160 protein-coding genes, 1 tRNA gene, 16 pseudogenes and 1 riboswitch (2 of these 178 only partly in view) are annotated in these 230686 nt (G+C 42.6%); of the genes and pseudogenes, 101 read left to right on the plus strand and 76 right to left on the minus strand.

Going from position 1 to position 230686, the window contains the following annotated elements; translation table 11 throughout:
* The 4 genes from pksL to AC0OMU_RS05825 all read left to right on the plus strand — a co-directional run.
* Window positions 1-4713: the end of a polyketide synthase PksL gene (gene pksL, locus AC0OMU_RS05810; RefSeq protein ID WP_474240960.1), read on the plus strand. 8922 nt of this gene lie to the left of the window's left edge; only the last 4713 of its 13635 coding nucleotides appear in the window; the start codon falls outside the window, past its left edge; it ends in the stop codon at window positions 4711-4713.
* Window positions 4714-4728: 15 nt separating this feature from the next.
* A complete protein-coding gene (pksM, locus tag AC0OMU_RS05815) occupies window positions 4729-17535 on the plus strand; it encodes a polyketide synthase PksM (RefSeq protein WP_474240961.1) in 12807 nt (4268 codons plus the stop codon).
* A gap of 67 nt (window positions 17536-17602) precedes the next feature.
* On the plus strand, window positions 17603-34072 hold the full coding sequence (locus tag AC0OMU_RS05820) for an amino acid adenylation domain-containing protein (protein WP_474241185.1): 16470 nt from the start codon (window positions 17603-17605) through the stop codon (window positions 34070-34072).
* 14 nt (window positions 34073-34086) lie between these two features.
* Complete coding sequence (locus tag AC0OMU_RS05825) at window positions 34087-41721, plus strand: beta-ketoacyl synthase N-terminal-like domain-containing protein (protein ID WP_474240962.1); 7635 nt, start codon at window positions 34087-34089, stop codon at window positions 41719-41721.
* A 44-nt stretch (window positions 41722-41765) separates the two neighbouring features.
* On the opposite strand, the gene AC0OMU_RS05830 is transcribed toward AC0OMU_RS05825, so the two are convergent.
* The 4 genes from AC0OMU_RS05830 to aprX form a co-directional block, all read right to left on the minus strand.
* Complete coding sequence (locus AC0OMU_RS05830) at window positions 41766-42983, minus strand: cytochrome P450 family protein (protein ID WP_474240963.1); 1218 nt, start codon at window positions 42981-42983, stop codon at window positions 41766-41768.
* A 230-nt stretch (window positions 42984-43213) separates the two neighbouring features.
* A complete protein-coding gene (gene ymzB / locus AC0OMU_RS05835; RefSeq protein WP_047182638.1) occupies window positions 43214-43570 on the minus strand; it encodes a protein YmzB in 357 nt (118 codons plus the stop codon).
* 78 nt (window positions 43571-43648) lie between these two features.
* Complete coding sequence (locus AC0OMU_RS05840; RefSeq protein WP_100506593.1) at window positions 43649-44473, minus strand: MBL fold metallo-hydrolase; 825 nt, start codon at window positions 44471-44473, stop codon at window positions 43649-43651.
* Between the two features lie 111 nt (window positions 44474-44584).
* Complete coding sequence (gene aprX / locus AC0OMU_RS05845) at window positions 44585-45913, minus strand: serine protease AprX (RefSeq protein ID WP_042975826.1); 1329 nt, start codon at window positions 45911-45913, stop codon at window positions 44585-44587.
* A gap of 224 nt (window positions 45914-46137) precedes the next feature.
* Here aprX and AC0OMU_RS05850 point away from each other — a divergent pair, with 224 nt between their 5' ends.
* The 3 genes from AC0OMU_RS05850 (at window position 46138) to AC0OMU_RS05860 (ending at window position 47880) form a co-directional block, all read left to right on the plus strand.
* Window positions 46138-46371 carry a hypothetical protein gene (locus tag AC0OMU_RS05850; protein WP_014476869.1) on the plus strand — a complete coding sequence of 78 codons (234 nt, stop codon included), beginning with the start codon at window positions 46138-46140 and terminating at the stop codon, window positions 46369-46371.
* A gap of 279 nt (window positions 46372-46650) precedes the next feature.
* Window positions 46651-47358: a poly-gamma-glutamate hydrolase family protein gene (locus AC0OMU_RS05855; protein ID WP_100506594.1), complete on the plus strand. Its 708-nt coding sequence runs from the start codon at window positions 46651-46653 to the stop codon at window positions 47356-47358.
* A 69-nt stretch (window positions 47359-47427) separates the two neighbouring features.
* Window positions 47428-47880 carry an OsmC family protein gene (locus AC0OMU_RS05860; protein WP_015383720.1) on the plus strand — a complete coding sequence of 151 codons (453 nt, stop codon included), beginning with the start codon at window positions 47428-47430 and terminating at the stop codon, window positions 47878-47880.
* 13 nt (window positions 47881-47893) lie between these two features.
* Here the strand turns inward: AC0OMU_RS05860 and ebrB are convergent, their stop codons facing one another.
* The 3 genes from ebrB to AC0OMU_RS05875 all read right to left on the minus strand — a co-directional run bounded on the left by ebrB (window position 47894) and on the right by AC0OMU_RS05875 (window position 48995).
* Window positions 47894-48247, minus strand: coding sequence for a multidrug efflux SMR transporter subunit EbrB (ebrB, locus tag AC0OMU_RS05865; protein WP_014476870.1), 354 nt, complete (start codon window positions 48245-48247; stop codon window positions 47894-47896).
* A gap of 13 nt (window positions 48248-48260) precedes the next feature.
* Window positions 48261-48578 (minus strand): multidrug efflux SMR transporter subunit EbrA, encoded by a 318-nt coding sequence (gene ebrA / locus AC0OMU_RS05870; RefSeq protein ID WP_015483253.1) that lies wholly within the window; start codon window positions 48576-48578, stop codon window positions 48261-48263.
* A 135-nt stretch (window positions 48579-48713) separates the two neighbouring features.
* A complete protein-coding gene (locus AC0OMU_RS05875; protein ID WP_014664059.1) occupies window positions 48714-48995 on the minus strand; it encodes a hypothetical protein in 282 nt (93 codons plus the stop codon).
* A gap of 88 nt (window positions 48996-49083) precedes the next feature.
* Here AC0OMU_RS05875 and AC0OMU_RS05880 point away from each other — a divergent pair, with 88 nt between their 5' ends.
* The 9 genes from AC0OMU_RS05880 (at window position 49084) to AC0OMU_RS05920 (ending at window position 55959) form a co-directional block, all read left to right on the plus strand.
* Window positions 49084-49497, plus strand: a complete 414-nt coding sequence (locus AC0OMU_RS05880; protein ID WP_100506595.1) for a YmaF family protein — start codon at window positions 49084-49086, stop codon at window positions 49495-49497.
* Window positions 49498-49596: 99 nt separating this feature from the next.
* Window positions 49597-50541, plus strand: coding sequence for a tRNA (adenosine(37)-N6)-dimethylallyltransferase MiaA (gene miaA, locus AC0OMU_RS05885; RefSeq protein ID WP_069837521.1), 945 nt, complete (start codon window positions 49597-49599; stop codon window positions 50539-50541).
* 39 nt (window positions 50542-50580) lie between these two features.
* Window positions 50581-50802, plus strand: coding sequence for an RNA chaperone Hfq (gene hfq / locus AC0OMU_RS05890; protein ID WP_003221097.1), 222 nt, complete (start codon window positions 50581-50583; stop codon window positions 50800-50802).
* A gap of 195 nt (window positions 50803-50997) precedes the next feature.
* Window positions 50998-51273, plus strand: a complete 276-nt coding sequence (locus AC0OMU_RS05895; protein ID WP_015383723.1) for a YmzC family protein — start codon at window positions 50998-51000, stop codon at window positions 51271-51273.
* 81 nt (window positions 51274-51354) lie between these two features.
* Window positions 51355-51585 carry a hypothetical protein gene (locus AC0OMU_RS05900; protein ID WP_003245262.1) on the plus strand — a complete coding sequence of 77 codons (231 nt, stop codon included), beginning with the start codon at window positions 51355-51357 and terminating at the stop codon, window positions 51583-51585.
* A 242-nt stretch (window positions 51586-51827) separates the two neighbouring features.
* Window positions 51828-52220 (plus strand): class Ib ribonucleoside-diphosphate reductase assembly flavoprotein NrdI, encoded by a 393-nt coding sequence (gene nrdI / locus AC0OMU_RS05905; protein WP_003231758.1) that lies wholly within the window; start codon window positions 51828-51830, stop codon window positions 52218-52220.
* Window positions 52180-54282 (plus strand): class 1b ribonucleoside-diphosphate reductase subunit alpha, encoded by a 2103-nt coding sequence (gene nrdE, locus AC0OMU_RS05910; protein WP_014479842.1) that lies wholly within the window; start codon window positions 52180-52182, stop codon window positions 54280-54282. The genes nrdI and nrdE overlap by 41 nt, the downstream gene beginning before the upstream one ends.
* Before the next feature lie 17 nt (window positions 54283-54299).
* A complete protein-coding gene (nrdF, locus tag AC0OMU_RS05915; protein ID WP_003231754.1) occupies window positions 54300-55289 on the plus strand; it encodes a class 1b ribonucleoside-diphosphate reductase subunit beta in 990 nt (329 codons plus the stop codon).
* Between the two features lie 49 nt (window positions 55290-55338).
* Window positions 55339-55959: an enzyme involved in deoxyribonucleotide synthesis gene (locus tag AC0OMU_RS05920; RefSeq protein WP_015383725.1), complete on the plus strand. Its 621-nt coding sequence runs from the start codon at window positions 55339-55341 to the stop codon at window positions 55957-55959.
* Window positions 55960-56022: 63 nt separating this feature from the next.
* On the opposite strand, the gene cwlC is transcribed toward AC0OMU_RS05920, so the two are convergent.
* Window positions 56023-56790: a sporulation-specific N-acetylmuramoyl-L-alanine amidase gene (cwlC, locus tag AC0OMU_RS05925; protein WP_327830118.1), complete on the minus strand. Its 768-nt coding sequence runs from the start codon at window positions 56788-56790 to the stop codon at window positions 56023-56025.
* A 640-nt stretch (window positions 56791-57430) separates the two neighbouring features.
* Here cwlC and spoVK point away from each other — a divergent pair.
* The 6 genes and pseudogenes from spoVK to AC0OMU_RS05955 all read left to right on the plus strand — a co-directional run.
* Window positions 57431-58399 (plus strand): stage V sporulation protein K, encoded by a 969-nt coding sequence (gene spoVK / locus AC0OMU_RS05930; protein WP_003231746.1) that lies wholly within the window; start codon window positions 57431-57433, stop codon window positions 58397-58399.
* A 132-nt stretch (window positions 58400-58531) separates the two neighbouring features.
* The gene (gene hflX, locus AC0OMU_RS05935) at window positions 58532-59794 is read left to right on the plus strand and encodes a GTPase HflX (protein ID WP_015483254.1); all 1263 of its coding nucleotides are present in this window, start codon (window positions 58532-58534) and stop codon (window positions 59792-59794) included.
* Between the two features lie 17 nt (window positions 59795-59811).
* The gene (locus AC0OMU_RS05940) at window positions 59812-61077 is read left to right on the plus strand and encodes a methionine gamma-lyase family protein (protein WP_003231742.1); all 1266 of its coding nucleotides are present in this window, start codon (window positions 59812-59814) and stop codon (window positions 61075-61077) included.
* A 109-nt stretch (window positions 61078-61186) separates the two neighbouring features.
* Window positions 61187-61594, plus strand: coding sequence for a transcriptional repressor GlnR (glnR, locus tag AC0OMU_RS05945; RefSeq protein WP_014476884.1), 408 nt, complete (start codon window positions 61187-61189; stop codon window positions 61592-61594).
* A gap of 58 nt (window positions 61595-61652) precedes the next feature.
* Window positions 61653-62987 carry a type I glutamate--ammonia ligase gene (glnA, locus tag AC0OMU_RS05950; RefSeq protein ID WP_003231737.1) on the plus strand — a complete coding sequence of 445 codons (1335 nt, stop codon included), beginning with the start codon at window positions 61653-61655 and terminating at the stop codon, window positions 62985-62987.
* Window positions 62988-63063: 76 nt separating this feature from the next.
* Window positions 63064-63216: pseudogene (locus tag AC0OMU_RS05955) on the plus strand (peptidoglycan-binding domain-containing protein); the annotation flags it as partial.
* Between the two features lie 38 nt (window positions 63217-63254).
* Here AC0OMU_RS05955 and AC0OMU_RS05960 read toward each other — a convergent pair.
* Genes AC0OMU_RS05960 through AC0OMU_RS05970 form a run of 3 tightly spaced genes read right to left on the minus strand, consistent with a single transcriptional unit; the run spans window position 63255 to window position 65808 of the window.
* Window positions 63255-63554 carry a contact-dependent growth inhibition system immunity protein gene (locus tag AC0OMU_RS05960; protein ID WP_474240964.1) on the minus strand — a complete coding sequence of 100 codons (300 nt, stop codon included), beginning with the start codon at window positions 63552-63554 and terminating at the stop codon, window positions 63255-63257.
* Window positions 63555-63607: 53 nt separating this feature from the next.
* Window positions 63608-63916 carry a hypothetical protein gene (locus tag AC0OMU_RS05965; RefSeq protein WP_015383727.1) on the minus strand — a complete coding sequence of 103 codons (309 nt, stop codon included), beginning with the start codon at window positions 63914-63916 and terminating at the stop codon, window positions 63608-63610.
* A 20-nt stretch (window positions 63917-63936) separates the two neighbouring features.
* Window positions 63937-65808 carry a T7SS effector LXG polymorphic toxin gene (locus tag AC0OMU_RS05970; protein WP_474240965.1) on the minus strand — a complete coding sequence of 624 codons (1872 nt, stop codon included), beginning with the start codon at window positions 65806-65808 and terminating at the stop codon, window positions 63937-63939.
* 290 nt (window positions 65809-66098) lie between these two features.
* On the opposite strand from AC0OMU_RS05970, the gene AC0OMU_RS05975 reads away from it, so the two are divergent.
* Entirely contained in the window at window positions 66099-66263 is a 165-nt protein-coding gene (locus AC0OMU_RS05975) for a hypothetical protein (RefSeq protein ID WP_158003513.1), read from the plus strand.
* Here AC0OMU_RS05975 and AC0OMU_RS05980 read toward each other — a convergent pair.
* On the minus strand, window positions 66260-67180 hold the full coding sequence (locus AC0OMU_RS05980; protein ID WP_474240966.1) for a hypothetical protein: 921 nt from the start codon (window positions 67178-67180) through the stop codon (window positions 66260-66262). The genes AC0OMU_RS05975 and AC0OMU_RS05980 overlap by 4 nt on opposite strands.
* 215 nt (window positions 67181-67395) lie before the next feature.
* Between AC0OMU_RS05980 and AC0OMU_RS05985 the strand changes: the two are divergent.
* The 3 genes and pseudogenes from AC0OMU_RS05985 to AC0OMU_RS05995 form a co-directional block, all read left to right on the plus strand.
* Window positions 67396-67521 (plus strand): annotated as a pseudogene (locus AC0OMU_RS05985) (hypothetical protein); the annotation flags it as partial.
* Window positions 67522-67842: 321 nt separating this feature from the next.
* A complete protein-coding gene (locus tag AC0OMU_RS05990) occupies window positions 67843-68136 on the plus strand; it encodes a hypothetical protein (protein WP_015483259.1) in 294 nt (97 codons plus the stop codon).
* Between the two features lie 226 nt (window positions 68137-68362).
* Window positions 68363-68851, plus strand: coding sequence for a hypothetical protein (locus AC0OMU_RS05995; RefSeq protein ID WP_474240967.1), 489 nt, complete (start codon window positions 68363-68365; stop codon window positions 68849-68851).
* 26 nt (window positions 68852-68877) lie between these two features.
* On the opposite strand, the pseudogene AC0OMU_RS06000 reads toward AC0OMU_RS05995, so the two are convergent.
* Window positions 68878-69009 (minus strand): annotated as a pseudogene (locus tag AC0OMU_RS06000) (excalibur calcium-binding domain-containing protein); the annotation flags it as partial.
* Between the two features lie 905 nt (window positions 69010-69914).
* Here AC0OMU_RS06000 and AC0OMU_RS06005 point away from each other — a divergent pair.
* From AC0OMU_RS06005 to xynB, 15 genes and pseudogenes are all read left to right on the plus strand, one after another.
* Window positions 69915-70178: pseudogene (locus AC0OMU_RS06005) on the plus strand (toxin); the annotation flags it as partial.
* A 130-nt stretch (window positions 70179-70308) separates the two neighbouring features.
* Window positions 70309-70560, plus strand: a complete 252-nt coding sequence (locus tag AC0OMU_RS06010) for a SunI/YnzG family protein (RefSeq protein WP_047182645.1) — start codon at window positions 70309-70311, stop codon at window positions 70558-70560.
* 182 nt (window positions 70561-70742) lie between these two features.
* Window positions 70743-71177: an SMI1/KNR4 family protein gene (locus tag AC0OMU_RS06015; protein WP_474241186.1), complete on the plus strand. Its 435-nt coding sequence runs from the start codon at window positions 70743-70745 to the stop codon at window positions 71175-71177.
* Between the two features lie 69 nt (window positions 71178-71246).
* Window positions 71247-72039, plus strand: a pseudogene (locus tag AC0OMU_RS06020) (DUF7225 domain-containing protein).
* Window positions 72040-72373: 334 nt separating this feature from the next.
* Window positions 72374-72910, plus strand: coding sequence for a GNAT family N-acetyltransferase (locus tag AC0OMU_RS06025; protein WP_474240968.1), 537 nt, complete (start codon window positions 72374-72376; stop codon window positions 72908-72910).
* 78 nt (window positions 72911-72988) lie between these two features.
* Window positions 72989-73891, plus strand: a complete 903-nt coding sequence (locus AC0OMU_RS06030; protein WP_063335391.1) for a CPBP family intramembrane glutamic endopeptidase — start codon at window positions 72989-72991, stop codon at window positions 73889-73891.
* 88 nt (window positions 73892-73979) lie between these two features.
* Window positions 73980-74360: a UPF0715 family protein gene (locus tag AC0OMU_RS06035; RefSeq protein ID WP_474240969.1), complete on the plus strand. Its 381-nt coding sequence runs from the start codon at window positions 73980-73982 to the stop codon at window positions 74358-74360.
* 526 nt (window positions 74361-74886) lie between these two features.
* Window positions 74887-75117, plus strand: a complete 231-nt coding sequence (locus AC0OMU_RS06040; protein ID WP_327830127.1) for a helix-turn-helix transcriptional regulator — start codon at window positions 74887-74889, stop codon at window positions 75115-75117.
* Window positions 75114-75749, plus strand: a complete 636-nt coding sequence (locus AC0OMU_RS06045; protein WP_032725792.1) for a DUF3885 domain-containing protein — start codon at window positions 75114-75116, stop codon at window positions 75747-75749. The genes AC0OMU_RS06040 and AC0OMU_RS06045 overlap by 4 nt, the downstream gene beginning before the upstream one ends.
* Window positions 75750-75776: 27 nt before the next feature.
* A pseudogene (locus tag AC0OMU_RS06050) lies at window positions 75777-76138 on the plus strand (hypothetical protein).
* 42 nt (window positions 76139-76180) lie between these two features.
* The gene (locus tag AC0OMU_RS06055) at window positions 76181-76456 is read left to right on the plus strand and encodes a hypothetical protein (RefSeq protein WP_015483265.1); all 276 of its coding nucleotides are present in this window, start codon (window positions 76181-76183) and stop codon (window positions 76454-76456) included.
* Between the two features lie 24 nt (window positions 76457-76480).
* A pseudogene (locus tag AC0OMU_RS06060) lies at window positions 76481-76876 on the plus strand (UPF0715 family protein).
* 350 nt (window positions 76877-77226) lie between these two features.
* On the plus strand, window positions 77227-77538 hold the full coding sequence (locus tag AC0OMU_RS06065; RefSeq protein ID WP_015483267.1) for a hypothetical protein: 312 nt from the start codon (window positions 77227-77229) through the stop codon (window positions 77536-77538).
* Window positions 77539-78107: 569 nt separating this feature from the next.
* Window positions 78108-79499: an MFS transporter gene (locus tag AC0OMU_RS06070; protein ID WP_474240970.1), complete on the plus strand. Its 1392-nt coding sequence runs from the start codon at window positions 78108-78110 to the stop codon at window positions 79497-79499.
* A 30-nt stretch (window positions 79500-79529) separates the two neighbouring features.
* Complete coding sequence (xynB, locus tag AC0OMU_RS06075) at window positions 79530-81131, plus strand: xylan 1,4-beta-xylosidase (protein WP_474240971.1); 1602 nt, start codon at window positions 79530-79532, stop codon at window positions 81129-81131.
* A 135-nt stretch (window positions 81132-81266) separates the two neighbouring features.
* Here the strand turns inward: xynB and xylR are convergent, their stop codons facing one another.
* Complete coding sequence (xylR, locus tag AC0OMU_RS06080; RefSeq protein WP_474240972.1) at window positions 81267-82421, minus strand: transcriptional repressor XylR; 1155 nt, start codon at window positions 82419-82421, stop codon at window positions 81267-81269.
* 248 nt (window positions 82422-82669) lie between these two features.
* Between xylR and xylA the strand changes: the two genes are divergently transcribed.
* The 3 genes and pseudogenes from xylA to AC0OMU_RS06095 all read left to right on the plus strand — a co-directional run.
* On the plus strand, window positions 82670-84007 hold the full coding sequence (gene xylA / locus AC0OMU_RS06085) for a xylose isomerase (protein WP_474240973.1): 1338 nt from the start codon (window positions 82670-82672) through the stop codon (window positions 84005-84007).
* 150 nt (window positions 84008-84157) lie between these two features.
* The gene (gene xylB / locus AC0OMU_RS06090) at window positions 84158-85657 is read left to right on the plus strand and encodes a xylulokinase (protein ID WP_474240974.1); all 1500 of its coding nucleotides are present in this window, start codon (window positions 84158-84160) and stop codon (window positions 85655-85657) included.
* Window positions 85658-85761: 104 nt separating this feature from the next.
* Window positions 85762-85927, plus strand: a pseudogene (locus tag AC0OMU_RS06095) (glycoside hydrolase family 11 protein); the annotation flags it as partial.
* 214 nt (window positions 85928-86141) lie between these two features.
* Here the strand turns inward: AC0OMU_RS06095 and yncB are convergent.
* Window positions 86142-86777 (minus strand): endonuclease YncB, encoded by a 636-nt coding sequence (gene yncB / locus AC0OMU_RS06100; RefSeq protein WP_474240975.1) that lies wholly within the window; start codon window positions 86775-86777, stop codon window positions 86142-86144.
* Between the two features lie 405 nt (window positions 86778-87182).
* Here yncB and AC0OMU_RS06105 point away from each other — a divergent pair, with 405 nt between their 5' ends.
* Window positions 87183-88598, plus strand: coding sequence for a sugar porter family MFS transporter (locus tag AC0OMU_RS06105; protein ID WP_474240976.1), 1416 nt, complete (start codon window positions 87183-87185; stop codon window positions 88596-88598).
* Window positions 88599-88699: 101 nt separating this feature from the next.
* Here AC0OMU_RS06105 and alr read toward each other — a convergent pair whose 3' ends face one another.
* Both alr and AC0OMU_RS06115 read right to left on the minus strand, forming a co-directional pair.
* Window positions 88700-89884 carry an alanine racemase gene (gene alr, locus AC0OMU_RS06110; RefSeq protein WP_100506606.1) on the minus strand — a complete coding sequence of 395 codons (1185 nt, stop codon included), beginning with the start codon at window positions 89882-89884 and terminating at the stop codon, window positions 88700-88702.
* 416 nt (window positions 89885-90300) lie between these two features.
* Window positions 90301-90729: a hypothetical protein gene (locus AC0OMU_RS06115; protein ID WP_047182661.1), complete on the minus strand. Its 429-nt coding sequence runs from the start codon at window positions 90727-90729 to the stop codon at window positions 90301-90303.
* A gap of 495 nt (window positions 90730-91224) precedes the next feature.
* On the opposite strand from AC0OMU_RS06115, the gene AC0OMU_RS06120 reads away from it, so the two are divergent.
* Window positions 91225-91629 (plus strand): DUF2691 family protein, encoded by a 405-nt coding sequence (locus AC0OMU_RS06120; RefSeq protein ID WP_474241187.1) that lies wholly within the window; start codon window positions 91225-91227, stop codon window positions 91627-91629.
* A gap of 29 nt (window positions 91630-91658) precedes the next feature.
* Window positions 91659-92094, plus strand: a pseudogene (gene dutA, locus AC0OMU_RS06125) (dUTP diphosphatase DutA).
* A 602-nt stretch (window positions 92095-92696) separates the two neighbouring features.
* On the opposite strand, the gene cotU reads toward dutA, so the two are convergent.
* A complete protein-coding gene (gene cotU, locus AC0OMU_RS06130) occupies window positions 92697-92960 on the minus strand; it encodes a spore coat protein CotU (RefSeq protein WP_015483271.1) in 264 nt (87 codons plus the stop codon).
* Window positions 92961-93365: 405 nt separating this feature from the next.
* On the opposite strand from cotU, the gene AC0OMU_RS06135 reads away from it, so the two are divergent.
* The 3 genes from AC0OMU_RS06135 to AC0OMU_RS06145 all read left to right on the plus strand — a co-directional run bounded on the left by AC0OMU_RS06135 (window position 93366) and on the right by AC0OMU_RS06145 (window position 96140).
* On the plus strand, window positions 93366-93530 hold the full coding sequence (locus tag AC0OMU_RS06135; RefSeq protein WP_144052037.1) for a hypothetical protein: 165 nt from the start codon (window positions 93366-93368) through the stop codon (window positions 93528-93530).
* A 275-nt stretch (window positions 93531-93805) separates the two neighbouring features.
* The gene (locus AC0OMU_RS06140) at window positions 93806-94645 is read left to right on the plus strand and encodes a thymidylate synthase (protein WP_474240977.1); all 840 of its coding nucleotides are present in this window, start codon (window positions 93806-93808) and stop codon (window positions 94643-94645) included.
* Between the two features lie 910 nt (window positions 94646-95555).
* Entirely contained in the window at window positions 95556-96140 is a 585-nt protein-coding gene (locus AC0OMU_RS06145) for a hypothetical protein (protein ID WP_047182666.1), read from the plus strand.
* Between the two features lie 29 nt (window positions 96141-96169).
* On the opposite strand, the gene AC0OMU_RS06150 is transcribed toward AC0OMU_RS06145, so the two are convergent.
* The 5 genes from AC0OMU_RS06150 to tatAC form a co-directional block, all read right to left on the minus strand.
* Window positions 96170-96382, minus strand: coding sequence for a hypothetical protein (locus tag AC0OMU_RS06150; protein ID WP_038429026.1), 213 nt, complete (start codon window positions 96380-96382; stop codon window positions 96170-96172).
* Between the two features lie 445 nt (window positions 96383-96827).
* Window positions 96828-97550: a YrpD family protein gene (locus AC0OMU_RS06155; protein ID WP_144052038.1), complete on the minus strand. Its 723-nt coding sequence runs from the start codon at window positions 97548-97550 to the stop codon at window positions 96828-96830.
* 160 nt (window positions 97551-97710) lie between these two features.
* Window positions 97711-98010 (minus strand): YoqO family protein, encoded by a 300-nt coding sequence (locus AC0OMU_RS06160; protein WP_474240978.1) that lies wholly within the window; start codon window positions 98008-98010, stop codon window positions 97711-97713.
* 291 nt (window positions 98011-98301) lie between these two features.
* Complete coding sequence (locus tag AC0OMU_RS06165) at window positions 98302-98526, minus strand: hypothetical protein (protein ID WP_015483277.1); 225 nt, start codon at window positions 98524-98526, stop codon at window positions 98302-98304.
* Window positions 98527-98701: 175 nt separating this feature from the next.
* Window positions 98702-98890 carry a twin-arginine translocase TatAC gene (tatAC, locus tag AC0OMU_RS06170; protein WP_003231634.1) on the minus strand — a complete coding sequence of 63 codons (189 nt, stop codon included), beginning with the start codon at window positions 98888-98890 and terminating at the stop codon, window positions 98702-98704.
* A gap of 78 nt (window positions 98891-98968) precedes the next feature.
* Here tatAC and AC0OMU_RS06175 point away from each other — a divergent pair.
* Window positions 98969-99128: pseudogene (locus AC0OMU_RS06175) on the plus strand (hypothetical protein).
* A 15-nt stretch (window positions 99129-99143) separates the two neighbouring features.
* Window positions 99144-99542: a hypothetical protein gene (locus tag AC0OMU_RS06180; RefSeq protein ID WP_474240979.1), complete on the plus strand. Its 399-nt coding sequence runs from the start codon at window positions 99144-99146 to the stop codon at window positions 99540-99542.
* Window positions 99543-99605: 63 nt separating this feature from the next.
* Here the strand turns inward: AC0OMU_RS06180 and AC0OMU_RS06185 are convergent, their stop codons facing one another.
* Complete coding sequence (locus tag AC0OMU_RS06185; RefSeq protein ID WP_100506858.1) at window positions 99606-100040, minus strand: SRPBCC family protein; 435 nt, start codon at window positions 100038-100040, stop codon at window positions 99606-99608.
* Window positions 100041-100349: 309 nt separating this feature from the next.
* On the opposite strand from AC0OMU_RS06185, the gene AC0OMU_RS06190 reads away from it, so the two are divergent.
* The 9 genes from AC0OMU_RS06190 to pghL all read left to right on the plus strand — a co-directional run bounded on the left by AC0OMU_RS06190 (window position 100350) and on the right by pghL (window position 109316).
* Window positions 100350-100538: a hypothetical protein gene (locus tag AC0OMU_RS06190; protein WP_015383754.1), complete on the plus strand. Its 189-nt coding sequence runs from the start codon at window positions 100350-100352 to the stop codon at window positions 100536-100538.
* A gap of 295 nt (window positions 100539-100833) precedes the next feature.
* Entirely contained in the window at window positions 100834-102396 is a 1563-nt protein-coding gene (locus AC0OMU_RS06195) for a spore germination protein (protein WP_474240980.1), read from the plus strand.
* Between the two features lie 29 nt (window positions 102397-102425).
* A complete protein-coding gene (locus AC0OMU_RS06200) occupies window positions 102426-103517 on the plus strand; it encodes a spore germination protein (protein ID WP_047182672.1) in 1092 nt (363 codons plus the stop codon).
* On the plus strand, window positions 103507-104721 hold the full coding sequence (locus AC0OMU_RS06205) for a Ger(x)C family spore germination protein (RefSeq protein ID WP_474240981.1): 1215 nt from the start codon (window positions 103507-103509) through the stop codon (window positions 104719-104721). The genes AC0OMU_RS06200 and AC0OMU_RS06205 overlap by 11 nt, the downstream gene beginning before the upstream one ends.
* Before the next feature lie 146 nt (window positions 104722-104867).
* Window positions 104868-105674: a hypothetical protein gene (locus AC0OMU_RS06210; protein ID WP_474240982.1), complete on the plus strand. Its 807-nt coding sequence runs from the start codon at window positions 104868-104870 to the stop codon at window positions 105672-105674.
* A gap of 4 nt (window positions 105675-105678) precedes the next feature.
* A complete protein-coding gene (locus tag AC0OMU_RS06215) occupies window positions 105679-106296 on the plus strand; it encodes a DUF4166 domain-containing protein (RefSeq protein WP_015483283.1) in 618 nt (205 codons plus the stop codon).
* Window positions 106293-107933 (plus strand): YndJ family protein, encoded by a 1641-nt coding sequence (locus AC0OMU_RS06220; RefSeq protein ID WP_474240983.1) that lies wholly within the window; start codon window positions 106293-106295, stop codon window positions 107931-107933. Before AC0OMU_RS06215 ends, AC0OMU_RS06220 begins: the two co-directional genes overlap by 4 nt.
* 85 nt (window positions 107934-108018) lie before the next feature.
* Window positions 108019-108333 carry a hypothetical protein gene (locus AC0OMU_RS06225; protein ID WP_174616646.1) on the plus strand — a complete coding sequence of 105 codons (315 nt, stop codon included), beginning with the start codon at window positions 108019-108021 and terminating at the stop codon, window positions 108331-108333.
* Between the two features lie 224 nt (window positions 108334-108557).
* Window positions 108558-109316 carry a gamma-polyglutamate hydrolase PghL gene (pghL, locus tag AC0OMU_RS06230; RefSeq protein WP_047182675.1) on the plus strand — a complete coding sequence of 253 codons (759 nt, stop codon included), beginning with the start codon at window positions 108558-108560 and terminating at the stop codon, window positions 109314-109316.
* Window positions 109317-109342: 26 nt separating this feature from the next.
* Here pghL and AC0OMU_RS06235 read toward each other — a convergent pair whose 3' ends face one another.
* Window positions 109343-109792 carry a YndM family protein gene (locus tag AC0OMU_RS06235; protein WP_015483284.1) on the minus strand — a complete coding sequence of 150 codons (450 nt, stop codon included), beginning with the start codon at window positions 109790-109792 and terminating at the stop codon, window positions 109343-109345.
* Window positions 109793-109997: 205 nt separating this feature from the next.
* Between AC0OMU_RS06235 and fosB the strand changes: the two are divergent.
* Window positions 109998-110432: pseudogene (fosB, locus tag AC0OMU_RS06240) on the plus strand (metallothiol transferase FosB).
* Window positions 110341-110598, plus strand: a pseudogene (locus tag AC0OMU_RS06245) (hypothetical protein). Before fosB ends, AC0OMU_RS06245 begins: the two co-directional pseudogenes overlap by 92 nt.
* A 371-nt stretch (window positions 110599-110969) precedes the next feature.
* Here the strand turns inward: AC0OMU_RS06245 and lexA are convergent.
* The gene (lexA, locus tag AC0OMU_RS06250) at window positions 110970-111587 is read right to left on the minus strand and encodes a transcriptional repressor LexA (protein ID WP_003238209.1); all 618 of its coding nucleotides are present in this window, start codon (window positions 111585-111587) and stop codon (window positions 110970-110972) included.
* A 149-nt stretch (window positions 111588-111736) separates the two neighbouring features.
* Here lexA and yneA point away from each other — a divergent pair, with 149 nt between their 5' ends.
* The 6 genes from yneA (at window position 111737) to AC0OMU_RS06280 (ending at window position 116098) form a co-directional block, all read left to right on the plus strand.
* On the plus strand, window positions 111737-112054 hold the full coding sequence (gene yneA / locus AC0OMU_RS06255; RefSeq protein ID WP_003231598.1) for a cell division suppressor protein YneA: 318 nt from the start codon (window positions 111737-111739) through the stop codon (window positions 112052-112054).
* An 18-nt stretch (window positions 112055-112072) separates the two neighbouring features.
* Window positions 112073-112726, plus strand: coding sequence for a YneB family resolvase-like protein (locus tag AC0OMU_RS06260; RefSeq protein WP_015383764.1), 654 nt, complete (start codon window positions 112073-112075; stop codon window positions 112724-112726).
* Between the two features lie 63 nt (window positions 112727-112789).
* Window positions 112790-113023, plus strand: coding sequence for a DUF896 domain-containing protein (locus AC0OMU_RS06265; RefSeq protein WP_003231595.1), 234 nt, complete (start codon window positions 112790-112792; stop codon window positions 113021-113023).
* 168 nt (window positions 113024-113191) lie between these two features.
* On the plus strand, window positions 113192-115195 hold the full coding sequence (gene tkt, locus AC0OMU_RS06270; protein ID WP_014476936.1) for a transketolase: 2004 nt from the start codon (window positions 113192-113194) through the stop codon (window positions 115193-115195).
* Between the two features lie 152 nt (window positions 115196-115347).
* Window positions 115348-115794: a sporulation inhibitor of replication protein SirA gene (sirA, locus tag AC0OMU_RS06275; protein WP_003231591.1), complete on the plus strand. Its 447-nt coding sequence runs from the start codon at window positions 115348-115350 to the stop codon at window positions 115792-115794.
* An 85-nt stretch (window positions 115795-115879) separates the two neighbouring features.
* Window positions 115880-116098 carry a YneF family protein gene (locus AC0OMU_RS06280; RefSeq protein WP_003221221.1) on the plus strand — a complete coding sequence of 73 codons (219 nt, stop codon included), beginning with the start codon at window positions 115880-115882 and terminating at the stop codon, window positions 116096-116098.
* A gap of 73 nt (window positions 116099-116171) precedes the next feature.
* Here AC0OMU_RS06280 and ynzD read toward each other — a convergent pair whose 3' ends face one another.
* Window positions 116172-116345, minus strand: coding sequence for an aspartyl-phosphate phosphatase YnzD (ynzD, locus tag AC0OMU_RS06285; protein WP_010886518.1), 174 nt, complete (start codon window positions 116343-116345; stop codon window positions 116172-116174).
* 219 nt (window positions 116346-116564) lie between these two features.
* Between ynzD and ccdA the strand changes: the two genes are divergently transcribed.
* The 3 genes from ccdA to AC0OMU_RS06300 all read left to right on the plus strand — a co-directional run bounded on the left by ccdA (window position 116565) and on the right by AC0OMU_RS06300 (window position 118293).
* A complete protein-coding gene (ccdA, locus tag AC0OMU_RS06290; RefSeq protein WP_015383767.1) occupies window positions 116565-117272 on the plus strand; it encodes a cytochrome c-type biogenesis protein CcdA in 708 nt (235 codons plus the stop codon).
* Window positions 117273-117360: 88 nt separating this feature from the next.
* Complete coding sequence (locus AC0OMU_RS06295; protein WP_003245707.1) at window positions 117361-117723, plus strand: response regulator; 363 nt, start codon at window positions 117361-117363, stop codon at window positions 117721-117723.
* A 78-nt stretch (window positions 117724-117801) separates the two neighbouring features.
* Window positions 117802-118293 carry a CcdC family protein gene (locus AC0OMU_RS06300; protein ID WP_072174017.1) on the plus strand — a complete coding sequence of 164 codons (492 nt, stop codon included), beginning with the start codon at window positions 117802-117804 and terminating at the stop codon, window positions 118291-118293.
* Between the two features lie 30 nt (window positions 118294-118323).
* On the opposite strand, the gene yneK is transcribed toward AC0OMU_RS06300, so the two are convergent.
* The 4 genes from yneK to sspO form a co-directional block, all read right to left on the minus strand.
* Window positions 118324-118752: a DynA interaction protein YneK gene (gene yneK, locus AC0OMU_RS06305; protein WP_474240984.1), complete on the minus strand. Its 429-nt coding sequence runs from the start codon at window positions 118750-118752 to the stop codon at window positions 118324-118326.
* A gap of 232 nt (window positions 118753-118984) precedes the next feature.
* A complete protein-coding gene (gene cotM / locus AC0OMU_RS06310; RefSeq protein ID WP_080030670.1) occupies window positions 118985-119377 on the minus strand; it encodes an outer spore coat protein CotM in 393 nt (130 codons plus the stop codon).
* A gap of 80 nt (window positions 119378-119457) precedes the next feature.
* Window positions 119458-119604, minus strand: a complete 147-nt coding sequence (locus tag AC0OMU_RS06315) for a small acid-soluble spore protein P (RefSeq protein WP_003221237.1) — start codon at window positions 119602-119604, stop codon at window positions 119458-119460.
* A gap of 31 nt (window positions 119605-119635) precedes the next feature.
* Window positions 119636-119782, minus strand: a complete 147-nt coding sequence (sspO, locus tag AC0OMU_RS06320; protein WP_474241188.1) for an acid-soluble spore protein SspO — start codon at window positions 119780-119782, stop codon at window positions 119636-119638.
* A 227-nt stretch (window positions 119783-120009) separates the two neighbouring features.
* Between sspO and acnA the strand changes: the two genes are divergently transcribed.
* The 7 genes from acnA to AC0OMU_RS06355 all read left to right on the plus strand — a co-directional run bounded on the left by acnA (window position 120010) and on the right by AC0OMU_RS06355 (window position 124843).
* Window positions 120010-122739 (plus strand): aconitate hydratase AcnA, encoded by a 2730-nt coding sequence (acnA, locus tag AC0OMU_RS06325; protein ID WP_015383771.1) that lies wholly within the window; start codon window positions 120010-120012, stop codon window positions 122737-122739.
* Window positions 122740-122810: 71 nt separating this feature from the next.
* Window positions 122811-123323, plus strand: a complete 513-nt coding sequence (locus AC0OMU_RS06330; RefSeq protein ID WP_003231571.1) for a redoxin domain-containing protein — start codon at window positions 122811-122813, stop codon at window positions 123321-123323.
* 79 nt (window positions 123324-123402) lie between these two features.
* Window positions 123403-123528, plus strand: a complete 126-nt coding sequence (locus AC0OMU_RS06335) for an FbpB family small basic protein (protein WP_003244964.1) — start codon at window positions 123403-123405, stop codon at window positions 123526-123528.
* A 64-nt stretch (window positions 123529-123592) separates the two neighbouring features.
* On the plus strand, window positions 123593-123739 hold the full coding sequence (gene sspN / locus AC0OMU_RS06340; protein ID WP_003231569.1) for an acid-soluble spore protein SspN: 147 nt from the start codon (window positions 123593-123595) through the stop codon (window positions 123737-123739).
* A 36-nt stretch (window positions 123740-123775) separates the two neighbouring features.
* The gene (gene tlp, locus AC0OMU_RS06345) at window positions 123776-124027 is read left to right on the plus strand and encodes a small acid-soluble spore protein Tlp (protein WP_003231568.1); all 252 of its coding nucleotides are present in this window, start codon (window positions 123776-123778) and stop codon (window positions 124025-124027) included.
* An 84-nt stretch (window positions 124028-124111) separates the two neighbouring features.
* Entirely contained in the window at window positions 124112-124528 is a 417-nt protein-coding gene (locus tag AC0OMU_RS06350) for a YbgC/FadM family acyl-CoA thioesterase (protein WP_017696516.1), read from the plus strand.
* Window positions 124529-124543: 15 nt separating this feature from the next.
* Entirely contained in the window at window positions 124544-124843 is a 300-nt protein-coding gene (locus AC0OMU_RS06355) for a hypothetical protein (protein WP_474240985.1), read from the plus strand.
* A gap of 30 nt (window positions 124844-124873) precedes the next feature.
* Here AC0OMU_RS06355 and AC0OMU_RS06360 read toward each other — a convergent pair whose 3' ends face one another.
* A complete protein-coding gene (locus AC0OMU_RS06360; RefSeq protein WP_003231562.1) occupies window positions 124874-125161 on the minus strand; it encodes a HesB/YadR/YfhF family protein in 288 nt (95 codons plus the stop codon).
* Between the two features lie 87 nt (window positions 125162-125248).
* Window positions 125249-125830: a glycerol-3-phosphate 1-O-acyltransferase PlsY gene (plsY, locus tag AC0OMU_RS06365; protein ID WP_003231560.1), complete on the minus strand. Its 582-nt coding sequence runs from the start codon at window positions 125828-125830 to the stop codon at window positions 125249-125251.
* Window positions 125831-125999: 169 nt separating this feature from the next.
* On the opposite strand from plsY, the gene AC0OMU_RS06370 reads away from it, so the two are divergent.
* The 3 genes from AC0OMU_RS06370 (at window position 126000) to parC (ending at window position 131198) form a co-directional block, all read left to right on the plus strand.
* Window positions 126000-126407, plus strand: coding sequence for a CoA-binding protein (locus tag AC0OMU_RS06370; protein ID WP_003245606.1), 408 nt, complete (start codon window positions 126000-126002; stop codon window positions 126405-126407).
* A 399-nt stretch (window positions 126408-126806) separates the two neighbouring features.
* Window positions 126807-128774, plus strand: coding sequence for a DNA topoisomerase IV subunit B (gene parE / locus AC0OMU_RS06375; RefSeq protein ID WP_014479944.1), 1968 nt, complete (start codon window positions 126807-126809; stop codon window positions 128772-128774).
* Window positions 128775-128777: 3 nt separating this feature from the next.
* Window positions 128778-131198 carry a DNA topoisomerase IV subunit A gene (gene parC / locus AC0OMU_RS06380; protein ID WP_327830145.1) on the plus strand — a complete coding sequence of 807 codons (2421 nt, stop codon included), beginning with the start codon at window positions 128778-128780 and terminating at the stop codon, window positions 131196-131198.
* Between the two features lie 46 nt (window positions 131199-131244).
* On the opposite strand, the gene AC0OMU_RS06385 is transcribed toward parC, so the two are convergent.
* The gene (locus AC0OMU_RS06385) at window positions 131245-131370 is read right to left on the minus strand and encodes a hypothetical protein (RefSeq protein ID WP_003231548.1); all 126 of its coding nucleotides are present in this window, start codon (window positions 131368-131370) and stop codon (window positions 131245-131247) included.
* 25 nt (window positions 131371-131395) lie between these two features.
* A complete protein-coding gene (locus AC0OMU_RS06390) occupies window positions 131396-131749 on the minus strand; it encodes a hypothetical protein (protein ID WP_003245190.1) in 354 nt (117 codons plus the stop codon).
* Window positions 131750-132259: 510 nt separating this feature from the next.
* On the opposite strand from AC0OMU_RS06390, the gene AC0OMU_RS06395 reads away from it, so the two are divergent.
* The 3 genes from AC0OMU_RS06395 to AC0OMU_RS06405 all read left to right on the plus strand — a co-directional run bounded on the left by AC0OMU_RS06395 (window position 132260) and on the right by AC0OMU_RS06405 (window position 135789).
* Entirely contained in the window at window positions 132260-133657 is a 1398-nt protein-coding gene (locus AC0OMU_RS06395; RefSeq protein WP_015383775.1) for an alanine/glycine:cation symporter family protein, read from the plus strand.
* Window positions 133658-133959: 302 nt separating this feature from the next.
* Complete coding sequence (eglS, locus tag AC0OMU_RS06400; RefSeq protein WP_474240986.1) at window positions 133960-135459, plus strand: endo-1,4-beta-glucanase EglS; 1500 nt, start codon at window positions 133960-133962, stop codon at window positions 135457-135459.
* A 66-nt stretch (window positions 135460-135525) separates the two neighbouring features.
* A complete protein-coding gene (locus AC0OMU_RS06405; protein ID WP_003231535.1) occupies window positions 135526-135789 on the plus strand; it encodes a YnfE family protein in 264 nt (87 codons plus the stop codon).
* A gap of 436 nt (window positions 135790-136225) precedes the next feature.
* Here the strand turns inward: AC0OMU_RS06405 and AC0OMU_RS06410 are convergent.
* From AC0OMU_RS06410 to xynD, 3 genes and pseudogenes are all read right to left on the minus strand, one after another.
* Window positions 136226-137362 (minus strand): annotated as a pseudogene (locus AC0OMU_RS06410) (alpha/beta hydrolase).
* 249 nt (window positions 137363-137611) lie between these two features.
* Window positions 137612-138880, minus strand: a complete 1269-nt coding sequence (gene xynC / locus AC0OMU_RS06415) for a glucuronoarabinoxylan endo-1,4-beta-xylanase XynC (RefSeq protein WP_474240987.1) — start codon at window positions 138878-138880, stop codon at window positions 137612-137614.
* A 119-nt stretch (window positions 138881-138999) separates the two neighbouring features.
* The gene (gene xynD, locus AC0OMU_RS06420) at window positions 139000-140541 is read right to left on the minus strand and encodes an alpha-L-arabinofuranosidase (protein ID WP_251217950.1); all 1542 of its coding nucleotides are present in this window, start codon (window positions 140539-140541) and stop codon (window positions 139000-139002) included.
* A gap of 592 nt (window positions 140542-141133) precedes the next feature.
* Here xynD and AC0OMU_RS06425 point away from each other — a divergent pair.
* From AC0OMU_RS06425 to uptA, 3 genes are all read left to right on the plus strand, one after another.
* Window positions 141134-141580, plus strand: a complete 447-nt coding sequence (locus AC0OMU_RS06425) for a GtrA family protein (protein WP_015383780.1) — start codon at window positions 141134-141136, stop codon at window positions 141578-141580.
* A gap of 6 nt (window positions 141581-141586) precedes the next feature.
* On the plus strand, window positions 141587-142480 hold the full coding sequence (gene galU, locus AC0OMU_RS06430; protein WP_015383781.1) for a UTP--glucose-1-phosphate uridylyltransferase GalU: 894 nt from the start codon (window positions 141587-141589) through the stop codon (window positions 142478-142480).
* A 72-nt stretch (window positions 142481-142552) separates the two neighbouring features.
* Window positions 142553-143149, plus strand: a complete 597-nt coding sequence (gene uptA, locus AC0OMU_RS06435) for an undecaprenyl phosphate transporter UptA (protein WP_003231529.1) — start codon at window positions 142553-142555, stop codon at window positions 143147-143149.
* A 47-nt stretch (window positions 143150-143196) separates the two neighbouring features.
* Here uptA and nrnB read toward each other — a convergent pair whose 3' ends face one another.
* The 21 genes and pseudogenes from nrnB to AC0OMU_RS06540 form a co-directional block, all read right to left on the minus strand.
* Window positions 143197-144396 carry an oligoribonuclease NrnB gene (gene nrnB, locus AC0OMU_RS06440; RefSeq protein WP_327844454.1) on the minus strand — a complete coding sequence of 400 codons (1200 nt, stop codon included), beginning with the start codon at window positions 144394-144396 and terminating at the stop codon, window positions 143197-143199.
* A 169-nt stretch (window positions 144397-144565) separates the two neighbouring features.
* Window positions 144566-146101 carry an acyl-CoA carboxylase subunit beta gene (locus AC0OMU_RS06445; RefSeq protein ID WP_080344200.1) on the minus strand — a complete coding sequence of 512 codons (1536 nt, stop codon included), beginning with the start codon at window positions 146099-146101 and terminating at the stop codon, window positions 144566-144568.
* 10 nt (window positions 146102-146111) lie between these two features.
* Complete coding sequence (locus AC0OMU_RS06450; RefSeq protein ID WP_474240988.1) at window positions 146112-146894, minus strand: enoyl-CoA hydratase; 783 nt, start codon at window positions 146892-146894, stop codon at window positions 146112-146114.
* Window positions 146895-146914: 20 nt separating this feature from the next.
* Window positions 146915-147814, minus strand: coding sequence for a hydroxymethylglutaryl-CoA lyase (ldeG, locus tag AC0OMU_RS06455; protein WP_015383785.1), 900 nt, complete (start codon window positions 147812-147814; stop codon window positions 146915-146917).
* Window positions 147815-147828: 14 nt separating this feature from the next.
* On the minus strand, window positions 147829-148050 hold the full coding sequence (locus AC0OMU_RS06460; RefSeq protein WP_063335424.1) for an acetyl-CoA carboxylase biotin carboxyl carrier protein subunit: 222 nt from the start codon (window positions 148048-148050) through the stop codon (window positions 147829-147831).
* A gap of 14 nt (window positions 148051-148064) precedes the next feature.
* A complete protein-coding gene (locus tag AC0OMU_RS06465) occupies window positions 148065-149399 on the minus strand; it encodes an acetyl-CoA carboxylase biotin carboxylase subunit (protein ID WP_063335425.1) in 1335 nt (444 codons plus the stop codon).
* Window positions 149400-149408: 9 nt separating this feature from the next.
* A complete protein-coding gene (locus tag AC0OMU_RS06470) occupies window positions 149409-151058 on the minus strand; it encodes an AMP-binding protein (RefSeq protein WP_474240989.1) in 1650 nt (549 codons plus the stop codon).
* A gap of 44 nt (window positions 151059-151102) precedes the next feature.
* Window positions 151103-152245, minus strand: coding sequence for an acyl-CoA dehydrogenase (locus tag AC0OMU_RS06475; RefSeq protein ID WP_474240990.1), 1143 nt, complete (start codon window positions 152243-152245; stop codon window positions 151103-151105).
* 90 nt (window positions 152246-152335) lie between these two features.
* Window positions 152336-152642: pseudogene (locus tag AC0OMU_RS06480) on the minus strand (DUF5367 family protein).
* Window positions 152643-152747: 105 nt separating this feature from the next.
* The gene (locus AC0OMU_RS06485) at window positions 152748-152870 is read right to left on the minus strand and encodes a hypothetical protein (protein WP_284675385.1); all 123 of its coding nucleotides are present in this window, start codon (window positions 152868-152870) and stop codon (window positions 152748-152750) included.
* A 341-nt stretch (window positions 152871-153211) separates the two neighbouring features.
* A pseudogene (locus AC0OMU_RS06490) lies at window positions 153212-153313 on the minus strand (GNAT family N-acetyltransferase); the annotation flags it as partial.
* Window positions 153314-153424: 111 nt separating this feature from the next.
* Window positions 153425-154957 (minus strand): glycoside hydrolase family 10-like protein, encoded by a 1533-nt coding sequence (locus tag AC0OMU_RS06495; protein WP_474240991.1) that lies wholly within the window; start codon window positions 154955-154957, stop codon window positions 153425-153427.
* A gap of 135 nt (window positions 154958-155092) precedes the next feature.
* Window positions 155093-155485, minus strand: coding sequence for a DUF1360 domain-containing protein (locus tag AC0OMU_RS06500; RefSeq protein WP_015383792.1), 393 nt, complete (start codon window positions 155483-155485; stop codon window positions 155093-155095).
* A 107-nt stretch (window positions 155486-155592) separates the two neighbouring features.
* Window positions 155593-159433: pseudogene (ppsE, locus tag AC0OMU_RS06505) on the minus strand (plipastatin non-ribosomal peptide synthetase PpsE).
* Between the two features lie 7 nt (window positions 159434-159440).
* Complete coding sequence (gene ppsD / locus AC0OMU_RS06510) at window positions 159441-170252, minus strand: plipastatin non-ribosomal peptide synthetase PpsD (protein WP_474240992.1); 10812 nt, start codon at window positions 170250-170252, stop codon at window positions 159441-159443.
* 25 nt (window positions 170253-170277) lie between these two features.
* Window positions 170278-177945, minus strand: coding sequence for a plipastatin non-ribosomal peptide synthetase PpsC (gene ppsC / locus AC0OMU_RS06515; protein WP_474240993.1), 7668 nt, complete (start codon window positions 177943-177945; stop codon window positions 170278-170280).
* A gap of 17 nt (window positions 177946-177962) precedes the next feature.
* Entirely contained in the window at window positions 177963-185645 is a 7683-nt protein-coding gene (ppsB, locus tag AC0OMU_RS06520) for a plipastatin non-ribosomal peptide synthetase PpsB (protein ID WP_474240994.1), read from the minus strand.
* A 24-nt stretch (window positions 185646-185669) separates the two neighbouring features.
* Complete coding sequence (ppsA, locus tag AC0OMU_RS06525) at window positions 185670-193355, minus strand: plipastatin non-ribosomal peptide synthetase PpsA (RefSeq protein ID WP_474240995.1); 7686 nt, start codon at window positions 193353-193355, stop codon at window positions 185670-185672.
* Between the two features lie 381 nt (window positions 193356-193736).
* Window positions 193737-195212 carry a D-alanyl-D-alanine carboxypeptidase/D-alanyl-D-alanine endopeptidase gene (dacB, locus tag AC0OMU_RS06530; RefSeq protein ID WP_474240996.1) on the minus strand — a complete coding sequence of 492 codons (1476 nt, stop codon included), beginning with the start codon at window positions 195210-195212 and terminating at the stop codon, window positions 193737-193739.
* A gap of 33 nt (window positions 195213-195245) precedes the next feature.
* Window positions 195246-196223, minus strand: a complete 978-nt coding sequence (gene galM / locus AC0OMU_RS06535; RefSeq protein ID WP_474240997.1) for an aldose 1-epimerase — start codon at window positions 196221-196223, stop codon at window positions 195246-195248.
* A 133-nt stretch (window positions 196224-196356) separates the two neighbouring features.
* Window positions 196357-197748 carry an MATE family efflux transporter gene (locus tag AC0OMU_RS06540; RefSeq protein ID WP_015483298.1) on the minus strand — a complete coding sequence of 464 codons (1392 nt, stop codon included), beginning with the start codon at window positions 197746-197748 and terminating at the stop codon, window positions 196357-196359.
* Window positions 197749-198033: 285 nt separating this feature from the next.
* Between AC0OMU_RS06540 and iseA the strand changes: the two genes are divergently transcribed.
* Entirely contained in the window at window positions 198034-198579 is a 546-nt protein-coding gene (iseA, locus tag AC0OMU_RS06545; protein ID WP_014479968.1) for a DL-endopeptidase inhibitor IseA, read from the plus strand.
* 89 nt (window positions 198580-198668) lie between these two features.
* On the opposite strand, the gene AC0OMU_RS06550 is transcribed toward iseA, so the two are convergent.
* The 3 genes from AC0OMU_RS06550 to AC0OMU_RS06560 form a co-directional block, all read right to left on the minus strand.
* Window positions 198669-198741 (minus strand) — tRNA-Arg (locus AC0OMU_RS06550).
* Window positions 198742-198793: 52 nt separating this feature from the next.
* Entirely contained in the window at window positions 198794-199339 is a 546-nt protein-coding gene (locus AC0OMU_RS06555) for a site-specific integrase (protein ID WP_003231473.1), read from the minus strand.
* Window positions 199340-199655: 316 nt separating this feature from the next.
* Window positions 199656-199886 (minus strand): excisionase family DNA-binding protein, encoded by a 231-nt coding sequence (locus AC0OMU_RS06560; protein WP_015383799.1) that lies wholly within the window; start codon window positions 199884-199886, stop codon window positions 199656-199658.
* 184 nt (window positions 199887-200070) lie between these two features.
* On the opposite strand from AC0OMU_RS06560, the gene ggt reads away from it, so the two are divergent.
* Window positions 200071-201834 carry a gamma-glutamyltransferase gene (ggt, locus tag AC0OMU_RS06565; protein WP_322839638.1) on the plus strand — a complete coding sequence of 588 codons (1764 nt, stop codon included), beginning with the start codon at window positions 200071-200073 and terminating at the stop codon, window positions 201832-201834.
* 163 nt (window positions 201835-201997) lie between these two features.
* On the opposite strand, the gene yofA is transcribed toward ggt, so the two are convergent.
* A complete protein-coding gene (gene yofA, locus AC0OMU_RS06570) occupies window positions 201998-202855 on the minus strand; it encodes a LysR family transcriptional regulator YofA (RefSeq protein ID WP_047182698.1) in 858 nt (285 codons plus the stop codon).
* Between the two features lie 128 nt (window positions 202856-202983).
* Here yofA and AC0OMU_RS06575 point away from each other — a divergent pair, with 128 nt between their 5' ends.
* Window positions 202984-203973: a zinc-binding dehydrogenase gene (locus AC0OMU_RS06575; protein WP_474240998.1), complete on the plus strand. Its 990-nt coding sequence runs from the start codon at window positions 202984-202986 to the stop codon at window positions 203971-203973.
* Between the two features lie 57 nt (window positions 203974-204030).
* Here AC0OMU_RS06575 and gltD read toward each other — a convergent pair whose 3' ends face one another.
* Window positions 204031-205512, minus strand: a complete 1482-nt coding sequence (gene gltD / locus AC0OMU_RS06580; RefSeq protein WP_014476983.1) for a glutamate synthase small subunit — start codon at window positions 205510-205512, stop codon at window positions 204031-204033.
* Between the two features lie 16 nt (window positions 205513-205528).
* Window positions 205529-210091 carry a glutamate synthase large subunit gene (gene gltB / locus AC0OMU_RS06585; RefSeq protein ID WP_474240999.1) on the minus strand — a complete coding sequence of 1521 codons (4563 nt, stop codon included), beginning with the start codon at window positions 210089-210091 and terminating at the stop codon, window positions 205529-205531.
* Window positions 210092-210237: 146 nt separating this feature from the next.
* Between gltB and gltC the strand changes: the two genes are divergently transcribed.
* The gene (gene gltC, locus AC0OMU_RS06590) at window positions 210238-211140 is read left to right on the plus strand and encodes a glutamate biosynthesis transcriptional regulator GltC (RefSeq protein WP_004399246.1); all 903 of its coding nucleotides are present in this window, start codon (window positions 210238-210240) and stop codon (window positions 211138-211140) included.
* Between the two features lie 50 nt (window positions 211141-211190).
* Here gltC and proB read toward each other — a convergent pair whose 3' ends face one another.
* The 4 genes from proB to AC0OMU_RS06610 all read right to left on the minus strand — a co-directional run bounded on the left by proB (window position 211191) and on the right by AC0OMU_RS06610 (window position 214727).
* On the minus strand, window positions 211191-212306 hold the full coding sequence (gene proB, locus AC0OMU_RS06595; RefSeq protein ID WP_042975927.1) for a glutamate 5-kinase: 1116 nt from the start codon (window positions 212304-212306) through the stop codon (window positions 211191-211193).
* Window positions 212303-213196: a pyrroline-5-carboxylate reductase gene (gene proC, locus AC0OMU_RS06600; RefSeq protein WP_474241000.1), complete on the minus strand. Its 894-nt coding sequence runs from the start codon at window positions 213194-213196 to the stop codon at window positions 212303-212305. The genes proB and proC overlap by 4 nt, the downstream gene beginning before the upstream one ends.
* A gap of 147 nt (window positions 213197-213343) precedes the next feature.
* Entirely contained in the window at window positions 213344-213712 is a 369-nt protein-coding gene (gene rtp, locus AC0OMU_RS06605) for a replication termination protein (protein ID WP_003220337.1), read from the minus strand.
* A 298-nt stretch (window positions 213713-214010) separates the two neighbouring features.
* Window positions 214011-214727, minus strand: a complete 717-nt coding sequence (locus AC0OMU_RS06610; RefSeq protein ID WP_322839640.1) for a 3-ketoacyl-ACP reductase — start codon at window positions 214725-214727, stop codon at window positions 214011-214013.
* Between the two features lie 150 nt (window positions 214728-214877).
* Between AC0OMU_RS06610 and AC0OMU_RS06615 the strand changes: the two genes are divergently transcribed.
* The 3 genes from AC0OMU_RS06615 to AC0OMU_RS06625 all read left to right on the plus strand — a co-directional run bounded on the left by AC0OMU_RS06615 (window position 214878) and on the right by AC0OMU_RS06625 (window position 216600).
* Window positions 214878-215186 carry a DUF948 domain-containing protein gene (locus AC0OMU_RS06615; protein WP_021481395.1) on the plus strand — a complete coding sequence of 103 codons (309 nt, stop codon included), beginning with the start codon at window positions 214878-214880 and terminating at the stop codon, window positions 215184-215186.
* A 66-nt stretch (window positions 215187-215252) separates the two neighbouring features.
* Window positions 215253-216023 (plus strand): hypothetical protein, encoded by a 771-nt coding sequence (locus tag AC0OMU_RS06620; RefSeq protein ID WP_047182705.1) that lies wholly within the window; start codon window positions 215253-215255, stop codon window positions 216021-216023.
* A 43-nt stretch (window positions 216024-216066) separates the two neighbouring features.
* Window positions 216067-216600 (plus strand): GNAT family N-acetyltransferase, encoded by a 534-nt coding sequence (locus AC0OMU_RS06625; protein ID WP_181219321.1) that lies wholly within the window; start codon window positions 216067-216069, stop codon window positions 216598-216600.
* Window positions 216601-216678: 78 nt separating this feature from the next.
* Here AC0OMU_RS06625 and AC0OMU_RS06630 read toward each other — a convergent pair whose 3' ends face one another.
* The 3 genes from AC0OMU_RS06630 to AC0OMU_RS06640 form a co-directional block, all read right to left on the minus strand.
* A complete protein-coding gene (locus tag AC0OMU_RS06630; protein ID WP_003231439.1) occupies window positions 216679-217923 on the minus strand; it encodes an MFS transporter in 1245 nt (414 codons plus the stop codon).
* 102 nt (window positions 217924-218025) lie between these two features.
* On the minus strand, window positions 218026-219492 hold the full coding sequence (locus AC0OMU_RS06635) for an FGGY-family carbohydrate kinase (protein WP_474241001.1): 1467 nt from the start codon (window positions 219490-219492) through the stop codon (window positions 218026-218028).
* Window positions 219493-219523: 31 nt separating this feature from the next.
* Window positions 219524-220549: a 2-hydroxyacid dehydrogenase gene (locus AC0OMU_RS06640; RefSeq protein WP_474241002.1), complete on the minus strand. Its 1026-nt coding sequence runs from the start codon at window positions 220547-220549 to the stop codon at window positions 219524-219526.
* Between the two features lie 82 nt (window positions 220550-220631).
* Window positions 220632-220723: riboswitch (SAM riboswitch) on the minus strand.
* 148 nt (window positions 220724-220871) lie between these two features.
* On the opposite strand from AC0OMU_RS06640, the gene AC0OMU_RS06645 reads away from it, so the two are divergent.
* Entirely contained in the window at window positions 220872-222914 is a 2043-nt protein-coding gene (locus AC0OMU_RS06645) for a molybdopterin oxidoreductase family protein (protein ID WP_474241003.1), read from the plus strand.
* A 66-nt stretch (window positions 222915-222980) separates the two neighbouring features.
* Window positions 222981-223274 (plus strand): hypothetical protein, encoded by a 294-nt coding sequence (locus AC0OMU_RS06650; RefSeq protein ID WP_327830817.1) that lies wholly within the window; start codon window positions 222981-222983, stop codon window positions 223272-223274.
* Between the two features lie 395 nt (window positions 223275-223669).
* Here AC0OMU_RS06650 and AC0OMU_RS06655 read toward each other — a convergent pair whose 3' ends face one another.
* Window positions 223670-224074 carry a UPF0715 family protein gene (locus AC0OMU_RS06655; RefSeq protein ID WP_327830816.1) on the minus strand — a complete coding sequence of 135 codons (405 nt, stop codon included), beginning with the start codon at window positions 224072-224074 and terminating at the stop codon, window positions 223670-223672.
* 260 nt (window positions 224075-224334) lie between these two features.
* Between AC0OMU_RS06655 and AC0OMU_RS06660 the strand changes: the two genes are divergently transcribed.
* Together AC0OMU_RS06660 and AC0OMU_RS06665 are read left to right on the plus strand one after the other, a co-directional pair.
* The gene (locus AC0OMU_RS06660; protein ID WP_029318080.1) at window positions 224335-224457 is read left to right on the plus strand and encodes a hypothetical protein; all 123 of its coding nucleotides are present in this window, start codon (window positions 224335-224337) and stop codon (window positions 224455-224457) included.
* A gap of 43 nt (window positions 224458-224500) precedes the next feature.
* Window positions 224501-224794, plus strand: a complete 294-nt coding sequence (locus AC0OMU_RS06665; protein ID WP_014477001.1) for a YozQ family protein — start codon at window positions 224501-224503, stop codon at window positions 224792-224794.
* A 113-nt stretch (window positions 224795-224907) separates the two neighbouring features.
* Here the strand turns inward: AC0OMU_RS06665 and AC0OMU_RS06670 are convergent, their stop codons facing one another.
* Entirely contained in the window at window positions 224908-226593 is a 1686-nt protein-coding gene (locus AC0OMU_RS06670; RefSeq protein ID WP_474241004.1) for a methyl-accepting chemotaxis protein, read from the minus strand.
* Between the two features lie 330 nt (window positions 226594-226923).
* On the opposite strand from AC0OMU_RS06670, the gene hpaB reads away from it, so the two are divergent.
* Entirely contained in the window at window positions 226924-228375 is a 1452-nt protein-coding gene (hpaB, locus tag AC0OMU_RS06675) for a 4-hydroxyphenylacetate 3-monooxygenase, oxygenase component (protein WP_015483309.1), read from the plus strand.
* 36 nt (window positions 228376-228411) lie between these two features.
* Here the strand turns inward: hpaB and exlX are convergent, their stop codons facing one another.
* Both exlX and AC0OMU_RS06685 read right to left on the minus strand, forming a co-directional pair.
* On the minus strand, window positions 228412-229110 hold the full coding sequence (exlX, locus tag AC0OMU_RS06680) for an expansin ExlX (RefSeq protein ID WP_015383820.1): 699 nt from the start codon (window positions 229108-229110) through the stop codon (window positions 228412-228414).
* A 270-nt stretch (window positions 229111-229380) separates the two neighbouring features.
* Window positions 229381-230058, minus strand: coding sequence for a YoaK family protein (locus AC0OMU_RS06685; protein ID WP_015483310.1), 678 nt, complete (start codon window positions 230056-230058; stop codon window positions 229381-229383).
* Window positions 230059-230230: 172 nt separating this feature from the next.
* Between AC0OMU_RS06685 and AC0OMU_RS06690 the strand changes: the two genes are divergently transcribed.
* On the plus strand, window positions 230231-230686 hold the beginning of the coding sequence (locus AC0OMU_RS06690) for a polysaccharide lyase family 1 protein (protein ID WP_047183563.1). 582 nt of this gene lie beyond the right edge of the window; only the first 456 of its 1038 coding nucleotides appear in the window; the start codon lies at window positions 230231-230233; its stop codon lies off the right edge, out of view.

Genomic DNA, 230686 nt, shown 5'->3' on the forward strand with positions numbered 1-230686 from the left:
GGCTATAAAGCCTTTGAGGACGCTGGGTACAACGCTCGAACTTTAAATGAGAAAAAATGCGGTGTATATCTCGGCATTATGAGCAGTGAATACGGTGTCATGCTGAATCGGCAGGCAAGCGCAAATGCCACGGGGAACAGCTTTGCGATCGCTGCGGCGCGTATTCCGTATTTTCTTAATTTAAAAGGGCCTGCGATTCCTATTGACACCGCTTGTTCATCTTCATTGGTCGGCACACATTTAGCGCGGCAGGCACTTATAAACAAAGAAATTGATATGGCGCTGGTCGGCGGGGTCAGCTTATACCTGACGCCGGAATCTTACATGAGTATGTGTGAGGCCGGCATGCTTTCACCTGATGGACAATGTAAAGCATTTGACAATAGCGCGAATGGTTTTGTGCCCGGCGAGGGTGCGGGTGCGCTGGTTCTGAAAAGGCTGAAAGATGCAGAAGCGGACCGTGACCATATTTATGGCATTATCATTGGCTCGGGTATTAATCAGGACGGGAAAACAAACGGAATCACGGCACCGAGTGCGAAAAGCCAAATGGATCTGGAAAGAGACATATATGAAACATACGGTATACATCCTGAGAGTATCAGTTATGTCGAGATGCACGGCACAGGAACAAAACAAGGCGATCCAATTGAATTAGAAGCTCTGTCCACCGTATTTCAAGAAAAAACAGACAAAAAGCAGTTTTGCGCAATCGGTTCCGTCAAAAGCAATATTGGTCATACATCCGCGGCGGCAGGAGTAGCCGGGGTTCAAAAAGTGTTATTGTGCATGAATCATAAAACACTTGTGCCGACATTGAACTTCACGACACCGAATGAGCATTTTGAATTTGAGCATTCTCCTTTATACGTAAATACGGAGCTTAAGCCTTGGGAAACGGCTGATGGAAAACCGCGGAGAGCATGTGTGAGCTCCTTCGGATATAGCGGAACGAATGCTCATATTGTGATAGAGGAATATCAGCCTGACAAGAGGAACGATCCATTAACAAAGCAGCACCGCTCAACATTATTTGTACTTTCAGCGAAAAAAGAGAAGCAATTGAAGGCCTATGCGGAAGCAATGAAAGATTTCGTAACTTCCAATGAATATATCGATCTGGAGGATATGGCATACACACTTCAGACGGGCCGGGAAGCAATGGATTATCGCATGGCGTTTTTGGCGGATTCGAGAGAAATGCTGATCAAAACTTTAGATGATTATTTGGCTGAAATGCCGAACAGCAGCATATTTGCTGCTCACGTGAAAACGAAAAAGAGCGAAATCAAGCTGTTTGAAACGGATCAAGATGCCAAAGCGTTGCTGCAAACATGGATAGAGAAAAAAAGGCTGGAGAAAGTAGCGGAACTATGGGTGAAAGGGCTGCAGATAGATTGGAACAAGCTTTATCGGGAATACACGCCTCACCGAATCAGCCTGCCTGCTTATCCGTTCGCGGAAGAGTATTACTGGCTGCCAACTCAAGAAGGTGAACCCAAAACCATTGCTACACCTCTGCCTCATTCCGAACTGATGCCAAAGCGCTGCTTTCTGCGTAAACAGTGGCAGCCTTGTCCGATTGAACCGGCAAAAATGACGAATCAAACCGTCGCCATTTTGGCAAATGAGGAGACAATGGCATTAGCGGAAGAGCTTTCGACGTATTTCTCGACATACCGTATATTTGACAGCCAAGAGCTGGAGCGTGTGTCTGCTGCGGACTATGAACACGTTGCTGGAGTAATCGATCTGATCGGGTGCGGAACGAGCCATGAGCATTCTATGGGCTGGATAAACTGGCTCCAAAAGCTGATCGAGCAAGGACGTACAAGCAAGCATCATTTGACGATCTTGGGTGTAACAAAGGGGCTGGAGGCCTACGCAAATGAGGGTGTTCTTTTGTCTGGTGCTTCACGGGCCGGTTTATACCGCATGCTTCAAAGTGAGTACAGCCATCTTACTTCAAGACATGCAGATATGGAGTTCGAAGCCTCTCATGAGGAGCTGGCCAGACTGATTGCAGTTGAATATTATGCCAAGAGCACAGAATCAGAAGTCTGTTATCGAAACGGACAGCGATATCGCGCATATTTGGCAGAGCAGCCAGCAGAAGCCGCTCTTAGTCATAAGCAAATATCGTTTTCAACAGACAAAGTCCTGCTTATTACAGGCGGGACAAGAGGTCTCGGCTTGCTGTGTGCGCGGCATTTTGTGAAAACATACGGCGTTAAGCGGCTGGTCCTTATCGGCCGTGAAGAGCTTCCGTCGCGTGACCAGTGGAATTTGGTAAAAATCGCCTCGCTTGCCGAGAAAATAAAAGCCGTTCAAGAGCTAGAAGACATGGGTGCGCAAGTTCAGGTGCTGTCTCTGGATCTCACAGACAGGGTTGCTGTCGAACAGAGCCTGAAGACAATACACGAAACAATGGGGGCGATTGGCGGAGTCATCCATTGTGCCGGGATGGTGAACAAACAAAACCCGGCTTTTATCAGAAAATCACTAGAAGAGATCGGACAGGTGCTTGAACCGAAAGTCGAAGGTCTGCAAACGTTGTTTGACCTGCTTCAGGATGAACCATTGGCGTTTTTCACCTTGTTTTCATCAGTATCAGCGGCCATCCCTGCACTAGCAGCAGGACAAGCTGATTACGCGATGGCAAATGCTTTTATGGATTATTTTGCGGAGGCTCATCAAGATAAATGTCCCATTGTAAGCATTCAGTGGCCTAACTGGAAGGAGACCGGTTTAGGCGAGGTTCGAAGCAAAGCTTTAGAACAAACTGGATTGATCAGTTTGACAAACGACGAGGGATTACAGCTGCTTGACCAGATTCTATCAGACAGACAGTATGCTGTCGTGCTGCCGGCAGTACCAGATACAAACGTTTGGAAGCCGGATAAGCTGATGCAGCCGTCACTGCCTGTCGAAGCTCTCTCGCATCCTGAGACGAAAGAGCAAACCGGCACTCGCAACCTGTTCCCTGAAACAGTCGACTGGCTCGTAACTCTTTTTTCAGATGAACTGAAAATAGCTGTAGAAGACTTTGAAACGGATGAACCTTTCCAAGAATACGGAATCGACTCGATTATATTGGCCCAGCTGGTACAGCAGATGAACCAACAATTAAATGGAGATATTGATCCGTCAATTTTGTTTGAATACCCGACAATAGAATCCTTTGCACACTGGCTCATTTCGAAATATGACATATCAGCTGTTTTACAGCCATCTGTTCCTGAGAAACAGATACCTTTCAAGCCGCAATCAGCAATGAAACAGAAGCCGGTGCCAGAACAGCGGCCGCAACAGATAAGCCATGAAAAAACGGCACTTCTTGCTGAGGACATCGCTATCATCGGTCTTAGTTGCAGGTTCCCAGGAGCAGAAACCCTAGAGGAATACTGGGAACTAATACGTGATGGACGGTCTGCGATTGCGCCTGTTCCGCCTGAACGATTCGGGAACTCCAGCTCAAATTACGCGGGCCTCATTGATGAAATGAACCGATTTGATCATGATTTCTTCATGATGTCCGAAAACGATGTCAGAGCGATGGACCCTCAAGCTTTGGCTGTATTGGAGGAAAGCTTGAAACTGTGGTATCACGCGGGTTATACGGAGAAAGAAGTGAAAGGCATGAGGGCTGGTGTTTATATAGGAGGCCGCAGCCAGCACAAGCCTGATCCGGCCAGTCTTTCAAAAGCAAGAAATCCGATAGTCGCTGGCGGACAAAACTATTTAGCAGCTAACATCTCACAATTTTTTGACTTGAAGGGACCGAGTATTGTCCTGGATACCGCTTGTTCCTCTGCGCTGGTGGGGCTGAATATGGCCATTCAGGCTCTGCGAAGCGGAGATATTGAGGCAGCGGTTGTAGGCGGCGTCAGTTTGCTTGATGCTGATGCGCATCGAATGTTTCATGAGCGCGGACTTTTATGTGACAAACCGTCATTCCATATTTTTGATAAGCGGGCAGACGGTGTCATTTTAGGAGAAGGCGTGGGCATGGTTCTCGTCAAAACCGTCAGCCAAGCGCTTGAAGACGGAGATTCCATATATGCAGTCATTAAAGCTGCTGCGATTAATAATGATGGAAGAACGGCTGGCCCATCATCTCCGAATCTCGAGGCACAAAAGGACGTCATGCTGTCAGCGCTTGAAAAAAGCGGCAAAAAGACTGAAGAGATCAGCTATCTCGAAGCGAACGGCTCGGGATCGGCAGTAACAGATTTACTTGAATTAAAGGCAATCCAGTCCATTTACCGTTCTGAATCAAAGGCTCCGTTAGGGCTGGGATCGGTGAAACCTAACATCGGCCATCCATTATGTGCAGAGGGGATTGCGAGCCTGATTAAAGTAGCTCTAATGCTGAAGCATAGACAATTGGTTCCGTTCCTGTCAGGTAATGAAAATATGCCGTATTTTGATATAGAAAAAACAGATTTGTATTTCAGCAGATCGCAAGCCGAGTGGAAGGAGACAACGCCGGCTGCGGCAATTAATTGTTTTGCAGATGGCGGAACGAACGCCCATCTCATTATAGAAGCCTGGAATGAATCGGTTGCTCGTCCAATTAGAAGAAAACCTCTGCCTTTGCCGGAATTAAATAGGCAGCCCGTTTTAATCAAACCATCAGCTCAAAACGTGCAGGAAAAAGTGCATTCAGACTCAGGGGCTTCTAAAGATATGTTTTGGAAAACTTTCAAATAAGAGAGGAGTGGGAAAATGATAACTGAACAACTGCACATTTCATTAAATAATCCAATCATGTCCAACCACAAGGTATATGGACAAGCGTTATTACCCGGCCTTGCTTATATAGATTTGATCTACCAAGTATTCCAGGAACATGGTTATGCATACCAAGAGCTTGAATTAAAAAACCTGACCATTTTTTACCCTTTGATCGCAGATGAGTCATATGACATTGCCCTGACCATTCACGTGTCTGAAAGAAAGGAAGGGACATGGTCCATCATCATCGACGGACAAAAACAGCATGGAGAATCACTATCTGACAAAAGACAATATGTGACTGCTGACATGCATCGAAAAGAGCAAACTTCTTTTGCCGAATCAATAGACCCTAATCAGTGGAAAAAAACAGCTGATAGGATTCTGAATTTAGATGAAATCTATGAACAATGCCGCTCTCAAGAGTTAGTGCATACCGGCATGATGAAGGCGGAAGGACAGATTTATGAAACCAAAGAGGGTGCTTTAATTGATTTAGCAGTTGGACAGGACGCCCTGCGCCATTCTGAAGCTTTTCTGTTTCATCCGACGCTTATTGACGGCAGCGGCATAGGTTCAAGCTGCCTGCTCTCAGATCAAACGATGTATCTGCCATTGTGTTATGAATCGTTTTCTGCTTCAGAACGATTGCAAAAAGGATGTACAGCACGGATCCTCTCCTCATCTGTGCGCCAAAAGAAAGAGCTCACTTATATGACGATTGAATATTTTAATTCAGCAGGACAAAAAGTGGCCGAGCTGAAACAATTTGCAGGCAAGTCTGTACGGAATATGTCAGCCTTTCATTCTGCAAAAGAAATTCAAGAAGAAAGAGCTGCTGTCTCTCAGAACATCAGTCGGGACTATCCCGCATTTGAAATGTATTTGCGTCAGTTGCTTGCTAAGCAGCTTGAAAGGCCGGCAGAACAAATGGATATCCACGCTGGGTACTATGAGCTTGGTCTGGATTCTCCGTCATTGCTAACCGTGGTTCAGGAAATTGGAGATAAGGTTGGAGCGGATCTTGCTCCGACACTGCTGTTTGAATTTACAACAATTGCAGAACTAGCTGCTCATCTTGCTGATCACTATTCAATTGGAGAGGCGGACAATGCTGTCCGCCAATCTCCTTCACCAATGAAGGATTGTCCTGAGGGTGTTACCTCTTCACCAGAGATCGGGGAGGACATAGCCATTATCGGAATGGCGGGACGCTATCCTAAGGCGAAAAATATACAGGAATTTTGGGAACAGATTAAAGCGGGTACCGACTGCATCACAGAGATTCCAAACTCACGCTGGGAATGGAAAGAAAACAATGGACTGGATTCACCTTCGGGCAAGCCATTGTCAAAATGGGGCGGGTTTATCGAGGATGCTGATTGTTTTGATCCTCAATTTTTCAGAATCTCTCCGCGTGAAGCGGAAATGATGGACCCTCAGGAACGGTTATTTTTAGAGACGTGCTGGGAAGCTATTGAAGATGCGGGTTATACACCAGAGACAATTGCTTCACCGCAGGGAGAAAATAAAAGACAGCATGTCGGTGTGTTTGCCGGCGTTATGCATAAGGACTATTCCCTTATAGGAGCTGAAGCTCTATCAGAACACAATCCATTTCCTTTATCGCTGAATTATGCGCAAATCGCCAACAGGGTCTCTTACTATTGTAATTTCCACGGCCCAAGCATGGCGGTGGACACGGTCTGCTCTTCCTCATTAACTGCGGTTCATCTGGCAATAGAGAGCATCCGGAATGGAGAATGCGAGGCCGCGCTTGCCGGAGGCGTCAATTTGTCACTGCATCCGGCTAAATATATCAGCTATGGCAGTGTAGGGATGCACTCAAGTGACGGCTATTGCCATACTTTCGGTAAAGGCGGGGATGGCTACGTATCTGGAGAAGGTGTCAGCACAGTATTGCTAAAACCGCTGCGAAAAGCTGAACAGGACGGTGACCGAATCTATGCTGTCATCAAAGGCAGTGCGATAAATCATGTAGGGAAAGTAAGCGGAATTACAGTACCAAGCCCGGTAGCTCAAGCTGATGTTATCGAAGCGTGTCTAGAAAAAACAGGAATTGATCCGCGCACCATCAGTTATGTTGAAGCCCATGGCACTGGCACCTCATTGGGAGATCCGATTGAAATACAGGGGTTAGTAAAAGCTTTCAGCCGCAATACGCAGGACAAGCAATTCTGTTCAATCGGTTCTGTTAAATCGAATATTGGCCATGCTGAAGCTGCAGCCGGCATTAGCGGCTTAACGAAGACTGTCCTGCAGCTGCATCATAAAACCTTGGTGCCGTCATTACATTCAGAAGAGCTGAATCCTTATTTGAAGCTTGATCAAACCCCATTTTTTGTCCAGCATGAAACAAAGGAATGGGAGCAGCCATCTTTTACAGAAAACGGGGTGGACGTCACATATCCCCGCCGCGCCGGTTTAAGTTCGTTTGGTGCTTCAGGATCAAATGCGCATCTTATTTTGGAAGAATATATTCCGGCAGAGAGCCATTCAGAGACGATTTTAACGAAAAATGAAGAAATAGTGATACCTTTGTCTGCGAGAAACAAAGATCGTCTGCAGGCTTACGCTCTTAAACTTCTTGATTTTCTTAGCGAGGACGTCAATCTTTTAGCGTTAGCTTATACCATGCAGGCAGGACGGGTTGAAATGGAGGAGCGTGCGGCCTTCATCGTAAAAGACATAAAAGATTTAACGTCTAAACTTCGGGCGTTTGCCAATGGCGAAGAAGAGATCGAGGGCTGCTGGACGGGACAAGCCAAGGAGAATCAGGAGGCGGCTGGGCCAACTTCGGTAAATGCGCTGAATAACAATTTGATAAGAGACAGTGAAATGATGGAAATGGCGAAAGCATGGGTTCAAGGAAAGCGGGTCACCTGGGACGGCCTATACGGCGATCGCAAGCCGCTTAAAATCAGTGTTCCGACCTATCCGTTTGCAAGGGAGCGCTACTGGATCCCGGTTCCTGAAATGAAAACCAGCACTGTGAATCATATCTTACATCCGCTGGTGCACCGCAATACATCAGACTTTACTGAGCAGCGCTTTAGCTCTGTATTTACAGGCACGGAATTTTTCCTTTCTGATCATGTTGTACAGGGACAGAAGATTTTGCCGGGCGTTGCCTATTTAGAAATGGCAAGAGAAGCAGCAGAAAAAGCTGCAGGCGATCTGGACGGCGAACAAAGAGTGGTGTCGCTTAAAGACATTGTATGGGTGCGTCCTATCACGATAGAAAGTGAACCAAAAGAAATACATATTGGCCTTTTTCCTGAGGATAACGGGGACATTTCCTTTGACATTTATAGCAGCTCTGAACATAAAGAAGAAGCCCTGATGATACACTGCCAAGGTCGCGCTGTCATTTCAGATGAAACGGGCACTTCCATTTTAAACCTTTCATCAATACAGACAGAATGCAGTTTGGACACAGTGACGTCAGAACAATGCTATGCAGCGTTTCGAAAGATTGGGCTTGACTATGGAGAGGGCTATCAAGGGATTGAAAAAGTCTATGTCGGCAAAGATCAATTGCTTGCAAAAATCTCGTTACCCGCTTTTCTAAAAAACGACAGGCAGCATTTTGCGCTCCACCCGAGTTTGATGGATTCCGCGTTCCATGCCACAGTCGGTTTTATCGTTAGCTCAGTCAATGCCGCTGGACAAGCTCAGACACTGTCTCTTCCATTTGCGTTGCAGGAGGTTGATATTTTCAGCCCATGTCCAGAGAAGATATGGTCTTATATTCGATACAGTTCAGACAGTAAAGCGGAGGACAAAGTCAGAAAGTATGATATTGATTTATGTGATGAGAACGGACACGTTTGTGTGCGAATGAAGGGTGCCTCGATGCGGGCACTTGATGGAGAGCAGCATTCAATGCCGCAACTATTAACTGATTCTCAGATGACCGGGCATACGATGATGATCCCTGTCTGGGAACCAGTCTCTTCAGATACGGAGGATAATGCTTCGTATGCTGGTACACGAGTTGTTTTATGCGGTGCTGCTGAAGCTGATCGAGCATTAATAAAGCATCATTATCCGCAAGTTTCCTTTATCGACATCCGGCCTGCAGATGACATTGAGGGAATAGCGGACAAACTGCAAGCGTACGGAAGCATTGACCATGTATTGTGGATTGCCCCGTCACACCGGGGAAGTCTAGGTAGTGATGGGCAAGGAGAAGCTGTTCTTCACTTATTTAAGCTTGTGAAAGCATGCCTGCAATTAGGCTATGGCGAGAAACAACTTGAATGGTCTCTTGTGACCGTCCAAGCGCAGCCGGTTACGCAACATGAGGCAGTACAACCCGCCCATGCAAGCATTCATGGGCTTGCCGGCACAATGGCAAAGGAATATCCACACTGGAAAATCCGTCTTCTCGATCTTGAAAAAGGCTGCACATGGCCGGTAAATCACATGTTTGCGCTCCCAGCTGACCGCCTTGGCCATGCTTGGGCCTATCGTAATCAGCAATGGCATCAGCAGCAATTGATCCCATATCGGCACTCACTGTCAGGCGACACGCTATATCGGAAAGGCGGAGTCTATGTGGTCATCGGAGGAGCCGGGTATATCGGAGAGGCGTGGAGTGAGTACATGATCCGCCGCTACCAAGCGCAAATCGTTTGGATTGGGCGAAGTCAACTTAATGCTGCCATCCAGTCAAAAATAGACCGACTTTCGGCGCTTGGCCCTGAGCCTTTCTACATTGCAGCCGATGCAGCCGATAAACATTCATTGCAGCAGGCTTATGATCAAGTGAAAAAACGCCATCCTCATATTCACGGGATTGTTCACTCTGCGATGGTTTTATTTGAGCAAAGCCTGGAAAAAATGAAGCCGGAAGAATTCACCGCTGGACTGGCGGCGAAGATCGATGTCAGTATTCGGATGGCCCAAGTGTTTCGCCAGGAGAATGTAGATTTTGTATTATTCTTCTCTTCGCTTGTAGCCCATATCAAAAATGTAAAGCAAAGCCATTATGCCTCTGGCTGTACATTTGCAGATGCTTTTGCCCACCAGCTTTCTCAGAGCTGGGCATGCCCTGTAAAAGTCATGAACTGGGGATATTGGGGGAATAGTGAAGCGGCTGAGGATGAACATTATGTACAGCTCATGAATCAAATCGGCTTAGGTTTAATTGAGCCTGCGGAGGCTATGAAGGCGCTGGAAGCACTGCTTTCTGGGCCAGTCAGCCAAACAGCTTTCATTCATACGACAAAGCCTGTAGCAGTCGAAGGCGTGAATCAGAATGAATACATCACTCTTTATCCAGAGCAACCTTCAGCAGATACAGAGAGCCTGATGGAGCGTCTGCCGACTACGGGACGAGTTCAAAGAGTGACACATGAAGAGCTTGATGATCTTCTTTACAGGCTGTTGTTAGGACAGCTGCAAACGGCCGGGCTGTTTGATGGTTATACATTATCGGTTGAACGTCTTCAACAATATAAGACTCGTGAATTTTATGGAAAATGGATTCGGCAAAGCAGCGAATTTCTCTTGCAGCATGGCTATCTTAAGAAAGTTGGAGATTCATTGGTGAGGAAGGACCAAGCAGAGGATATCGAGCTGCTTTGGCAAGAATGGAATGCGAAAAAAGAGAAGTGGCTTAAAGACAGCGAGACAAAGGCGATGGTTGTATTAGCAGAGGCCATGCTGAAAGCATTACCGGATATTTTGACAGGGAAAGTCCCTGCAACAGATATCATGTTCCCGCATTCCTCGATGGAACTGGTGGAAGGCATTTATAAGCATAACCAAGTGGCAGACTATTTTAATAAAGTGCTTGCCGATACATTATTAGCTTATCTGGATGAACGTCTGAAGCACGATCCTGAGGCATCGATCCGCATTATGGAAATAGGCGCAGGCACAGGCGGCACGAGTGCCGGAATCTTTGAAAAACTGAAACCATATCAAAAGCACATCAATGAATATTGCTATACAGATCTGTCTAAAGCATTTTTGCTGCATGCAGAAAAGGAATATGGGGCGGAAAATCCGTACCTGACATATCAGCTTTTTGATGTGGAAAAACCGATTGACCAGCAGGAATTTGAAGCGGGAGGCTATGATGTCGTCATTGCCGCTAATGTCCTTCACGCAACAAAAAATATCCGTCAAACACTGCGGCATACAAAAGCAGTAATGAAAAACAACGGAATGCTGCTGCTGAATGAAATGGCGGGAAACAGCCTGTTCCCTCACATCACCTTTGGTCTTTTGGAAGGCTGGTGGCTGTATGAAGATCCTGCAGTGCGGATTCCCGGCTGTCCAGGCTTACATCCTGACAGCTGGAAAGCGGCACTTGAAAGCGAAGGCTTTGAATCTGTCTTTTTCCCGGCCGAGGCGGCACATGATCTGAGTCACCAAATCGTCGCAGCCTCAAGCAACGGGCTGGTTCGACGTATGATGAAAAATGTGATCTTGCCGGAGAAGGTTGTTTCACAAGCGTCTAATCAGGAGTCAGCCTACATTCATACCATAGATTCAGAGGAAGCTGGACAATCAAAACATGCTCTCCTAAGAGAAAAAAGCACAGAATATATGAAAAAACTAATCGGGGAAACGTTGAAAATTCCTGCAGGAAAGATTGAGTCATCTGAACCGCTTGAAAAGTACGGTATTGATTCTATCGTTGTTGTCCAGCTGACGAATACATTGCGTAAAGAATTTGACCATGTAAGCAGCACTTTATTTTTCGAGTACCAGACCATTGACGCATTAGTGGAGCATTTCATCAAATCAAAAACAGAAGCGCTGATGAAATTAACAGGTCTTGACCGTCAAGTTCAACAACAGACCCCGGCCGAAAGCAGAACCCAATCTTCACAGAAACCTGATCAGGCCGCTAAAAGAACACGGCGCTATCGCAAGCTTGGCTTCAGCGGGGAGAAAGAAACTCCGACAAACACTCTTGCAAGCCGTGACGTTGCCATTATCGGCATTTCTGGACGCTATCCTCAGGCGGAAACAGCAGAAGACTTTTGGAACAACCTAAAAGAAGGAAGAAATTGTATTGAGGAAATTCCGAAAGAACGCTGGGATTGGAAAGCTTATTACGATAAAGAAAAAGGAAAAGAAGGATCAATTTATACGAAATGGGGCGGATTTATCAAGGATATGGACAAGTTTGACCCATTATTCTTTCAGATTTCTCCGCTTGAGGCAGAAAGAATGGACCCTCAGGAGCGATTATTTCTGCAAACCGCTTATGCAAGTATTGAAGACGCGGGATACACGCCTGACTCGCTCTGTTCAAGCAGAAAAATCGGCGTCTTTGCCGGAGTCATGAACAAAAATTATCCGACCGGCTACGGCTATTGGTCTATCGCCAACAGAATATCCTATTTACTGAATTTCCAAGGCCCGAGTCTTGCAGTCGATACAGCCTGCTCCTCCTCCCTGACAGCGATTCATTTAGCGCTGGAAAGCATTTATAGCGGATCGAGTGATTGCGCCATTGCCGGCGGTGTCAATTTAGTTGTCGACCCGGTTCACTATCAGAATTTATCTGTCATGAATATGCTCTCTGCTAGTGATACATGTAAATCATTCGGCGATGATGCAGATGGATTTGTCGACGGTGAAGGCGTAGGCGCCATTGTGTTAAAGCCGCTGCAGCAAGCAATAGCGGACGGTGACCATATTTACGGTGTGATAAAGGCAAGTGCCATTAATAGCGGAGGAAAAACAAATGGATACACGGTTCCAAATCCTCATGCACAGGCACAGGTAATTAAAGAAGCAATGGAGCGCGCCGACATTCCTGCCCGAACCATCAGTTATTTAGAGGCGCATGGAACAGGCACTGCATTAGGAGATCCGATTGAGATAGCGGGGTTAACAAAAGCATTCGAGAAAGATACGCAGGAGAAACAGTTTTGTGCGATCGGCTCCAGCAAATCAAATATCGGTCATTGTGAAAGTGCAGCCGGAATTGCAGGGCTGACAAAAATACTTTTTCAGTTTAAATATGGCCAAATTGCACCATCATTGCATGCTCAGCGTTTGAATCCGAACATCGAGTTCAGCCATACGCCATTTGTCGTTCAGCAGCAACTTGGTGAATGGAAACGCCCGGTGATTGGCGGGCAAGAGGTGCCTAGGCGCGCTGGCTTGAGCAGTTTTGGCGCCGGAGGGTCCAATGCCCATATCATCCTGGAAGAATATATTCCAAGAACGGGGGCGCAAACGCCGAAAGACCATCCTCCAGCGCTGATTGTGCTATCGGCCAAAAACATGGAACGCTTGCAAGAAAAAGCGGAACAGCTGCTTACAGCCATCAAACAAAAAAGGTACCGCGAAACAGACCTGATCAGGATCGCCTATACCTTGCAAACAGGCCGTGAAGCAATGGAAGAACGGCTGGCCTTTATAGCGGAATCACTAGAGGATCTTGAGAGAAAGCTGAACGATTTTATCGAAAACAAAGCAGACTGCCTGTATCTGGATCGCATCGATGATAACAAAAAAGCGTTAGCAGTCTTATCAGCGGATGAGGATATGGAAAAAATCATAGAAGCATGGATGAGCAAAGGGAAATACACGAAACTGCTGGACCTTTGGGTGAAAGGCTTGTCTTTCGACTGGGGCATGCTGTACGGCACCCAAACGCCTGTCCGGATCAGTCTTCCGACATATCCATTTGCAAAAGAACGTTACTGGGCACCAGGCGCGGCAAAGGCTCCGGCGTCTATAGAACAGGATCATGATCAGCAAACAGAAGAACCTTTCAAGGTTATGACGTTTCAAGAAGTGTGGAAAGAAGAGCCGGCGACTCTCACATCGAAACGTATCAAAACGCTCATCTGTTTTCTGACTGAAAGAGAAAAGCAAAACGCATTTGCTTCAGCCTTGAAAAACGTTGATCAAGACACTAAGGTCATTTTTATATCACAGGGCGAAGTGTACAGCAAACAGTCTGAATATAGTTACCAGATTGTGCGGCAAGAACCCGTTACTTTTGAAAAGGTCTTCCAGAGCATTAAAGAAGAACTTGGAGAACCAGATGCAATCCTCTATATGTGGCCTATGGAAGACAAGCGCTGTATAAAGGACCATTCCTGTATTGTTTACCTATTACAAGGTATGTCCGCAGCAAAGCTTCATCCTTCACGGCTGCTGCTGGCAGGATGTTTTGAAGATGGTCTTGACCGAAGCTATCTGGAATCATGGATTGGCTTCGAACGTTCACTCGGGCTTGTCCTTCCGCACACAAAAGTGACTGGAATCTTTCAGCCGGCGGAACAAGGATCGATGGATGATTGGACACGTAAAATATGGGCAGAATTACAGGCTTCAGCTGAACAAACGGTTTTGTATCAGAATGCGAAACGATATGTAAATCACATTGAACAGACAACGATACAACCGGACGACAGCAAATTGAAGTCTGGCGGTACTTACCTGATTACAGGCGGTGTAGGAGGGCTTGGTTATTTATTTGCCAAGCATTTGGCCAAAAACTATGCCGCAAACCTGATTTTGACAGGACGGTCGCCTTTTAATGATGAAAAGCAAAAGCAAATAAAAGAATTAAAGGATCTAGGCGGCGAAGCGATGTATGCAGAAGCAGATGTGTCTGATCCTATCGCAATGGGAGACTGCGTAAAAAGAGGGAAAGACCGATTCGGTGCCATCAACGGTGTCATTCATGCAGCCGGAATCGAAAGCGACTCTGCTATTTTTGACAAAAAGATCGAAAGCTTCCAGCGCATCATTGAACCGAAAATCAACGGCACGATAGCGCTTGATGAATGGCTTAAAAATGAAGTCCTTGATTTTATGTGTTATTTTTCTTCTTCTTCTGCAGTTTTAGGGGATTTTGGATGTTGTGATTATGCGATTGGCAACAGGTTTCAGATGGCTTACGCACAATACAGAAATGAGCTGCATAACGGTAAAACGTTTGCCATCAACTGGCCTGTATGGAAGGATGGCGGAATGAAGATCGGTGATGAGGAAACAACGGATATGTACCTGAAATCAAGCGGCCAACGCTTCCTAGAAGCCGAGGAAGGCATCCGTATGTTTGAGCACATCCTAGCTCAGCAGGATGCTCAGCATCTCGTCATAGCCGGTCAGCCCAGCCGTGTCAGCCGATTTTTAGGAATGGCTGAACCAGCTATTCCAGAACCGGCCACTCAAGCCCCTCTAGCACAAGAAAACAAGGATGAGGTAAAAACGTTAAGCGTTGAAAAGCGTTTAGAACACGACTTGAAAGAGCATATTCACACATTGCTTAAGATTTCAAAGGACAAGCTGAATTTGAACAAAAATTGGGCCGACTTCGGATTTGATTCAATCTACTTGGCTAAATTCTCGAATGTGTTATCAAAGCATTTCAACATTGAAGTGACACCGGCTTTATTTTTCGGCTATTCGACTTTACAAGAATTGATCGGCTTTTTCTTAACCGATCATAAAGAGCTGATTGAAGCATTTTACCGGGATGATACATCAGAGGCGCAAAAGCCCCCTGAAGCTTATGCAGCAATTCCTGTAGCTCCAGAACCGGAAACCAGTAAAAAAAGCATTCGGCAGGTTCACGATGAGCCTATTGCCATTATCGGCATGAGCGGCAGGTTCCCTCAAGCTGATTCGGTCCATGAGCTGTGGGATAATCTGAAAAACGGTAAATCGTGTATCTCTGACATCCCGGGCGAACGCCGGGACTGGGGGAGAGCTAACAGAGATCCAGAAAAAGCAGTGCCAAGGTGGGGTGCATTTTTGAAGGACATAGACCGGTTTGATCCGCTGTTTTTTCAAATATCGCCTAAAGAAGCCGAAAGCATGGACCCGCGCCAGCGCATTTTTCTAGAGGAAGCATGGCACACGTTTGAAGACGCCGGCTATATGGGAGATCGGATAAAAGGAAAATCCTGCGGTGTTTATGTAGGTGTGGAAGAAGGGGAATATGCGCATCTAACCGGAGATACGGATTACATTAACGGAACACAAAACGCCACATTGTCTGCGAGAATCGCATACGCATTGGATTTAAAAGGGCCTAATATGGCTTTGACAGCAGCATGTTCATCTGGACTGGTGGCGATTCACCAGGCATGTTCAGCTCTGCGTCAGGGGGATTGTGAAATGGCTTTAGCGGGCGGCGTCAGCTTGAATATTTCTCACATGTCTTTTGAGGCGCTGACAAGGGCCGAAATGCTGTCTCCGAACGGACAATGCAAAGTGTTTGACCAGGATGCCAATGGTCTTGTGCCAGGTGAAGCGGTGGCAGCTGTTCTCTTGAAACCATTATCAAAGGCAATTGAAGATAAAGATCATATTTATGGCTGCATCAAGGCCAGCGGCGTGAATTACGATGGCAAAACCAACGGCATTACTGCGCCAAATCCTTTTAGCCAGGCAGAATTGATCGAAAACATTTATGAAAAAAATGAAATCAATCCGCTCGATATTCAATATGTGATGGCGCACAGTACCGGCTCGAATCTTGGTGATCCGCTTGAGGTCCAAGCGTTAACGAGCGTGTTCAGCAAATATACGAAGCAGAAGCAATTCTGTATGATCAGCTCAATTAAACCTTTAATCGGACACACATTTGCAGCGTCAGGAACAGTTGCTTTAATCAGTATGCTGATGGCTATGAAAAACCAGATCATTCCGGCCACTCATCACTGTGAATCGGAAAATCCGTATATTCCGTTTAAAGAAAGCCCATTTGTGCTTTGCAAAGAAAACCGTTCGTGGATCAGGAAAAATCAGAAGCCGAGGATGGGAACGATCAGCACGACTGGAATCAGCGGCACCAATGCACATGCAGTCATTGAAGAATACATTCCGAATGATCAGCCGTCCACACAGCGGCATCAAGAGTCACCGCAGGTCATCGTGCTTTCAGCCCAAAATGATGATCGGCTTCAGGGTGCTGCCTGCCGCATGATTGCGTATCTGGAGCAGAATCATAACCATAACCCTTCTTTACCTGATGTGGCATATACGCTTCAGGTTGGGAGAAAAGCCATGGAAGCAAGGCTCGCGATCGTTGCAAACAATCAGGAGCAATTGGTGCGAAAATTGAAGGAATATGTGGAAGCAATGAAGAATGGTGGGATATCGGGCCAACAGAGATCCCTTTATACAGGATATACAGAAGGGATATTAGAAGAACAAGATGAAGCAGTTCTGCAAGCTCTCGCAAAAGAAAGAAATTTGGAAAACATCGCGGATTGCTGGGTGAAAGGATATCAGATTCCTTGGGAACTCCTTCATGATGGCGGTCACGTTCGGATGGTTTCTTTACCTGGTTATCCATTTGCAAGGGAGCGGTATTGGGTTTCGTCAGGCACTCAGCAATCAGAGGCCGTTAAACAGCATTCACAAGATATGAAAACAGAGATTGGCGAGCCGAATGGCAAAACCCATATTCAAAAGATCATTGTTCAATTTTTAGCACGAGAATTGGGCATATCTGAGGATCGAATCAATTTCAAAAGAAACTTTCTGGAATATGGGATGGATTCAATTCTTGGCCGAAAATTGATGCGGCATATCGAAAAAACCACGCAGCTGAAGATGGCCGGCCGGGAAATCCTTGAATGTCAGACAGTCCAAGCTCTATCTGACCATTTGGCCTTAAAAGCGGAAAAACAAAATCATAGCGCAGCAGCACATCAAATAAAGGGCACGTATACAGACGAGCACATCATCGGAATGATGCAAGAGGTGGCGCTAGGGAAATTGGATTTTAAGAGTGTGCAAAACATCATAGAAGGGAGTAAATCGTATGAATCATAAAGAAATTCTCGATGCCTTCAGATCAGGAGAATTAACCATTTCTGAGGTGGAAGAACATCTTAAAGGCATGAAGCGGCAGTTGAAAAGCCCGCTTTCAGAAGGGCAAAAAGGGCTGTGGATGCTTCAAAAAATGTCTCCTGGGATGAGTGCATATAATATTCCTTTATGCTTTCGCTTCAGCAAACCAATACATGCAGAGACGTTCAAGAAAGCCCTTCTGTTTGTACAGAAACAATATCCAGTCTTAGCCAGTGTGATTCAAGAAGAGAATGGCGTTCCATTTCAATCGGTTCAGTTATCAAAGGATCTTTGTTTTGTGGAAGAGGATATATCAGCAATAAAATCAGCAGATATTTTGTCTTTTCTAAAAGAAAAAGCAAAAGAACCTTTCCAGTTGGAAGCTGGTCCGTTATGGCGCACACATCTTTTTCAACGGTTAGAAGAAGAATGCATTGTTCTTATAACAATTCACCATATCATATTTGATGGTGTGTCGATGCTGACATTGATATCGGCGCTATTCGAAGCGTATCAACAATTACTGAATGGGATTGAGCCCTTGCAGCAGCCATTAACAGCTGATTATTACGATTTTGTCGATTGGGAAAAACGGATGCTGACTGGCAGAGAAGGGGAAGAGCATCTCGCTTACTGGAAAGAACAGTTGTCTGGGAGTCTGCCAGTTCTTGATTTGCCTGCTGACCGTCCGCGGTCTTCAGCACGAAAATTCAAGGGGCAAGCTTATAAAAGCTTGCTCCCCCATCACCTGAGAAATCAAATTAAATCGTTTGCCCGCACCAATCATGTGAATGAATCGGTTGTGTTTCTCTCCATTTACAAAGTACTGCTGCACCATTATACAAAACAAAAGGATATCATTGTCGGCGTTCCGACAATGGGTCGGCAAGAAGACAGATTTGAAACCCTAATCGGTTATTTTATCAATATGATGGCTGTTCGGAGCAAGAATATCGGAGCTCAGCCATTAACAGCATTTATTCGGGAGCTGCAGCTGACAATGGCTGACGGTCTGGATCATGCGGCGTTTCCGTTCCCTGCATTGGTAAGAGAGCTGAATGTAGACCGCTCGGCCACGGATTCTCCGGTTTTTCAAACAGCCTTTCTGTACCAAAACTTTTTTCAGGCAACAGGCTTGCAAAAAGTGCTCGAACCGTATCAAACGCTTGGCATCGAATATATTGAAGACATTCGGCAAGAGGGTGAATTTGAGCTGGCACTCGAAATATATGAGCAACAAAATGAAACAGTGCTTCATCTTCTGTACAACCCTGATTTGTATGAACTGTCCTCCATTGAAAGCATGATGGAGAACTATATGAAGCTCGCGCAGCACATGATGGAGGACCCGTCTTTGCCGCTTGAAGCTTACTCTTTGCAATTAAATCAAGAACAAACTAGTTTGCTGGAACAATGGAATGCGACAGGGACAAACATTGCAAATGACAAGTGTATACATGAGGTGTTTGAGGAAAAAGCGAAACAAACCCCCAATGCGGTTGCTGTGATGTTTGAAGACAGATCACTTACATATAAAGAAGTAGATGAAAAAAGCACATCTGTGGCAGTCTACCTTCAACATCAGGGTGTTGGACCTGAACAGCCCGTTGGCATTTGTGCAGAGCGTTCGTTTGATATGATCATCGGAATTTTAGGAATACTGAAAGCTGGCGGAGCGTATATGCCGTTAGATCCAAGTTTTCCGCAAGAACGATTAGAGTACATGCTCAAAGACAGTCAGGCATCCATTGTCCTCACCCAACCTAACGTTCATGAGAGGATCAGCGGATTAACTGGCAGCCATGTAAAAGCGATCAATATCGAGTTAGCTTGCCGAAACGGTTATACAGACCAGCAAAGCAGCGGTTTAAAGCGGGAAGTAAAACCGGAACACCTCGCTTATATTATTTATACATCGGGAAGCACCGGAGAGCCTAAAGGGGTTATGGTAGAGCATCGGAGCATTATGAATACCCTGAATTTTCTTGAATCTCACTATCCTGTAACGGCTGAGGATGCATATTTATTGAAGACGAACTATGTGTTTGATGTATCGATCTCAGAATTATTCGGATGGTTTATTGGAGACGGCCGTCTAGTGATTCTTCCGCCTAATGGGGAGAAATCACCGCAGCTTAGCATGGATTATATTGAAACATATAAAGTGACTCACATTAATTTTGTGCCGGCCATGCTGCATGTTTTTTTAGAAATGGCGAAAGACAACAAGCGATTCACAGAGGACGGACCGCTGAAGTATATGATGGTTGCAGGTGAAGCCTTCCCTAAAGAATTAGTGAAAAAGGCGGTATCACTCTTTACAAACTGCCGTGTTGAAAATATATACGGACCGACGGAAGCCTCCATTTACGCTGCGTATTTCGGATGCGGAAAAGGAGATATCGCAAGTCACCATACACCGATTGGAAAGCCTGTCTCCAACACGAAAATTTATATTGTGGACCAGCATTTGAAGCCTGTCCCGATCGGAAAGCCTGGTGAGCTTTGCATCGCTGGAGCCGGTTTGGCAAGAGGCTACTTTAAAAAGCCGGAGCTTACGGCTGAAAAATTTATTGATAATCCCTTTGAACCAGGGACGAAGCTATATAAATCGGGTGATTCAGCAAGGTGGCTTCCTGACGGCAACATAGAATACTTGGGACGGATTGACAGCCAAGTCAAAATACGCGGTTTTCGCGTCGAGCTGGGCGCAATAGAAACAAAGCTGAGTGAATTTCCGGGCATTTTAGATCAGGCGGTAGTGGTGAAGCAGCTGGAGAGCCATCAACAGCTCGCTGCTTATTATACAGAGGAAAGCGGACATGCCTCTGCCAATCCAAAAGATTTGCGCCATCATCTAAAATCGAGTCTGCCGGAATATATGATACCTTCACACTTTATCCGCTTAGATGAGCTTCCATTATCGCCCAGCGGAAAAGTGAACCGTAGAGAATTAGAAAAACGTGAGATCGTGTTCAACAGAAGGAAACCAAATCACTTGCAATTAACGGAAATAGAGGATCAGGTGCTGCGCATTTGGGAGGAAACGCTCAAGGTCAGCGGATTTGGGCCGGAAGACGGATTTTTCGATGCGGGCGGCGATTCGCTTCTGGCTGTAGCTGTGGCTGAACGAATCAAAAAAGAATTCGATTGTGAGTTTCATGTTACTGAGCTGTTTGAGTATTCCACGATCCGTGCAATCAGTGAATACATTTTGGAGATGAAAAACTCAGATCTAGCCGGGACACAAAATGAAGATCATCAGGATGTCAAAAAAGATAGAAAACACCTAGAACAGACGATTCCTCCTTATTTTGACGACAGTGTTGCGATTGTGGGGATATCTTGCCAGTTCCCGGGTGCGAAAAATCATCATGACTTCTGGAACCACATCAAAGAAGGCAAAGAAAGCATACGATTCTTTTCTGAAGAAGAGCTTCGCGCAAATGGAGTTCCCGAAGAATTGATACAGCATCCTGACTATGTGCCGGTGCAATCTGTGATCGAAGGGAAAGACTTATTCGATCCCAGTTTCTTTCAAATTTCGCCAAAAGATGCTGAGTATATGGACCCTCAGCTCCGCCTCTTATTGCTGCACTCCTGGAAAGCGATTGAAGATGCAGGATATGTGGCTAAGGAGATTCCGGCAACAAGTGTATATATGTCTGCAAGCAGCAATTCATATAGAACGTTATTGCCGAAGGAGACAACAGAAGGACATGAATCACCGGATGGCTATGTCTCATGGGTTTTAGCCCAAAGCGGAACCATTCCGACCATGATCTCACATAAGCTCGGATTAAAAGGGCCAAGCTATTTTGTTCATTCTAACTGCTCTTCATCACTAGTCGGTTTATATCAAGCATACAAAAGCCTGACATCGGGCGAATCACAATATGCGCTTGTCGGAGGCGCAACATTGCACGCACAATCAGCGATCGGCTACGTGCACCAAAACGGGTTGAATTTTTCAAGCGACGGGCATGTGAAGGCGTTCGATGCTTCGGCAGACGGAATGGCCGGAGGTGAAGGCGTAGCAGTCATCCTGCTGAAAAAAGCTGTGGATGCCGTACAAGACGGTGACCATATTTATGCCATTATGCGCGGAATAGGCATCAATAATGATGGGGCAGAGAAGGCAGGCTTCTATGCGCCAAGTGTAAAAGGCCAAACAGAAGTGATACAGCATGTATTGGATACAACCAAGATCCATCCTGAAACGGTCAGTTATATTGAAGCACACGGGACGGGAACGAAATTAGGCGATCCTATTGAAATGTCTGCTCTAAATAAAGTGTACAAGCAATACACCGACAAAACACAATTTTGCGGAATCGGTTCAGTGAAAACGAATATTGGCCATTTGGATACAGCTGCGGGGTTAGCCGGATGCATTAAAGTTGCGATGAGTTTATACCATAATGAACTTGCACCGACTATCAACTGTACGGAGCCGAATCCGGATATAAAGTTTGAAAGCTCTCCTTTTTATGTTGTCCGTGAACGAAAATCGTTAGAGAAACACTCAGGTATCCACCGGGCGGCTCTGAGCTCATTCGGCCTTGGCGGAACTAACGCCCATGCAATATTTGAGCAATATGAAAACATTTCTGATGCAGGTACCGAAAACGAAGGCAATCAGCCTTACATCATTCCTATATCAGCTAAAAATAGTGAACGGCTCCAAGTATACGCGAAGGAAATGCTGTCCTATATCAGACAAGACGAGCAAAGGCATTTCTCTTTAAGAGATATTGCATATACCTTCCAAGTCGGCCGTGAAGCAATGGATAACAGGATCGTTTTTATAGTGAACGATCTGGAAGAATGGAAACATCAGCTGGAAGCTTTTGTGACTGGAAAGCCGCTCACAGAAGGCTGTATTCGAGGAGAAAAAACGAGAATGACATCCGCTGAACAGCTGCTTGGAACTGCTGAAGCAGATGATATGGCTTCATCACGGATATCAAAAGAAGAATTGAGAAAGCTTGCCGAGATGTGGGCAAATGGCTTTCACGTTGAATGGCGCAGGCTCTATCCAAATACAAAGCCACGCCGCATCAGCTTGCCGACATACCCTTTTGCCGAAGAACGCTACTGGCCTGAAAGCAGCACCGGCGCTATCACAACAATTGAACCATCTCGTTTGCATCCTTTGGTGCACCATAATACATCGGTTCTGTCAGAGCAGCGTTTCAGCTCCATTTTCACAGGACAAGAGTATTTTATTGCCGAGCATGTCATTAAAGGCATGGCGATTTTGCCGGCGGCGGTCACGCTTGAAATGGCAATAGCCGCTATAGAACAAGGAATTGGCGGATTGGAGGATCATGAAACTGGAATCAGGCTGAAAAATGTCGTGTGGGTTCGCCCGGTTGTAGCAGGAAGTGAGCCGGTTCAGGTAAATATCGGACTTTACGATGAAGATGGCGGACACATTGCTTATCGGATGTATGGCGAGCTGGAATCCGCTGATGCAGAACCAGTTGTATATAACCAAGGTATAGCGGAATTGATTCAGTTAAAGCGAGAAAAAGCACTGGATCTTTCTAAGATCAAGAAACAATGTGATCAAAGCAGAATGGATGCTGCCTCGTTTTATGAAGGGATGATCGGCGCCGATTACGGTCCAGGTTACAAGAGTGTAGAGGCCGTATATAAAGGTGACGGCCAGCTGCTTGCAAAATTATCACTGCCGGAATCTGTTGCACATACGTTGGGCGATTATGTTCTTCATCCAAGTGTAATGGACGGGGCGTTACAGGCGGCTGAATATTTGCAAAATGTCGTCAGAGCGGAACTTTCAGACACTGAAGACTTTAAGGCAGCACTGCCATTTGCCCTGGAGGAACTTGAGGTCTTTCGTCAGTGCGTTTCTGACATGTGGGTTTATGTTCAATTCAACTCGAAAAACAAACCGGGAGATTTGATACAGAAAGTCGATATTGATCTATACGATGAGCATGGCACGATTTGCGTGCGGATGAAAGGATTTTCGACGAGAGTGATGGAGGCAGATATACAAACCGAACCATCAAAAATGAACGCTGAAACTTTATTGCTTCAGCCCGTTTGGCAAGAACAAAAGGCAGCTGAAGGCGCGGCAGCAAAAAAATATGCAGAGCATCTCGTGTTCCTATGTGAATATGATCATGAGACGAGAGAACAGATTGAAGCAGCCATCGAGGATGTCCATGTATACAGCCTGGAAGCAAGGCCTTCTTCAGTAGATGGGCGTTTCCATTCTTATACAGAACAAGTGTTTAAAAAGGTACAAGAGATCATTCGTACGAAACCGAAGGACGGCATTCTCGTTCAGATCGTAACCTCTGCAGAGGGAGAACAGCAATTGTTTTCAGGGTTGACAGGACTGCTGAAAACAGCTTGTCAGGAAAATGCCAAACTAACCGGCCAAATGATTGAAGTCAGCGGTGAAGAAAGTGGAGAAAGCATCGCTGGCAAACTGTTAGAAAATCAAATGAGCGGCGATTCATATGTCAAATATCAAAACGGGACACGGTATATTGCTGATTGGCGTGAAATCAAACAGGCAAAAGGCGTCGGCAGCAAACCGTGGAAAGACAATGGCGTTTATCTCATTACAGGAGGTGCCGGCGGACTAGGTCATATTTTTGCAAAGGAAATTGCGGAACAAACGACAAATGCGACAGTCATTCTGGCGGGCCGCTCACCTCTTAGCGAAAGCAAAAGCACAAAGCTGGAAGAGCTTCATAGCAAGGGGGCTGACATCACCTACCGGCAAACAGATGTTACCAATAAAATTGAAGTCTATCAGCTTATTGACGACATTCAAAAAAGATATGGCCGTCTGAACGGTATTCTTCATAGTGCCGGAATCATCAAGGACAGCTACCTGGTTAATAAACAGGCAAAAGATCTGCACGATGTACTGGCGCCTAAAGTAAAAGGGCTTGTTTATCTAGACGAAGCGAGCAAGGATTTGCCTTTAGACTTCTTTATTCTCTTTTCATCTCTTTCAGGAAGTTTAGGGAGCATTGGCCAGTCTGACTATGCGGCAGCCAATGTATTTATGGATATGTATGCAGGCTATCGAAATAGGCTTGCCGGCCTCAGCCAGCGGCATGGGAAGACGCTTTCTGTAAACTGGCCTTTATGGAGAGATGGAGGCATGCAGGTCGATCAAGAAATTGAGAAAAGGCTTGTGCAACTGGCCGGTATTGTTCCTATGAGGGCGGAAAAAGGAATTCAGGCATTATATCAAGCACTTCATTCAGAGGCAAACCAAGTAATGGTGATCGAAGGCGATGTGCAGAAAATAAAACAAAACATGCTGGCAAAAAACGCCTCAGCACCTATGGAAAAGAAGGAAGCAGAACACATGACTGAACAAATAAATAGCATTGATACAGACAGTTTGCTGGTTAAAGTAAAGGCGATGTTAAAGCGAGAGATCGCCAAGCAGTTAAAGGTCAAGCTTGAAACGATTGATGATCATGCCGAGATGACGGTGTATGGTTTTGATTCTATCTCCATGACTGAATTCACCAACCATATCAATCGCGCCTATCAGTTAGAGCTGACGCCAACCGTATTTTTTGACCACCCGACGATTCATGCGTTTGGCAAGCATTTGTCAGAAGAATATCAATCGGTATTTGCGAAGACATTTGCTGTGCGCGCTGCATCGGCTCAGCTTCAGCCTGCTGCGAAACAGGAACAAGCCGTGCGTGCCAAAGCTAAAAGACGCAGAAAGCAGCAAGTCGTGCTACCAAACGCTATACAGAGTGATGCTGGGCCTGAGCCAATTGCCATTGTGGGCATAAGCGGGATTTTTCCTATGGCGAAAGATGTTGAGGCGTACTGGAACATCTTAAAAGAAGGCAAAGACTGCATGACGGAAATCCCGAAAGATCGCTGGGATTGGCGTGAATATGAAGGTGATCCGGCGAAGGAAGTCAATAAAACGAACGTGAAATGGGGCGGTTTTATTGACGGAATTGCAGATTTTGATCCATTATTCTTTGGCATTTCCCCGCGTGAAGCTGAACAAATGGAACCTCAGCAGCGCTTACTGCTGACTTACGCCTGGAAAGCGATCGAAGATGCAGGATATTCGGCGAAAAGGTTGTCAGGCACAAAAACCGGCGTCTTCATCGGAACGGGAAATACAGGATACAGCTCTCTTCTATCTAAAGCGAACTCGGCAATAGAAGGATCGGCAGCAGCCAATACGAGCCCATCGGTCGGTCCGAACCGGGTCAGTTATTTCCTTAATCTGCACGGGCCGAGCGAACCGATTGATACAGCGTGCTCAAGTTCACTAGTGGCGATCCACCATGCCATCTCTTCAATTGAGGAAGGCACTTGTGACATGGCATTAGCCGGCGGTGTAAATACGATTATCCTTCCTGAGGTGTATATCAGCTTTGATAAGGCGGGTGCACTGAGCAAAGAAGGAAAATGCAAGACGTTTTCAAATCAAGCCGATGGTTTTGCGCATGGGGAAGGTGCCGGCATACTGTTCCTGAAAAAATTAAAAGCGGCTGAAGAAGCGGGAGACCACATTTACGGAGTCATAAAAGGCAGTGCAATCAATCACGGCGGCCGTGCAGCCTCTTTAACGACTCCCAATCCGAAGGCGCAGGCAGATGTTATTCAGTCGGCATATCAAAAAGCGGGAATCGATCCGAAAACCGTGACCTACATTGAAGCCCACGGAACCGGGACGGAGCTTGGAGACCCGGTTGAAATTAACGGTTTGAAATCAGCTTTTAAAGCATTGGGTGTAAATGAAGGAGACACATCAGCCAATCCTTACTGCGGATTAGGGTCTGTAAAGACAAACATCGGCCACTTATCGCTGGCAGCCGGTGCAGCAGGAGTTATTAAAATATTATTGCAGCTTAAGCATAAAACCTTAGTGAAAAGTCTGCATTGCGAAAACGTGAATCCATACATTCAGCTGAAAAACAGTCCGTTCTATATCGTACGGGAAACGGAAGAATGGAAAGCGCTGAAAAATGAACGGGGAGAAGAGCTTCCTCGCCGGGCAGGTGTCAGTTCATTTGGAATCGGCGGGGTAAACGCCCACGTGATTATCGAGGAATATATTCCGGAAGCATCCGATGAGAATATACCATCCATCACGCCGGAACATCCGGGTATCTTCGTTTTATCGGCTAAAAATGAAGCGCGGCTAAAAGAACATGCACAGCAGCTGGCAGATGCGCTTGATAAGCAAACATATAGTGACGTAAATCTCGCCCGAATCGCTTATACACTGCAAGCCGGACGGGATGCGATGGAAGAACGTCTCGGGATTATTTCCGGTTCCATTGAGGATGTACAGCAAAAGTTAAAAGACTTTGCAGCAGGCAAAAGCGGTGTGGAGGATGTATTTAAAGGAAGGATTGATAAAGGCACACTCCAAATACTGACAGAGGACGAAGAGATTCAAGAAGCCGTCGAGAAATGGATGGAACGGGGAAAGTATGCAAAATTGCTTGAATTATGGGTAAAGGGGCTTGATGTAGACTGGACGAAATTGTATGGCGAGAATCTGCCAAAGCGCATCAGCTTGCCGACGTATCCTTTCGCAAAAGACCGTTATTGGATCTCTGATCATATTGAAAAAAGCGGCAGCATTGATGCAAATCAAGCAGCCTCCCGCCTTGGCGGAGCCATGCTGCATCCATTAATGCATCAAAACACATCGAATCTCTCGGAACAAAGGTTTAGCTCTATTTATACGGGAGAAGAGTTTTTCCTTGCTGATCATGTTGTGAAAGGCCAACGGATTTTGCCGGGAGTGGCTCATCTTGAATTGGCGCGGGCAGCTGTTGAGCAGGCCGCAGAGATACAAGATGTACCGCGCATCATGAAGCTAAAGAATGCGGTGTGGGTGCGGCCTATTGTTGTAGAGGATCAGCCGCAGCAAGTACACATTAGGCTTTTACCGGGAGAAAATGGTGAGATCTCTTATGAAATCTATGGTCATTCAGACGTTACTGGCGAACAGTCAATCGTCTACAGTCAAGGCAGCGCGGTATTGAATCCTGCTGAAAATTTGCCGGCGGTTGATTTGCAATCTCTGCGGGAGCAGTGTCAGGAAAGTCATTTCAGCGTAAACGAAGTATACGACACCTATCGAATGATTGGATTTGAATATGGTCCTGCTTATCGCGGAGTGAAAAAAATCTATACAGCTGAACAATTTGTTTTGGCAAAATTGTCATTGCATCCGTCAGCTGCAGATACGCTCAGCCAATACAACATGCACCCTGGGCTGATGGATTCTGCTTTGCAGGCGTCAAGCATTTTGACAGGCGCCGGGGATAACCAGCTGACACTGCCTTTTGCGGTGCAGGAGCTTGAAGTCTTCGGAGCATGTTCTTCAGAAATGTGGGTATACGCAAGATACAGCCAAGGCAGCAAGGCAACTGATAAGGTGCAAAAGCGCGATATTGATATTTTAGATGAGAGCGGCAATGTTTGCGTACGGATGAAAGGATTATCTTTCAGAGCAGCAGAAGGCGGCTCTGGATCGGCGGAATCTGATCAAACGCTGGAAACCCTGATGTTTGAAGAAAAATGGGTGCCTAAGGATTTTAAAAAAGAAAGTCCTGAGCCTCATTACGAACGGCACATTGTCATGCTTTGCGACATGAATGGCCTCTCAAAAGATCGCATTGAATCAAGAATGACAGGAGCGGAATGCATCGTTTTGGAGTCATTCCGCGAAGGACTTGCAGAGAGGTTCCAAGATTATGCCGAACAAGCGCTTGAGACGATCCAGGGTCTTCTCAAAAGCAGACCTCAGGGCAATGTTCTGGTCCAGCTGCTTACCTCTGCACAAAGAAAGCAGTACTCATTCTCAGGGCTATCGGCGCTCCTTAAAACCGCCGGCCTGGAGAATAAAAAACTAATCGGCCAGACGATTGAAATCGATTCACATGAAAATATTGAAAGTGTAATAGAAAAACTGAAAGAGAATAAAAGGCACACAGAAGATCAGCACATCAAATATGAAAAAGGCAAACGGTACATCAATGATCTGGATGAAATGCAAATAGATGATCGGGAAATAAGCATGCCGTGGAGAGATAAAGGTGTATACCTCATCACGGGCGGCGCAGGAGGACTTGGGTTTATTTTTGCAAAAGAGATTGCTCGCCAAGCCGAACAGCCTGTGCTCATTCTGACAGGCAGATCCGCGTTGAATGCGGATCAGCAGGCGGAGCTTAACGAACTTCAGCAATTAGGGGCTCGCGCAGAATACAGGCAGGTTGACGTGACACAAACGGAAGCAGCCTCCGAGCTTATTACAAGCATTACGTCTGATTACGAAGACTTGAATGGTGTCATTCACAGCGCTGGGCTGATTAAAGATAACTATCTTATGAGCAAAACCAATGAAGAGCTGACACAAGTTCTCGCTCCTAAGGTGAAAGGGCTTGTGAATGTGGATGAGGCAACCGAGCATCTTGCGTTAGATTTCTTTATCCTCTTTTCTTCAATATCAAGTGTTGCCGGCAGCGCGGGACAGGCCGATTATGCAATGGCTAATGCATTTATGGACAGTTATGCTGCTTACCGAAATGCGCTTGTAACCGCCATGTACAGGCACGGACAAACGTTGTCAATCAATTGGCCGCTCTGGAAAGAAGGCGGCATGCGCGCGAATAAAGAAATTGAAAACATGACGTTGAAAAACACAGGTGTGACTCCAATGCGGACCGAGACCGGCATTCAAGCGCTGTATAAAGGTTTGGCATTTGGCAAAGATCAAGTCATCGTCATGGAAGGAATCAAAGACATGATGAGGGAAAAGCTGACTCAAAAGCCGTCTTCTGATGATGTACCAATGAAAACAGTTCAAGTACCGGTGACATCTGAAGCGAGAATGGATCAAGGGAATATGTTTGACCACATTCAAGAAGTTTTAAAGCAAACAATCTCTCAATTGCTCAAAATCAAACCTGAAGAGATTGACCCGGACATGGAGTTTAATCAATATGGATTTGATTCGATTACGTTAACTGAATTCGCAAATACACTGAATGAGAAGTACAAGCTGGATCTTACGCCTACGATCTTCTTTGAGCACGCAACTGTTTATGCATTTGCAGGGTATCTGTCAGAAGAATATCCAAATGCTTTTACAGCTCAAACGCCTGCCAAAGCTGAGGTGCTGATGCAGCCTGTCGAACAGAATATAAAAAATATGACGTTTTCGACTGAAAACCGCTTTGTAAAACCTTCGGTAACACCAATGCAAAAGGAAGCTGATCACAAACCTGAGCCTATTGCGATTGTTGGGATGAGCGGCGTTTTCCCAAAGGCAAAAGACGTTGAGGAATATTGGGAGAACCTGTCATCGGGCACAGATTGTATTACAGAGGTTCCAAAAGACCGCTGGGATTGGCAGGAGTATTACGGAGACCCTCTGAAAGAAGCGAATAAAACAAACGTCAAATGGGGCGGTTTTATTGATGAAGTAGCTGAGTTTGATCCATTGTTCTTCGGCATATCTCCGCTGGAGGCTGAGCAGATGGAGCCTCAGCAGCGCCTGTTAATGACCTATGCGTGGAAGGCGGTAGAAGAAGCGGGACACTCAGCGAGAAGCCTGGCAGGAACCAAAACGGGAATCTTCATCGGGACAGGAAACACAGGGTACAGTTCACTTCTGTCAAATGTAGACATCGAAGGCTCAGCGGCTGCGAATATGAGTCCTTCTGCAGGACCGAATAGAGTCAGTTATTTCCTGAACATTCATGGACCGAGTGAACCGATCGACACTGCGTGCTCAAGCTCTTTGGTCGCCATTCATCATGCGGTTTGCGCCATTGAAAATGGAAACTGTGAAATGGCGATTGCGGGAGGGGTCAACACGGTCGTAACTCCGCAAGGCCATATCGCCTATGATAAGGCCGGGGCGCTGAGCAAAGAAGGAAGATGCAAAACATTTTCTGAAAAAGCCGATGGATTCGCAGTCAGTGAAGGTGCCGGCATTCTCTTTCTGAAAAAGCTGACAGCGGCTGAACGAGACGGTGATCATATTTACGGTGTCATTAAAGGAAGTGCGGTAAACCACGGTGGCCGCGCAAATTCTCTAACGACTCCTAATCCGAAAGCTCAGGCGGATGTCGTAAAAACAGCATATGAAAAAGCGGGAATTGATCCAAGAACCGTAACTTATATTGAAGCGCATGGGACTGGAACCGAGCTGGGCGATCCAGTAGAAATCAACGGCTTAAAAGCGGCATTTAAAGAGCTGTATGAAAAAACGGGGGACCCGGCTGTTCATGGCAACCATTGCGGACTTGGGTCAGCGAAAACAAACATCGGTCACTTATCGCTGGCGGCCGGTGTGGCGGGTGTCATTAAAGTGTTATTGCAGCTCAAGCATAAAACGCTTGTCAAAAGTCTGTACAGTGAAACTGTTAATCCGTATATCAGACTGGATGACAGCCCGTTTTATATTGTGCAGGAATCGAGAGAATGGCAGGCGCTTCGGGATGAAGCCGGCCGAGAGCTGCCGCGCCGCGCAGGTATCAGTTCATTCGGGATAGGCGGCGTCAATGCCCACGTGGTCATTGAGGAATATATTCCGAAAGAAACAACCCATCCTGCAACAGCACCAGCTGTGACAGCACAGCACCCGGGCATCTTTATTTTGTCGGCAAAGGATGAAGATCGTCTGAAAGACCAAGCCCGGCAATTAGCAGACTTTATCAGCAAACGATCTATCACTGCTCGTGACCTCACTGATATTGCTTATACACTCCAAGAGGGGCGTGATGCAATGGAGGAGAGATTAGGGATCATCGCTATCTCGACTGGGGACTTGCTGGAAAAACTGAACCTCTTTATAGAAGGGGGCACCAATGCGAAGTACATGTACAGAGGCAGAGCAGAAAAAGGTATCGCACAAACATTGAGATCAGATGACGAAGTACAGAAAACGCTCAACAATAGCTGGGAGCCTCACATATATGAAAGACTGCTTGATTTATGGGTAAAAGGCATGGAAATAGGCTGGAGTAAACTGTATGACGGCAAACAGCCGAAACGCATCAGCCTCCCTACCTATCCATTTGCGAAAGAACGCTACTGGATAACGGATACGAAAGAGGAGGCAGCCGCCCATCAAACAGCTTTAAAAACAGTCGAATCAGCAGCTTTTCATCCATTGATACATGTCAACACATCTGATTTGTCAGAGCAGCGTTTCAGCTCGGCCTTTACAGGTGCTGAGTTCTTTTTCGCCGATCATAAGGTGAAGGGAAAACCGGTTATGCCGGGCGTGGCATATCTTGAGATGGTTCATGCTGCCGTTACAAGAGCAGTGAGAAGAACCGAAGATCAACAATCTGTTATTCACATCAAAAATGTTGTGTGGGTGCAGCCGATTGTGGCGGACGGCCAGCCTGTTCAAGTGGATATCAGTCTAAATCCCCAGCAGGACGGCGAGATTGCTTTTAACGTCTATACAGAGGCTGCACACAATGATCGAAAGATACATTGTCAAGGCAGTGCTTCAATCCGCGGGGCAGGAGACATTCCAGTCCAGGATATCAGCGTGCTTCAAGACCAATGCAGTTTAAGCACACTCTCACACGACCAATGTTATGAATTGTTTCAGGCGATCGGCATTGACTACGGACCTGGTTTTCAAGGGATAGATCGGCTTTACATCGGCCGCAATCAAGCCTTGGCAGATCTTTCTCTGCCTGATGGTGTAACTCACACACTGAATGAATTCGTTCTTCATCCAAGTATGGCCGATTCTGCTTTACAAGCGTCGATCGGGCTAAAGCTGAATTCCGGTGACGAGCAGCTTTCTCTGCCTTTTGCGCTGCAAGAGCTAGAAATATTCAGCCCGTGTACAAATAAAATGTGGGTGTCTGTGACATCTCGTCCTAATGAGGACAAAATACAGAGACTGGATATTGATTTGTGTGATGAACAAGGCCGAGTGTGTGTAAGAATCAAGGGGATTACCTCAAGGCTGCTGGAAGAAGGCATACAACCGCCAGACGGGCCGACATCACTAGGAAACTCCAAAGCAACTCTTAACGGAGCGCTTCTTATGGCGCCGATATGGGATCGAGTGCAGCTGGAGAAGAGGATCATTTCGCCTGCTGATGAGCGTGTTGTCATCCTCGGAGGGGATGACAACAGCAGAAAAGCTGTTCAAAGGCAGATCCCATTTGCCAAGGAGCTGTACATTGAGCCGAACGCATCAATTCATAGAATTGCAGGACAGCTTGAAGCACTCGGATCGTTTGACCACATCGTGTGGATGTCTCCTTCTCGTGTGACAGAGTGCGAAGTCGGCGATGAAATGATTGAAGCCCAAGATCAAGGCGTCATTCAAATGTATAGGCTCATTAAGGCAATGCTTTCTTTAGGCTATGGACAGAAGGAGATAAGCTGGACGGTCGTGACGGTGAACACACAATATGTTGATCAGCATGATATTGTCGACCCGGTCGATGCCGGGGTGCACGGCCTGATCGGTTCAATGTCAAAAGAATATCCAAATTGGCAGACAAAGCTGATCGATGTTAAAAAATACGAAGACCTACCGTTATCTCAACTCCTTTCCTTGCCTGCCGATCAAGAAGGGAATACGTGGGCCTATCGAGACAAGGTCTGGCATAAGCTTCGTTTGATTCCAGTACACAACAATCAACCGGTGCACACGAAGTATAAGCACGGAGGTGTTTATGTTGTCATAGGCGGAGCTGGCGGTATTGGTGAGGCGTGGAGTGAATATATGATCAGAACATATCGGGCGCAGATCGTTTGGATTGGCAGAAGGAAAAAGGATGCAGTCATTCAAAGCAAGCTGGACAGACTTGCGCGTCTAGGGCCAGCCCCGTATTACATTCAAGCTGATGCGGCTAACCGAGAGGAATTAGAACGAGCGTATGAAACAATGAAACAAACGCATCGAGAAATCAACGGCATCATCCATTCTGCGATTGTCTTACAAGACCGAAGCCTGATGAATATGAGTGAGGAATGTTTCAGAAACGTTCTTGCTGCAAAGGTTGATGTAAGCGTGCGAATGGCCCAAGTTTTCCGGCATGAACCACTGGATTTTGTTTTGTTTTTCTCTTCCGTACAATCGTTTGCAAGAGCTTCCGGACAAAGCAATTACGCTGCGGGCTGCAGTTTTAAGGATGCTTTTGCACAGCGGCTGTCTCACGTATGGCCTTGTACAGTGGCCGTGATGAATTGGAGTTATTGGGGAAGCATTGGTGTTGTTTCATCACCGGATTACCAGAAGAGAATGGCTCAGGCAGGCATAGGCTCAATTGAAGCCCCTGAAGCAATGGAAGCTTTGGAATTGCTGCTCGGGGGACCGCTGAAGCAGCTAGTAATGATGAAAATGGCAAACGAAACGAATGATGAAGCGGAACAGACAGAAGAAACGATTGAAGTGTACCCGGAAACTCACGGCTCCGCCATTCAAAAGCTGCGAAGCTATCACCCGGGTGACAGCACAAAGATTCAACAACTGTTATAGGAGGGGAAGCGCCAATGCTGAACACAGAAGACATTCTCTGTAAAATGCTTTTCGCACAATTACAGTCCATAGGGTTTTTCACAGAAAGTAAATCCCAGCCGGTATTGGAGAATTTCTATGGCAGATGGTTCGAAGAAAGCCAATCAATTTTAGAACGGCAGCAATTTTTGAAGCGAACGGAGAACGGACATGTTCCAACACGCTCAATAGGCACCATGAGCGAGCTGTGGAAAGAATGGAATGAACAAAAATCTGACCTGCTTCAAGACAATAATATGAAAGCCATGGTGACATTGGTGGAGACAGCACTTAAAGCCTTGCCGGAGATTCTGACCGGCAAGGCGTCAGCCACCGATATCCTGTTTCCGAATTCATCTATGGATTTAGTAGAAGGGGTCTATAAAAACAATCAAGTCGCAGACTATTTTAATGATGTTCTTGCAGATACGTTAACAGCCTATCTGCAAGAACGTCTGAAGCAAGAGCCTGAGGCGAAGATTCGAATATTAGAAATCGGAGCCGGAACCGGCGGGACAAGCGCGGCTGTTTTTCAAAAATTGAAAGCATGGCAGCCACATATAAAAGAATATTGTTATACAGATCTGTCTAAAGCTTTTTTAATGCATGCAGAAAATAAGTATGGTCCTGACAATCCATATTTGACATATAAACGATTTAATGTCGAGGAGCCGGCGTCTGAACAGCATATTGATGCGGGAGGCTACGACGCGGTCATCGCAGCAAATGTGCTTCATGCCACAAAAAATATCCGGCAGACATTGCGAAATGCAAAAGCAGTTTTGAAAAAAAACGGGCTGCTCCTTTTAAATGAAATAAGTGATCATAATATATACTCGCATTTGACGTTCGGCCTTTTGGAAGGCTGGTGGCTCTATGAGGACCCTGATCTTCGCATACCGGGCTGCCCGGGGCTGTATCCAGACACTTGGAAAATGGTGCTTGAGAGTGAGGGATTTCGCTATGTTTCCTTTATGGCTGAACAAACGCATCAGCTCGGCCAGCAGATCATTGCCGCTGAAAGTAACGGAGTCGTCCGTCAAAAGAAGAGAACGGGGTTAGAAGAAGATCTAAGCCATATACAAATGAATGCTGAAATCGATTATTCACAGGAAAGCGATTCTCTCATCGAACAAACGGCACAATTTGTGAAGCATACGCTGGCAAAATCAATCAAACTATCACCAGAACGTATTCACGAAGATACGACATTTGAGAAGTATGGAATTGATTCGATTTTGCAGGTGAATTTCATTCGTGAATTAGAAAAAGTGACGGGAGAGCTTCCAAAAACCATTTTATTTGAACATAACAATACAAAAGAACTCGTCGAATATTTAGTAAAGGGGCATGAAAATAAGCTCCGGACAGCATTGTTAAAGGAAAAAACGAAGCCTGCAAAAAATGAAGCTCCACTTCAAACAGAGCGTACAGATCCTAATAAGCCATTTACTTTTCATACACGCCGCTTTGTTACAGAGCAGGAAGTCACTGAAACTCAGCTAGCAAATACCGAACCACCAAAAAAAGAAAAGACAAGTAATTTGCAAGGAATACATTTTAATGATTCTAGTACAGAAGATATCGCAATAATCGGGGTAAGCGGGCGCTATCCGATGTCTAACAGTTTAGAAGAGCTTTGGGGGCATTTAATCGCCGGAGACAATTGTATTACAGAGGCACCGGAATCCAGATGGCGCACATCTTTATTGAAAACATTATCAAAAGATCCAAAAAAGCCGGCAAATAAGAAACGCTATGGCGGATTTTTACAAGATATAGAGGCATTTGACCATCAGCTTTTTGAGGTGGAGCAAAACCGGGTGATGGAAATGACACCGGAACTCCGTTTATGTTTAGAAACCGTCTGGGAAACGTTTGAGGACGGCGGCTATACGCGAACCCGGCTGGATAAATTGCGGGATGATGACGGAGTAGGTGTTTTTATAGGGAATATGTATAACCAGTATTTTTGGAATATCCCATCTTTAGAGCAGGCAGTCCTCAGCTCAAATGGGGGAGACTGGCACATTGCAAATCGCGTTTCCCACTTTTTTAACCTGACCGGACCGAGTATCGCTGTCAGCTCAGCATGCTCTAGTTCATTAAACGCCATACATCTTGCATGTGAAAGCCTGAAATTGAAAAACTGCTCAATGGCGATTGCTGGGGGTGTCAATTTAACACTCGATCTCTCTAAATATGATTCTTTGGAGCGTGCCAATCTGCTGGGAAGCGGCAATCAAAGCAAAAGTTTTGGCACAGGAAACGGGCTTATTCCCGGGGAAGGCATCGGAGCTGTCCTGTTAAAACCGCTTTCGAAGGCGATGGAAGATCGGGATCATATTTACGCTGTGATCAAAAGCAGTTTTGCCAACCATAGCGGCGGAAGACAGATGTATACAGCTCCGGACCCGAAGCAGCAAGCAAAGTTAATTGTCAAGTCGATTCAGCGGTCGGGCATTGATCCAGAGACTATCGGCTATATTGAATCGGCGGCAAATGGTTCGGCGCTGGGCGATCCTATTGAAGTAATTGCCTTAACAAACGCGTTTCAACAATATACAAACAAGAAACAGTTTTGTGCGATAGGCTCTGTCAAATCCAATCTGGGGCATTTAGAGGCGGCTTCCGGTATTTCTCAGCTGACAAAAGTGCTGCTGCAAATGAAGAAAGGGACGCTGGTGCCGACAATTAATGCGATGCCTGTCAATCCAAATATTAAGCTGGAGCACACGGCTTTCTATCTTCAGGAACAAACAGAGCCATGGCATCGATTGAATGATCCCGAAACTGGAAAACAATTGCCTCGCAGAAGCATGATCAATTCCTTCGGAGCGGGGGGAGCCTATGCCAATCTTATTATAGAAGAATATATGGAGACGGCCCCTGAGAAAGAACATATCGCTCCCCGCCAGCAGGAATTCACTGCCGTTTTTTCAGCCAAAACAAAATGGAGCCTGCTTAGCTATCTAGAAAATATGCAATTGTTTTTAGAGAAGGAAGCTTCTCTGGATATTGAACCCGTTGTACAGGCTTTACACAGGAGAAACCATAATTTAGAGCATAGGGCTGCATTTACAGTGGCATCGACTCAAGAGCTGATCGAAAAACTAAAGATATTCCGAACATCAAGAGAAAGCTCACTCCAGCAAGGCATCTATACATCATTCGATTTACAGCCATGTGCGGAATCAGCATCTAGGGATAGAGAAATAAACGCAGCAGAGCAATGGGCACAAGGGGCATCGATTGCTTTTAAAGAAGCTGGTATAGGGAACCGATCAGGCTGGGTTCATCTGCCTCACTATGCATTTGACCATAATACACCATTTCATTTCGATGTATCGTCTATCAATGAGAAATCGTCAGATGTTGAAGACAATATCAATCAGCCGGTCATTCAAGATCAATTCACTTATGATGAGCCTTACGTTCAAGGACACGTCTTCAACAATGAACGGGTGCTTGTCGGTGCCACATATGGCAGTCTGGCCATTGAAGCATTTTTTAACCTGTTCCCTGAGGAAAACAGCGGCCGTATCAGCAAATTAAGTTATATCAGTCCAATTGTCATCAAACAAGGCGAGACCGTTGAACTTCAGGCAAAGCCGCTGCAAAAAGATCAAGTCATAGAACTGCAAATCATGTATCGCGAGCCGTCCTCTGGTTTGTGGAAGCCTGCCGCAATCGGACAATGCGGAATCGGTTCTTTTGAGCCAAAAAAAGTTAATATCGAGAACGTTAAGCATTCATTAACTAAGCTTCATCACATCGATCAGATGTATAAAACCGGAAACGGTCCTGAATGGGGAGAGTTATTTAAGACAATTACTCATCTCTACAGAGATCACAAGTCTATACTGGCAAAAATTCGCCTGCCCCAAAGCGGGCTGGCAAACGGGCACCATTACACTGTAAGCCCATTGATGACAAACAGCGCGTACTTGGCTATCCTCAGTTTCTTAGAGCAGTTTGACATGACAGGCGGCTTCCTGCCGTTTGGAATCAATGATATCCAGTTTACAAAGCAAACGATAAAAGGGGATTGCTGGCTTTTGATTACATTGGTTAAGAATACAGGTGACATGCTGCTGTTTGATGTAGATGTGATCAATGAGTCGTCAGAAACAGTGCTGCACTACTCGGGCTACTCGCTTAAACAGCTTCGTATTTCGAATCAAAGAGGAAATCAAAATAAGGCCATCAAAGCCAGCAATCTGAAAGGTCGTATCAGAAGCTATGTAACAGAAAAACTGGCAGTAAACATGGCCGATCCGTCAAAATTGTCTCTTGCAAAAGCGCATATCATGGATTTTGGAATCGATTCTTCTCAATTGGTTGCACTGACAAAGGAGATGGAAGCAGAGACAAAGATCGAATTAAATCCGACTCTGTTTTTTGAGTATCCGACTATTCAAGAGCTAATCGACTTTTTTGCGGACAAACATGAAGCATCATTTGCTCAGCTGTTTGGTGAAGCTCATCAGCAGGAAGAACGCCCAGCTCAAATCGAAAACCAAATGAAACAGATTCCGGCATACGAGACGAACACGGATAAAACAATCGAACACGCGGCAGACGGCATAGCCATTATCGGCATGTCGGGACAGTTTCCGAAAGCAAACAGTGTAACGGAATTTTGGGATAACCTTATCCAGGGAAAGAACTGTGTCTCTGAAGTGCCGAAAGAACGCTGGGACTGGCGCAAATATGCCGCAGCCGATAAGGAAGGGCAATCAAGCCTTCAATGGGGCGGTTTTATAGAAGGAATAGGTGAGTTTGATCCCCTGTTTTTTGGCATATCGCCTAAAGAAGCGGCGAATATGGACCCACAGGAGTTTCTGCTCTTGATACATGCATGGAAGGCGATGGAAGATGCAGGCTTAACAGGGCAGGTTGTATCCAGCCGCCCGACAGGAGTATTTGTCGCAGCCGGCAATACGGATACAGCTGTGGTTCCTTCCCTAATTCCAAACCGTATATCCTATGCGCTTGATGTAAAAGGGCCAAGTGAATATTATGAAGCTGCCTGTTCCTCAGCTCTAGTGGCTTTGCACAGAGCTATACAGTCCATTCGAAACGGCGAATGTGAGCAAGCCATTGTCGGGGCTGTGAATTTGCTGCTTTCACCAAAAGGCTTTATTGGCTTCGACTCAATGGGCTATTTGAGTGAGAAAGGGCAGGCCAAATCCTTTCAAGCAGATGCAAATGGCTTTGTCAGAAGTGAAGGAGCAGGAGTTCTCATCATTAAACCATTGCAAAAAGCCATTGAAGATTCCGATCATATTTATTCGGTTATTAAAGGTTCAGGTGTATCGCATGGCGGCAGGGGAATGTCACTTCACGCGCCAAATCCGGCCGGCATGAAGGATGCAATGCTGAAGGCTTATCAAGGAGCGCAAATTGATCCCAAAACGGTGACCTATATAGAAGCGCATGGGATCGCCTCTCCATTGGCAGACGCGATAGAAATAGAGGCGTTAAAGTCAGGCTGCAGTCAGCTCGAATTGGAACTTCCACAGGAAGTACGGGAGGAAGCGCCATGTTATATCAGCAGCTTAAAGCCGAGCATCGGTCACGGTGAACTCGTCTCAGGCATGGCTGCTCTTATGAAGGTCAGCATGGCGATGAAGCATCAAACAATACCAGGCATATCCGGATTTTCGTCTTTGAATGACCAGGTGTCAATAAAGGGCACCCGTTTCCGAGTGACTGCCGAGAATCAGCAATGGAGGGATTTAAGTGACGATGCAGGCAAAAAAATTCCGCGCAGAGCGAGTATCAACAGCTATAGCTTTGGAGGCGTAAATGCGCACGTCATTTTAGAAGAATATATTCCTTTACCAAAACCACCGGTTAGTATGAGTGAGAATGGTGCCCACATTGTAGTTCTTTCTGCAAAGAATCAAGACAGGCTAAAAGCAATTGTTCAACAGCAGTTTGACTATGTGAATAAACAACAAGCACTGTCATTACAAGATTATGCTTATACACTCCAAACCGGCCGAGAGGAAATGGAAGACCGCCTGGCGCTCGTCGTCCGCAGTAAAGAAGAACTGGTAATCGGCTTGCAAGACTGCTTAGCTACAGAAAAAGGCGATAAGCCGAAAAGTTCTGTACCTGTCTTTAGCGGAAATGCAGAAAATGGCTCGTCAGATCTCGAAGCCTTGCTGGATGGTCCATTAAGAGAAATGGTGATCGAGACTTTGTTGTCTGAAAACAACCTTGAAAAGATCGCGTTTTGCTGGACAAAAGGGGTGCAAATCCCGTGGGAGAAGCTTTATAAAGGAAAAGGTGCCCGCAGAATACCGTTGCCAACCTATCCATTTGAAAAGAGAAGCTGCTGGAACGGCTTTCAAGCAGTAGAGAGTACGCCTTCTGTTTCACAGGATGAGCGTATCAACAACAACAGTGATCATCACATATTAGCAACTGTACTAGGGATGGATCCAGATGAACTGCAGCCTCATAAGCCATTGCAGCAGTATGGATTTGATTCAATTTCTTGCATACAGTTATTACAGCAATTGCAATCAAAGGTGGACCCTCTCATTGCCTTGACGGAGCTTCAAGCATGCCATACTGTTCAGGACATGATGGACTTGATCGCAAAGAAACAGGAGGATACATCCTTACAAAATGATCAAGCTCGCACGTTTCCGGAATTGATACCGTTAAATGACGGCAAGCGGGGGCGCCCTGTCTTTTGGTTCCATGGCGGAGTAGGAGGAGTTGAAATCTATCAGCAATTTGCACAAAAGAGCCAGCGCCCTTTTTACGGCATTCAAGCCAGAGGATTCATGACTGATTCTGCGCCTTTGCACGGAATTGAACAAATGGCTTCCTATTATATAGAGATCATTCGATCCATACAGCCTGAAGGTCCTTATGATGTAGGCGGATATTCCTTAGGCGGGATGATTGCATATGAAGTCACTCGCCAGCTGCAAAGCCAAGGCCTTGCTGTCAAAAGCATGGTGATGGTTGACTCCCCATATCGTTCTGAGACAAAAGAGAATGAGGCATCTATGAAAACGTCAATGCTGCAAACAATTAATACGATGCTGGCATCGATTGCGAAACGGGAAAAGCTTACGGATGTTCTCATCAGCCGTGAAGAGGTGGACATAAGCTTAGAGGATGAAGAATTCCTGTCTGAGTTGATTGACTTGGCAAAAGAACGAGGGCTAAACAAACCAGATAAGCAAATACGTGCGCAGGCTCAGCAAATGATGAAAACACAGCGCGCCTATGATTTGGAGTCGTACACTGTTAAGCCTCTCCCTGATCCTGAGACGGTAAAATGTTATTATTTCCGCAACAAAAGCAGGTCTTTCTTTGGTGATTTAGACACTTATTTCACTCTATCAAATGAAAAAGAACCGTTTGATCAAGCTGCCTATTGGGAGGAATGGGAGCGGCAAATTCCCCATTTCCACCTGGTGGATGTCGATTCAAGCAACCACTTCATGATATTAACCGAACCGAAAGCGTCAACAGCCATGTTAGAATTTTGCGAAAAGCTCTATTCAAACAGGGGAGTAGTGAATGCGAATTTCCTTAAGGCTTTCCGGAAGAAACATGAAGCGAGGGAAGAAAAAGAAACAGATGAATTGGTGAAGCGCTGAGAAAACACAAACGCCCCCTCTTTTAAAAGGGGGCGTTTTGAATGTTATTTTGAAAGTGAAACAGGGAGACTTTCTAATCCTCTTAAAAAGACATTTTTTCTCCATTGAATGTCTTCAGGTGCAACCGCAAGTTCAATATCAGGAAATCTCTTCAGAAGTGCGTTAAATGCAATGTGGCCTTCCAGCCTGGCAAGAGGCGCTCCTAAGCAGAAATGAATGCCAAAACCGAAAGAAATATGTCTGTTAGGCGACCGATTTATATTTAATATTTCGGGGTTTTCAAAAAAATTCGGGTCGCGATTGGCAGATCCAATGCCTATAAAAATCATGTCTCCTCTTTTGATCGAATGCCCCTTATATGTAAAGTCTTCAATGGCCCACCGATTTGCCATCATAACGACAGGTGAGGTGTATCGCAGCAATTCTTCAACCGCTGTAGCGATCATTTCAGGATGCTGCTTGAGCTTCTCACATTCCTTCATGTGCTGCAGCAATGCGAGGGTGCCTGAGCCGAGTAAGTTAACAGTTGTTTCAAGGCCGGCTACAACGAGCAAGAACAGCATCGAATAGAGCTCTTTTTCGCTTAACTTGCTGCCGTTTTCCTCAGCATGCACAAGTTTGCTGATTAAATCGTCTTTTGGCTTTATCCTTCTGTCATGGATCAGCTTGGCGATATAATCTTTAAATTCACGAAGGGCCTGATTTGTCAGCTCTCTATTACCTTCAGAGGTATCAACCATCGCATTGGTCCAGATTTGAAACTGTGACCGATCTTCTTTTGGGATTCCCATCAATTCAGATATAACAATAAAAGGCAAAGGGGAAGCGAAGGATTTCATGATATCCGCTTTATTTTCTTTTTCCATTTCATCTAAAAGCTGTTCAGCAATTTGTTCAATGCTACCGCGCAGATTTTCAATGGTTCGGGGAGTAAATGCTTGATGAACAAGTGATCTCAGGCGGGTATGGTCAGGTGTATCTTTTGCCAGCATATGATCGGATACAAAATCGATATCTTCACTAACGTTGAGCATTTTGATTTGTTCTTGGTTCATCACATTTTTTACGTCTCTTGTAATTCGATTGTCTTTTAAAAAGGCCATACAATCATCGTATCGGGTAATTAACCAGGCCGGATATGTGGCTCCGAACCGTTTTAATTCAAATCGGTGAATGGGCTCTTCCTCTCTAAATCGTCCTAAAACTGAAAAAGGATTGTGATGAAACTCTTTACCATGCGGATGAAACATCAATTTTTCCATTTGCATTCTCCTCGCCTAATAGGGTAAATAGATGAATCAAATTGCTGAACTAGTTTACAAAAAACAGAATGATTTGAAATGTAATCCTGTCTCTAAAACTATATATCTATTTTAGGAGTCATTCAATAGGGTGAAGAACGAAAAAAGTGAAAAAACGGCTCGATATAAAGCAGCGCCTTTGAACGAAAGCTCAAAGGCGCTACGCTGTATTATTTTGATGAAAGTGATTGTCAGCTGTGCTGGATATCAATTGTATATACTGCACGATCTGTTATGACCTTCAATCCTTCGTTTTCTTGGTGAATATGCATTTCACCTAATAAAGGAATCTCATAGGCATTTTGCGGAAGCGGTACGTTTCCGTCCTCAGTGAATGTTGTTCCTTCGCCTTCTAAAACAAGCTCTTCTTTCGCAACATAATCATCAGGATGATTCGTACTGCGTATAGCCACTTTTTGAAGGTGGAGAACAATCTGATCCAAGTCTGATATCTCTTCATCATGGGTCAATTCACCTTTTCTAATATCAAGCGTCTGGCCGACTTTTGATTCCAGCCATTGAGAAAGCTGTGTATTCGTGTGTGCCATCAATATTCCTCCTTTTGATCTACACGATACTATTCCCAATTGCTGCATCTTTTACACGGAAAAGAGCCGCCTCACTCTTTATGTATGAAACAATTCGCTGTTCAGAGCCTTGATATAGCGTACGGCAGAACGCTGGACCGCTTCGCCGGCATTTTCTTTGACAACTTTAGAAAAAGCATTGTAAAGCCGGTTGAATTGAAGCGGTTTTACTTTGGCTGCTATTTCTTCAACTTTGGAGGCGGGAAGGGGAATGAGGTTTGGGTAGCTGTACATAAAGCTGACCCAGTTTCGGTCCGCCGCAACCGTAATGATATCTCCGGTCAATAGACAGCCTTTCCCTTCATTGCCCTTGCTCCAATGCAAAACAGCACCGCCTTTAAAATGTCCGCCCAGTCGGTAAAGGTCCAGTCCCGGCTTCATATTGAGCGTTTCCCCTGACCAGAAGTGAATGTGATTGCTTGGCCTTGTCACCCATTCTTTATCATCCTCATGGATATAGATCGGGGCCTGAAATGCTTCAGCCCACTCAACCTGAGTAGAGTAATAATGTGGATGAGACAAGGCGATGGCTTGAATACCGCCTAATTCGTTGATTTGGTCAATTGTCTTTTGGTCAAGATATGTCATACAATCCCACAGCACATTGAAGCCCTTATGCTGGATAAGATGGGCTGTTTGTCCGATCGCAAACTCTGGTTCAGTTTTGATGCTGTAAAGATGCTCTTCTTCCTTTTGGAGGATGTTTTGAAGGTTTCCTTTCTCACGCATGTCTTCAAGGGTTGTCCAAGTTTGTCCATCGGGATGAATATACTGTCTTTCATCCTCGCAAATCAGACACGAGTTGGGCGGATCTACAGTCTGTGCATGTTGCACACCGCATGTATTGCAGATATAATATGGCACTTTCTTCACTTCCTTCATCTATTTTCCATTATTTTACCTTATGATTATGAATATTCAAACGAAAAAACCGGCAGTTCTGCTGAGAGAGAATTGCCGGCTTTTTGGTGCTTTTTATTGGCCGGGAACGGAATTTTCTGCGTTGACAGCGCCCGCTCCGTAGATATTCGGATCTTCATCTTTCCATTTGTCCGTGCCGTTTTTCAAAAGCTCTTTTACTTCATCAGGGGTAAGATCCGGGTTTTGCTGAAGAATTAAAGCTGCGATTCCTGCGCAAATCGGTGTTGCCATCGAGGTTCCTGACATTGTAAAGTACTGAGACCCTACACGGCTTGACTTTTGAAGCTTATCAATATAAGAATTCGGAGAGCGAAGGGAAATAATATTAACACCCGGCGCTAAAATATCGGGTTTTTCTTTCCCATATACTGTCGGGCCGCGGCTTGAGAAGGAAGCGACAGTATCATCATCGCTGCTTGCAGTATTGTTATCGTCAAGCGCACCTACTGTAATCACCTTTTCGCTCACGCCCGGGCTTGCAATGGTCTGCGAATCAGGGCCTGAGTTTCCGGCAGCGACACAGACGACAATCCCTGCGTTCCACGCTTCTTCAACCGCTCTGACTAACGGATCTTCCTGTTCATGATCATATCTAAGGGCATCGCCCCCGAGCGACATGCTAATAATATCAATCGGTTCATCGGGGTTGTCCTCATTGTATTGAATACACCACTCAACACCCTCTATAATATCTGCTAACGTTCCTGAACCCTGCTTGTTTAATACCTTTACGCCGATGAGATTGGCTTCCGGTGCAGGTCCGCGGTATTGACCGGAAGAGGATGCGCCGCTGCTTGCGACATCACCTGCACAGTGTGTGCCATGACCATTATCATCGTACGGCTCTGTTTTTTGATTGACCATGTCCGCGAATCCGATAATTCTGCCTTCTAGATCAGGATGCGGGTAGATTCCTGTATCGACAACAGCGACAGTAACGCCTTTTCCTGTCAGGGTTTGCCCGTTTCTGACGACTTCCTTCGCATGGCTTGCTTCGGTTGCCGTGTCTAAAAGCGCTTTGACTTCGCGGTTTAAATACACTTTACGGATATTGCTGCATTCAGAGAGAAGGGAATGTAATGCTGAAGGAGTAACCTCGGCGCTGCAGCAGTTGATTTTGTTGAAGCGGCTTTTTAGCTTGCTGCGTTTTTCTTTTTGCAGAACCTCTCCAGCCATTTGAAAGCCGGTCTCGTGACAGCCTTCCTCAAATTCGATAATGACTGACATTTTTTTTCTGTTTTGCAATTTGGTTTCGAAAAATTTATGCAAGAAGCAAGGAGTCCATTTGAAGGGCTTGTAAAGCTGCAATACGGTTTCCCGTAACGGCCAATCTAGCTTGTGAGCATTTGCTCTCACCATTTGTACCATAGAGTACCCAAACATGTATTTTCCTCCTATTATAAGGTTCTCTGTATACTCTATGAACAGATGATAGGTTTGGTAAGTTTGTTTGTCCTCTGTAAGAGACAGACAAGAGTTTGTTTTTCTGAATCTTTCGCATTAGATACGATAGATTCAGAAGTTGAGGAAATCATTGGGGATTGAAAAAGAACATTTGTTCGTATTATAATGTGATCATATCAAACTGGGAAGGGGAGAGCAACCGTATGAATTTCTACTTGCACCGATCATTGGAAAGCCAAATGCCAATCAGCATTATATATATGAAGAAAGACGGAACGATTAGTAAAAGAACGATTATTGTAAGACAGAAAAGCAAAACGAAAATCAAAGCATTTTGTTTTTCGAAACAACAGATCAGAACATTTTTATTGGACTCTATCCTCTCCTGTGACTTTGTGAGAACAAATAAGCAAAATCTCTATTCTGCAGGCCGGTAACAGCTGTCCGTCTCAGCAACCGGGCAGCCTGTTACTAAAACCCTCCTTAAACCTATATACATTTATTTGCCAAGTGAGGTTGTTCCTACCTTTTTTGTCTTTCCTCTCAACCTTTTTTCACTCTTATTTGAAATGAACCGCTAATAACCGTGACAATCAATTGATTTTTTGAAACCGGGAACTTTTTCACTGATGATATTGTGTATACAATGGTAAGATAAAACCTATTGGCTAAACCTCATATAATGAACCGCGCCATTCTTATGAAAGGAGTTAAACATGAGAAGATTTTTACTAAATGTCATATTAGTCTTAGCCATTGTCTTGTTCTTGAGATATGTTCATTACTCATTGGAACCTGAACCATCAAATCAGCCAGATACATATTCAAATTTCAGCAGCTTGGCAGAGAATGAGAGCCCAGCCGATTACGATATTTCATATAATGAGAAAATAGGAAGCAAAGTCTTAATTATGTCTCCGCATGGCGGAAGAATTGAAGGCGGAGTAAGTGAGCTTGTTCGTTATTTCAATAATGAATACTCTACATACCTGTTTGAAGGGTTGAAGTCCCACGATAACCAAACGCTGCACATTACAAGCACCAACTTTGATGAGCCATTGGCAAAAAAGAAAATCAAGGAGCATCAATATGTGGTGGCTTTTCACGGATATAAAGGAGAGAACAAGAATACGCTTGTAGGGGGAACAGACCGAAAGCGGGCGAAAATGATTGTGAGAGCCCTTGAGCGGAGAGGGTTTTCCGCTGAGTTAGCGTCGTCTAAAAGCGGTCTTGCTGGATTGAATGCCGAAAACATTAATAACCAAGGGGAAACGGGGCTAAGTATCCAGCTGGAAATCAGCCGTGAGCAGAGAGAAGCATTTTTTGATGATTTTTATTATAAAAATAGAAAATACACAAAGAATAGTGAATTTTATGCTTATGTCAGTGCGATCAAAGGTGTCCTGGAAAAAGAGTATTCGTAACAAGCAGATCAGAAGACAAAATAAGAGAAGATCAGTAGACTGAAATAGGATAAAAAAGGAGGCGAAACAATGGCAGATCATCATTTTTATTTAAAAGCGAATTGGCCGGGTAACCGCAATGATGTCGGTACGATTGAAAGCGGAAACCTCATCACATCGATTTCCATTCCTAAAGAAATGGATGGCCCGGGAGAAGGGACCAACCCAGATGAAATGCTTCTCGGGGCGGCAGCGACCTGTTACATTATTACACTTGCAGCGATGATGGAGAGAAGCGGGCTGGAAAAAGAAGACTTACAGATGGAGTCAGAAGGCATTGTCGACGTCACAAAAGGAGTCTTTACATACAAAAAGATCATTCACCGTCCCTCTGTCGTGCTTAAACATGATGCTTCACAAGATGACGTCGCATTGGCTCACAAGCTTTGTAAAAAAGCGGAGGCGTCATGCATGATTTCGCGTGCAATTCAAGGAAATGTCGAGCTGCAGCTTGAAGCCTCTGTGAAACTGGGTGGAGAATAAAGAAAACAGACGGTCACTCACAGACCGTCTGTTTTTTATCTTCAGCGTGGGCTTTCGATTGATTTAGCACGACCACGCCTGCAATGACAAGCGTGAGACCGAATACACCTTTTAAACTGATGGTTTCGCCAAAAAGCAAAAAACCGACAATTGCTGTAAGCGCGGTACCAACGCCCGACCATGTTGCATACGCGCTTGATAAGTCAATTGTTTTTAAAGAAAAGCTTAGAAACGTAAAAGCAGAAAGAAATCCGACTATGACTCCGGCAATGGGCCAGGCTTGTGTAAATCCTTCTGAAAGCTTCAGCATCGTGCTCCCAAACACTTCAGATACAATGGCGAGAGCCAAATAAAGCAATCCTCTCATCTTCATCACTCCTTTACTGCCAATTAAGTAACACGACCCCTGATAGTAATAAAAGAATCCCGATAAGCCCTTTGGCATTCAGATCTTCCTTGAACCATTTTACTCCGATCACTGTCGTCAGCACCGTGCCCGCCCCGCTCCAAGTCGCATAGGAGAGGCTCAGGGGAATATGGTTTAAAGTCAGGGACAGCATATAAAAGGCGAGGGAATAGCCAATAACGACCAAAGCACTTGGCTTCCACTTTTTGAAGCCATCAGATACTTTCAGCATGGCTGCTCCTATCGATTCTGAACATATGGCAATCGTGAGGAATATATATCCTATCAACATCATGAATTCTCCTCACTATATTTTTAGATTAGAAAAAAACTTCAGCTAGAAAAATATTAGTGTATGCCTATGTATGAGTCAAGAGATTCATTTTCACACACTTAAAAAGACCCCTTTTTAAGGGGTCTTTTGCGTTTAATAATAATAAGGGAACGGGGCATACGGATAATAGGGGTATCCGCCATACAAATAAGGATTAAATAAAGCGCTTCCTATAAGCCCGCCTGCAAGGCCGCCGATAAACGGTCCTCCAAAAAATCCGAATGGCCGGCCAAAACCAAATCCATAACCAAATCCGGGTCTTCCAAACCCGTAACCGAACCCGAACGGTCTTCCAAACCCAAATGGTCTCCCGAATCCGAACGGTCTTCCAAATATTCTTGTATCTTCAGGGCTGAAATTTTCTAACTCGTTCATGTTTTCTTTCCTCCTGTAATAAAGTGTAGATGATGCAGTGTATTCAGCCTGCCCGGATTTGATTGGGCGAATCGAGGAAAAGGAGGATGTGAACACATTGGGCCTGTATCAGTCTGACTGGTCAAAAGCACCGCCCCACGCACATGCTTATCATGTCAAAACAACGAGAGAACAGGGCCATTATCATCTCATTGAAGGGTTTACTCAGCCGGCAAACGGATCAAATACCGATCAGCATACACATTACTATACAGGGATCACTTCATTTGAAAACGGCCATTTTCATCGGTATTACGGAATCTCAGGGCCGGCGATTCCCTTAGCAGATGGCACACATTATCATGAAATCGAAGAAACGACGTATCTGGCCTATAACGAGCCGATTGAGATCCAGTACGGAGGGGTTGTGTACGATCCAGGAGATGACAGAAGAAAAACGCATCGTCATACCCTGAAAGGAAAGACAAGGGAAATTGTCGGCAATGAGCCGCTCTGCTGGTAGAAGGATGTTTACCGATGCAAAAAAAGGGCAAAATGGATAGGTGGTTGTCCATGTTGAATGCTATAATGGGGGGAGATTTATAAAAGAGAGTGATACATATTGAATAATACGAAGCAGCCCGTTGTCATTTTAGTCGGACCGACGGCAGTGGGGAAAACCAATTTAAGTATTCAGCTAGCCAAATCCTTAAACGCGGAAATTATCAGCGGAGATTCAATGCAGATTTATAAAGGGATGGATATTGGAACAGCTAAAATTACCGAACAGGAGATGGAGGGAGTGCCCCACCATTTGATTGACATTTTAGATCCCCAAGACTCTTTCTCTACTGCCGATTATCAAAGCTTAGTAAGAAATAAAATCAGCGAGATTGCAAATAGAGGAAAGCTTCCGATGATTGTCGGCGGTACAGGGCTTTATATACAATCTGTGCTTTACGATTATACATTTACGGAAGAGGCAAATGATCCCGTGTTTCGAGAGAGCATGCAAATGGCTGCTGAGCGGGAAGGCGCTGACTTTCTTCATGCCAAACTTGCTGCAGCAGATCCCGAGGCAGCAGCTGCGATTCATCCGAATAATACAAGAAGAGTCATTCGCGCACTGGAAATTTTACATACGTCCGGAAAAACGATGTCCCAGCATTTGAAGGAACAAAAACGAGAACTTCTGTACAATGCAGTGTTAATCGGCCTGACAATGGATAGAGACACACTTTACGAAAGAATTAATCAGCGGGTCGATATGATGATGGAGTCAGGTCTTCTTCCGGAAGTGAAGCGCTTATACGACAAGAACGTGAGAGACTGTCAATCAATACAGGCGATAGGCTATAAAGAGCTGTATGCATATTTTGACGGTTTTGTGACACTTTCCGATGCTGTCGAACAGCTAAAGCAGAACTCGAGGCGGTATGCGAAACGCCAGCTGACGTGGTTTCGCAACAAAATGCAGGTCACATGGTTCGATATGACACCGCCTGTTGATATGGAGCTGAAAAAAAAGGAAATTTTCACACATATAGCAGGAAAACTCGAACTTTAATCGAAACTGTATGATATAGAGAATCAAGGAGGACGAAACATGAAACCGATTAATATTCAGGATCAGTTTTTGAATCAAATCCGGAAAGAAAATACGTATGTCACTGTTTTTTTGCTGAACGGCTTTCAGTTGCGGGGCCAGGTGAAAGGCTTTGATAACTTTACCGTATTGTTGGAATCGGAAGGTAAGCAGCAGCTTATATATAAACATGCGATCTCAACGTTTGCGCCGCAAAAAAACGTCCAGCTTGAACTCGAATAGATCAAAAAATGCCATGTCAAGACATGAGGAAAGGCTGCCGGGGGTTCCCGGCGGCCATTTTTAACATGAATCCACTTTTGCTACAAGCTTTTTGTGTAAGCTGACCATGCCAAGGCACGGTCTTTTTTTATGAGAACAACATACGGAAGTAAAAATGGTATATTATGTATAAAATGAATTTGGGAGTGATCGACCTTGTTTGAAAGTGAAGCAGAACTGAGACGAATCAGGATTGCACTTGTATGGATAGCTGTTTTTTTACTGTTCGGGGCGTGCGGGAATCAAGAAACCATTATTGAAACAGACAGCGGCAATTCAGACTATGAAACGCCTCAGCCCACCTCGTTTCCGCTTGAACATAATCATTTTGGCGTTATGGAGGACGGCTATATTAAAATTTATGAGTATAATGAGTCCAGCAATGAGGTAAAGCTGAAGAAAGAATACGACACGGATGATGAACTTGAATAAAATTCACAAGCATCCGAATTTACAAAGCGGATACTACCCGCTAAACTAAATACAGACACAGATCAAACAGAGGGTGAAAACATGAAGCATAAAGTGATCGTGAATCATTGGGAAGAAATTTGCGAAGATGATTCTTGCTATGAATACGGAACAAGTATCATTGTGAACGGAAAAGAATTAATCAGAGAAGCGTCAATTATCACTGCTTTGAAGGCGGTTTTAGAAGAGATCGGCGCGGATGTTGAAATAGAAGAAACAGTAGAGAGCGAAAAATGCTGTGATAGCTTAAGAAAAAAAAATCTAGACTACTAAGCAGTTTTTTTTCATGTTATGATATACATCGGCTAAAAACGACACCCCGAGTAGGACGAGAGATGATTCTCGTTCTGCTCTCTTTTTTGGGCCCTAATGAGTCTGCCCATTTGCCTGATTTGATCAAAATATGAATTTTTCATAAAAACGAATCTATATATTGTGTTTTTGCTAGAGGGTAGTATACTATATATAGTGTTAGTGATGAGAGATTCATATTTTTTGATAGGTCGTGATAAAACGTGGTACAAATCATATTTGATTCGAAAACAGGGAATGTTCAGCGGTTTGTGAATAAAACAGGCTTTCAGCAGATACGCAAGGTGGACGAAATGGACCACGTGGACACTCCGTTTGTTTTGGTCACCTACACGACAAACTTCGGTCAGGTACCGGCATCAACACAATCATTTCTCGAAAAATACGCCCATCTCTTATTAGGTGTCGCTGCGAGCGGCAACAAAGTATGGGGCGATAACTTTGCAAAAAGCGCCGATACCATTTCAAGACAATATCAGGTGCCGATCTTGCACAAATTTGAACTCAGCGGCACATCTAAAGACGTTGAATTGTTTACTCAGGAGGTAGAAAGAGTTGTCACAAAATCAAGTGCCAAAATGGATCCAGTTAAATAACGAAATCATGATCCAAAAAGATGGGAAATTCCAGTTTGATAAGGATAAAGAGGCTGTACATAGCTATTTTGTAGATTATATCAATCAAAACACAGTCTTCTTTCACGATTTAAAAGAGAAGCTGGATTATTTGGTTGAAAATCAATACTACGAAGAGGAATTCTTAAGCCTTTATTCTTTTGAAGACATTAAAGAAGTGTTTAAGACAGCTTACGCTAAGAAGTTTCGTTTTCCTTCCTTCATGAGTGCGTTTAAATTCTATAATGACTATGCTTTGAAAACGAATGACAAGAAAAAAATCCTCGAGCGTTATGAGGACCGGATCTCAATTGTTGCGCTGTTCTTCGCTAACGGCGACACTGAGAAAGCAAAAGAATATGTAAACCTGATGATCAATCAAGAATATCAGCCGAGCACACCGACATTTTTGAATGCCGGCAGAAAACGCCGCGGTGAACTTGTGAGCTGCTTCTTGCTCGAAGTTAATGATTCTTTAAATGACATTTCAAGAGCAATCGATATCTCCATGCAGCTTTCTAAGCTTGGCGGCGGGGTTTCTCTTAACCTGTCCAAGCTTCGCGCGAAAGGTGAAGCCATTAAAGATGTTGAGAATGCGACAAAAGGCGTTGTAGGCGTCATGAAGCTTCTTGATAACGCGTTCCGTTACGCTGACCAAATGGGACAAAGACAAGGATCCGGCGCGGCGTATTTAAACATTTTCCACCGCGATATCAATGATTTTCTTGATACGAAAAAGATTTCTGCGGATGAAGATGTGCGTGTCAAAACGCTTTCGATCGGTGTTGTCATTCCGGATAAGTTTGTTGAGCTTGCACGCGAGGACAAAGCGGCTTATGTATTCTACCCGCACACGATTTATAAAGAGTACGGCCAGCACATGGATGAGATGGACATGAACGAAATGTACGACAAGTTTGTCGACAACCCTCGGGTGAAAAAGGAAAAAATCAACCCGCGGAAACTTCTTGAAAAATTGGCGATGCTTCGTTCTGAATCAGGCTATCCATACATCATGTTCCAAGATAACGTCAATAAAGTGCATGCGAATAACCATATTTCCAAGGTCAAATTTTCTAACCTTTGCTCTGAAGTGCTGCAGGCATCTCAAGTTTCTTCATACACAGACTATGATGAAGAAGATGAAATCGGTCTGGATATTTCCTGTAACCTGGGTTCTCTTAACATTCTCAATGTCATGGAGCATAAATCAATCGAAAAGACAGTCAAGCTTGCGACAGACTCTTTAACACACGTGTCTGAAACAACTGACATCCGTAATGCGCCTGCTGTAAGACGGGCAAACAAAGCGATGAAATCAATCGGCCTCGGTGCTATGAACCTTCACGGCTACCTTGCGCAAAACGGCATTGCGTATGAAAGTCCGGAAGCGCGTGACTTTGCAAACACGTTCTTTATGATGGTGAACTTCTACTCCATCCAGCGTTCTGCGGAAATCGCAAAAGAGAAGGGCGAAACGTTTGATCAATATGAAGGCTCAACCTATGCGACAGGTGAATACTTTGACAAATACGTTTCTACTGATTTCTCACCGAAATATGAAAAAATCGCTAATCTGTTTGAAGGTATGCATATCCCGACGACAGAGGACTGGAAAAAGCTAAAAGCATTTGTGGCTGAACACGGCATGTATCACAGCTACAGATTATGCATTGCGCCGACAGGCTCTATCTCATACGTCCAATCAAGCACGGCGTCTGTTATGCCGATTATGGAACGGATTGAAGAACGAACATACGGCAACTCAAAAACGTACTACCCAATGCCTGGGCTTGCATCTAATAACTGGTTCTTCTATAAAGAAGCCTACGATATGGACATGTTCAAGGTTGTGGATATGATCGCCACTATCCAGCAGCACATTGATCAGGGAATCAGCTTTACATTGTTCTTAAAAGATACAATGACGACCCGTGATTTAAACCGAATCGATCTGTATGCACATCATAGAGGAATTAAAACCATTTACTATGCAAGAACGAAAGATACTGGGCAAGACAGCTGCCTTTCTTGTGTTGTTTGATTAAAGGAGAGTTTATAGTGACAAAAATTTATGACGCAGCAAACTGGTCAAAGCATGAAGACGATTTTACCCAAATGTTCTATAACCAAAACGTGAAACAGTTCTGGCTTCCGGAAGAGATTGCTTTAAACGGCGATCTCCTCACATGGAAGTACCTCGGAAAAAATGAGCAGGACACTTATATGAAGGTACTGGCCGGACTTACGCTTCTTGATACAGAACAGGGGAATACGGGGATGCCGATCGTGGCTGAACACGTAGATGGCCACCAGCGGAAAGCGGTGCTGAACTTTATGGCGATGATGGAGAACGCTGTCCATGCGAAGTCGTACTCTAATATTTTCATGACCCTTGCACCGACTGAAACGATCAATGAAGTATTTGAATGGGTTAAACAAAATAAATATTTGCAGAAAAAAGCGCAAATGATTGTCGGGCTTTACAAAGCCATTCAAAAAGATGATGAAATTTCACTGTTCAAAGCGATGGTTGCTTCCGTCTATCTGGAAAGCTTCCTTTTCTACAGCGGTTTCTATTATCCGTTATATTTCTACGGACAAGGAAAACTGATGCAAAGCGGTGAGATCATTAACCTGATCCTTCGTGACGAAGCGATTCACGGCGTGTATGTCGGTCTCCTTGCTCAGGAAATTTATAATAAACAGACAGAAGAGAAAAAAGCAGAGCTTCGTGAATTTGCGATTGACCTTCTGAATCAGTTATATGAAAATGAGCTTGAATATACAGAGGACTTGTACGATCAAGTCGGACTCTCACACGATGTAAAGAAATTCATCCGCTATAATGCGAATAAAGCGCTGATGAACCTTGGATTTGATCCATACTTCGAAGAGGAAGACATTAATCCGATCGTTTTAAACGGATTAAACACAAAAACAAAATCGCATGACTTCTTCTCTATGAAGGGGAATGGTTATAAAAAAGCGACAGTTGAGCCGCTCAAAGATGATGACTTTTATTTTGAAGATGAAAAAGAGCAGATATAATATCTGCTCTTTTCGGCTTGAAGGTTCAAATGAGGAGGACGCAGTACCCATGGGAAAAATGGACGAAATGATTTTAGTTGCCCCGCGCGATGATGTGTTTAAGAAAGAAAGCTTAACCTTCCAGGGCGTGTACAGTGAAGATAGCAGAGTAGCAGAAATCATGGCTCAGATTGAAGCGGCTTATCGTGAAATGAGAAGAGGGGACGCAGAAGAAGATCCGCGTTTCAAGCAGCCGATACCTTATGTCGTCATTAAGCGTGAAGATGAAGTTTTTCTTTACGAGCGGCTGGCTGGCGGCGGTGAATCACGACTGCACAACAAGCTTTCTCTCGGCTTTGGCGGCCATATGAACGCCATCGATGGGACAGCTTCATTTGCTGAAGTCTTAAAGCTGAACACAGACCGTGAGCTTGAGGAAGAACTGCAAATAAATGAAGAAGATAAACAGGCGATAGTCACACTGGGATTAATCAATGATGATGAAAACAGTGTTGGCAAAGTACATATCGGTATTCTTTCTGCGCTTCAATTAAAGCCTGGCGCACAAGTGGAAGTGAAGGAAAAAGAACAAATTGCGGGTAAATGGATGAAAGTCTCTGAATTAAAACAGGATGACATCTACAACCGTCTGGAAACATGGTCACAGTTTGTTGTTGATATTCTTGAATAAAAAAACCCGGTTTCTCGCGATGAGGAGCCGGGTTTTTTTATGAGACGCTCGTCTCCGTCTCGGCTATGATTCTAGGATCACAATAGCGTCAAAGCCGGCATTTTTCGCTTTGGCAGCGAGGGTGTCTGCATTGTCTTTGGATGAAAATGCACCAATCTGCACTTTGTAAAATCCGTCCTTTAAAAGGACAATCGAGTCAAAACCTTTGGCTTCGGCTTTACTTGCGAGCGAGTCGGCATTCGCTTTGACTTTAAATGCGCCGATTTGAACCTTATATAACCCTGAGCTGGAAGTCTTTTTAAGGTTAAAGGCTTGCTCCAGCCCGTGTGCATGTCCTCTCGCTAAGCTTTGAATAAAACTGCTCGTTTTCAGCTTATTTGCATCGGCAACGGTATCAATGAAGCCGTTCTCGGTCAAGAGGGCAGGCATTGCCGACTCCCTTAGGACGTGGAAGTTCGCTGTTTTTTTGCCGCGATCGGCAAAGTCGACAGCTTGTATCACTTCAGAGTGAATTGTCGATTGATAAGTCGTCGTCGGGGCTCCTACACCTGGATAAATATAGCTTTCAAAACCTGTGCCTCCCCCGGAATTAACGTGAATGGACAAAAAGAAATCTGCTCCCCAGTTATTTGCGGCATTTGTCCGGTCGTTTAAGCTGACATATTGGTCGCTTGTCCTGCTCAGCAGCAAAGAAACGCCTTCATATTCATTAGTTAATATCGTACGTAAGGCTAAAGCGATTTGCAGGGTTAACGTTTTTTCCTGAAGGCCATTACCTGTTGCGCCTGGATCAGACCCGCCATGGCCAGGATCAATAAAAATTTTAACCATTTTTCATCACCTCATTACAGGATATGAAAAAACACGGCTTCTGCTTGTACGATTATCATTCAACTGAAAAATGAGGAAATAACCCTTTCAAATTCGGAAATTATTTCTCGGGAAAGCGCACAATTCAACATGAAGCGACAACAGATACGGTCCGACATGAAATATGTGCATATGCCATATGTTTGTATGTACTATGGGTTCGGTTAATCTGCACTGAGTCCTGCTGGTTTTAAGCTTTGCGTTCATATTAAATCAAGCATTTGAAACGTAAATTGATGAGAAAAGCTCCTTTCATTAAAGACACCACTTTATAAATCGAAAAAAAGAAAAACACTTCAGGTATCTTAAGGCGGGTAATACGCTTCGTACAAAAAACAGCCCGTTGCATGAAAAAAGGATTGGCGAATGGAGAAAATAATGAGAAAGAAGTTCACCATAATACTCTGACAAAATGATTAAAAACAAAATCTCATGGTTTGTCCACCCCATGTCCGTGAATACAATAAGAAATAAAGTATTTCTCGGGAAAGCGCAGGATTCCTTATTGTTCCCGAAAAAAGCAATTGTTTCGACACATGATAGGCGTTTGTCACAATCGGCATCCGCTTGAATATCATATAGAGAGAACAGAGAGGTGAAGATGTTGGAGCGCGCTGTGACTTATAAAAACAACGGACAGATCAACATTATTCTGAACGGGCAAAAGCAGGTGCTGACGAATGCTGAGGCAGAGGCGGAATATCAGGCTGCATTGCAAAAAAACGAAGCAAAGCACGGCATTTTGAAGGAAATCGAAAAAGAGATGAGCGCATTAGTTGGGATGGAGGAAATGAAACGCAACATCAAGGAAATATACGCCTGGATTTTTGTGAATCAAAAACGCGCGGAGCAAGGCTTGAAGGTTGGAAAGCAAGCGCTGCACATGATGTTTAAAGGAAATCCGGGAACGGGAAAAACGACGGTTGCACGGCTCATCGGCAAGCTGTTCTTTGAAATGAATGTCCTGTCAAAAGGCCACTTAATAGAAGCGGAGCGGGCTGACCTGGTCGGGGAGTATATCGGACACACCGCCCAAAAGACGAGAGATTTAATCAAAAAGTCATTAGGTGGCATTTTGTTTATAGACGAAGCCTACTCGCTGGCAAGAGGCGGCGAAAAGGACTTTGGGAAAGAAGCGATCGACACACTTGTAAAGCATATGGAAGACAAACAGCATGAGTTTATTTTGATACTCGCCGGATATTCACGGGAAATGGATCATTTTCTCTCGTTAAATCCCGGACTCCAATCAAGATTTCCCATCTCCATTGATTTTCCGGATTACTCTGTGACCCAGCTCATGGAGATTGCGAAACGAATGATCGATGAAAGGGAGTACCAGCTCAGTCAAGAAGCTGAATGGAAATTGAAAGATTACTTAATGACAGTGAAAAGCACGACAAGTCCCATTAAATTCAGCAATGGACGTTTTGTCAGAAATGTGATCGAAAAATCGATCAGAGCACAAGCCATGAGGCTTTTAATGGGAGACCAATACTTAAAAAGCGACTTGATGACCATCAAAAGCCAAGATCTTTCCATTAAAGAAGAAGCATCTGGATCTGCATAGACCTCTCAGTTTTTGAGAGGTCTGTTTTTTGCTCGTATTTCCGCTTTTCAAAGCAATCGATTTGTGGTATACACATGCAGGGTTTGGTATGATAATACTACTGCCCAATATGCAAAAGAAAGGAACATCCATTTGAACGAACAAGAAACGATTCAGGAGAAAGCCATTTTAGTCGGATGTCAGCTGCCGCATATCACGGATGAGCATTTTGAAAATTCTATGGAAGAGCTAGCATCTCTGACAAAAACAGCAGACGGAAAAGTACTGACCAGCGTCACACAAAAACGGAACAGGGCTGACGCCGCTACATATATAGGAAAAGGGAAGGTAGAAGAGCTGAAGGCACTGGTGGAAGAGCTTGAAGCTGATCTCCTCATCTTTAATGATGAACTGTCGCCAAGTCAGCTGAAGTCATTGGCAACAGCAATTGAAGTGAAGATGATTGACCGCACGCAATTGATATTAGATATTTTTGCAAAGCGGGCGAGAACGAGAGAAGGCAAACTTCAAATTGAGCTGGCTCAGCTGCAATATGCACTGCCGCGTCTGACGGGACAAGGGATCAACCTTTCCCGGCAAGGCGGAGGAATTGGGGCAAGAGGTCCCGGGGAAACGAAACTGGAAACCGACCGCCGCCATATCAGAAATCGCATTCATGAAATCAACACACAGCTTTCCACTGTCATTCGCCATAGAAGCCGATACCGTGAAAGAAGAAAGAAAAACGGTGTGCTTCAAATTGCGCTTGTCGGCTATACAAACGCAGGGAAATCAACATGGTTCAACCGCCTGACGAGTGCTGACAGCTATGAAGAAGACCTCCTGTTTGCCACGCTGGACCCGATGACCAGAAAAATGGTCCTGCCAAGCGGCTACAGTGTTCTTCTTTCAGATACAGTAGGATTTATTCAGGATCTTCCAACGACATTGATTGCTGCATTCCGCTCAACGCTTGAGGAAGTAAAAGAAGCGGATTTAATTCTGCATTTAATTGATTCTTCAAATGAGGATTATGCGGGACATGAAAAAACAGTGCTTCGGCTGCTTGAGGAGCTTGAAGCAGATGATATCCCGATGCTGACGGCTTACAATAAACGTGATCAAAAACTGCCTGATTTTATACCGTCCGCCGGAAGGGATCACATTATGGTCAGTGCGAAATTTGAGGACGACGCTGCAGCCTTTAAAGAAGCGATTCAGCGCTATTTGCGCCAAGAACTGTTAACGTCTTTTGAAGCACACGTGCCGGCAAGTGAAGGGAAGCTCCTTTCCAGAATCAAATCGGAAACGATGGTAGACCGCTTCTATTTTAATGAAGAAAATGAACAGTATGACATATCCGGCTATGTCCAAGAAGAGCAAAGTATCATCGGTGAATTAAAGAAGTATATGTAGGAAGGAAATATAAAGACATGTTTGACACATTAACACACGGAGAATTATTGAAGAAAACGGCAATGGAAGTGGAAGCGGACATTGCCGGCATTCATAAACAAATAGAAGAAATCAGCGAGCGAAATGAGTGGAGAGTGCTTCAAAGCTATAGAAAACACAAAGTAAGCGACACTCATTTCACGCCGTCTACTGGATACGGCTATGATGATATCGGAAGAGACACGCTTGAAAGCATATATGCGGATGTGTTTGGCGGAGAAGCGGGGCTTGTAAGGCCGCAAATCATTTCAGGCACACATGCCATCTCAATTGCTTTGTTCGGTGTCCTCAGACCGGGGGACGAGCTCCTTTATATCACGGGCAAGCCGTATGATACGCTAGAGGAAATTGTGGGCGTCAGGGGTGGAGAAAACGCTGGATCGTTAAAGGATTTTCAAATCGGCTATAATGCGGTTGATCTGACGAAAGACGGAAAGATAGACTATGATGCAGTCGCAGCTGCGATCAATCCGAAGACCAAAGTAATCGGCATTCAGCGCTCAAAAGGATATGCGAATCGCCCTTCTTTCTTAATTAGTGAAATAAAAGAAATGATCCGTTTTGTAAAAGAAATCAATGAAAACCTGATCGTCTTTGTGGACAACTGTTACGGAGAATTTGTGGAAGAGCTTGAGCCTTGCCATGTCGGAGCCGATCTGATGGCGGGATCTCTCATAAAAAATCCGGGCGGCGGCCTTGCGAAAACAGGCGGCTACCTCGTCGGAAAAGCGAAATGGATTGAAGCTTGCTCATACCGTATGACGTCACCCGGTATCGGCAGAGAAGCAGGGGCATCTCTTTACTCGCTTCAAGAAATGTACCAAGGCTTCTTTTTGGCTCCTCACGTTGTGTCTCAAAGCTTAAAGGGAGCGGTATTTACAGCGAGATTCCTTGAAAAACTCGGCTTCACTTCAAACCCGAAATGGGATGCGAAAAGAACGGATTTAATACAATCCGTTGAGTTTTCAGACAGAGAAAAGATGATTGCTTTTTGCCAGGCTATTCAATATGCATCGCCAATCAATGCTCATGTGACGCCTTATCCAGCCTACATGCCGGGATACGAGGATGATGTCATTATGGCAGCAGGGACGTTTATTCAAGGAGCAAGCATCGAATTATCAGCTGATGGCCCTATCCGCCCGCCGTATGTAGCGTATGTTCAGGGAGGATTAACCTATTCGCATGTGAAGAATGCCATATGCAGTGCAGTGGATTCATTGATGGAAAAGCAATTAATTTAAATTTTTTAAAAATTTCTCTGGATTTGATGTTAAGAATCCTTACATCGTATTGACACAAAATATAACATCACCTATAATGAAACTAAGTTAAGAAAAGGAGGAAATTGAGATGAGTGATAATATTCGCCGCTCAATGCCTTTATTTCCAATAGGAATTGTCATGCAGTTAACTGAGTTATCAGCAAGACAAATTCGATATTATGAGGAAAATGGACTGATATTTCCAGCCAGAAGTGAAGGGAATAGACGATTATTTTCATTTCATGATGTAGATAAACTGTTAGAAATCAAGCACCTGATAGAACAAGGTGTAAACATGGCAGGAATTAAACAGATTCTGGCGAAAGCCGAAGCCGAGCCAGAGCAAAAACAAAGCGAGAAGACGAAAAAACCAATGAAACATGATCTGTCCGATGACGAACTGAGACAGCTCCTGAAAAACGAGCTCATGCAAGCCGGCCGTTTTCAAAGAGGGAATACATTCCGTCAAGGCGACATGTCCCGCTTCTTTCATTAATCCGTTAGCAACTGTTTTGCTATATACATTTACCTTTTAAGAGGAGGAATTTTACCAAATGGCAAAGTACACTAGAGAAGATATCGAAAAATTAGTAAAAGAAGAAAACGTGAAGTATATCCGTCTTCAATTTACTGACATTCTTGGAACAATCAAGAATGTTGAGATTCCTGTAAGCCAGCTTGGAAAAGCGCTTGATAATAAAGTCATGTTTGACGGTTCTTCTATTGAGGGATTCGTTCGTATCGAAGAGTCAGACATGTACCTGTATCCAGATCTAAATACATTTGTTATCTTCCCATGGACAGCTGAAAAAGGTAAAGTAGCACGTTTCATCTGTGATATCTATAATCCGGATGGCACACCTTTCGAAGGTGACCCGCGAAACAACTTAAAACGGATTCTGAAAGAAATGGAAGACCTCGGCTTCAGTGATTTTAACCTTGGACCTGAGCCTGAATTCTTCTTATTCAAATTGGACGAAAAAGGCGAGCCAACGCTTGAACTAAACGACAAAGGCGGATATTTCGACTTAGCTCCAACTGATTTAGGAGAAAACTGCCGCCGCGATATCGTACTTGAGCTTGAAGAGATGGGCTTTGAAATCGAAGCGTCTCACCACGAAGTAGCACCTGGTCAGCACGAAATCGACTTTAAATATGCTGGAGCAGTCCGCTCTTGTGATGACATCCAAACATTTAAACTAGTTGTCAAAACAATTGCCCGCAAACACGGCCTGCATGCGACATTTATGCCAAAACCATTGTTCGGTGTGAACGGTTCAGGTATGCACTGCAATCTATCACTCTTCAAAAATGGTGTTAACGCATTCTTTGACGAAAACGCAGATCTTCAGTTAAGTGAAACAGCGAAACACTTCATTGCAGGTATCGTGAAGCACGCAACAAGCTTTACAGCAGTAACAAACCCGACAGTAAACTCATATAAACGTCTTGTTCCTGGCTATGAAGCACCTTGCTATGTAGCATGGAGCGCGCAAAACAGAAGCCCGCTTATCCGTATCCCGGCTTCTCGCGGCATCAGCACACGTGTTGAAGTACGCAGCGTAGACCCAGCTGCAAACCCATACCTTGCACTTAGCGTATTGCTTGCTGCAGGATTAGACGGAATCAAAAACAAACTGGAAGCGCCGGCTCCAATCGACCGCAACATCTATGTGATGAGCAAAGAAGAGCGCATGGAAAACGGAATCGTTGACCTTCCAGCAACACTTGCGGAAGCACTAGAAGAATTCAAATCAAACGAAGTCATGGTCAAAGCGCTGGGCGAGCACCTATTCGAACACTTCATCGAAGCAAAAGAAATCGAATGGGATATGTTCCGCACGCAAGTTCACCCTTGGGAACGCGAACAGTATATGTCTCAGTATTAATCTATCAATCCCTTGGCACTATTGGTGTCAAGGGATTTTTTGATTTGTTAAACAATTTAATAAAGATCCTGTAACACCAGACAAAGGGGCGAAGAATAACGGCATTGACGGCGTGTATGGACCAAAAACAGCAAATACGGTCAAACAGTCCCAGTCAGTAAGTGGCCTTTCTGCTGAGGGCATTTATGGACCTAAGACAAAAGTAAAACTTGAAGCGAAATTGAATTAATAAAAGAAGCCCTTCTTAAAAGAGGGCTCTTTTTCTAACTATGTTGTTTTAAGGTGTTTTCTAATTTGTTCAGTGACTTGCTTAAGCCATTCTAAGGGTGTTATATCATCTTCAGGAAAGTATATACCATCCGCTGCTTCCTCTATAAATTCATTCTTGTCTTCTTCTGAATAATCACTATTTAAAAACTCAGTTAGTACTATTAAATCTCTTTCTTTTAGTTTTTGTGATGCTTCATTTAGATATTCATTAAGAGCCTCTTCCGGAGACTCTATATCTTGGTGGAAATGTGCACCGAGAAATCTAAATACAGGATCAGAAATTTCGGTTTCAATCATTACTTATCACCACCAAGAACGATTAACTTCAAATCTAAGGGATAGTACTTATCTTACTCTAAATAACTTTCTGCTATATCAATATCGTTTGTCATTTCTAAGTCAGGGTACTTTTCATCTAATTTTCTTAAGCAATTAATAAGTTCTTTACTTTGCAAACTTTCAGCTAAATCTTCAAATACCTCACTGATCCAATATAAATCTTCTTTATTACAATTTTCTAGATAGCTAATTGTATTTTCTTCATTTTCTGAGAGCACTTCAATTATTTCATCCCAACTTTTTTGAATTCCATAGTCATCATTAAGATTAAGTTTTTTTCTTTTAATTAATATAGCTTCCATTTTTTTCTCTAAATTCATATTGATCCTCCATACTTTGTCTATGGTTGTTTAGTTGCATCGGGGAAAATGGTTCCTATTTCTCCATTTGTTTTAATAACTCCAACCCTAACACCTTTATACTCTCCGAATATAGTCACACCATTTTCTGCATTAGTGAATTCGGGTAATTCAGCAATCTTTGCACCGGCTGCTGCAATATCAGACTCTGTCCAACTTTCGGGAAACCAAGATTGATTGGAGCCTGATCTTTTTGCTTTCACCTTGTGTCCGGGAACATTACCTACTCTAACACCATTTTCATATACTTTATTTATATTATAATCTATATTATTTTTTTCAAGAAATTCAATGTTACTTTGTCCATGTCCTCCACCTTTCATTTTTGAAATATCACCTGTTTTCGGGTTTTTAGTAAAATCACCTATGTCTGAGTGCTTAATGCTACTATCAGGAATATTAACCTTAAGACTGCCAGTATCTCTATGATTCCCACCGTTTGGTTTTTCTGACTTGAAGAGTACACTGCTTTTTTCATTTTCTGCAATACTTTTTAATAACGGAGTATTTTTAACGTTAATAGAATTCCCGGCGTCTTGTAGAATCCCTTCTAATGCAGGAGTATATCGATTTTTATAAGGTTTGACAGATGGATTGCCATTTTTAATCTTTTCACTAGCTACTTTCCCAACTTTAGCAAGATCCTTCGAGCCTGTTGAGACAGAGGACTTTCCACCTTTCAATAACAGAAGACTTCCGCCCAAATAAGTAACATAGTGCAGCCGTGTGTATGCATCCCCGTGAATCATTTTTGTATCCCAATTATCCTTCAATGTGTCAACCATACTTTGAAAGGTAGCTTGATAGTCGTATTCCAAAACGGTATCCAGCACTTTTTGAGGATCCTTGTTTAAGTTATCAATTGTCCAACCGATATTCCATCCGAATTGAATAGCTCCTTCACCGGTATCCTTAGCAAGATCGTATATACCAACAATCGCACCCTTGGCGCCATCTCCTATGATTTGCAACACTTCTTTTCCGTTATCCATGAAAGCTTTACGCTGTTCAAGAAATGAAACAAATTCAAGCTGTTCAGGGGTAAGGTTCTCATAGCCGACTTTCTTGGCAATTTCTAAGTATTCATCCGGATCCGTCACGCCATTAGCTAGCTTCTTCTTCAACTCTTTGATTTCTCGTTCTTTCGCTTCATCTTTCTTGATCTTCAAATAAGCTTCAGTTTTTTTCTCAATATCGCCTTTTTTCTTATGTATGTCACTTTCACGGTATGCCTTGGCGTTGTAATGGATGGGTGTAGCATTCTTGCCTTTGCCTGTGGATTCCTCAAGCTTTTGGAAGTCCTTCTTGATGAATTGCTCGTTTGGCTCTGACTGGGCATATTCAGAAACAAGTGCTTCGTCCACACTGTCTATTTTATAGACGGTTTTTTTGCGTTGGTTCTCCGCATCGGCGAGTTCGTCTTTAAAGTCCTCAGTTGAAAACAGATCAAGCGGAAGGATATCGTCGATATCATGTAAGATATCTTTCATGGCTTTCTTTTGTTCAGACATAATAGATTTTGATTTTGTGTAGGCGTTAGCCAGCTCGTGTTCTAAGAAGGATTCTTCTATATAAGCATCAGATAAGCTGGCGTCCTCTAGAGTGCCTGAAATGCTTGTCAAGAAAGCAATTTTCATATCAATTAGATCAATCCAATTGTCAGCCACACCGGCATGATCTTGATAAAATGCTTTAATGTTGTCAGCACCTTTGCCGGAAAACTCACTGTCATCTAAATCAGCTACAGCTTTAAAAGCCTTTTTTAGATTGACCATCTGACTTCTTAATTCTTTGTATTCCTTTGCACGTCTCTCTGCTTCGGAAAGCAGTGATTTGGCTTCAAATACTTTCATGATCATATCCTTTCTAAATTAAATTCCTGTATTGAAATGTTACCTTAGAAGAAAGAAAAAAATTAAAACTATAGGTTGGTTAAATGACTCGTTTGATTTGATCTGTGGTCTGTATTTCTTAATATTGATTGCCGGCAGTATTATGCTTGGGCTTCTTTAACTTTGGTATTTAGGAACTTTAATGCCGAATTTTTTATTGTATATTTACTACATTATGTGTCATATACTTAAAAAAGAGGTGATGATAAAATATGGTCAGTGGCTGTCCGAGTATAGGAGACACAATTAAAGTGGTTAAAGAAGCCAGTTTAGAATGGGGGCAAGTTATCTATCCAATAGGTAGCGAATGGATTGTAAAAGAGGTAATTGCCCCGCAAACTTGTACAGTTTTTTGTGAAGGTAACGATTATGGATTACCTGCTAGCCACTATAAAGTTATAAAAACTGCCACTTAGGCTGATGGCAATATACCTTCCCATGGCAATCCGCTTTCAGAACTTTTCACCTCAAAGTCAAGTTTTAACTCTTTGATTTTGTTAATCAAAGGTTCACTTGGAAACGGATCGCATATAATGACTTTTGTCCCTTTTTTAAGCATCTTTAAAATAGTGTCTATTTCTAACCGATCAACCTCACAATATGAACAACCTATTATTATAAAATGAGATACTTCTTTAGCTTTTCTTTCAGTCACTGCAAACCCTTCCCTTACCCAACTTAAATGAAGATGATTGCTAATAGATGAAGGAGGGATTAAATCTGCCTGTATCCTAGGCTCCATCCATTCATCTTGCCTGACTACATGGAGTCTCCCACAATCGTTTAGTGAAATTGGCGTAGTCCAAATATTAGGTCCTGAAATCATTTGTGGGTTCACATCAAAATCAATTGAACCGTGAGGTTTAAAAATAGGTACGCGTTTTTTATTTTCAATAGTACCAATACGGTAATATTTTATGTTGGATTCATTGAGTACTCTTTCTAGTAACAAATCATAATTAAATGATATTGCAAAAGATAAATCGAATTTATTTTTCTTGAACCAATTAAACCATTTCCATTCATTTAAACTTATAGAGTTAATATTTAACTGGAATTTAGAATATATTGTTGCAAGAAATCTTCTCAGCTGACACTCGGCTCCAGTATCATTTTGATATTTAATTCTATAATCTTTAATAACATCATAATGGTTTGCTGCTTGAATATTATCAATCAGCTCACTTTTAACAATTGGCAAGTTTTCTATAAAATCATTATAATTAATTTTTTCAGAATCAAAGCAAGTTAGTGGGTTTGAAGAGTTCAAATTATTTGCTCTAGCAAAATCAACTGTAAAACCATTTCCAATTAAAAGTCCGAATTTTCCCATAGTGATCCTCCGCATTTTTCCTACAGTATAACACGAGTTACATATTTTGGGTGATTTTAGAACGGTTTGAACCATGATATCTTTATTTTCATTCTTTTGAATATATTTATATTTGTGAAGGTAGTGAGCATATAATCCACAAACATGCTTTGGACCAAAATTAAGACCAAAAAATATTGAGATTTATAAAGATTTTATTTCAGATTAAAAATAATAAAGCACTGAAAAATCCTTTGTTTTCAAGGGTTATCAGTGCTGTGTATTGTTTATTTAAATTCGAAATTATGTTTAGAACGCAAGTACATCCTTGGGAACGCGAACAGTATATGTCTCAGTATTAATCTCTCAATCCCTTGGCACTATTGGTGTCAGGGGATTTTTTATGTTAATAGGTAATAAATTATGGAGCGGCACTGCTAAAAGCAGGTCGCTTTTATTTATGTCACTGATAAGACTATGTACTAAATTTTCAAGAAGGAAAATAATACTATGCTTAAGGAAAGCAATACGCATAAATATTCGACAAATTCTGTGATGGTTCCTTTGTTCAATACTTCTACCAGCAATAAGATGAATAAAGTAGATGTTTAACATTGACACCATCACCAGATAAATCCATAATTACGTTGAAATCTAAATCAATTTTCAAAAAGGAGATTTCTATGAAAAAATTGACTATCTTTTCCGGGGGATTAGGAGTGGTTTTTTCTGTACTGGCTCAACTGTTTGCGGTTATAGATGACTCTTACACTTTGGGGAATTTATGGTTTTTAGGTGCTTTGGCGGGAATTATAACCATGCTTGCTTCAATCCAGACAAATAATAAACCAATCTTCAGCATTTTATTAATTTCTAGTTCAGTAATAGGTCTACTTGGAACTGGTCTTGTATACATCATACCAACACTGTTCAATATAATAATAATTTATAAATTTTTAAAAGTAAGCCAATGGTAAAATAAAGGTTCTTTTTTTATTTAGTATCCCTTTGACAAAGTCAGTAATGATGTTTATGCTTGCAACTGGTCCACACAGCTGGGGCTTCCGTGGGCATGATTATCGAACGCCATGTTTCTAGGATACTGGAATTGAAACATTTGCTGAGGCATTTCGTGAAGCTGATCACCAAATGACCATTTCCATAGAGGCACGTCTAAAGAAACTATGATAGGAGGACAACACTGTGTGGAAAGCTTTAAGTCAATTACTCAAAAAACAGAAAAATCAAAGTCCACTCGATGAGGGTTATATACAGATTCCAGAAAAGGATATAAATCAAGAATTAAAGCAAATGATATTTGAGTTGGAGAGCCTGGGGGAAGTAGTATCGAAAAAGCTGCAGAATAAGTATATAGATGTTTTTGAAGCACAGGGTAAACCAAACCTAAGCATCAAAATTTGTAGAGACATAGATGGAGATGTGCTAAATGATTTTACAGCTGAGAGATGTTTTGAAAAAGAATATCGTTCACAAATAGCAATTAATTACTATCAACCTGCAATAGTCTGTGATGAAGAATTAAACTGTTTCACAATGGATTTGTGGTATTACTACGGTGGATATAAAGGGACGGGTTATGGAACATTATTCGATTTAAATAATAATGACTTAGAAAAAGAAATTGAAGAGACGCTCATATTTTTACTCAATGACAAACAATTCGAGAAATAAAAAAGAAAGCCGCAAAGGGCTTTCAATCAACGTTCATTTGCATAGTTGTCTTGATCGTTGTCTTGATCTCTGTCCATTTTATGTTGGTAAGCAGGGTGGGGAACTAGGCACTCCATTCAGATATTTCTTTCTTAACTCAGTCAATTTTTAAACGTTTCTTCACTTATTTTCCATTAAATAAAAAAAAAGAATAATTGAATTTTTTTGTTATATTAAATATATAACGTTGGATAATATGAAAGGTGGTTAAGAAATGAAATTTGATAATGTTTTAGATTCAACATCTCCATATGGGCCTCAAGGTCTTTTGGAAAAAGAGGGGCTTTTAATATCTACTAGATTCTGGGCAAATACTCAAGCGGATATTCTTACAGGATCGGGTTTACCTATGAGCAATGAAGAGATGAAAACTTATCTGGCTATACCGAATGACGTTGGAATTCCTCAAGATTTTCAAAAAATATATGATGTTTTTAATGAATATAAACAGTTGTGTAACTGGTGGATGAAGAATTTATTCAGCAGTGTTCTTAATATGGTTAACGATATTAATAATATTGGATCTTTTGCAACTAGAACGATTAATAGGGATATAAAATTATTACAAATAATGTCTAACGATAGCAATGAACAAGGAAGACAAGAGGCTGCGAAGCAATTTCAGTCTTCCTGTTCAATGCTTGCTGGAGAACTCAATCAACACCAACAGTCTATGAAAGAGGTTCAAAACCAATTAAATTCCCTTCTTCAAGGTAGTAACGACTGTATAGGTGTTAGACAATTGAATAATTCTTTAGAAAAAGAAGTCGCATATTTAGATTCACAGTATAATGATGAGAGTGAGATACATGATTCAATAAATATGTTCTTAGGATTAAAAAAAATATTGGGTATATTTGTTGAAGGTCATGATATTAATGAGAAAGTAAAATTCAGCTTTGATCTAGGGCCTTTATTTGGTTTTATTGTATCTGAAATATTAGAGTGTTCTGATATACAATCAGTTAAACAACAAATTGATCATTTTCTGAATATGTTAAACAATATAGATGCACAACTTTCATTAGAAGTAAAAGTTTTGGGGATGCTTCACAGTATCAATATAGACTTGGTTAATGTAATAGTCCAAGCAGAAAAGTCTAAGGAGTTTATAGGACAAATCGAAGGCATCTGGCATTCTATAGCAAATCAATTTTATTCACTCGCCCAAGGGTTTGAGAATGAGGATATCAATAAGCTTTCTACGGATCTTGATAATGCTGTCGCCACTTGGGAAGCTGTTGCTAATAAAGCAAAAGAGTTTGTAACAAATTCATACCAAGGATAAAAGAAAAGTAAGGGCCTGAAAGGGCTCTTTTGCTTATAGTCATATTTCCCGTAATTATTACTTTTTGGATTTATTGAATTTTAAAGCGTGTTTGTTGCACTGAATTCATAGTCAAAAGGGGAATGTTTTTATGCTTGGAATCAACGTTAAAAAATCAAATGAAAACTTAATTATCAATTGGCAGCTATCCAAAATTGAAATTCCAATCAATGAAATTAACGATGTATTCTTTGATCCAAACTATGGGGGAGAGGAGAAAAGCGCAGTAAGGATTGGGTTTCCTTATGGCTCAACAGATAGGGTAGTAATTAAAACAGCACATAACACTTACATTTTGTTCACCACTAATCCTGCTTTAATTATGAGTAAAATTGTTTCTTAATAAACAGTTTATGTCCCTTTTAAATGTATCTATTAATGTTCTGTGTGAGAAAATTTAGTGAGATGATTTAAGGAGGAGCATTTATGGAAGAAGGAAAGTTAGTTCACATGACACTAGATGGTATTAAGAAAGCAGTTACTAAATATGGTACATTTCCTGTGTTCCATCATGGGGGTTATGTCTTGGAAGATGCTACTTTTCATTTCAAAAATCCAGCAACTCCTCAAGAAATTAGCGGCTTAGAAAAGAAATTAGGTGTTACTTTCCCTAATGACTATAAAGAGTTTTTGTTACAACACAATGGGATGGAAATGTTTGATGGCATTGAAATACTTAGCTTAGAGGGAATCATTGAATATAATGAGGTTCAAGATTTCCCAGAGGGATACGTTTTAATTGGATATCATTTTGATGGAAGATATGTCATAGACACAAACAAATCAAAAAATGGATTAGGCTATATGCTATATCTAGACTCAATTGATGATATTGAAAATGCGATTAACTTAGATTCTAATTTCGAGATATGGTTTGATATGCTAGTGTCTTCAAATGGAACGAAATATTGGGAAGTAAATCCGAATCTCCAAGAGTATTATAAACTGGTTTCAGTATAACACTTCGGCAAAAGAAAAAATTATGACTAATTTCAACAACCAAAGAAACTGCAATTTGAGGGAAGTATAATGACAATTTACGAGCAAATTAAGGATGCTTTGAAAAATAAGATCAATGAGTTGGTTTCACCTCAAGAAGTAAAGAAAACCCTTCAAGAAAAATACGGAACTAATCCGGATAGCATTATTTTATCAGATTATTGTTATAACCGGTATAATAAGGGGATTTCTTTTAATAAGCACCTCTTTGAATATATGAATAGAAGTTCTTACAAATACTTAGGTGAAAACTCTCTTTATACAGGACTTATTTTTAGAAAATCAAAAGGGGAAGATAAGGAAGTTATCGTAGGCGAATGGGTAAACGGTGTTAAATCACTCCGAGAAGCTTCTGTTACTAATAACCAAATAAATGATCAAGCCGAAATCATTAGTAAAGAACAACTTGTAAACCTTTATAATGAATATAACCAAATCCTGAGATATGAAATGAATGTATTGAACTGTAAGCCTACAGTATTGAGGCATTTAATTGGCAGAATCGGTGAATTCATTTGTGCAATCCAAACCAACGGCACTCTGGCACGCCAAAACTAATCAACATGGATTTGATGTTGTGAGTGATGGCAGACGGATTAGTGTAAAAACAACAGCTCAATCAAGTGGTTTTATTTCGATAAATAAAAATACATTTGATGATTTTGATGATTTTTTTGTAGTTCAATACGTAAATGATGATTTTAAAGTTATTTTCTTCGGCTCAAAGGAAGAAGTGCAAAAAATAAGCAGAATTTATGGAAGCCAATACGAAGTTGAAATTTCACTTCTTAAAAAGCTTAATAAGGAATACCAATTAAATTAAACAATCTTGTTGGTAACAAACATCCTCTTACTTATTGTAAGAGGATGTTTGTTTAATTCTTACATATTTTATCTTTGCAATCTGGCTTACGAGTTGCATCCACAGTAAATGATCTTACTTCGTCTTTAGTTTTGTCATAAATTCCCCATATTACCCCTCAGAGAAGGATAGGGGGATTATTTTGGAGAATCATATTCCTTTGCTTCTTCATAGTCAGAAATCCTTGAGTTGTTCTAGCAAGAGGCAATATTGTTGAATAAGGATAGTTTTAAAGAGGTTATTGTTGTCTTAATATCGAAATAAAGATCAAGTAAGCATGAGGGGAGTTACTTTAATGCACATAACAACAAAAAGGTTATTGATACGTGAATTTGAATTCAAAGATTGGCAAGCTGTATATGAGTATACAGCTGATATTAATGTAATGAAGTATATACCTGAAGGGGTTTTTACTGAAGAAGACGCAAAGGCATTTGTAAGTAAAAACAAAGGTGATAACGCTGAAAAATTCCCTGTCATACTAATAGATGAAGACTTTCTTATAGGCCATATTGTTTTTTATAAGTATTTTGGTGAACATACATATGAAATTGGGTGGGTGTTTAATCCGAATTATCAAAATAAAGGGTATGCTTCTGAGGCAGCCCAAGCTATCTTGGAATATGGATTTAAAGAAATGAACTTACATAGGATTATAGCTACGTGTCAACCTGAGAATATTCCTTCATACCGAGTTATGGAGAAGATCGGAATGAGAAGAGAAGGATTTTTTAAAAAATGTATTCCAAAAGGCAATGAATGGTGGGATGAATATTATTACGCTATTTTAGAGGAAGAGTGGAATTGTAAGAGGGGTAATGCAGGAATTTGAAACCATAACAGCTATAGAACGTATAGTGATAGTAGGGCTTATAGTGCTTAATATGAATGATGTGAGAGGGGTATCCAAATGCAAATTCATCTCACCAAAAGCGGAAAACAAGACAATCATCATAAATGGTTAGGAACTGTCTTGCTCAGTTGGGGAACATTCGTATTTGCTTTGTTTTTTGCTACTTTAGTTGGTTCAATGGCTAGCCAAGCAGGAGCTTCCAAGCTTTTGAAGCAAGGCATCCAAGCAGGTTTAGTCACATTAATAACTGTCCCGTTGCTCTACATTCTTCTTAAACGGATGTCTAGTAGACCCTTTTATTCTATAGGACTGTCTGGGTGGCGGCAAGCCATTCCGAAAGCCATAATAGGAGCAATATATGTGATTGTATTATCCGGGTCTGGTTTCGCTATCGCCCATTTATTAGGCTGGATCAAAGTTACACAATTTCACTTCTCTGTCCATTTAGTGACAGCATTGCTCCTAAATATGATTATCGCATTCTTTTATGAAGCTTTTCCAGAGGAATTAACTTTTCGTGGGACGGTGTACTATGCTCTAAATAAGCGTTGGAACTGTTTTATGGCCTTACTCCTACAACCAATCCTGTTTGTGCTTGCACCAATAATTGTAAGTGTTTTGCAATATATAGCTGGAATTGAATCACCTGCTATCACATTAGATTACATCGTTTTATTGTTGACTTTTGGATGCATCCTTCAACTCCTGCGTATTGTAACAGGAAGCTTATGGACGTCTATCGCTTTTCATCTGGTCTTTCTCGAAAATTCTCGGTTCTTTGTCCTGCAGGGGAAGGAGCGCTTTATTACCTATGAAGAAATTGTTCCGGGAACAGGTGCGCTGTTTGTGATCTTTTTTATGTTGCTTATTGTCGGTACTCTACTCTTAATACCTGTTGCGATAACTCGCCGAAATACTATTCAATGGCGGAAGAATGAGAAATGCGACCAAGATGTTTAATTTCTAAGTAGAGCAGTAGTTTTAAAGTGATTTTAAGGAGGATCTAGACAATGTTGAAGAAGCATTCATTAAGAAAGAGGTTATAAACATGCAAGTTTTAAGGATCATATTTGTTCATGTCTTGTCCGCGTTATCAGCTGCTGTTGTTTATGTTTTTGGCATTGGTTATGACGGCTACATACCATACTTCCTAATAAGTGTTCTTCTCTTTATCTTTTATTTAATCTTTGTTGCACCTGTTCAATATTTCTTAAATCGCAATCCAAAAAGGTTTAACGCGAAATATTTACTCATATACATATTCTTTTCCTTCTTAGTATGGTTATTCTTCGCGTTCATTACTGATCCAAAAAACACCTTAAACTTTCTGATGGGATATGAAATTTACTTGTTTAGCGTCTCATTTTCTGTAATATTTTGGATATGGGACTCGGTTTTTCTGCAAAACATTGGGAGGGTAGCAGCGTAGCTTAAATCATCACAATCCTTTTCCTTATGTAAAGTCAAAATGCCCTTTCATTTACTGAATTATGCCATAAATGGGTAAAGGGAGAGAGGGATGAAAAGGGTTAATCGTTTAACTTTGGTTTGCTTAGGCTTAGTCTCAAGTTTTAATCTTCCGAATGCTGAAGTAAAGCTAACGGTGGATTAAACAAATGTAGACTTTGTTTTGATCGACCGGAATTTTGACCTCACTTGGTTATAAATTCACAATACACAATAATAAAGACTGTACTCTAAATATGAAACTTAGCAGAATAGCTCTAACTGATAGATATTTTCAAGGAGCGAGAAAGAATTCACAGGGAGTTATTTGGACTGTAGAAGGTGATCAGTTGGCAATAACAAAAAGTCCAGGCTGCGGCGATGTGTGGATAAAAGGTATTTATGGATTTGAACATGAAGAGCGGGATTATTAAATTCAGCGAGGTCAAGAATCCATTATAAACTTAATGATCATTTTAAGTGATCAAAAATAACTAAAAGGTGAGAATATGATTAAATCAAAGTTAAAAACGATTATAGACCAAAGAAAGATCAGTATCCGGAAACTTTCCAGAGATATTGATCATGAGTATCCAACTGTCATAAAGCTATATAATGACGAAATGGAGCTGTATCCGAGAGAGCTGTTTGATAAAGTCTGGCCCTATCAAAACATCGAACTGCATGAGTTGTTGATATTCCAAAAAGATCATATTCCTAAAGTGAGAATGTCTAAATGAAGATAATGGAGTATATGGAGGAAAGGTTTCAAAACCTCGAATTAATTCCTAGCATCTATAATCAATGGGGCACAGGAATCCATTTTTGTCTTGGGGAAAATATCTATCAACTCAAAGCAAATGAAGAATTAAATTTAAAGATGTTTCGGGTTGTATATGAACAAACCTCAATCATTTTTAATGAATTATTTGAACAAAATGATGACATATTCCTTGTGACGAATATGTATAAGCACAAAAAGAAAGAGAAATGTATAAGAAAATTAAAGGTGTATCAACCGTTTCTAAAATGTAAAAATCATTTGAATCAAATTATGGTGAAGACATATCCCTACCCTTTCGAAATCAATAAAGCTGAAGAATACGAGATGCAACAATTTTCCCTGTTATGCAAACCTCGAGACTTACGTGTAACTGAATTACTTAAAGCAGCCAGTAATGAGGATTTTCCACAAAAACCGAAATTCGGAGGTTACTCTATTGATTACCCTGATGTTTTCTTTGTGAACATTACAAAAGACATTATTTTCTTTATCTATGATGACCGCGGATGCGAAGTCATAGCTCATGATTTCAAACGAATACGTCACCTTTATGAAAAGTATCACGACTGGGTAGAAGAGTATAAGTGAATGTAAATACTTTTTTAAAAACGATTTATATCAGGAAAGGCAGAATTAGATTATGAGAGATCTGCATTTTTATTAGTATTTGATGAAAGATTAGTGGATTTTGATTCTCAAGGCGGAAACCATATTAGTGTTTATTAGTTACTCACTTTGAGTTATCTGATCAGTCGTATAAAGATGTATTAAGCTTTAATGGTGATCTTTTAGGTATGAAGCATAATTGTTCGTATGCAATGGATATTCTAAGCGTTAAAGAAGAACTTGATTTCGATTTCCCATTTAATATGCTTGCAATAAAAAGCTACGTACAAGAATTAATAAAAATGTTAGGGATTGATATAACTCTGCCTGAAATGAAAGAAAGAGATTTTGACAAACTTTCTCAAGACTAAATAAAACTACAATTTTAAGGAAAACGGAGACTTGCTTTCAATATGAATATTAGAAAAGCTGCAGCTATTTTTTCAATCACGATTCCAATTATCTCAGCTATCTTAATTATTAATTTTTTTACGGGAGTTATGTCATTTCCATGGCAAGGAATGCCGGTGTTTTTTCCAATATTACTTTCTCCTATAGGAATCATTTTAGCGTTCGTTTCAATAAAGACAAATAAACGGTGTGCTGTATATGGGATTGTCTTAAATGCAATTATGTTTCCATTTCCTTTTTTCTGGTTTATAGGAGGGACTTTGTTATTTGGAGTTTAAAATTTAAAGAATAGCGGAGGTACCATTTTGTGGTTATATAAACCGTTAGGCAGTTACGCTTATACATTGGTATTTTCAAGCTTATCATATGGTCTAGTCTTTGGCTTGTATATGTTTGTTTATTCAAGTTTTATGGCGATCGCATTAATCACAATAGGAATCATAGCATTCTACTCATTTATCACTTACTTATTATTTGCTATTCCTTTGCAAAAATTACTAAGAAGAAGGCCCAGAAAATTCAGTTTGATCAATTTGTTAATTTATGCTGCAGTAGCCTTTTTAGCTGTGTTTTTTTTCTGGTTTGTTGATTATCCGTCAAATGCTCTTACCGTATTCTGAAGCTTTGGGTATTACATTATGAGCATTATTGCTGCGTTAATTTATTGGTTCTGGGACTTAATATTTCTGCGAATTTAAATTTGATTTAAATAATGTGTTTACACCGTTCACAATAAGTAAAGGCTGCTGAAACAAACAGAGTAAATATTCAGATTGTTTAATTAATCCGAGAGCATAAGAAGTGTTATTTTTAATTGGGGGAATTGACTTGAATTTTTTTATTTGGATTGTAATGTTATAGTTATTTTTGGCGGCCTCTATGCAGGTTACAAAAGGAATAGGAAGAACTTTTAAAAATGATGAAAAGTTAAATACATAAATTTCTTTGTATATGACTGTCGGATACCAAAAGCAAAAAGAGCATTAAACTAAATGCTCTTTTTCATTCCACAACATCGGCATTCACGCATCAAAAGGAGGGGGATACCATGAAAAAATTAGTTTTATTATCCAGCTTTTTCGGGATTGTGCTATCAATTATTGGACAATTATTTGGAGTCCTAACAGATTTCTTTATTTCAGGTATTGCACGACTTATAGGGGTTTTAGCCGGTATCCTAGTATTACTTAGCCTGAAGTCAAGAAATACAGAAATGCAGGCATTTATAGTGAGTTCAAGTACTGCCCTGGGAATAATGGGTGCAGGAATTTTATATTTTCCAGCAGCGATTGTCAATGTCTTAATTGGGTTTAAGCTAAACAAAAAGTTAAAAGAAGAAAACACTAAGGAGCAGATCTGAATAGACTGCTTTTGGTTGGAGAACCTGGGGAATGAAGTATACTATGAATTTAAAATTCTATACACTTATTATAACAAATGGAACCGATTTTTTTAAGTAATACAAAAGGCTTTTTAGATGAAAGAATTCTTTTAAAGTGGAGATTGTAAAAATGATCTTCAGGGTTTTTAGAGTTTTAAAATCTTACCTGTTTAAACTTTCTGAAAAAGATGTTGAAAAAGTCGAAAGGATTTTATAATATTAAATCAAGTTAGTTTGTTCGGTCAACAAACTAATGAGATGAACTTTCATTGTCCACAAGATAAGGTCTTACTGAATATGGATGGAAGGGGGATAAGAGGGTCGATTTAATGGAGCTAAACAATATAAGAAACGAAAGAATGAGGCTTTTATCCTTTTCCAGATATATAAGGCATATCGAAAAAAGATGAATTTTTTGCTTGCTGATCACCATATTTTTTTGCACTGTTTTGAAAGCGCTTTTATAAACGTTTACTGACCGTAAATTCGAGAAATTGTTATACCGTTTCACACTGTTCCATATTAATGGATCGAAAAGGGGAGAAATCATGCTCAGTGAAAATGTAAAGAAGATTAGCATGGTTGAAAAAGTTGGATATGCGTCTGGAGATTTTGCTTGTAATTTAATTTATGCAACAGTGTCTACGTATCTTTTGTTCTTCTATACAGATGTTTTTGGTTTATCGGCAGCAGCAGCCGGTACTATGTTTTTAGTGGTTAGAATAATCGACGCTCTCGCTGATCCTTTTATTGGAACAATAGTTGACAGAACGAACAGCAGATTTGGACGCTTTAGACCGTATCTTTTATTCGGAGCTTTTCCATTTGTCATACTGGCAATACTCTGTTTTACAACACCAGACTTTTCGGATATGGGGAAATTAATATATGCCTATATGACCTATGTTGGCTTGTCGCTTACATACACTACGATAAACGTTCCATATGGCGCGTTAACTTCTGCAATGACTAGAAATAATCAAGAAGTGGTTAGTATAACTTCTGTTCGCATGTTATTTGCGAATCTTGGGGGACTTGTCGTTGCATTTTTTGTTCCCTTACTGGCTGCTTATTTAAGCGATACTTCCGGCAACGAATCTCTTGGCTGGCAACTAACCATGGGTATTTTGGGAATGATAGGCGGGTGCCTTTTAATCTTTTGTTTTAAAAGCACAAAAGAGCGTGTCACTCTTCAAAAATCCGAAGAAAAAATTAAATTTACGGATATATTTGAGCAGTTTCGTGTTAATCGTCCACTTGTTGTATTAAGTATTTTCTTTATTATTATTTTTGGAGTGAATTCCATCAGTAATTCGGTTGGCATTTATTACGTAACGTATAACTTAGAAAGAGAGGATTTGGTGAAGTGGTACGGTTTGATAGGTAGTTTGCCCGCTTTGGTCATTTTACCGTTTATTCCAAGGCTTCATCAATTTTTGGGGAAGAAGAAATTACTAAACTATGCATTATTACTGAATATGATCGGCCTCTTAGCTTTACTGTTTGTTCCGCCAAGTAATGTATACCTCATACTTGTCTGCCGATTAATCGCTGCTGCTGGAAGTCTCACTGCCGGGGGATATATGTGGGCGCTTATTCCTGAAACAATAGAATATGGAGAGTACAGGACTGGGAAAAGAATGGGTGGGCTCATTTACGCTATAATCGGATTTTTCTTTAAGTTTGGTATGGCCTTAGGAGGAGTTGTTCCGGGTCTGGTTCTTGATAAGTTTGGATATGTGGCAAATCAGGCACAAACCCCGGCGGCATTAACGGGGATTTTAATTACAACAACCATTATTCCCGTGTTCCTGCTGGTTCTAGCTTTAATTGATATTAATTTCTATAACTTAGATGAGAAAAAATATAAAAACATGGTTCGAGAATTAGAGAATAGAGACAAAGTTTATTTGGATCATATTGATGATTTCAAGGCTTAAAAAAGAAAATAAACTGAGGAGGAATTCCCTATGAAAATTATCAATCCCGTACTTAAAGGATTCAATCCCGATCCAAGTATTTGTAGGGCAGGAGAGGATTATTATATCGCGGTATCTACATTTGAGTGGTTTCCGGGAGTCCAGATACACCACTCAAAAGATTTAGTAAATTGGCACTTAGTTGCACATCCATTACAGAGAGTTTCACAATTAGACATGAAAGGAAATCCAAATTCAGGTGGGGTTTGGGCACCATGTTTAAGCTATAGTGATGGGAAGTTTTGGCTGATCTATACGGATGTTAAGGTAGTAGATGGCGCATGGAAAGATTGTCGCAATTATTTAGTTACTTGTGAAACGATTAATGGTGATTGGGGGGAGCCGATTACATTAAATAGCTCGGGGTTTGATGCTTCTTTGTTCCATGATACGGATGGAAAAAAGTATTTATTAAATATGTTATGGGATCACCGTATTGATCGGCACTCATTTGGAGGAATTGTTATACAGGAATATTCTGATAAAGAGCAAAAATTAATCGGTAAACCAAAAGTAATATTTGAAGGAACTGATAGAAAACTGACAGAAGCTCCGCACCTTTATCATATTGGGAACTATTATTATTTATTAACTGCAGAAGGAGGAACACGGTTCGAACATGCTGCTACAATTGCCCGTTCTACAAATATTGAGGGACCATATGAAGTTCATCCTGATAATCCAATCTTAACGTCATGGCATGACCCAGGAAATCCATTGCAAAAATGTGGACATGCATCCATTGTTCAAACACATACAGATGAGTGGTATTTAGCTCATTTAACGGGACGTCCTATTCATCCTGACGATGATTCAATTTTTCAGCAGAGAGGATATTGTCCTTTGGGCAGAGAAACAGCTATTCAAAAACTTTACTGGAAAGATGAATGGCCCTATGTAGAAGGTGGAAAAGAAGGGAGCTTGGAGGTAGAAGCACCTTCTATACCCGAAACCAAGTTTGAAGCAACGTACCCGGAAGTAGATGAATTTGAGGAATCAACATTAAATATAAATTTTCAAACTTTAAGAATCCCATTCACGAATGAATTAGGTTCATTGACTCAAGCGCCAAATCATTTACGATTATTCGGTCATGAATCATTGACCTCGACATTTACCCAGGCATTTGTAGCCAGACGCTGGCAAAGTCTCCATTTTGAAGCGGAAACTGCTGTTGAGTTTTATCCGGAAAATTTTCAACAAGCCGCTGGATTGGTGAATTATTACAATACAGAGAACTGGACGGCTCTTCAAGTCACGCATGATGAAGAACTGGGCCGCATTCTTGAATTAACAATATGTGACAACTTTTCTTTTTCACAGCCATTAAATAATAAAATTGTTATACCTCGTGAAGTAAAGTATGTATATTTAAAAGTAAATATTGAAAAGGACAAATATTATTATTTCTATTCTTTTAACAAAGAAGATTGGCACAAAATTGACATTGCACTGGAATCGAAAAAATTATCAGATGATTACATCCGTGGGGGAGGATTCTTCACAGGGGCCTTTGTAGGGATGCAATGCCAAGATACCAGTGGTAATCATATTCCGGCCGACTTTAGATATTTTCGTTATAAAGAAAAATAATTTGCACATGAAAAAGGAGATTTCTATTTTAGAACTCCTTTTTCATATGAGAAGGTGCCTATATCAATATTGCTTCAGAAATACTCCTAGAATAAAAAAACTGATCTTTAAAGATAGCTGTCCATTCCATAAAAATTACATTGTAACCATGTCCAGAAAATGATCAATCACAATGGAGGACATTCCTAATGCCGGTGCATTCTGTCCTAAGGAAGATGGCAATAATTCATAGCTATTGCCTAATTGGGAATAAACCCTTGACGACACTTCACTTCTCATTGAATTTAAAACCATAGGATGCGATTCAATTATGCTATTTCTTAAAATTACGGCTTGAGGGTTGAAAGTATTTAGGATATTGGTAAGGCCTATTCCTAAATAGAATCCAAAATTTTGTAATGCATTTAAGGTTCCGATATCATTCAGATGGGCGAGGTTTATGATATCTTGATAGGACAGTTTTTTCTCTTTGGTCTGAAGAGATTTTAATAAAGCCTTCTCTGAAGCATACAATTCCCAGCAGCCTCGGTTTCCGCAACTGCATTTAGGACCATTAAAGTCTATTGTCATATGTCCCATTTCTCCAGAGAAGCCGCTTACTCCTCTATATAAATGATTGTTAATAATAATACCGATCCCTATCCCTGTGCTGATACTTACGTAAATAATGTTATCGTGATTTTTTGCAGCTCCAAATACTTTCTCTCCATATGCGCCAGCATTTGCCTCATTTTCAATAAAAACAGGCACATTGTACTTCTCTTGTATCGAAGATTTTAAGTCAATATCTCTCCAATTGGAGTTCGGAGTGAAAACAATTTTTTGATCTTTATCAATGAGTCCAGGCACGCAAATACCTATACCAATAAGCCCGTACGGAGATTGGGGCATATGCGTAATAAAGTGATGAATCATATCAATCAAAATGTCTTTCGTTATTTCTGGAGAATTGGATTCCAAATGGCGGTATTGATCAAGAACGATCGTTCCTTCAAGGTCTGTTAAAATGCCATTGATATAATCCACACCAACATCAATTCCTACGGAGTATCCTGCCTTTTTATTAAAAACAAGCATGACAGGTCTTCTTCCGCCACTTGATTGTCCTTGACCTATTTCAAATACCAGATTTTCTTTCATTAACGTGTTTACCTGTGATGAAACAGTTGATTTATTTAATCCAGTCATTTCAGATAATTTTGCTCTTGAAATAGGTGAATTTTTAAGAATTTCTTTTAATAATAACTTTTGATTTACTTTTTTGACAAAGGTTTGATCAGCGATATCCACTTCATCCACTCCATTTGTTTAATCTTTAAATTAAGTATGAACATAGTACATAACGAATCTTCCCTTTATTATATCTAATGTGTTCATAAAAAACTAAAAAAAATATTGAAAATACTGATGAGGTTATATAAGATGAAAATAAGTTAGTTTGTTTGAACAACAAACTAATAGGTAACTTACAATATGAAATAAAATGCATTTGTATTTGAATGATCATGATTTGAATTTATTTTTAAGGGGGAAATCACATGGCTCAATCTCATTCCAGTTCAACCAACTATTTTGGAAGCGCAAACAAAGTGGTTTACGAAGGGAAAGATTCGACTAATCCTTTAGCATTTAAATATTATAATCCTCAAGAAGTAATCGGCGGAAAAACGATGAAAGAGCATTTGCGATTTTCTATTGCCTATTGGCATACATTTACTGCTGATGGTACAGACGTTTTTGGAGCAGCTACGATGCAAAGACCATGGGATCACTATAAAGGCATGGATCTAGCGAAGATGAGAGTAGAAGCAGCATTTGAGATGTTTGAAAAACTAGATGCACCATTCTTTGCTTTTCATGACCGGGATATTGCACCAGAAGGCAGTACGCTAAAAGAGACAAACCAAAATTTAGATATGATCGTGGGCATGATTAAAGATTACATGAAAAATAGCGGCGTTAAGCTATTATGGAATACCGCAAACATGTTTACGAATCCCCGTTTCGTCCATGGTGCCGCGACTTCTTGCAATGCAGATGTGTTTGCGTATGCTGCAGCACAAGTGAAAAAAGGGTTAGAAACAGCAAAAGAGCTTGGCGCTGAGAACTATGTATTTTGGGGCGGCCGTGAAGGATATGAAACATTGTTAAATACCGATTTAAAATTTGAGCTTGATAATTTGGCTAGATTTATGCATATGGCAGTGGATTATGCGAAGGAAATCGGGTACACAGGGCAGTTTTTGATTGAGCCAAAACCAAAAGAGCCGACCACCCATCAATACGATACAGATGCAGCAACAACCATTGCCTTTTTGAAGCAATATGGCTTAGACAATCATTTTAAATTAAATCTTGAAGCCAATCATGCCACATTAGCTGGGCATACATTCGAACATGAATTGCGCATGGCAAGAGTACATGGTCTGCTTGGCTCTGTTGACGCAAACCAGGGTCATCCTCTTTTAGGCTGGGACACGGATGAATTTCCGACGGATTTATATTCTACGACATTAGCAATGTATGAAATCCTGCAAAATGGCGGCCTAGGAAGCGGCGGATTAAACTTTGACGCGAAGGTCAGAAGATCTTCTTTTGAGCCTGATGATCTAATATATGCCCATATTGCAGGGATGGATGCATTTGCAAGAGGATTGAAAGTTGCCCACAAATTAATCGAAGATCGTGTGTTTGAAGATGTGATTCAACATCGTTACCGCAGCTTTACTGAAGGGATTGGTCTTGAAATTATAGAAGGAAGAGCTAATTTCCACACACTTGAGCAATATGCGCTAAATCATAAATCAATTAAAAACGAATCTGGAAGACAGGAGCAATTAAAAGCGATATTGAACCAATACATTTTAGAAGTATAACAGGATAAGCTCCAGATCCTGCTATCAATACCAAGTCACTGAATTACCCGTCATGATTCCTTTCCTATTGCTTGTTGTTATGACGGGTAACTTCTATAATTAGGATTTATTTAGAGTGAATGGTTTTTTAAAAGGGCAAGGAGTGAAAAAATGAAGTATGTCATTGGAATAGATCTTGGAACGAGTGCTGTTAAAACCATTTTAGTTAATCAAAACGGCAAGGTTTGTGCAGAAACGTCCAAAAGGTACCGGCTCATCCAAGAGAAGGCGGGATATAGTGAGCAAAATCCTGAGGACTGGGTGCAGCAAACAATTGAAGCATTGGCTGAATTGGTTTCTATATCCAATGTTCAAGCCAAGGATATTGACGGGATAAGCTATTCGGGACAAATGCATGGATTAGTACTGCTTGATAAAGATTGTCAGGTGTTACGTAATGCAATTCTTTGGAATGATACCAGAACAACGCCTCAATGTATAAGGATGACCGAGAAATTTGGCGATCATCTTCTTGACATCACAAAAAACCGTGTTTTAGAAGGGTTTACATTACCTAAAATGTTATGGGTGAAGGAACATGAACCTGAACTTTTTAAAAAAACTGCTGTGTTTTTGCTTCCGAAAGACTATGTGCGATTCCGTATGACCGGTGCCATTCACACGGAATACTCCGATGCAGCAGGAACTTTACTTTTACATATTACTCGCAAGGAGTGGAGCAATGATATTTGCAATCAAATTGGTATTTCTGCAGATATTTGTCCTCCGCTTGTTGAATCTCATGATTGTGTAGGATCGCTGCTTCCGCACGTTGCCGCGAAGACCGGGCTATTAGAAAAAACAAAAGTGTACGCTGGGGGAGCAGATAATGCTTGCGGCGCTATTGGAGCAGGTATCCTTTCTTCCGGAAAAACTTTATGCAGTATTGGGACGTCAGGGGTCATACTTTCCTACGAAGAAGAAAAAGAAAGAGACTTTAAAGGGAAAGTCCACTTTTTTAATCATGGAAAAAAGGATTCTTTTTATACGATGGGCGTCACGCTCGCTGCAGGATACAGCTTGGACTGGTTTAAAAGAACGTTTGCACCAAACGAATCGTTTGAGCAATTATTGCAGGGGGTGGAAGCTATTCCGATAGGAGCCAATGGACTTCTATACACTCCTTATTTGGTTGGTGAAAGAACGCCGCATGCTGATTCTTCTATTCGGGGAAGCTTGATCGGAATGGATGGAGCTCATAATAGAAAGCACTTTTTGAGGGCAATAATGGAAGGTATCACATTTTCTTTACATGAATCAATTGAGCTATTCCGCGAAGCGGGAAAATCAGTTCATACTGTTGTTTCTATTGGTGGGGGAGCTAAAAATGATATGTGGCTGCAAATGCAAGCTGATATTTTCAATACGAGGGTAATTAAGTTAGAAAATGAACAAGGGCCAGCTATGGGGGCTGCAATGCTGGCTGCCTTTGGAAGCGGATGGTTTGAATCCCTTGAAGAATGTGCAGAGCAGTTCATTCGTGAGGCTGCTGCATTTTATCCAAAGGCACAAAATGTTCAAAAATATAAAACACTATTTGATTTGTATAAGAACATTTACACTCACACAAAGGATCTCAATACAGCTTTGAAGAGCTTTCGAAAAAACTAATGATGTTATTGTCCGGAGATCAACCGAAAAACAATTAATGATCAATCATCATCAAAGGCCTTTGATGACATGGCTGCCTTCTTTTGAAAAGATGGTGAGAACAAGGTATCGCAACCTTTAAACAGTATTGGAGTGTCCAGCAGACAAAACGAACGAGCGGAATCGTATTCTGTCAGCGAACACTTCAAGAAGTGGGGAAGCTTAGGAATGCCAATGGGTAAGATGTATGAAACCGCGCTAACGACGGTAGAGGGATCTCTTGATTTATGATGAAATAGGAAGGATGTTTACACACAAATAACCCCCTCACATTGACGTGAAGGGGTGTTTTTTATTGTTACTATACAGCGGAAATTTTACAGGCTAGTTGCATGATTTTAGCTTGATAAGCAGAATGGAAACTAGACACGCCATCATCTCTTTCTCATTCTTTGGAAACTGCATTCTGCTAGGTTTGCTGCTTTTTTTAACAAACAGTGTTTTTCTATTTCACACAGCCATTAAATCCTCTGTTCGTCACATAACCGCTCTTACTCCAAATTGACAGTTTATCTGATTTTGCTTCTTGCTCATCTAGTCTGAATTGGTCTATGTATTTTGTGTTAGGCTCATATACATATGCTACTCTGGCCAATCCCTCTTTCAATAATGTCTCTTGAACAGATTTGCCGTCAACATAAACGTATGCTAACAGTCTTCCATACTTATCTTTGCGATCGCCTTTATCAAATTCCAGCTGTAGCTTACCGCTGTTGACCAATTCTTTATTTCGTTTCGACGCATCCTCACCGTATGGTTGAACACAAGAATTTGGTTTCTTCGTCTCAGGTGTATCAATGAGCAAGTAGCGAACTGTGTCTTTCTTTCCGTTGTAAATAACCTTAATCGTATCTCCATCTATTGCTCTGTCTAATGTAACATTGACCAATTTCTTCTGCTTTTTTGAATGAGGCGTGCCGGCCTTTTGTTCTGTCTGATTATATTCATTAGATTGAGTATCTTGAGAGACTTGCTCCGTCCCATTAGAATCTGAATGGTTTTTGGCTGCGTGATTTGATCCGCAAGCTGCCAAAGTAATACTTAAAACGATTGCGATCATACTGATCAAAATCTTCTTCATATTGATTCCCTCTTTATCATTTTCTCTTTTCGCGATTAAACATCATCATTATAACGATATGGACATTTTTTGTGAATGGAAAACTTCAAGGGAACTTATAACACTCAAATTGCCAATAGTTAACTTCACAAAGAGATGATCAAAACATCACCATCACATAGCGGAAATAAATAATCCTGAAAATAATATTGACTGAAAATGCTTTTGGAATTATGATAATATGAGAAATGACAATGATGTGACAAAAACATTACTACAACATAACAACTAATAGCTTAGGTTTATTCTACAAATGTAAACGGTTACAAATCCAGAGGCGAAAATCTAAGATAGAGATGACTTTAGTTTTGACTCAATATCCACACTGAAAGAGCTTATTAAGTATTCTTAATAAAGGCAGGGGAAATGGATATGAATGAACATCGAAATCGAAGGTTGAAATTAATAATGATTTCAGCAACTTTTGGAGGGCTTCTCTTTGGATATGACACCGGAGTTATAAATGGAGCTTTACCTTTTATGGCAAGGCCAGATCAGCTTGATTTAACACCGGTTACAGAAGGGCTTGTTACGAGTATTCTTTTATTAGGTGCCGCATTTGGAGCGTTGTTATGCGGAAGATTGGCTGATCGATATGGCCGACGTAAAATGATCCTTAATCTTTCCTTTTTATTTTTCCTGGCATCACTGGGAACAGCGTTAGCACCTAATGTTTTCATCATGGCGGCCTTTCGTTTTTTACTGGGGCTGGCTGTTGGAGGAGCCTCGGCGATGGTGCCGGCCTTTTTAGCAGAAATGGCACCGCATGAAAAGAGAGGGCGTATGGTAACCCAAAATGAACTAATGATTGTTGGCGGGCAATTTTTAGCATATGTTTTTAATGCGATCCTCGGTGTAACAATGGCAAATACGGGACATGTTTGGAGATACATGCTAGTCATTTGTGCTGTACCGGCTATCATGTTATTTGCCAGTATGCTTAAGGTACCAGAAAGCCCCCGATGGCTAATCTCCAAAGGCAAAAACAGTGAGGCGCTGCGAGTTCTTAAACAAATTCGAGAAGGTAAACGTGCAGAAGCTGAATGTAGAGAAATTCAAGAAGCGGTAGAAAAAGATACAGCACTAGAAAAGGCATCACTCAAGGACTTTTCTACACCATGGCTGCGCCGTCTTTTATGGATTGGAATCGGTGTTGCCATCGTGAATCAAATTACAGGTGTGAACTCGATTATGTATTATGGCACACAAATTCTTAAAGAATCTGGTTTTGGTACAAAAGCGGCTTTAATCGCTAATATTGGAAATGGGCTGATATCAGTTATTGCAGTTATATTTGGGATTTGGCTGGTCGGGAAAGTGAGACGGCGTCCAATATTATTGATTGGTTTGGCGGGGACGACTACAGCGCTCCTATTGATTGCGATTTTCTCAATTGTGCTTGATAGATCTATGGCACTTCCTTATGTAGTGCTTTCTTTGACCGTTTTATTTCTTGCCTTTATGCAAGGGTGTGTAGGACCTGTGACTTGGCTTGTCATAGCGGAAATATTCCCTCAAAGGTTAAGAGGACTTGGTTCTGGGATAAGTGTTTTTTTCCTTTGGATATTAAACTTTGTGATCGGTTTTGCTTTCCCGATCTTGCTTAGCTCTGTAGGTTTGTCTTTTACATTCTTTATATTTGTGGCTTTAGGTGTATTGGCAATCGGTTTTGTATACAAATTCATGCCGGAAACAAAAGGGCGTACACTTGAAGAATTAGAAGAGCATTTTCGTTCTCGACACGATCTTAATACTCCTGAACAATCAGTTATTGAGGTATAAATATGTTGAAAATCTCTCTTCTTATAGGAGGGATTTTTTTAGTTTCAGAAAAAACAAGATCCCTCTGGTAGAGGGATCTTGATTCAGCATTTTAAGATGTTCTACACGTATAATACTGGAGTTGATACTTTAAAAATCTCGCCATCTCTTATATAAAAACGAGGGATGCGGCGGCTTAATGTAGACACGACTTCATAGTTAATCGTATTGAGCATTTCAGCCACTTCATCAACGGAAATCTCGGCTCCTTTTTGCTTACCGTAAATCACGACTTCTTCTCCTTGTTTACCTTCACCGTTTTCTCCTAAACTGACCATGATCATATCCATTGTTACTCTTCCTGCCACTGGCACTCGTTTTCCGCGATGAAGAACAAACCCGCGATTGGAAAGGGCACGAGAATAGCCGTCAGCATAGCCAATCGGGAGTGTAGCAATGACTTCATTAGGTTCTGCGACGTATGTAGCACCATAGCTAACGGTTCGGGGTTCTGTCCGCATGGTTTTCACATAAGCGATGCGTGCCTTTAAACTTAACGCAGGTTCAAGCTTAACGAGATTTAGTTGTTTAATATAGGCTGAAGGATATAAACCATATAAGCCGATACCTAAACGGATCATATCAGCGCTAAATTCCGGAAATGCGATAGCTGCAGCCGTGTTGCACATATGCACGGTGGGCAGCTCAATCCCCTGTTTTTTTAAAAAGCTGAGAAAACTGATGAATTTTTCGTGCTGCAGCTTTGTGAGTGTTGTGTCCGGTTCATCAGCTGTCGAAAAATGTGTGAAAATCCCTGTCCATCTGAGGAATTTACTTGCCTTTAAGGCTTTCACTACTTCTAAAAGTTCTTCCTTTGTGCGTACACCTAATCGTCCCATGCCGGTATCCACGTTAATATGAATGGCCAGCCGGTTAGCACTCGCTTCTTTTTCCAATATCTTGTTTGCTTCTTTCATCCAATCAACCTGAAATGCTGATAATGTTATATTCCAAGCTGCTGACTTCTTTACACAACTAAGGGATGTAAAACCAAGCACAAGGATAGGTGCTGTAATCCCAGCTTTTCGTAAAACGATTCCTTCTTCCACACTGGCAACAGCGAGCTCACTCGCCCCGTGTTCCAGTGCATGGCGTGCCACTTCTATAGACCCGTGACCATAACCGTTCGCTTTTACGACAGCCATTATTTTGCTCTTATGTGGAATATGACGGCGGATCGCTCGCAAATTCTTTTTAACGGCATCAAGATTGACTTCGATCCAAACTTCTCGGCAAAGCTTTATCATCAACGCTTCCTTCCTTCTTATGGATTATAAATACCACCTATTGCCGCAAGTAAATGTTAATTGTTGGATGATTCGATCTTATTTTATTCAACTTTATTTGAAATCATTCAACAGCAAATCCATGTGATACGAGAAGGTGCCTATCAATGTTCGAATAATAGCAAGTACGGGATACATGAGGCTTGTAAGTGGGGTGTTAATGGGTACGGCGACCGAGGATTACAAAAATGATTATTTGTTTTGGGGCATTTTTTTCTAAGGGTAGATGATAACGAGAAATCTAATCAGGAAATACTTACCGTTCATCAATACAAAGGATACAGGTTAGAATTAGTGATGTTTGATGTTTGCAGTATAGAAGCACAGAAAAAAAGCAAGGAAGTAACAGCAATCTTCCTTGCTCCATTGGATTCCTATTAGAGAGCACGCACTTTTGCAAAAGCTTTTATCTTAGCTCCATCATCATTTTGACAGCGAATATAATATGTTCCGGTTTTATAGTGTGATACGTCAAGAGTTAGAGTTACACTTTTGCCAGGTTTAACTGTATAGCCGGAAGCGATTGTTCCACCACCTGGTTTTACAATTTTGAATTCAAATGGATTGCTTCCTGTATTCTCAACAAAAACTCTGATTTCGCCATCTTCACTTCCATAATAATCAAAATAAAATTTTCCGTCACCTCTAAACGTTTCTTCCTCTTCTAGTATAATATCGGATTGTGCTTTTGCAAACGCAGAGACTTTTTTAGGTGTGTGGTCAATTGATGCAGCTGAAGCATAAGTAGAGCTTAATCCTGTAATTGAACTAACTAAAATCGTACCTACCACAATTTTCTTAAACACTTTTCTTCATCTCCTATATAAGAAATAAATTACAAAATTATACATTCGGTAAAGAGTTGGAAAGACCTTTGGGAAATCCTATAATTCACAAGAAATACAAAAAGTGTATGTTGATTTCTGGTGAATATTTATGACGGAGTAAACATGTCATAACATGAGGATGATTAAAGCGTAATCAAGTACGGTCTACAGAGATGAGACAAGCAGGACACTTCATATGAAGGCACTGGCTGGGCTAACTTTTCTTGACAAAGACAAGAGAACAAGAGGGCGTCTTTTGTTATGAACATTGAATGAGAAGGGCTGAGGAAATTCTGTAAAAGATAATCGGTTGAAAAGGCAGTCGATTCCTTGTTCCATAAACCTAACGTCAGAGTATATAATTAAACTCGTATTCACAAAAATCGTTTAGAAAATCGTTTAAAGTAAGGGGTATACATGAATAGGGGAGTTAGTTTTCAAATACCGAATGAATATGGAAATTTTCTATAGAGAATACTGCAGCCGGTAGAAATAGCTAATTATAGGTGGCAAACGAGTGGGGAATCTTATTTTGTTGTAGAAGGAGAACTCGTTGATGAGGAGCTTTTTCATGACTACGCAGTTGTTGAAGGGGCAGTTTTTGAGCAACAATTAAAACTGAATCAGTACTATACCATTTTCGTTGAACTGAAAGCATTTCCATATGGAAAAATGATTAATCAAGTCAATACATATGAAGAGTTTGCTGACAGTGATTGCGAACTTGTCCTTTTGATAGCAGATAATAGCTACGTTTCGATTTACTGTAAAAACAAAAAATTCATTGAAAAACTTTACTTCAATGCTTTACAGAATGATTTTGAAGACGTTCAATTTATAACTGATGAAAATGACACAAGAACAAGCCTTAGTGTATGATAGTCAATAAAAATTAAAGGAGCTAATACATGACAATGCAAATTAAAATCAAGTATCTAGATGAAACACAAACAAGAATCAGCAAAATTGAGCAGGGAGACTGGATTGATCTTCGGGCAGCTGAAGATGTAACAATCAAAAAAGATGAATTTAAGCTTGTCCCATTAGGTGTTGCAATGGAGCTGCCTGAAGGTTACGAAGCACAGTGTCGTCCCTCGTTCAAGTACATATAAGAACTTTGGCGTTATTCAAACAAATTCAATGGGTGTTATCGATGAGTCATATAAGGGTGACAACGATTTCTGGTTCTTTCCTGCTTATGCATTGCGTGATACTGAAATTAAGAAGGGTGATCGTATTTGTCAGTTTAGAATCATGAAGAAAATGCCGGCGGTTGAATTGGTTGAAGTCGAGCATTTGGGAAACGAAGATAGAGGAGGACTCGGTTCAACAGGTACTAAGTAAACAAAATAAATCCTTGGCTGTCTTCATGCTGTGTGATTGATTAATGGAGGTTTCAGCCAAGGTACATATAAATATTATGTATAAAATGAATATTTTAATACGAAGCATTTAATTAAAAACAAATTTTAAAAAGGGAAGTTTTGAAAAAGTGAAATAGTAATAACTAAAGTCGATAAAGAACCTAAAGATGTCAAAGAAACAATTTTTCTGGTGTTTTGCTTTTTTGAAGGTTTACTTAGCTCGTGGATAACTGCCCCCCATAAAAGCATGGATGCTAAAATTATAATACTTATATACATATAGATGCTCCTTTTATTATATTTACAGTTTTTACATTTTTATCGATTTTACCACATTTAGGATTGAGATGTCGATGAAACAAGCATCTCTATAAAGAAATACTTTTATCTAAATTTTTATAAGTAGGGGAAGGCAACTAAAAACTAGTAATGTCACTAATAATAAGCCAAGTTAAATGACGTGTGTTCATTAATAATTGAATTTACAGCAGCCATGAGCACAAAAAAATCTGAGTATCGTCGATAAATATCATAAAAAAGCCCCCGGTATGTCGCCGGGGAATAAATAGACGTTTAAGAGATTTAGTGATGTTTTTTATATGATTCGACAAAATCATAATAATGATCATCGTCATCATGATACTTTTTTTCGTAATGATAATCGTGATCATCGTAATATTTTTTATCATGGTCATAATACTTTTTGTCGTAATCATAATGTTTTTTATCATGATCATAATACTTTTTGTCGCAATCATAATGCTTCTTATCATTGTCGTAATACTTTTTGTAATATGTTTTTTTCCAAGTGTAATACTCTTCTTTATATTTTTTATAATAACCCAATTAAATTCCTCCTTTATTTTATTCGAATTTAATTTATGAAGTTTAAATGATATGGTATGGTCAAATGAAATAAGAATAGTAAAAAGAGGCTGTTTAAAACACTTTCTGAAAAACAAAACGGATAGCTGTTTATGAAAATAAGAGCGAGAGAGAGCACTCAATCACTGTAAAATAATAGTAAAGTGTATAGAGAAGATTAATATACGTAAAAAGGGACTTTCTCATTGAAGAATATTTGAACGTTATGGTTAAGATTCAAGAGATCTATGATGTGATTTTTCACACTGCTTTTGGAAGGATTTAAAGTTAGACATCAAAAACAAGCAGCAAAACCGGTTAGAAACAGATCATATAAGGTATGAACCGCTGCCAAATATCATAAAAAAGTTGTTAATGATCAAATGAATGAAATTAGAGAGAATTTATTTTAAAGAAAGCCCAATTGCACATGGACAACTGACAATTGATATTGAGGTAAAATACAATGCATTAAATCAGAAAAAGCTATTGGAGGATTTAATGTGTTTAGACAATTTCCAATTTGGTATACACAAACACCTAACTATTTGAATTTTTATGTGCCGCAATATCAAACCATTTCTTATAATCCTCAACAATGTTATCAACGGTGTATGTACCAAACTGGCGGTAACTATGAGCTATGTGACAGACTATGTTATGGGGAAATACAGGTGTAAAAGAGGGGGGGATTAACTCCTCTTTAAACACACAGTGAGTGGAATAAGATCCTCACTTTATCTGCGAGTGCTTAGTATTTGCGATAATATTGCATTCGTAATAAATTATGCTTAGCAACTGAAAATGAAAGAAGGATATGAATAGTTATGACGCAATTCGATAAACAATACAATTCAATTATAAAGGATATTATCAATAATGGAATCTCAGACGAAGAGTTTGATGTAAGAACCAAGTGGGACTCAGATGGAACACCGGCACATACTCTAAGTGTAATGAGTAAGCAAATGAGATTCGACAACTCAGAGGTTCCGATTTTAACGACAAAAAAGGTTGCCTGGAAAACAGCCATTAAAGAGTTGCTCTGGATTTGGCAGCTGAAATCTAATGATGTTAATGATTTAAACAAGATGGGCGTACATATTTGGGATCAGTGGAAACAAGAAGACGGCACCATCGGACATGCATATGGATTTCAGCTGGGGAAGAAAAACAGAAGTCTAAATGGAGAAAAAGTGGATCAGGTTGATTATCTTCTTCATCAATTGAAGAACAACCCGTCTTCACGCAGACACATTACAATGCTGTGGAATCCTGATGATTTAGACGCAATGGCCTTAACGCCATGTGTATACGAAACTCAATGGTATGTTAAGCAAGGTAAGCTCCACCTTGAGGTAAGAGCACGGAGCAATGACATGGCGTTGGGGAATCCATTCAATATATTCCAGTACAATGTGTTGCAGCGCATGATTGCTCAAGTGACTGGTTATGAGCTTGGTGATTATATCTTTAACATTGGGGATTGCCATGTGTATACACGTCATATAGACAATTTGAAAATTCAAATGGAAAGAGAACAGTTTGAAGCACCTGAACTATGGATCAATCCTGAAGTCAAAGATTTTTATGACTTTACCATTGATGATTTCAAGTTAATCAACTATAAACATGGGGACAAGCTTTTATTTGAGGTAGCGGTTTAATGCTGCCTTTTTATTGTGCAGTGAATTAATGGTAGGGGCGGAAGGGGATAATATGTTATTTTTCAGAATATAAGCTGGCATTAGGCTAAATATGAAGAAATTTCTTCTTCATATTTCTATAAACAAATAGTAAACAAAATTGGAGCCCAACGCGAAACAAAAGGATTGTTAGAAGCGTTGGGTTCTCTTAGTACAAGTGAACAACGGATGCGTGGTCTGAAAAATTAAACGAACGATATGAAAAGGCCATTGGTTTTATAAGGTGTTAATTCCTCCTATTAATATCATAAGGCTCAAGAAAATTGTAATGAAAAGAAAAGCCCATACTATAGCTGTAAAAGGATTGTTGAGCCCCATCCTTTCCTTCCAATTTATATTAGTGGATCGATTGGTTTTGTATTTTGCTAACTGGATACATAAGATCACATTAAAAAAAACTGAAATAACAAGAGCTATAACTAAATAAAGGTTCATGTTCATCAACCTTTCTAGATTATTTTTAAAACACTTGAATAGCTTAATTGTAAACCTAATATTAACATATACATATTTCACCTTAAAAGACCAACATCGTGCAATGAATTCAATTACTTTGTGCAGTTCTAGGTTATTTGTTTTTGTTATGAAACTTTTTGGTCCCTGACTAAAATTCAACTTAAAAATGAAAAGATTGAAATTATCCATAACTATAATTAAAGGAAAAGTTTCATATTTTTTAGCACGGGATTGTGTTTCTGCGATGGATTGCCTTAAGATTTGCCAGGGATGAACAAGCACTATGTTAAATAATACTATACCAATGAATTTCTATTAAAAAATTCATAATATTTTAAAATAACCATTTAAATATATTTCTAGAAATTGTATACTTATATGGTACTAAATGAATACATAGAAAGGACTGTTGTCGATGAAAAAAGTTTTTTGTAAGTTAGCCATTAGTTCTATAGCTCTATTTACCCTGTCTCTTCCTAATGGCAATGTATTAGCTGCTGAAAAAGGGGAAGAAAAACCTGTCTCAATTAAAGGCGTTGAGTCACAAGTGCATACTGTATTTGCAAACGAGACAACTGGAGTAACAAGCAACTTAGGAGGAGGGGAGTTTACTGCGCAATTTGTGAATGATTTTCGTAATGTTAAGATGAATGTAAAAACATATAAAAGCTGGTCTAGCTTTAAAAGAGTTTCTGATAATATAGCAACGGGGAGTAAAGGTGGATCTATTACTGCAAACAAAACAGTTACTTTTACAACAACTGTCAGCGGATCTATAAGTGGTTTAGGAATATCGACTGCAGGCTCTGTAGCAAGCTCTAAAGGATACACTCTAAACGTTGGAGCGAATAAAAGAGTCTATATGGCATATAGAGTTAGGTATAATGTAGAAGAAGGATACAACTGTCGTAAGGATATAGTTACTGGTAAATGTGTATCAAAGAAAAAATATGTAGTTAAAAAACCTATGTATGGAGAATATGCACTGAAAAACTATTAATTTTATATAAAAAAGATTAGCTATAAAAGCTAATCTTTTTTATTAAGAAGAAAATATCCTAATTTTGAAACTAGATACAAAGTGAAAGCAATCATTAATGTTCTCGATATAACAATTCCATGAATAGCCAAATCATATCCAGCAGGTATCAAAGCTTTTGTATTAAACATAAAATACATTGATACCAGAAGAGCAATAATAACTAAAATAATTCCAAAAAGACCTATTTTTCCGTATTTCATACAAATTCCACCCTATATTAAAATATGATAAATAACCAAAGGAGCTGAAGATTTCGATAATTCACTTTACAATCATCAAGCAATGACCAACATCGAACCTCTGTTAGTGTAATTGTCAACCTAAGCTTCAAGGTAGTTATTTTTGTAATTAAAAAAATAATTGAAAGCCCCATAAATAAGGGGCTTTTAATTTATGTAGTTCTATAGTAATTGAATTAATCATACCAAAGTTATTTCAAAATTTCAACTTTTGCTTATGATTAATTTTATCATCGAAACAAAAATGTCTTAATTCTAACGCTGTTTAAATAAAGTTACACATAAAAAGGGAAGTACTACTGTTCGTAAATCTATATAGGGAGTGGATTCCGACACGGTTTTTTATGGGGATGGAAAATTGATTATAAAACCGCCAGACAATGCTGGCGGCTTTTTGCTGCTTCGTTTATTTATTAACAGAGATCGTAACGTTATTTCCTGCAACTGAAACCTTTGCGAAATCCTGTGTATCTACCACAGGAGTGACGGCTTTATTGTCGATTGTGATGTTGTTAAAAGATGTCGAAAAGGTTGCTTTGATCGCATCACGCTGGCTTTCATACGAAACAGCCGCGGTAGCAAGGGTTTTCCATTTTGAAATCGTGCCGATGTTGGTTCCTTGAATTTCTGTGATAATCCGTCCGGTATAGCCGTCATTGTTCGTTCCCCAAAGGGTCATGCGCGTATTGCCGCTTAAATTTTTATAGATTGTCATTTGGACTGTGCTTCCAGGGCGGAAGCCTTTATTGTATGTGAATTTGTCTTTTCCTTCGATGTACGTTTCTTCATTTTTGGACCCAACCTTCATGAGGGGCTTCCAGACGTTGTATTGTTTGCTGTACTGAAGCCCGATATCGGCTTCAGTTCCGCTTGATGCCCTAAAGCCTGAATAAATATAGGGAGTAGAGACCGAGTCGTTATTTTTGACAGTTTCAGGAAGCGTGATTTTAGCTGTAAAAACGGCGCCCGTACTGTTCAGGTAGGCACGGCCGCCGATTCCGTTAGGCAGCTGGGATGCTGCTTTTGCGACTTGAGCGTCTGCCGCTGGTAAGCCTGGTATACCTGATGAAAGGGTTCCGAAAAGAACTGCTGTTCCTACTGCACCTGCAATCAATACTTTTTTCATCAAAATTCCCCCTTTTGATAGTGGTTTCGCCATTTATTATACCTTATTTTGGAACTGGATTGATGTATATAAATCGACAAAATATTTCATTTTGAGTGAAGTAAGGGACGAACCGCTTCGCCAATCTTAAAGCTATATACCTTTATTAGAGGAAAGAACGAGATCACAATCGTTTTAACCGATTTGAAATTTTCCTCAAAATAAAAGTACAAATGCTTAAAGAAACGATCATTAAAAGAATGCCCGCTATCGTTTCCCAGCCTGTAAAAAAGAGGTGACGTTTCATCAATGTCTGTCCTTGTAAAATGACAAAAGCACAGATTCCGACTAAGAAAAGAAAACAAATACTTAGGATTGCTAACGCTTTACGTGAGTATGTTTTCATTTCATCTTTAAAATACAGCAATACGAAAACAAAGCAGATAACATTGGCTATTGTTCTTATCACCTCAAAGCTTTTCATGACAACTGATATAAATAGACAAAGTAAAATACGATGTTTCTATACAAAAAACCTCTCCTTTTATGTATGATCCTCAAAGAATTTATAAAAGTTTCTTTGTAACTGCATAAACTGAATGCGCTCACTTATGAACTAACTAAACTATGTACTAAATATTCATTATTCTTTTTTAGATTCAGTCATCAAGGTTTTCATAGAAAGAGAAGCTTCAGAAATATACATATAGTGCACAAACAAAAAAGACCCGGCAATAGCCGGGGGAAAGTAAAAACGAGGAGATGTTAATGGCGTTTAGTAGTGTTTTTTATGCTTTTTATACTCTACAACATAATCATAGTCTTTTTTATCGTGATCATAATATTTTTTATCATAGTCATCATATTTTTTGTCGTAATCACAGTCATAATATTTTTTATCATGGTGATCATAGTATTTTTTATCATATTCGTAATACTTCTTATAATACGTTTTTTTGACCGTATAATACTCTTCTTTGTATTTTTTGTAATAACCCATATATACTCCTCCTTTATTTTTACTACGCTTTATTATACGGCGAGTAGATTTTGCGGCTTGGACAGTTAAAATCATAGAAGGAAAAAAGGGCTGTCCAAATGATAAAAAAAAGACAGATGACACAAAAACAAATCAAAATAAAGAGCCGATTTTTCATCGGCCCAAACGATTTATCCTACATTTGTTTGTCTTCTTTGTTTTCTGAGTCATTTTTTCTGATATCCTGAGTCAGTCCGCTTGTTGCTTGTTTAAATTCTGATAAGGCTTTTCCTGCTGCACGGCCAAGCGCCGGCAGTTTATCAGGCCCAAATACTAAAAAACCCACAAACAAAATAACGAGTATTTTTGTGAAGCTTAATTCCATACCCTTTTCCCCCTGATTGAAGTACAACCTTTTAAACAAATTATAAGAGATAGCAGTACAAATGGGAATGCATTTATTTTGAACATTTTAAAACCAGCACAAAGGCAGATTCATAAAACGGCTGCTGCTGAATATAATGTCCAATGCCACCTGCCTAAGAAGCAGGGAGGCAGGCTGGATCAATTATGTAGCTCTGCCGGAAATGATACAAACGTATCTGCGGCTATCATTGAAATAGAGGAGTGGTGTAGCTATGAGATTCACTAAGGTAGTTGGATTTTTGTCTGTTTTAGGGTTTGCTGCGGTTTTTCCATTAACGGCACAAGCAGAAAAAGCCGGAACTGCGGGGGCTGGAGAGTGGGATAAGTTGGGGACTTACACATATACTTACTCAAGTCCGACGGTATACTCAACCGGAGGAGATTTTAGAGTGTGCCTTTCAGGAAGCACTCCTTTTTCTGTTTCACTGCACTTATATGAGGATGATCCCGGTGACAATCCTGATGATTATGTAGGGGCAAACTATTTTTCACCCGGAGAATGCCACACATTTAGCAGTATTGGAAAATTTGTAGATGGGAGCAATAACAAAGCCGAGTTTTTTGTTACCGATTACTCTGGTAAATCTAAAACTGTTACGTTTTATGATTGATGGACTCAAATTGTGAAGTATGACCCTTGGAAAAAACAAAAAAGAGAGATACCTCTCTCTTTTTTATTCTTCGATAGCCTTACGAAGCCGTTCATTTACAATGCCAGTCCAGCCGCCATCCATCTTACCGCGAACGACGGAGCTTTTCTCGTTTGCTTTGCCGATCACTTCATTCGGCTCTTTCCAGCCGCTGTGAATAAGGGTAAACCCTGTCTTTTCCCCCAAGTCTTCTAATTGAAAGGTAACGACCCATCCTTCTGTATCCCATTCAAAAGAAAGTTCAGTTGGAGCTTGAACAGCCAAAACTTTACAAGGGGACGGCCCAAACGGTGATTGTAAGTGAAATTCTTGTCCTTCTTTGAGCTGAAAGTCATTGGGCATAAACCACTTGGCAATGCCTTCTGAAGTAGAGACTGTCTCCCAGACTTTCTGAATGGGAGCCTCCAGGGTAATGTTTTTTGTAATATCCGGTAGTGCGTTTTCGTTGTTTTGAGCCATTTCGTTTACCTCTTGACATATGATGTTTTTTTCAATTCAATCATATAATAACTAATAAGATCATGTCCACAGCGTGCATTATTTATGCTAGAGCTGCTGTTGAACAGCGTGTCAGTCGCCAGTCTGATCTGTGAATGGGAGAATTCTGCATGCACGAGAAAGAGAGAGATGTGTATGTTGTCATTTCTTTCATGCTTGTTTGCTCAGCCGCAACTGTTATGTTTGAACTGGAATTCCTGTTCAGCCAATTTATTTTGTGATTTTTGTTTTAATAGTAAATGAGCCATTTTCTAAAACAGGAGGTTTTTTATGCTTGGAAAAATCAAAGCAGCCATTGATAACAGTCCAGGGAAGCCGGCCAGAATTATAGTTAGTGAAAAAGCGTTTCAGCAATTAGAGGAAGAAATGCGCTTTGTTTACGTTTCCAAACCGAAAACGATAATGGGGATTCCTGTGGAAGTTTCAGATCAGGAAGAAAGCTTCAAGCTGGAATTTTAGTTTATCCCAGACTGCTAAAAGGCTCATTTTGTGTTAATTATGCAAAATGGTCAGGTTGATTTCTTTAAAAGCATGATGAAATGTTCATCATGCTTTTTTTATTGAGAAAAAAAGACGAACATAAAAAATAGGTATACGGGAAAAATAATCCTATTAGAGAGAGGGGAACTGACAGATGGATAACATGATATCAACACTTACTGACTGGAATGTGTGGTTTCAAGCGTTAGTTGTATTTCTCGTTCCATATGTAATCTATAAAGTGTTTACTTGGATTCATGTATAAGAAGGTGCAATGATGAGGTGGCGGAGCAATCAGTACAAAACACAGAAGCAGCATAAATCAGATTATTCAACAGCTGAAAAGCAGGATCAGGATGTGTTAACTGGTAACATCGGATACGATTTAGAACATGTAAAAAGAAAAATAGGACATAACGGGGACGTTCACTTCCGTGAGCTTGAAATCACTCATTTACATGTGAAAGCGGCATTGATCTTTGTTGAAGGACTGTCTGATCAGGATTTGATTAATAAAGGACTATCAGTGTTAGCCATGAATCAACCTAATCAGGTAAGCGATGAAATTTCTCAATCCGGCAAAGGTATTTTAACTTCGAAACAGATAAAAAATCAAATCGTATCAATCGGTGATGTCATAGAATCAGAGAAAATCAGTGATATCGTGTTGAATGTTTTCATTAGTTCGACAGCGCTTCTCATCGATGGAATACCGCAGGCCTTTCTTCTGGGAACTGTAAAAAAACAAAATCGAAGTATCGAGGAGCCGCTTTCAGAAGCGCTTGTCAGAGGGCCGCGCACAGGCTTTACAGAAGAGTTGAGTACGAATACAGCTCTTTTGAGACAGCAAGGAAAAAATGATCAATTAACATTGCAGAGATTTGAAGTAGGAACACGATTAAAAAAGGATTTAATCATCGCTTATATGAATGACATTGCAGATCCAAAAGTAGTCGAGGAAGTAAGAAAAAGAGTGAGAGGGATTGAGAACGATCATTTGCCGGAGTCAGGCTACGTTGAACAGTTAATTGAGGATAATTACTTGAGCCCGTTCCCGCAAGTACAGAGTACAGAACGTCCTGATCGCGTCATAAGCGGACTAATGGAAGGAAGAGTAGCCATTCTGCTTGACGGCACTCCGTTTGCTTTGATTGTTCCAGTCACTTTCAGCATGATGCTTCAATCGCCTGAAGATTATTATGAACGGTGGTTCCCGAGCTCGCTCATCAGATTGCTGAGGTTCATAGCAGCAATGATAACGTTATTCGCACCCGCTTTATATATATCATTTATTTCTTTTCATCCGGGGTTAATTCCGACCAAGCTGGCGATTTCAATTTCCGGGACGCGCCAGGGTGTTCCGTTCCCATCCCTCATTGAAGCCTTATTTATGGAAGTCGCGATCGAAATTTTAAGAGAAGCGGGGCTTCGTCTGCCAAAACCAATTGGACCCGCAATTGGCATAGTTGGCGGATTAATCATCGGGGAAGCAGCTGTGCAGGCGGGGATTGTCAGTCCAATCATGGTCATTGTTGTTGCGCTCACAGCAATTTCTTCATTTGCCATCCCGCATTATAGCACAGGTATAGCACTTCGGATGCTTCGGTTTGGCGCGATGTTTTGTGCGGCGGTGTTTGGATTGTTTGGAGTCATTATGTATTATCTGCTGCTAAGCAGCCATGTCGTAAAGCTAAAGAGCTTTGGTGTGCCATACGCAAGTCCGGCAGTGCCCTATCACTTAAAAGATTGGAAAGACTTTGTTATCAGAATGCCTCTTTTAGTCATGAAGCGCCGGCCTAAAATGATGAATACAGATAATACAAAACGGGTGAAGTGATGAACTCGACAGGATGGTGATAAAGTCTCATGTTCAGCCCAACCAGTAAAATCACAACCGCTCAGGCAACGATTATCATCATTAATTATATGCTTGCTGCCGGAGTTCTTACGCTCCCTCGGACAGTAACAGAACAAACACAATCTCCTGATGGATGGATTTCAGTTTTATTAGGCGGGGTCCTAGCGGTAATAGCCGGGATGATTATCGTTAAATTAAGCCAGCAGTATCCTAAGGAGACCTTTTATGAATACTCCCGACATATTGTAGGAAAATGGCTCGGGCATCTGATCAGTATTGTTTTTATTACTTATTTTCTGGCACTCGGTGCGTTTGAAGTCAGAGTCATGTCCGAAATCGTGGATTTTTTTCTCCTCGAAGGGACACCGTCTTGGGCCATCATTATGACAGTTCTTTGGATTGGGCTTTATTCAATTACACAAGGCCTAGATCCGATTGCACGGCTTTTTGAAATGATTTTTCCGATTACGGTCATCATCTTTTTAACGATAGCCCTCATGAGTTTAGGCATATTTGAGATCAACAATTTGCGCCCTGTATTAGGTGATGGAATCATGCCGGTTCTTAGAGGTGTAAAGACAACGAACCTTTCATTTACATGTTCAGAAATTATGCTCATTTTAGTAGCATTTATGAAAAAGCCGAAAAATGCGGTGAAAGCGGTTGTGATCGGGACAGGCGTTGTGACCAGTTTTTATATGATTACGCTAATTATGGTCATCGGTGCACTATCAGTTGAGGGAGTTGTGACGAGAACATGGCCGGGGCTTGACCTGATGAGAAGTTTTGAAATACCTGGTTTAATATTTGAACGGTTTGAATCATTCCTGCTTGTGATTTGGATTATGCAGCTTTTTGCTACGTTTATTATCACTTTTTATGCAGCTTCCCTGGGAGTCTCACAAGTTTTTAAAAAGAAACCCCTTTCATGTATGTTTGGGCTGCTTCCTGTTATTTATATCCTCTCTTGCATGCCGAAAAATGAAAATGACGTCTTTATATTGGGCGATACGGTCAGTCATATCGCTTTGTATATATTTGGCGCTTTGCCGATTTTGCTGTTAGTCATTTCGAAATGGAGGAAAAGAGGTGAAAAGTAAACTAAAACGTCAATTGCCTGCTATGGTCATGGTATGTCTGCTGATGATTTGCGTAACAGGATGCTGGAGCAGCCGGGAAATAGAAGATCTGGGTCTCACATTCGCTATCGCAATTGATAAAGGAAAAGAAACGAACACTGAAAAAGAGTTAAAAGAAGAGGGCGGGAGCTATCCGAAAAAAGACAACATTACGCTGACCTATCAATTTGTTAATGAAAAAGCGGCAGGCGCGGGCACTGGCGGGGGAGGCGGTAGCGGACAAGGAGCGCAAAAAGCGTATATTAATATAAGTGAAACAGGGGATTCATTACAGCAGATCGGAAGTGAGGTTGCATTAAGACGGGACCGAGAAGTGTTTAGCCCGCATTTAAAAGTTGTTGTCATGAGTGAAGATGTGCTGCACACATTTCCTATCGACGAAATGCTGGATCAATTTTTTCGTGATAATGAAATCAGGCTGAGCTGTCTTGTTTTATCTGCTAAAGGGGAAGCAAGAGAAGCTCTCCAGCTGAAAGAGAACGGAGAAATTCCGGCATTTCGGCTGATTGGACTAGGTGAAAATGAACATAAGGTTTCCAGAATTCTTCCCCCTGTGACACTCGCGAAACTAATTGGAAAACTGCATTCTGGCAGCAGTTTTTTACTGCAAAATGTGGTCGCGGCGAATGGAGCGATCAAGTATTCCGGAGCAGCTGTAATCAACGGAAAGTCGAAAAAAATGATCGGCACCTTAAATGAATATGAAATTGAGGGGATTACATGGATTAGAGGGGGAGGAAAAGGCGGAGTTGTCAAAAGTCATGATAAAAAGAGCCAACAGACGTTAGCGTACGATATCAATAAAATCAAAAGCAAAATTGATCCAGTCGTAAAAGGGACGGATATTTCATTCCATGTCGATATTGAATCAGAAGGCGATTTGGTTGAAAACTGGAACACAAAAGAGGCATTGGACACCCAGTTTATAGATCGTCTCGAAACGACTATTGAAAACGAGGTAAAGAAAATAGTTGGTCATGTATTAAAAAAAATTCAGCATGATTATAAAGCAGATGTTGCGGGTTTTGATGAATCTTTAAGACTTACATATCCTCACTTATGGAAAAGGGTGAAAAATAACTGGGATGACACCTTCAGTAAAGCCGACATCACATACAGTGTGAACGTCACAATTACTCATTACGGCACGGTTAAAACTCAGTAATGAATCCCAAGGAAGAGAAGGAAACCTCTCTTCTCTTTTTTATGCATTTTTTAGGATAAAGATACTTTTTTTGGAGAGATATACACTTTTCAAATCGACCAATATGCTAATATAGGAATTGCTTGAAATAGAAGGGAGGAGGGGCTGTGAGGCAGAATCCGATTTATGTAGAAATCGAAATGAAATCTGATCTGGATACACTCTGGGAATATACACAAAACCCATCACTGCATAAGGAATGGGATCTCCGGTTTTCAAATATCACGTATTTGAATAGACAGCCATGCGAAAAACAGAAGTTTCTTTACGAAACAAGGGTAGGCTTTGGATTAAAGGTGTCAGGTACTGGAGAAACCGTCGGTGTTTTCAACAAATGTTCATCTGAAAGGTCTTCTTCACTGGCTTTTGGCTCTGATCATCCATTATCTCTGATTCGGCATGGAAGCGGCTACTGGAAGTATATACAGAGAGAAAATGGGAAAATGACGTTTTTAACACAGTACCAATACAAAACAGCCTACGGACTGCCGGGAAGATGGATCGATCGTTTATTATTTCGACCGCTGCTTGGCTGGGCGACTGCCTGGAGCTTTGATGCATTAAGGCTTTGGGTTGAGCAACATAAACATCCGAAGCGCTTCATTCGATCCGCTATCATCTATGTGTTCATGTGTCTGTTTTTCAGCCTGTTTTGGTTCTATCAAGGCTTTGCAGGTGTTGTAACAAGCATATTGGCAGGAACAGCGGAGATAGGCTTAGCTATTTTGTGGCTAATTCCTTTAAAAAGAAAATGGATCATTCATGGTGTCCAGACTTGTATTTTTGCTGGGTTCGCTTGTCTAGGTTCCGAGATATTCATATGGGTTCTGTTGAGTGTGTTTTCTGCGGCAAGCGGCGCTCTTAGCCTGCAGCTTCCCAGTGCCAGGCGCACAAAACGAAAGAGAAAGAAGTGACATTGTGAGTTCGATTTATGAAAAATCAACTATTAACTATCATTTGCTGCATCCCAAGCTGCAGAAACGGTACCAATTAGATGGGTCTCATACATTCAGCGGGACGGGAACGATGTCAGAAATAAGCGGAGGCTCTTTTCTGGTTAGAATGCTGTTAAAGCTTGGTGTTTTTTTCAGATGCTTCTTTTCAGAAAGAGGCAAAGACATCCCATTTACAATACAAAATAGAACTTGTCTTTTGAAATCGCAACATACAGGGATAGAATGGAATCGTACATTTTTCTTTAAAGGCAAAAAACGTTTCTTTGACGCGATAATGATATATGACGAGAAAGAAAATAGAATACTTGATTTCTTCGGCAAACCTCATCTGCTGCTGTCTGTTTTGACGTTCGAGGCATCTCATGACGGCTCTCTTACGATCACATCGGGAAAGCAATGGCTATTGATATGCGGAAAAAGTATCCCGCTGCCGAAATGGCTGACAGGTACATCCGTAGTTTGCGAAACGTTTGATGAAAGAAAGAATTGTTTCACCATTGAAGTGCATGTGCAAAATACAATTCTGGGCACTCTTTTCTTTTATAAAGGAACGTTTCAAGAGGAAGAGAGAGAATCATGAAACGAAATGGCATAGTCAGTGCGCTTTGTTTTATTGGATTTCTTGCAGCGGAAGCACCGGATATTTCAGTGGCAGAGGCACTCGTTTTGTTATCCATTCTATTTTTCGTGCCGGGAATTTTTCCTTTTGTTTTTCGTCAATCTCCGGTTCGTGCTGCTCAGTTTATGGAATATGGGCTAATCCAGTGCTATCCTGTAGCCGCATTCTTTGCGGTGCTGGCTCTAGTGACGGAGGTTGGGGGTTTCGCGCTAATCTGGTGGACGTACACAATTTTTATTGCATTGTATGCGATCCTCCGCCTTTGGGAAACAAAGATACATAGAATCGAAGAGACATCAGTTTTGTTCGGTCTTATTTATTTGACGGGAGGAGGATTTTGGTTTTTTGCTTATGCTGCCCATTTGCAGATCATGCAATTTGGCCCTCTCATCATTTTGCTGACTGCTGTCCACTTTCACTATTCTGCTTTTCTGATCCCGATCTTCAATGGTTTACTCGGCAGAACCATTAGAAAGCATCGGATGTTGTACAGTTGGATAACATGGGTGATTTTGCTTTCGCCCCTTCTTATCGCGCTGGGCATCACATATTCAAAAACACTTGATGTCATTGCGGTTAGCATTTATATGGCGGCGATTTATCTTCATGCATTTTTGGTGTTCACGGCAGCTTTTCGCACCAAGACGGGGACATTTCTTATTCGGCTTTCTTCCGCTGTTTTAATGATAACGATTGCTTTCTCGATGATTTATTCATTTGGTGTATTTCGGCAAGAAGTTACATTGACCATCAATCAGATGATTTGGATTCACGGTTTTGTCAACGCGTTTGGTGTTATATTGCCCGCTCTTATAGGGTGGAGAATAGAGGATCCGAAGCCTTTTGATGCAGACCGTGTAAAGACATTCAGCCGTATCTACGGAAAAAGAAAGATTGGAGAAGAATTTTTAGCTAATATTCAAGCTGAAAATAACGCTCGGTACAGCGGACTTGTGGATGATATGGGCAGCCTGCGTTCAAAAGATTTTTCACCTGAAAAACTGTCGCCGCTCATTCTTTCGTTTTATGAACAAACCATCGAATACAATATTAAAGCAAAAGTAACATGGAGCACGTGGTTTCGGCCGCTTGCAATTATTTACGAATGGTTCAGCAGAAGAATCGGCCAAATACATCTTTCGACGAACCCTGACTGGTATAGGATGTACAGCAAGATAAAAGGTGTTCATTCGAAAAAAGACGGAAGGGAAAGAGTTCGTGCCTGGATTAGAACAAATGAAAAAAACGAAACCATTTTTACCGCTCTTTATTCAGTGTATCGCTCAAATGGAGAGGGGTATATGAATATTTCTTTACCGCTTCCATTCAGCAGCATGACAGGTATTTTAAAACCATATCATCATCAGGAGAAGCTGGTTTTAACAAGCAGGCGGAGAAAAAGCAGAGCGGGGGATGAGGGGATTTATCTGCAAACAAGAGCGGGAACTTGTCCGCTTCCTTTATCTGAAACCTTTCTGATAGAAGCTGCACATGACAACAAATTAACCGCTGTTCATCATATGTGGCTGTTCGGAATAAAATTTCTAACTGTTCATTACAGCATTACACATATTAACCAGCCTATTGAAAGAACCTAATACAAAGAAGAAGCTTCGTCTGCCAGTTGTAATAGATGACTGTTTTAAAATTCTGCGCCGCATCAAGACAGGAAAGGAAGGGTTTATGGTGTTTTATATCAGTTTATTTCTGATTCTTTGGCTGGCTGCTGGGTTTGCAGTGGGAATGAAACAAGTGTATGTCGATCAGCTGTTTGATAAAACTGTGATCGAAAGGCTGGAAAAAGAAGCGAATGATCATGGACACGCTGACCGGATGATCAAACAGCGCGTCCTTTATATTGCAGCAGTGACATTAAGCGGGTTTATTTCTGTTTATTATGAAATGAAAACAATCCCGCAAAGGCGAAACATAAGAAAAATTGAAAAAAACATCATGAAATTAAATCAAGCAAAAAAACGAAAAATGAAGAGAAAATAAAAAATGCGCAGGCCAAAGGGCAGGTGCATTTTTGTTTTGTATGGAAATGGGGGAGGTGGTGCCAGCTTACTTTTCATAAATTCAAAAATGAGAAGAACAGCGCCCGGGCTAATGGTATATAATATTGTGAATTTAACAAAAATTTAACAAGGAGGACGAGAGAATTCGTGCTAAAGCCTCAAAGAGACCTACATCCTGTTGATTTGGACTTAGAGGCGGAGTAGATGAAACCGGCCAAAGTATCCCTGCTCCGCCGTTTGCTCCATACCTTGAAGCATGTTGATTGTAACATAGCCAAACGTTTTCCATCAACTATTAAAATTGTAAAATTATTGTTAATTTTTATGGTATTTACTCCGATTTCTTCAATTTATGCTGAAGATGTATATCAGAATTTTGAGGAATTAAAAAACAATGAAGATCCTTCTGATTACGACGTTGTTACGAAAGAAACCGGAAGCCCTGTTCTTGTTTTAGCTATTCACGGAGGAGGTATTGAAGGCGGGACAAGTGAAGTAGCGAGAGAGCTCAGCAAAGAGTACTCGATGTATTTATTTGAAGGCTTAAAATCGGCAGGAAACTCAGTCCTGCACATTACGAGCACGCACTTTGATGAACCTCGGGCCCTTAAAATGACGGGAAACCATGAATATGTCATTTCATTACACGGGTACGCAGAAGAAGATCAGCAGATCGAAGTCGGCGGTACAGATCGCGTAAGAGCGGCAGATTTAGTTGAGAAATTGCAGCATGCCGGTTTTCCTGCTGTATTGCTCAATACGGACCATCCGCATGCGGGCGTTAGTCCGAATAACATTGCAAATAAATCAAAAACAGGTTTAAGTATCCAGATAGAAATGAGCACTGGCTTTCGAAAGTCTTTGTTCGGCATCTTTTCTTTAAAAAGCAGAGCTGTTACTCAAAATGAGAGGTTTTATGAGTTTACAGAAGTGATGTTCCGTTTTCTCAAAAATAGCTACTGAAAAATAGGAGGCGATAAGACAGCCTCCTATTCCTTATGTTTCTCATTCGTTTCGGGAAACAACTCGTCTGCGGCTTCCGTTTGATACTGCAACGTGTTATCTCTCGCTGACAGTTCATTTCGGAAATTTTCATCAAGCACATTTTTCAGTAAATACCGATGAAAAAAGTATTCAAAAACAGTAAGACAGGCAGCGGAAAGGAGAGCCGCTCCAAATGGTGAGAAATCGTTTCTTGTTTGGGTTAAAACAAATACCCAAAGAATAACGAATGAAAGGCCAAAGTCAGCCAATGAAGCTGTAATATTGTTTGTTCTGGGTAAGACGAGCATGTCACCAGAAAGATAAGAAACAAAACCTAAGAAAAGTGCAATAAACATCACACTTAAAAAGGATGCGTGATAGACTCTGTCCAAAATCACATATAAAAGGGCGAGAGTGAAAGCAATCTTTGAAGCAAGCGCAATGATATGTTTCATTTGACCACCTAAATTGTTATTTTTTGAAGAAAATTCTTGGGCGTAAACAAGTGATAAATAATGCAATTCAAAACCATTCATAATGTCATGTTACTATTTTAAACAGTCCGTTTTTGTTTACACTGGTATTTTTTTCAGCTGTATGAAACTTTCTTATGAAAAAGTCGTATATGTGGATGATCAGCTTTCAAGGGGGGAATGATTTGTGGAGATAAAAGGAATCAATCACTTGCTATTTTCAGTTTCGCATTTGGATACATCGATTGATTTTTATTAAAAAGTGTTTGGTGCAAAGCTATTGGTAAAGGGAAGAACAACTGCATATTTTGATATGAACGGCATCTGGCTAGCTCTTAATGAAGAACCAGACATCCCGAGAAATGACATTAAGCTTTCTTATACCCATATTGCTTTTACAATTGAAGATCATGAATTTGAGGAGGTGTCAGCTAAATTAAAAAGACAACATGTCAATATTCTGCCTGGCAGAGAACGAGATGAACGCGATCGAAAATCAATTTATTTTACCGACCCTGACGGCCACAAATTTGAATTTCATACCGGAACCCTTCAAGACAGGCTTCGATATTACAAACAAGAAAAAACGAATATGCACTTTTATGATGAAACGGCCTTTTGATATCACAACCATATTTCATATAAGGTTAAATTGAAAGAAGGGTGTTAATGGAGACTTTATGTTTGGGGAAGGTTTCTACCCGACTTGTTCAACGATGCCATATCTTTTGAACTGCACAAGTGATTGGGTGAAGGTGAAATTGAAATACACATTACATTTTATATGAAGAAAGCGAGCTGTTTTAACAGAAATATGAACTAATTAAACTGTGTACTAAATTTTCAGTATATTTCAATTGCCTCGCCCCTTAATAAATATGAAACCGCATCCTTCCACGACCTAAAAAATGAAACGTTTTTAAGAAGATAGCGTCTAATATTCTAAACGTTCATATTTTGATAAAAGTTTCCTGAAGGAAAGAAAATTTCTTGACTTCAACAATCTTTTGGTGGATAATTATGGTGTAAACATGATGTTCTTTTTCCTCCTATTCAGGCTCGCACCCAAAAGTCAGGGCGAGCCTGCTTTTTTTGAACAACAAACCCCCTCTCCGTAAAGGAAGAGGGGGTTATTTCATGCATCTGATAGATCAATAGATTAATGGACGGTTCTGAACACGCCAATCACTTTCCCTAGAATGCTGACATTCTGCAAAATGATAGGTTCCATCGTTGGGTTCTCAGGCTGCAAGCGAATGTGGGTATCCTCTTTATAGAATCGTTTTACAGTTGCTTCATCATCTTCTGTCATCGCAACTACAATTTCCCCATTGTTCGCTGTGTTTTGCTGTTTAACGATGACATAGTCCTTATCGAGAATACCGGCATCTATCATACTGTCTCCCATAATCTCCAGCATAAATACATGCTCGTCTGGAGGAACCATGCGGTCAGGGAGCGGAAAATATTCTTCAATATTTTCTACTGCTGTAATAGGAGATCCCGCCGTGACTTTCCCGATGACCGGTACATTAACGACCTGGCTTTGCGGAATGTCTACTTCTTCATCAAGAATTTCTATTGCTCTTGGTTTTGTCGGATCCCGTCTGATCAGTCCTTTTGTTTCCAAGCGGGCCAAATGGCCGTGGACAGTAGAGCTGGACGCAAGCCCGACAGCCTCTCCGATCTCTCTAACGGAAGGCGGATATCCTTTTGATTTAACCTCTGCTTTAATAAAACGGAGGATATCAAGTTGCCTTTTTGATAGCTTCGTCATTTTTCGCACCTCAAAACGTCGATTTTAAGAAGATTATAGCATGATTTTCCTTACAGTACAAACATAGGTTCGAAAAAACAATTGACAGAAACGTTTGTTCGTATATACTGAAATTATAAAAATGCGAACAAACATTCCTGTTGGAGGTTATGATCATGAGTAAAGAATCTATTATTTTTGTCGGTCTGTTCACAGTGATTTTGAGCGCGGTTATCCTTATGCTGTCATATACAAGCAGCGGCCAGGAGCTTAATCAGTATGTTAAAATAGAAGTCCAGCAAGGCGACACACTTTGGTCAATTGCTGATCAGGTAGCAGATACAAAAAAGATAAACAAAAATGATTTTATTGAATGGGTAGCTGATAAAAATCAACTACAGACATCTGATATCCAGCCGGGTGATGAGTTAGTGATCCCATTGAAAAAGAAGCATCAGGATGCATATGAATTGGCAACTGTAAGATAGAGAGGAAAGAGAGATAAAATGAAAGCACTCATTTATGCCCGTGTAAGCACAAATAAAGAACAGCAGGAAACGTCATTAAAGCGGCAGGAGGAGGAGCTTACGGCCATTGCAGCGGAGAACGGCATGGAAGTGGTCAAAGTGATTTCAGAAAAAGCCAGCGGATATGAAATGGATCGGGATGGTGTATTTGAGCTGCTTGATGAGATTAAGAACGCTGGAATTGATGTCATTTTGGTTCAAGACGAGACAAGGCTCGGGCGGGGAAACGCAAAAATCGCACTGCTTCATTGTATTTACAGAGAAGGTGTGAAAGTCTATACAACGGCTCACAGAGGTGAACTGGAGTTATCGGAGGCTGACTCAATGGTCTTGGAAATCGTCAGCATTGTGGAAGAGTATCAGCGAAAGATTCACAACATGAAAATCAGACGGGGAATGAAGCGTGCAGTAAAAAACGGTTTTAAACCGCAAAAAAACTTAAAAAACCAACATGAGAACAGTGGAAAAGAAAAAATAGAGGTGCCAATCTCTGAGATCGTCCGCCTAAGAGCGAATAAACTGACGTTTGCTGAAATCGCGGCTACCCTAAGAGGGTTTGGCTATGATGTCTCTAAAGCAACCGTTCACCGGCGTTTTCAGGAATACATAGAGAATGAAGAGACAGCAGAGTGAATCAGTTGTAAAACTTTTTTTGATCTAGTACTATATAGACAAAATGCAATAAAGGAGTTTAACATGATTTCAAACGCGAAAATTGCCAGAATTAATGAGCTTGCTGCCAAAGCTAAAGCTGGCGTTATTACAGAAGAAGAAAAAGCCGAACAGCAAAAGCTCCGTCAAGAGTACTTGAAAGGTTTTCGTTCTTCTATGAAGAACACGTTAAAAAGTGTGAAAATCATTGACCCAGAAGGCAATGATGTTACACCAGAAAAGCTAAAAAGAGAACAAAGAAATAACAAACTTCACTAATATAAGAGGAATACGGCAATATCGTATTCCTCTTTTGCATATACTATAATCAAAACTCTTATGTGACAAAATTCAACAAGTTTCTCTCAAATTTAAGCTGAAACAGTTGAGAAAAAGTCGTCAGACATTTATGATGTAAGGGTACAACACATAAGGAAGGGGATTTTTATGGATACAATTGAAAAGAAATCAGTTGCTACCATTCGCACACTGTCAATAGACGCTATTGAAAAAGCAAATTCTGGTCACCCAGGGATGCCGATGGGAGCCGCTCCAATGGCATACACGCTGTGGACAAAATTTATGAACGTAAGTCCGGCAAACCCTGGCTGGTTTAACCGTGACCGTTTTGTTTTATCTGCTGGACACGGGTCAGCACTATTATATAGCATGCTTCATTTAAGCGGGTTTGATCTTAGTATTGAAGATCTTAAGGGATTCCGCCAGTGGGGCAGCAAAACACCAGGACATCCGGAATTCGGACATACTGCCGGTGTTGATGCTACAACAGGTCCGCTTGGCCAAGGAATTGCCATGGCAGTCGGTATGGCAATTGCTGAACGCCATTTAGCGGAAACATACAACCGCGATTCATTTAACGTAGTCGATCATTATACATACAGTATTTGCGGTGATGGTGATTTAATGGAAGGTATTTCTTCTGAAGCCGCTTCACTCGCAGGCCATCTTCAGCTTGGCCGTCTGATCGTACTATACGATTCTAATGACATCTCTCTTGATGGAGACCTCGACCGTTCATTCTCTGAAAACGTGAAACAGCGTTTTGAAGCAATGAATTGGGAAGTTCTTTATGTTGAGGATGGAAACAATATTGAAGAATTAACAGCGGCTATCGAAAAAGCACGCCAAAATGAAAAGAAACCTACATTAATTGAAGTGAAAACGACAATCGGATTCGGTTCACCTAACCGTGCCGGTACATCCGGTGTTCACGGTGCGCCGCTTGGTAAAGAGGAAAGCAAATTAACAAAAGAAGCTTATGCGTGGACATATGAAGAAGACTTCTACGTTCCGTCAGAAGTTTATGAGCATTTCGCTGCAGCTGTTAAAGAATCAGGTGAGAAAAAAGAACAAGAATGGAATGCTCAATTCGCTAAATATAAAGAAGTTTATCCTGAACTTGCTGAACAGCTTGAACTGGCAATCAAAGGAGAGCTTCCGAAGGACTGGGATCAAGAGGTTCCTGTGTATGAAAAAGGAAGCAGCCTGGCATCCCGTGCATCTTCCGGTGAAGTTCTCAACGGACTTGCGAAAAAAATTCCTTTCTTTGTCGGAGGTTCTGCTGACCTAGCGGGATCGAACAAAACGACTATTAAAAATGCCGGTGATTTTACAGCGGTTGATTACTCAGGCAAAAACTTCTGGTTTGGTGTACGTGAATTTGCGATGGGTGCAGCCTTAAACGGTATGGCGCTTCATGGCGGTCTTCGTGTATTCGGCGGAACTTTCTTTGTCTTCTCTGATTACCTGCGTCCTGCGATTCGCCTTGCAGCGTTAATGGGCCTTCCTGTGACATATGTCTTCACACATGACAGTATTGCGGTAGGTGAAGACGGTCCGACGCACGAGCCTGTTGAACAGCTTGCTTCACTCCGTGCAATGCCTAACCTTTCTTTGATCCGTCCAGCAGACGGCAATGAGACAGCAGCAGCATGGAAGCTTGCAGTGCAAAGCACTGACCACCCAACAGCGCTAGTGCTTACACGTCAAAACCTTCCTACCATCGATCAAACAGCTGAAGAAGCATTGGCAGGAGTAGAAAAAGGTGCATATGTCGTTTCTAAATCTAAAAACGAAACACCTGACGCTCTTCTCATCGCCTCCGGATCAGAGGTAGGTCTTGCAATTGAAGCGCAGGCTGAATTGGCAAAAGAAAATATCGATGTTTCTGTTGTCAGCATGCCTTCAATGGACCGTTTTGAGAAACAATCTGATGAATACAAAAACGAAGTCCTTCCTGCAGATGTGAAAAAACGTCTTGCAATTGAAATGGGCTCATCATTTGGATGGGGCAAATACACGGGGCTTGAAGGTGACGTTCTCGGCATAGACCGATTCGGTGCATCTGCTCCAGGTGAAACCATCATTAACGAATATGGCTTCTCAGTTCCGAACGTAGTGAATCGAGTTAAGGCATTAATCAATAAGTAAGCTTTTGAAAGAGGATGAGTCAAATCATCCTCTTTTTCTTGTTTATCCGACAAAAATAGTATTGGCTGTTTAACAGTAATAGACAATTCTTTCTTTTCTTCTTTTGTATAATAGAGAGCAAATGAAATGCTGCTGGAAAAGGGGATGAAAAGATGGAACGTCACTACTATACGTACCTGATCAAAGAGGAATTTGCCAATCACTATTTCGGCCGGGAATCGGTTATGTTTGAGCTGTTTCAAGACTATCATTGGACAAGCCTTGAAAAGCAGCAGTATGAAATGACAGAGAAACAGATTCAATATATTACACAACCAATCCCGATTTTACATATGCATCAGCGGTTAAAAATGAATTTAAACAAGACGGATTACAGGCAGCTGGATTATATTTATAGAATAGCTTTGCCGAAAGCAAAAGGCCACGCGACGTTTATGATGAAGGAGCACATGATAGAAATTGTGGCTTCGGGAGATTACGAGGCAGAAACGATATTCTTTGAAGTGTTAAGAAAAGTAAGCCCTTGCTTTTTAGCAATGGATTTCAATTCGAAGCGTTACGGATGGCTAAATCCGGTGAAAGAAAGAAATTTTGTCTAAAACCGAAGAAAAAGAGATGTAAATGTTGTATAATAGCTTTTGGTTTAGTACACTTTAAACTAGACAACATGAAGGAGGAAATAAAATGACTTTATGGGTTGGCATCCTAGTGGGCGTTGTTGCATTGCTCATAGGTGTTGCACTCGGGTTTTTTATTGCTCGTAAATATATGATGAGCTACCTGAAAAAGAATCCGCCTATTAATGAACAAATGTTACGCATGATGATGATGCAAATGGGAATGAAACCTTCTCAAAAGAAAATCAATCAAATGATGAAAGCCATGAATAATCAAACGAAATAATACGTAAAGATTATGATATAGAGAAACATGGTTATAAAATAAAAAACCCTTATACGGGTTTTTTATTTTGCAATCATTCATCACCCGCTACTGCTCGAAGGCGCTGCTTTTGATATTGTATGAGAAGATGGTCAAGCTCCTGACTGAGCTCTATCGTAATATGAGATGTCATTCCGTTCGCCATGACAATTTGCAGCAGCTCTGCTCTTTTTTTTTCAATTTCTTTTAATAGATGCTCTCTAATCACAGGGATGTATCCTTTCATACATTAGATCTTCAAAGTGAATGTTTATATTATATCCATATTTATACTAATTTTCAAATGAGAAGGAGTATAATGTCTCAATGTCAAATTAAATTATATAAGTTTTTTCTGAAAATAGAAATCCTTCAAGTGAAAGTGTTAAAAAAATGAAATGATTTTGTCATAACTTGAAGGAATGTCAAATCATGAAGGGATGATGACATGGGAGACGTGAATTATTTTTTGACATTCGGAGCGGGGTTTTTATCCTTTATTTCGCCTTGCTGCCTGCCGCTTTACCCAGCTTTTTTGTCATATATTACAGGGGTCAGCATGGACGATGTAAAAACAGAAAAGCTGCTGCTGCAGAAAAGAAGCCTGTTTCATACTTTGTGTTTTTTGCTTGGCTTTTCAGTCATTTTTATTGCTTTAGGCTATGGAACATCTTTTATTGGCAGCCTGTTTAGGGATTATCACGATGCGATTCGGCAAATTGGCGCGTTGCTTATTATTTTGTTCGGTTTCATTACACTAGGTGTGTTCCGGCCTGAGGCTATGATGAAAGAACGGAGAATCCATTTTAAGCATAAACCAAGCGGGTTTTTAGGGTCGGTCTTAATCGGAATGGCATTTGCAGCTGGATGGACACCATGTACCGGTCCGATATTAGGTGCTGTTATCACACTTGCAGGCACCAATCCGGGCTCAGCGGTGCCATACATGATGTTATATGTACTCGGTTTTGCGGTACCGTTTCTTTTATTGTCTTTTTTTATCACAAAGCTGAAGTGGATAAGGAAGAACCAGCTTTTCATTATGAAAGCTGGCGGCGTTTTGATGATTGTGATTGGTGTGCTGTTATTCTTTAATTGGATGAGCCTGATCATTATTTTGCTGTCAGATCTTTTTGGAGGCTTTACTGGTTTTTGACGGTAAATTACTTTCGTACTACTACTAATCCTTTTGTTTTTGGTACAATAAGACTATTATCTGTGGAAATCGATTGTTGGAGGGGAATATGACAAGAGTTTTAGTTGTAGACGACGCCAAGTTCATGAGAGTAAAAATCAGAGAGATCTTGGAAGAGGCAAATTACATAATCGCAGGCGAAGCGGCGGACGGTGAACAAGCAGCGGACCTGTATAAAAAACTGCGCCCGGACCTTGTAACAATGGATATTACAATGCCGGTGAAAAACGGCATTAAAGCGCTTCGTGATATCTTAACCTTTGATCCTAAAGCGAAGGTCATCATGTGCACTGCCATGCGCCAGCAAAGAATTGTAACGGAAGCAATTGAGCTGGGGGCAAAGGATTTTATTGTTAAGCCGTTTGAGGAAACAAAAGTGCTGGAAGCTGTAAGCCGCGTTATGGGACATTAAAGTCATTTCTTTTCAAAATGGTTTTTTTTATTGTTTTGGAGTATAGTATATAGTATCAACACTCCGAGAAACAAAGGAATGATAAGTATGATGATTATAGTTTCATCGATTATTGCTGTGTTAATGGCTGTAGCTGTGATGGTGGTCAGAATAAAGTCCTCTGACAAGCCCGTTTCACCAAAAAAAATCATTCTTCCGCCGATTTTTATGAGTACGGGAGCGTTAATGTTTTTATTTCCGGTATTTTGGGTAACTGGTGCAGAGTTTTTGGAAGCATTCACTTTAGGTGTGATTTTCTCTATTTTTCTAATCAAAACTTCTAAGTTCGAAATTAAAAATAATGAAATTTACATGAAACGCTCTAAAGCATTTGTTTTTATATTAGTCGGTCTTTTGGTGATCAGAATCGTGATGAAATCGATCTTGAGCACATCAATTGATTATGGTGCACTGAGCGGAATGTTTTGGATTCTGGCTTTCGGTATGATTGTGCCTTGGAGAATCGCCATGTATTTATCATATCGAAAACTTCATAACGAGCTGCAGTCAGCTAATATTCAAATGAATTAAAAAACCTTTCCTCTTGTCAGGAAAGGTTTTTTATTTGAGAAGGGTCTGATAAGGTTCCAAATCGATTTTTTTGTCCCGCAGATGCCTTTTTAAGAAGGTATGGTCTCTTTTAGGAGTTGCGAGAATATAGCCTTTGATCATAAGTTGCTGATCAATCTTTGCTACCTTTTCTTTTAATGCAAGCTCACCGATTTTGCCTGCGATTTTGGCTTTTGCTGCATCTCTGAACAGTTCTGGCACCGGCGCAGTCAATTCATTTAGAAACTGTTTGTTTTCATCGTTCCATAAATGTCTGCTGTTTTCAATATAGTAATCCTGCCAATCAAGCTCTGATCTGCCGTCCTCTTTTGGTAAACGTTTTAAAAACTTTCGAAACATGAAAAAACCGCCGATTGATAATAAGACTACCATCATGATCACCCAAAACAGAATAAACCATAAAAACCATCCTTCCAGCATCAATCATTCCCCCTTATTCTAACCATATTGTATACGAAGAGAGATTAGAAGAACACAGTAAAAAAGAATAGAAAAAAGTGATAGACGTCTAGTCAAAAGAGATAGTAGATCATATTCTATTGTATAGTGAATCTGCTATTTGGCCATGGGAGAGTCACTAGAGGGTATTTGACGATAAATGGACGGAAAAAAAGTCACTTTCATAATAGGGGATGAAAGTGACTTTTTATGTTTAGCTGAGAGGAAATTGAAGAGAAAAAGAAGAGCCATCTTCTGTTTCTTTATTGACGGCGACTGTGAGTATTTGATTTTCGCATTCGGCTTGAATGGTTTTGTCATTAAAATAAAAAGGAAGCATCATTTGTTTTTCAAAAGTCTGTCCTGACGATTTGACAGCTAAGATGAACTCGCATCCAGAAAGGGTAACTGTTACTTGTGTAGGCTGTAAAAAAGTCAGATCCGCTTCTATAATATACTGCTGACTTGTTTCATATAAATCAATAGGCAATGTTTCGTCGTACCAGGCGAAGGGGTCTTCAAAAAATTGCCGAAGCCATTCATCCATACTATCGAAATCATTCGCATCGTTGCGTTTTGAATGGTTCATGGAAGCATTCCTCCACATATCAACCTTGCTTAACATCATATGCGGTGGATTATAAATGGGTGAACGCATAAAAAAACAGACACTAAGGTCTGCTTTTCTTACATATCATGGCTTGAGTTGTGCTTTTGTCTTGTATGGTTTCGGTTCTTTACTTTTTTGCTTCCGCTTAGAGGCTCGGGTTGTCCGGGATTGTGTCCTTTAGGGGCGTTTTTATGCATATCTTTACTTGTATTCTTATTGGTCATAAATTGAGAACCTCCTTAAAAGAGTTCGGTGTTATTGATTGGTTTTTCTTTTTTTGTTATTTTGGCGTTCTGCTTCAGTCAGTATAAGCTGGTCGTTTTCAATATAGCCGGCGCCTTTGCCTTGGCTTTTTGCGTCATTCATTCCGTTAATGACGTGATTCGCTTTTCTTTTGACCATCATTATCACCTCAATCATAATATGGCTCCTTTTACTGTGTTATATGAGAGAGCGTAAACAGTAAAAATTACCGGTACATTTTTCTCATAAGTCGAACTTATTGTATTTAATAAAAACATTGATATTTACTTATGTATGATTTTGTTTTAATATGAAATTGTGAGAAAATTGTGATGGAATGTAATGTTCATCTGAGAATGATCTGATCTGAAGGGGGATTTTGGAGAATGGCAAACGAGCAAAAAACTGCAGCAAAAGACGTTTTCCAAGCGAGAAAAACGTTTACTACAAATGGGAAAACATATCATTACTACTCTTTAAAAGCGTTAGAAGATTCAGGTATAGGAAAGGTTTCGAAGCTTCCTTATTCCATCAAAGTTCTTTTAGAATCAGTATTGCGTCAAGTTGACGGCTTCGTTATCAAAAAAGAACACGTGGAAAATTTGGCAAAATGGGGAACTGCCGAATTAAAGGATATCGACGTTCCGTTCAAACCGTCTCGTGTTATTTTACAAGACTTCACAGGGGTTCCGGCAGTAGTAGATCTGGCTTCACTGCGTAAAGCAATGGCAGCTGTCGGCGGAGATCCTGATAAAATCAACCCTGAAATTCCTGTTGATCTCGTTATCGACCACTCTGTACAGGTAGATAAAGCGGGTACAGAAGATGCATTAGCAGTAAATATGGACTTGGAATTCGAAAGAAATGCAGAGCGCTACAAATTTTTAAGCTGGGCAAAGAAAGCGTTTAACAATTATCAGGCAGTGCCGCCTGCAACAGGTATTGTGCACCAGGTTAACCTTGAGTTCTTGGCAAGTGTTGTCCATGCCATTGAAGAAGACGGCGAGCTTGTAACGTATCCTGATACGCTTGTCGGAACAGACTCACACACAACAATGATTAACGGTATCGGTGTTCTCGGCTGGGGTGTCGGTGGAATTGAAGCTGAAGCGGGAATGCTTGGACAGCCTTCTTACTTCCCAGTTCCAGAGGTAATCGGCGCGAAACTTGTCGGCAAGCTTCCAAACGGAACAACAGCTACTGACTTGGCGTTAAAAGTAACACAAGTGCTGCGCGAAAAAGGCGTTGTCGGTAAATTTGTTGAATTCTTCGGGCCAGGAGTTGCTGAACTGCCGCTCGCAGACCGCGCAACAATTGCGAACATGGCTCCGGAATATGGTGCTACATGCGGATTCTTCCCAGTAGATGAAGAAGCGCTCAACTACATGCGCCTGACAGGTCGTGATCCTGAACATATTGATGTTGTCGAAGCGTACTGCAGAAGCAATGGCTTGTTCTACACTCCTGATGCGGAAGACCCTCAATTTACTGATGTGGTTGAAATTGATCTTTCTCAAATTGAAGCGAACTTATCAGGTCCAAAGCGTCCACAGGATTTAATTCCGCTTTCTGCTATGCAGGAAACGTTTAAAAAGCACTTAGTCAGCCCTGCGGGTAACCAAGGGTTCGGTTTAAACGCTGAGGAAGAAAATAAAGAAATTAAGTTTAAACTCCTTAACGGCGAAGAAACAGTTATGAAAACGGGTGCGATCGCCATTGCTGCTATTACAAGCTGTACGAATACATCTAACCCATATGTTCTGATCGGCGCCGGACTAGTAGCGAAAAAAGCGGTTGAGTTAGGGCTTAAGGTGCCTAATTACGTGAAAACGTCACTTGCACCGGGTTCTAAAGTCGTTACAGGATATCTTGTGAATTCAGGCCTTCTTCCATACATGAAAGAGCTTGGCTTTAACCTCGTTGGGTACGGCTGTACAACATGTATCGGGAACTCAGGTCCGCTTTCACCAGAAATCGAAGAAGCGGTTGCGAAAAATGATCTTCTGATTACGTCTGTCCTTTCCGGAAACCGTAACTTTGAAGGACGTATTCACCCGCTTGTTAAAGGCAACTATCTTGCTTCACCACCGCTTGTTGTGGCATATGCGCTGGCTGGAACGGTAAACATTAACTTGAAAACCGATCCAATCGGTGTGGGTAAAGATGGTCAAAACGTATACTTTAACGATATTTGGCCGTCAACAGACGAAATCAATTCACTTGTTAAGCAAACTGTTACGCCTGAGCTCTTCCGTAAAGAGTATGAAACGGTATTTGATGACAACGAGCGCTGGAACGAGATTGAAACAACAGATGAAGCGTTATATAAATGGGATAATGAGTCAACTTACATCCAAAACCCACCATTCTTTGAAGAGATGTCTGTTGAACCAGGCAAGGTTGAACCATTAAAAGGTTTGCGTGTTGTCGGTAAATTCGGCGATTCAGTCACAACTGACCATATTTCTCCTGCGGGGGCAATCGGAAAAGATACGCCTGCCGGAAAGTACTTGCAAGAAAAAGGTGTTTCTCCTCGTGACTTTAACTCCTACGGTTCCCGCCGCGGAAACCATGAAGTCATGATGAGAGGAACATTTGCAAACATTCGCATCAAAAACCAAATTGCACCGGGTACAGAGGGCGGATTTACGACGTACTGGCCGACTGGTGAAGTAACATCCATCTATGATGCGTGCATGAAATACAAAGAAGATAAAACTGGTCTTGTCGTATTAGCAGGAAAAGACTATGGTATGGGATCTTCACGTGACTGGGCTGCAAAAGGAACAAACCTTCTTGGCATCAGAACGGTCATTGCAGAGAGCTTCGAAAGAATTCACAGAAGCAACCTTGTATTCATGGGTGTGCTGCCGCTTCAGTTTAAACAAGGTGAAAATGCGGATACACTCGGCTTAACGGGTAAAGAAGTCATCGAGGTAGATGTTGATGAAACAGTTCGTCCTCGTGACCTTGTGACGGTAAGAGCAATCAATGAAGACGGCAATGTAACAACTTTTGAAGCAGTCGTCCGCTTTGATAGTGAAGTTGAAATTGATTACTACCGCCATGGCGGCATCCTTCAAATGGTGCTTCGTGAAAAAATGAAGCAGTCCTGATGAATCAATAGGAAGAGAAGGCATTTCGCTTTCTCTTCTTTTTATGACACAATGTGCTGCGGAGGTGGCATATGCTGAAAAAATGGCTCGCAGGGATTCTGCTTATCATGCTTGCCGGTTATACGGGATGGAATTTATATCAAACATACAGCAAAAAAGAAGTCGGAATTCAAGAGGGGAAACAAGCACCTGATTTTTCTTTGAAAACGCTGTCAGGAGAGAAAAGCTCTTTACAGGATGCAAAAGGCAAAAAAGTGCTGCTCAATTTTTGGGCAACTTGGTGTAAGCCGTGCCGTCAGGAAATGCCTGCAATGGAAAAGTTACAAAAAGAGTACGCCGACAAACTTGCGGTTGTTGCGGTAAATTTCACTTCAGCTGAGAAAAGTGAGAAACAGGTCCGAGCGTTTGCTGATACGTATGATTTAACGTTCCCCATTCTGATTGATAAAAAAGGGATCAATGCTGACTATAACGTGATGTCATATCCAACGACATATATCTTAGATGAAAAAGGTGTTATCCAAGACATACACGTTGGCACCATGACAAAAAAAGAAATGGAACAAAAACTGGATCTTGATTAGATTCAGTTTTTTTATGCTCAGATATGCTTACAAGTTTTCAGAATTGGAAAAAATAAAAGAATATGCGGAGGTGAGAAGCGTGAAGAAGATGAGAAAACGTTCTTTTCATGAGCTCGTCATGGAAAATAAAAAAGAGCTGATGACCAATACAGAGTATTTAAATCAGCTTGAGGAAAAGCTTGAACAGCGATTTAAGCAAAAATAACCTTTAATTTGTATTCATGTTTACCCCTCCTTTTGAGAAACCTATCTGTTGAGGAGGGATAAACATGGGAAACAACAAGAAAAACGGTCAGCCTCAATATGCTCCAAGCCACTTGGGTACAAAGCCTGTAAAATATAAAGCCAATAAAGGGGAAAAAATGCATGATACTTCAGGTCAGCGGCCGATCATCATGCAGACAAAAGGCGAGTAGCGAAAAATCGAGTTTATTTCTAGGAGGTACATCCGAATGACAAAGAACCAAAATCAATATCAGCAGCCTAATCCTGATGATCGTTCTGACAATGTGGAAAAATTGCAGGATATGGTTCAAAATACAATTGAAAATATAGAAGAAGCAGAAGCATCCATGGAGTTTGCTTCAGGAGAAGATAAACAGCGTATCAAAGAAAAAAATGCAAGGCGCGAACAGAGCATTGAAGCGTTTCGTAATGAAATACAGGACGAATCTGCAGCGAGACAAAACGGATACCGTTCTTAAAAAACCAGGGAAACCTGGTTTTTTTCTTTCTGATTTGATTATGGTAAAATGGGGCTAAATTGACGTTAAGGGAGCAGAGTAATCTTGCATGTATCAAAAAAAGAAATAGAAGTGCGTTATGCAGAAACAGATCAAATGGGAATTGTCTATCACGCAAATTATCTTGTGTGGATGGAGGTCGGCAGAACGGCCTTGATTAAGGACTTAGGCTTTTTATATAGTGATATGGAAAAAAGAGGCGTTCTATCCCCAGTCGTTGATATCAACATTTCCTATAAAAAGCCGCTTCATTACGGAGAAACCGCGGTTGTACATACATGGATAGAGGAATATAACGGCTTTAAAACCGTCTATGGTTATCACATTTATAATCCGGCCGGTGAGCTTTCCATCAAAGCCACCTCATCTCATATTTGTGTGGATAAAGAAAGCTTTAAGCCAATTCAATTCCGCAAAGCTTTTCCTGATTGGCACACAGCATATGAAAAGGCCAAAAAATAGGGAAGTGAACGGGATATGGCGTTTGGTGTGAAACGGGAGGAACTTAACTGGTGGAAACAAGCAGTGAAAAGAGGAGAAATAGCATTTTTAACACATTACTGGCTGGATGACCGATTTCCAGAAGCAAGGACTGTGACAAAAGCCGGCTGTGCAGACATTGATAAGCTGGTTCAGTGGGGAGCGGCGTACGGGTTAAAAAAAGAATGGCTCCATAAGAAAAGTGAATTTCCTCACTTTGATCTATTGGGTGAGACCCAAAAATATATTTTGGAACAAGAAAACCTAACCGATCATCTTATACGATTTCATTTGTAAAAAAAGAACGCACATGATGTGCGTTCTTTTTTATTGGTATTCAAAAACCGGTTCATCAGCGTCTTCTGAATAGCTGACGAGAAGGTCGTGGTTATCAAAGTACCATAAATCACTTTCTTCAATAAAGAAGGTAATGCCATCAGCTTCTGCAGTGACTCCAGCCTCTTGTGGCGCATCTTTCGCTACACCGAGAGAAAAACCCTTTTGAACATTGCTGCAGCCTCCATAGCGGACGAAAAAGCGAACCTGGTCTCCGCTTTCCAAATCGAGTTCTTCTTTATACCAGTTCAATGCGTCTTCGTTAATTGTCATATTCATAACAGAACACCCCTTTGTTCTTCATTTGAATTTTCTCTATTATAAACGTATTAGGCTATTCTGTGTCAAAAGAGAAGTTTTTTAAGCTTATAGCCATTTTACTTTAGGTTCTGTTTTATTGATAATTCGTTTAATGTTCGCCCGGTGTCTGTATATCACAAAAATAGTGAGCAGGGTAACGACAATCAATAAATACGTATCATGGACAAAGAAACTATATATAACAGTATAGATCCCTGTTAACATCGATGAGAGAGAAACAAATTTAGTCAAGTATAAAAAGATGAAGAATACCGCAACCATCGTGATAAATAACAGGGGTGCGTAAAATAGCAAAACGCCTCCTGATGTCGCCACGGCTTTACCGCCTTTAAATTTGGCGAAGATGGGAAACACGTGGCCTAAAACCGCAAAGACTCCTGCAAGAAGCGGGTGAATATCAACATGCATGAGAAAAGGCAATGCAGTTGCCAGTGTCCCTTTCAAAATATCTCCGGCTATGACGACCGAACCAGCTTTTACACCCAATGTACGGAATGCATTGGTAGCGCCTAAGTTGCCGCTTCCGTGCTCCCGAATATCAATTCCCTTGGCAAGCTTGCCCACAATTAAGCCAGATGGAATGCTGCCTATCAAGTAGGCCAAAATAATCAATAAAGCAATTAACATCTACATTTCTCCTTTTTCAAATTCCCTTCTTTTTATTTTAACATGAGATGTCATGATCTGATGATAAGTTTTTTTGTAAAGTTTGCTTACAAATCCAATCAAACATGCATCATATTTTGATTTCTCCTGTTTTGATCGTGTAAAATAAGTGGAAAAGGAGTGACACACGATGCAAAACCCTTCTAAAGCGGAAATTAAAGAGATTCTTCAAAGAAGCAAACGTATAGCGGTAGTAGGGCTTTCAGACCGTCCGGATAGAACGTCACATATGGTTTCAAAAGCAATGCAGGACGCGGGTTATGAAATTATCCCTGTGAACCCGACAATTGATGAGGCGCTAGGTGTCAAAGCCGTTTCATCTTTAAAAGAGATTGACGGTCCGATTGACATCGTAAATGTATTCCGGCGCTCAGAACAGCTTCCTGGAGTGGCGGAAGAGTTTTTAGAGACAGATGCGCCAGTATTTTGGGCACAGCAAGGGCTAGTTAATGAGGAAGCATACCAGATGCTAAAAGAAAAAGGCAGAACGGTTATCATGGATCTGTGCATAAAAGTGGCACACGCTGTAACAAAATAGGTGCAGAACTGCAAAAATCCTTGTAAATTCAAGGATTTTTGCTTTTTAATTTTAAGATATTGTTTGCGTATTACGGTGAAACAGATACAATAAAGCTTGAACAGCTTTTTTTGAATACCTTGTCCAGCTGGGTTTCGGCCGTTCGATTTGCGAAGGTCTGCTGCTTTATATATAATAAACAAACATACGTTCTCATGGTGTGAAAACAGCACTAGCCGATGTTTTGAGAAGAACTGATTCGTTAGCTCTATGTTGCGATTGCAAACATATTGGTTATAATGAGGAGTCCAAGGCAGTACTGGCTCGAGGCGAGGTTTATAAAAAATATCTTATATACAAATGATGTGTAACACTGAAAAAGAGAAAGACAATGTTAGTTTTTGAAAGGGGTTTGTACGTTTGGCTAGAAAACAGCAATTTGATTACAACGAAGATGCCATACAGGTGCTCGAAGGCCTTGAGGCTGTCAGGAAAAGGCCGGGTATGTATATTGGCTCTACTGACGCGCGGGGTTTGCACCACTTGGTTTATGAAATTGTAGATAACTCTGTCGACGAGGTGCTTGCCGGCCATGGAGATCACATAATCGTCAAAATACATAAAGACAATAGTATTTCTGTACAGGATAGAGGTCGCGGCATGCCGACCGGAATGCATAAGCTCGGCAAACCAACCCCTGAAGTGATTTTAACGGTGCTTCATGCCGGAGGAAAATTCGGCCAAGGCGGCTATAAGACAAGCGGCGGGCTCCACGGAGTTGGTGCATCAGTCGTGAATGCTTTATCTGAATGGCTGACGGTTACCATTGAGCGGGACGGTTTTGTCTATCAGCAGCGATTTGAAAATGGAGGAAAACCGGTTACATCTCTCGAAAAGATCGGCAAAACAAAAAAGACGGGAACTCTTACACACTTTAAGCCAGATCCAACGATGTTCAGCACAACCACTTATAATTTTGAAACGCTCTCTGAGCGCTTAAGAGAGTCTGCGTTTTTGTTAAAAGGACTGAAAATTGAGCTGATTGATGAACGCAATGACCAGCATGAGGTCTTTTATTATGAAAACGGTATAGAAGCGTTTGTTGCTTACTTAAATGAAGAAAAAGACGTCTTGTCTGAAGTGGTCTCGTTTGAGGGTGAGCATCATTCTATAGAAGTGGACTTTGCGTTCCAGTTTAACGATGGTTATTCTGAAAATATTTTGTCGTTTGTCAACAATGTCAGAACAAAAGACGGCGGGACGCATGAGTCAGGTGCAAAAACTGCGATGACGCGTGCTTTTAATGAATATGCGCGAAAAGTGGCTTTGCTGAAAGAAAAGGATAAGAACCTTGAAGGCACCGATATAAGGGAAGGGCTTTCAGCCATTATTTCTGTCCGCATTCCTGAGGAGCTTCTTCAATTTGAGGGACAAACAAAAGGAAAGCTCGGTACCAGTGAAGCAAGATCAGCGGTTGATGCGATTGTTTCAGAGCAGCTTGCTTACTTTTTAGAGGAAAATCGGGACACCGCAACGCTTCTTGTCAAAAAAGCAATCAAGGCGAGCCAGGCGCGCGAAGCGGCACGCAAAGCCCGTGAAGAAGCAAGAAGTGGCAAAAAACGGAAAAAATCAGAAGCGACTTTAAGCGGAAAACTGACGCCTGCGGGTTCAAGAAACCCGGCAAAAAATGAATTGTATCTCGTTGAGGGAGATTCAGCAGGCGGGTCAGCCAAGCAGGGAAGAGACCGCAGATTCCAAGCGGTTCTGCCTTTACGCGGTAAAGTCATTAATACAGAAAAAGCTAAGCTTGCTGATATCTTTAAAAATGAAGAGATCAATACGATCATTCATGCGATCGGCGGGGGAGTCGGAGCAGATTTCTCAATCGATGACATCAACTACGACAAAATCATCATTATGACCGATGCCGATACTGACGGCGCCCATATTCAAGTGCTGCTTCTTACCTTTTTCTATCGCTATATGAAACCGCTCATTGAGCATGGCAAGGTGTTCATTGCATTGCCACCTTTATATAAGGTCAGTAAAGGAAGCGGGAAGAAGGAAATCATTGAATATGCATGGTCTGATGAAGAGATGGGTGATGTCCTGAAAAAAGTCGGCAAAGGCTATACCATTCAACGATATAAGGGTCTTGGAGAGATGAACGCAGACCAGCTGTGGGAAACGACGATGAATCCGGAGTCCCGCACACTTGTTAGGGTCAAAATTGACGATGCGGCACGTGTAGAGAGACGTGTGACGACGTTAATGGGAGACAAAGTAGAGCCGCGCAGAAAGTGGATTGAGAAAAACGTCGCTTTCGGCTTAGATGAAGAAAGCAATATTTTAGAAAATGAAAACTTATCGGTCGCTGAGGAGGTTTAATGATTGTCACAGCCAGAATTATTTCATGATTTACCATTAGAAGAGGTGATCGGCGACCGTTTTGGACGCTACAGTAAATATATTATTCAAGACAGGGCGCTGCCCGATGCTAGAGACGGATTAAAGCCGGTACAGCGCAGAATTCTGTATGCGATGCATACAGATGGAAACACGTTTGATAAAAACTTCAGAAAAGCGGCCAAAACGGTCGGTAACGTCATCGGTAACTATCATCCGCACGGTGACAGCTCGGTTTATGAAGCAATGGTGCGAATGAGCCAGGATTGGAAAGTTCGTAATGTGTTAATCGAAATGCATGGAAACAATGGAAGCATCGACGGAGATCCCCCGGCAGCCATGCGTTATACAGAGGCACGATTATCTCCGATTGCATCTGAGCTTCTTCGGGATATTGACAAAAACACGGTTGAATTTGTGCCGAACTTTGATGATACAAGCAAGGAGCCTGTCGTACTCCCGGCGATGTTTCCTAACCTATTGGTCAACGGATCTACCGGGATTTCAGCAGGATACGCGACCGACATTCCCCCTCATCATCTGGGAGAAGTCATTGATGCTGTCATTAAGCGTATTCAAATGCCATCTTGCTCTGTTGATGAACTCATGGAAGTCATTAAAGGGCCTGATTTTCCGACAGGCGGTATTATTCAGGGCGTTGACGGGATAAGAAAAGCTTACGAAACCGGAAAAGGAAAAATCATTATCCGCGGAAAGGCTGAAATTGAAACAATTAGAGGCGGACGAGAACAAATTGTCATTACTGAAATTCCATTTGAAGTAAATAAAGCAAACCTTGTAAAAAAAATGGACGAGTTCCGTATTGATAAAAAGGTTGAAGGCATCTCAGAGGTTCGTGATGAAACGGATCGAACAGGGCTGAGAGTGGTCATTGAACTGAAAAAAGAAGCTGATGCCAAAGGCATTTTGAATTTCTTATACAAAAACACTGATTTGCAGATCACATATAACTTCAATATGGTGGCTATCCATAACCGCCGTCCGATGCTGATGAGCCTGCCGTCTATTTTGGATGCATATATCGGACACCAAAAGGAAGTTGTCACAAACCGGTCCGTTTACGAGCTTCAAAAAGCAAAAGACAGACATCATATCGTAGAAGGGCTCATGAAAGCTTTGTCTATTTTGGATGAAGTGATTGCAACAATCCGTTCTTCTAGCGATAAACGTGACGCTAAAAACAATTTGATCGCGAAATATGAATTTACGGAGCCTCAGGCTGAAGCCATCGTGTCATTGCAGCTATATCGTTTAACCAATACAGATATTACAGCGCTTAAGGAAGAGGCAGAAGAGCTCGGTAAAAAAATTGATGAGCTCGAATCTATTCTGAGCAATGATAAAAAACTGCTAAAAGTGATTACAAACAGCTTAAAAGCACTGAAAAAGAAATATGCAGATACGAGACGCTCCGTGATTGAAGAAAAAATTGAAGAAATTAAAATCAATCTCGAAGTCATGGTTGCATCTGAGGATGTATATGTAACCGTTACGAAGGATGGTTACCTAAAACGGACGAGCCAGCGCTCATTTGCCGCTTCCAACGGTCAGGACTTCGGAATGAAAGATACGGACAGGATGCTGCATCAGTTTGAAATGAATACGACGGACGTGCTGCTGCTCTTTACAAACAAAGGAAGCTACATCTATTGTCCTGTTCACCAGCTGCCTGATATCAGATGGAAGGACATGGGCCAGCATTTTTCAAATCTGATCACTATTGACCGTGATGAAACGATTGTAAAGGCCATACCGATAAAAGAATTTGATCCGTCGGCATATCTTCTATTCTTTACGAAAAACGGCATGGTGAAAAAGACAGAGCTCACCCATTATAAAGCACAGCGTTATTCTAAGGCGCTTGTGGCCTTAAATCTGAAGGGTGAAGATGAACTGATTGATGTACATGTAACAAATGGGGAAAGCCAGATCTTTATGGGCACTCACTTAGGGTACGGCCTATGGTTTGGAGAAGACGAAGTGAATGTAGTTGGCGCGCGTGCGGCAGGTGTCAAAGGGATTAACTTAAAAGAGGATGACTTTGTTGTCTCCGGTGAGATTCTTCAGCAATCTGATTCAATTGTCTTGTTCACACAGCGGGGAGCGGTAAAACGCATGAGTCTTTCTGAGTTCGAGAAGACATCCCGCGCAAAACGCGGTGTCGTAATGCTAAGGGAACTGAAAAAGAATCCTCACCGTGTTGTAGCACTGTTCGCTTGCGATCTTGAACAGCGACTAATGGCAGAAACAGAAAAAGGCGACAGAAGAGAACTGCAGGCAAAAGAGTTGCGGACAAACGACAGATACAGCAATGGCTCTTTCTTTTTTGATGAAGAGGAATCAGGTAAGGTTACAGCTGTTTGGCGCCTTCATACAGAACAATAATAAAAAACCCGCTCATACTATATGAGCGGGTTTCGTTTGTTTTTTATCAGCTTTCATGGTTGGTGAATAGATCTGTTACAGCATGAATGACTTCAATCCCCTGCCATACAAATAAATTCAGCGCTGTGAAAGAAAATAAGCCTAAAATCACCATTCTTAAGATAAACAACATGTTAAACAGCCTCCTCATATTTTCGTTACATAATCGGGTGATGTTGAACATGAAGTTTGCCGAAATAAGACGATTGATAAAATTTGGCCAGTATAAAGCTTTTTTTCCGCTGACGTCTGCGGGAGTATCCCGTACTTTTGCTTTCAGCGGTCAGCAGCAGAACAGCCATTGCCCATAAAGCGGTCAGCGTAAATGCCCCTGTGATGGATTTCTTCTCATCATCAGCATTTTGGCCGGCTTTCATTTCATGCATTTCCTGCTGGTCGGCTACGGCTTTATAATGATGGCCGATATCAAAGGCGTGGGGAATTGAGAACAAATGAAAACTGGCAATCGCCAAGAATAAGATGGATGCTTTCAATATCGTTACTTTTTTCAAATGATCTCCCCCTCCTTTAATATTACTGAATATTTTTATAATAATACCCCAATCCATCCTAAAAGTAAACCTGATTTATTAAATTTAAAAATAAATTTAACCTTGTTAAGTATATATCTTTTTGCTTATTTTTGAAAGAGAAAACTTCTTTTATTAGCGTATGTATACCCGGTTTATGGTGTGAATAAAAACATATTTTAAATGATATGTTTGTTGTTTAGGGTTTATTACTTTATTTATGTGCTAAATCAAAGAGAAAGGCAAGAGAATGGGAAGAAATGATTACATTGTTAATAGGGTACTCTTTTTTAAAAGCCAGCTTGCAAGGAATGTTTTTATTCGTAGGAAAATAATAGAGAAGGGGTCGACAGAGTAACATCTGGCTATGACAATATTCTTCTCGAAAAAACTTCCTAATTCGTCATATTGTGATATAATAAAACTCGTTATGTTAAAAAATCTAACATCAAAATCGAATTCGTGTTGAATTGATGAAAACGGGAGGTAAATATGGAGTCTTTTTTCAATAGTTTAATTAATATTCCAAGTGATTTCATCTGGAATTACCTATTTTATATTTTAATAGGGCTTGGATTATTTTTTACCATACGTTTTGGTTTTATCCAATTCCGTTATTTTATTGAAATGTTCAGAATAGTAGGGGAGAAGCCGGAAGGAAATAAAGGTGTTTCATCTATGCAGGCATTCTTTATTTCGGCCGCATCCCGAGTCGGCACAGGGAATTTGACTGGTGTAGCCTTAGCAATTGCGACAGGCGGACCAGGCGCTGTATTTTGGATGTGGGTAGTTGCTGCAGTAGGCATGGCTTCAAGCTTTGTCGAAAGTACATTAGCGCAGCTTTATAAAGTGAGAGACGGGGAAGACTTCCGCGGAGGGCCGGCCTACTATATTCAAAAGGGTCTTGGTGCCAGATGGCTTGGCATTGTTTTTGCAATCTTAATTACCGTCTCATTCGGCTTGATTTTTAACGCTGTTCAAACAAATACAATTGCTGGAGCATTGGATGGCGCATTCCATGTGAATAAAATAGTTGTAGCCATAGTTCTGGCGGTTTTAACTGCGTTTATCATTTTCGGCGGTTTAAAACGTGTTGTCGCTGTTTCACAGCTAATTGTGCCGGTTATGGCAGGCATTTATATCCTTATCGCTTTATTTGTTGTCATCACGAATATTACAGCTTTCCCTGGCGTTATCGCTACAATTGTTAAAAATGCTTTAGGTTTTGAACAAGTCGTCGGCGGCGGAATAGGCGGCATCATCGTTATCGGTGCGCAGCGCGGTCTTTTTTCAAACGAAGCAGGAATGGGGAGCGCACCAAACGCGGCTGCGACGGCTCATGTATCCCATCCGGCAAAGCAAGGCTTTATTCAAACATTAGGTGTATTTTTCGATACATTTATCATATGTACGTCCACAGCATTTATTATTTTGCTGTACAGTGTAACTCCAAAAGGCGACGGCATCCAAGTAACACAGGCTGCTCTTAACCATCACATTGGAGGCTGGGCGCCGACTTTCATCGCAGTCGCAATGTTCTTGTTTGCATTCAGTTCAGTTGTCGGCAACTATTATTATGGCGAGACAAACATTGAATTTATTAAAACAAGCAAAACATGGCTGAACATTTACCGTATCGCTGTAATTGCTATGGTTGTGTATGGATCTTTATCAGGCTTCCAAATCGTTTGGGATATGGCGGACCTCTTTATGGGTATCATGGCGCTGATCAACTTAATTGTGATTACGCTGCTGTCAAACGTTGCTTACAAAGTGTATAAAGATTACGCGAAACAGCGTAAGCAAGGACTTGATCCTGTGTTTAAAGCGAAAAACATCCCAGGGCTGAAAAACGCTGAAACATGGGAAGATGAGAAACAAGAAGCATAATATAAATATAAAACAAAGCTGCATTCAATAGTTGAATGCAGCTTTTTCATTATTGGAAATAAATTTAATTTTTCGACTCGAATGAAAAATGACGTGTAAAGTCCCAATTCAGTCCAGTTTTCTTTGTTCTATATGTGTCATGTGTGTCTTATTCAATGGAGATAGAGCAAATTGACAGGCTTTTAAACCTCCCAAAAACAAGAAATTAGGTTGATAGACAATCATGAGAAAGATTTTTACAATGAGTTCGTGCTCATAAGAATTGAAGAGCCAAAATGATGCGAAGGAGGAAAAGATCAGATATGAAACGGTCAATCTCTATTTTTATTACGTGTTTATTGATTACGTTATTGACAATGAGCGGCATGATGGCTTCGCCGGCATCAGCAGCAGGGACAAAAACGCCAGTAGCCAAGAATGGCCAGCTTAGCATAAAAGGTACACAGCTCGTTAACCGAGACGGTAAAGCGGTACAGCTGAAGGGGATCAGTTCACACGGATTGCAATGGTATGGAGAATATGTCAATAAAGACAGCTTAAAATGGCTGAGGGACGATTGGGGTATCACCGTTTTCCGTGCAGCGATGTATACGGCAGATGGCGGTTATATTGACAACCCGTCCGTGAAAAATAAAGTGAAAGAAGCGGTTGAAGCGGCAAAAGACCTTGGGATATATGTCATCATTGACTGGCATATCTTAAATGACGGTAATCCAAACCAAAATAAAGAGAAGGCAAAAGAATTCTTCAAGGAAATGTCAAGCCTTTACGGAAACACGCCAAACGTCATTTATGAAATTGCAAACGAACCAAACGGTGATGTGAACTGGAAGCGTGATATTAAACCGTATGCGGAAGAAGTGATTTCCGTTATCCGCAAAAATGATCCAGACAACATCATCATTGTCGGAACCGGTACATGGAGCCAGGATGTGAATGATGCTGCCGATGACCAGCTAAAAGATGCAAACGTTATGTACGCACTTCATTTTTATGCCGGTACTCACGGCCAGTTTTTACGGGATAAAGCAAACTATGCACTCAGCAAAGGAGCACCTATTTTTGTGACAGAATGGGGGACAAGTGATGCTTCCGGAAATGGCGGTGTATTCCTTGATCAATCGCGGGAATGGCTGAAATATCTCGATAGCAAGACCATCAGCTGGGTGAACTGGAATCTTTCTGATAAGCAGGAATCATCCTCAGCTTTAAAGCCGGGGGCATCTAAAACAGGCGGCTGGCGGTTGTCAGATTTATCTGCTTCAGGAACATTCGTTAGAGAAAACATTCTCGGCACCAAAGATTCTACGAAGGACATTCCTGAAACGCCAGCAAAAGATAAACCCACACAGGAAAATGGTATTTCTGTACAATACAGAGCAGGGGATGGGAGTATGAACAGCAACCAAATCCGTCCGCAGCTTCAAATAAAAAATAACGGCAATACCACGGTTGATTTAAAAGATGTCACTGCCCGTTACTGGTATAAAGCGAAAAACAAAGGCCAAAACGTTGACTGTGACTACGCGCAGATTGGATGCGGCAATGTGACACACAAGTTTGTGACGTTGCATAAACCAAAGCAAGGTGCAGATACCTATCTGGAACTTGGATTTAAAAACGGAACGTTGGCACCGGGAGCAAGCACAGGGAATATTCAGCTTCGTCTTCACAATGATGACTGGAGCAATTATGCACAAAGCGGCGATTATTCCTTTTTCAAATCAAATACGTTTAAAACAACGAAAAAAATCACATTATATGATCAAGGAAAACTGATTTGGGGAACAGAACCAAATTAGTTAAGCTTTTTTTGGCGGACATCAGTAACGATGTCCGTTTTTATCATCTAATAGGAGGTTTGCGTTGTGGATGAAATACTGAAACAGTATATGGTGCTGTACAAAAAAATGAGTAATATGATAAATGGTCCGGACTATCCAGGTAAGGAAAAAGACATCCAGCATCAAAAAGATCAGATCGAAGTTTACGAAAAACAGCTGCAGCAAGGATTTTCTACAGATTATGACTATGATGTGTTTGCTGATTCTGTTATCAAATGCGCATATGGCGATATGACGCTGGAAGATTTAGAAGCCGTTTATTATGGATTGACAACACCATTTTTTTGATTTGTCATTCAGCAGTAAAAATTTCAATTTCTGTCTCACTAACTTAAGTATACTTTTATATTGAGACAGAAATTTATTTATTTCATTTACTTCCTAGAATATATATTATGTAAACTAAAAAGCGGATTCTTTTGATAGTTATTAACTCTTGGCCTTCCACCTATTCTTCCTCTAGCTCTAGCTGATTTAAGCCCAGACAATGTTCGTTCACGAATGGCCCGTTCAAACTCGATTGCTTTACCAGCTGCCGTACTTGTATCTAAAATATCTTGTATACTAATAAATTCGCCACAAATAGACAAGAGCTTGTATCACTTAGATACAAGCTCTTTTTGTACTAAAGCCCTCCTTAATTGAATTAACCGCGTGTTCTTATGTGACGTTGGATTCAACGGCTAACTCTTTGATATGCGTTTATCACAGCCTCTCGGTTATGTCACTTGTTGCTGGTCTTCTTGATCAAGTCCACGCCATCGTATGCAAGACTTTCCACACTTGCAGCCTTCTGCAGTAAGTAATGATCAAAAAAGCTTTTCGTATAGTCTGTAACAAGATTTCGCATTTCCATAGCATCCCGTTCGCCTCTGAGTTCCTCCTTAACATTGGTAAACACGATGTCACAGTAATCTAAATGCGCAGCACGATCAACAGAGAAATAATAGGTTTCCATGCTATTGTTAGCGCCAATTATCGCATTCATATTATAGTTAGGTTCACAAAACAGTAGCAAGAAGGGTTTCTTAAGGTTGCTGCCGAGAAGACCGAACGCACCGCTATCCAAGCCAATCCCGCAGGCGAACCGTTCGTCGTCCCGGCAAACTATCGCCGTCGTAGGCCCTCCATAAGAATGTCCGACTATGCCCATGCCGATGTCAAGCAACAATCTGCCCTTAAAGATGGAATTCAGCTCTCCAGAGTCCAGTTTGTAAAGATAATCGGCTACATGCCTTACATCTTCTTCCTGTAATTCGCTATACTCTGTTAACTTGGCAAGTATCGGCAGTGTAAGCACGTTTTGACACATCTCAATGGCCGTTTCATCGTCAGGACGCAGCTCCATCCTACCAGCCAACTCCACCATCTCCGGATCTTCAGAAAACGCCATAATGGCATCCGAAAAATCCTTTGATACATTAAACAGGTGCCCATCTTTACGCTTATACATCGTGCTATTCTGATGGCCGATGCTTACCACTACATATCCCATGCTTGCCAAGTCTGTACAGATCACAGTACCCTATTCTGGAGAACCTCCTCCGCCGCAAACATAGAATAATACCGGATAGCGCTTTTCCTTCCCGGAGAGAGCAAGGTCGTCGTAACACTGGGTCTTGATATCGATAGAGTAAGCATCCTTCAACGCTGTGAGAAGCGGCTGCTCATTCAACATCTCGTAGACTTCAGGAAACATGTACGTTGATATAGTCTTACCTTCGCTACTGTCGGACGGATAGTACACAAACGCCGTCAGTTCTCTTTTTGAGTGATCTGATGCCGTATACTCAAAGTCCATCTGGGTTCGACCGACAGTATAGCAGCCAATTGGTTCTGGAAATGCGTCATAAGTTTTCATTTTCTTGTTCCCCCTTAATTAATAAAAGTGGCGAATGTGAAGTATATACATTGTGCTATGAGCGCTAAAAATTTATAATCTTCAAGCAGAAAATGACGAAAAAAAGCGATTTTCTGATCGGAAAATCGCTTTTTTCAGACTTCGACTTTTTTATTTCCGTGCAGGTTTATTTGATGCACCCTTGGCGGTTATGACTACGGCGTTTAGATCCGTATCCGCTCCAATGCGGTACCGCTTGCCTTGGTGTCCTTAACGATTTACAACAAATGTTGTCACGCTTTGAGCTGGAAGATGGGCCCAAAAATGATTGCCTGATACAGTGAGATTCGTTCCAGGTTGTAGATTGCTGCTGCTGTTCGTGATCCATCTAGATACGTTTGAAGCAGATCCATTCTGCAAAACAAAGTTTTGGTTGACTCCTGTGTTGCTTTTATTGATGGCAACAATAACGACCTTGTTGTCACCTTTATAGGCTGATACGTAAACGTTCGCATTAGGGTTTTTCGTTGCATCAATCCTTACATAGCCGGGACGCACAAACTTTGAGAAATGAGCCATATTGTAGCCGCGTTTGCTGATCGTACCATCTTCTTTCATAGGTCCATATGATCTTCGGATGTACCACCATACATAAGCTTGAAAGTCCCCCTCTACCATCGCATTGTGAATATGTTGTGAAACATCCAATGCCTCGGGCCATCGATCCGCCGAGTTGTTATCACTGTTCGGATAGTATACTTCCGTCATCCAAAGATCCTTCCCCGCTCCTTTTTGTTTGAAAAGAGGATAAGGGAATTGGCTGACCTGAGTGCCGTACAGGTGGGTTCCGAGAATATCCATATTGGCAAGAGCCTGCGGATCGTTCAAAATCGGGTCCGACAAGTTCTTCAAGTATTGAAATGACTCAGGCGCAATGACGCGGGCATTGATCGAGCCGGCGTTTTCTCTCATAAAGCGAAGTATTTCTTGCGGCGTCCACCACGTCCACTCGTGAGCGTAATCAGGCTCGTTTTGTACCGAAATCGCGTAAAGATTCACACCATTATTCTTCATGAAGGTAACAAAATCGTTAAGATGCTGTGCGTATGCTGCGTACTTGTTGTATTTCAGCCGTTTAGCCGATGTGTCACCATTACGATTAAAGGTCTCAACCATATCACTTGGAGGATTCCAAGGAGAAGCAAAAACGATTGCTCCATGTTTGACCGCACTCTTTGCAGTCTCCACCTCTTTATACCAATTATTTCGATTTTCATCTACATGAATTCTTAAGATTGAAAATCCTAACTGGTTCTGTCCATTGCCAAAAGCAGTTTCTCTTTGAGCTGCTGTAAGATCCCCAGCCCAAGCCGGATGATTCATCCCTCCAAAACCGCGAATCACTTGTTTCTCTGCAGATACATTAACTGTTACATCACTTGCTGCCAAAACTTCAGTAGCGCCTGGCCCTAACATGACTGACAGCATAGTGAAACATACTAATAGTACACAAATTGTTTTTTTTATGCGTGGAATCATTTATTTCTCTCCTTCGTAATGTGTCTTTTACGGTATTAAAAAATCTGCATGGCATATCCATAATGGCGGGCTGTTCCGGACTTCACCCGCCTCGTTTTTAAGCGGTCCCATTACGAGTACTATCTTTGCGTAAACTGCCAGTAATCAAAATTAAACAAGTTTCCTGTACCTGTTCCGGTAAATACAAAGAATACTTTGTGCACGCCGGTTGCCCCGCTTATCGCAGTTTCTATTTCTCTCCACGTTTGCGCTCCACCTGTGGAAGGTACATTTAGGGTTCCTACAAGTTGACCGTCTGCACTGTCGAGGCGCACTTCTATTTTCCCGCCTATAGTGGATGCTACATTTGCTTTAAACGTTCTGGCGCCGCCCGCCCCGAAGTCTGCATTTCCTACAGCAATCCAGTCTCCATTTTGAATGCTTGTTACATGCTGATTATTTACTGGCCCGCCGGGTGCTGTCGATTTCTCTGTCAAAATGCGTCCATTCCAGGCAAACGTTTCAGCTTCTACCCGGTTATAAGGATTCAAATTGGAAAGCTGTGTTACACCTGCATAATTTGCTGCTACCTCTTGGATGGATCCATCTGGGTTATGCACCAGCTTATTAATATGGGGAGAACGGTATCCTTTGCCGGCCCCGAACAGAGCGGAACTGACAGTTTGCGCATGGTACACCACATACCACTCGTTTTTAAAATTGAAAACAGCATGATGGTTGTTTCCGCCGCCTCCGAAAAATGCACCCGGATTTTTCAGGAAATGCCCTCTATATGTAAAGGGACCCATGGGATTTGAACTGGTCATGTAGCCGATCTCACCCGGGGGTTTATCGGCCGGGTGCGTGCCGCCGAAATTGATGCAATAGGAGTAATAATATGTTCCGTTATACTTGTGCAATCCCGAATCTTCAAACATGAAAGGCGCATCAATTGTAGATGCACTTCCCTCAACACTCGTCATATCAGGCCCTAATTTTATGACCCTTGCCGTTTTAGGATTGGCCCATTGTGCCTGCGTTGGATTTGAACCGCCAGGAACGCCTCCCCCGGCATACAGGTAACCGGTGCCGTCATCATCTACAAATACTGCCGGATCAAAAAGCCATACAACACCAGACATTCCTGGCGTACTTGGCGTTACGAGCGGTTTTCCGATTGGGTCGGTCCATGGACCAATCGGGCTGTCTGCGGTGAGAACCCCGATACCTCCGCCGCTGTTTGCGAAATAAAGGAAGAATTTATCCTTGCCATTAATTTTTTTAACTGCGATTGACGGTGCCCATGACGCACCTGCCCATTTTGCAATTCCGCGGCCTCCATTAGCTCCATTGGCACCTGCTACCGGAATGGCTCCGTGGTCTGTCCAGTTCACCATATCCGCTGAAGATATGACGAATACTCTATTCAAATTGGCAAATGAATTATCTTTAATTGTTCCGTTGCTATTATATTCATAGTCATCACTTGACATATAGATGTAGACTCTTCCGTTATAGGTCAGCGCAACCGGATCCGCTCCCAAATGATGGTCGATAAGCGGGTTTGAATTCCCTATATGTTTTGCAATTGTAGTACCTGTGGCAGCATACGCAGACTTCCCAGATAAGCAGCTCAATAATAAAACTAGAATCCATAAACATACGCTACACTTTTTCCTCATCACTTCACATCCTCCTTTTTCCTTAAAATGGGGGATTTTCTTTTGGAATTTGATGACAACAGGTCATGAAGATCGCACGCATAAGGTAGCCGGAAGCTGTTTAGCAATGTTCCCAGTTCTTGTTCTGAAAGCTCATCTTCATGTGTCTCCATTCTTCGAGGAGATCGCACCACTCCTTCAAAATTGTTCGAAAAAATTTCCCCATTCCTAGCGACCATTGTCCAGAAAATAAAAAGACAGGATTGTTCATGGCCTCCCACTAATCACATTGAACGGAGATTACATCATTATCCAATATATCCCTTTATATAACATCCTACATCATTAAAAAAATTGTGTATAGAAACTTTTGGAGGAGTTAGTTTTTCGATTCTACAAAGGAACTGGATACATTTATTCATTGATAAGATGGGGCTAACACTCCGTTTATATTTGTATGTTTTCAGACACAAAAAAACAGCCGTTCAATGCGGCTGTTTTTTTTCAAGACTATAAGAACTATTGAGCGGTATACCCGCTTTTTCATGTTTTGTTCATATTTTATTAATTGTTTATTCAACACTGTCCGCTATAGTAATCCATATCAACAAATATGACTGCCACTCGCATCTTTTATGAAGGGAGGTTCGTTACGCTGAAAGAAAAAATAAAGACATTAGGCCGTTTTTGCACCGTAGGCGTCGGCAATACGCTGATAGATTTTGGTGTCTTCTTTCTTCTTACCGCTTGTCATGTCTCTTATCTGCCGGCGCAGATCTGCTCCTATACTGCAGGTATCGTCAACAGCTATGTGTGGAACCGGAATTGGACGTTTTGTGTGAAACGTAAGGCTGACGGGAAAGAGATCGTGCGTTTTCTCATGATTAATATTGCCGCGTCAGGGATCACCTTTTTGCTGCTTTATTTGTTTCAAAACTGCGGCTGTTCGCTATTGGTAAGCAAGCTCGCCGCCACTATCGGCGGAATGATGATGAATTTTATCGGAAACCGAATCTGGGTATTTGGAGATTCAATGAAAAACATACAGGATCAGGAGTGAGGATGCATGAGAAAAAAAGTGAGAAAAGCGGTTATTCCCGCAGCGGGTTTAGGAACGAGATTTCTGCCGGCAACAAAGGCGCAGCCTAAAGAAATGCTCCCAATCGTCGACAAACCGGCAATCCAATATATTGTAGAAGAGGCCGCAGAGTCAGGAATTGAAGATATACTGATTATTACAGGGAGAAACAAACGCTCGATTGAAGATCATTTTGATCGGTCGGCGGAATTGGAATTCAATCTCCGGGAAAAAGGCAAGACGGAGACACTTAAGGAAATGCAGCAGATTGCCGATTTGGCCAACATACATTACATCCGCCAGAAAGAACCGCTCGGATTAGGCCATGCGGTGCTGTGTGCGGAGCATTTTATCGGAGATGAGCCTTTTGCCGTTCTCTTAGGTGATGATATTATGGTGTCTGAAACACCGGCTCTTCGGCAATTAATGGATGTATATGCCGTTTATGGCACAGAGGTTGTCGGTGTACAGTCAGTTCTCCCTGAGGATGTCAGCAAATATGGTATTATAAATACATCAGGGTCTCAAGGGCATGTATACGAAGTGAACGATTTAGTGGAAAAGCCTTCTCCTGAAGAAGCACCTTCGGAAATCGCAGTAATGGGACGTTATGTGCTGAATTCTTCGATCTTCTCCGTTTTGAAGACAATTGGCAGAGGCGCGGGCAACGAAATTCAGCTGACAGATGCGCTTCGTGAGGTTTGCCGTAAGGAGCCGATCCACGCCCGGCTGCTGGAAGGAAATCGATATGACATTGGCGATAAGCTAGGCTGTTTTAAAGCGAGCACCGAAATCGGCTTAATGCGTTCCGAAATGAGATCTCAGCTTTTGGCCTATTTAGAAGATGTGATCAAACGGGAATCGAAAGAAATGCTGCGGTAAAAAAATTGTAACCATCTTGCTCGTCAATCAGTCATATAATAGTGAAAAAGATTAGGACAGGTTGTGAAGAATGTGGGCAGTTTGATAAGCGAAATTTTAACATGGCTGACAAACATGGGATATGCGGGTATTGCGATTGGGTTAATGATTGAAATCATTCCGAGTGAGATTGTATTAGCTTATGGCGGCTATATGGTATCGGAAGGCACGATTGGATTTATTGGCGCAATTATTGCGGGTGTTATCGGGGGCACCATTGCCCAGATCTTTATTTACTGGATCGGCCGCTATGGCGGCAGGCCATTTCTGGACAAATACGGGAAGTATTTATTGATTAAAAAGCATCATATCGACATGTCGGAGAACTGGTTTCAGAAATACGGCGCCGGAGTTGTCTTCTCGGCTCGTTTTATACCGGTTGTCAGACATGCCATATCCATTCCGGCAGGTATTGCCAGAATGCCTTTTCTCAAATTTGTGGTACTGACTGTGCTTGCTATCATTCCATGGTCTATTCTGTTTGTTTATTTAGGCATACAGCTAGGAAGCCAGTGGGATGATGTTGAGAATATAGCGGGCACTTATACAACACCGATTATGATATTGGCTGTTGTCGTGATAGCCCTTTATTTTGTGATTAAGAAACGTACAGCCATATTTAAACGATAGCTAGCGGATATGCATAGGGTGACTGACGCTCCCCTATGCATATTTTTTTACTTGCGATGTTGATTTGCCAGCTTCAGATTCTCCGCTAAAAATGCGACAAACACTTCATCCCGCACGAGCGATGCGGCATAATTTCTCTTAATAAACCATTCTGCCTCTTCAAACGCTGCGAATGTTTCGTCTTGGGTTTCTCCGTTAATTTGAATATTCCATTCGTTGTCTAAAGGGAAAAGAAAAAATCTCATTTGTGCGCGATTTTCATATAATGATCCATTCGCAGATCCCTTTAGATTATAGATGTTACGGAAGGCATCCGGCCGTACAGGGTCAATACGGAAAGCTTCAGCTACAAACAACTCGTATACTTCATCGGTTATTGAACAGCCGGACGCTTTTGCATGCCCTCCGCCGCCATATCGGCCGGCGATTTCTGACACATCGATATAATCATGAATGGTGCGGAGACTGACTCGTTTTGACCCCATGCTCAAAATCGCAATGTAATCGAGGTGCGGGTTATCTTTCCCTAGCCTGTTCCCCAGCTCTGAATGGTACGATTCAGCGTGAACGATGCCTACACAGTGCTCATGAACAAAGGTTTGTACCATTTCCCTTTTCTTTCTGCGGAGGTAGCGCTCGATTTTTTCGTCTTCTAAATCAAGCAGTTTTTCTTCAAAATCATCGAAGAAAAATTCGTCATGCGCGGAAAGGCGCTGGATCATTTTTGCTTCAAATTCATCGATTGACAGCAAAAAGAAAAGATCATTAAGCCGCTTCGCCTGTTTTTGATCGTACCGCTCCCACTCCCATGTATCGTATTGGCGGACGAGCTCTGTGAATTGATCTAAGGCATTTGTCGGTTTCATGAAGCCATTTTCAACGAGGTAGCCATATAACAGCGATGTCGCGGATGTGAGCCTTCCATCATCGTATTCCACCTGGACAAATCCCCATTCATGCTCATTCAAATGAAGGGCTGTTTTATGATGGTCTATGAGCTTCACTTTGCCCCCTGTATGAACGTACTCATTCAATCTCTCTTCGTTTTCTTCATTGACGGCGAGATCGGTGATGAATAACGTGTCCTGTCTGTTGCTCTCCTTCGCTTTTTCTAAAAAGTACTGCACCTGTGCGTTTAAGCCGTTGACAGAGTTATACCGGACCTCTACGTCTTTTCCGAATGCCAATTTTGCTACGATTCCGCACCCTACTCCGTCCAAGTCGTTATGTGAATATAAATGATACATAATGTAGGCCCCTTTTTATGATAAACTGACAATTGCCGCTAGAGGTGCGGCAGCCTTTATTTACTATTCTAAAAAACCAAGCGTTTTATGCAAAGGTAATTAGTTGACATAATGTTGTTATTGTAAATATATAAAGGAGCGCTATTTTTGCGCTCCTAAGTTCTTGCTTTTACACCGGATAAACCGGATGTTTTCGATTGGTAAATGTCATTTCTTTTGTCATGTATGCCTTGAGCCGTTTGGCCAGCTCATCACGCAGCGAATTGGCTGGGATAACAGCATCAATGATCATTTCTGAAGCCAGACGGTAGATATTGATGTCCTCTTTGTATTCCTCCCGTTTGCTGCTGATAAATGCGGCTCTCTCTTCTTCTGGCAGCTCGGCGATTTTTTTAGCGTAGACAGCGTTTACAGCTGCCTCAGGGCCCATGACGGCGATTTGGGCGGTTGGGAGCGCTAGACAGCAATCCGGTTCAAATGCCGGCCCTGCCATTGCATACAACCCCGCCCCGTAAGCTTTTCGGACAATGACAGAGAGTTTTGGAACAGTTGCCTCCGACATCGCAGAAATCATTTTCGCTCCGTGTCTGATAATCCCAGCCTGTTCTACTTTTGTGCCAATCATAAAACCGGGGATATCGGCTAAGAACAGCAATGGGATATGAAAAGCGTCACATAAGGTAATAAACTTAGCCGCTTTGTCTGCTGAATCGTGGAATAAGACGCCTCCTTTTACCTTCGGCTGGTTTGCAACAATGCCGACAGGCTGTCCGTGGATTCGTGCGAGGCCCGTCAATAATTCCGGTGCAAATAAGGCTTTAATCTCAAAAAATGAGTCTTCATCTATGACCCGCTCAATCAGCTCATGCATATCAAAAGGTGCGTTTTGATTTTGCGGAATGACGTCGGCAAGCGGAGTGTCGAAGTGTTTTGGCGGGCGTTTCTCATGAATGGGCGCTTTTTCTTGAAAATTTGCCGGAAAGTAAGACAAATAAGCCCGCGCCAGCTGTATGGCTTCTTCTTCAGTTTCTGCAAGAATATCTCCGCAGCCGGAGATTGAGCAATGCATACGGGCGCCACCCATTTCTTCGAGAGACACTTTTTCGCCAATAACCATTTCCGCCATCCTTGGCGAGCCTAAATACATGGAGGCGTTACCGTCTACCATAACGACGATATCACAGAAGGCCGGAATATAAGCGCCACCTGCTGCAGATGGTCCGAAAAGCAGACAGATTTGCGGAATGCGTCCTGATAATTTGACTTGATTGTAAAAAATTCTTCCTGCACCGCGTCTCCCTGGAAAGACATTGATTTGGTCGGTAATTCGGGCGCCTGCCGAATCGACTAAATAAATGAGCGGACAGTTTAATTTTTCGGCGGTTTCTTGAATTCTGATGATTTTTTCAACTGTTTTTGCTCCCCATGACCCCGCTTTCACTGTTGAATCATTCGCCATGACGCAAACGGTTTGGCCGCCGATTTTGCCGATAGCGGTTACAACTCCATCAGCGGGAAGCCCGTCTGACATACATTCCGCAAAAAAAGCGTCTTCTAGCTCAATGTCATCGTCAAAGAGAAGGGAAAGCCGCTCTCTGACAAAGAGCTTGCCTTTTTCCCGATTGCTTTGATGATACTTTTCCGCTCCGCCTTTTCGAATCCGTTCAGCCCGTTCTGTTCGTTCCTTTTCATAATCCATGAGCATTGCCTCCCTTTTATATTCCCTTGTATACGGCCCGTCTTTTTTCTTGAAAGGCCTGAAGCCCTTCTCTCCTGTCTTTTGTCGGGATGGTTTGTTCATACGCTTTGTGTTCAATCGCAAGGCCTGTAGCGAGATCTGTCTCCAATCCTTTATTGATTGCAAATTTAGCCTGACGGACAGCGACCGGCCCGTTGGCAGAAATGGCTGCGGCCAGTTCCTCTGCTTTTGGCATAAGGTCACAAGGAGCCGTGACATGCTCTACAAGGCCGATTTCTTTTGCTTCGTGTGCGGTCACGCGTCTGCCTGTATAAATTAATTCTTTTGCTTTTCCTCTGCCAATCAGCCGGGGCAGCCTTTGGGTCCCTCCAGCGCCAGGGATAATAGCTAACCCTGTTTCCGGAAGTCCCAGCACAGCTGATTCAGCTGCGATTCGAAGGTCGCATGCCAATGCCAATTCTAGTCCGCCGCCTAATGCGCTTCCATTTATCGCAGCTATGACCGGCTGCGGCAAGGCATCAAGTAAAGCCGCCGTTCTTTGAATGAGAGATACACTTTCCAGAACCTGATCTTCTTTCAGTTTTATCCGTTCCTTCAGGTCTGCCCCTGCACAAAACGCTTTTTCACCGGTGCCTGTGAGGATGACGCAGCGGATGTTTGAGTTGAATTCAATTTCCTGAAGAATCATTTGCAGGTTTCTAAGCATTTCCGCTGAAAGAGCATTTGCTGCCTGAGGCCTGTTTAAGGTGATCAACGCAATATGTTCATTTTTAACAGTAAAAAGAATAGAGTCTCCCATTGTATGCGTCCTCCCTTTTATCAAGATGATTTAAACACCTGTAAATTTCTGCTCGGCAGCGGTTTGCCCATTTTTTCTTCAATCCATTTGGCCGCAGATAGCAGTTTTTCGAGCTTTACATTTGTTTTGATATCCATCTGTTCAAGCATGTACACGATATCCTCAGTTGCGGCGTTTCCTGATGAACCTGGCGCATATGGGCATCCCCCAAGCCCGCCTGCCGAGCCGTCGAACACCGTGATGCCCATTTGGAGTGCTGTGACCATGTTGGCCAGAGCTGTTCCTCTCGTATCATGAAAATGCAGGGCAATTTGATTAGCCGGGAATCGTGCCAAAAGAGCTTCAAGTACAGTTTCCACTTGGGCGGGATTAGCCGCTCCAATCGTATCTCCAAGCGACAGTTCAGAAATTCCAAATTCAAATAGAGCTTCTGAAAGGCGAATGACTTGTTCAATGGGGACATCTTTTTCGTACGGACAGCCGAAAACAGTCGAGAGGTAGGCTCTTGTTGTGAGGTTTGCTTTTTGTGCGTCGTTGTTTACCTGTTTGAGTATATGAAGGGATTCAGAAGTGGATTTATTGATGTTTTTTCTGTTGTGCGTCTCGCTGGCGGACATAAAAACGCAAGCCTCGTTAATGCCTCCTTCAAGCGCATTCTCCAGTCCTCTTTGATTCGGGACAAGTGCCGCGTACGTTACCCCTTTTTCACGGTTGATGCCTTTTGCTACGTCGATAGCATCTCGAAGCGCCGGAATCCATTTCGGGTGAACAAAGGATGTGATTTCAATATACGACAGCCCTGTCCGGGAAAGCTGGTTGATCCAGGTTATTTTATCCTCTGTTGCGATCCATACGGGCTCGTTTTGTAAGCCGTCACGCGGGCCGACTTCTTTGATTGTCACTTTTTTAGGATATGACATGGTCTTCCTCCAAATTATTGAGTGGAATCGCTCAGTTCGAGCAGTACGTCTCCTTCATTTACAAAGTCGCCTTCATTTTTTTTGACTTCTTTTACGATTCCGCTTCTATCTGCAATGATCGGGATTTCCATTTTCATCGATTCCAAAATGGCTACCTCCTGGCCCTTTTCGATTTGGTCGCCGGCTTTGACGTGGACTTTCCACAGGTTTCCTGCCATTTGTATGCTAACCGTCATGACAACTGCCTCCTTTATAGGTGTTGTTTCAAAAAGTCAGTCGTGACATCCCCTTCTTTAAATGCCTTTGTTGCCGCAGCCTGTATGAGAAGCGGAAGATTTGTTTTGATTCCCTCTACACGATAGTCGCGGAGCGCTGTCTCTAGTTTTTCAATTGCTTCTGTTCTGTTTTGGCCTTTGACAATCATCTTAGCAATCATCGGGTCATAAAAAGGGGTAACGGTGCTGTCTTTTGCTACCGCACATTCGTGTCTGACTCCTTTTTGGTCAGGAAGTGAAAACGCAGTGATCGTACCTGGTGACGGGAAGAAGGTCTTGGGATCTTCCGCGTATATTCGAACCTCTATCGCATGCCCGTTCCGTTGGATGTCTTTTTGGGAGAATGTGAGTGTATGGCCCGCAGCAATCCGCAGCTGCTGCTCCACTAAGTCCAGGCCTGTTATTTCTTCAGTCACGGGGTGTTCAACTTGCAGTCTCGTATTCATTTCGAGGAAATAAAAATTTTGCTTCTGGTCAACTATAAATTCGATGGTGCCTGCGTTCGTATAGCCGATTGCCTTCGCTGCTTTTACCGCTGTTTGCCCGATCTTCATTCTTAGTTCATCGTCTACAAATGGAGACGGTGCTTCTTCAATGACTTTTTGGTGGCGCCTCTGAACAGAGCAATCACGTTCAAACAGATGTACTGTATGGCCGTGTTGATCGGCCAAAAGCTGAACCTCGATGTGACGCGCATGTTCAATAACTTTTTCTATATACATCGACCCGTCACCGAAAAAATCTGCTGCGCGCTTTTTGTTTCCCTCGTACGCTTTTTTTAATGCTTCTTCATTTTCAACACGCTGCATTCCGATGCCGCCTCCGCCCGCTGAAGCTTTCAGCATGACAGGATAGCCGATTTGACTTGCGGTGCGGCAGGCTGCCTCTATATCTCCGAGGGATTCAGAAACGCCCGGCACCACAGGGACACCTGCAGCCTCCATTGCTTTTCGCGCTTCAATTTTGCTGCCCATCTTTGCGATGATATCAGGGGAAGGTCCGATAAACACGATGTTTTCTTGCTTGCAGCGTTCAGCGAATCGGCTGTTTTCTGATAACAATCCATATCCAGGGTGGATCGCGTCGGCATTTGCTTTTTTCGCCGTCTTTATGATTCTCTCTATATTTAAATAACTTTCACTGACTCTCGATTCCCCGATCAAATAAGCTTCTGTAGCAGCTTTTGTATGGGGCGCGTCCTTGTCTGCTTCTGAATAAACCGCGACCGTTTTAATGCCGAGACGGCTGCATGTTCGGATAATTCTCATTGCAATTTCTCCGCGGTTGGCGATCAGTACTTTTGTAAACATGATTTCACCTCATTGACTTGATGATAGGTTGAACATTTCAATCGTTTTTTCTCGCAGTTTATATTTTTGAATTTTGCCTGAGGCCGTCATCGGATAGTCATCCGTAAAAATAACATAACGCGGAATTTTGTGGCGGGCGATTTTCCCTTTGCAATAGGCTTTAAGCTCATCAGGTGAAACGCTTTTACCGTCTTTCAGTTTAATCCAGGCTGCAGCTTCCTCCCCGAATTTGGCGTCAGGCACACCAACGACCTGTACATCTAAAACAGCGGGATGCCGGTATAAAAATTCTTCAATTTCCCGCGGATAAATGTTCTCGCCGCCTCTGATGAGCATATCTTTTAATCTTCCAGTGATGCGGCAGTACCCGTCTTCATCCATGACAGCAAGATCTCCGGTAAACAGCCATCCGTCAAGATTGATTGCTTTTCTGGTCGCTTCTTTGTCTTTATAATAGCCTTTCATGACGTGATAGCCACGGGTGCACAGTTCTCCCTGCATGCCTCTTTGAACTTCTTGACATGTCCCAGGTTCTACAATTTTCACTTCAGTATGTGGCAGGGCGCGGCCGGTTGTTTCGACTCTTCTTATGAAGGAATCATTTGCTCTCGTTTGCGTAATGACTGGCGCGGCTTCGGTTTGTCCATAGGCGATCGTAATGTCTTTCATGCCCATCCTTTCAATCACAGCTTTCATCACTTCACTTGGACAGGGAGAGCCGGCCATGATTCCTGTTCGGAGCGTCGATAGATCATATGCATCAAAATCCGGATGATGCAGCTCGGCGATAAACATGGTAGGCACACCATGGAGCGCTGTGCATTTCTCTTTTTCTACCGTTTTAAGGACGGTAACGGGATCAAATTCTTGCACGGGTATCATGGCTGCCCCGACGGATACACATGCCAAAACCCCAAGCACGCATCCAAAGCAGTGAAAAAACGGAACCGGGATGCACATGCGGTCTTGAGAAGTTAAAACCATACATTCAGCGATATTGGCAGCGTTATTGATGACATTAAAATGGGTCAGCATCACGCCTTTTGGAAACCCTGTCGTTCCTGATGTGTATTGCATATTAATCACATCGTCTTTATCCAGGCTGTTCATTCTCTCTTCAAGCTCAGCATCTGTCACTGTTTTCGCCAATATCTCTGTATCGTCCCAATGATACATGCCAGGCAACCGTTTATTGCCAATATAGATCAGCGTTTTTAAAAAGGGATAGCGTTCTGATTTCAGTTGGCCGGGCTTTGCTTCTTGCAGTTCTGGAATTAAACTGCTCACGATGTCTGGATAAGAAGTGCCCCTGTATGAATCCATGATAATAAGCGCGGAGGCATCCGATTGCTTTAACAAGTAGTCCAGCTCGTGTGCTTGATAATTGGTATTGACGGTCACGAGCACGGCTCCGATCTTCGCAGTTGCGAACTGGACGGCAAGCCATTCAGGGATATTAGAAGCCCATATGGCGACGTGGTCTCCTTTTCCAATCCCCATTCGCATGAGCCCTTTAGCGGTTTGACGGCACAGACTGTCAAATTCGACGTACGTATAGCGGATATTTCGGTCTGGATACACAACAGCGTCTCGATCGGGATACGTATCAGCTGTTTGTTCCAGCAGCCTGCCGATTGTGGAATGGATGAGTTCAGCCATTCATTGCTCCTCCTTTCTTAATGATCGGAAAGCGTTTACATTTTTTATTTTAAAAGCTGTCTGGCGATCACGAGACGCTGAATTTCAGATGTGCCTTCACCGATTTCCATTAATTTTGCGTCCCGCAGCATCCGTTCCACTCCATACTCTTTCATATAACCTGAACCTCCATGGATTTGAATGGCTTGATTGCAAGCTCTTGTCGCCATTTCAGATGCGAATAGCTTGGCGTACGCCGCTTCTTTGGTGAACGGGCGGTTATGGTCTTTCAGCCAGGCGGCTTTTAACACCATTTGCCGTGCCAGATCAATTTCCATCGCCATGTCAGCAAGCTTAAATTGAATCGCTTGAAAGGAAGAAATCGGCTGTCCAAACTGCTTTCGTTCTTTCGCATATGCCAATGATACGTCAAGGGCCGCTTGGGCAATGCCGACTGCAAGAGCAGCGATGGAGATTCGCCCTCCGTCCAGCGTATATAGAAACTGTTTAAACCCTTTTGTTGGATCGCCAAGTAAGTTGGCCGCAGGCACTCTTACATCCTCAAGCAAAATTTCCGCTGTATTCGAACCGCGGACGCCCATTTTATCGTACGGGCTCGTAATCGTAAGTCCGGGTGTGTCAGTTGGTACGATCAATGCGGAAATGATGTTTTTTCCGTCTTTGTTTTTGCCTGTTACTGCGGTCACAATCACCGTACGTGCGAAGCTTGCATTCGTGATCCAGCATTTTTCGCCGTTGATCACATACTCGTCACCATTTGAAATCGCTTTTGTTTGAGTGCCTCCTGCATCTGATCCGGCATTTGGTTCCGTCAGGCCGAATGATCCGAGTGCTGTGCCTGAAGCCAGCGGCGTCAAATGCGTCTGTTTTTGTTCTTCTGTTCCGAAGTAGTAAAGAGGGCTTGCGCCTAGCGAGACCGCTGCAGCATAGCTTAATCCTGTACTGCCGCAGGCTTTGCCGACTTCTTCAACCGCTAAGGCATATGAAATCGTATCACCGCCAGATCCGCCATATTCTTCTGGAAATGGAATACCCATCAGACCGAGTTCACCCATTTTTTCAAATGTTTGCATCGGGAACTCGCCTGTTTGATCTACATGTTCAGCGTGAGGAGCAATTTCTTTTTTCGCAAAATCTTTTACCATTTCACGCACCATTTGTTGTTCTTTTGTCAGCTCAAAATTCACATCGTTTCCTCCTTCACATCTTTGTAACATCCTATTAGGCGAGTTCTATAATCATTCCCTGACAAGAAAAGTCTGAAAATTAAAACTGAATCATTTTTTATGTGATAATTTCAGCGGAATGAGCAAATACATGCAGTAAGGCGCATACCATCCATATCGCAAACGCAATAACTTGGCCCTTTGATAAAGCCGGGAGGATGAGGGGATGATTCCAAAGGGAAATCGTATCAATCAATAAACCGACCGCTGATCCCCATATACCTAGCTTGATCACCGCGAACTGTGATTGATCGAGTTTTTGATAGAGAAAGAACACAAGGCATAAAACAAGAGCGGTGCCCGCTCCCAAGAGAAGAAAGTTCGGCAAAAAGGCTTCTTCAGCCGGATCAGTCAACACAGCATCTCCGTACAGCACAAAAAATAATGTGGCAACTAACCAGACTAGAAATGAAAACGTAAGGACAAGTCTTAATTGAGTAAACATGTTCGATCTCCTTTCGTGTTACATCATGTTTTCAGTCAGCTTCACCAGCAACCATTCAAGCTCCTGATAAACATCTTCCGTTGAAAAATCATCAGAGACGAGAGACTGGATGGCAAGCCCGTCAATTAAAGCATTCAGCATGATCCCCCATGTTGTTAAGGAAATACCGCCAATTGGAGATGTTGCCTCACAATTGAGTGAGCTCTTCTGTCAGATATTGATTTTCGGATTGTAACAGATGACTTAGCTGCTCTTTGATCCGTTTATTTTGAAATCCTGTAACGGTCAGCTTCTAAATTAGTTAGTTCAATAATTAACTCTTGCAATTACAATAATATGGAATGGTCAAGAATGCCGTAGATTCCTAAATCGACAACGCCTTTGCCAGACCAATATTGCCCGATGGCGCCAATCATTTTATGTACTGTCTTTATGTTATGTTTTGGGATGATCCCGCAGTAATCGAATACTTTGCGATTATCATATATCGAAAACACGTCCTGTACGTGTTTCTCCTCGATTTTACTTAGTACTAGTTTCTCAGATTCCAATAATGGAAAATGTCCAAACACCGCCTCCAATATTCATGTGAATCTCACCTTTGTTTTTTAAAAAATTCAGCGGTTTACCATCGTTTCCTGTCTCCAAAATCACTTTTAAAAAAAGACGACTTAGAAAGCCGTCCTTCTCATTTTTTATTTTGTTGTTCGTTTGGAAGCCTTGCTTTCGTTATGAAGCCGGTCTGCTGAAGTGACATAATACGTATATTTCTTGTTAGGATCTGCCGTGTTATCTAAGAAGGTTTGCTGCTCATGTGTTTTTCTTTGCGTTGCCAGCAATGTTTTCTGCTTTTTCCCTTCGGCTCTGTATATCGCATAATAGGCTGTTTCTTTCGTTTTTTGATTTGATGGGTGATCTTTAATCTGCAGAAGATTGCCATTTTTGTCTTCGGTGACTTTCGTAAGCTTCGGTTTTTTTGGGGCGGTATTGTCAAGCCAAGGCATTTGCGGAACCAGTGCCGGCTTGCTGTAAAGATCGGCGATAAGCCTGTCTTTGATGCCAAGCGGATTTTTGTTGAGGTCCTTGAGGCTGAAATGCATGCTTCCTTTCACCAGTTCAAGCTGGCGGTTCAAAGTGATTTGCCGCACATATTCCTCAGGGTCGGACCAAGGCGGATCAAAATTGTTATTGATTTTATATGCTGCCTGGCCAATATATAAGTGAACAGGCCTATTTTTGACTTCATTGCTCCACCAATCAGCCAGCACGTCGTAAGCCGCTGCGTTAAAGCCGATACTCCAATAAATTTGCGGAGCAATATAATCGATGTCGCCTTCTTGGATCCAATGTCTTGTGTCTGCATATAGATCGTCATAATTTCTGACGCCTGCTTTTGTATTCGATCCGGTCGGGTCATCTGCGGCGTTTCTCCATACTCCAAAGGGACTGATGCCGAATTTGACATACGGTTTTGCAGCTTTAATTGTTTGGTTGATTTGTTTGACAAGCTGGTTCACATTGTCCCGCCGCCAGTCATCGATATTAGAAAAAGCGTCTTTTCCGTATTGATCGTACTGTGCTTGATCAGGAAATTCCTGTCCTGCTATTTTATAAGGGTAAAAATAATCATCCATATGAACAGCATCGATATCATAATGTTTTACGACTTCTTCAATGCCTTTGACGATAAAATCTCTCGCTTCTGGAATGCCTGGATGATAATACAGCTGGTTTCCATAGGCGGCAACCCAATCTGGATGTTTTCTTGCCGGGTGATCCTCAGACAATTTATTAAGATCTGTATGATTCATTGTAATACGGTAAGGATTAAACCACGCGTGAAATTCCAAATTTCGTTTATGGGTTTCTTCAATCATAAATGCAAGAGGATCATAGCCCGGGTCCTTCCCTTGGACACCGGTTAAGTATTCCGACCAAGGCCCGTAGGCTGACGGATAAAAGGCATCAGCCGTCGGTTTAATCTGAACGATAACGGCATTCATTCCCATTTTTTGCACATCGTTCAGCAGTTTGATATACTCCTGTTTTTGCTCTTTCACAGATAACCCTTTTTTGGACGGCCAATCAATATTTAATACGGAAGCAATCCATACGGCTCTCAGCTCCCTGTCAGACTGCGCATTGGTCATAAACGGAACGGAAATGACAAACGTTCCGATGATCAAGCTGACAAGGAAACGGACAATCGACTTTTGGCAAACCTTCATTCTGTTTCTTCTCCCCCATTACATCACTTTCACTATTCGCTATTACGGTATTCCCGGGCTATAAAAGGGTGATTAACAGAATGTCTATCTCACTAAATAAACGAAAAAAGTCCTAAAGCATGTTGTGAACCGCTTTTAGGACTTTTTATCATTAATCATGGTTTGCAGACTTTTTAACACGTCAATAAGTTTTACGCCGACACCGACAGCCGTTTCAAGGATCGCTTGTGCTCCGGCAATGGCTAAAATAAATATCACCGGTATTGCAATACGAGGCGAAAAAAGATAGCCGAGTCCGATCAAGATGGCACACCAAACACCGGCACACCAGTAGCAATTGAGCATGTATCCAAAGTTAGAAGCCGGCACGCTTTTTTCATCTACATGCCCGTTTTGATCAACAATCCTTTTCTTTTTCATAAAAGGTTTTCGGATAAATTCTGTGATTTTATCAAATACAATCAAATGTGTCAGCCTGTAACTGGCTAGAATCAGCATGATAAACGTAAGAAAAGATAGATGATCCATGACAAGCCTCCAAGAAAAAGGATGATGTTATCATTCCCTAGTGTCATCGATCCATTCTTTGATACAAAAAGAAGCGGACAGAGAATGCCTCTGTCCGCGAATCCGCTCTATTGTTTGTGCGGGATTGCTTTATTTGAAGTGATCTTTTCTAAAATGTCGAGGATGATGTCAGCATTCTTTTCAGCATATGTTCCTTCCAGCATGTCTTTATGAGCGCCAAAACCCGAGTACTCACTATAGTTTCCACAGGCGCCTTCCCATTTCGTTAAGCCTGTATTCTCGCTGGTTTCGGGGTGGATTCCAGCTTCGATGAAATGAATGCTTGCTTTGATGTGCCCTTCATTCAGCAATTGTGCCCAATATGCCTGATAGTTTCTTTTTTTTCTTCATCACCTTTTCTCTGACTGCTTCAGGCAGATATGCTGCAGATTCGTCATTACCGGTATCGATAGGCAAAGACTGTTCCTTTAGATAAGCGTCCACAATAATGAAGTCGCTGACTTCCAATCCTTTGCGCTCCATAGCCTGTGCCACTTCAAAAGCCAGGTTTCCGCCTGCAGAGTAGCCTAATAAAACGTATGGGCCCTCAGGCTGTATGTCCGTCATGCAATTAACATATTGTTCAATGCGGGTGTCTTGTTCAATAAAGTGAAACCCGTATACGGCTGCCTTCTCATTCAGCAATAAAGCAAGGTCTTTAAAATAAATGCCAAATCCTGATATCGGCGGGAAGCAGAAAAGTTTTTGCGCGCCGTGCTGGTTCAGTTTGATCACATGCTGTTCATCTGCCGCTCTCAGCTGTTTAGAATAAAGTTTTTCGGCAAGCTGAGCGATTGTCGGATGTTCGAACAAGAAATCAATCGGTATGTCAATGTTCTGCTGATGTTTTAGTGTATGTATGACTTGCAGTGCTTTTAGTGAATGTCCGCCAATAGCAAAGAAGTCATCATCAATACTGATTGTGTTAACACCGAGGACTTGCTTCCAAATGTTCGCCAATTCTTCTTCAACCAAGTTTCTTGGCAATATGATGTTCTGTCGTTTGGCAGGCTTATTTTCTGGAATAGGCAGCGCGCTGCGGTCTATTTTTCCGTTTCCGGTAAGCGGCATCCGCTCCACACGCACCCAGTGCTGCGGGATCATATAGTCTGGAAGCACACGCGCCAAATCGGCGCGAAAATCCGTATCTGTTTTTTTGTGATCACCGACGTAATGAGTGTACAGCTGCGCCTCTCCATCTTTTTCTCTCAATGTCACTGCTGCTTCCTGCACGCCTTCCATTTCTAACAGGCGCGCTTCTATTTCGGCAGGCTCAATTCGTTTTCCGCGGATTTTCATTTGCCTGTCAATTCTGCTGATGTATTCTAAGTTTCCATCAGGCAGCCAGCGCGCCAAATCACCGGTACGGTATATTCTTTCTCCAGACAAGAAAGGATGAGGAGAAAAAACAGCATTTGTCAGGTCATCTCTGTTCAAATAGCCTTTAGCGACCCCATCACCGCCAACACAAAGCTCGCCGGGAACGCCTATTGGCAAAAGACGTCCTTTTGTATCTAAGATGTAAGCGGTGCTATTGCTGATTGGTTTTCCAATCGGAATCGGCCCCGCATAGTCTCTCTTCATTTCAAAAAAGGTTGAAAAAGTCGTGTTTTCCGTAGGCCCGTAAATATTATGAAGCGCGAGATCTGGACAGGCGTGTCTGACGGCATTCATCAGGGCAGGAGAGAGTGCTTCTCCTCCGACATATAACGTATGGAGTCCGCGAAACATGTCAGCTCGTACCTGTGCCAGCTGATTAAAAAGAGCTGTAGTTAAAAATAGCACTGTGATGTCATTTTCAAGCAAATACGCCCCAAACCGATCAGGTGTCAGCATTGTCGATTTATCAATGATATGAAGGCTTGCGCCATTTAAAAGTGACCCGAACATTTCAAAGGTGACGGCGTCAAAGCTGATAGATCCAGTAAGAATAAACCGGTCATCACCGGACGCAGACGTGTAATTGCTGTTTCTGACAAGGGACACGACATTGCGATTCGTAATCATGACCCCTTTCGGCCGGCCTGTTGATCCTGAGGTATACATGATGTATGCAAGATCGTCCGGGCTGGAGGTGATATTGATTGGGATATCGTTCTCTTCTGACAATGCCTGCGCATCTGAAATGATACATGTCCCTGAGAACACAGCATTTTGCTCCAGCCCCTTTTGAACAATCAACATTTTTGCTTGCGTTTCCTCAAGCATAAAGCTGACTCGTTCAGGAGGAAGCTCCGCATCAAGCGGGAGGTATGCTCCCCCTGCTTTTAAAACGGCAAGCACACTGATCATGAATTCGGGAGAATGTGCAGCCAATATTCCGGCTGTCTCGTTTTGCCGAAATCCCTTTTGAATTAACTCTCTGGCGAGCACATTAGAGCGTTTATCAAGCTCTTTATACGAAATAGACATATTGCCATACACAAGTGCGGTATGGTCTGGCGTCTTTTCTGCTTGTTCGCGAAATAAATCGATAATTGTATGATTCTTTGGATACTCCGTTTTTGTATTGTTGAACTGTGTGACAATCTGCACTTTTTCTGTTGCATCAAGAAAAGAAAAATCAGCAATTGGCATATGAGGGTGCTGTGCCGCTGTGCTAAGCGCTTGCGTAAATTGCCTCTTGATACAGCTGATCCAGGCAGCATCGTAAACGAACGCATTATAGCTGAACTTGACGACAAGCTCTTCGCCGGGAGCAACGACAAGATTAAAGTTATATCCTGATTGCTCGGATACTTGAACTTGATCGATTTGCAGCGGTGAATCGGTTTGATCAGCGGAATCGGCGATTTTCTGCTGTAACGGATAGTTTTCAAAGACGATAATGTGATCAATCAGTTCCTGTTTTAATGCGGTGTTTGCCTGAATATCAAATAAAGGCTGGCAGGTAAACGGCTCAGCTTCCAGCATTTCTTTCTGGCATCGTATGAGCAGTCCTTGAAACGTTTCGTCTTGATGTGTTTTAATTCGAATCGGTATGGTATTGATAAACAACCCTATCATTTGCTCCACGCCCGGGATTTCTGACGGTCTTCCTGATACAACTGCGCCAAACACAACGTCGTCTGTGCGGTTATATTGCTGCAGCATCACACCCCAGACCGTTTGAATAAGGGTAGCGAGCGTGACGCCATGTTGTTTGGCAGCCTCTTTCAGCTTGTCTGTCAGTGGTTTATTTAATGAAAATATCAAATCTTCACGGTGATAACCTTCTTTTGTTTCTTTATCAGACACCCGAGGCAGAGGTGATGGGGTGCTGTAGTTTTTTAAATAGGTATCCCAGTAGGCCGCTGCTTTTTCTTTGTCTCGGTTTGTCAGCCAGGAAATATAGGTGCTGTACGGACGGACAGGGTCTAATGAAAGCGGTTTTCCTGCATGAATCGATTGATAAATTTGCATAAATTCCTGCATAACAATACCTAGGCACCATCCGTCCATTAAAATATGATGGTGACTCCAGATACAGACATGTTCATCTTTAGCTGTTTTGAATAGAGAAATCCGCATCAGCATGTCTTTTTGCAGATCAAAGCCTTTTTGCTTGTCCTTCTCTTTAAAGCGTTCAATATACTCATTCTGGTCGTTTGTTGGCAGATGAGAAATGTCTTCGCTGTACAAATGGAATTCACGTTCTGTCATCACGACTTGCCGAGGTCCCGACAAATGCGGGACGTGCGGCAAAAACACGGTTCTGAAAATATCATGGCGGTCGATAATGGCTTGAATGCTGCGCTGGAACCAGTCATAGCTGAGGCTTCCTTTAATGGTGAAGAGCGACTGCTCAACATACGCCCCCTCCTCTTTACGGAGGAAGGAATGAAACAGCATCCCCTCCTGCATGTGACTCAGAGGATAAATGTTCTTGATTTTTTTAATGTTATCCATAGTGTCTGCACCTTTCTTCACGGATTCATTAGTGAAAACTGAGCATATCAGCGATCTCTTGCAGCGCGTCCTCGGTCAGTTCTTGATCATCATAATCGCTGATCGTCTTTTCTGTTTCGCTTTTGTTCTGGCAGTGTTCGATCAGCTGTAATAAAAATTGACGGCATGTTTCGCTAAGCTGTTCGATGGTTTTGCGCTGAAAGCGGGCATTGTCATAAGTCATATTGACAGTCAATTTTCCTTCTGCAGCGATTGCACTGATATCCAGCGACTGTTCACGGTTCCATGTTGTGCTGATATCACCTCCGGCACCCAGCGGAGAGAATGAGAAGGCGTCCTCCTCAGGTACTTCAGCTGTGCGGCCGCTTTCAAATTGACCAAGATAATTGAAGCTGATTTCTGGTGCCCCTATGAAATCGATGTCTTTTTTGCCAGGCGGCGTCAAATATTTGATGACACCGTAGCCGAATCCTTTGTCAGGTACACGTCTCAGTGTATCTTTTGTTGTTTTTAGCACATGAACCATGTATTCTTCCGAGTCTGGCAAGTCTGCGTTCAGTTTAATCAATAACGGATAAATGGCGGTAAACCATCCAACCGTCCGGCTCACATCTATTCCTTCTAATACATCCTCTCGCCCGTGGCCCTCTAATGATAGTTTGAAGGCGGATTGATTGGTCCAATGGCGCAGCGCAAGAATGACAGAAGCGAGCAGCATGTCCTGCGTATCAGTGTTATATGCGCTGTTGGCGTCTTTTAAGAGTGCTGCTGTCTCTATATCGTTTAAGGTAAACGAAATTGTGGACCGTTGTCCCTCGTGTGCTCTAGTTCCATCGATTTGATCAAAAGGCAATGCCTCTGTTTGATACTCTTCGGCTTCGCGCCAATACTTGAGCTGTTTCATTAGCTGCTGGCTTTCAGCGTAGTCAGAGAGCTTTTTCGCGTACGCTTTAAACGAGCTTGTTTTAGGCGGCAGTTTGATATCCTCCCCGCCAGCAGCTTGGCGATACCCTAAAGCCAAATCTTCAAGCAGAACCCGCCATGAGATGCCGTCAACGACGAGGTGATGAGCAGATAAAAATAAGAAATCACCGTCAATTGTGTGGAAAAGACCGGCTTGCAGCAGCGGACCATTCTTCAAATCCATTTTCTGCTGAATATCAAGTACATGGCGTTTGATAATAGGCTCATACGCTCTATTTCCATCAGTGCCGTCCGGAGCTGATAAATCAATCATCTGAAGGCCGTACAACGCGTCGTCCGAATGACTGAGCGGCCGATTATATTGATCCCACTTTCCTTGTTCATTCTGTGTAAACACCATTCGCAGCGCATCATGATGACACGTTATTGCTTTTAACGTTTTTCGCAGTGCGTCTTCTTGTACAGAGGTGCTTCGATGCAGCATTACGGACTGATTAAAATGGTGTTTTTCTTTTATATCTTGAGAAAGAAACCATTTTTGAACAGGCGACCATTGTACATCTCCCTCAACCGCAGCTTGGCTGGAACTTGTATCTGAATCACGGATATAAGCTGCCAATTCTTGAATGGTCGGATGGCTAAACAAATCTTTCACTGCCATTTGCTTGCCTATCCGGTGAAGCCGCGCAGATACCTGTAACGCTTTGATCGAATCTCCGCCAAGTTCAAAGAACGAATCAGCTGTTCCGATCTTTTCTGCCCCCAGTACTTCTTTCCATATATCTGCCAGTATTTGTTCCATTTTGCTGGCTGGCGGGAGGAATGGACGTTCACCTTCGTGGTTGTATACAGGTTTTGGAAGAGCTCCGCGATCCAGCTTGCCATTTGGTGACAATGGAAGTGAGTCCAGTTTTTCAATAAACGCAGGGTGCATAAACACCGGCAGCTTGTTTTGTAATTCTGAGCGTACAGCACTTGTGCTCAACTCTGGTTTTGTCACCACATAAGCACTTAATTCGGTTTGTCCTGACGCTGTTACATGAGCAACTACTGCGGCGTCTTTTACACCATTTATACACCGGATGACCGATTCAATTTCTTTCGTTTCTACACGGTATCCTCTGATTTTGACTTGATCATCGATTCTTCCGAGATATTCGAGTGTTCCGTCGGCCATCCATCTGGCGGCGTCTCCTGTTCGGTACATTCGTGTTTCGGGTTTAAATGGATTCTGCGTGAATGCTCTCTCTGTCAGTTCTGGAAGATTGACGTACCCTCTTGCAAGTCCTGTTCCTGCTATACAAAGCTCTCCCGCAACACCGATTGGCTGAAGCTGATGATTGCTATTTAAAATCAGCACTTGAGTCCCGTCAATCGGCTGGCCGATGCTTACGTATGCCTGCTTTTCCATATGTCTCATGACGGTAGTCGCCACGCTGTTTTCTGTCGGTCCATATTCGTTGGCGAGTTCGGTATGCGGACATATAGCTAAGCTGCGGTCGATCAATTCGCGGTCAGCCGCTTCTCCCGCCAGTGTGACGACTCTAAGTGTCTTTACATCTTCCGGCTGCACTACGTCCAAAAGCGCTCGATATAAAACAGGCACAATAATCATATGTGTAATCCGTTGACGAGACAGCTGAGCCTTAATGGCCAGAATATCCTTCGCTTCCTCTTCATGAAGCAAAACAGCTTTTGCACCTGACAAAAGCGGTGTAAACATACTAGTTAAAAAGCCGTCAAATGAGAAAGAAAAGAGCTGCAGGATGGTATCTGTCTCGTTGAATGCATAAGCGTTTCGCCGCCACTGAAGAGTGTTGGCAATACCTTTATGCTCGACCATTACCCCTTTTGGACGGCCCGTCGTTCCAGAGGTATAAATGATATAAGCCAAATGATGGGCAGATGACATTTGCGGCAGCGGCGATTTGTCGTCTGCCTCTACGCTTTCTATCGTCAAGATCTCTCCTTCAAAGTCAGCAAGTACTCCCCGATCCGCTTCATTTATTGTCATCAGCAGTTTCGTTCCGCTGTCGCTGAGGATATAGCGTTTCCGTTCTGTCGGGTATTCAGGATCAATGGGAACGTAACAGCCTCCGGCTTTCCACACACCAAGTATGGATGCTATCATACTGAACGAACGATGCATCATGATGCCTACTGGTGTGTCCGGCTTAACACCCCGGCTGCGCAATGCACGTGCGATTCCATTGGACCACTCGTCCAACTCTTGATACGTCAGTGTTTTGTCTCCGCTGACAAGTGCAGAAGCTTTTGGTGTTCGTGCGGCTTGCTGCTCAAACAATTGACTGATTGTTTGAACTCCGTATTGATTCGCTTGCCCGGTGTTAAACTCATTAAGCAGCTGGTGCCGCTCTTCTTGGGTCAGGATGTCGATATGGTTGAGTGTCACCTCCGGGTTTTTACCGATGATGCTAAGTACATTTGTTAAATGCGATGCCCAGCGTTCAATGGTGGTTTTCTCGAACAATGCGGTTGAATATTCAAAAAGGAAATGAATGTTTCCGTCGCCCTCAGATGCCTGTAGTGTCAAATCGAATTTAGAAACGAGATGAGAAACTTGTGCCGGCTTCATTTGCAAATCATGAAGATGCAATGGCTCGTAATCATTATTTTGAACAACTAACATCGCATCAAACACTGGGTTCCGGCTCATATCCCGTGTCAATTCAAGCTTATCGACAAGCTCTTCGAACGGGTAATCCTGATGCTCAAAGGCTTTCAATGCTGTCTCACGCACTTCCTGCAAATACTGTACGAATGGCTTCCCGCCCTCCGGGCGCGTTCGAAGCCCCAGCGTGTTCACAAACATGCCGAGTATCGGCTCAAGATCCTTGTGCGGCCGGCCGGCAATTGGCGAGCCAACGATGATATCTTCCTGTCCGCTTAAGCGTGACAAGAACGCGGTGTAAGCCGCAAGGAGCACCATGTACAGTGTGCTTCCGTTTTCTCGTGCCAGCTTGTGAAGGCCTGATGCAACCTCTTGATCCAGCGTAAATGAGACCTTGTCACCCGCGAAGCTTCGCACCGGCGGGCGGGCATGATCAGCCGGAAGATCCAGCACAGGCAGCTCGCCCTCGAGCTGCTTCAGCCAGTACGCCTCCTGCGTTTTGTACGCGTCTCCTGTTTTGAATCCTTCTTGCCATGCGGCATAATCTTTATATTGAATACGCAGCGCCGGAAGATTCCGGTTGTTGTACAGCTCGCCGAATTCCCGAATCAGAATGTTGACGGAAACACCGTCTGAAATGATGTGATGCATATCAACCAGTAACAGGTGCCGCTCATCTGATACCTTTACGATTTGGGCACGGAACAGCGGCGCTTGGTTGAGATCAAACGGTTTGATAAATGCGGCTGCGGCCTCCTCTTCGGTTCGTGCGCCGAGAACTGTAGTCTGTAACGTAAACGGCACCTCGTCATGGATGCGCTGCACCGGATCGCCTCCTGCGTCCTGTTCGAAGGAGGTCCGAAGCGACTCGTGGCGCTTGATCAGCTCTTTGAAAGCTCTGTCCATCCTTTCAGGATCCAGCTTCCCTTCGAGCTCTAATACAGCCGGCATATTGTAGCCTGTCCCACCGTCCTCCAGCTGCTGAAGGACATAAATCCGCTTTTGGGCAGAGGAAACCGGATAGGTTTCCTGCTTTTCAGCCGGTTTTATCGCTTTATATGGACTGTCCGTTCCTTCACGGATAACGGCCGCCAGCCCTTCTACCGTCGGATGGGCAAACACATCTTTTAGCGGCACCTGTACATCGAATTCTTTGGCGATCCGTGAGACAAGCGCCGTTGCTTTTAAAGAATGTCCCCCGCGGTCAAAAAAGTTGTCGTGAATCCCGACAGGGCCATTTTTCAGCACGTCCTCCCACAGCTGAGAAAGCTTCATCTCAGTCACGTTTCTCGGCGCCGTGTAGGTCTCCGCATCTGCCGCTCCGTCAGGAGCTGGCAGGGCGTTTCGGGCGAGCTTTCCGCTTGGTGTAACCGGCCACTGTTCCATTTCTATCATATAGGCTGGGACCATGTAGCCCGGCAACAGTCTCTCAAGCTGCGCTCGGACTTCGTTTCTTCCGAGCCCTTCTACATAAGCGCATAATTCCGGCTCCCCGCTGTCTGTCCGTACGGTAACGGCCGCCTCTCTTACACCTTCTATACTTCTTAGTGCCGCTTCAATTTCTCCCGGCTCAATCCGGTAGCCGCGGATTTTCACCTGATCATCCGCGCGGCCGAGGAATTCAACATTCCCGTCAGGGAGCCAGCGCGCCACGTCTCCTGTTTTGTACATGCGTTCCCCCGGGTAAAACGGGTCTTCAAGAAAACGCTCCTCCGTTAATGCCGGCCGATTCAAATAACCTCTGGCAACACCCGCTCCGGCAATGTACAGTTCGCCGATACATCCAGCAGGCAGCATCTGCTGATTCTGATTCAGGATATATAATCTGACATGATGAACAGGTTTTCCAATTGGAATCCGTTCAAGTTTTTCATGCGGCGGACAATCAAAGAATGCAGCTTCAACGGTTGCTTCCGTTGGCCCATAGGAATTGGTTATTGAAACATTTGGAAGCAACTCGTAAAATCGGGAGACAAGATGGGTCCCCAGCTGTTCTCCCCCAGAAAACACTCGCTTGAGTCTGTTTGTCTTAATCGGTACAGAGCGATATTTTATATGTTCTAAAAATGCATGGAGCATTGAAGGCACAAAATGCATAGCTGTGATCTTTTGTTCTTCTATGGCCTTCACGATCACTTCAGGTTCTTTTTCGCCTCCCTGAGGAAGCAGATAAACAGAAGCTCCGGCATAAGGCCACCAAAACAGCTCCCATATTGAAGCATCGAATGAATAGGATGTTTTGTGCATAATCATATCTGAATGCTTTAGCTGATAGCGGGACTGTAGGGAATTCAAAAAATTCACCGCTGATCGATGTTCAATTTCAACACCCTTAGGCATCCCGGTAGAGCCGGATGTATAGATGACATAGGCTAAAGATTGCGGAAGAACGTTCACATTCGGATTGGACAAACGATGTGCCAGTCCGCTATTTGTCTGATTGAGATAGACAATCTCTCCTGTAAATGCCGGAATATGAAGGCTGGCAGACTGAAGGAGGAGAATGTTTGTACCGCTGTCCTCCAGCAGAAAGCTGATTCGTTCTTCCGGATAATCCGGGTCAATGGGCAGATAAGCGCCGCCAGCTTTAAGAATGCCATAAATGCCGATCAGCATTTCAGGCGAACGCCGGCCTATAATGGCAACAGTCGTTTCAGATTTTACTCCTCGTCCGATCAGCTCCCAGGCGATACGGTTAGCCTGTTCGTTCAATTCTTTATAGGTCATCGCTCCATCTTCAAAGATAACGGCCGTCTGATCAGGCGTTTTTGCTGCCTGCTGTTCGAGTGCATAGTAGAGAGTTTGATTCATTGAATAGCCCGTCTCCTCAAACGGATGGCATGATTCAATGAAATCTCTCTCTTCTTCTTTTGTTAAGATTGGAATATCGTCCAATTCTGTTTCAGGGCTGGCAGCTGTATGTTCCATAAGCGTGGTGAAAAGGCTGGCCCACCTTTGGATGGTTTCTTTCTCAAACAAAGCTGTACTGTATTCAAACTGACAGAAAAGCTCGGAATCATGTTCTGTAACGTATAGGGAAATATCAAATTTTGATATTGGGTGCTCCAAGTCGTTCCACTGAAGCTGTACATCATTCATTTTTAGCTTTTGCTGTTCCATATTCTGAAGGACTAGCGTTGTGTCAAACAAAGGATTCCGGCTCATTTCCCGCTGCACACCGAGTTTGTCCACAAGCTCTTCAAACGGGTAATCCTGATGCTCATACGCTTCTAGTGCCGTCTGTCTGACTTCTTTCAGAAATTCCTCAAATGTCTTATTACCCGCCGGGCGTGTGCGGAGAGCCAATGTATTGACGAACATCCCAAGAACAGCTTCAAGGTCGGCATGGGGCCGTCCGGCGATAGGTGAACCAATCACGATATCATCCTGACCGCTTAACCGAGACAAAAAGGCTGAATACAAAGCGAGAAGCGTCATATAAAGCGTGCTTCTGTTTTTATGGGCGAGCTGCTTTATGCGGGCCGTGATCTCTTTGTCCAATTGAAAGGTTACTTTTCCGCCTATGAATTGCCGTTCTGCCGGACGTCGTTTATCTGTTGGAAGCTCCAGTATAGGAAGGTCCCCGCTAAACTGCTGCTGCCAGTAAGTCTCCTGCTTTTGGTACGAGTCTCCCTTTTTAAATTTCTGCTGCCATACGGCGTAATCTTTATATTGGATCCGCAATGGCTTAAGCTGCCGGTTTGCATAAAGATCGGTAAATTCTCGGATTAGGAGCTGAACGGATACACCATCTGAAATGATATGGTGCATATCCACCAGCAATACATGCTTCTCGTTTGACACTTCTATAAGACCTGCTCTAAATAATGGCGCCTGGCTGAGATCAAAGGGACGGACAAATCCCTCGATAGTGGTCTCTTTACTTAACGTAAACGGCACTTCGGTGTGGATACGCTGAACCGGCTCGTCATCAGCTCCAGATACAAAGGAAGTTCGAAGCGGCTCATGCCGACTGATCAGTTCTTTACATACAGCAGACAGTTTGGCGACATCCAGTGCACCTTCCAGTTCTAAGACCGCAGGCATGTTATAGGCGACACCCTCATCAAGCTGTTGAAGCACATAGATTCGTTTTTGGGCCGAAGATACAGGATATGTATCCCTTTTTTCTGCTGGTTCAATTGCTGCATACGGATTTTGTTCTGCCTCTCGAATGATTAAAGCTAATCCTTCAACAGTCGGATGAGCAAAGATGTCCTTAAGCGAAACTTGCACATGGAATTCCTTTGCGATCCGTGACATAAGCACTGTTGCTTTTAACGAGTGACCGCCATTGTCAAAAAAGTTGTCTTGGATGCCTATATGTCCATTCTTTAGCACATCTTCAAATAGTTGCGAAAGCTTTGCCTCTAACAGATTTCGAGGGGCAGTATATGGGTTTCCGCTGATTGAAGCATCTGGCTCCGGAAGTGCTGCGCGATCTACTTTTCCGTTTGGGGTAAGAGGTATGCTGTCAACCCATATCCATTTCGCCGGAATCATGTATTCTGGGAGCTCACTAGCCATATAACTGCGTAAATCTATTGCATTCAGCTTTTGTACACTGCAATAGTAAGCGCATAATTCATGTTCACCGTTTTGATCTTGCCAGATGAGAATGGCAGCCTCACTAATGTCCGGATGATTCATTAACGTGACTTCGATTTCTTGCGGCTCGATTCGATAACCTCTGATTTTCACTTGATTGTCTGCCCGTCCGATATATTCGATGTTGCCGTCTTCAAGCCGTTTGGCCAAATCACCTGTACGGTACATGATCACACCAGGCCTGAATGGGTCGGATGAAAATTTGTCGCTTGTCAGTTTATCGTGATTGACATATCCTCTGGCAACACTTGCGCCGGAAATATAGAGTTCGCCTGGTACGCCGCATGGCTGAAGCTGTTTTTGATGATTCAAAATATATAGATCAGTACAGCCTATCGGTTTACCGATTGGCGGAAGCTCAGGAATATGGTCTCCAGGATGAATGGTATACGTAGATACCACATGAGTTTCTGAAGGTCCGTAATGATTGTGCAGGTGTATGCCGCGTTCACGCAATACATCTTGGAAAAGGTCTGAAATCATTAATTGTTCCCCGGCTGCGATCAGGTGTTTGACGCCATCAGGAAACGAGTTCGCTAGTTCACGCTCGCTGAAAATCATTTTGATAAAAGCAGTTGGGAGAAACACAATATTCGTCTGATGCTTGTTTATAAATGCAAACAGCTTAGGCACATCTCTTTTTATGGCTTCTGGCACGATGTGGAGTGTGCCGCCTTTCAGAAGCGCAGAAAATATTTCTTGATAGCAGACGTCAAAGGCAGGTGTCGCAAATTGCAGAACATCTGCTTCAAAGTCAATTCCAGAGTGAGTATATTCGAACTTCAGCAAGTTAGCCATGTTTCGATGCTCAAATTGAACACCCTTTGGTTTACCTGTTGTGCCTGATGTATAAATCATATACAGCAGATCGTCAGCATTGTTGACTGACTTTATGTTACTCCCGTCTACTTTGCTTTCGATATCTTCTGGATGAGTGATAATGTAATTGTCTTCTAACGATGAGGAGAGATGCGCTTGTGAAACAACATGCGAACAGCCGCAATCATGCAGAATATAACGGATTCTGTCAGCCGGGTAATGCGGATCAACCGGAACAATGGCGCCGCCTGCCTTTAAGATTCCAAGAACGCCGGTGATAAACGCCGCAGAGCGATCCATCATAATCGCAACGGGTTCCTGTCTCACAACGCCTTTCATTCGTAAATGCCGTGCCAATCTGTTAGCCGATTTATTCAGTTCTTTGTATGTTAACGAGCAGAATTGATCCTTTACAGCATGAGCATCTGGTGTCTTTTCCACCTGTTTTTCAAACATGGCATGGATGGTTTCGTAAACTGGTGTTCGATCTGTGATTTCTCCAATCAGCTGCCGCTTTTCAGTATCTGTCGTGATATCGATTTCTTCAGGTGGAAGATTCGGATTATTTAAGATTTGTGATACAGCATTCAGAAGATGCTCTTTGACAGAAAGCACAAAAGACCGATCGTGCTGCTCCGCATCATAGTTCATTTTGATATGAATTTCTTCCCCTGGCGCCACCATAAGATAAAAGCTGTAGTTGGTTTCATCTGCGACAGTGAAATTATGAATCTGAAAAAGATCAGAAGCATGTTCCTGTTTGTTCAGCATTTGAATCTCTTGCTGCACCGGATAGTTTTCAAATACGAGAATATGATCAATCAGCCCTTGCTTAACAGCTGAGCGGGATTGAATCTCATATAAAGGGTGGTAGCTGTACGCTTCAGCGGCAAGACGGTCTTTTTGCATATCTTTTAGAAGTTGAAGAAATGGCGTTTTTGCTCCCTGCACCCGAACCGGCATCGTATTAATGAAAAGACCTACCATATGTTCAATGCCTTCGATTTCCGCAGGCCTTCCTGAAATGACAGAACCGAATACGGCGTCATCGTTATTATTATATTTTTGTAGCAGAATGCCCCAAATGGTATGAAAAATCGTACTGAGTGTCACTTCTTCTCTTGCAGCAAGCTCTGAAAGTCTGCTGCTTTCTTCCTTAGAGAATGAAAATGTAACGTGTTCCTGCCTGCTTTTTCCCTTTGTTTTTTTCTGCTTCGGGAGCACGGTTTGCTGTTCGTGGCCGGAAAGATAATGCTCCCAATAAGAAACCGCCTGCTCTTTGTCTTGCTCCATCAGCCATTTGATATACTTTCCGTATGGCTGGACCGGCTCCAATGTTATTGGGGATGCATTTACATAAGATGCGTAAATATGCAGAAACTCCTTTAGCACAATGCTGAGGCACCAACCGTCCATCATGATATGATGAAAGGTCCAAATGCAAGAGTACTGGCTCTCTCCTGTTTGAATCAGAGCGATGTGCATGAGCACATCCTTTTGCAAATGAAACCCCCGGTCCCGGTCCTTTTCTTTCCATTGCTCGATAAACTGTGATTGCTCCGCCTCGTTTAAATGAGTAATGTCTTCTTCCAGTACGATGACATTTCGTTCTCTCAGAACAACCTGCTGGGGGGAGGAAACATTTTGGCTGATAAAAATCGTTCTGAAAATATCATGTCTTTCTACAAGAGCGTTGATGCTGTTTTGAAAAAACTGCGGGTTGACTTTCCCTTCTATTGTAAAAGAAGCTTGCTCAACATACGCCTGTGAATCTTTTTGCAGGAGGGAATGGAAAAGCATCCCTTCCTGCATGTAAGACAGCGGATAAATATCCTGAATTGAATTCGCTTTTGTCATGTTCATGTCTCCCTGTCACGATTTTCTACAATTCTTCCACCAAGCTGGATATGCTGTCCAGATCCTCTGCCGTTAATGATTGACTGCTGAAATCGCTCAGTGTCTTTTCAGCTTTCTGTTGACCGGCGCAGTGTTTCATAATGTCCAGCAAAAAGTGTTCAATCCTGTTAATAAGCTGCTCCATTGTGTTTCTATGAAAGCGGGCTGGCGGATAACTAAGATTGAAATGGAGCTTTTTGTCTGCTGCCATTGCGCTCATCTCGATGATTTGCTCACGCTTCCATGTATGAGTGATATCCTTTCCGCTCCCAAGGCTTGATGGGCGGAAGGTGTCCTGTCTTTCGATGTCGTTGAACTGGCCCAAATAGTTAAAGCTGATTTCAGGTGTTTTTGAAAACGTAATGCTTTTATTTTCAGGGTGTGTAAGGTATTTCAGCATACCGTAACCTACCCCTTTGTTTGGTATCCGGCCCAGTGTATCTTTAACGGTTTTTACTGAGGTTCCGAGCTCATCCCTATGATGTTCAAAGCTTATGAGGGCCGGGTACATGGATGTAAACCAGCCGACCGTCCTGCTGATATCTATCTCTGGCAGAATGTGTTCTCTCCCGTGTCCTTCCATAGCGATACGGAGCTTGCTTCCTCCTGTCCATTCACAAATCGCCAAGGATGCTGCGGTTAACAGAATATCTTGTGTATCTGTGCCATAGGCGTGATTGACGTTTTGCAGCAAGACGGCGGTGTCTGCTTCAGTCAGTGAAAAGCTTAATGAGTCCCTTTTGCTGAAGTCGATGTTCACATGATGCGGTATTTCATAGGGCAGTTCTGCGGCTTGCTGTTCTTCTACACTTCGCCAATACGCCTCTTCGCGAATCAGCTTACTGCTTTGGGCATATTCCTGTATGCGTCTTGCGTATTCCTGGTAGGAATCCGTTTTAGGCGGAAGCTGGATCGTCTGGCCTGCAGCAGCTTGTTGATATCCGGCTGACAAATCCTCCAGCAAAATCCGCCATGAGACACCATCAACGACAAGGTGATGGATCGCAAGGAACAAGTAATCTCCGGTCAGTGTTTTAAACAAAGCGGCGTGCAACAATGGTCCTTCCTGCAAATTGATGCTTTGCTGAAGATCTGCAACTTCTTGTTTGATTTTCGTCTCCCAGCCGCTTTCTGACTGTGAAAGATCAGAGATTCTTAAGCTGTATAGCTGTGACTCATGAATGCCTTGGTTGATTTGAATCCATCGCCTGTCATCGTTGCGATAAACCATCCGAAGCGCATCATGATGCTCCGCCAGTTTTTTCAAGGCTGGTCTAATGGCGTTTTCAGACAAACGTCCAGAATGGAATAGCATGACAGACTGATTGAAATGGTGTCTTTCTTCAATATCTTGTGAAAAAAACCATTGCTGAACAGGCGTCCAAGGAACGTCTCCCTGAACGGGTCCTTGCTCTATGATTCTCTCTGACTTACGGATAAATGGTGATAAGTCCTTTATCTTTGGATGACGGAATAAATCACTTACCTGCAAGCTTAGTCCATAGCGCCCAAGGCGTGCAGAAACTTGAAGGGCTTTGATTGAATCTCCGCCCAATTCAAAAAACGAATCCTCTATTCCGATCCTCTGGATGCCGAGAACCTCCTGCCAGATCAACACAAGTTGGTCTTCAAGGTCATTTCGAGGTGGAGCGTACGTTTGTTTAGATGTGAAATTTGGTTCAGGAAGTGCTTTTCGGTTCAATTTGCCGTTTGATGTGAGCGGGAGAGTCTCCATTTCAATAATGTACGCCGGGATCATATAGTTTGGCAGCGAACGCGCGAGAAGTGAACGTACTTGTTCAGCATTCGTGCCTGCTTTTACGCTGATATAGCCAAACAGCTCTTTGCTCCCGGTCTGGGCTGTACGTGCTAACACTGCGGCTTCTTTGACCCCGTCTATTTGACGAAGTGCTGATTCGATTTCACCCAGCTCCACCCGATAGCCTCTGACTTTTACTTGATCATCAATACGGCCAACGTATTCAATTGTGCCATCAGGAAGCCAGCGCGCCAGATCACCTGTGCGATACAGTCGATCGCCAGGTGCAAATGGATGTGGGACAAATTTCTCTTTCGTTAAATCAGGACGGCCCAAATATCCTCTGGCGACGCCATCTCCGCCGACACAAAGTTCACCGACAGCTCCGACCGGCTGCAGCACTCCCCATTGATTTAAGATATAAGCGGTGGAATTACCAACCGGCCGCCCGATCGGAATGGAAAGTTCATATGTTTTTTGAATGTGAAGGCATGTCGAAAAAGTTGTATTTTCGGTAGGGCCATATCCATTCCATATAGATACTTCAGGGCAGACATTTCTGATTCGATTGACGTGGCTCGGCGACAAAGCTTCTCCGCCTATAATCAAATGTTTCAGCTGTGAAAATGTTTGTTCATTTTGCTCTGTCAAATGATTGAATAGAGAAGATGTCAGCCAAATCGTTGTGATTCCTTGATGTTCTATGTACCTCTTAAGCTGATGGGAATCGAGAAATGTTTGTTGATCGGACAGATGCAAAGCGGCACCATTTAGCAGCGGTCCGAAAATTTCAAATGACCCAACGTCGAAACCGATTGATGATGTCATCAGAAGGCGGTCTTCAGGTGTAAATGTAATATAATTGCTGTTTTTAACAAGACGAATTACACTTCGCTGCTCAATCATGACGCCCTTTGGTTTACCGGTTGATCCAGAGGTATAAATGATATATGCAAGTGAATGTGACCCTGCTGAAGAATCAACGTTCTTCGTTTCTCCTTGCTTTTGAATATCTTCGATTATGATTTGTTCACATTCAATGTCTAATAGTTGTTTTTCTGTTTTTTCAGATTGAAGGAGTAAAGCCGCCCCGCTGTCTGACAGCATATAAGCTATTCGTTCAACAGGCAGATCAGAAGCAATAGGCATGTAGGCTCCCCCGGCTTTCAGAATGCCCAGCATTCCTGCAATGAGTTCTGGTGTTCTGCCTGTCAACAAGGCTACAACACTATCAGGCCCTACGCCCTTAATCTGTAGAACTGAGGCAATTTGATTTGCCCAGCTGTTCAGGTCCTCGTAAGTGAATACTTGGGTGTCGCTGACAATAGCTACAGCATTAGGTGTTTGTTCAGCCTGCATTTCAAAGAGTCTGCTGATGGTTTCATTTCTTGGATAATCTATTTTTGTACGATTGAGCTCGTGGATAAGGTAATGGGTCTCATCCTCATTCAGGATATTTATTGTTCCGAGAGCGGCTTTGTTGTCTTTGATGATGGAGAGTAACATATTGATGAAGTATTGAAGCCACTTTTCTATCGTTTTTTTCTTATATAAGTCAGTACTAAACTCCATTTGGAACGTCAGCAAACCGCGGGGCTGTTCCTGGGCATATAGGGTTAAATCAAATTTGGACGTTTGATGCCCATTGTTTGCTGCAGGTTTGAGACAAAGTTCATTCAGCTCCAACGATTCCTGATCCATGTTTTGAAGAACAAACATTACGTCAAACAGAGGATTTCTGCTCATATCCCGTGTCAATTCAAGCTTATCGACAAGTTCTTCGAACGGGTAATCCTGGTGCTCAAAGGCTTCCAATGCTGTCTCACGCACTTCCTGCAAATACTGTACGAATGGCTTCCCGCCCTCCGGGCGCGTCCGAAGCCCCAGCGTGTTCACAAACATGCCGAGTATCGGCTCAAGATCCTTGTGCGGCCGGCCGGCAATTGGCGAGCCAACGATGATATCTTCCTGTCCGCTTAAGCGTGACAAGAACGCGGTGTAAGCCGCAAGGAGCACCATGTACAGTGTGCTTCCGTTTTCTCGTGCCAGCTTGTGAAGGCCTGATGCAACCTCTTGATCCAGCGTAAATGAGACCTTGTCACCCGCGAAGCTTCGCACAGGCGGGCGGGCATGATCAGCGGGAAGATCCAGCACAGGCAGCTCGCCCTCGAGCTGCTTCAGCCAGTACGCTCCCTGCGTTTTGTACGCGTCTCCTGTTTTGAATCCTTCTTGCCATACGGCATAATCTTTATATTGAATACGCAGCGCCGGAAGCTTCCGATTATTGTACAGCTCGCTGAATTCCCGAATCAGAATGTTGACGGAAACACCGTCTGAAATGATGTGATGCATATCAACCAGCAACAGGTGCCGCTCATCTGATACCTTTACGATTTGGGCACGGAACAGCGGCGCTTGGCTGAGATCAAACGGTTTGATAAATGCAGCTGCGGCCTCCTCTTCGGTTCGTGCGCCGAGAACTGTAGTCTGTAACGTAAACGGCACCTCGTCATGGATGCGCTGCACCGGATCGCCTCCTGCGTCCTGTTCGAAGGCGGTTCGAAGCGACTCGTGGCGCTTGATCAGCTCTTTGAAAGCTCTGTCCATCCTTTCAGGGTTGAGCTTCCCTTCGAGCTCTAACACAGCCGGCATATTGTAGCCTGTCCCTCCGTCCTCCAGCTGCTGAAGGACATAAATCCGCTTTTGGGCAGAGGAAACCGGATAGGTTTCCTGTTTTTCAGCGGGCTTAATCGCTTCATATGGACTGTCCGTTCCTTCACGGATAACGGTAGCCAGTCCTTCTACTGTCGGATGGGTAAACACATCTTTTAGCGGCACCTGTACATCGAATTCTTTGGCGATCCGTGAGACAAGCGCCGTTGCTTTTAAGGAATGTCCCCCGCGGTCAAAAAAGTTGTCGTGAATCCCGACAGGGCCATTTTTCAGCACGTCCTCCCACAGCTGAGAAAGCTTCATCTCAGTCACGTTTCTCGGCGCTGTGTAGGTCTCCGCATCTGCCGCTCCGCCAGGAGCTGGCAGGGCGTTTCGGTCGAGCTTTCCGCTTGGTGTAACCGGCCACTGTTCCATCTCTATCATATAGGCTGGGACCATGTAGCCCGGCAACAGTCTTTCAAGCTGTGCCCGCACTTCGTTTCTTTCGAGCCCTTCTACATAAGCGCATAATTCCGGCTCGCCGCTGTCTGTCCGTACGGTAACGGCCGCCTCTCTTACACCTTCTATACTTCTTAATGCCGCTTCAATTTCTCCCGGCTCAATCCGGTAGCCGCGGATTTTCACCTGATCATCCGTGCGCCCGAGGAATTCAATATTCCCGTCAGGGAGCCAGCGCGCCACATCCCCGGTTTTGTACATGCGTTCCCCCGGGTAAAACGGGTCTTCAAGAAAACGCTCCTCCGTTAATGCCGGCCGATTCAAATAACCTCTGGCAACACCCGCTCCGGCAATGTACAGTTCGCCGGCGACAGCAGAAGGCTGTACGGCTAAATGCGGATCTAAAACATACAAACGCGCACCGGGTACGGGCTTCCCAATCGGAATCCGCAAACGGTCCCTGTCCCGTTCTGGATCCAACACGTAAAATGCCGCGTCTACCGTGGCTTCTGTCGGCCCGTAACCATGGATTAATGATACCTGCGGCAATACAGAAGCAAAACGGGCTGCCGTACGCGGCGCAAGCGGTTCACCTCCGGCGTATACACGCTTCAGGCTTGTCCCGTCACCGAGCGCTAACATTTCCGCTTGATCGAGAAAGCTGTTCAGCATAGCCGGAATAAAATGAGCCGTTGTCACGTTTTCCTGATGAATGGCTTGTACGATCAACGCGGGGTCTTTTTCCCAGCCGGGCGGAAGCAGATACGCCGAAGCACCGGAAAGAGTCCACCAAAACAGCTGCCACACAGACGCATCAAAGGAAAAAGAGGTTTTCACCATGACAATGTCATCTTCCGAAAGCGGAAACTGGTGCTGCATGCCGGTCAGAAAGGAAACAGCCTGGCGGTGCTCAACGGCCACTCCTTTTGGCTGCCCGGTAGAGCCCGATGTATAGATGACATAGGCGAGAGATCCGCCGTCAGCAGGAGTAAATAGATGGTTTTCTGCTTTTTCGCTCGCAAGAGATGTCATGTCAACTTCAAGCGTCTCTCCGGAAAAGTTCGGTACGGAACATTTCGGCTGCGTCAGCAAGAGTGATGCCCCGCTGTCTTTCAGCATGTAGCTCAGCCGCTCCTTTGGATACGCAGGATCAAGCGGCAAATAGGCCCCTCCGGCCTTCAATACAGCAAGGACAGCGATCAGCATGTCAGGTGAGCGTTCAGACAGGACACCGACGATACTTTCGTTTGTGACGCCGCGTGCCGCTAGGTGCGCAGCCAGCCGGCTGGCGTACATGTCAAGCTCAGCATATGTCAGCGAACCGCCGGAAAAGCGAATCGCTGGCCGCTCCGGTGTGACTGCCGCCTGTCGCTCAAACAGCCCATGCAGGGTTGGGGTTTCAGGTGAAACAGATACTGTCCTGTTATTTTGAGAAACGATTTTCCGTGTTTTGTCCTCATCTAGCAATGTCATCTTTGACACAGGAAGAGATGGATCAGAGATGACGTCAGAGATCATGTGCTGTAAATAATCTTTTATCTCAGACATCATATTTGGTTGATAAGTGCCTGTATGAAAATGAATCCGAACGTACAAAGTACGCCCTGGGATCACTTTGACACTGCATCTATAATTAGTTACCTCTTCCATCTCAAAATCTTTCACGGAGAAATCAAATGATCCAGCTTGATTCAGCTCTTCAATCTCTTGTTGAGTAGGTGTATTTTCAAAGACGATAATATGATCAATCAGCTCTTGTTTAAGAGCGCTCTGCGCCTGAATGTCATATAAAGGGAAGTAACTATACGCTTCTGCTTCAGTCATGTCCTTTTGCATTCCGCTGACTAGGTCAGAAAAAGACAGAAAATCACTTTGGACTCGAATAGGAATGGTATTGATAAAAAGTCCGACCATATTTTCCACATCTTTTAGCTCAGAAGGTCTGCCTGATATAACTGATCCGAATACAGCATCGTCGCGACGATTGAACTTTTGGAGCATGATTCCCCATAAAGCTTGGAAAACAGTGTTAAGTGTCGCACCACATGCTGCAGCGATTTTCTGTAATTCGGAGGTTTCTTTTTCAGGAATGGTAAACGTGATCTGCTGTAATGTCCCATCCGACATTTGATCTGTTCTTTTAGGCAGAGGCGAAGCTTTTTCGAAATGCTGAAGCCTCTTTTTCCAATACTCAGCTGCTTCTTCCCGGTCTTGCTGCATCAGCCATTTAATATACGTCCCGTACGGCTGTACGGGAGGCAAATCAGGAAACTGCCCTTTTCCAAGCGCTTGATAAATATGGAGAAAGTCTTTAATGACGATGCCTAAACACCAGCCATCCATTAAAATATGATGGTGGCTCCAGATACAGACATAATGATCAGGCGCCCATTTTAAAATAGATATTCTCATCAGTACATCCGTTTGGAGATCGAAGCCCCTGGATTTATCCTGCTCTTTGAATGCCTCGGTACAATGTTCTTTATCCCTTTCATTGAGATGGGAAATATCTTCAACATGAACAGGGCAATGACGTTGCTTGAGCACGACTTGACGAGGTTTGGCTACATTTTTATAGATGAATGCTGTTCGAAAGATATCGTACCTGTCAAAAACAGCATCCATGCTTTTCTGGAAACGCTCCAAGTCAAGCTGTCCATTGATCGTAAAAGAAGCCTGTTCAAAATAAGCTCTCGACTGTTCATCATACAATGAGTGAAAAAGCATCCCTTCCTGCATAAATGACAAAGGGTATATATCCTGTATTTCAGGTTGCTGCGGCATCAGTGAATCTCCTCTCCCTATAGTTTGTTGACGGCTCCCATAATCTCACTCAATTCATCAAGCGTTAAGTCTTCATCAGTGAAATCAGATGCGCTCCACTCTCGGTTTTCTTTACCGGTACAATGGTCAATGATGTTTTCCAGAGTCTGTTTAAAATGCCTGGCAAATGTTTGAATGGTTTCTTCCTCAAATTGATGCCTGTTATAGATGATGTGCATGTTCAGGCACCCCGAAGAAACGGCGCCGCTGATATCCAGTGCATAAGGACGCTCCCAGTTCGGGCTGATCTCATTTCCTGGCTTGATGTCAGACACCTCAAAGGCATTTGATTGAATATCCTGATCAAACTGGCCTAAATAATTAAAGCTGATTTCTGGGCTGTTTTTCTCAGAGCCCCATCTTTTGCTGATATATTTCAGCACGCCGTAGCCCGCGCCTTTATGCGGTATATGGTGCAGCATATCTTTTGTCTGTTTAATAAGGTGGCCCAGCCGCTCTTCTTTGTCCTTATGATCGGAATCTCTCATATCAAGCCACACAGGATAAATGGAGGTGAACCAGCCAACAGTTCTGCTAATATCGATGTCCTCAAGATATGATTCCCTTCCGTGGCCCTCCATGCTGATTTTAAATTGGTTATTTCCCGTCCATTTCTGCAAAGCAAGACCTAAAGCTGTCAGAAGAATATCATTCATCTCCGTGCTGTAAGCTTTATGTGCAACCGTTAATAGTAATTCTGTGTGATGGCGAGATAGCTCAAAATCAATCACTTCTGTATCTTTGAATGTGTTAGATGCTGCGTCATTGTCTTTTGGAATAGGCTGGATGTGACGGTTCTCGCACTCATCCCAGTACGCTGCTTCGCGCTGCACCTGGCGGCTTTTAGAGTAGTCAGCTATTCTTTGTGAATACGTTAAATATGAATCTGTTTTTTGCGGCAGTTTAATAGATTCTCCTGAGACTGCCTGTTTGTAAGCACCTGAAAAATCCTCGAACAAAATTCGCCAGGAAACCGCATCAACAACTAAGTGATGAATCGTCAGAAATAAATGGTCACCATTCTCGGTTCTAAACAATCCAGCGTGAAGCAAGGGGCCGGTTTCCAAACGAATATGTTCTTGCATCCGGCTGGCTGCTTCCTCAATCGTGTTCCGTGCTTCTGTTAGGCTATCCTTTACATCAAACAGTTCAAGTGCATATAGCTCCTCATCTGAAAGATCTATCCCTCTGTTTATCTGCACCTGCCTGCCATCTTCATGCCGGCATACGATTCTCAGTGCATCATGATGAGTCACAAGGCTTTTTAGTACTTTTCTAAGCGCAGCCTCATCAAATCGTTCAGCCCGGTAGATCATAACGGACTGGTTAAAATGATGGCTTTCCAGAGATTGCGAGAAAAACCACTGCTGGATAGGTGTCCAAGTAATCTCGCCTTCGACCGGGCCTTGATCAATGGCGCGTACGTTTTTTCGAACCCGGGCGGACAGTTCACCAAGAGTCTGATGTTCAAACATCTCACGTACTGTCGTTTCAAATCCGCGCTGCTTCAGTCTGGCACAAACCTGCAGCGCTTTAATAGAGTCTCCGCCAAGCTCAAAGAAATTGGCGCTTACACCCAGCTCATCTACATTAAGGAGCTCCTCCCAAATTTCAGCCATGACCGTTTCAATCTCATTTCTAGGACTGATATCATCAGCTGTATAAGCGTGTTTTTCAGGTTCTGGCAGGGCTTTCTGATCGAGCTTTCCATTAACAGTCACCGGGATGCTGTCAATTTGTATCATACGGGCAGGCAGCATAAAGTCAGGCAAGGCGTTTTTTAAGGAAGCCCGGATGTCTGATATATTCGCAGCCTGTTGATCTCTTATCACCATAAAAGCATATATAGCTGTTTGCCCTTGCTCGTCTGCTCTGGTAATGACAGCCGCCTCTTTAATCATTGGATACTGAAGAAGTGCCGCTTGGATTTCGCCTAACTCAATTCGGTGCCCTCTGACTTTCACCTGCTCATCAATGCGGCCTAAGTATTCCAGCTCGCCATTTGACAGGCGCTTAGCAAGATCTCCTGTTCGGTATAATCTGTCTCCCGGAAGATAAGGATTGGATACAAAACGGTCAGCGGTCAGCTCATCTCTGTTGAGATATCCCCGTGCCACACCTTCGCCGCCTATATACAGCTCCCCTGGAACTCCGGTCGGCTGCAGGTTCATATGGGCATTCATCACATGAGCCTGCAGAGTAGAAAGAGGCCGACCGATATTGCTTTTATTTTTTGCAATGTCTGCAACAGACAATTTTTTGAATGTTACATGGACCGTTGTTTCTGTAATACCGTACATATTAATCAAATCAGTATGAGGATATTTTTCATTCCAGCTTTGAAGCAATCCGGGCTGTAAGGCTTCGCCGCCAAAAATCACGTAGCGGATGTTTAAATGATCTGTATGATTTTGGTCTTCAAGCATCAAGCCGTAAAAAGCAGTCGGGGTCTGGTTGAGTACAGTGACGCGCTCTTTTTTTAACAATAAACGGAATGCATGGGGGTCACGGGCTGTTTCTTTAGAGACCACGATTAATGTACCTCCGTTCAATAGTGCACCGAACATCTCCCATACAGAGAAATCAAAGCAATAAGAATGAAATAACGTCCAGACGTCTTCATGGTTAAATTCAAAAGGCAGGTTTTGATGTTTTAAAAGACTGATCACATTGCGGTGCTCGACAATGACGCCCTTTGGCTGGCCAGTCGTTCCAGATGTGTATATCACGTATGCGGGCTGATCCGTTACTATTTCTTGAATGTTTACATTAGCCGGAATTGAGTCGTTTTCACATTCATCGATATACAAAATATGTCCGGTGTAGTCTGCAGGTTTGTTTTGACCGCGCTCTGTCAGCAGCCGTTTTGCTCCGCTGTCATTGAGCATAAAGCTAATACGCTCCTGAGGATATTCAGGATCAATCGGCAAATAGGCCCCTCCAGCTTTTAAAATCGATAAAATGCCAATGATCATATCAGGTGACCGATCGAGCATCAGACCGACGATATCCCCAGTGCTGACTCCTTGTTTGATCAGCATAGCAGCTGCCCGCTCGGCTTTTTCATTCAGGTCTCGATACGTAAGCTGAGAATGGCCGCACACCACTGCGATATGCTCCGGATGCTGAGCGGCTTGCTTTTCAAATAAGCTTACTATGTTTTCATTTCTGGGATAAGCTGCATACTGCCCCATTTTTTCAAGGAGCAACCTACGCTCTGCAGCAGGAAGCAATTGCATGTCCGAAATTCTCATCTCGGTATCCGCCGTTACCTCTTTGACCAATTCAATAAAACAGGATGCCCACCGCGTAATGGTTTCTTCTTCAAAAAGAGCAGTGCTGTATTCAAAACGGCAGCGTATTCCACTCGGATGCTCCTCAGCGTGTAACGTTAAATCGAATTTAGAAATATCATGTTTAAGAGTGACAGACGAAATCGACAGACCAGGCACTTCGAACCGGAAATCTTCACTGCTTTGAAGCACAAGCATCGCATCGAACAGCGGGTTGCGATTTACCTCTCGATTTGTATCGAGCTTATCTGCCAGCTCCTCAAAAGGATAATCCTGATGCTCGTAAGCGGTCAGAGCCAGGTGGCGAATGTCCTGCAAATAGGAGCTGAACGTTTTGTGGCCCTCGGGCTTGCTGCGCATCGCCAATGTATTGACGAACATCCCGATGACGCGCTCCAGATCAGCGTGCGGTCTTCCGGCAGCAGGCGAACCGACAACAATATCCTCTTGCCCGCTTAGCTTAGATAACAAAATAGAATAGACAGCCAGAAGAATCATATACAATGTTGTTCCCGTTTCAGCCATTAAACGGTGCAGCTCATCAGCCATGTCTTTATCAATGCTGACTTCAATTGTTCCACCGCTGAAATCAGGGAGACGCGGCCTTGTTTTATCAAGCGGTAATTCTAGTGTAGGAAGACTCCCGCCAAGCTGACCGAGCCAGTAGGCCTCCTGTTTTTTGTATAGCTCTTTCGGGTACTTCTCTTGCTGCCAAACAGCAAAATCCTTATAATGCAGGTTTAAAGCTGGCAGCTCCTTTCCGCAATATAAGTCAGTAAATTCTTGGACAAGAGTGCTCATCGAGACACCGTCGGCAATAATATGGTGCATATCGAGCAGCAAAAAGCCGCGGTGATTGCCCATTGTAATGACACATGCTCTAAAAAGCGGACCGGATGATAGATCAAACGGTTTGATAAAGGTCTCGATTGCAGACTCAAGCATTTGTTCTGATTCCATTTCAAGCTCTTTTAGATCAAAAGCTATCTCTGGATAAATGATCTGCACAGGCTCGTCTCTGTCAAGCGCAAAAACAGTCCGTAATGCTTCATGCCGATTCACAAGTTCTGTGAGAACGCTTCTCAACCGCTGGCGATTCAGATTTCCGCGTAATTCAAGTACAGCTGGCATGTTGTAGCCTGTGCTGTCATCTGCCAGCTGATGAAGAGCATATAATCGTTTTTGCGAGAAAGACAGCGGATAGACATCTCTTTGATCCGCAGGTTCAATCTGTGTAAAAGCGTGTTCTTTTAAGCTCATCAATTTGCTCGCCATGCTTTCAACCGTCGGATATGAAAACACCTCACTGAGCGGCAGCTCGACATTAAGCTTTTTATGTATTCTTGATACCAGTGCGGCCGCTTTTAAGGACTGTCCGCCTAACTGAAAGAAATCATCACGAATGCCGATGTGCTGTTTATTCAGCACATCTTCCCAAATATGTGCGAGATCAGCTTCGATTAAGGTTCGGGGCGCCATATATGTGACACTCGTATTGTTTTCTGGTTCAGGAAGCGCAAACCTGTCAAGCTTGCCGCTGGATGTTAATGGCATCCGGCTGATGTTGATAATACTTGCTGGGATCATATAGGACGGCAATGTCCCGGCAAGATGCTGATACAAATCTGGGAGGCTGTTTCCCTTTTCTGGAACGATATAAGCAACAAGCTCCTTTTCCTCAGCAGAAACATCACGGGCCAGTACCGCGGCTTCCTTTACCCCCGGTGCTTGTCGAAGAACTGTTTCAATCTCTCTCAGTTCAATACGGTAACCCCTAATTTTTACTTGATCATCAAAACGTCCAATATATTCAATCGTTCCATCAGGCAAAAAGCGGCCTGTATCACCTGTTCGGTATAAACGCTCCCCTTCAAGGAATGGATGATCAGAGAATGCTTTCTGTGTCAGCTCTGGCTGTTTGTAGTATCCTCTCGCAAGACCCGCGCCGGAAATACACAGTTCACCCGCCGCGCCGATCGGCTGCATTTGATTTCCGTGCAAAACAAATACTTTTGTGTTTCTGATCGGGTGTCCAATCGTGATCCTCTCTTTTTCATTCAGATGCCGCAATATTGTTGTTGCCACACTGTTTTCTGTGGGCCCGTATTCATTTGCCAGTTCTGCAGAAGGACAAATCATTTGACTCAACTCAAGCAGGTCAGGCGTGACCGCTTCACCCGCAAATGTCACAATACGAAGACTTTTTGCATCGTCAGCAGTCATCACTTCCAATAACACCCTGTACAGGGAAGGAACAATGATCATGTGGCTGACCTTATAACGGGCTATTTTTCGCTTAAGGGCCAGCACATCCTTCGCTTCGTCATCTGTTGTCAGTAGTACGCACGCACCAGACAAAAGCGGGGTAAATAAGCTCGTTACACAGCCGTCAAACACGTACGAAAACAAATGGAGGGATATATCCTGTTCGGCCATGCCATACTCTTCCCGTCTCCATTGCAGTGTATTGGCAATACCTTGATGATCAACGAGAACACCTTTTGGCCGCCCTGTCGTTCCCGACGTATAGATTAAGTAGGCAAGATCACCAGGCGGCACATCTGGAGCCGCTGTTTGGTGCCTTTCTGTACGTTCTATCGGTATCATATTTCCTTCATAGTGCGGCGGGATGAATGACATAAGGTTTTCTTCTATCAGCAATTGAGCTGCTTGACTGTCCTTCAGCAGGAAAGAAAGACGTTCTTCTGGGAAATTTGGATCAAGCGGCATATAAGCGCCGCCTGCTTTCCAAATCCCAAGTAGAGCTGCAGGCATTTCCATTGACCGGTTCATCATCACAGCCACGATATCTCCAGATCCAACGCCTTTTTCTATCAGGGCGTGCGCAATCTGATTAGCTCTTATATTTAATTGGCGATAGGTCCAGCAATCGTCTCCCATTTTTAATGCAGCCGCTTCAGGTGTTTTGCGGGCTTGTTCCTCGAACAATTGGGATATCGTTTTGTTCACATAAGGACGCTCAGTTTCGTTAAACAATTGGATAACCTGTTGCTCCTCCGGCGGGACGATATTGATGTCACTGACGGCAATATCGGGATGTGCCAAAATGCAATCTAGTGCTTGTTTTAGATGCCCCTGAATCCTCAGCATCTCTTCCCGTTCATAAACGGCTGCGTTGTAGCTGAATTTGATATAAAATGATTCTCCCGGAACGATAACGATATTAAAGTCGTAATTAGTTTGTTCCGACATTGAAATGTCACTCAGCTTCAGAGCGCCTTCGTCATTTTCACTCTCCACGCTTAATGCCTGATGAAGCTGTACAGGGTAATTTTCAAAAACAAAAATATGATCGATCAACCCTTGCTTCAATGGACTATGGTTTTGAATCTCATAAAGCGGATAATACCCATGCTGTTCAGATGATAAAATATCCTCCTGCACGGCTTTGACCAGCGAAGAAAACGTTATGCCTTCCGCAGATCGGATTCGCACTGGAACAGTATTGATAAACAAGCCGACCATTGATTCAATCCCGTCAATCGCTGACGGGCGTCCCGAAATGACGGAGCCAAAAACGGCATCATCTGCAGCATTATATCGATGGAGCAGCACGCCCCAAATACTCATAAACAGCGTGTTTAATGTCACTCCCCAGTTTTGGGCAGCCTCTGTCAGTTTCTCAACCATATCCGGCGCTAATGAAAAGCTGACCTGGTCGGCTTTATAATCCCCGTCTGCCATGCGGCGCTTTATCCGGGGAATAGAAGCAGTATTGCCGTACTCCTTCAAATATTCGCTCCAGTAGGCAGCAGTCTCTTCTTGATCTTGTTCTCCGAGCCATTCAATATAACGGCTGTACGGCACCGTGCTGCCAAGCTGTACAGGTGAGTTATTTTTGAGCGAATCATACATGCTGAAAAACTCTTTAAGAATAATGCCGAGACACCAGCCATCCATGATGATATGGTGATGTGTCCAGACACATGTATATTGGCTGTCTCCTCTATCAAAAAGGGCAAGACGCATTAAAGGATCTTTTTGCAAATCAAATCCTTTTTCCCGATCCTTAGTCATAAAAGCATCAATCAGCGTCTGCTGTTCTTGATCAGCCAGGCGAGAAATATCTTCTCTATATACTGTCAATTCCCGGTTTGATAAGACTACCTGCTGCGGACCTGTAAGATCTGGTACTTCTTTAATGAAAATCGTTCTGAAAATATCATATCTAGAAACAAGAAGGTTTAAGCTCTTTTGAAACGAGTCGACGCATAGATTCCCTGTGATCGTAAACGAGGTCTGTTCGATATATGCTTTCGAGCTGAAATCCATTAGTGAATGAAACAGCATTCCTTCCTGCATGTGCGATAACGGATAAATATCTTGAATTTGTGTCGATTGTGCCATCAATTCCACACACCTTTTCAAAAGTTAAAGATCTTTCACGAGATCTTCGATGCTAGATAATGCAGACAACGTTAATTCCTTATTGCTGAAATCGCTCAGTGTTTTTTCGCGTGCTTTTTTCTGCGAACAATGCTCAATCGTCTCGATAAGATGCCTGTGAAAACGATCCATAAAGCACTCAATTGAGTGTTTGCTGAACACTTGGGTGTATACCGCTTTTACTTGAAGCCGTCCGTCCGTAATGAGAGCATTGATGTCCAGCTCATACTCTCGTTCTCTCTCACCCGCTATTTCGTAACGGGGCTGGTAATATGATAATTGAAACGTTTCAGCTTCCTTCTCTTCGCTAAATTGACCGAGATAATTAAAGCTGACCTCAGGCTCTTTATGCCGCAGTTCTCCTATGTGTGTTAACAATCCGTATCCAGTTCCTTTGTTCGGTACTCTTCTCAGCATATCTTTTGTCGTCTTAATTCGGTATGCGAGCTGATCCTCGAAAGGCTCGGGAATACCCATGTCTAGCAGAATAGGATAAATGGAAGTAAACCATCCAACTGTCCTTGAAATATCAATGTTTGGCACATGCCCTTCTCTACCGTGTCCCTCAGTGCTGATCACGATTTGGTCATGCCCTGTCCATTCAGAAAGCGCCATTCCTAAAGCCGTAAGCAAAAGTTCGTTGGCATCAGTGCCATAGGCTTGCTGGGTTTCAAACAGCAATTTTTCAGTCCAGTCCCCGGATAGTACAAACGCCGCTGCGTCGCTGTTCATTTGCAGTCTGTCCGGCACATTTTCTATGTCCTTAGGAAGAAAAGCAGTGTGAGCGTCTAAAATCGTTTGCCAATACGTTTTCTCTGAAAGCAATTGTTTACTTTCAGCTATTTGGTTAAGACCATCAGCGTAGGATAAATAAGAATCCGTTTTTGGCGGTAATTGGATTTCTTTCTTTTCTAAAGCCTGCTGATATGCTGCAGCTAAATCCTCAAGCAGAATTCTCCAAGAAACGCCATCTATCACAAGATGATGAAGTGCAATCAGCAAATGATCCCCTTCTGCCGTTTTAAACAAACCTGCTTGCAGCAAAGGCCCTTTTTCTACATTCATTTTGCTTTGAATGACGGTTTCCTCAGCGGCAAGTTTTTCATCAAGGTGAGCCCTTTCCAGCGATGCTTTTGTCCAATCTGAAATATAAAGGCCAAACAGTTCATGATCCTTGTGATTGATTCCGCGATTAAACTGAATGACATGGCCGTTTTGGTCACGTTGGAAAATCATGCGAATGGCATCATGATGCTCGGTTATTTTACGCAGCGCTAGATGAAGCGCGTTAGCATTGAATCCTTTTTCACTGAAAAGCATGACGGACTGGTTGTAATGATAGTGAAAAGCATGTACCTGTCCGAAAAATCTTCGCTGAATCGGGGTGAGTTCAGCTTCACCTTCCACAGGTCCCTGGTCCGCTTGAGATGCCAATGGTGTGATATGTCCGCATAGTTCCTGAATCGTTGAATAACGGAATAAGTCGCGTATTGTCATGCTCCAGCCTTCAGCTGCCAGACGTGCTGCCACTTGTAATGCTTTAATTGAGTCTCCGCCAAGCTCAAAAAAGGAATCGTGAATGCCGACTCGTGACATGCTCAGTACATCTTCCCATATATACGCCATCGTTTTTTGTATGTCGTTAACTGGTGCGGTATATGGACGCGATAACACATTATTTGGAGCCGGCAAGGCATTTCTGTCCAGCTTTCCGTTTAGGGTTAGCGGCATGTTTTCTAAAGGAATCAGATGTGCAGGAATCATATACGCTGGCAGCTCCTTTGTTAAAGCAGCACGGAGAGCATTCGTATTGACGTCTGAAGGCACAATATATGCTGCCAAACCAGCCTGTCCATTTTTATCATGCTGAACGGCAACAGCAGCTTCTCTGACAAGCCCCGTTTGAAGCAGAACACTTTCAATTTCTTCTGTTTCAATTCTGTATCCATTTATCTTTACTTGATAATCCATTCGGCCAAGAAGCCGGATCGTTCCGTTTGGAAGCCAGCATGCTCGATCACCGGTTCTGTACAGCCTTTCTCCAGAGACAAATGGATTTTCTGTAAATTTCATTTGCGTTAAGTCAGGTTTCTGATGATAGCCTTTCGCAACACCTGCCCCGCCGATGCACAGCTCGCCGGCAACACCGATCGGCTGAATTTGATCAGTCTGGCTGAGTACGTACATGTGTACATTCGGCAGCGGGCTGCCGATTGGTACGTTATCTCCCGTACACTCTCCACCCATACTGGTTTCATAAAAGCTCGAATCAATGGTTGCCTCTGTGACACCATAGCTATTAATAATGCGCATGCTTTGGCCAAAGCGATCTGTCAATGTTTTGAAATCTTGAGCTTTCACCATGTCGGAACCAAGAATCAGCATGTCTAAGTCAGGAAGCTTGAACTGGTTACGGTATACATACTCCATCACCGGGATAATGAGAGCCGGTGTCGACTCCATCACCGTGATTCTCTGAGAGTTCATGATTTTATATATTTCAGCAGGTTCCAGCCGTGTTTCATCTGGGCAAACGATTAGAGCCCCGCCGTTGGACAATGTTCTCGCCAAATCTCCTGAGAAGACATCGAATGAAAAGCTCGCGATTTGAAGCAGTCTGACAGGCTTCCGATCCAGCTCATATATTTGACGCCAAGCAAGAGCAGCATGAGTAAAGTTCCGATAGGTGACAATGACGCCTTTAGGCGCACCCGTCGTTCCTGACGTATAAATGATATATACCGGCTCTTCAGGAGCAGGAGATAAGTTAAGGTTGCAGCTATTTTCTTCATAAGAGCTTTCATCGTCAAGGCAGATGGGAGACATCTCAGATTCAGGCAAGTTTGAAATCAAATGCTTCAACTCCTGCTGTAAAAGAAGAATATCTGCCCCGCTATCACGAAGAATGTATTCAATACGAGCTTTTGGATAATGTGAATCGATCGGGATATACACTCCGCCAGCTTTCATCACTGCCAGCACTCCAACAATTGCATCGATGGACCGCTTGGCTAAAACAGCCACAGTTGGCTTCGGTCCTTTTCTGTTTTGCAATGTTCGTGCCAGACGATTGGCTCTTTCATTTAGAAGTCGATAGCTAATCTCTGTTTCGTTATCAATAACAGCTATATGTTCTGGAATTTCTTCAGCTTTCGCTTCAAATATGCGATGAAAAGGAACATCTTTTTGAGCAAATTCAACTTGAGTTTTGTTAAATTCAAAGACTATTTTTTGTTTTTCTTTATCACTAAGTATGTTTATTTGTGCAAGGCTTGTTTCAGGGGTTGAAAGTGCCGCATGCAGAAATTCGATAAAATGATCAGCCCAGCGTTCAATTGTAGCTTTCAGGAATACTTCTGTACTAAATTCCATTTCGCAGCAAATAGATCCACTTATTTCCGTAGCTATTAATGTGATATCAAATAAAGAAATGTGATGTACGAAATTGGCAGGCCGGACTTTTATTTCTCTCAGATCTATGTTCTGTTTTTCTACATTTTGAAGGATAAACATCGCATCAAACACTGGGTTCCGGCTCATATCTCGTGTCAATTCAAGCTTATCGACAAGTTCTTCGAACGGGTAATCCTGATGCTCAAAGGCTTCCAATGCTGTCTCACGCACTTCCTGCAAATACTGTACAAACGGCTTCCCGCCCTCCGGGCGCGTCCGAAGCGCCAGCGTGTTCACAAACATGCCGAGTATCGGCTCAAGATCCTTGTGCGGACGGCCGGCGATTGGCGAGCCGACGATGATATCTTCCTGTCCGCTTAAGCGTGACAAGAACGCGGTGTACGCCGCAAGGAGCACCATGTACAGTGTGCTTCCGTTTTCTCGTGCCAGCTTGTGAAGGCCTGATGCAACCTCTTGATCCAGCGTAAATGAGACCTTGTCACCCGCGAAGCTTCGCACCGGCGGGCGGGCATGATCAGCGGGAAGATCCAGCACAGGCAGCTCGCCCTCGAGCTGCTTTAGCCAGTACGCCTCCTGCGTTTTGTACGCGTCTCCTGTTTTGAATCCTTCTTGCCATGCGGCATAATCTTTATATTGAATACGCAGCGCCGGAAGATTCCGGTTGTTGTACAGCTCGCCGAATTCCCGAATCAGAATGTTGACGGAAACACCGTCTGAAATGATGTGATGTATATCAACCAGTAACAGGTGCCGCTCATCTGATACCTTTACGATTTGGGCACGGAACAGCGGCGCTTGGTTGAGATCAAACGGTTTGATAAATGCGGCTGCGGCCTCCTCTTCGGTTCGTGCGCCGAGAACTGTAGTCTGTAACGTAAACGGCACCTCGTCATGGATGCGCTGCACCGGATCGCCTCCTGCGTCCTGTTCGAAGGCGGTCCGAAGCGACTCGTGGCGCTTGATCAGCTCTTTGAAAGCTCTGTCCATCCTTTCAGGGTTGAGCTTCCCTTCGAGCTCTAACACAGCCGGCATATTGTAGCCTGTCCCTCCGTCCTCCAGCTGCTGAAGGACATAAATCCGCTTTTGGGCAGAGGAAACCGGATAGGTTTCCTGTTTTTCAGCGGGCTTAATCGCTTCATATGGACTGTCCGTTCCTTCACGGATAACGGTAGCCAGTCCTTCTACTGTCGGATGGGCAAACACATCTTTTAGCGGCAACTGTACATCGAATTCTTTGGCGATCCGTGAGACAAGCGCCGTTGCTTTTAAGGAATGTCCCCCGCGGTCAAAAAAGTTGTCGTGAATCCCGACAGGGCCATTTTTCAGCACATCCTCCCACAGCTGAGAAAGCTTCATCTCAGTCACGTTTCTCGGCGCCGTGTAGGTCTCCGCATCTGCCGCTCCGCCAGGAGCTGGCAGGGCGTTTCGGTCAAGCTTTCCGCTTGGTGTAACCGGCCACTGTTCCATCTCTATCATATAGGCTGGGACCATGTAGCCCGGCAACAGTCTCTCAAGCTGCGCACGGACTTCGTTTCTTCCGAGCCCTTCTACATAAGCGCATAATTCCGGCTCGCCGCTGTCTGTCCGTACGGTAACGGCCGCCTCTCTTACACCTTCTATACTTCTTAGTGCCGCTTCAATTTCTCCCGGTTCAATCCGGTAGCCGCGAATTTTCACCTGATCATCCAACCGTCCCAGGAATTCAACATTCCCGTCAGGGAGCCAGCGCGCCACATCTCCTGTTTTGTACATGCGTTCACCTGGGTAAAACGGGTCCTCAAGAAAACGCTCCTCCGTTAATGCCGGCCGATTCAAATAACCTCTGGCAACACCCGCTCCGGCAATGTATAGTTCGCCGGCGACACCGGAAGGCTGTACGGCTAAATGCGGATCTAAAACATACAAACGCGCACCAGGTACGGGCTTCCCAATCGGAATCCGCAAACGGTCTCTGTCCCGTTCTGGATCCAATACGTAAAATGCCGCGTCTACCGTTGCTTCTGTCGGCCCGTAGCCATGGATTAATGATACCTGCGGCAATACAGAAGCAAAACGGGCTGCCGTACGCGGCGCTAGCGGTTCACCTCCGGCGAATACACGCTTTAGGTTTGTCCCGTCACCAAGCGCTAACATTTCCGCTTGATCGAGAAAGCTGTTCAGCATAGCCGGAATAAAATGAGCCGTTGTCACTTTTTCCTGATGAATGGCTTTTACGATCAATGCGGAGTCTTTTTCCCAGCCGGGCGGAAGCAGATACGCCGAAGCACCGGAAAGAGCCCACCAAAACAGCTGCCACACAGACGCATCAAAGGAAAAAGAGGTTTTCACCATGACGATGTCATCTTCTGAAAGCGGAAACTGGTACTGCATGCCGGTCAGAAAAGAAACAGCCTGGCGGTGCTCAACGGCCACTCCTTTCGGCTGCCCGGTAGAGCCCGATGTATAGATGACATAGGCGAGAGAACCGCCGTCAGCAGGAGTAAACAGATGGTTTTCTGCTTTTTCGCTCGCAAGAGATGTCATGTCCACTTCAAGCGTTTCGCCAGAAAAGTTCGGTGCGGAGCATCCCGGCTGTGTCAGCAAGAGTGATGCCCCGCTGTCTTTCAGCATGTAGCTCAGCCGCTCCTTTGGATACGCAGGATCAAGCGGCAAATACGCCCCTCCGGCCTTCAATACAGCAAGGACAGCGATCAGCATGTCAGGTGAGCGTTCAGACAGGACACCGACGATACTTTCGTTTGTGACGCCGCGTGCCGCAAGGTGCGCAGCCAGCCGGCTGGCGTACATATCAAGCTCAGCGTATGTCAGCGAACCGCCTGAAAAGACAATGGCCAGCCGCTCCGGTGTGAAAGCTGCCTGTCGCTCAAACAGCCCATGCAGGGTGAAAGCTTTAGGCGAAACAGCTTCCGTCTTGTTAAACTCATACAACAATTTTTGCTTTTCACTTGTATTCGTCATATCTAATTCTCTTATAAAGCTGTGCGGATGGTGAAGGGCGTTTTCCAGTATGGTAAGCAGATGAGATTGTATTCGTTTAATATCCTCAAGAGAAAACAAGGTATTTTGATAGTCGAAATTTAATTGAATGGTTCCATTGTCTATCCGTTCTTGTATTTGAACTGAAAGCTCGTTCGCGGTGTATCCGCTGAAATAAAGCGCTGTTTCATAGTCAAAATCATCTGCATTATGCCACTGAAGTGGCTGATACTGCATAGATATACCGATAAGGTTGTGTAAATCCTTCTGTTCATTTCTTAATTCATTTACAAGCAAATTATAAGGAAACCGTTGATGACGCATAACAGAAAGCTGTTCCCTGCCTATTGTGCGGACAAAGGAAAGAAAATCTGTGTCAGGATCAACCGTTATTCTGATTGGAAGAGAACTAACGAACATGCCGAGCATTTCTTTTTCAGCCTTTGACCCTCTGTTGCCATAGTAGGTGCCAATGGCAAGATCTTTTTTAGAAGTGATTCGGCTGATGCATATGTAAAATGAAGCCATAAATAAGGAAATGATATTGATCTTGTGTTCTTCGCAGAAGATTCGAATCGTTTGCTCTAGATCAGGTGAAAGAATGATGGTGTCTCTGGATGCAGATGTGCTCTGTTTTTGTAAGGACGTCTGGTCGGCTAACGAGTGGTATTCCAACGGGTGCTCAAAGGTTTGCGTCCAAAATAAACGGTCCTTTGCAAACCGCGGAGATTGTAGATATTGACTCTCTTTTTCGATGTAGCTCAAGTAAGAAGGTTCCGGCTGATCAGGTAAAGGATCTTTCTTTTTCATTTTTTGATAAAGATCTATAATTTGATTTCCCATCACGTTTAAAGAGATTCCATCCATTATGATATGATGGAATTTAGCAAATAGCCAAACTTCATGAGAGTCAATTCTAAGGAGGTAAAATTGATAAAGAGGCGAGTTGAACAGTTTAAATGGAATGCTCGCTTGATCCTGAATCCATTGCTCTATTTCTATCATTTCAACATTTGAAAAATCAATTATTCTAAGTGGATAATATTTATATTCAGTAAGGTGCAATCGCGGCTCAAGCTCTTCTCCTTCTAACAGCTGAAATCTAATGGCGTCGTTGCGGGAGATGGAATGATTCAGCGCTCCCTCCAGAGTATCAAGCTCAATATTGCCTTTGAATTTCACACAGGCTGTGAGATTGCAAATGCTGGTATTTGGCTCCAGCAGTTCGGTAAACCACACTCTCCTTTGGGCATGGGTTAAAGAATAAGTATGTTCGCTCAACGGATTCCCTCCAGTTCTCATAATAAGAGGATAAGAAAAAGTAGAAAAAAGCAGAAAAATGACAATAAAAGAAATTATATGACTATATAATCCATATATGCACTATATTAACGGATATTTTTTAAAGTACAATAAAAAACATTAAATTTTTATAACATTTTTTTGAATATAGTATTATTTCTTTATTTTTCGTTTCTTTTTTTATCAAATTTCCGGATATAAAGTGATAAAAGTATTGTTTTACATAAGGTCTTATACACTACTTTTTAATCGAACTAATTTTCTTTTTTGCATCATTCTTCTAATTGTTGGAAGGTTCGACAAAGCGTTATTACAGACATAAAAAAACCTGTTTTCTCTTGGAAAACAGGTCTTCCGCTATTATTGATTTGCCAAAATGACAGCGATTTGATCCTCAATATCTTTTCCATCCTCTTCATCAATCAATCCATTTAGAAGAATAGAGAAAACAAGTTTTTTTCCGCTCTTTGTTTCTGCGTACCCCGATAGAGAGCTTACCGTACTGAGCGATCCGGTTTTTGCTCTTACTTTTCCTTGTGCAGGAGTGTCTTTCATGCGGTTTCTCAGCGTTCCGCCCACCATTCTGTCAGGATTGCCCGCAACAGGTAAAGAATTTAGATAAGCCGAGAACCAACTCTGATCCTGAATGTCATATAACAGCTGTGAAAGTTGATCTGAGGATACAGCATCAATATGTGAGATTCCTGATCCGTCCCTTAAGACGAGTGATTTAGAATCAACACCAAATTCCGGAAGCGTACTGTTTAACACTTCGAGCCCCTTTTCCCAGCTCCCTTCTCCTTTTTTCACTTTCCCCATCTCTTTTACGAGCACTTCGGCATGTCCGTTATTACTTAATTTCATGAACGGCACAAAAAGTTTCGATAAAGGCATTGAGCGATGAGAGAGCAGCACATCTGAAGAACTAGGTGCTTCACCCGTCTTGATGTCCCCTTTCACAGTAATTCCTTGTTTTTTTAGTGACTGCTTAAATAAATCTAAGGCATATCCGGCAGGCTCCCAGACAGAAATCCACTCCTTTGTCTTGTTTGCGTCAACCGGTACGCTCCCTTCAATTGTAATCGTGTTTGTTCCATGCTCTCTTTCGATTGTGAGGTCTTTCTCTGAACCGGCAGCAGTCGTTTTAGCATCGTTCTTTATCGTTATATAATCGGTTTTCGGAGAGACAGACACGGCAGGCTTTTCCCCTTCTTTTTGATTTGGGGTGACCTCAACAATCACAGTGCCTGCATCATAGTCTTCGTTTGGAGACGCTGTTAGAGCGGAGATTGGCGCGCCATAATATGTGTATTCATCGCTCCAAGGCATATCAGGTGATAATCGCATGTCATCATACCACGTATCATCACTGATCAGATTGCCTTTAATTACTTTTACGCCGGAATGTTTCAATTTCTCAGCCATTTTGTCAAAATCAGATGGTAAAAGTGTCGGATCGCCTTTCCCTTTCAAATAAAGGTTACCATTCAGCTTTTTCCCTTTCAGTATTCCATCCGTCCGGACCTCGGTTGTAAAAGAATAGTTCTCGCCAAGGACAGAAAGTGCCGCGGCCGCTGTCAAAAGCTTTAGAGAAGAGGCAGGCCTCATTCGGGTGTCTCCTGAATGTGCATATAGAACAGCACCTGTTTCCGCAGAGCGAACGGTGATGCCGGCCATTGCGCCTTCGAGGGCAGGATGATCAGCTAAAATCTTATCGATCTGCCCGGAAAGTGCATCTTGTTTTTCAGCGGCAAGCGCAGCCTGATGCATATAAGGCACCGAAGCAACGACGAAAAGCAGTAAAACAGCAACATAAAGCTTTATGCTTTTTTTCATTAATTTCCCCGCCTCTCTGCGCTTCATCATTGGCTATTGATGATTCAGTTCAATGGTGATACTGCTTTTAGCTGTCGTTTCTTCTCCCGGCTCCAGCACTTGTAAACCAGTGAGTGACGAAGGTAAATCAAGATTCACTGCGTTTGTCACCCATGTGTAAGGTTCAGGGCATAAATACCCTTGTTTTCCGTCCGCATTGTATACAACCCAATGTTTAAACTGTTCATCTGCCTTATAAATAATGCTGATATGTGCATGCTGATGATAAATGACTGCCTGGTTTTCTCCGCCCCTCTTCTGATAAGAAGATAAAAAGACATCATCCAGCTGCTTGTGGCGCAAATCCATTCCTTCATGCAAAGCTTCTTTATTCGGTACATCCATCAGTTTCCCGGTCGGCAGCAGGCGTTCATCCAACTCCCATTGCTGATCTGCTGTCAGGGAGAATAACGAGCTTTCTGCCGGAAACACAAATGTAGTATGATAACCAATTCCCCAAGGAAACGCTTCCTTTCCTTTGTTCATGACCGTCGCATGTTTAAACAGAGTATTCCCTTTTACCGTGTATGTCATCCGAACGACGGCATGGTGAGGAAATTGCTTATACACATGGGGGAGCTCAGAAAGATCAATTTCTGTTTCAACAATCACTTCTTCATCAGTTTTCTTCGCGGTCACTACGTTCCACTTTTCATGGTAAAGAAACCCATGAAGATGGTTGTGTTTATCCTTCTCGTTGATATCAAAATGATACGTTCTGCCCCGGAAACTGAATGTACCGTCACTTATGCGGTTAGGCGGGAACAGGATTGGAATGCCATACAATGTTGGTGTGTCGTGAAAACTTTCTGCTGTTTCCGGTTCACGCAAAAGCTGGACTTTTGCTGTTTTGTCCACGAGAGAAATGACGTTGCTCCCCCACTCAGGGACAACAATCATTTCTAGATGTTCGTTGCCCGCTTTGATGGCCGGCGTTCCCAAATACGTGATTTTCTCAATAAAGTTTGCCATGTTTACTCAACCTCTCCTTGATTCATTGCTAGTATAAGAATTCAATGTACTGTACCATATTTCCTCCATTTTATATTTTCCCCTATCAAATAAAAAAACACCGTTCAAACTTATGAACGGTGTGATTCGGAGGCTATTGGATGAGACGTGTGATTTGTTTCTTTTTCCAGACGAATTGATAATACCCATAAATCAACAGCAAGCTGACGGCAAACGCAGCTGGATAACCAACCCAGACGCCGAGTATTTCAAGCTTTGTATAGTGAGAAAGGACGAAAGCGACAGGCACCTCTACTCCCCAGATTGCAAAAATACTGATGACGGTCGGCCATAAAACCGTTCCGCTTGCCCGCATCGTTGCAGAAATAATTTGGGCATTTCCAAACAGCAAATAGCTCCACAATGTAATCATCAAAAGACGGTGCGCAATGTAAAGCGTCTCTTGCTCGGTTAAAAATAACGATAAAATCTGATGTGAAAAAACATAGATCAGAATAATCAGTACGCCGCCAATGATATAATTCAGCCAAATCCCCACGCGAATGACCTGCTTTAAGCGGTCAAACTCGTTTGCCCCGATCGATTGCGCAGCGAAAATAGAAACCGCAATACCAAGGCTAACGGCCGGCATCTGTACATAGCTGGCCACCTGGTTGACCACTCCGTATGCAGCTGTTGCATTAGAGCCGTAATGATTGACGAATGATATAACCGCTATCTCTGATAATGAGACAAGAATCATATTGATGCTTGCTGGGACCCCAAGACGCAGCAGGAGAACCAGCAGTTCCTTATCCATTTTCAAATAACGACGCACTGTTTTATCAAATTGCAGCGGGTGTTTTCGCTTTCGTAAATACACCATTAACACGAGAAAAGTCGCAATCGTGGAAATGACAGTTGCATATGCCGAGCCGTATATGCCCAGTTTCGGAAAACCAAACATGCCAAGGATTAAAACAGGCAAAAGCGCGATGTTGATGACCGTGCTCACAATCAGCGTATAAAACGGTGTCTTGGAATCTCCTGTTCCGCGCAAAAAGGTAGTATATGCAAAATATAAAAACATAAACGGCATAGCATAAAATAAAATACGTGCATAGTTAGCGCTGACATGAATGACATTTTCAGGCGTGCCCATTAAACGAAGGATATCCAGGGTGAAAATACTGCCGATGACGGCTAACACAACGCCTAATAAAAATGTAAACGTGAGCGTCGTTCCGACAACAGCCTTTAGCCGTTCCTCATTTTTCGCTCCGTAAGCTTGTCCGATCAGAATCGAACTTCCTGAACCGATCCCAATCGTAAATGAGATTAAAAGAAAAAATAACGGGAAAAAGGATGATACAGCTGCCACTGCATCAACACCGAGCCATCTGCCTACAGCCATCATCCCGACTAGCTGGCCGACTGATTGCAGCACATTGCTCAGCAGAAGCGGCACCAAAAAGAGTGACATCGACCGCCAAACTGATGATTTGCTTTTCTTTTGAGTTACAAGAGGTTCTTGTGATGTTTCCATATTAAAGGACTCCTTTATTTGAAATCGTTTTTAAACATGCCCTCATTTTTTGACAAAAACAGGATATGTAACATGTTATTATTCATCATTGCACATATGAAACCCTTCCCGATTCTTCTAATTTTACACATCTTTTTAGCTTATGAAGAATAAACTAGCAAGTAATGGCGTATTTTTTGTGAGTAAAAGAATAAAAAATAATTTATGCAAAAGTATTGTAATCTACCCGTAATCATTGTAACATTTGTAATATAAGAGAAAGAGATTTTGAAGGAGAGAGCGATAATGAAAAAATGTCTTCTATTTCTAACAACCATTGCACTTATTCTGTCATTAAGCACAAATGCATTTGCGAAAAATACATCAGGCGATTTATCACAAAAACAAGCATTACAGTTGGCATTATCCGCTAGAGAACATTTTTGGAACACCATGAGCGGCCACAATCCGAAGGTGAAAAAAGCAGTTTGCCCATCAGGCACATTCGAGTATCAAAATCTTCAATATGTATACATGTGCAGTGATCTAGGCACTAAAGCAAAAGCGGTGAATTACTTAACTCCTATTTTTACAAAAACAGCAATCGAAAAAGGCTTTAAAGATTATCATTTCACTGTTTCAAAAGGAAAACTTGCTGTTCCAATCGGTGACGGAGACAATCTTTTGAATTGGAAAAAATCAACTGCTAAACTGGTCTCTAAAAAAGGCGGCACAATCACATACGAATTTACCGTCCCTACTTTAGACGGATCCCCTTCTGCAAAACGGAAAGTGACATTCGTGAAAGAAAATAAAAAATGGAAAGTCAATCAATTTGACGCAGTTATATAAGAAAAACGCCCGGTATAAGCGGGCGTTTTTATTTGGTTTGCATAAAGAAAGACAACAGGCAAAAAGTGCCTGTTGTCTTTTGAATATAACGCTCTAGGAGAGATTCGAACTCCCGACCTGCAGTTTAGGAAACTGCTGCACTATCCGCTGTGCTACTAGAGCTTTTGGTATTTATATAGTAGCTCTGATGATCAATATTTTCAAGCGATTTGTATTAAAGCCCTCCAAAAACCTTATATGCGGCTCTTGTCGTATCTTCATCAATACCGATATACCGCATTGTAATTGATGGTGATGAATGATTCAGTATTCTCTGCAGCTCGGCGATGTCTTTCGTTCGCTGATAAAAATGATAGCCAAACGTTTTCCGGAGTGTATGCGTCCCTATCTCCTCAAGTCCGCACGCCGCAGCAGCCTCTCTTAAAATTCTGTAGGCCTGAATGCGGGAAATCGGCTTCCTGGTCCGCACTGATTTAAAAAGATATTCGTTTTCCTTCATGTCTTTCGTATACTCGTATATTTCCTGTTTCAGCGATTCTAAAATAAGAATCTTTCTTTTCTTTTTCGTTTTGCTTTCAGTCGCCCATAAATGATCTTTATTTTGAACGTCCTTCACTTGCAGCGGCAGAATATCAGAAATGCGGAGCGCGCTGTTGATGCCGAAAATAAACAGAAAATAATCCCGCTTGTTTTTGTTAAGCAAATACTGTTTGACTTCTTGGATTTTCTCTAGACTGCGAATCGGCTGTACAATATGCATCAAAAAACTCCTTAAAAACTGTTATGTAACGTTTTGAGGTCTATGTTACTATTATATCTGAAAAACGTTGAATGTCAAAGTGCGGCGGCATTTATGTAACATAATATACATAGTGTTACATAAGCTTTTAAAAAAGCTTCCTCAAACCTTCACCCTATAAAATAAGCTTTAAAGCCTCTTATAAAGCTTTTAACCTCTTGGATACTTATCCCCCTACTAATCATCAAAAAAACTCTTAAAACGAAATCTGACGCTCCTAATTTTCTGGAGCTTCCGCAAAAAACATACAAAAAAAGACACAATTTCAAATTGTGTCCTAATCTTCATCCTTTACATCAATATCTTCCGGGATTGGTTCATTTAATATTTCCTGCACCTGTGCTTTGTAATTCTCCAGCTGTTCGAGATGTGTTTTGAACTGCTCCTTATAAATCAAAAATTGCTCCCCGTCATGAACGGCTCTGATTTTCCCTTCGAGCACCAAGCTTTTAATATAATCCTCTGAAAGATTTGTATATTCTGCTGTTTCTTCAATCGTTAAATACATATAGCAGTCCCTTCTTAATCCGTATGCTGATTCTAATATAGCACATGGCTCATATCAATATAATCAATTTTGCACAGAAAAACGGCTTTATGTACTATATAATATACCATTTGTCACTTGTGAAAACGCTGTAATTTTTTTACGCTAAGATTGTAACAATACAGCTTCATATAGGAGGGAGAACATGAAAAGAACGTGGAACGTCTGTTTAACAGCTCTGCTTAGTGTTCTGTTAGTCGCTGGAAGTGTCCCTTTTCACGCGGAAGCTAAAAAACCGCCCAAAAGCTACGATGAGTACAAACAAGTAGATGTTGGAAAAGACGGCATGGTTGCGACCGCACATCCTCTTGCTTCTGAAATCGGTGCTGATGTGCTGAAAAAAGGAGGAAATGCTATTGACGCAGCGGTTGCCATTCAATTTGCACTCAATGTAACAGAGCCGATGATGTCAGGTATTGGCGGCGGCGGTTTTATGATGGTGTATGACGGAAAAACGAAGGATACAACGATAATCGACAGCCGTGAGCGTGCTCCAGCAGGCGCAACCCCTGACATGTTTTTGGATGAAAACGGCAAAGCAATTCCCTTCTCTGAACGTGTGACAAAAGGTACTGCCGTTGGTGTTCCAGGCACGCTGAAAGGGTTGGAAGAAGCCTTGGATAAATGGGGAACCCGTTCAATGAAGCAATTAATTACCCCTTCTATTAAACTCGCTGACAAAGGCTTTCCGATTGATTCAGTGTTGGCAGATGCCATTTCTGATTATCAGGAAAAACTTTCACGGACTGCCGCAAAAGATGTATTTTTGCCAAATGGCGAACCGCTTAAAGAAGGAGATACCCTTATTCAAAAGGATTTGGCTAAAACATTTAAGCTTATTCGCTCCAAAGGCACTGACGCTTTTTATAAAGGAAAATTCGCCAAGGCGCTTTCTGACACTGTCCAGGATTTCGGCGGATCAATGACAAAAAAAGATTTAGAAAATTACGACATTACAATTGATGAACCGATTTGGGGAGACTATCAAGGCTATCAAATCGCTACTACTCCTCCTCCAAGCTCCGGCGGTATTTTCTTATTGCAAATGCTGAAAATCCTTGATGATTTTAACCTTTCACAATACGATGTCCGCTCATGGGAAAAATATCAGCTGCTTGCTGAAACGATGCATTTGTCATATGCCGACCGTGCGTCTTACGCAGGTGATCCCGAATTTGTAAATGTTCCTCTCAAAGGCCTGCTTCACCCCGATTATATTAAAGAACGCCAGCAATTAATCAACCTAGATCAAGTGAATAAAAAACCGAAAGCCGGTGACCCTTGGAAATACCAAGAAGGATCAGCAAACTATAAACAAGTTGAACAGCCGAAAGACAAAGTAGAAGGCCAAACAACCCACTTTACAGTTGCTGACCGTTGGGGAAATGTTGTTTCCTATACAACAACAATCGAACAGCTGTTCGGAACGGGTATTATGGTCCCTGATTACGGAGTCATCCTAAACAATGAATTAACGGATTTTGATGCGATACCAGGCGGAGCTAACGAAGTACAGCCAAACAAACGGCCTTTAAGCAGCATGACCCCGACGATTTTATTTAAGGATGACAAGCCTGTCCTCACTGTTGGATCTCCTGGCGGGGCCACGATTATTTCATCCGTTTTGCAAACCATTCTCTACCACATTGAATATGGTATGGAATTAAAAGCAGCTGTTGAAGAGCCGAGAATTTACACAAACAGCATGAGCTCTTACCGTTACGAGGACGGAGTTCCTAAAGATGTCCTCAGCAAGCTAAACGGCATGGGCCACAAATTCGGCACAAGTCCGGTGGAAATCGGAAACGTACAAAGCATATCGATCGACCATGAAAACGGCACCTTTAAAGGCGTAGCTGATTCAAGCAGAAATGGCGCAGCGATCGGCATTAATTTAAAACGCAAATAAAAAGAAAAAACTGTACTCGCTTCAAATGAGTACAGTTTTTTATGCAGATCTTTAATAACAACGGGCATTGCTGATGCTCTGTATCCCTGATTGCAATCCAAAATGACAGAATGATGACTGCTTCTTTGACAAACGTCTTTATTCTGCTAATGCCCGTCTATCTTCATCTTTTCATTTCGTTTATCTCATCAAGAAATGTCTGAAACGCACTCGTAATAAAAAAGTCTTTCCTGTATATAAAGACGATCTCTAAGTCTTGATATGCTGGTGGCAGTTGATGAATCCACACATTTGTACGATGCTCGGAGCAGTCAACAGCGGACTTTGGGAGCAGCGCCGTACCCATCCCGGCGGAAACACCTTTTATAATTGCCTCCAATGTGCCAAACTCTATGATTTTTTGATTGTGTATGCCTGCTTCCTCTAGTAATCTTTTGACCCTGTCACGATGAGAACAGCCAGCCCCAAAAAGGAGCATCGGCTGCTGAAGCATGTCTTCTGCCGTCCCTTCTCGTGATGAAATCAAAACTAATTCATCATGGGAAACATGGAGTTGTCTAACTGCAGCGTGTTCAACCGGCCCATATACAAAAGCGCCATCAACTTTATGATCAAGAACCTGTTGAATCAAATGATGCGTATCAGCTGTGTTCACTGATAAATCCACTTCAGGAAAACGCCTGAGGAAGGATGCTGCATGCTCAGGCAGATGCGTTACCGCCGTCGTTTCCAGTGATCCGATCCGCAAAGGCCCTTTTGGTTGCCTGCTCATTCGGGTCGATTTTTCAGCTTTGTCTAACAGCGATAATACTTGATCTGCATATTGTAAAAGATTTTCTCCTGCAGCAGTCAGCTTCATCCCCCGATTCGTTCGATGAAAAAGCCTGATATTCAAATCTTCCTCAAGCTTATGCACTCTGGCTGTCACATTCGACTGAACATAATTCAGCATTTGGGCTGCTTTCGTTATGCTTCCTTCGCGGGCAACAGCCTGAAAAATCTTTAAATCTCCGCTTTCCACGCGCTCTCACCTGCTTGCTATGATGAAAAGTGATATTAGCTATCATATTTGTTCATTTTACTCGAAGAAAACCGCTATGTAAAATATGTAAAGATATGAAAATACAATTCAATGAGGAGGCAGACAGCATGAAAGCTGTAATTCACAACGGAAAAGCCGGTCTTCTGGGGTTATCAGTTCAGGACGTTCCATCAACAAAGCCTGGATACGGAGAGGTAAAGGTTAGATTAAAATCTGCGGGTCTGAATCATCGTGACTTGTTTCTTATGAAGTACACATCTGAACAAGATCCTCACGTGATCCTCGGTTCTGACGGCGCGGGTATCATTGAAGAGATTGGTGAAGGCGTGAAAAATGCTACTGTTCAGACAGAAGTAGTCATTTTCCCGACATTGAACTGGGATTTGACAGAGAATGTTCCACCTGTACCTGAGATTCTGGGAGGTCCTTCAGACGGAACACTTGCTGAATATGTGATCATTCCTTCACAAAATGCAATCAAAAAACCTGCTTATTTATCTTGGGAAGAAGCGGGCGTTTTACCTTTATCCGCTTTAACTGCATATCGGGCCTTGTTTACAAAGGGGCAATTAAAAAAAGGCGAGCAACTATTGATACCCGGCATCGGAAGCGGGGTTGCAACCTACGCTTTATTGATGGCTAAAGCGATTGGGGCAACAGTAAGCGTGACCTCCCGCAGTGAGGAGAAAAGAAAAAGGGCGCTGCAATTAGGTGCTGATTACGCATTTGACAGCTACAGCAATTGGGATGAGCAGTTGCAGGGAAAAAAGATAGATGTTGTTCTTGACAGCATAGGACCTGCCCTCTTTTCGGAATACTTCCGCCATGTAAAATCAAATGGCCGCATTGTCAGCTTTGGGGCAAGCTCAGGGGATAATCTCAGTTTTCCGGTGCGTTCTCTATTCTTTCCTCAGGTCAATGTTTTGGGAACCTCGATGGGAAGCGGTGAGGAATTTCAAGCTATGCTCGCTTTCATTGACAAACATAAGCTTCGGCCTGTAATTGACCGGATATATCCTTTAGAAAAAGCATGTGAAGCATATAAAAGAATGCAGGAAGGCAGACAGTTTGGAAACATCGGGATCGTAATGGAATAAAAAAAGAAACCGGCCTGGCAGCCAGACCGGTTTCTCTTATATGATAATCCCCTTTATTTACGGAAGAACTGAACTCCCCATCAAATATCGATCCACTTCACGCGCCACTTCACGGCCTTCATTAATCGCCCATACGATTAAGCTTTGGCCTCTTCTTGCATCCCCTGCGGCGAATACACCATCGATATTTGTTTGATAATCCCCATATGCTGCACTGATTTTGTTATTTACTGAATCAACACCGAACTGTTTCAACAGCGGCTGTTCTGTGCCTTCAAAGCCGATAGCGATAAAGACAAGCTGAGCAGGCCATACTTTTTCCGTTCCAGGCAGCTCGCGGAACTCGTATTTTCCATGCTCATTTTTCACTTTTTCCATTTGGATGGTATGAAGTTCTTTTAGCTTTCCGTTTTTATCCGCGACCATTTTTGTCGTTTGAATGGAGTATTCTCTCGGATCTCTTCCGAATTTTGCTTCTGCTTCCTCGTATGCATATTCAAGCGTAAAGACGTGTGGCTGTTCAGGCCACATATTGTCATTCGTGCGGGCTGGCGGAAGTTTCGGGTGTTTGCCGAATTGGTGCACGCTTTTGGCTTTTTGACGCAGAGCAGTAGCCACACAGTCAGCTCCTGTATCTCCGCCTCCGATTACGATGACATCTTTCCCTTTGGCATCAATGAATTGCTTGTCTTTAAAATTAGAATCTAAATAGCTTTTTGTTGCAAGTGTCAGGTAGTCCATCGCGTAATGGACTCCTTTTGAGTCGCGTCCTTCAATTAAGAGGTCCCGCTGTTTTTGAGCGCCTGTGCATAGGATCACAGCATCAAATTGCTCCTTTAGTTCATCAGCTGTAATGTCAACACCGATTTCTGTGTTCGTGACAAAATCAATTCCTTCTTGTGTCAGCAATTTAATTCGGCGTTCTACAATGCCCTTCTCAAGCTTCATGTTTGGAATGCCGTATGTTAAAAGGCCGCCCGCTCTGTCTGCTCGTTCAAAAACAGTGACGGAATGTCCCGCTTGATTCAGCTGGTCAGCACTCGCCAGTCCGGCTGGACCTGACCCGACGATGGCCACTTTTTTGCCTGTTCGTTTTTTTGGAATTCTAGGTTGAATCCAGCCGTTCTCAAATCCTTTATCGATAATGGTCCGCTCGATGTTTTTAATTGATACGGCCGGGTCTGAAATCGCTAAAGTGCATGATCCTTCACAAGGAGCGGGGCATACCCGCCCTGTGAATTCAGGAAAGTTGTTTGTTTTCAACAGACGTTCCAATGCTTCCTTCCATCTGCCCCGGTAGACAAGATCATTCCATTCAGGAATTAAGTTGTAAATCGGACAGCCGGATGTAAATCCGTTAATGTCAGCACCGATCTGGCAAAACGGTGTACCGCAATCCATGCACCGCGCCCCTTGCCGTTTCGATGCTTCTTCTGAAAAAGGAGCAGAATATTCTTTCCAATCCTTTAAGCGAGTGAGAGGGTCCCGCTCCGCAGGTTTTTCTCGTTTGATCTCCATAAATCCAGTTGGTTTCCCCATGTTCCTCTCCCCTTCCTTACTGTACTACCGCTTGTTTTTGTCCCGATGCTGCTGTATTCTGCTTTGGCTTCGTGTTGGCCTCAAAAGCGAACATGATGGCTTCTTCATCTGATAAACCTGCAGCTTTTTGCTCTTGGATGCTTGCGAGCATTTGTTTATAGTTTTTCGGAATGACTTTGACGAATTTTTTCACACTGTCTTCCCATTGATCAAGCAGATCTTCTGCTTTTTGGCTGTTTGTATACGCAATATGTCTTTCAAGCATTGCTTTGATTTGCTGGATTTCTTTCTCATCCTCTAATGATTCAAATAAAATCATCTCAAGGTTGCATTTGCGTTTAAACGCTTTGGCATCTTCGGCCAGTACATAAGCGATTCCGCCGGACATACCTGCCGCAAAGTTTTTGCCTACATCACCGAGAACGACAACGCTGCCGCCAGTCATGTATTCACAGCCGTGGTCGCCAATACCTTCTACAACTACGTTCACACCGCTGTTTCGAACGGCAAAGCGTTCACCAGCACGTCCGTTAATATATGCTTCTCCGCTTGTCGCACCGTAAAAAGCCACGTTGCCGATAATGACATTGTCATCCGAAGCAGAGTTGAATCCTTCTGGTGACTTGACGATGATTTTTCCGCCAGAAAGCCCTTTTCCGACGTAATCATTTGAGTCTCCGTCCAAATAAAGCGTCATCCCTTTAGGAACGAAAGCTCCAAAGCTTTGGCCGGCTGATCCGGTAAAGTGCAGCTTGATTGTATCTTCAGGAAGCCCTTCTTCTCCGTAGTACTTTGAGATTTCACTGCCGGTTATCGTTCCGGCTACACGGTTTGTATTGTTGATTTCGATAGAAACTTCCGCTTCTTTTCCAGACTCGATGGCTTCTTGTACGGCCGGGAGAATCGCTGTAATATCAAGCGATTGATCAATTTTATGATTTTGCGGCGATTGGAACGTCCGTACACCTTCAGGCTGATAAAGAAGGGTAGACAAATCAAGCTGGCTTGCTTTCCAATGTCCCTTTGCCCGTTCACTTACATGAAGTGCGTCCGTGCGGCCGATCATTTCATCAAATGTCTTGAAGCCTAACGCAGCCATGTACTCACGAACTTCTTCAGCAATGAACATCATATAATTTACAATATGATCAGGATCACCCATGAATTTTTTGCGAAGCTCTGGATTTTGTGTCGCTACACCGACAGGACATGTATCCAAATGGCAGGCACGCATCATGACACAGCCGAGTACAACTAACGGAGCCGTTGCGAAACCGAATTCTTCGGCGCCGAGCAAAGCAGCCATCACAACATCTCGGCCCGTCATGAGCTTTCCGTCTGTTTCTAATACAACACGGTCACGAAGTCCGTTCAGCATTAGTGTTTGATGTGCTTCTGCAAGGCCAAGCTCCCACGGAAGCCCTGTATGTTTAATACTGGTTTTCGGAGAAGCGCCTGTACCTCCGTCATAGCCGCTGATCACAATGACATCTGCAGTCGCTTTGGCAACACCTGCAGCAATTGTTCCTACACCTGCTTTTGACACCAGCTTTACGCTGATTCTTGCGTCACGGTTAGCATTTTTCAAATCGTGGATCAGCTGGGCTAAATCCTCAATCGAATAAATGTCATGGTGTGGCGGAGGTGAGATTAATCCGACACCTGGCGTTGACCCGCGGACATCGGCAACCCATGGATATACCTTGTTGCCAGGCAGCTGCCCGCCTTCACCCGGCTTAGCACCTTGAGCCATTTTAATCTGCAGCTCGTCAGCATTGACGAGGTAATGGCTTTTGACACCAAACCGTCCGGATGCAATTTGTTTGATCGCACTTCTTCTATCATCGCCGTTCTCATCTGGAACAAAGCGTTGGGGATCTTCTCCGCCCTCACCGCTGTTGCTTTTTCCTCCAAGACGGTTCATTGCGATTGCTAAAGCTTCGTGTGCTTCCTTACTCAAGGACCCGAATGACATCGCACCCGTTTTAAAACGTTTGACAATCGATTCAGCGGATTCAACCTCCTCCAACTTCAAAGGCTTGCGGTTTCCGTCAAATGCGAACAAGTTCCGCAAAAATCCGATGCGTTCTTCATCAGCCGCTTTTGTATACTGTTTAAACAGATTGTAATCATTTCTGCGGCACGCCCATTGCAAAGTATGAATCGTTTTCGGATTAAACGCATGATGCTCTCCGCCATTTCTCCATTGGAAGTCACTTCCCGGTTCAAGCGTTTTGCTGTAATCATCCTGATACGCTTCCCGGTGGCGGCGCTGTGCCTCTTCTGCAATTGTTTGTAAATCGATGCCGCCTAGCTGTGATGCAGTACCTGTGAAATAGCGGTCGATCACATCGCGGCTGATTCCTACCGCCTCAAAGATTTGGGCGCCTCTGTAGCTTTGCACAGTTGAAATTCCCATCTTGGACATCACTTTTACGACGCCCTCAGTAATGCTTTTTCCATATTTGCTGACCGCTTCTTCATAGCTGATATCCAAACGGCCTTCATCAATTTCTTGCTTGTAGGTCGCATAAGCGAGATAAGGGTTAATCGCATCTGCTCCATAACCGATTAACGCTGCAAAGTGATGCACTTCACGTGCTTCTCCCGATTCCACAATAATGCTGACTTTCGTACGCAGCCCTTTGCGGATTAAATGCTGGTGCAGCGCGCTTACTGCCAGAAGCGGCGGAATTGGTGTCAGTCGTTCGTTCATCTTTTTGTCTGATAAAATTAACAGACTTACACCTTGGCTGATGGCTTTTTCTGCCTGTGTGAACATATCCTTTAATCCGCGTTCAAGATCCTCTGAAAACAGCACATCGATTTTTTGGCTTTTTAAATCAGGATGAACAATCGTTTTCAATGCGTAAAACTGTTCATTGGATAAAACAGGTGTATACAGTTTAATCCGGCGAACATTTCGTTCACTTGGATGAAGAAGATCGCCTTCCGCACCGAGCCAAGTCATTGTTGAAGTGACAAGCTGCTCACGAATCGCGTCGATTGGCGGGTTCGTTACTTGTGCAAACAGCTGTTTAAAGTAGTTAAACAGTGATTGCGCTCGGTCAGAAAGTACAGCAAGCGGCGCGTCATTCCCCATTGAACCAAGGGGATCTTTGCCTTCTTTAATAACAGGAATTAGATATTTTTGGATATCTTCATATGTGTATCCGAATGCCTTCTGGCGAGTAAGAAGATCACTAAATTGTTCTTCCTCTCTTGACTCCGGATCAGGATTTACTTGTACAAGCTCTTCTTCAAGCCATTTTTGGTACGGATACTCAGTTGCAATTTGTGTTTTGACTTCTTCATCGGAGATAATACGGCCTTCTTCCAAGTCGATTAAAAGCATTTTCCCAGGCTCAAGGCGGTTTTTATATAAAACGTTCTCCTGTTCAACTTCAATAACGCCTACTTCAGATGAGAAAATAATATAATCATCTTTTGTGACATAATAACGGGCCGGACGGAGACCATTCCGATCAAGGATCGCCCCGATTTGTTTACCGTCAGTAAATGATATTGCTGTCGGTCCGTCCCAAGGCTCCATCAGGGAGCTATGGTACTCGTAGAACGCCCTTTTTTCCTTGGACATATGCGTATTTTCCGTCCAAGGCTCTGGAATGAGCATCATTGCCGTATGTGCCGGTTTGCGTCCAGCCATCACAAAAAACTCAAATGCGTTATCCAAAATGGAAGAGTCACTGCCATCAGCATTGAGAATCGGCAAAATCTTGTTTAAGTCCTCACCGAAGCTTTCAGAAACAAATTGCTGCTCACGTGCTCTCATCCAGTTGATATTTCCGCGAAGGGTGTTAATTTCACCATTGTGAACCAAATAGCGGTTAGGATGCGCTCTTTCCCATGTAGGGAATGTGTTGGTGCTGAAGCGTGAATGAACGAGCGCAAAAGCAGAAACGAATGCTTCGTCTTGCAGATCAGAATAAAATGCATCAACCTGTTCAGGTGTTAAAAGGCCTTTGTAAACAATGGTCTGGCTTGAAAGACTGGCAAAATAAAAATCAAGACCTTCCGTTACTCCCCAATTTTCAGCCTGTTTACGAATGACATACAATTTTCGTTCAAAAGATAAATTGTCCTTTAGATCAGAACTTGCGCCGATAAATACCTGACGGACAAACGGACAGCTTTTTTGCGCCACTGTTCCGATTTTTCCGACATTTACAGGTACAGTTCTCCATCCAAGAACGACTTGGCCTTCTTGTTCAATCAGTGCATTGATTTGCTTTTCAATTTTTTTTCTTTCATCTTCTTTCTGTGAGAAAAAGACCATTCCTACCCCGTAACGTTCTTTTTCTGGCAGATTGATGTCTTTGCACTCTTTTCTAAAGAAAGCATCAGGGATTTGAACCAGTAAGCCGGCTCCGTCTCCTGTATCCGGATCACTGCCTTGCCCTCCTCTATGGTCTAGCTGGCAAAGCATCTTAAGTCCTTGTTTGACAATGTCGTGAGTCTGCTTGCCCTTTAAGTGTGCATATAGGCCGATTCCGCATGCATCATGTTCAAATTCAGGACGGTAGAGACCTTGAGCTTTTGGCATTTGATTGTACGTCATAATTCCTCTCCCCCGATCAATTTCCGATAATACCGGTCATAAAATCTAACAACTCTATAATCATTGTAGGTTTTCAAAACGATATAAACAATATATAATTTAGATCAAAAGAATCTCAAAATGAGATAGATGGATGTGAGACAAACATGGAGCTGCGCCAACTGCGTTATTTCATGGAGGTTGCTGAAAGAGAACACGTTTCAGAAGCCGCTGATCATTTGCATGTGGCCCAATCAGCAATCAGCAGACAAATTGCCAATCTTGAAGAAGAATTAAATGTGACCTTATTTGAGCGTGAAGGGAGAAATATCAAACTCACGCCAATCGGAAAAGAATTTTTGATTCATGTGAAAACGGCGATGAAAGCCATTGATTATGCGAAAGAGCAAATTGATGAGTATCTTGACCCGCATCGCGGAACGGTAAAGATCGGCTTTCCTACAAGCCTCGCCAGCCAGCTTTTGCCGACTGTCATTTCAGCGTTTAAAGAAGAATATCCGCACGTCGAATTTTTGCTGCGCCAAGGCTCCTATAAGTTTCTGATTGAAGCTGTCAGAAACCGTGATATTGATCTGGCCTTATTAGGGCCGGTGCCGACGAATTTCTCTGACATAACGGGAAAAATATTATTTACTGAAAAAATTTACGCGCTTGTTCCATTAAATCATCCGCTTGCTAAACAAAAAACGGTTCATTTAATCGATTTGCGCAACGACCAATTTGTATTGTTCCCGGAAGGATTTGTACTTAGAGAGATGGCAATCGATACTTGCAAACAAGCAGGCTTTGCTCCTCTCGTTTCCACGGAGGGTGAGGATTTGGATGCTATCAAAGGGTTAGTGTCCGCAGGAATGGGCGTTACCCTTCTGCCTGAAAGTACTTTTGCTGAAACAACACCTCGTTTTACTGTGAAAATTCCAATTGAGTTCCCTCAAGTAAAACGGACTGTCGGAATCATTAAACCGAAAAATAGAGAGCTTGCGCCTTCTGCGAATGATTTTTATGAGTTTGTCATTCAATTTTTCTCTAAGCTGGAGCAGTATCAATAAAAAAATGAACCCGAGCTTCTATATAGAAGCTTCGGGTTTTTTTCTGCAAATTAATTTACAGGTAAAGAAAAATCCACATGGCAAACAAATGCTTCTTGATCAATTAGAGCTCTGTTTGTCAGTTCCTTTTTCTTTTCCGGTTCTTGAAGCTGTACAGAAGAGTAATTGACGATTCCAAGGCCGATTTCCGTCCCTTTTGAATCCATCAGCCGAACAACTGAACCGCTTTTGAATTTCCCTTTAATCTTCTGTACACCGTCCAGGTATAAACTCGATTGGCCGTTTGTTATTTTTCGTGAACAATCATCTGATAAAATCATTTCACCTTCCGGGCCGGAATTAAAAGCGATCCATTGCTCCTTTTGATTCAACGGAAGCGTTCCTTCTGCTTCAAAATAGGTGCCTTCCGCCTGTTCATGAACGGCGTGGTATAAAATATCGCCGGCATCTGCCTGACCTAGGAAACCTTTAATGCCAGACGCCATTACGATTTTAAACGCATCAAGCTTAGAACGCATGCCGCCGGTGCCAACGATGCTTCCAGTGTCACCTGCGCATGCTTCGATGTCAGGTGTTATTTCACTTACCCGCTGTATCCTTTTCGCTTCTGGATTTGTGCGCGGATTGCCGTCATATAATCCGTCTATATCTGATAAAATCACAAGCATATCTGCATCAATCAAACCTGCGACTTTTGCCGCGAGCGTATCATTGTCGCCAAACTTGAGCCGATTGACAGTAACTGTGTCATTCTCGTTTATGATCGGGATAATGCCGCGCTCGAGCAGTACATTCATTGTATTCCTGACATTGTTGTATCGATATTCATCAGAAAAATCGCTTCTCGTAATTAAAATTTGGGATGCGACATAGCCGTGTGCCAAGAACAGCTTTGAATAAGCCTCCATCAGCAATCCCTGGCCGATTGAAGCTGATGCTTGTTTTTCTGGAAGCTTCTCGGGCCTTTGGATAAATCCGAGCTTCCGATATCCTGCCGCCACTGCGCCTGAGGAAACCAAAATCACTTCATAACCGGCGTCTTTGAGTTTGACGACCTGGTCGACCAACGCTTCTAATTTTCGAATGCTGATTTCTCCATGAAGGCTTGTTAATGAACTGCTTCCAATCTTCACAACGACTCTTTTCATGCTTGTATCAGGCGTCACTTTATCACTCCTGATAGCGGCGCTGCAGTTTTTTCGATATCTTCGCTGATTTCCTTTGAACGCTTAGCCGCATGCTTTATTGCTTGAGAAATCGCTTCTCCGCCGCCGCTCTTTTGCAAGGCTTGCAGCCCTGCTGCTGTCGTTCCGTTCGGTGACGTGATATTATCTCTTAAGATCTCAGGATGTTCTCCTGTTTCCATGAGCATTTTTGCGGCACCTAAAAGTGTCTGTGCGCCGATGCTTCGAGATAACTGTTTATCGAGGCCCGCTTCCTCGCCTGTCTTTTCAATGAATTCCATTAAATAATAAAAATACGCGGGTCCGCTGCCTGCAATTCCGGTGAATATATCCATTTGATTTTCTTGGATTGTATAGACTTCGCCCATGCATCCGAGCAATGCTTCGGCCAGCTTCTTCAGGTCTTCCGACACATATTTGCCAAGGGCAATAGCTGTTGCAGAAGCGCCAATCATACTGGAAGTGTTGGGCATCACTCTGACAACCGGCTGTTCATTAAGCAATGATTGTTCAATAAAAGAGGTGGTTATGCCGGCAAGGACCGACAATATTAATTGATGGGGTTGAATACGTGATTTTAGTGATGACAGAGCGTTTTCGGCGTCTTTTGGCTTCATTGCCAAAATGAGTACATCCATGTCTTCAATACATAGTTGGTTCGGCAAGGCGCCTTTGATTCCATATTGAAGTTCAAGTTCAGTTAATCGCTCTGTATTGCTGCGGTTTGTAACGCAGATGTTTTGTTTCGGGATTTTGTTGGCACGAACGATACCTGATATCATTCCTTCCGCCATAGATCCTGCTCCTATAAAGGCTACTTTCTTTTGATCAAAGATCGGTAACATCTCCTTTGTTCGCTTTTTTGTTCGCATTTTCACACGTTTAAAATGTTACCACGTGAGGAAATGATGTCAAGTTTGAAGGCCATTATTGATTTGTATTGTTTCTTTTCGACAAATATGTATAATGAAAAGCAGAAAACACCCGGTTCACACTGCTGCGCCGGGTGTTTGTTTCTATTAAAAATTATCTGAGAGAGCTTTTTCAATCAGTTTTTTACAGCGATCCAGCTCTACCTTCAGCTGTTTTTTATATAGCTTGGCAGCTTCGTAATCTTTAAATTGATAGAGGACGACTTCCTGGAGCTTAGCCCCTTCTTTTTTTACTTTAATTTGTTTTAGTATCCCGTCATCAAGAAGCTCATGCAAAGACCGGTATACTTCTGTATGATTTGGTTTAAAACCAATCTCTTTAAATTCAGACCGAAGTACTTCAAGCAGCTTTAACCCATAGAGTCTCTCTTGCTCTGTCATCGTTATCATATAAAGCTTCAAAAATGCGCGCTGTTTCACTAAAAAGCCTGTTGAACTCCTTTTTTCTTCTTTCATCATATGCACTCCTTCTTCTGTCACTGACAACACTATGTACTAAATATTCAATTTTCTTTTAATGTTTTCCTTCTTTATATTAAAGACTGATAGTCCAGTCATTCTATGTTTACTGATTATAGGTGTAGCGGAAAAAATAAATTCTAACTGAACATTTGGTACATAGTTTTCTTAGTTCTATTATAGCCTGCATTCACTGCTATCTTCAATTTAAACGATTGTCAGGTTTACATATCGCATTTTACCGGTACGGATTTCATTCAACTAAAAAAACCTGTCGAAAGACAGGTTTTCATTTTTAAGGATTTGTTGACCATAATCCCGCTGTTTTGATGAAAATACGAGGATCTAATTTCAATTGTGCCACCATGTACTCAGCTAGATCCTCAGGCTGCATCACTTTTTCAGGATTACCGTCTGTTAAGTTCAATTCGATAGACATATCACTAGCAACAGTGCTCGGCGTTAACGCGCTGACTCTGATATTATGTTTTCTCACTTCTTGCATAAGAGACTCTGTTAACCCGAGAACGGCAAATTTAGAAGCGCTGTAAGCACTTGTTACAGCAGCTCCTCTTTGACCCGCTGTAGACGAAATATTAATGATGTCTCCGGCTTTGCGTTCGATCATTTCCGGAAGCACCGCGCGAGTCACATGGTACACACCCATTAGGTTGACTTGAATAATACTTTCCCACTCATCGGCTGACAGATCTAAGAAACCGCCAAATTTGCTGATGCCGGCATTATTAATGAGAATATCGATATCACCGAGCTGTTCCTTCACTTGAGCTACAGCTTGGTTAACCTGATCGGCATCTTTTACATCTGCAGCAGCAAATGCAGCTTTTACACCAAGCGCTTTGACTTCTTCAGCCACTTTTTCTACATTAGCGGAAGTCCGGCCAATTAACCCGATATTCACGCCTTCTTTGGCAAGCGCCAAAGCAGTAGCGCGGCCAATTCCTCTGCCTCCGCCTGTGATTAGTGCAGTTTTATGTTGTAAATTTTGCAATTGAAGCACCCTTTCTTTGTTTACATATGTACGATATCACATTATAAGTACAATACATTCAATACGCAAATCAAACGAACTGTGTAAATATCATTTCTTCTGATTAAAAAAACGGATACAGGGTAATGACATAAGAAAAGGAGTGAACATATGATTATAGTTTATATCAGTCTTGCAGTATTAGCAGTTTCTATTATCTTCTTAGGAGTTACCGTGATTCAAAACAAGAAAAAAATGGACCCTGCACTAAAGGAGCTTTCCTCTGTTACGCAGGCTATGCAAAAACAAATCGAAGGATTAAAAACAGAAACAGAGCTGCTGACGCAAAAACAAAAGAAGATTCAGCAGGATGTCCAAATGAAAAAATCCGCGTTTCAGCAGACCGCAGCTGAAGTAAAAGAAGTTCCTAAAGCTGTTAAAGAGGTGTGGCAGGCTGGCCATTTAAATAGCAGGTCATGATGAATGATATCCCGTTGTTTCGATCAGAATGGACAATGGGATATCATTTTTTGAGGAGGCTTTCGCATGATTGTAAACCACAGTTGCTTAAAGGAGTTCGCAGAAAAACTACATTCTCTTCCCTCTTCACTTACAAAGTCGGATTTACTTATTTCTCCATTTCATCTCCATCAAGAAAATGAACTTGACATCTACTATTCACCTCATAATGAATATATCAATCGGACTGCTACGATTGTGATTGCCGGGATCACGCCAGGTTTTTCCCAGATGAAAACAGCGTACGAAACAGCAGTCGAAAGTCTGCGGCAAGGCCGCACTCTTGAGCAAATGGCGGTAGATACAAAAATAGCAGCGGGTTTCTCCGGGTCGATGAGACATAACCTTATCACCATGCTGGATTTATGCGGGCTGCCGCAAGCTTTTGGCATTCAAAGCGCCGCAAAGCTTTTTGGAGAATTACGACATATGCTCCATACAACTTCCGTTATTAAATATCCTGTCTTTATCCAGCAAAAAAACTATACCGGATACAAACCGGCTATCACTCATTCTCCTATTCTAAGCACTTATGCTTTTGGGCACTTCCCTGCGGAGCTTAACCATGTGACGGGACCAGCTCTTCTCATTCCGTTAGGAAAAGCGGCCGAAACAGTGTGTGAAACATTGATCAGACAGCACAGCCTCCAGAATTTGATTTGCCTTAACGGCTTTCCCCATCCATCAGGCGCGAACGTCCATCGTTTGAAACAATTCAGCAAAAACAAAGAGCAACTAGAAACACAAATTCGTTCCTTTGCTGCATTGGTTGATTTCGCTATAGAAAAGAGGAAATAAAAGGGATATGATAAACAAAAACACAAACGTGGGGAGTGGTTGAATGTTTCCTATATTAGAAACGGATCGGCTTATACTTAGGCAAATCACAGATCAGGATGCGGAAGCCATTTTTGCTTGTTTCTCAAACGATGAGGTGACACGCTATTATGGGCTTGAAAACATGGAATCTATAGAACAGGCTATTTCAATGATTCAAACGTTTGCGGCCCTCTATCAAGAAAAACGCGGTATACGGTGGGGAATTGAAAGACGGGACACTAAAGAACTGATCGGAACAATTGGCTTTCACGCTCTGGCCCAAAAGCATAGGCGCGCGGAAATCGGTTATGAAATCATCCCCGAGCATTGGCGAAACGGATTTGCATCAGAAGTCATTTCAAAGGTCGTATCTTACGGATTGTCTGCCCTTGGACTGACGCGTATTGGCGCAGTTGTATTTACCGCTAATGAAGCATCAAATCGTCTGCTTCTAAAAATGGGTTTTCAAAAAGAAGGCGTTTTAAGACAGTACATGTATCAAAATGGGACACCATATGATACAAATGTGTACTCTATTGTAAAACCAAGAGAATGACGGCATTCTCTTGGTCTGTGCGCACATCCCTTTTCCTTTAAAAAGATAAAAAACGCCCTCAAACAGGGCGCTTTCTAATTAAGATGCATATTGAGGAGATGTTTCCTCCTTAACTGCTTTTTCCTCAGGTATATGAATACATTTTGTCAAGACCGCACTTGCAAGGTAAAGGGCCGCAAAGATCCAGACCACGCCTTGCGCGCCGACGAGACCGATGAACAGCCAAGCGAGTGCGGGGCCGACAAACGCTGATAAACCTGCAGCCAAATTCAATACAGACATGGCTGCCCCTTTATCTTTTCCTGCCACCGTCGGCACAATTGCACCAATAGGCACATAGCCTGCCAGCAAACCTCCCCAAATAAAGCCGATCACGCTGACAACCGCTAAACTTCCGCCGGAGAAAACAGGTGCATAATATAATAGGACGGTGAAAATGCCGCAGCCGACTCCGCCGAACCAAATAACAGTATTTTTCCAGCCGAATTTATCGCCGACAATACCAAAGATAAGGTTAAACACAATGTTCCCCAGAAAAATCGTTCCCCAAATTTGCAGCCACACATTGGTTGAAATTCCATGCTGGGCCATGTGCATCGGCAAAAAGACTGGAAAACCATATGTACCAATGCTGTTGATGATTCTGATGATTCCGCCTGTAAGCACGCGCGGATTTGTAAATAGAATCGTAACCCCTTTTAAAAGCTCCTCGGCTGTTTCTGATCTTTTTCTTTTCTTCTTTTCAAAACGGTCTTTATTGATAAACAATGCAAAAAATGCACCGAGACATACCCAGAAAATAGAGCTCCAAAGCGTATTCAAATAACCGAACGCTTTGATCGCGTAGCTTGAGTACCAAGCGCCGAACACAAACATGCCGAGGCAATATGCAATCCAAAACCAGCCGACAGCAGTGCTCAGTTTGCTTTGCGGTGTTCTGTAAATGACCCATGTCAAGAAAGAATAAGCAAAAAGCGGGTAACCTAACCCTTTTACGAAGTAAGTCACATACATCACTGGCAGGTTCAGCTGTTCAAATCCAAATACGATAAAAGCAGCTGTACCGATCACATAAAACAACAGCCCCATAAACATCGTTCGTTTTGCGCCAAATGCTTCGAGACATACACCCGAAAACCAGGAAGCTATGGCAAGCGCAATTCCATATATACTAAAAATGGAAGCGGACTGCTGAACGGTGAGCCCGTTTTCGATCAAAAAAGGACTGAGCCAGCCTTGTTCAAGGCCATCTCCCATCATAAACAAAACAACCCCTAAAAATCCCCAGGCAAGCCGCTTCGGTATTCCTATTTTATCCAACATATCTGTCTCCTCCTTAGATGCTCATATCAATCAATTACCGTATTACCTTATTAAAGTTGAAAATTAAATGATTCCTCAAAACAGCAGAAATGCCGCCTTAAATTAATACTTTGATACTTTGCTTTCTGAACCTGAAAAAAAGCGCTGTGTTCGCTTCCATTTCTCATATAAAGCCAATTCTGTCTGACAGTCCTTCGGTTCGATCACCCGGACATTTGCTGACATCTCCTCCGTTAATTGAAAGGTTTCATTGCAAATGACTGCAGCTCCAACAACAGATGCCTGATGATATCCCTCTTGGACATAGACCTTTTTTTGAAGAAGGTCCGCGATATATTGAGTGAGCGCTTTGCTTTGGAATCCCCCTCCGCACACCCAAACATAGTCACGTTCAAACGGAGTAACCTCTGTTAAAATGTCAAAGTTCCATTTGATTGAAAATGCGATCTCTTCTAGCGCTGCACGTACAAAATGTGCCCTCTTTAAATGTGCTGACAGCGGGGCATCAAAAAGAAAACCGCCTCTCGTTAATGCATTCTTTTCAGCCGATAAATAAGAGCCGAGAGCCGCTACACATGCATGGTCTTCTTTTGCAAGTGCAGAAATCTCCTCCTCCATTACTTCGTACGTTTCATTCGGATAAAAAATCTGTTTTAATTTTTGATAATTCAAGCCGGTAATTCCCGGATTCGTTTCCACAAGCCAATGCCCTTGATCTGTGTGACAGTTCAGCCAGGCTTTATGTTTTGTGTCGCCATGATTCGCAGTAATTTTGGTTATTGGCGTTGTTGTCCCTGATACAATGACAATGTCCTCAAGTCCAGCTCCGGTGCTTTTGACAGCCAGCTGTGTATCCCCGCCCCCTGCTATAACCTTAGCATTTATTGAAAGGCCTAATTCGGATGCATATTCATTTGCTATCGTTCCAATTGCTGTCCCCGCTCTAACAAGAGGCGGAAGGATAGATGGAGAAAAGCCGAAAATGTCGCACATCTCTTCTGACCAAGTGTTTTGCTTCACATCAAACAGCAGGGTTTCTGTTGCCTGTGATGGTTCATATGTTAATATTCCGCTCAGTTGGTACGTCACCCAATCACTGATGCTTGTAAAGCTTGCAGTCTTTTCCCATAAAGAGGGCTGGCGCTGTTTTAATCCATAAAGCTTGAGCGCAGAAAAAAGTGCGGTTGGCAGGCGGCCTGTGCGGCTGTATATCTCTTCCCGATCGGGAATGCTCGCCTCCCACTCTCGACCGCGATTATCGATGTTCGGCAGCCCGAGAAAAGGATTGCCGTTTTGATCAATCAAAACAATCCCCTGTCTTTGGCTCGTCGATGTCAAACCAATGATGTCAATATCATGCGAACGGGATAGCGCACGTTTTGCCAAATTCATCACCTGCTTCCACAGCACCTGAGGAGAAAAATAACGGCTGTCCGGGTAAAGCGTCTCTGTGGAATACACAATGTCCTCCCGTTCAACTGTTAGAACACTGCCAGTTACACTCACGACCGCTACCCTCGCATTGCCTGTGCCAATATCAAAAACGAGATAGCCTTTTTGTTTTTTCATTCTCTTAGCCTCCTTTCTTATCCCCCTGTTTTCAGTTCAGTTCGTCCTTGTTAAAAACTGTCGGAATATTAAGAGTTTTTTCACCCTTCCACTTTTTGAGGGCTTCATTCAGTATCGTCACGTGATGATCCTCCACTTCAAATGTTGCTCCAGCGAGATGCGGTGTTGCCAGAACATTAGGCAATGAAATCAATTCATAATCTGATTCCTCTGGAGGTTCATGATAAAAAACGTCTAATATCGCACCTCTGATTTTATGTTCTTTTAATACAGATAAAAGATCTTCACGGTTTACAACAACTGCTCTTGAAGTATTGACGAAAATCGCACTCTGTTTCATCAGATCAAAATACTTCCGATCAATAAGTCCAAGTGTTTCCTCAGTACGAGGCAGATGGACAGAAACGATATCACTGTCTGAATACACCGTTTTAAGAGATACTTTTTCATACAGCGGATGATCGTCTTGAATGTATGGATCGTAATACTTTATTTTACAGTCAAACGCAGTCAGCAGTTTTGCAATCCTTTGACCAACTGCCCCGAACCCAATCATGCCAACCGTTTTTCCTGATAATTCATTTCCTTTAAATTTGACATAAGCCTGTAGGTAATCACTGTCCCACTTTCCATCCTTCAGCCATTGATTCGAGACGCTGGTATGGCGGAGAAAGGTAATCACATTTCCAATAAACATTTCAGCAACGGCTTGTGCATTCCGCCCTGGTGTATAAAAAACAGGTATGCCTCTTTTTGAGGCAGCTGCCACATCCACATTGGAGGGCATTCCCCTGCAAACACCGACAAATGAAAGTTCGGGAACAGAAGCAAATACGCTGTCTGTTACCTGATCAAGCTCAGTAATCAAGCCTGTCGCATTTGTTGCTTTTAGCAGCTGAATGAGTTCATCTTCCCGATATGCCCGGCCTTGTTCCTTCCAAGATTGATAAGCAACTGAGCCAAACAAGTTTTCTAGCTCTTTTCGTCCTTCTTCGTTGTACGGTGCTGTAACCAAAACCGTCATGGTGCAAAACATCCTTTTCATCGTATTTTTCATAAAAAAATCTCTTTCCGAAGATGGAAAGAGATTCATATATAGGCGCGCTCTGTTACAGGCAGACGCCGGTATAAACCTTGCTTTCCTATCTTTCAAGCTGTCGCTTGCTGGAATTGGCACAATAATGTTGCCGAGGTTTCATAGGGCCAGTCCCTCCACCTCTCTGGATAGAAAATGTTGAGTATGTAATTTTCAGAATAAAGAATACGTTTATCATAAAGAAGTCTCATATTGATGTCAATCTCTTTTTTTCAGAATTGACGTTATCATCGGAAATGTTATAATTCTTACAAAATATCTAACTAGAGAGAGGAACTGGGCCATGAAATCTTTTGCCACACAACAAAACGGCATTTTCAAATCCGTTTGCTCGCTGGACTGCCCGGATCAGTGCGGATTGTTAATACATAAAAAAGACGGGAAAATCGTAAAAGTGCAAGGAGACCCTGATCATCCTGTCACAGCTGGAAACATATGCAACAAAGTCCGGAATATGACGGAGCGCATCTATGATGAAAAGCGGCTGACTACACCGCTCAAACGAACAGGTGCGAAAGGCCAAGCGATATTTGAACCGATTTCCTGGGAAGAGGCAATCGATACGATCACCTCCCGCTGGAAACAGCTGATTGATGAAGAGGGAGCTGAAAGCATACTTCCTTACAGCTTTTACGGAAACATGGGGAAATTGACAGCTGAAGGAATGGACCGCCGCTTTTTTTACCGCATGGGGTCAAGCCAGCTTGAACGGACGATTTGCAGCAAAGCGGGATCTGAAGGCTATAAATATACAATGGGCATAAGCGCGGGAATCGATCCTGAGGAAACCGTTCATACAAAACTATTTATTTTTTGGGGAATCAATGCGGTCAGCACAAACATGCACCAAATTACAATCGCCCAAAAAGCGCGAAAACAAGGTGCCAAAATTGTTGTGATCGATGTGCATAAAAATCAAACAGGACGTCTCGCAGATTGGTTTATTCCAATAAAGCCGGGAACAGACAGTGCACTTGCTCTTGGCATCATGCACATTTTATTTAAAGACAACCTTCATGATGAAGCATTTCTGTCCGAGTACACGGTTGGCTATGAAGAGCTCCGTGAACACGTGAAACAATATGATCCTGAAAAGGTGTCGACGATCACCGGTGTCAGTACCAAAGATATTTACCGACTGGCAAAAATGTACGGGGAAACCTCCCCTTCTTTTATCAGAATCGGAAACGGACCCCAGCATCACGATAACGGTGGGATGATTGTAAGGACGATTGCCTGTCTTCCGGCGATCACCGGCCAATGGCTGCACACAGGGGGCGGCGCAATTAAGCATAACAGCGGAATTTTAGAATATAACACAAATGCCTTGCAGCGGCCCGACTTATTGCAAGGGCGCACACCGAGGTCGTTTAATATGAATCAGCTTGGCAAGGTGCTTTTGGAAACAGATCCGCCGATTCGCTCTCTTTTTATTTACGGAACAAACCCGGCCGTCGTTGCGCCGGAAGCAAACAAAGTCAGACAGGGCTTGCTGCGGGAAGACTTGTTTACTGTGGTTCATGATTTGTTTTTAACGGAAACGGCTGCATATGCGGACATTGTACTGCCTGCAACATCCGCTTTTGAAAATACTGATTTTTACACCTCCTACTGGCACCATTACATTCAGCTTCAGCAGCCGGTGATCAAGAGATATGGGGAAAGCAAGTCTAACACTGAGGTGTTCCGATTACTGGCTGAAGCAATGGGATTCACAGACCAGGAGCTTAAAGATTCAGATGAAGAATTAATCCGCCAGGCGCTTGACCATCCAGATAATCCGCATTTGGCAGAGATTGATTACGATGCACTTGCTAAGCATTCATTTATGAAAGCGAAACGCGAAAAGCCACTGTTTCCGGGCGAACTTCCAACGCCAAGCGGAAAAATAGAATTATATTCAGAAAAAATGAAACAAGACGGCTTCCCGGCTTTACCGACATATACACCTCTTGTAACCGATAATGAACATCCGTTTATGTATGTTCCGGGGCCAAACCATAATTTCTTAAACTCAACATTTTCCAATAATGAAAAACACATCAAACTTGGAAAGACGCCAAAGCTCTTTATCAACACAAAAGATGCTGAAGAACACGGAATCGTTGATGAGGCACCTGTACGAATTTGGAACAGCCGGGGAGAATGCCAGCTGACCGCTGCAGTTGGAGAACAAGTACTGCCAGGTGTCGTTGTCAGCCAAGGATTATGGGCGGATGAACAAGGAAAAAAACAGCTTGTAAACGCGCTAACCCCAGACCGATTGTCCGATATGGGCGGCGGCGCCACCTTTTTTTCAGGCCGTGTACAGATTGAAAAGGTTTGAAAAATAATGAAACCCGGAGTATGCCAAGCCCGTATAACATAACATCGACATAATGGAGGCATACACATGGACGTTTTTTTAGGAATTGGTATTGCTTTGGCTGGATATTTTATCGGTGAAGGCTTAAAGCAGATGAACCATACAAAAGGTAATGAACAAAATGATATCTTGCTAATAAAAGAACGGGATATTTACTTTTACATCGGACTTTTTTTAGGAATAACAACGACTGAAGCAAAACAGTTAGCTGGAGACATGGCAGACCTGCCCTACATCGAAATAAACGGAAAAAAATATGTCCAGAAACATATGTTAAAAGATTGGACATTCACATTAGTTGAAAAACATCAGGGTGAATAAAACAAATCTGAGGAGAGCGAGATTCATTGTCACGCTCTCCTCTGTTTAGCTGTATGGATTGACCGCCACCAAAACTTTGTTCCATAAGCGCTGATAAAACGATAAACCACCATCTATGTTCTTTCCTCAAACAACTCAAGATGCCCGTTCCACAACAATAGTTTTTATATTCCGATGACGTGATGATCTTGATGAACGTATGTATCGTAAAACACTTAGAAAACCTATTCGGTTCGAATGTGTGCTCTCATTATGCCCCCATACTGCGCCTTTATCCGCGGAGGATTTTTCAAAAAAATATGAAACCTAAAGCTTTTAGATTCACGCAGCAATGTTAGTGCAATACCCTGAATTTTTATTGAACCTCCATATTTCTCCGATTGGTAAAATTTAGCCTATATACTGGAAGCTGTACGTTTATAAAGGATCAGAGAATCCCATAACCAGTAAATCACTGCAGTTGCAACACTTAACATATAATAAAAGTACGATTGCAATGTCCATGCTATTGATGCAGGTTCATTGATAACAAAAAACAGGAAAGCTGCGATAAAAGAAACCACACTGTAAATCAATAGGTACATGACATTGAATGCTCTCGCTTTTTTCTGCAACTTCATTTGAAGCGGAACAGCAAAAAGGCCATACACCACAAAACCGTATAATAAAGCAATTGCTGCCGTAAACAATGCAATTATCATATCGCCATACATAACGAAAGAATAAAACCCTAAAAACAAACCAAATGTAAGGCTGGATAGCCCTAATGTCATTAAATAATATGATGCGCTTTTTTTCATTTTTTCACCCCCCTTGTTTGATTTATTCACAGTGCTGTTAGTATAAATTCACAACCTTTGTATTTCTTTTATCGAGATGTCTTCCCCAACAATGCGATGATAAAAAGTTTCAAAAATACGACTTTTTAAATAATACGACTGGCATGAAAATGCCTCTCCTGATTGGCCAAAGCGCGAATGAAAAAAGTGAATGAATACCTGATCAACAGACAAAATAAGAAGAGTTGATATTCAACACTTTTCGTAAAGGAGTGAAACCAATGAGTAAAAAAGGAATTCAAAATTCAAGTATTGAACAAATGAGAAATGACCATGAGACTGAAACAGCTTTTAAAGCAGATGATCCCAAAAAACATGGTTCTGAGCCTAAAAGAACGAAATAAGTTCTTACCCGCACTAAAATATCAATAATCTGGAGGAAGAAAAGTGACTCAAAAAAACGGTGCAGACAGACCTGATGATTATAAAAGATTTTCTTCATTAGACAAGGAATATGATTTTCAGCAATCTATAAGCAGCAATACTGAGACAGAAAGTGTTAACACTGAAACACAAACTCATAACAAAGAAAACAAAAATGACACAACAGATGTTGCCGGGAAATACTTTGAGCCCTCAGATTATAAAGGAAGCACGCAATTAGAAAAAGGATTGGCTGAAACTCATGAACAGGTCAGCGATGACTATTTTGAAGGGACGATCGATCAAAATTTGGACTAGCCATACAAACGGAGCTAACTTAAAAGGTCAGTTAGCTCTGTTTTTAGAAACACCACAGTAAAAGTAGCAAACCCCCACCGAATAGGATGGAGGTTCCCACGTAAGTAGCCTGTTTAATATTTAAAACGATTAATGACGGTTTGAAGTTCTTCTGCCAACTGAGATAGAGATTCTGCGGCATAGGAGATTTCCCCCATTGAATGAAGCTGTTCATGTGATGAATTTGCAACCGCTTCTGTATTTGCAGACGTTTCTTTTGTTCCAGCGGCCAATGTATGAACTGTGTGCTGAATCACTTCAACGCCTGATGTAAGCTGTTGAGTTGCCGCTGCGACTTCTTGTATTTGAGAAGTGACCTGTTCCACAAGGTTCAGTATTTCATTGAAATTTCCTGTTGCCTCTTGAGAAAGAACAATGCCTGAGCTCACATTTTCTTGAACAACCTTAATATTGTTTACCGTTTCTATCGATTCATTTTGGATGGTCGCTACCACCGATTGGATGTGGTTTGCAGATTTATTTGTTTCATCCGCCAACTTCCGAACTTCTTCTGCCACCACAGCAAATCCTTTTCCTTGCTCTCCGGCTCTGGCCGCCTCGATCGCTGCATTTAGTGCCAACAAATTTGTCTGCTCTGAAATCGTCGTGATAAGCGAAGAGATATCGCTGATTTCTGCTGTGCTCGCTACCAATGTTTGCAATCCATTGCCGGCTGAATCTACAGATTTATCAATGAATTTCATCTGATCTAACATCTTGTTGACGGACTTAGAGCCTATTTCAGCCTTGTCTCTCATCGAAGAAGAAAGATCCGCTATGTTCCCTGTATTTGAAGCGACTGATGATATACTGTCTAATAATTCAGTGATGGATTCCGCGCTCTTTTCTGTCATTGAGCTTTGCTTCACATTGCTTTCGGCAGCCATCTGCATGGCTCGGGAAATATGTTCAGATGTTGATTTCGATTCTTCCGCGCTTGCCGATAATTCTTCGGAGGAAGCGGCGACTTGTTCAGATGAGCTGCTGATCTGCTTCACAATTTGAGTTAATGAGTGAGTAAAAGAATTAAACGATTGGGCAAGCTGGCCAAATTCATCTTTATTTTTCACTATGACTTTTTTAGTTAAATCAGCCTCGCCATGAGCAATTTCCTCTAGCTGCTTATTCATGCTTCTTAGTGGCACCATAATGGACTTTAACAGCATTATGCTTAGAACAATGCCTAATATTACTGATATCCCTGTGACAATGATAATGAGCGATTGACTCATTTTCCCATTGCCTCGTATTTCATCCTTTAGATCCTCCACCTCTTGATCCAGGCGATCAGACAGCTTATTGACAGCCGGATCTACGACTTCTTTTCTTAATGTTCTTTCTTCTCCAAAATGGATGGTTTCTGCTTTTTTAGGATTTGAAGAGTAGGCTGTTACTACTTGCTGATTCAAAGCTCTATACTGAGTAAAACTTGTCTTAATGTCTTCAATATTGGATTGATACTTCTCTTCATCAATCAAGTCATTAACCCGATCAAGGCTCTTTAAGACATCGTCTGCTTTTTCCTTCATACCCTCGTCGTATTCTTTGTCTCCGGTAATCAAGAAGCCTCTTTCATCATTTGATAACCCGGTCAATTCATATTGGATGTGTTTTATCTCTTTTTGGAATTCCATTTTGTCTTTAAGTTCTTCATTCTTTTTCACAGTAGAAGAAATCATAAATACTGAGGAGCCTCCAATTCCAATAATTGAAACAACTAATATTGATATAATCCCCAGCAATTTTGTTTTCACTTTCATGTGTCGTTTTCCCTTTCCGCACGATGTAATGGCTGAAATAAAATATGTTCAAGCGCGTTTGAATCCAATTCGCTTACGCTCATGTCCATAATATCGACACGTGTTATCAAGTTTTATAGTGCTATTTTCATATGAATAAGCAAATTCTTTACGGCTCTGAATCTTCAGAAAGGCTTCAAGAAAAATTGGCTGTCTTTTGTCGTATAAGTCACTCTTCTCATTTTCTATTAGGCATACAAAAAAGGCTTTTCCCACCTCAAATTGGCTGAACCGGCTGTTTTCTAGAAAATATAATACAATACGCAGCATAATATGAAGGAGCGAACTTTAATGGGGATCATCAATGGTAAAGAATTCATTGACCGATTGAATAAACTAGAAAACGAAATATGGTATGATGGCGAAAAAATAAAGGGTAACATTTCTGAGCATCCTGCATTTAAAGGAATAATCAAAACAAAAAGCTCACTTTATGAATTGCAAACAAAGGATGAGTTAATACATGAAATGACTTATTGCCTTCCTGGAGATGATGATCGAATCGGCATTTCCTATCTCCAGCCTAAAACCAAAAATGATTTTAAAAAAAGAAGGCACATGATTGAACATTGGGCTAGACATACTCACGGAATGATGGGGAGAAGTCCGGATTACATGAATACGGTTATGATGAGCTTTGCTTCGTCAGCGGAGCTTCTCAAAGATAAAGAGAATTGCTTTCCTGACCATATACTAGATATGTATGAACAAGCTGCTAAGCATGACCTTTCCTTTACCCATACATTCATTACTCCGCAAGTGAACCGGTCACAGTCCTATTTTGGGCTAAGTGAAAAACCGATATCTGCTAAAGTCATTGATAGAACCGAAAAAGGTTTAATGATTCATGGCGCACGACTGCTTGCAACACAAGGCGGGCTGACCGATGAAATCTTGGTTTTTTCAGCGCCTAAATTTTTCTTTGAAACAGATGAAGCTTATGCTTTTTCAATCCCTTCTAATACAAAAGGCGTAAAATTCATCACAAGAGAATCATTTGTATTAAGCGACTCTTCCTTTAATCATCCCTTAAGCTCAAGGTATGAAGAAATGGATTCAATTGTGGTTTTTGATCATGTGTTAGTGCCGTGGAATCGTGTGTTTTTTTACGATAATGTGGAAGCAGCTAAAGATTTTATGACAAAAAGCTCCTTTCATGCCTTTACCTTTCACCAGGTTGTCATTAGGCAAATGATAAAAATTGAATTTCTATTAGGTGTTGCACAGCTTCTTGTCGACACCATTAATGTTTCCGAATATCAGCACATCCAAGAGAAGCTCTCAGAAATCATTGTGGGATTGGAAACAATCAAAGCGCTCATTGACAAATCGGAAAATGATGCTCAGTTAGATGAATTCGGCTATATGCGCCCCTGTTTAATTCCTCTCCAAGTCATCAGTACGATCATTCCTAAGCTATATCCTCGATTTACTGAAATCATACAATTAATTGGAGCTAGCGGAATGGTGACACTGCCTACCGAAAATGCATTTGACTCAGAGATACGGGAAGATCTTGACCAATATCTTCAAGCAACCAATACAAATGCTGAAGAACGTGTGAAAATTTTCCGTTTGGCATGGGATTTAACAATGAGTTCATTCGGAACTAGACAAACTCACTACGAAAGATATTTTTTCGGAGATCCTATTCGGATTTCAAGCAGGCTGTATACCAGTTATCCAAAGCAGGAGCAGTTGAACATGATTAAAACATTTTTACATGCAGATACAGAACAATGAAAAAACAGCGGGAAAAGATCCGCTGTTTCGTATTTTTTATTCAGGAAACTGAACATGGCCCGGTACTGTATAGGCTTTGGACGTTCCGCTTTCAGGCAGCTTTGGAATGGTGTCTTTCACAACTTTTCCGCGGATGTCAGTCATTTTGACTTTGAGAGAGCCTGTCCCTAAATTTGTACTCACAAAATGGTTATAGTCCATTTTCTCCATGTTGATCCACTTACCATCCTTTTCATATTCCATTTTCATCACAGGATACTTGTGATTTCTGACTTGGATTGCTGCCCACCACCTGCTGCTGCCTTCTTTGATCCGGTACGTGAAATTGCCGGTGATTGGGGCTTTGACAACACGCCATTTAATATTGATTTTTCCGTCTTTCATATTGCCGATTTTACGGAAGGCATTAGGTGACAGATCAAGAGCTCCCCGAGCGCCTTCGGGATAAAGATCAGTAACATATACGGTTGTTTTCCCTTTTGGCCCTTCAACTTCCAAATAAGAGCCGGCAAGTGCCGCTTTTACTCCACCGTAATTGAGATCCGCCGGATTTATTGCAGTAATCTCCATATCGGAAGGAATGGGATCCAGCAGGAAAGCTCCTCCTGAATAACCTGACCCTGTATACGTTGCATAACCTTCATGCAGGTCGTCATATGCTGCCGAAGCTTGCGGGGAAAAACAGAAGATCGTCAACAAAACCATACCAACAAATGCACTCATGATCTTTTTCATATTTGGTCCTCCTCAAACCAGACTTCAAATGAGAATCATTATCATTATAAGACTCAATCCATCTGGTTTGAAAGAGGAAATAGATTCATAGATGATTTTAAGGCAAATTCACTATCATTCATATATCAAATGTAGCGTACTTATGAAAAAGGCAATACAAATGAACGAATGTGCACTTCAGCCGAATGTCTTATTTTTCCCTCTCAAAATTCGCATAACAATAACGAAATGAGACAGGCTGTTGGCCTGATAACAGCTATACAGGATAAGCTATTTTTCCCCGCTCAGTTTCCACTTAGCTGTCATCATAATGCCAAATATCAGCACAATCGGAACCCAAATAATGAAGTGATAAAAATCAGGCTCAGCCAGAGCAACAATAATAGCCCCCACACAATACAAAATAATAGCCAGTGCTCTTAACACAGTATCTCTTAAGAAAGTCTTCTTCTGCTTCTTAAAAAACAAACGGCCGGATATATCCTCTAAAAGAGAAGCCAAAGTGCCGGTCAACACAGTTGAAGAAATACCTGCGATCCCCAGTTTTTTTGCTGCTGTAGTTTGAATCCCCATAGAAATGCTCATGAGTATAATTAGAATGTGCACAGGAACAAATGCCCGGTAAAAGGAAAGACAAGCAAAGACAAACAAAATGAATGCTTCAAGTGCGAGGGCTTTTGTCACAGCAGAAGGCCAAAGGGTATTTTCCGCCTTCCCTACCATCAATGTGGCAATGATCACGCCGCATATAAATCCGATTAGCGCAGTCAAGGAATTAAAAACAGTGACCTGAATGGATTTGCCGATAGCTAACCCCAATAATACAATGTTTCCAGTCATATTAGCTGTGAACACATGTCCCAGGCTTAAATACCCGATTACATCCACGATTCCAGCTGTTAAACATAAAAGTGATAGCAAGGTGTTTCGATAAGCTGCTGCAGTCAACGGTGTATCAATCCTTTCTTTTATTTTAATTGTTAGTATGTCTTTTGGCGCAATCTGTATTTTTTAAGTAACCCAACATTAATTAGGAAGATAGAACCTATCATTCCTTTCCATTAACTGTAATAATAATCCCCGCAAGGAAATTATTAAAATTGAAAGGAAGCATATTATGATGAAACGACTTTGTTTATGGTTCACCGTCTTTAGTTTGTTTTTGGTTCTCTTGCCTGGAAAAGCATTAGGTGCAGTCGATTTTCCGAATACCTCAACAAATGGCCTTTTAGGTTTTGCCGGAAATGCCAAAAATGAAAAAGGCATTTCTAAAACGGGCACAACGGGTGGAAAAAACGGGCAGATTGTTTACATTCAAAGCGTAAATGATTTAAAAACCCATCTAGGAGGATCCACTCCGAAAATTTTAGTGCTTCAAAATGATCTTTCCGCATCTGCGAAAACAACAGTTACCATTGGCTCAAATAAAACACTCGTGGGCTCTTACGCGAAAAAAACGCTGAAAAATATTTATTTAACAACTTCATCAGCTTCTGGAAATGTCATTTTTCAAAATTTAACGTTTGAACACAGTCCGCAGATTAACGGAAATAATGATATCCAGCTTTATTTAGAT

This window comes from Bacillus sp. FAU18 (genome assembly GCF_056033885.1).

Bases quoted from the DNA above. Each gene is read 5' to 3' on its own strand.
- pksM (WP_474240961.1), top strand. From the start codon at position 4,729: ATGATAACTGAACAACTGCACATTTCATTAAATAATCCAATCATGTCC.
- AC0OMU_RS05820 (WP_474241185.1), top strand. From the start codon at position 17,603: ATGAAGCGGCAGTTGAAAAGCCCGCTTTCAGAAGGGCAAAAAGGGCTG.
- AC0OMU_RS05825 (WP_474240962.1), top strand. From the start codon at position 34,087: ATGCTGAACACAGAAGACATTCTCTGTAAAATGCTTTTCGCACAATTA.
- AC0OMU_RS05830 (WP_474240963.1), bottom strand. From the start codon at position 42,983: ATGGAAAAATTGATGTTTCATCCGCATGGTAAAGAGTTTCATCACAAT.
- ymzB (WP_047182638.1), bottom strand. From the start codon at position 43,570: ATGGCACACACGAATACACAGCTTTCTCAATGGCTGGAATCAAAAGTC.
- aprX (WP_042975826.1), bottom strand. From the start codon at position 45,913: ATGTTTGGGTACTCTATGGTACAAATGGTGAGAGCAAATGCTCACAAG.
- AC0OMU_RS05850 (WP_014476869.1), top strand. From the start codon at position 46,138: ATGAATTTCTACTTGCACCGATCATTGGAAAGCCAAATGCCAATCAGC.
- AC0OMU_RS05855 (WP_100506594.1), top strand. From the start codon at position 46,651: ATGAGAAGATTTTTACTAAATGTCATATTAGTCTTAGCCATTGTCTTG.
- AC0OMU_RS05860 (WP_015383720.1), top strand. From the start codon at position 47,428: ATGGCAGATCATCATTTTTATTTAAAAGCGAATTGGCCGGGTAACCGC.
- ebrB (WP_014476870.1), bottom strand. From the start codon at position 48,247: ATGAGAGGATTGCTTTATTTGGCTCTCGCCATTGTATCTGAAGTGTTT.
- ebrA (WP_015483253.1), bottom strand. From the start codon at position 48,578: ATGTTGATAGGATATATATTCCTCACGATTGCCATATGTTCAGAATCG.
- AC0OMU_RS05875 (WP_014664059.1), bottom strand. From the start codon at position 48,995: ATGAACGAGTTAGAAAATTTCAGCCCTGAAGATACAAGAATATTTGGA.
- hfq (WP_003221097.1), top strand. From the start codon at position 50,581: ATGAAACCGATTAATATTCAGGATCAGTTTTTGAATCAAATCCGGAAA.
- AC0OMU_RS05900 (WP_003245262.1), top strand. From the start codon at position 51,355: ATGAAGCATAAAGTGATCGTGAATCATTGGGAAGAAATTTGCGAAGAT.
- AC0OMU_RS05920 (WP_015383725.1), top strand. From the start codon at position 55,339: ATGGGAAAAATGGACGAAATGATTTTAGTTGCCCCGCGCGATGATGTG.
- cwlC (WP_327830118.1), bottom strand. From the start codon at position 56,790: ATGGTTAAAATTTTTATTGATCCTGGCCATGGCGGGTCTGATCCAGGC.
- spoVK (WP_003231746.1), top strand. From the start codon at position 57,431: ATGTTGGAGCGCGCTGTGACTTATAAAAACAACGGACAGATCAACATT.
- AC0OMU_RS05940 (WP_003231742.1), top strand. From the start codon at position 59,812: ATGTTTGACACATTAACACACGGAGAATTATTGAAGAAAACGGCAATG.
- glnR (WP_014476884.1), top strand. From the start codon at position 61,187: ATGAGTGATAATATTCGCCGCTCAATGCCTTTATTTCCAATAGGAATT.
- glnA (WP_003231737.1), top strand. From the start codon at position 61,653: ATGGCAAAGTACACTAGAGAAGATATCGAAAAATTAGTAAAAGAAGAA.
- AC0OMU_RS05960 (WP_474240964.1), bottom strand. From the start codon at position 63,554: ATGATTGAAACCGAAATTTCTGATCCTGTATTTAGATTTCTCGGTGCA.
- AC0OMU_RS05965 (WP_015383727.1), bottom strand. From the start codon at position 63,916: ATGAATTTAGAGAAAAAAATGGAAGCTATATTAATTAAAAGAAAAAAA.
- AC0OMU_RS05970 (WP_474240965.1), bottom strand. From the start codon at position 65,808: ATGAAAGTATTTGAAGCCAAATCACTGCTTTCCGAAGCAGAGAGACGT.
- AC0OMU_RS05980 (WP_474240966.1), bottom strand. From the start codon at position 67,180: ATGGGAAAATTCGGACTTTTAATTGGAAATGGTTTTACAGTTGATTTT.
- AC0OMU_RS05990 (WP_015483259.1), top strand. From the start codon at position 67,843: ATGAAAAAATTGACTATCTTTTCCGGGGGATTAGGAGTGGTTTTTTCT.
- AC0OMU_RS06010 (WP_047182645.1), top strand. From the start codon at position 70,309: ATGCTTGGAATCAACGTTAAAAAATCAAATGAAAACTTAATTATCAAT.
- AC0OMU_RS06025 (WP_474240968.1), top strand. From the start codon at position 72,374: ATGCACATAACAACAAAAAGGTTATTGATACGTGAATTTGAATTCAAA.
- AC0OMU_RS06030 (WP_063335391.1), top strand. From the start codon at position 72,989: ATGCAAATTCATCTCACCAAAAGCGGAAAACAAGACAATCATCATAAA.
- AC0OMU_RS06035 (WP_474240969.1), top strand. From the start codon at position 73,980: ATGCAAGTTTTAAGGATCATATTTGTTCATGTCTTGTCCGCGTTATCA.
- AC0OMU_RS06040 (WP_327830127.1), top strand. From the start codon at position 74,887: ATGATTAAATCAAAGTTAAAAACGATTATAGACCAAAGAAAGATCAGT.
- AC0OMU_RS06045 (WP_032725792.1), top strand. From the start codon at position 75,114: ATGAAGATAATGGAGTATATGGAGGAAAGGTTTCAAAACCTCGAATTA.
- AC0OMU_RS06055 (WP_015483265.1), top strand. From the start codon at position 76,181: ATGAATATTAGAAAAGCTGCAGCTATTTTTTCAATCACGATTCCAATT.
- AC0OMU_RS06065 (WP_015483267.1), top strand. From the start codon at position 77,227: ATGAAAAAATTAGTTTTATTATCCAGCTTTTTCGGGATTGTGCTATCA.
- AC0OMU_RS06070 (WP_474240970.1), top strand. From the start codon at position 78,108: ATGCTCAGTGAAAATGTAAAGAAGATTAGCATGGTTGAAAAAGTTGGA.
- xynB (WP_474240971.1), top strand. From the start codon at position 79,530: ATGAAAATTATCAATCCCGTACTTAAAGGATTCAATCCCGATCCAAGT.
- xylA (WP_474240973.1), top strand. From the start codon at position 82,670: ATGGCTCAATCTCATTCCAGTTCAACCAACTATTTTGGAAGCGCAAAC.
- xylB (WP_474240974.1), top strand. From the start codon at position 84,158: ATGAAGTATGTCATTGGAATAGATCTTGGAACGAGTGCTGTTAAAACC.
- yncB (WP_474240975.1), bottom strand. From the start codon at position 86,777: ATGAAGAAGATTTTGATCAGTATGATCGCAATCGTTTTAAGTATTACT.
- AC0OMU_RS06105 (WP_474240976.1), top strand. From the start codon at position 87,183: ATGGATATGAATGAACATCGAAATCGAAGGTTGAAATTAATAATGATT.
- alr (WP_100506606.1), bottom strand. From the start codon at position 89,884: ATGATAAAGCTTTGCCGAGAAGTTTGGATCGAAGTCAATCTTGATGCC.
- AC0OMU_RS06135 (WP_144052037.1), top strand. From the start codon at position 93,366: ATGAAATTAGAGAGAATTTATTTTAAAGAAAGCCCAATTGCACATGGA.
- AC0OMU_RS06140 (WP_474240977.1), top strand. From the start codon at position 93,806: ATGACGCAATTCGATAAACAATACAATTCAATTATAAAGGATATTATC.
- AC0OMU_RS06145 (WP_047182666.1), top strand. From the start codon at position 95,556: ATGAAAAAAGTTTTTTGTAAGTTAGCCATTAGTTCTATAGCTCTATTT.
- AC0OMU_RS06150 (WP_038429026.1), bottom strand. From the start codon at position 96,382: ATGAAATACGGAAAAATAGGTCTTTTTGGAATTATTTTAGTTATTATT.
- AC0OMU_RS06160 (WP_474240978.1), bottom strand. From the start codon at position 98,010: ATGAAAAGCTTTGAGGTGATAAGAACAATAGCCAATGTTATCTGCTTT.
- AC0OMU_RS06165 (WP_015483277.1), bottom strand. From the start codon at position 98,526: ATGGGTTATTACAAAAAATACAAAGAAGAGTATTATACGGTCAAAAAA.
- tatAC (WP_003231634.1), bottom strand. From the start codon at position 98,890: ATGGAATTAAGCTTCACAAAAATACTCGTTATTTTGTTTGTGGGTTTT.
- AC0OMU_RS06180 (WP_474240979.1), top strand. From the start codon at position 99,144: ATGAGATTCACTAAGGTAGTTGGATTTTTGTCTGTTTTAGGGTTTGCT.
- AC0OMU_RS06185 (WP_100506858.1), bottom strand. From the start codon at position 100,040: ATGGCTCAAAACAACGAAAACGCACTACCGGATATTACAAAAAACATT.
- AC0OMU_RS06190 (WP_015383754.1), top strand. From the start codon at position 100,350: ATGCTTGGAAAAATCAAAGCAGCCATTGATAACAGTCCAGGGAAGCCG.
- AC0OMU_RS06195 (WP_474240980.1), top strand. From the start codon at position 100,834: ATGATGAGGTGGCGGAGCAATCAGTACAAAACACAGAAGCAGCATAAA.
- AC0OMU_RS06200 (WP_047182672.1), top strand. From the start codon at position 102,426: ATGTTCAGCCCAACCAGTAAAATCACAACCGCTCAGGCAACGATTATC.
- AC0OMU_RS06220 (WP_474240983.1), top strand. From the start codon at position 106,293: ATGAAACGAAATGGCATAGTCAGTGCGCTTTGTTTTATTGGATTTCTT.
- AC0OMU_RS06225 (WP_174616646.1), top strand. From the start codon at position 108,019: ATGGTGTTTTATATCAGTTTATTTCTGATTCTTTGGCTGGCTGCTGGG.
- pghL (WP_047182675.1), top strand. From the start codon at position 108,558: ATGAAACCGGCCAAAGTATCCCTGCTCCGCCGTTTGCTCCATACCTTG.
- AC0OMU_RS06235 (WP_015483284.1), bottom strand. From the start codon at position 109,792: ATGAAACATATCATTGCGCTTGCTTCAAAGATTGCTTTCACTCTCGCC.
- lexA (WP_003238209.1), bottom strand. From the start codon at position 111,587: ATGACGAAGCTATCAAAAAGGCAACTTGATATCCTCCGTTTTATTAAA.
- yneA (WP_003231598.1), top strand. From the start codon at position 111,737: ATGATCATGAGTAAAGAATCTATTATTTTTGTCGGTCTGTTCACAGTG.
- AC0OMU_RS06260 (WP_015383764.1), top strand. From the start codon at position 112,073: ATGAAAGCACTCATTTATGCCCGTGTAAGCACAAATAAAGAACAGCAG.
- AC0OMU_RS06265 (WP_003231595.1), top strand. From the start codon at position 112,790: ATGATTTCAAACGCGAAAATTGCCAGAATTAATGAGCTTGCTGCCAAA.
- tkt (WP_014476936.1), top strand. From the start codon at position 113,192: ATGGATACAATTGAAAAGAAATCAGTTGCTACCATTCGCACACTGTCA.
- sirA (WP_003231591.1), top strand. From the start codon at position 115,348: ATGGAACGTCACTACTATACGTACCTGATCAAAGAGGAATTTGCCAAT.
- AC0OMU_RS06280 (WP_003221221.1), top strand. From the start codon at position 115,880: ATGACTTTATGGGTTGGCATCCTAGTGGGCGTTGTTGCATTGCTCATA.
- ccdA (WP_015383767.1), top strand. From the start codon at position 116,565: ATGGGAGACGTGAATTATTTTTTGACATTCGGAGCGGGGTTTTTATCC.
- AC0OMU_RS06295 (WP_003245707.1), top strand. From the start codon at position 117,361: ATGACAAGAGTTTTAGTTGTAGACGACGCCAAGTTCATGAGAGTAAAA.
- AC0OMU_RS06300 (WP_072174017.1), top strand. From the start codon at position 117,802: ATGATAAGTATGATGATTATAGTTTCATCGATTATTGCTGTGTTAATG.
- yneK (WP_474240984.1), bottom strand. From the start codon at position 118,752: ATGCTGGAAGGATGGTTTTTATGGTTTATTCTGTTTTGGGTGATCATG.
- cotM (WP_080030670.1), bottom strand. From the start codon at position 119,377: ATGTGGAGGAATGCTTCCATGAACCATTCAAAACGCAACGATGCGAAT.
- AC0OMU_RS06315 (WP_003221237.1), bottom strand. From the start codon at position 119,604: ATGACCAATAAGAATACAAGTAAAGATATGCATAAAAACGCCCCTAAA.
- sspO (WP_474241188.1), bottom strand. From the start codon at position 119,782: ATGGTCAAAAGAAAAGCGAATCACGTCATTAACGGAATGAATGACGCA.
- acnA (WP_015383771.1), top strand. From the start codon at position 120,010: ATGGCAAACGAGCAAAAAACTGCAGCAAAAGACGTTTTCCAAGCGAGA.
- AC0OMU_RS06330 (WP_003231571.1), top strand. From the start codon at position 122,811: ATGCTGAAAAAATGGCTCGCAGGGATTCTGCTTATCATGCTTGCCGGT.
- sspN (WP_003231569.1), top strand. From the start codon at position 123,593: ATGGGAAACAACAAGAAAAACGGTCAGCCTCAATATGCTCCAAGCCAC.
- tlp (WP_003231568.1), top strand. From the start codon at position 123,776: ATGACAAAGAACCAAAATCAATATCAGCAGCCTAATCCTGATGATCGT.
- AC0OMU_RS06355 (WP_474240985.1), top strand. From the start codon at position 124,544: ATGGCGTTTGGTGTGAAACGGGAGGAACTTAACTGGTGGAAACAAGCA.
- AC0OMU_RS06360 (WP_003231562.1), bottom strand. From the start codon at position 125,161: ATGAATATGACAATTAACGAAGACGCATTGAACTGGTATAAAGAAGAA.
- plsY (WP_003231560.1), bottom strand. From the start codon at position 125,830: ATGTTAATTGCTTTATTGATTATTTTGGCCTACTTGATAGGCAGCATT.
- AC0OMU_RS06370 (WP_003245606.1), top strand. From the start codon at position 126,000: ATGCAAAACCCTTCTAAAGCGGAAATTAAAGAGATTCTTCAAAGAAGC.
- AC0OMU_RS06385 (WP_003231548.1), bottom strand. From the start codon at position 131,370: ATGTTGTTTATCTTAAGAATGGTGATTTTAGGCTTATTTTCTTTCACA.
- AC0OMU_RS06395 (WP_015383775.1), top strand. From the start codon at position 132,260: ATGGAGTCTTTTTTCAATAGTTTAATTAATATTCCAAGTGATTTCATC.
- eglS (WP_474240986.1), top strand. From the start codon at position 133,960: ATGAAACGGTCAATCTCTATTTTTATTACGTGTTTATTGATTACGTTA.
- xynC (WP_474240987.1), bottom strand. From the start codon at position 138,880: ATGATTCCACGCATAAAAAAAACAATTTGTGTACTATTAGTATGTTTC.
- xynD (WP_251217950.1), bottom strand. From the start codon at position 140,541: ATGAGGAAAAAGTGTAGCGTATGTTTATGGATTCTAGTTTTATTATTG.
- AC0OMU_RS06425 (WP_015383780.1), top strand. From the start codon at position 141,134: ATGACTGCCACTCGCATCTTTTATGAAGGGAGGTTCGTTACGCTGAAA.
- galU (WP_015383781.1), top strand. From the start codon at position 141,587: ATGAGAAAAAAAGTGAGAAAAGCGGTTATTCCCGCAGCGGGTTTAGGA.
- nrnB (WP_327844454.1), bottom strand. From the start codon at position 144,396: ATGTATCATTTATATTCACATAACGACTTGGACGGAGTAGGGTGCGGA.
- AC0OMU_RS06445 (WP_080344200.1), bottom strand. From the start codon at position 146,101: ATGCTCATGGATTATGAAAAGGAACGAACAGAACGGGCTGAACGGATT.
- AC0OMU_RS06450 (WP_474240988.1), bottom strand. From the start codon at position 146,894: ATGGGAGACTCTATTCTTTTTACTGTTAAAAATGAACATATTGCGTTG.
- ldeG (WP_015383785.1), bottom strand. From the start codon at position 147,814: ATGTCATATCCTAAAAAAGTGACAATCAAAGAAGTCGGCCCGCGTGAC.
- AC0OMU_RS06460 (WP_063335424.1), bottom strand. From the start codon at position 148,050: ATGACGGTTAGCATACAAATGGCAGGAAACCTGTGGAAAGTCCACGTC.
- AC0OMU_RS06465 (WP_063335425.1), bottom strand. From the start codon at position 149,399: ATGTTTACAAAAGTACTGATCGCCAACCGCGGAGAAATTGCAATGAGA.
- AC0OMU_RS06470 (WP_474240989.1), bottom strand. From the start codon at position 151,058: ATGGCTGAACTCATCCATTCCACAATCGGCAGGCTGCTGGAACAAACA.
- AC0OMU_RS06485 (WP_284675385.1), bottom strand. From the start codon at position 152,870: ATGCTGAATGCTTTAATTGACGGGCTTGCCATCCAGTCTCTCGTCTCT.
- AC0OMU_RS06495 (WP_474240991.1), bottom strand. From the start codon at position 154,957: ATGAAGGTTTGCCAAAAGTCGATTGTCCGTTTCCTTGTCAGCTTGATC.
- AC0OMU_RS06500 (WP_015383792.1), bottom strand. From the start codon at position 155,485: ATGGATCATCTATCTTTTCTTACGTTTATCATGCTGATTCTAGCCAGT.
- ppsD (WP_474240992.1), bottom strand. From the start codon at position 170,252: ATGACAAAAGCGAATTCAATTCAGGATATTTATCCGCTGTCTTACATG.
- ppsC (WP_474240993.1), bottom strand. From the start codon at position 177,945: ATGCCGCAGCAACCTGAAATACAGGATATATACCCTTTGTCATTTATG.
- ppsB (WP_474240994.1), bottom strand. From the start codon at position 185,645: ATGGCACAATCGACACAAATTCAAGATATTTATCCGTTATCGCACATG.
- dacB (WP_474240996.1), bottom strand. From the start codon at position 195,212: ATGAAAAAAAGCATAAAGCTTTATGTTGCTGTTTTACTGCTTTTCGTC.
- galM (WP_474240997.1), bottom strand. From the start codon at position 196,223: ATGGCAAACTTTATTGAGAAAATCACGTATTTGGGAACGCCGGCCATC.
- AC0OMU_RS06540 (WP_015483298.1), bottom strand. From the start codon at position 197,748: ATGGAAACATCACAAGAACCTCTTGTAACTCAAAAGAAAAGCAAATCA.
- iseA (WP_014479968.1), top strand. From the start codon at position 198,034: ATGAAAAAATGTCTTCTATTTCTAACAACCATTGCACTTATTCTGTCA.
- AC0OMU_RS06555 (WP_003231473.1), bottom strand. From the start codon at position 199,339: ATGCATATTGTACAGCCGATTCGCAGTCTAGAGAAAATCCAAGAAGTC.
- AC0OMU_RS06560 (WP_015383799.1), bottom strand. From the start codon at position 199,886: ATGTATTTAACGATTGAAGAAACAGCAGAATATACAAATCTTTCAGAG.
- ggt (WP_322839638.1), top strand. From the start codon at position 200,071: ATGAAAAGAACGTGGAACGTCTGTTTAACAGCTCTGCTTAGTGTTCTG.
- AC0OMU_RS06575 (WP_474240998.1), top strand. From the start codon at position 202,984: ATGAAAGCTGTAATTCACAACGGAAAAGCCGGTCTTCTGGGGTTATCA.
- gltD (WP_014476983.1), bottom strand. From the start codon at position 205,512: ATGGGGAAACCAACTGGATTTATGGAGATCAAACGAGAAAAACCTGCG.
- gltB (WP_474240999.1), bottom strand. From the start codon at position 210,091: ATGACGTACAATCAAATGCCAAAAGCTCAAGGTCTCTACCGTCCTGAA.
- gltC (WP_004399246.1), top strand. From the start codon at position 210,238: ATGGAGCTGCGCCAACTGCGTTATTTCATGGAGGTTGCTGAAAGAGAA.
- proC (WP_474241000.1), bottom strand. From the start codon at position 213,196: ATGCGAACAAAAAAGCGAACAAAGGAGATGTTACCGATCTTTGATCAA.
- rtp (WP_003220337.1), bottom strand. From the start codon at position 213,712: ATGAAAGAAGAAAAAAGGAGTTCAACAGGCTTTTTAGTGAAACAGCGC.
- AC0OMU_RS06615 (WP_021481395.1), top strand. From the start codon at position 214,878: ATGATTATAGTTTATATCAGTCTTGCAGTATTAGCAGTTTCTATTATC.
- AC0OMU_RS06620 (WP_047182705.1), top strand. From the start codon at position 215,253: ATGATTGTAAACCACAGTTGCTTAAAGGAGTTCGCAGAAAAACTACAT.
- AC0OMU_RS06625 (WP_181219321.1), top strand. From the start codon at position 216,067: ATGTTTCCTATATTAGAAACGGATCGGCTTATACTTAGGCAAATCACA.
- AC0OMU_RS06630 (WP_003231439.1), bottom strand. From the start codon at position 217,923: ATGTTGGATAAAATAGGAATACCGAAGCGGCTTGCCTGGGGATTTTTA.
- AC0OMU_RS06635 (WP_474241001.1), bottom strand. From the start codon at position 219,492: ATGAAAAAACAAAAAGGCTATCTCGTTTTTGATATTGGCACAGGCAAT.
- AC0OMU_RS06640 (WP_474241002.1), bottom strand. From the start codon at position 220,549: ATGAAAAATACGATGAAAAGGATGTTTTGCACCATGACGGTTTTGGTT.
- AC0OMU_RS06645 (WP_474241003.1), top strand. From the start codon at position 220,872: ATGAAATCTTTTGCCACACAACAAAACGGCATTTTCAAATCCGTTTGC.
- AC0OMU_RS06650 (WP_327830817.1), top strand. From the start codon at position 222,981: ATGGACGTTTTTTTAGGAATTGGTATTGCTTTGGCTGGATATTTTATC.
- AC0OMU_RS06655 (WP_327830816.1), bottom strand. From the start codon at position 224,074: ATGAAAAAAAGCGCATCATATTATTTAATGACATTAGGGCTATCCAGC.
- AC0OMU_RS06660 (WP_029318080.1), top strand. From the start codon at position 224,335: ATGAGTAAAAAAGGAATTCAAAATTCAAGTATTGAACAAATGAGAAAT.
- AC0OMU_RS06670 (WP_474241004.1), bottom strand. From the start codon at position 226,593: ATGAAAGTGAAAACAAAATTGCTGGGGATTATATCAATATTAGTTGTT.
- hpaB (WP_015483309.1), top strand. From the start codon at position 226,924: ATGGGGATCATCAATGGTAAAGAATTCATTGACCGATTGAATAAACTA.
- exlX (WP_015383820.1), bottom strand. From the start codon at position 229,110: ATGAAAAAGATCATGAGTGCATTTGTTGGTATGGTTTTGTTGACGATC.